The sequence below is a fragment of the Martelella sp. FOR1707 genome, from assembly GCF_053484265.1.
Genome location: NZ_JBAKFP010000001.1, coordinates 527176 through 756549 on the forward strand (window position 1 = coordinate 527176; position 229374 = coordinate 756549).

The 229374-nt window shown below is 61.7% G+C and carries 203 protein-coding genes and 4 pseudogenes (1 of these 207 only partly in view); 104 read left to right on the top strand and 103 right to left on the bottom strand.

The window, feature by feature from the left end:
- On the bottom strand, positions 1 to 233 hold the 5' end (the start) of the coding sequence (locus V6765_RS02355) for an ion channel (protein WP_448426122.1). Its footprint begins 985 nt before the window's first position; only the first 233 of its 1218 coding nucleotides appear in the window; the start codon lies at positions 231 to 233; its stop codon lies off the left edge, out of view.
- Between the two features lie 884 nt (positions 234 to 1117).
- Complete coding sequence (locus tag V6765_RS02360) at positions 1118 to 2842, bottom strand: tetratricopeptide repeat protein (protein ID WP_448426124.1); 1725 nt, start codon at positions 2840 to 2842, stop codon at positions 1118 to 1120.
- Between the two features lie 368 nt (positions 2843 to 3210).
- Here V6765_RS02360 and V6765_RS02365 point away from each other — a divergent pair, with 368 nt between their 5' ends.
- From V6765_RS02365 to V6765_RS02385, 5 genes are all read left to right on the top strand, one after another.
- Positions 3211 to 14343: an Ig-like domain-containing protein gene (locus V6765_RS02365; RefSeq protein WP_448426126.1), complete on the top strand. Its 11133-nt coding sequence runs from the start codon at positions 3211 to 3213 to the stop codon at positions 14341 to 14343.
- Positions 14344 to 14347: 4 nt separating this feature from the next.
- Positions 14348 to 16486 (top strand): type I secretion system permease/ATPase, encoded by a 2139-nt coding sequence (locus V6765_RS02370; protein WP_448426128.1) that lies wholly within the window; start codon positions 14348 to 14350, stop codon positions 16484 to 16486.
- Positions 16483 to 17658 (top strand): HlyD family efflux transporter periplasmic adaptor subunit, encoded by a 1176-nt coding sequence (locus tag V6765_RS02375; protein ID WP_448426130.1) that lies wholly within the window; start codon positions 16483 to 16485, stop codon positions 17656 to 17658. The genes V6765_RS02370 and V6765_RS02375 overlap by 4 nt, the downstream gene beginning before the upstream one ends.
- Before the next feature lie 66 nt (positions 17659 to 17724).
- A complete protein-coding gene (locus V6765_RS02380; protein ID WP_448426132.1) occupies positions 17725 to 18156 on the top strand; it encodes a hypothetical protein in 432 nt (143 codons plus the stop codon).
- Positions 18157 to 18215: 59 nt separating this feature from the next.
- Positions 18216 to 19520 carry a TolC family protein gene (locus V6765_RS02385; RefSeq protein ID WP_448426134.1) on the top strand — a complete coding sequence of 435 codons (1305 nt, stop codon included), beginning with the start codon at positions 18216 to 18218 and terminating at the stop codon, positions 19518 to 19520.
- Positions 19521 to 19861: 341 nt separating this feature from the next.
- Here the strand turns inward: V6765_RS02385 and V6765_RS02390 are convergent, their stop codons facing one another.
- Complete coding sequence (locus V6765_RS02390) at positions 19862 to 22117, bottom strand: autotransporter domain-containing protein (RefSeq protein WP_448426136.1); 2256 nt, start codon at positions 22115 to 22117, stop codon at positions 19862 to 19864.
- Between the two features lie 147 nt (positions 22118 to 22264).
- On the opposite strand from V6765_RS02390, the gene V6765_RS02395 reads away from it, so the two are divergent.
- Together V6765_RS02395 and V6765_RS02400 are read left to right on the top strand one after the other, a co-directional pair.
- Positions 22265 to 24412, top strand: a complete 2148-nt coding sequence (locus tag V6765_RS02395; protein WP_448426138.1) for an ATP-binding protein — start codon at positions 22265 to 22267, stop codon at positions 24410 to 24412.
- Entirely contained in the window at positions 24409 to 25059 is a 651-nt protein-coding gene (locus V6765_RS02400; protein WP_448426140.1) for a response regulator, read from the top strand. Before V6765_RS02395 ends, V6765_RS02400 begins: the two co-directional genes overlap by 4 nt.
- 92 nt (positions 25060 to 25151) lie before the next feature.
- Here the strand turns inward: V6765_RS02400 and V6765_RS02405 are convergent, their stop codons facing one another.
- The 3 genes from V6765_RS02405 to V6765_RS02415 all read right to left on the bottom strand — a co-directional run bounded on the left by V6765_RS02405 (position 25152) and on the right by V6765_RS02415 (position 26533).
- Complete coding sequence (locus V6765_RS02405) at positions 25152 to 25601, bottom strand: hypothetical protein (protein WP_448426142.1); 450 nt, start codon at positions 25599 to 25601, stop codon at positions 25152 to 25154.
- Between the two features lie 118 nt (positions 25602 to 25719).
- On the bottom strand, positions 25720 to 26283 hold the full coding sequence (locus V6765_RS02410; RefSeq protein WP_448426144.1) for a hypothetical protein: 564 nt from the start codon (positions 26281 to 26283) through the stop codon (positions 25720 to 25722).
- 40 nt (positions 26284 to 26323) lie between these two features.
- Positions 26324 to 26533: a hypothetical protein gene (locus tag V6765_RS02415; protein ID WP_448426146.1), complete on the bottom strand. Its 210-nt coding sequence runs from the start codon at positions 26531 to 26533 to the stop codon at positions 26324 to 26326.
- A 328-nt stretch (positions 26534 to 26861) separates the two neighbouring features.
- Here V6765_RS02415 and V6765_RS02420 point away from each other — a divergent pair, with 328 nt between their 5' ends.
- Entirely contained in the window at positions 26862 to 27977 is a 1116-nt protein-coding gene (locus V6765_RS02420) for an HPP family protein (protein ID WP_448426148.1), read from the top strand.
- Between the two features lie 424 nt (positions 27978 to 28401).
- Here V6765_RS02420 and V6765_RS02425 read toward each other — a convergent pair whose 3' ends face one another.
- Positions 28402 to 29121, bottom strand: coding sequence for a LuxR C-terminal-related transcriptional regulator (locus tag V6765_RS02425; protein ID WP_448426150.1), 720 nt, complete (start codon positions 29119 to 29121; stop codon positions 28402 to 28404).
- 410 nt (positions 29122 to 29531) lie between these two features.
- Here V6765_RS02425 and V6765_RS02430 point away from each other — a divergent pair, with 410 nt between their 5' ends.
- The 6 genes from V6765_RS02430 to nikR all read left to right on the top strand — a co-directional run bounded on the left by V6765_RS02430 (position 29532) and on the right by nikR (position 34850).
- Positions 29532 to 31088, top strand: a complete 1557-nt coding sequence (locus tag V6765_RS02430; RefSeq protein WP_448426152.1) for an ABC transporter substrate-binding protein — start codon at positions 29532 to 29534, stop codon at positions 31086 to 31088.
- Between the two features lie 28 nt (positions 31089 to 31116).
- A complete protein-coding gene (locus V6765_RS02435) occupies positions 31117 to 32100 on the top strand; it encodes an ABC transporter permease (RefSeq protein ID WP_448426154.1) in 984 nt (327 codons plus the stop codon).
- Positions 32093 to 32959: an ABC transporter permease gene (locus tag V6765_RS02440; RefSeq protein WP_448426156.1), complete on the top strand. Its 867-nt coding sequence runs from the start codon at positions 32093 to 32095 to the stop codon at positions 32957 to 32959. The genes V6765_RS02435 and V6765_RS02440 overlap by 8 nt, the downstream gene beginning before the upstream one ends.
- A complete protein-coding gene (locus V6765_RS02445; RefSeq protein ID WP_448426158.1) occupies positions 32956 to 33753 on the top strand; it encodes an ATP-binding cassette domain-containing protein in 798 nt (265 codons plus the stop codon). Before V6765_RS02440 ends, V6765_RS02445 begins: the two co-directional genes overlap by 4 nt.
- A complete protein-coding gene (locus V6765_RS02450; RefSeq protein ID WP_448426160.1) occupies positions 33746 to 34333 on the top strand; it encodes an ABC transporter ATP-binding protein in 588 nt (195 codons plus the stop codon). Before V6765_RS02445 ends, V6765_RS02450 begins: the two co-directional genes overlap by 8 nt.
- An 88-nt stretch (positions 34334 to 34421) precedes the next feature.
- A complete protein-coding gene (gene nikR, locus V6765_RS02455; RefSeq protein WP_448426162.1) occupies positions 34422 to 34850 on the top strand; it encodes a nickel-responsive transcriptional regulator NikR in 429 nt (142 codons plus the stop codon).
- A gap of 18 nt (positions 34851 to 34868) precedes the next feature.
- Here the strand turns inward: nikR and V6765_RS02460 are convergent, their stop codons facing one another.
- Positions 34869 to 35783, bottom strand: coding sequence for an FUSC family protein (locus tag V6765_RS02460; RefSeq protein WP_448426164.1), 915 nt, complete (start codon positions 35781 to 35783; stop codon positions 34869 to 34871).
- Positions 35784 to 36208: 425 nt separating this feature from the next.
- Between V6765_RS02460 and V6765_RS02465 the strand changes: the two genes are divergently transcribed.
- The 11 genes from V6765_RS02465 to clcA all read left to right on the top strand — a co-directional run bounded on the left by V6765_RS02465 (position 36209) and on the right by clcA (position 45965).
- Positions 36209 to 36511, top strand: coding sequence for an urease subunit gamma (locus V6765_RS02465; protein WP_026173120.1), 303 nt, complete (start codon positions 36209 to 36211; stop codon positions 36509 to 36511).
- Between the two features lie 10 nt (positions 36512 to 36521).
- Positions 36522 to 36929: an urease subunit beta gene (locus tag V6765_RS02470; RefSeq protein WP_448426167.1), complete on the top strand. Its 408-nt coding sequence runs from the start codon at positions 36522 to 36524 to the stop codon at positions 36927 to 36929.
- A 36-nt stretch (positions 36930 to 36965) separates the two neighbouring features.
- Positions 36966 to 38684, top strand: a complete 1719-nt coding sequence (locus V6765_RS02475) for an urease subunit alpha (RefSeq protein ID WP_448426169.1) — start codon at positions 36966 to 36968, stop codon at positions 38682 to 38684.
- A 148-nt stretch (positions 38685 to 38832) separates the two neighbouring features.
- The gene (ureE, locus tag V6765_RS02480; protein WP_448426171.1) at positions 38833 to 39417 is read left to right on the top strand and encodes an urease accessory protein UreE; all 585 of its coding nucleotides are present in this window, start codon (positions 38833 to 38835) and stop codon (positions 39415 to 39417) included.
- Between the two features lie 15 nt (positions 39418 to 39432).
- A complete protein-coding gene (locus V6765_RS02485; RefSeq protein ID WP_448426173.1) occupies positions 39433 to 40155 on the top strand; it encodes an urease accessory protein UreF in 723 nt (240 codons plus the stop codon).
- Positions 40156 to 40180: 25 nt separating this feature from the next.
- Positions 40181 to 40825: an urease accessory protein UreG gene (gene ureG / locus V6765_RS02490; RefSeq protein WP_448426175.1), complete on the top strand. Its 645-nt coding sequence runs from the start codon at positions 40181 to 40183 to the stop codon at positions 40823 to 40825.
- 4 nt (positions 40826 to 40829) lie between these two features.
- Positions 40830 to 41765: an urease accessory protein UreD gene (locus tag V6765_RS02495; RefSeq protein ID WP_448426177.1), complete on the top strand. Its 936-nt coding sequence runs from the start codon at positions 40830 to 40832 to the stop codon at positions 41763 to 41765.
- A 26-nt stretch (positions 41766 to 41791) separates the two neighbouring features.
- A complete protein-coding gene (yut, locus tag V6765_RS02500) occupies positions 41792 to 42778 on the top strand; it encodes an urea transporter (RefSeq protein WP_448426179.1) in 987 nt (328 codons plus the stop codon).
- A gap of 57 nt (positions 42779 to 42835) precedes the next feature.
- Entirely contained in the window at positions 42836 to 44077 is a 1242-nt protein-coding gene (locus V6765_RS02505; protein WP_448426181.1) for an ammonium transporter, read from the top strand.
- A gap of 80 nt (positions 44078 to 44157) precedes the next feature.
- Positions 44158 to 44610 (top strand): SLC13 family permease, encoded by a 453-nt coding sequence (locus tag V6765_RS02510; RefSeq protein ID WP_448426183.1) that lies wholly within the window; start codon positions 44158 to 44160, stop codon positions 44608 to 44610.
- A gap of 5 nt (positions 44611 to 44615) precedes the next feature.
- Positions 44616 to 45965 (top strand): H(+)/Cl(-) exchange transporter ClcA, encoded by a 1350-nt coding sequence (gene clcA / locus V6765_RS02515; RefSeq protein WP_448426185.1) that lies wholly within the window; start codon positions 44616 to 44618, stop codon positions 45963 to 45965.
- Positions 45966 to 45967: 2 nt separating this feature from the next.
- On the opposite strand, the gene V6765_RS02520 is transcribed toward clcA, so the two are convergent.
- The gene (locus V6765_RS02520; RefSeq protein ID WP_448426187.1) at positions 45968 to 47656 is read right to left on the bottom strand and encodes an aspartate-alanine antiporter-like transporter; all 1689 of its coding nucleotides are present in this window, start codon (positions 47654 to 47656) and stop codon (positions 45968 to 45970) included.
- 359 nt (positions 47657 to 48015) lie between these two features.
- On the opposite strand from V6765_RS02520, the gene V6765_RS02525 reads away from it, so the two are divergent.
- Together V6765_RS02525 and V6765_RS02530 are read left to right on the top strand one after the other, a co-directional pair.
- Entirely contained in the window at positions 48016 to 49287 is a 1272-nt protein-coding gene (locus V6765_RS02525) for an NAD-binding protein (RefSeq protein ID WP_448426189.1), read from the top strand.
- Between the two features lie 794 nt (positions 49288 to 50081).
- Positions 50082 to 50675 carry a LysE family translocator gene (locus V6765_RS02530; RefSeq protein ID WP_448426191.1) on the top strand — a complete coding sequence of 198 codons (594 nt, stop codon included), beginning with the start codon at positions 50082 to 50084 and terminating at the stop codon, positions 50673 to 50675.
- Positions 50676 to 50988: 313 nt separating this feature from the next.
- Here V6765_RS02530 and V6765_RS02535 read toward each other — a convergent pair whose 3' ends face one another.
- From V6765_RS02535 to V6765_RS02550, 4 genes are all read right to left on the bottom strand, one after another.
- A complete protein-coding gene (locus tag V6765_RS02535; protein WP_448426193.1) occupies positions 50989 to 51495 on the bottom strand; it encodes a GNAT family N-acetyltransferase in 507 nt (168 codons plus the stop codon).
- Between the two features lie 157 nt (positions 51496 to 51652).
- Positions 51653 to 52879 carry a tetratricopeptide repeat protein gene (locus V6765_RS02540; protein WP_448426195.1) on the bottom strand — a complete coding sequence of 409 codons (1227 nt, stop codon included), beginning with the start codon at positions 52877 to 52879 and terminating at the stop codon, positions 51653 to 51655.
- Positions 52880 to 52888: 9 nt separating this feature from the next.
- Positions 52889 to 53341, bottom strand: a complete 453-nt coding sequence (locus V6765_RS02545; RefSeq protein ID WP_448426197.1) for a GNAT family N-acetyltransferase — start codon at positions 53339 to 53341, stop codon at positions 52889 to 52891.
- Positions 53338 to 54288, bottom strand: coding sequence for an alpha/beta hydrolase family protein (locus V6765_RS02550; RefSeq protein ID WP_448426199.1), 951 nt, complete (start codon positions 54286 to 54288; stop codon positions 53338 to 53340). The genes V6765_RS02545 and V6765_RS02550 overlap by 4 nt, the downstream gene beginning before the upstream one ends.
- Positions 54289 to 54577: 289 nt before the next feature.
- On the opposite strand from V6765_RS02550, the gene V6765_RS02555 reads away from it, so the two are divergent.
- Positions 54578 to 54991, top strand: coding sequence for a cupin domain-containing protein (locus V6765_RS02555; RefSeq protein WP_448426201.1), 414 nt, complete (start codon positions 54578 to 54580; stop codon positions 54989 to 54991).
- Entirely contained in the window at positions 54988 to 55557 is a 570-nt protein-coding gene (locus V6765_RS02560; protein ID WP_448426203.1) for a YbhB/YbcL family Raf kinase inhibitor-like protein, read from the top strand. Before V6765_RS02555 ends, V6765_RS02560 begins: the two co-directional genes overlap by 4 nt.
- A 54-nt stretch (positions 55558 to 55611) precedes the next feature.
- Here V6765_RS02560 and V6765_RS02565 read toward each other — a convergent pair whose 3' ends face one another.
- A complete protein-coding gene (locus V6765_RS02565) occupies positions 55612 to 56532 on the bottom strand; it encodes a LysR family transcriptional regulator (protein ID WP_448426205.1) in 921 nt (306 codons plus the stop codon).
- A gap of 161 nt (positions 56533 to 56693) precedes the next feature.
- Between V6765_RS02565 and V6765_RS02570 the strand changes: the two genes are divergently transcribed.
- The gene (locus tag V6765_RS02570; protein WP_448426207.1) at positions 56694 to 57593 is read left to right on the top strand and encodes a branched-chain amino acid transaminase; all 900 of its coding nucleotides are present in this window, start codon (positions 56694 to 56696) and stop codon (positions 57591 to 57593) included.
- A gap of 157 nt (positions 57594 to 57750) precedes the next feature.
- On the opposite strand, the gene V6765_RS02575 is transcribed toward V6765_RS02570, so the two are convergent.
- The 5 genes from V6765_RS02575 to V6765_RS02595 all read right to left on the bottom strand — a co-directional run bounded on the left by V6765_RS02575 (position 57751) and on the right by V6765_RS02595 (position 60937).
- A complete protein-coding gene (locus V6765_RS02575) occupies positions 57751 to 58659 on the bottom strand; it encodes a DMT family transporter (protein ID WP_448426209.1) in 909 nt (302 codons plus the stop codon).
- Positions 58619 to 59167, bottom strand: a complete 549-nt coding sequence (locus V6765_RS02580; protein ID WP_448426211.1) for an RBBP9/YdeN family alpha/beta hydrolase — start codon at positions 59165 to 59167, stop codon at positions 58619 to 58621. Before V6765_RS02580 ends, V6765_RS02575 begins: the two co-directional genes overlap by 41 nt.
- A 12-nt stretch (positions 59168 to 59179) precedes the next feature.
- Positions 59180 to 59386: a DUF1737 domain-containing protein gene (locus V6765_RS02585; protein WP_448426213.1), complete on the bottom strand. Its 207-nt coding sequence runs from the start codon at positions 59384 to 59386 to the stop codon at positions 59180 to 59182.
- Between the two features lie 120 nt (positions 59387 to 59506).
- Positions 59507 to 59977 (bottom strand): hypothetical protein, encoded by a 471-nt coding sequence (locus V6765_RS02590; protein ID WP_448426215.1) that lies wholly within the window; start codon positions 59975 to 59977, stop codon positions 59507 to 59509.
- A 72-nt stretch (positions 59978 to 60049) separates the two neighbouring features.
- Positions 60050 to 60937: a hypothetical protein gene (locus V6765_RS02595; RefSeq protein ID WP_448426217.1), complete on the bottom strand. Its 888-nt coding sequence runs from the start codon at positions 60935 to 60937 to the stop codon at positions 60050 to 60052.
- A 589-nt stretch (positions 60938 to 61526) separates the two neighbouring features.
- Between V6765_RS02595 and V6765_RS02600 the strand changes: the two genes are divergently transcribed.
- The 3 genes from V6765_RS02600 to V6765_RS02610 all read left to right on the top strand — a co-directional run bounded on the left by V6765_RS02600 (position 61527) and on the right by V6765_RS02610 (position 72427).
- Positions 61527 to 69263 carry an MBG domain-containing protein gene (locus V6765_RS02600; RefSeq protein ID WP_448426219.1) on the top strand — a complete coding sequence of 2579 codons (7737 nt, stop codon included), beginning with the start codon at positions 61527 to 61529 and terminating at the stop codon, positions 69261 to 69263.
- Positions 69264 to 69327: 64 nt separating this feature from the next.
- A complete protein-coding gene (locus V6765_RS02605; protein ID WP_448426221.1) occupies positions 69328 to 71061 on the top strand; it encodes a ShlB/FhaC/HecB family hemolysin secretion/activation protein in 1734 nt (577 codons plus the stop codon).
- Between the two features lie 328 nt (positions 71062 to 71389).
- Complete coding sequence (locus V6765_RS02610; protein WP_448426224.1) at positions 71390 to 72427, top strand: helix-turn-helix domain-containing protein; 1038 nt, start codon at positions 71390 to 71392, stop codon at positions 72425 to 72427.
- A 798-nt stretch (positions 72428 to 73225) separates the two neighbouring features.
- On the opposite strand, the gene V6765_RS02615 is transcribed toward V6765_RS02610, so the two are convergent.
- From V6765_RS02615 to V6765_RS02645, 7 genes are all read right to left on the bottom strand, one after another.
- Positions 73226 to 73585: a RidA family protein gene (locus V6765_RS02615; protein WP_448426226.1), complete on the bottom strand. Its 360-nt coding sequence runs from the start codon at positions 73583 to 73585 to the stop codon at positions 73226 to 73228.
- A 119-nt stretch (positions 73586 to 73704) separates the two neighbouring features.
- A complete protein-coding gene (locus V6765_RS02620) occupies positions 73705 to 74811 on the bottom strand; it encodes a mandelate racemase/muconate lactonizing enzyme family protein (RefSeq protein WP_448426228.1) in 1107 nt (368 codons plus the stop codon).
- 34 nt (positions 74812 to 74845) lie between these two features.
- Positions 74846 to 76153 (bottom strand): TRAP transporter large permease, encoded by a 1308-nt coding sequence (locus V6765_RS02625; RefSeq protein ID WP_448426230.1) that lies wholly within the window; start codon positions 76151 to 76153, stop codon positions 74846 to 74848.
- The gene (locus V6765_RS02630) at positions 76144 to 76728 is read right to left on the bottom strand and encodes a TRAP transporter small permease (RefSeq protein WP_448426232.1); all 585 of its coding nucleotides are present in this window, start codon (positions 76726 to 76728) and stop codon (positions 76144 to 76146) included. The genes V6765_RS02625 and V6765_RS02630 overlap by 10 nt, the downstream gene beginning before the upstream one ends.
- 38 nt (positions 76729 to 76766) lie before the next feature.
- Positions 76767 to 78161, bottom strand: a complete 1395-nt coding sequence (locus V6765_RS02635) for an FAD-dependent oxidoreductase (protein ID WP_448426233.1) — start codon at positions 78159 to 78161, stop codon at positions 76767 to 76769.
- A complete protein-coding gene (locus V6765_RS02640) occupies positions 78154 to 78459 on the bottom strand; it encodes a (2Fe-2S)-binding protein (protein ID WP_448426235.1) in 306 nt (101 codons plus the stop codon). The genes V6765_RS02635 and V6765_RS02640 overlap by 8 nt, the downstream gene beginning before the upstream one ends.
- The gene (locus V6765_RS02645) at positions 78428 to 79537 is read right to left on the bottom strand and encodes an NAD(P)/FAD-dependent oxidoreductase (protein ID WP_448426237.1); all 1110 of its coding nucleotides are present in this window, start codon (positions 79535 to 79537) and stop codon (positions 78428 to 78430) included. Before V6765_RS02645 ends, V6765_RS02640 begins: the two co-directional genes overlap by 32 nt.
- A gap of 129 nt (positions 79538 to 79666) precedes the next feature.
- Between V6765_RS02645 and V6765_RS02650 the strand changes: the two genes are divergently transcribed.
- The gene (locus V6765_RS02650; RefSeq protein ID WP_448426239.1) at positions 79667 to 80578 is read left to right on the top strand and encodes a LysR substrate-binding domain-containing protein; all 912 of its coding nucleotides are present in this window, start codon (positions 79667 to 79669) and stop codon (positions 80576 to 80578) included.
- Positions 80579 to 80744: 166 nt separating this feature from the next.
- Positions 80745 to 81770: a TRAP transporter substrate-binding protein DctP gene (dctP, locus tag V6765_RS02655; protein ID WP_448426241.1), complete on the top strand. Its 1026-nt coding sequence runs from the start codon at positions 80745 to 80747 to the stop codon at positions 81768 to 81770.
- A 306-nt stretch (positions 81771 to 82076) separates the two neighbouring features.
- On the opposite strand, the gene V6765_RS02660 is transcribed toward dctP (V6765_RS02655), so the two are convergent.
- The gene (locus V6765_RS02660; protein WP_448426242.1) at positions 82077 to 82835 is read right to left on the bottom strand and encodes a DeoR/GlpR family DNA-binding transcription regulator; all 759 of its coding nucleotides are present in this window, start codon (positions 82833 to 82835) and stop codon (positions 82077 to 82079) included.
- Positions 82836 to 82909: 74 nt separating this feature from the next.
- On the opposite strand from V6765_RS02660, the gene V6765_RS02665 reads away from it, so the two are divergent.
- The 12 genes from V6765_RS02665 to V6765_RS02720 all read left to right on the top strand — a co-directional run bounded on the left by V6765_RS02665 (position 82910) and on the right by V6765_RS02720 (position 97274).
- On the top strand, positions 82910 to 83542 hold the full coding sequence (locus V6765_RS02665) for a TIGR00725 family protein (RefSeq protein WP_448426244.1): 633 nt from the start codon (positions 82910 to 82912) through the stop codon (positions 83540 to 83542).
- Between the two features lie 57 nt (positions 83543 to 83599).
- Positions 83600 to 84670: an ABC transporter ATP-binding protein gene (locus V6765_RS02670; protein WP_448426246.1), complete on the top strand. Its 1071-nt coding sequence runs from the start codon at positions 83600 to 83602 to the stop codon at positions 84668 to 84670.
- A gap of 8 nt (positions 84671 to 84678) precedes the next feature.
- Entirely contained in the window at positions 84679 to 85566 is an 888-nt protein-coding gene (locus V6765_RS02675; protein ID WP_448426247.1) for a carbohydrate ABC transporter permease, read from the top strand.
- Complete coding sequence (locus tag V6765_RS02680) at positions 85563 to 86390, top strand: carbohydrate ABC transporter permease (RefSeq protein WP_448426249.1); 828 nt, start codon at positions 85563 to 85565, stop codon at positions 86388 to 86390. The genes V6765_RS02675 and V6765_RS02680 overlap by 4 nt, the downstream gene beginning before the upstream one ends.
- A gap of 65 nt (positions 86391 to 86455) precedes the next feature.
- Positions 86456 to 87709: an extracellular solute-binding protein gene (locus V6765_RS02685; RefSeq protein ID WP_448426250.1), complete on the top strand. Its 1254-nt coding sequence runs from the start codon at positions 86456 to 86458 to the stop codon at positions 87707 to 87709.
- A 107-nt stretch (positions 87710 to 87816) separates the two neighbouring features.
- On the top strand, positions 87817 to 89433 hold the full coding sequence (locus V6765_RS02690) for a Na/Pi cotransporter family protein (protein ID WP_448426252.1): 1617 nt from the start codon (positions 87817 to 87819) through the stop codon (positions 89431 to 89433).
- A 161-nt stretch (positions 89434 to 89594) separates the two neighbouring features.
- Positions 89595 to 90647 carry a LacI family DNA-binding transcriptional regulator gene (locus V6765_RS02695; protein ID WP_448426254.1) on the top strand — a complete coding sequence of 351 codons (1053 nt, stop codon included), beginning with the start codon at positions 89595 to 89597 and terminating at the stop codon, positions 90645 to 90647.
- A gap of 207 nt (positions 90648 to 90854) precedes the next feature.
- Positions 90855 to 92072 (top strand): M24 family metallopeptidase, encoded by a 1218-nt coding sequence (locus tag V6765_RS02700; RefSeq protein WP_448426256.1) that lies wholly within the window; start codon positions 90855 to 90857, stop codon positions 92070 to 92072.
- Positions 92072 to 93160, top strand: a complete 1089-nt coding sequence (locus V6765_RS02705; RefSeq protein WP_448426258.1) for an ABC transporter ATP-binding protein — start codon at positions 92072 to 92074, stop codon at positions 93158 to 93160. The genes V6765_RS02700 and V6765_RS02705 overlap by 1 nt, the downstream gene beginning before the upstream one ends.
- A gap of 23 nt (positions 93161 to 93183) precedes the next feature.
- Positions 93184 to 94215, top strand: coding sequence for a polyamine ABC transporter substrate-binding protein (locus V6765_RS02710; RefSeq protein WP_448426259.1), 1032 nt, complete (start codon positions 93184 to 93186; stop codon positions 94213 to 94215).
- A gap of 39 nt (positions 94216 to 94254) precedes the next feature.
- The gene (locus V6765_RS02715; protein ID WP_448426260.1) at positions 94255 to 96000 is read left to right on the top strand and encodes an ABC transporter permease subunit; all 1746 of its coding nucleotides are present in this window, start codon (positions 94255 to 94257) and stop codon (positions 95998 to 96000) included.
- A gap of 104 nt (positions 96001 to 96104) precedes the next feature.
- Positions 96105 to 97274 carry a mandelate racemase/muconate lactonizing enzyme family protein gene (locus V6765_RS02720; RefSeq protein ID WP_448426261.1) on the top strand — a complete coding sequence of 390 codons (1170 nt, stop codon included), beginning with the start codon at positions 96105 to 96107 and terminating at the stop codon, positions 97272 to 97274.
- A 178-nt stretch (positions 97275 to 97452) separates the two neighbouring features.
- On the opposite strand, the gene V6765_RS02725 is transcribed toward V6765_RS02720, so the two are convergent.
- Positions 97453 to 97743: a hypothetical protein gene (locus V6765_RS02725; RefSeq protein ID WP_448426263.1), complete on the bottom strand. Its 291-nt coding sequence runs from the start codon at positions 97741 to 97743 to the stop codon at positions 97453 to 97455.
- A gap of 340 nt (positions 97744 to 98083) precedes the next feature.
- Here V6765_RS02725 and V6765_RS02730 point away from each other — a divergent pair, with 340 nt between their 5' ends.
- From V6765_RS02730 to V6765_RS02750, 5 genes are all read left to right on the top strand, one after another.
- Positions 98084 to 98905 (top strand): hypothetical protein, encoded by an 822-nt coding sequence (locus tag V6765_RS02730; RefSeq protein ID WP_448426264.1) that lies wholly within the window; start codon positions 98084 to 98086, stop codon positions 98903 to 98905.
- A gap of 152 nt (positions 98906 to 99057) precedes the next feature.
- Positions 99058 to 99264 (top strand): hypothetical protein, encoded by a 207-nt coding sequence (locus tag V6765_RS02735; protein ID WP_448426265.1) that lies wholly within the window; start codon positions 99058 to 99060, stop codon positions 99262 to 99264.
- A 107-nt stretch (positions 99265 to 99371) separates the two neighbouring features.
- The gene (locus V6765_RS02740; RefSeq protein ID WP_448426267.1) at positions 99372 to 100046 is read left to right on the top strand and encodes a lysophospholipid acyltransferase family protein; all 675 of its coding nucleotides are present in this window, start codon (positions 99372 to 99374) and stop codon (positions 100044 to 100046) included.
- Positions 100043 to 100996: a phosphatidate cytidylyltransferase gene (locus V6765_RS02745; RefSeq protein WP_448426269.1), complete on the top strand. Its 954-nt coding sequence runs from the start codon at positions 100043 to 100045 to the stop codon at positions 100994 to 100996. The genes V6765_RS02740 and V6765_RS02745 overlap by 4 nt, the downstream gene beginning before the upstream one ends.
- An 86-nt stretch (positions 100997 to 101082) precedes the next feature.
- Positions 101083 to 101742, top strand: coding sequence for a CDP-alcohol phosphatidyltransferase family protein (locus V6765_RS02750; RefSeq protein WP_448426270.1), 660 nt, complete (start codon positions 101083 to 101085; stop codon positions 101740 to 101742).
- 276 nt (positions 101743 to 102018) lie between these two features.
- Here V6765_RS02750 and V6765_RS02755 read toward each other — a convergent pair whose 3' ends face one another.
- Positions 102019 to 102402 carry a winged helix-turn-helix transcriptional regulator gene (locus tag V6765_RS02755; RefSeq protein ID WP_448426272.1) on the bottom strand — a complete coding sequence of 128 codons (384 nt, stop codon included), beginning with the start codon at positions 102400 to 102402 and terminating at the stop codon, positions 102019 to 102021.
- A 53-nt stretch (positions 102403 to 102455) separates the two neighbouring features.
- Between V6765_RS02755 and V6765_RS02760 the strand changes: the two genes are divergently transcribed.
- Both V6765_RS02760 and V6765_RS02765 read left to right on the top strand, forming a co-directional pair.
- Positions 102456 to 103265, top strand: a complete 810-nt coding sequence (locus V6765_RS02760) for an SDR family NAD(P)-dependent oxidoreductase (protein WP_448426273.1) — start codon at positions 102456 to 102458, stop codon at positions 103263 to 103265.
- Positions 103266 to 103304: 39 nt separating this feature from the next.
- Positions 103305 to 103688, top strand: coding sequence for a VOC family protein (locus V6765_RS02765; RefSeq protein ID WP_448426275.1), 384 nt, complete (start codon positions 103305 to 103307; stop codon positions 103686 to 103688).
- A gap of 58 nt (positions 103689 to 103746) precedes the next feature.
- Here the strand turns inward: V6765_RS02765 and V6765_RS02770 are convergent, their stop codons facing one another.
- Together V6765_RS02770 and V6765_RS02775 are read right to left on the bottom strand one after the other, a co-directional pair.
- The gene (locus V6765_RS02770) at positions 103747 to 104205 is read right to left on the bottom strand and encodes a hypothetical protein (protein WP_448426277.1); all 459 of its coding nucleotides are present in this window, start codon (positions 104203 to 104205) and stop codon (positions 103747 to 103749) included.
- A 79-nt stretch (positions 104206 to 104284) separates the two neighbouring features.
- The gene (locus tag V6765_RS02775; protein ID WP_448426279.1) at positions 104285 to 104926 is read right to left on the bottom strand and encodes a TetR/AcrR family transcriptional regulator; all 642 of its coding nucleotides are present in this window, start codon (positions 104924 to 104926) and stop codon (positions 104285 to 104287) included.
- Between the two features lie 161 nt (positions 104927 to 105087).
- On the opposite strand from V6765_RS02775, the gene V6765_RS02780 reads away from it, so the two are divergent.
- Both V6765_RS02780 and V6765_RS02785 read left to right on the top strand, forming a co-directional pair.
- A complete protein-coding gene (locus tag V6765_RS02780; protein WP_448426280.1) occupies positions 105088 to 106386 on the top strand; it encodes a DHA2 family efflux MFS transporter permease subunit in 1299 nt (432 codons plus the stop codon).
- A gap of 45 nt (positions 106387 to 106431) precedes the next feature.
- Positions 106432 to 106854: a DUF2267 domain-containing protein gene (locus V6765_RS02785; protein WP_448426282.1), complete on the top strand. Its 423-nt coding sequence runs from the start codon at positions 106432 to 106434 to the stop codon at positions 106852 to 106854.
- Positions 106855 to 107184: 330 nt separating this feature from the next.
- Here V6765_RS02785 and V6765_RS02790 read toward each other — a convergent pair whose 3' ends face one another.
- From V6765_RS02790 to V6765_RS02800, 3 genes are all read right to left on the bottom strand, one after another.
- On the bottom strand, positions 107185 to 107994 hold the full coding sequence (locus V6765_RS02790) for an NAD-dependent epimerase/dehydratase family protein (RefSeq protein ID WP_448426284.1): 810 nt from the start codon (positions 107992 to 107994) through the stop codon (positions 107185 to 107187).
- Between the two features lie 4 nt (positions 107995 to 107998).
- A complete protein-coding gene (locus V6765_RS02795) occupies positions 107999 to 108445 on the bottom strand; it encodes a MarR family winged helix-turn-helix transcriptional regulator (RefSeq protein ID WP_448426285.1) in 447 nt (148 codons plus the stop codon).
- Between the two features lie 269 nt (positions 108446 to 108714).
- A complete protein-coding gene (locus V6765_RS02800; RefSeq protein ID WP_448426286.1) occupies positions 108715 to 109617 on the bottom strand; it encodes a LysR family transcriptional regulator in 903 nt (300 codons plus the stop codon).
- Between the two features lie 257 nt (positions 109618 to 109874).
- Between V6765_RS02800 and V6765_RS02805 the strand changes: the two genes are divergently transcribed.
- Positions 109875 to 110195: an Atu4866 domain-containing protein gene (locus tag V6765_RS02805; protein ID WP_448426287.1), complete on the top strand. Its 321-nt coding sequence runs from the start codon at positions 109875 to 109877 to the stop codon at positions 110193 to 110195.
- Positions 110196 to 110299: 104 nt separating this feature from the next.
- Here V6765_RS02805 and V6765_RS02810 read toward each other — a convergent pair whose 3' ends face one another.
- Entirely contained in the window at positions 110300 to 111199 is a 900-nt protein-coding gene (locus tag V6765_RS02810; protein ID WP_448426289.1) for a LysR family transcriptional regulator, read from the bottom strand.
- 93 nt (positions 111200 to 111292) lie between these two features.
- Here V6765_RS02810 and V6765_RS02815 point away from each other — a divergent pair, with 93 nt between their 5' ends.
- Positions 111293 to 112126 (top strand): SDR family oxidoreductase, encoded by an 834-nt coding sequence (locus V6765_RS02815; RefSeq protein ID WP_448426291.1) that lies wholly within the window; start codon positions 111293 to 111295, stop codon positions 112124 to 112126.
- A gap of 189 nt (positions 112127 to 112315) precedes the next feature.
- Here V6765_RS02815 and V6765_RS02820 read toward each other — a convergent pair whose 3' ends face one another.
- Positions 112316 to 113236: a LysR family transcriptional regulator gene (locus V6765_RS02820; RefSeq protein WP_448426619.1), complete on the bottom strand. Its 921-nt coding sequence runs from the start codon at positions 113234 to 113236 to the stop codon at positions 112316 to 112318.
- Between the two features lie 156 nt (positions 113237 to 113392).
- On the opposite strand from V6765_RS02820, the gene V6765_RS02825 reads away from it, so the two are divergent.
- Complete coding sequence (locus tag V6765_RS02825; protein ID WP_448426292.1) at positions 113393 to 114385, top strand: MBL fold metallo-hydrolase; 993 nt, start codon at positions 113393 to 113395, stop codon at positions 114383 to 114385.
- A gap of 30 nt (positions 114386 to 114415) precedes the next feature.
- The gene (locus V6765_RS02830) at positions 114416 to 115003 is read left to right on the top strand and encodes a dioxygenase family protein (protein WP_448426294.1); all 588 of its coding nucleotides are present in this window, start codon (positions 114416 to 114418) and stop codon (positions 115001 to 115003) included.
- A gap of 38 nt (positions 115004 to 115041) precedes the next feature.
- Here the strand turns inward: V6765_RS02830 and V6765_RS02835 are convergent, their stop codons facing one another.
- Positions 115042 to 115926, bottom strand: coding sequence for an NAD(P)H-binding protein (locus tag V6765_RS02835; protein ID WP_448426296.1), 885 nt, complete (start codon positions 115924 to 115926; stop codon positions 115042 to 115044).
- Positions 115927 to 116042: 116 nt separating this feature from the next.
- Between V6765_RS02835 and V6765_RS02840 the strand changes: the two genes are divergently transcribed.
- Positions 116043 to 116966 carry an AraC family transcriptional regulator gene (locus V6765_RS02840; protein ID WP_448426298.1) on the top strand — a complete coding sequence of 308 codons (924 nt, stop codon included), beginning with the start codon at positions 116043 to 116045 and terminating at the stop codon, positions 116964 to 116966.
- Here the strand turns inward: V6765_RS02840 and V6765_RS02845 are convergent.
- The 3 genes from V6765_RS02845 to V6765_RS02855 all read right to left on the bottom strand — a co-directional run bounded on the left by V6765_RS02845 (position 116950) and on the right by V6765_RS02855 (position 120022).
- Positions 116950 to 117621, bottom strand: coding sequence for a class I SAM-dependent methyltransferase (locus V6765_RS02845; RefSeq protein ID WP_448426299.1), 672 nt, complete (start codon positions 117619 to 117621; stop codon positions 116950 to 116952). The two genes, V6765_RS02840 and V6765_RS02845, sit on opposite strands and share 17 nt — an antisense overlap.
- Before the next feature lie 80 nt (positions 117622 to 117701).
- The gene (locus V6765_RS02850; RefSeq protein WP_448426301.1) at positions 117702 to 118682 is read right to left on the bottom strand and encodes an SDR family oxidoreductase; all 981 of its coding nucleotides are present in this window, start codon (positions 118680 to 118682) and stop codon (positions 117702 to 117704) included.
- Between the two features lie 29 nt (positions 118683 to 118711).
- A complete protein-coding gene (locus V6765_RS02855) occupies positions 118712 to 120022 on the bottom strand; it encodes an MFS transporter (protein WP_448426303.1) in 1311 nt (436 codons plus the stop codon).
- A gap of 162 nt (positions 120023 to 120184) precedes the next feature.
- Here V6765_RS02855 and V6765_RS02860 point away from each other — a divergent pair, with 162 nt between their 5' ends.
- Positions 120185 to 121138 carry an AraC family transcriptional regulator gene (locus V6765_RS02860; RefSeq protein ID WP_448426304.1) on the top strand — a complete coding sequence of 318 codons (954 nt, stop codon included), beginning with the start codon at positions 120185 to 120187 and terminating at the stop codon, positions 121136 to 121138.
- A 254-nt stretch (positions 121139 to 121392) separates the two neighbouring features.
- On the opposite strand, the pseudogene V6765_RS02865 reads toward V6765_RS02860, so the two are convergent.
- The 6 genes and pseudogenes from V6765_RS02865 to V6765_RS02890 all read right to left on the bottom strand — a co-directional run.
- A pseudogene (locus tag V6765_RS02865) lies at positions 121393 to 121881 on the bottom strand (helix-turn-helix domain-containing protein); the annotation flags it as partial.
- Between the two features lie 155 nt (positions 121882 to 122036).
- Positions 122037 to 122609, bottom strand: coding sequence for a helix-turn-helix domain-containing protein (locus V6765_RS02870; protein WP_448426305.1), 573 nt, complete (start codon positions 122607 to 122609; stop codon positions 122037 to 122039).
- 284 nt (positions 122610 to 122893) lie between these two features.
- A complete protein-coding gene (locus V6765_RS02875) occupies positions 122894 to 123412 on the bottom strand; it encodes a Dps family protein (protein WP_448426306.1) in 519 nt (172 codons plus the stop codon).
- A gap of 188 nt (positions 123413 to 123600) precedes the next feature.
- Positions 123601 to 124320 carry a YoaK family protein gene (locus V6765_RS02880; RefSeq protein WP_448426307.1) on the bottom strand — a complete coding sequence of 240 codons (720 nt, stop codon included), beginning with the start codon at positions 124318 to 124320 and terminating at the stop codon, positions 123601 to 123603.
- Between the two features lie 67 nt (positions 124321 to 124387).
- Complete coding sequence (locus V6765_RS02885; RefSeq protein ID WP_448426309.1) at positions 124388 to 125230, bottom strand: alpha/beta fold hydrolase; 843 nt, start codon at positions 125228 to 125230, stop codon at positions 124388 to 124390.
- Between the two features lie 230 nt (positions 125231 to 125460).
- Positions 125461 to 127755, bottom strand: a complete 2295-nt coding sequence (locus tag V6765_RS02890) for an FdhF/YdeP family oxidoreductase (protein ID WP_448426310.1) — start codon at positions 127753 to 127755, stop codon at positions 125461 to 125463.
- A gap of 221 nt (positions 127756 to 127976) precedes the next feature.
- Here V6765_RS02890 and V6765_RS02895 point away from each other — a divergent pair, with 221 nt between their 5' ends.
- Positions 127977 to 128387 carry a hypothetical protein gene (locus V6765_RS02895; protein ID WP_448426312.1) on the top strand — a complete coding sequence of 137 codons (411 nt, stop codon included), beginning with the start codon at positions 127977 to 127979 and terminating at the stop codon, positions 128385 to 128387.
- A 153-nt stretch (positions 128388 to 128540) separates the two neighbouring features.
- Here the strand turns inward: V6765_RS02895 and V6765_RS02900 are convergent, their stop codons facing one another.
- The 10 genes from V6765_RS02900 to V6765_RS02945 all read right to left on the bottom strand — a co-directional run bounded on the left by V6765_RS02900 (position 128541) and on the right by V6765_RS02945 (position 137521).
- Complete coding sequence (locus tag V6765_RS02900) at positions 128541 to 129476, bottom strand: acyltransferase domain-containing protein (protein WP_448426313.1); 936 nt, start codon at positions 129474 to 129476, stop codon at positions 128541 to 128543.
- Positions 129477 to 129493: 17 nt separating this feature from the next.
- Complete coding sequence (locus tag V6765_RS02905; protein WP_448426315.1) at positions 129494 to 130444, bottom strand: AEC family transporter; 951 nt, start codon at positions 130442 to 130444, stop codon at positions 129494 to 129496.
- Entirely contained in the window at positions 130438 to 131328 is an 891-nt protein-coding gene (gene mdcB / locus V6765_RS02910) for a triphosphoribosyl-dephospho-CoA synthase MdcB (RefSeq protein WP_448426316.1), read from the bottom strand. The genes V6765_RS02905 and mdcB overlap by 7 nt, the downstream gene beginning before the upstream one ends.
- On the bottom strand, positions 131325 to 131975 hold the full coding sequence (gene mdcG / locus V6765_RS02915) for a malonate decarboxylase holo-[acyl-carrier-protein] synthase (RefSeq protein WP_448426317.1): 651 nt from the start codon (positions 131973 to 131975) through the stop codon (positions 131325 to 131327). The genes mdcB and mdcG overlap by 4 nt, the downstream gene beginning before the upstream one ends.
- A 3-nt stretch (positions 131976 to 131978) precedes the next feature.
- Positions 131979 to 132701, bottom strand: a complete 723-nt coding sequence (locus V6765_RS02920; RefSeq protein WP_448426318.1) for a biotin-independent malonate decarboxylase subunit gamma — start codon at positions 132699 to 132701, stop codon at positions 131979 to 131981.
- Positions 132688 to 133623 (bottom strand): biotin-independent malonate decarboxylase subunit beta, encoded by a 936-nt coding sequence (locus V6765_RS02925; RefSeq protein ID WP_448426320.1) that lies wholly within the window; start codon positions 133621 to 133623, stop codon positions 132688 to 132690. Before V6765_RS02925 ends, V6765_RS02920 begins: the two co-directional genes overlap by 14 nt.
- A complete protein-coding gene (gene mdcC, locus V6765_RS02930) occupies positions 133620 to 133934 on the bottom strand; it encodes a malonate decarboxylase acyl carrier protein (protein WP_448426321.1) in 315 nt (104 codons plus the stop codon). The genes V6765_RS02925 and mdcC overlap by 4 nt, the downstream gene beginning before the upstream one ends.
- Before the next feature lie 15 nt (positions 133935 to 133949).
- Complete coding sequence (mdcA, locus tag V6765_RS02935) at positions 133950 to 135596, bottom strand: malonate decarboxylase subunit alpha (RefSeq protein ID WP_448426323.1); 1647 nt, start codon at positions 135594 to 135596, stop codon at positions 133950 to 133952.
- A 154-nt stretch (positions 135597 to 135750) separates the two neighbouring features.
- On the bottom strand, positions 135751 to 136539 hold the full coding sequence (locus tag V6765_RS02940) for an alpha/beta hydrolase (protein WP_448426621.1): 789 nt from the start codon (positions 136537 to 136539) through the stop codon (positions 135751 to 135753).
- A gap of 250 nt (positions 136540 to 136789) precedes the next feature.
- Positions 136790 to 137521: a helix-turn-helix domain-containing protein gene (locus V6765_RS02945; protein WP_448426325.1), complete on the bottom strand. Its 732-nt coding sequence runs from the start codon at positions 137519 to 137521 to the stop codon at positions 136790 to 136792.
- Positions 137522 to 138087: 566 nt separating this feature from the next.
- Between V6765_RS02945 and V6765_RS02950 the strand changes: the two genes are divergently transcribed.
- Genes V6765_RS02950 through V6765_RS02960 form a run of 3 tightly spaced genes read left to right on the top strand, consistent with a single transcriptional unit; the run spans position 138088 to position 141503 of the window.
- Positions 138088 to 139308 carry an HlyD family secretion protein gene (locus tag V6765_RS02950; protein WP_448426326.1) on the top strand — a complete coding sequence of 407 codons (1221 nt, stop codon included), beginning with the start codon at positions 138088 to 138090 and terminating at the stop codon, positions 139306 to 139308.
- Positions 139309 to 139319: 11 nt separating this feature from the next.
- Positions 139320 to 140870 carry a DHA2 family efflux MFS transporter permease subunit gene (locus V6765_RS02955; protein WP_448426328.1) on the top strand — a complete coding sequence of 517 codons (1551 nt, stop codon included), beginning with the start codon at positions 139320 to 139322 and terminating at the stop codon, positions 140868 to 140870.
- 24 nt (positions 140871 to 140894) lie between these two features.
- Positions 140895 to 141503: a short chain dehydrogenase gene (locus V6765_RS02960; RefSeq protein WP_448426329.1), complete on the top strand. Its 609-nt coding sequence runs from the start codon at positions 140895 to 140897 to the stop codon at positions 141501 to 141503.
- 77 nt (positions 141504 to 141580) lie between these two features.
- Here the strand turns inward: V6765_RS02960 and V6765_RS02965 are convergent, their stop codons facing one another.
- The 8 genes from V6765_RS02965 to V6765_RS03000 all read right to left on the bottom strand — a co-directional run bounded on the left by V6765_RS02965 (position 141581) and on the right by V6765_RS03000 (position 151663).
- Positions 141581 to 144433, bottom strand: a complete 2853-nt coding sequence (locus V6765_RS02965) for an ATP-binding protein (protein ID WP_448426331.1) — start codon at positions 144431 to 144433, stop codon at positions 141581 to 141583.
- 107 nt (positions 144434 to 144540) lie between these two features.
- On the bottom strand, positions 144541 to 145515 hold the full coding sequence (locus V6765_RS02970) for a helix-turn-helix domain-containing protein (protein WP_448426333.1): 975 nt from the start codon (positions 145513 to 145515) through the stop codon (positions 144541 to 144543).
- A 35-nt stretch (positions 145516 to 145550) separates the two neighbouring features.
- Entirely contained in the window at positions 145551 to 146051 is a 501-nt protein-coding gene (locus V6765_RS02975) for an organic hydroperoxide resistance protein (RefSeq protein WP_448426335.1), read from the bottom strand.
- Positions 146052 to 146601: 550 nt separating this feature from the next.
- On the bottom strand, positions 146602 to 146979 hold the full coding sequence (locus tag V6765_RS02980; protein ID WP_448426337.1) for a response regulator transcription factor: 378 nt from the start codon (positions 146977 to 146979) through the stop codon (positions 146602 to 146604).
- Positions 146980 to 147041: 62 nt separating this feature from the next.
- Positions 147042 to 147698, bottom strand: coding sequence for a response regulator transcription factor (locus V6765_RS02985; RefSeq protein WP_448426339.1), 657 nt, complete (start codon positions 147696 to 147698; stop codon positions 147042 to 147044).
- Positions 147695 to 149137: a sensor histidine kinase gene (locus tag V6765_RS02990; protein WP_448426341.1), complete on the bottom strand. Its 1443-nt coding sequence runs from the start codon at positions 149135 to 149137 to the stop codon at positions 147695 to 147697. Before V6765_RS02990 ends, V6765_RS02985 begins: the two co-directional genes overlap by 4 nt.
- Before the next feature lie 162 nt (positions 149138 to 149299).
- On the bottom strand, positions 149300 to 150256 hold the full coding sequence (locus V6765_RS02995) for a helix-turn-helix transcriptional regulator (RefSeq protein WP_448426342.1): 957 nt from the start codon (positions 150254 to 150256) through the stop codon (positions 149300 to 149302).
- Positions 150257 to 150943: 687 nt separating this feature from the next.
- Entirely contained in the window at positions 150944 to 151663 is a 720-nt protein-coding gene (locus V6765_RS03000) for a GntR family transcriptional regulator (RefSeq protein ID WP_448426344.1), read from the bottom strand.
- Between the two features lie 137 nt (positions 151664 to 151800).
- Between V6765_RS03000 and V6765_RS03005 the strand changes: the two genes are divergently transcribed.
- Positions 151801 to 151962, top strand: a complete 162-nt coding sequence (locus tag V6765_RS03005) for a hypothetical protein (RefSeq protein WP_448426346.1) — start codon at positions 151801 to 151803, stop codon at positions 151960 to 151962.
- Between the two features lie 32 nt (positions 151963 to 151994).
- Here the strand turns inward: V6765_RS03005 and V6765_RS03010 are convergent, their stop codons facing one another.
- The 8 genes from V6765_RS03010 to V6765_RS03045 form a co-directional block, all read right to left on the bottom strand.
- The gene (locus tag V6765_RS03010; protein WP_448426348.1) at positions 151995 to 152720 is read right to left on the bottom strand and encodes an IS6 family transposase; all 726 of its coding nucleotides are present in this window, start codon (positions 152718 to 152720) and stop codon (positions 151995 to 151997) included.
- A 174-nt stretch (positions 152721 to 152894) separates the two neighbouring features.
- Entirely contained in the window at positions 152895 to 154226 is a 1332-nt protein-coding gene (locus V6765_RS03015) for an NAD(P)/FAD-dependent oxidoreductase (protein ID WP_448426350.1), read from the bottom strand.
- Between the two features lie 45 nt (positions 154227 to 154271).
- Positions 154272 to 155678 (bottom strand): M20/M25/M40 family metallo-hydrolase, encoded by a 1407-nt coding sequence (locus V6765_RS03020; RefSeq protein WP_448426352.1) that lies wholly within the window; start codon positions 155676 to 155678, stop codon positions 154272 to 154274.
- Positions 155679 to 155721: 43 nt separating this feature from the next.
- Positions 155722 to 156900, bottom strand: a complete 1179-nt coding sequence (locus tag V6765_RS03025; RefSeq protein ID WP_448426354.1) for a trans-sulfuration enzyme family protein — start codon at positions 156898 to 156900, stop codon at positions 155722 to 155724.
- Between the two features lie 133 nt (positions 156901 to 157033).
- Complete coding sequence (locus tag V6765_RS03030; protein WP_448426356.1) at positions 157034 to 157810, bottom strand: amino acid ABC transporter ATP-binding protein; 777 nt, start codon at positions 157808 to 157810, stop codon at positions 157034 to 157036.
- Between the two features lie 3 nt (positions 157811 to 157813).
- Complete coding sequence (locus V6765_RS03035) at positions 157814 to 158725, bottom strand: amino acid ABC transporter permease (protein ID WP_448426357.1); 912 nt, start codon at positions 158723 to 158725, stop codon at positions 157814 to 157816.
- 4 nt (positions 158726 to 158729) lie between these two features.
- Entirely contained in the window at positions 158730 to 159620 is an 891-nt protein-coding gene (locus tag V6765_RS03040; protein ID WP_448426358.1) for an ABC transporter substrate-binding protein, read from the bottom strand.
- A gap of 129 nt (positions 159621 to 159749) precedes the next feature.
- Positions 159750 to 160670, bottom strand: a complete 921-nt coding sequence (locus V6765_RS03045) for a LysR family transcriptional regulator (RefSeq protein WP_448426359.1) — start codon at positions 160668 to 160670, stop codon at positions 159750 to 159752.
- An 85-nt stretch (positions 160671 to 160755) separates the two neighbouring features.
- Between V6765_RS03045 and V6765_RS03050 the strand changes: the two genes are divergently transcribed.
- Complete coding sequence (locus V6765_RS03050) at positions 160756 to 161553, top strand: phytanoyl-CoA dioxygenase family protein (protein ID WP_448426360.1); 798 nt, start codon at positions 160756 to 160758, stop codon at positions 161551 to 161553.
- Positions 161554 to 161618: 65 nt separating this feature from the next.
- Here V6765_RS03050 and V6765_RS03055 read toward each other — a convergent pair whose 3' ends face one another.
- The 3 genes from V6765_RS03055 to V6765_RS03065 form a co-directional block, all read right to left on the bottom strand.
- Complete coding sequence (locus tag V6765_RS03055; protein WP_448426362.1) at positions 161619 to 162506, bottom strand: LysR substrate-binding domain-containing protein; 888 nt, start codon at positions 162504 to 162506, stop codon at positions 161619 to 161621.
- Positions 162507 to 162711: 205 nt separating this feature from the next.
- The gene (locus V6765_RS03060) at positions 162712 to 163686 is read right to left on the bottom strand and encodes an ornithine cyclodeaminase family protein (RefSeq protein ID WP_448426363.1); all 975 of its coding nucleotides are present in this window, start codon (positions 163684 to 163686) and stop codon (positions 162712 to 162714) included.
- A 638-nt stretch (positions 163687 to 164324) separates the two neighbouring features.
- A complete protein-coding gene (locus V6765_RS03065; RefSeq protein WP_448426364.1) occupies positions 164325 to 164897 on the bottom strand; it encodes a helix-turn-helix domain-containing protein in 573 nt (190 codons plus the stop codon).
- 153 nt (positions 164898 to 165050) lie between these two features.
- Between V6765_RS03065 and V6765_RS03070 the strand changes: the two are divergent.
- The 4 genes and pseudogenes from V6765_RS03070 to V6765_RS03085 all read left to right on the top strand — a co-directional run.
- A pseudogene (locus V6765_RS03070) lies at positions 165051 to 165853 on the top strand (extracellular solute-binding protein); the annotation flags it as partial.
- Positions 165854 to 165953: 100 nt separating this feature from the next.
- Positions 165954 to 166265, top strand: a pseudogene (locus V6765_RS03075) (carbohydrate ABC transporter permease); the annotation flags it as partial.
- 29 nt (positions 166266 to 166294) lie between these two features.
- On the top strand, positions 166295 to 167107 hold the full coding sequence (locus V6765_RS03080) for a carbohydrate ABC transporter permease (protein ID WP_448426622.1): 813 nt from the start codon (positions 166295 to 166297) through the stop codon (positions 167105 to 167107).
- A gap of 3 nt (positions 167108 to 167110) precedes the next feature.
- Positions 167111 to 168097, top strand: a pseudogene (locus V6765_RS03085) (ABC transporter ATP-binding protein).
- A 218-nt stretch (positions 168098 to 168315) separates the two neighbouring features.
- On the opposite strand, the gene rhaI reads toward V6765_RS03085, so the two are convergent.
- Both rhaI and V6765_RS03095 read right to left on the bottom strand, forming a co-directional pair.
- Complete coding sequence (gene rhaI, locus V6765_RS03090; protein ID WP_448426365.1) at positions 168316 to 169590, bottom strand: L-rhamnose catabolism isomerase; 1275 nt, start codon at positions 169588 to 169590, stop codon at positions 168316 to 168318.
- Between the two features lie 60 nt (positions 169591 to 169650).
- Positions 169651 to 171741 (bottom strand): bifunctional rhamnulose-1-phosphate aldolase/short-chain dehydrogenase, encoded by a 2091-nt coding sequence (locus tag V6765_RS03095; RefSeq protein WP_448426367.1) that lies wholly within the window; start codon positions 171739 to 171741, stop codon positions 169651 to 169653.
- 178 nt (positions 171742 to 171919) lie between these two features.
- On the opposite strand from V6765_RS03095, the gene V6765_RS03100 reads away from it, so the two are divergent.
- The 7 genes from V6765_RS03100 (at position 171920) to V6765_RS03130 (ending at position 179133) form a co-directional block, all read left to right on the top strand.
- Complete coding sequence (locus tag V6765_RS03100; RefSeq protein WP_448426369.1) at positions 171920 to 172723, top strand: DeoR/GlpR family DNA-binding transcription regulator; 804 nt, start codon at positions 171920 to 171922, stop codon at positions 172721 to 172723.
- Positions 172724 to 172766: 43 nt separating this feature from the next.
- Positions 172767 to 173756 carry a rhamnose ABC transporter substrate-binding protein gene (rhaS, locus tag V6765_RS03105; protein ID WP_448426370.1) on the top strand — a complete coding sequence of 330 codons (990 nt, stop codon included), beginning with the start codon at positions 172767 to 172769 and terminating at the stop codon, positions 173754 to 173756.
- Positions 173757 to 173864: 108 nt separating this feature from the next.
- A complete protein-coding gene (locus V6765_RS03110; RefSeq protein ID WP_448426371.1) occupies positions 173865 to 175412 on the top strand; it encodes a sugar ABC transporter ATP-binding protein in 1548 nt (515 codons plus the stop codon).
- Positions 175409 to 176389 (top strand): ABC transporter permease, encoded by a 981-nt coding sequence (locus tag V6765_RS03115; RefSeq protein WP_448426372.1) that lies wholly within the window; start codon positions 175409 to 175411, stop codon positions 176387 to 176389. The genes V6765_RS03110 and V6765_RS03115 overlap by 4 nt, the downstream gene beginning before the upstream one ends.
- Positions 176386 to 177387 (top strand): ABC transporter permease, encoded by a 1002-nt coding sequence (locus V6765_RS03120; protein ID WP_448426374.1) that lies wholly within the window; start codon positions 176386 to 176388, stop codon positions 177385 to 177387. Before V6765_RS03115 ends, V6765_RS03120 begins: the two co-directional genes overlap by 4 nt.
- Positions 177384 to 177707 (top strand): L-rhamnose mutarotase, encoded by a 324-nt coding sequence (rhaM, locus tag V6765_RS03125; protein WP_448426376.1) that lies wholly within the window; start codon positions 177384 to 177386, stop codon positions 177705 to 177707. Before V6765_RS03120 ends, rhaM begins: the two co-directional genes overlap by 4 nt.
- A gap of 4 nt (positions 177708 to 177711) precedes the next feature.
- Positions 177712 to 179133 (top strand): FGGY-family carbohydrate kinase, encoded by a 1422-nt coding sequence (locus V6765_RS03130; protein WP_448426378.1) that lies wholly within the window; start codon positions 177712 to 177714, stop codon positions 179131 to 179133.
- A 395-nt stretch (positions 179134 to 179528) separates the two neighbouring features.
- Here V6765_RS03130 and V6765_RS03135 read toward each other — a convergent pair whose 3' ends face one another.
- The 3 genes from V6765_RS03135 to V6765_RS03145 all read right to left on the bottom strand — a co-directional run bounded on the left by V6765_RS03135 (position 179529) and on the right by V6765_RS03145 (position 181525).
- Positions 179529 to 179825, bottom strand: coding sequence for a type II toxin-antitoxin system RelE/ParE family toxin (locus V6765_RS03135; protein WP_448426379.1), 297 nt, complete (start codon positions 179823 to 179825; stop codon positions 179529 to 179531).
- A complete protein-coding gene (locus V6765_RS03140) occupies positions 179822 to 180088 on the bottom strand; it encodes a type II toxin-antitoxin system ParD family antitoxin (protein WP_448426380.1) in 267 nt (88 codons plus the stop codon). The genes V6765_RS03135 and V6765_RS03140 overlap by 4 nt, the downstream gene beginning before the upstream one ends.
- A 357-nt stretch (positions 180089 to 180445) precedes the next feature.
- On the bottom strand, positions 180446 to 181525 hold the full coding sequence (locus tag V6765_RS03145; protein ID WP_448426382.1) for an oxygenase MpaB family protein: 1080 nt from the start codon (positions 181523 to 181525) through the stop codon (positions 180446 to 180448).
- A gap of 233 nt (positions 181526 to 181758) precedes the next feature.
- On the opposite strand from V6765_RS03145, the gene V6765_RS03150 reads away from it, so the two are divergent.
- Positions 181759 to 182382 (top strand): TetR/AcrR family transcriptional regulator C-terminal domain-containing protein, encoded by a 624-nt coding sequence (locus V6765_RS03150; RefSeq protein ID WP_448426384.1) that lies wholly within the window; start codon positions 181759 to 181761, stop codon positions 182380 to 182382.
- Between the two features lie 40 nt (positions 182383 to 182422).
- On the opposite strand, the gene V6765_RS03155 is transcribed toward V6765_RS03150, so the two are convergent.
- From V6765_RS03155 to V6765_RS03175, 5 genes are all read right to left on the bottom strand, one after another.
- The gene (locus V6765_RS03155; RefSeq protein ID WP_448426386.1) at positions 182423 to 183259 is read right to left on the bottom strand and encodes an MBL fold metallo-hydrolase; all 837 of its coding nucleotides are present in this window, start codon (positions 183257 to 183259) and stop codon (positions 182423 to 182425) included.
- Positions 183260 to 183426: 167 nt separating this feature from the next.
- Complete coding sequence (locus tag V6765_RS03160) at positions 183427 to 184353, bottom strand: electron transfer flavoprotein subunit alpha/FixB family protein (protein ID WP_448426387.1); 927 nt, start codon at positions 184351 to 184353, stop codon at positions 183427 to 183429.
- Positions 184353 to 185111, bottom strand: coding sequence for an electron transfer flavoprotein subunit beta/FixA family protein (locus V6765_RS03165; RefSeq protein ID WP_448426389.1), 759 nt, complete (start codon positions 185109 to 185111; stop codon positions 184353 to 184355). The genes V6765_RS03160 and V6765_RS03165 overlap by 1 nt, the downstream gene beginning before the upstream one ends.
- Before the next feature lie 39 nt (positions 185112 to 185150).
- A complete protein-coding gene (locus V6765_RS03170; RefSeq protein WP_448426390.1) occupies positions 185151 to 186629 on the bottom strand; it encodes an aldehyde dehydrogenase family protein in 1479 nt (492 codons plus the stop codon).
- Between the two features lie 11 nt (positions 186630 to 186640).
- Positions 186641 to 186871, bottom strand: coding sequence for a hypothetical protein (locus V6765_RS03175; RefSeq protein ID WP_448426392.1), 231 nt, complete (start codon positions 186869 to 186871; stop codon positions 186641 to 186643).
- Positions 186872 to 187393: 522 nt separating this feature from the next.
- Between V6765_RS03175 and V6765_RS03180 the strand changes: the two genes are divergently transcribed.
- From V6765_RS03180 to V6765_RS03250, 15 genes are read left to right on the top strand one after another with little or no spacing between them, the layout of a single operon-like run.
- On the top strand, positions 187394 to 188272 hold the full coding sequence (locus tag V6765_RS03180; RefSeq protein WP_448426394.1) for a branched-chain amino acid ABC transporter permease: 879 nt from the start codon (positions 187394 to 187396) through the stop codon (positions 188270 to 188272).
- Between the two features lie 2 nt (positions 188273 to 188274).
- Positions 188275 to 189351 (top strand): branched-chain amino acid ABC transporter permease, encoded by a 1077-nt coding sequence (locus tag V6765_RS03185; protein WP_448426395.1) that lies wholly within the window; start codon positions 188275 to 188277, stop codon positions 189349 to 189351.
- A complete protein-coding gene (locus V6765_RS03190; RefSeq protein WP_448426397.1) occupies positions 189348 to 190115 on the top strand; it encodes an ABC transporter ATP-binding protein in 768 nt (255 codons plus the stop codon). The genes V6765_RS03185 and V6765_RS03190 overlap by 4 nt, the downstream gene beginning before the upstream one ends.
- On the top strand, positions 190112 to 190885 hold the full coding sequence (locus V6765_RS03195) for an ABC transporter ATP-binding protein (protein ID WP_448426398.1): 774 nt from the start codon (positions 190112 to 190114) through the stop codon (positions 190883 to 190885). Before V6765_RS03190 ends, V6765_RS03195 begins: the two co-directional genes overlap by 4 nt.
- An 11-nt stretch (positions 190886 to 190896) precedes the next feature.
- The gene (locus V6765_RS03200; RefSeq protein WP_448426400.1) at positions 190897 to 192699 is read left to right on the top strand and encodes an AMP-dependent synthetase/ligase; all 1803 of its coding nucleotides are present in this window, start codon (positions 190897 to 190899) and stop codon (positions 192697 to 192699) included.
- A gap of 9 nt (positions 192700 to 192708) precedes the next feature.
- Entirely contained in the window at positions 192709 to 193620 is a 912-nt protein-coding gene (locus V6765_RS03205; protein ID WP_448426402.1) for an SDR family oxidoreductase, read from the top strand.
- A gap of 22 nt (positions 193621 to 193642) precedes the next feature.
- Entirely contained in the window at positions 193643 to 194806 is a 1164-nt protein-coding gene (locus tag V6765_RS03210) for an ABC transporter substrate-binding protein (protein ID WP_448426403.1), read from the top strand.
- 51 nt (positions 194807 to 194857) lie between these two features.
- A complete protein-coding gene (locus tag V6765_RS03215; RefSeq protein WP_448426404.1) occupies positions 194858 to 196036 on the top strand; it encodes an acyl-CoA dehydrogenase family protein in 1179 nt (392 codons plus the stop codon).
- A gap of 3 nt (positions 196037 to 196039) precedes the next feature.
- On the top strand, positions 196040 to 197134 hold the full coding sequence (locus V6765_RS03220) for an acyl-CoA dehydrogenase family protein (RefSeq protein WP_448426405.1): 1095 nt from the start codon (positions 196040 to 196042) through the stop codon (positions 197132 to 197134).
- Complete coding sequence (locus V6765_RS03225; RefSeq protein ID WP_448426406.1) at positions 197131 to 197919, top strand: enoyl-CoA hydratase-related protein; 789 nt, start codon at positions 197131 to 197133, stop codon at positions 197917 to 197919. The genes V6765_RS03220 and V6765_RS03225 overlap by 4 nt, the downstream gene beginning before the upstream one ends.
- Positions 197916 to 199085: a thiolase domain-containing protein gene (locus V6765_RS03230; protein WP_448426407.1), complete on the top strand. Its 1170-nt coding sequence runs from the start codon at positions 197916 to 197918 to the stop codon at positions 199083 to 199085. Before V6765_RS03225 ends, V6765_RS03230 begins: the two co-directional genes overlap by 4 nt.
- Before the next feature lie 3 nt (positions 199086 to 199088).
- Entirely contained in the window at positions 199089 to 199481 is a 393-nt protein-coding gene (locus V6765_RS03235) for a Zn-ribbon domain-containing OB-fold protein (protein WP_448426408.1), read from the top strand.
- Positions 199478 to 201049 (top strand): long-chain-fatty-acid--CoA ligase, encoded by a 1572-nt coding sequence (locus V6765_RS03240; RefSeq protein WP_448426409.1) that lies wholly within the window; start codon positions 199478 to 199480, stop codon positions 201047 to 201049. Before V6765_RS03235 ends, V6765_RS03240 begins: the two co-directional genes overlap by 4 nt.
- Positions 201050 to 201059: 10 nt before the next feature.
- Complete coding sequence (locus V6765_RS03245) at positions 201060 to 201509, top strand: MaoC family dehydratase (RefSeq protein ID WP_448426410.1); 450 nt, start codon at positions 201060 to 201062, stop codon at positions 201507 to 201509.
- Complete coding sequence (locus V6765_RS03250; RefSeq protein WP_448426412.1) at positions 201502 to 202383, top strand: enoyl-CoA hydratase-related protein; 882 nt, start codon at positions 201502 to 201504, stop codon at positions 202381 to 202383. Before V6765_RS03245 ends, V6765_RS03250 begins: the two co-directional genes overlap by 8 nt.
- 83 nt (positions 202384 to 202466) lie before the next feature.
- Here V6765_RS03250 and V6765_RS03255 read toward each other — a convergent pair whose 3' ends face one another.
- The 8 genes from V6765_RS03255 to V6765_RS03290 form a co-directional block, all read right to left on the bottom strand.
- Positions 202467 to 203597, bottom strand: coding sequence for a CaiB/BaiF CoA transferase family protein (locus tag V6765_RS03255; RefSeq protein ID WP_448426413.1), 1131 nt, complete (start codon positions 203595 to 203597; stop codon positions 202467 to 202469).
- A gap of 191 nt (positions 203598 to 203788) precedes the next feature.
- Positions 203789 to 204868: a TRAP transporter substrate-binding protein gene (locus V6765_RS03260; protein WP_448426415.1), complete on the bottom strand. Its 1080-nt coding sequence runs from the start codon at positions 204866 to 204868 to the stop codon at positions 203789 to 203791.
- 172 nt (positions 204869 to 205040) lie between these two features.
- Positions 205041 to 205823, bottom strand: coding sequence for an SDR family NAD(P)-dependent oxidoreductase (locus V6765_RS03265; RefSeq protein ID WP_448426417.1), 783 nt, complete (start codon positions 205821 to 205823; stop codon positions 205041 to 205043).
- On the bottom strand, positions 205823 to 206692 hold the full coding sequence (locus V6765_RS03270) for a fumarylacetoacetate hydrolase family protein (protein ID WP_448426418.1): 870 nt from the start codon (positions 206690 to 206692) through the stop codon (positions 205823 to 205825). Before V6765_RS03270 ends, V6765_RS03265 begins: the two co-directional genes overlap by 1 nt.
- Before the next feature lie 6 nt (positions 206693 to 206698).
- Positions 206699 to 207274: a biotin transporter BioY gene (locus V6765_RS03275; RefSeq protein ID WP_448426420.1), complete on the bottom strand. Its 576-nt coding sequence runs from the start codon at positions 207272 to 207274 to the stop codon at positions 206699 to 206701.
- Positions 207275 to 207294: 20 nt separating this feature from the next.
- Positions 207295 to 207717 carry a cupin domain-containing protein gene (locus tag V6765_RS03280; RefSeq protein WP_448426421.1) on the bottom strand — a complete coding sequence of 141 codons (423 nt, stop codon included), beginning with the start codon at positions 207715 to 207717 and terminating at the stop codon, positions 207295 to 207297.
- Between the two features lie 17 nt (positions 207718 to 207734).
- Positions 207735 to 208862 carry an alkene reductase gene (locus V6765_RS03285; protein WP_448426423.1) on the bottom strand — a complete coding sequence of 376 codons (1128 nt, stop codon included), beginning with the start codon at positions 208860 to 208862 and terminating at the stop codon, positions 207735 to 207737.
- Positions 208855 to 209244: an EthD domain-containing protein gene (locus V6765_RS03290; protein WP_448426424.1), complete on the bottom strand. Its 390-nt coding sequence runs from the start codon at positions 209242 to 209244 to the stop codon at positions 208855 to 208857. The genes V6765_RS03285 and V6765_RS03290 overlap by 8 nt, the downstream gene beginning before the upstream one ends.
- 86 nt (positions 209245 to 209330) lie before the next feature.
- Here V6765_RS03290 and V6765_RS03295 point away from each other — a divergent pair, with 86 nt between their 5' ends.
- Both V6765_RS03295 and V6765_RS03300 read left to right on the top strand, forming a co-directional pair.
- A complete protein-coding gene (locus tag V6765_RS03295) occupies positions 209331 to 210491 on the top strand; it encodes an acyl-CoA dehydrogenase family protein (RefSeq protein WP_448426425.1) in 1161 nt (386 codons plus the stop codon).
- A gap of 16 nt (positions 210492 to 210507) precedes the next feature.
- Positions 210508 to 211869, top strand: a complete 1362-nt coding sequence (locus tag V6765_RS03300) for an acetyl-CoA carboxylase biotin carboxylase subunit (RefSeq protein WP_448426427.1) — start codon at positions 210508 to 210510, stop codon at positions 211867 to 211869.
- A gap of 38 nt (positions 211870 to 211907) precedes the next feature.
- Here V6765_RS03300 and V6765_RS03305 read toward each other — a convergent pair whose 3' ends face one another.
- Positions 211908 to 212642: an enoyl-CoA hydratase/isomerase family protein gene (locus V6765_RS03305; RefSeq protein ID WP_448426429.1), complete on the bottom strand. Its 735-nt coding sequence runs from the start codon at positions 212640 to 212642 to the stop codon at positions 211908 to 211910.
- A 160-nt stretch (positions 212643 to 212802) separates the two neighbouring features.
- On the opposite strand from V6765_RS03305, the gene V6765_RS03310 reads away from it, so the two are divergent.
- Entirely contained in the window at positions 212803 to 213747 is a 945-nt protein-coding gene (locus V6765_RS03310) for a hydroxymethylglutaryl-CoA lyase (protein ID WP_448426430.1), read from the top strand.
- 35 nt (positions 213748 to 213782) lie between these two features.
- Here the strand turns inward: V6765_RS03310 and V6765_RS03315 are convergent, their stop codons facing one another.
- The 5 genes from V6765_RS03315 to V6765_RS03335 are packed head-to-tail and all read right to left on the bottom strand — an operon-like array spanning position 213783 to position 218493.
- Complete coding sequence (locus tag V6765_RS03315) at positions 213783 to 214397, bottom strand: TetR/AcrR family transcriptional regulator (protein ID WP_448426432.1); 615 nt, start codon at positions 214395 to 214397, stop codon at positions 213783 to 213785.
- A gap of 21 nt (positions 214398 to 214418) precedes the next feature.
- The gene (locus V6765_RS03320; protein ID WP_448426433.1) at positions 214419 to 215183 is read right to left on the bottom strand and encodes an SDR family NAD(P)-dependent oxidoreductase; all 765 of its coding nucleotides are present in this window, start codon (positions 215181 to 215183) and stop codon (positions 214419 to 214421) included.
- Entirely contained in the window at positions 215176 to 216705 is a 1530-nt protein-coding gene (locus V6765_RS03325) for a class I adenylate-forming enzyme family protein (RefSeq protein ID WP_448426435.1), read from the bottom strand. Before V6765_RS03325 ends, V6765_RS03320 begins: the two co-directional genes overlap by 8 nt.
- Before the next feature lie 31 nt (positions 216706 to 216736).
- The gene (locus V6765_RS03330) at positions 216737 to 216952 is read right to left on the bottom strand and encodes an acetyl-CoA carboxylase biotin carboxyl carrier protein subunit (protein ID WP_448426437.1); all 216 of its coding nucleotides are present in this window, start codon (positions 216950 to 216952) and stop codon (positions 216737 to 216739) included.
- A gap of 14 nt (positions 216953 to 216966) precedes the next feature.
- Entirely contained in the window at positions 216967 to 218493 is a 1527-nt protein-coding gene (locus tag V6765_RS03335) for an acyl-CoA carboxylase subunit beta (protein ID WP_448426438.1), read from the bottom strand.
- Between the two features lie 106 nt (positions 218494 to 218599).
- On the opposite strand from V6765_RS03335, the gene V6765_RS03340 reads away from it, so the two are divergent.
- Positions 218600 to 219397: an enoyl-CoA hydratase-related protein gene (locus V6765_RS03340; RefSeq protein WP_448426439.1), complete on the top strand. Its 798-nt coding sequence runs from the start codon at positions 218600 to 218602 to the stop codon at positions 219395 to 219397.
- Positions 219398 to 219445: 48 nt separating this feature from the next.
- Here the strand turns inward: V6765_RS03340 and V6765_RS03345 are convergent, their stop codons facing one another.
- From V6765_RS03345 to V6765_RS03360, 4 genes are all read right to left on the bottom strand, one after another.
- Positions 219446 to 219952: an isochorismatase family protein gene (locus tag V6765_RS03345; RefSeq protein ID WP_448426440.1), complete on the bottom strand. Its 507-nt coding sequence runs from the start codon at positions 219950 to 219952 to the stop codon at positions 219446 to 219448.
- 12 nt (positions 219953 to 219964) lie between these two features.
- Complete coding sequence (locus V6765_RS03350) at positions 219965 to 221257, bottom strand: TRAP transporter large permease (protein ID WP_448426442.1); 1293 nt, start codon at positions 221255 to 221257, stop codon at positions 219965 to 219967.
- Complete coding sequence (locus V6765_RS03355; RefSeq protein WP_448426443.1) at positions 221254 to 221763, bottom strand: TRAP transporter small permease; 510 nt, start codon at positions 221761 to 221763, stop codon at positions 221254 to 221256. The genes V6765_RS03350 and V6765_RS03355 overlap by 4 nt, the downstream gene beginning before the upstream one ends.
- A gap of 66 nt (positions 221764 to 221829) precedes the next feature.
- Positions 221830 to 222909, bottom strand: a complete 1080-nt coding sequence (locus V6765_RS03360; RefSeq protein WP_448426444.1) for a TRAP transporter substrate-binding protein — start codon at positions 222907 to 222909, stop codon at positions 221830 to 221832.
- Between the two features lie 190 nt (positions 222910 to 223099).
- Here V6765_RS03360 and dctP (V6765_RS03365) point away from each other — a divergent pair, with 190 nt between their 5' ends.
- The 5 genes from dctP (V6765_RS03365) to V6765_RS03385 form a co-directional block, all read left to right on the top strand.
- Entirely contained in the window at positions 223100 to 224176 is a 1077-nt protein-coding gene (dctP, locus tag V6765_RS03365; protein WP_448426445.1) for a TRAP transporter substrate-binding protein DctP, read from the top strand.
- Positions 224177 to 224216: 40 nt separating this feature from the next.
- Complete coding sequence (locus V6765_RS03370) at positions 224217 to 225866, top strand: GMC family oxidoreductase (RefSeq protein ID WP_448426446.1); 1650 nt, start codon at positions 224217 to 224219, stop codon at positions 225864 to 225866.
- Positions 225859 to 227082, top strand: coding sequence for a CaiB/BaiF CoA transferase family protein (locus V6765_RS03375; protein WP_448426447.1), 1224 nt, complete (start codon positions 225859 to 225861; stop codon positions 227080 to 227082). Before V6765_RS03370 ends, V6765_RS03375 begins: the two co-directional genes overlap by 8 nt.
- 17 nt (positions 227083 to 227099) lie before the next feature.
- The gene (locus V6765_RS03380) at positions 227100 to 228740 is read left to right on the top strand and encodes a thiamine pyrophosphate-binding protein (protein ID WP_448426448.1); all 1641 of its coding nucleotides are present in this window, start codon (positions 227100 to 227102) and stop codon (positions 228738 to 228740) included.
- Between the two features lie 30 nt (positions 228741 to 228770).
- Positions 228771 to 229374 (top strand): TRAP transporter substrate-binding protein (locus V6765_RS03385; RefSeq protein ID WP_448426449.1); only part of this gene is annotated, 604 nt, incomplete at its 3' end.

The window sequence follows — 229374 nt, forward strand, 5'->3', positions numbered from 1 at the left end:
CGTATCGCCAGCGCCTTGAAGCCTACAGACAGGCCGCTGAGATCGCTCACTGGAACGGGCAGTACGGATATCATGCTCTGTAGCGATCCGAACGCCGGCAATAATTGCAGCAACCCGCCAATACCGATAGCAAGTGCCAACGGAACATGGGGAAACCACCATCCCATGTGCATTGAGCGCCAGTGTCTCCCCCTGACCATTCCAACCCAGAACGGACGATCGCTCTGCTTCATGCAGAAAACTCCATTCTTACATATTCAATTCATGAATCTTGGGTTCCCCCAGCCGCTGGTAGGCTGATGCGCCTCGTGGGCCGCTCATCCAGCTTCATAGCAAAGCGTTCAAAAACAGTCACGCAGCCAGTTTGAGGCACACTTGCCCCTCGACCACATGTGCGAGAGACACCGGATCAGTTCTCAGTGGCAATCAACACCCGCTTATTGGATGAATCCTTCCAACTTCATGAAGACGGCTATCACCGTCGAAACGACGGCAACAAACACAAAGAATAGGGGCCAATCTATGGTGGCCTCAAATTTGTCTTGCGCGTCGCGTCCGCGGTTCCTGCCGGTCGTCTTGGCGCGCGACGATTCGGAACCGCGACTGTTACCAAGAGTCATCACTGCTGTCCCATTGCTTTTGTCCCTGCTTCAAACAGACTTTCGAATTGGCTCTATCCCCGCTCGCCGTGTTTCATTCCTGCTCGTTCGTCGCGATCCCGAGCAAGACAATCTGTCGCTGCCGATCAAGCCCTCCGCAGAGATTCAGAGTTGCGCGCCGAACGCGCAACCTCGTCAATTTGTTTGGAGAGTTTACTTGGTTCGTAAATGTAAATGTGACTCACACACCGTTGTTCAGCGGTTCGTTCCATATAATGAGCGGCCGGGATGATGAGTTATATTGCCTGCGTAATGCGCAAGTGACATCCGGAGATGTAACTGTGACAGTCGATCAAACCTAAAAAACAAAAGGAATTTTCTTGCGGATTAGTTGTGATCACAGTGTCAATACAAATCCGCACCGAATACAGTATAGCTGCAAGACATTGAGTCGCTATTTACCTGACATTAACCCTTACCTGCATCGTAGATTTTTCCGAGCCACGTCAAGGTTGAGTTCAGAGATCGGATTGAACATGCTCGTTAAGTCGCAAGTCGAGGCCGGCGCTGGTAAGTCCGTCGGCTACCAGATCAATCACCGGCCCGGCCCAACCAAGATTGGCAAGCCACGGATAGAATGTATCCTGGATATCGGGATTGGTTCGCAGAAGCTCGGCAATGACGGGGGCGGCCTCGTCCTTTCGGTCGAGCTTGCCAAGAATGGCGGCCTTGAGCACGAGGACAAATCTCAAGTCGGAACTGGACCGCATGATCTGCTGGCGTGCCAGTTCGAAATCCCCGTTGGCAAAATGGGCGACGGCGATGCCGGGCGCCCAGTTCTTGAGATTGATGCCGAACTCTTTTTCCGCCGTTTCGAATATTTCGAGTGCCTCATTGCCGCGCCCCAATCTGGCTAGGCGGGTCGCGATTCGAATCTGCAGGAAGATGTCTCCGGGGTACCGGTCCCGGATTTCCTGTTGGAGCCTGTCAAAGTCCTCGATCCTTCCCTGGCGCAGCGCTAGATGCATGAGTGCGGTCTTCGTCAGGTAGGCGGTGGGCGACAGCCTTACCGCCTTTTCGGCTGCCTGCTCGGCTTTCTCTACCATTGCCGCGCGCTCTTCACAGCTTCCGGCCTCGTAAAAACGCGAACGATCAGTGTACATGATGCTTAAAACGGACCAGGCCGATGCATCGTTGGGCGAGGCTGCTACAATGCGTTCAAGACAGTCGCGCATCGCGGGGAATAAGGAACTGTCTTCCACGACTTCCACGATCTGGCCGCGAGAGATGCATGTTGAGCGGTCGAAAACATTACCGTAATATCTCTCGATCGCGAGCGGCACGGCGCCGCCGACGCCCAGCACATGAAATGCCATCCGGTCGACCGCCAGAAAAAGAGAATCGGGCTCGGTGCCTGATATCGATTCGCTGCCCGTCCAGAGAATGCGTCCGGTGTCTGAATCCAGCAGCTTCCAGAGCAGCTTTTTGTCTTCCTCTTTCAGGACCGTTACCTTGAGTATGAAACGAATAGTCTGGTCATCGACTTGCGGCGACGCCCCGTCGGCGTAGGATATGCTGCCCGGCGGCACGATCTCCGCTATTCCGATGCGCGCGAGCGCCGGCGCCAGGCGGAAATCGATCGCTTGCGCCAGCGACTCCTCCTGCAGGTCGATATAGCGCGTCGGGTGGACATCGACGACGATTTCGGTTGGGGAAATGTCCGCCTTGTTCTGCCACAGAAAGGCCGCCCCGACGCCGATAGCCATCAGGGCAACGGTGATGACCGCAACTGTTCTGAGGGAGGCGGAAACAGGCGTGCTGCGGCGTTGAGGCATAGGCGGTGTCGCCGGGTCCGAAGGCTCATCCATGAATTCGAATGCTGGAACATATCTGCCTTTCGGCAGGCTAATCACGACCTGCGGCTCCTGTTCACAGGCGCTGTAATATGATTGGAGCGACTTGCGCAAACGCCCGGCCGTCGTGCGAACAATAGTATCATCCGCCGGATCGAACCTTTCGCTTCTTCCCAGCCCTTCGGTCGCGATGGTGTAGGCTTTTATGTACTCGTCGTTTCCGGCGAGGCGCTGCTGGACCACATAGTCCAGGAAGGCGCTGACGGTTGGCGCATTTTCAAAGTGAGCCGAGTCGAGAATCTTTTCCAATTCGTCGTGGATGAGCTGCTTTTGGGAACTCGAATAGTTCGCTTTCGCAGATCTTGCGTGATGAGCCGGAACTTCCGTCATGGCGCACTCCGAAACCAGGTCATTGTTATCTGTCTTGAGGGGCGTCCATCATGAGTCAGCGAAGGAACAGTCGAAGTGTCTCTTCTTCGCGATTCATTTGTTTACAAATGGACTGGATTAGAATCACATAACATTAAAGTGACAGCGCTATCATTCCAATAGCCAGCCTGCGTTTTCTTCCCTTTTCGTTAGTTGTCACTGTCACAGAACGCGCTGTCACTTGTGACGACGCGCGCATTTCGTAGGTGTGCGCTTTGGTCTTTGGCGGTCGGACAATCCCTCGCCAGCTTTCGACGGGTGGAGTGGCGCTGTCCCGTCCTGGGACACTGGAACCTCCGAACAGTGCAGTCCATACAAGGGAATAACCGATGCGAATTGATGCAATTCTCAAGTCCGGCGCTCAAAAGCGCGATATTTCGGATACCGGCCATATTGCTTTGGATGCGCCCAGCGTCGTGCGCATTGATGTCGGACCCGAGCAGCTTTTGAGGTACGAACGGGACGGCAATGATCTTGTCCTCGTCCTGAGGGACGGTTCCGTCCTGCGCATCGATGGTTTCTTTGTTGTAAGCAATGGTGAACGGAACGATCTCGTTTTCGTGGATGATGACGGTGTCTCCTGGTGGGCGCAGTATGGCGATGTTTGGACGGGTTTTGATATCGCCGAGATCGAAACAGGCGTGGTGACGCCTCCGCCCTTCATGCCGCTTCTGGCCGGCCTTGGCGTTCTCGGAGGCGGAGTGGCGCTTGCCGGCGGATCTTCGTCCGGTTCGTCGAATGCAGCGCCGGTGGGAACCGGCGATGTCGTAGAGACCCCGGAGGACACGCCGGTCACCGGTTCGGTGACGGGTACCGATGCCGATGGCGACGATCTGACGTTCACACTGAAGGACGGCCCGTCGAACGGCACGGTAACGGTCAACCCGGACGGCAGTTACGAGTATACACCGGATCCGGACTATAACGGTCCGGACAGTTTTACGGTAACGATCGACGACGGCAATGGCGGCACGGACACGGTCACGGTCGATGTGACGGTCACGCCGGTCAACGATCCGCCGGTGGGGACCGGCGATGTGGTGGAGACCCCGGAGGACACGCCGGTCACCGGCTCGGTGACGGGTACCGATGACGACGGCGACGATCTGACGTTCTCGCTGAAGGACGGCCCATCGAATGGTACGGTAACGGTCAACCCGGACGGCAGTTACGAATATACACCGGATCCGGACTATAACGGCCCGGACAGTTTTACGGTCACGATCGACGACGGCAATGGCGGCACGGATACGGTCACGGTCGATGTGACGGTCACGCCGGTGAACGACCCGCCGGTGGGAACCGGCGATCTCGTCGAGACCCCGGAGGATACGCCGGTCACCGGCTCGGTAACGGGTACCGATGATGATGGCGACGATCTGACGTTCACACTGAAGGACGGCCCGTCGAATGGCACGGTGACGGTCAACCCGGACGGCAGTTACGAGTACACGCCGGATCCGGACTATAACGGCCCAGACAGTTTTACCGTAACCGTTGACGACGGCAATGGCGGCACGGACACGGTCACGGTCGATGTGACGGTCACGCCGGTCAACGATCCGCCGGTGGGGACCGGCGATGTGGTCGAGACGCCGGAAGATACGCCCGTCACCGGTTCGGTGACGGGAACGGATGTCGATGGCGACGATCTTACGTTCACGCTGGAGGACGGTCCGTCGAACGGGACGGTGACGGTCAACCCGGACGGCAGCTACGAATATACGCCGAACGAGAATTATAACGGCCCTGACAGCTTCACGGTCACGGTCGATGACGGCAATGGCGGCACGGACACGGTGACCGTCGATGTGACGGTCACGCCTGAGAATGACCCGGCCGTGATTTCTGGCGATGCGGCCGGCAATGCAGTCGAGGCAGGCGGTGTTGATAATGGCACGCCGGGCAATCCGAACGTCAGCGGTACGCTGACTGTTTCGGATGTCGATGACGGCGAGGCGGTTTTCCGGACGCCGACCAGCCTTGAAGGCACCTATGGCAGTTTCACATTCGATGCCGAGACCGGCGCGTGGACCTACACGCTCGACGATGATCGTCCGGCAACTGAGGCACTGGCCGACGGCGAGACGGCGACGGACGAATTGGTGGTCACCAGTCTCGACGGCACGGCGAGCGAAACGATCACGGTGACGGTGACCGGCACCAATGATGTGCCGGTTGTCAGCGACGATACCGGCGCGGTGAACGAGGATGACGATGCCGGAACCGGCATCCTGAGCACGACAGGCCAGGTCACGATTGCCGATCCCGATGCGGGCGAGAGTCTGTTCGACATCGACACGCTGACAGCGTCCGGCTCGCCGGTGGGAACGCTGACCATCGATGCGGACGGCAACTGGCGCTATGAGGTCGACAACACACTTGATGCGGTGCAGTCGCTTGCCGAGGGCGCAACCCTGACGGAAACCTGGACGGTGACGTCCGCCGATGGCACGGCTACCAGCACCATCACCGTCACGGTGACCGGAACCAATGACGATCCGGTCATTTCCGGCAACAGCACCGGAAGCGTGTCGGAGGACGATACGGCGCCGGTAACGGGGCAGCTTTCCCATACGGATATCGACGACGGCAACACCCATGAATGGACCGTTGAGGGCAGCACTGGCGCCTATGGCACGTTGACGGTCGATGAAGATACCGGGGCATGGTCCTACACGCTCGACAATGCCAATCCAGACGTGCAGGCGCTGGGCGCGGGCGAGACCCTGACCGAACAGGTCACAGTTCGGGTGAGCGACAATGACGGCGGTTTTGACGAACAGGTGGTGGAGATCACGATCACCGGCACCAATGATGCGCCGGTCATCGTGCCCGGTGGCGACACCACGGCCACGATCACGGAGATTACCGATGGCGCGGTGGGCGAAAACACGCTTGAACACAGCCGGTCGGGCACGCTTGAACTACGCGATGCCGACGTCAATGATAGCCACACCGTTTCTGCCGCGGCGCAGGGCGCCGGCTATCTCGGAACCTTTATTCCGGTGATCAATGCCGAGGGCAATATCGACTGGACCTTCACGGTTGACGATGCCGATCTCGATGCGTTGAACGAGGGCGATGTCCTGACGCAGGACTATGTCATCACGGTCGAGGACGAGCACGGGGCGACAGCGACCCGGACCGTGACGGTCACGATCAACGGCGTCAACGACCAGCCCGATCCGGCTGACGATGCCAGCCTGATTGCACCGGGCGAGACCGTGGTTCTCGACGTTCTGGCCAATGACACCGATGCCGACGATGGCGAAACCGAAGCACTGACGGTGATGGCGGTTGACGGCCAAGCAATCGCTGCGGGCGAAACCATCACGCTGAGCGGCGGCCGCGGAACCGTGACGCTGTCCGGCAGTGGGGATCTGACCTTCGTGCCGGGCCCGAATGCTTCCGGCCAGATCGTGCTGCCCTATATGGTGGATGACGGCAGCGGCGCGGCGAATGCGACCCAGACCGCGAACTGGGTCATCAATATCGCCGGCGTCGATATCACCGACAATGCCAGCCCGGCCGACGCCGACACGCCCGATGATGTTCTCTCCTCTGTGGATGATCTGACGGAGGTCGCAATCACCGGCCATGCCGCCCCCGGCGGCAGCGTCACCGCACTGACGATCTCCGATGGCACCGACAGCGTCACCGTCCCGGCGGAAAATATCACCGTGAACGATGATGGCTCCTACTCGGTAACGGCCGATCTCAGCAGCCTTTCCGACGGCACGCTGACGGTGACGGCCAATGTCGAGGATGCCCACGGCAACGAGACGACCACGACCGACACGATCTTCAAGGATACGGAGACCCCGGTCGCCATCGATCCCGTTTTGATCGAGGCCGGCGTCGCGCCGACCATTACCGGTACCGGCGAGGCGGGGGCCACGATCTCGCTCGACGTCAATGGCGACACCTATGAAACCACGGTTCAGCCCAACGGAACATGGAGCGTGGAGCTGCCGAGTGCGCTCGATGGTTCCGATATCGATATCGGCGCTTCGGCGGAAGATGCCTATGGCAACACCAATACCGCGACGCGCAGCATTAGCGGACTGGATGTCGTGGATCAGGTGTCGGACGCGCCTGAGGATATCGTTGTTTCCGAATCCGGCCTGCCGGGTGGCACGGCGGCAGGCGGCGGCGCGGATACGGTCAGTTCGACCTTTGCGCTGGGCACGGTTTCGCCGGCGCTCGAGTCCATCGTCATCGGCGGTTCCGTCACGGATGGCGCGGTGACCGGCGGTCGTGTGGTCTCGCTGGCAGACCTGACCAATGCCGGGACCACGCCTGTCGAGATCACCACCCAATATGGCACGCTGACGATCACCGGCTACGACGCTGAGACCGGCGTCATCGACTATAGCTATGCATTGAACGCAAACACCGAGGATCACAGCGAAAGCGAGGCCAATGACCGCGTGCGCGAGACGCTTCAGGTTGCCGTCGTGGAAAGCGATGGGGATGTCCGGGTCAGCCAACTCGTCGTCGCCATCGAGGACGACGCGCCCGAGACCCCGGTCGATGACACGCCTGTCACCGTGACAGAGGGTGGCGCGGCCACCGGTTCGGCCTTTGGCGGAGACAATCTTCTGGTCAATGACGCGCTCGGCGCCGATGGCGGCCGGGTGCATGAGATCACCTATACCGATCGTTCCGGCGCAAGCGTCACCATCGCAATCCCCGAGGGCGGATCGCAGACGGTCGAGACGCAATATGGCTCGCTGACGGTTGCCAGCGATGGCGCGTGGTCCTACACGCCCGTTGCCAGCGCCGATCACGAACAGCCCGCCAGCGATACGGCGCTTCGCGATGATTTCAGCCATACGACCATCGACGGCGATGGCGATGTCTCGCCGGGATCGGCGACCCAGTCGATCACCATCACAGATACGGTTCCCGAATTCGGCACGCCGGAAGGTGCTGTGGTCGACGAACAGTTCCTGCCGGTTGGCAGCAACCCGGATGCCGCCCAGGTCGCGGTCGAGGGATCGCTCAACCTCACCGTCAGGCAGGACAGCGTCAATGTGACGCTCGCCACCGACAGCGCTCCGGCTACACTGACATCCGGCGGGGTCGCTCTCACCTATACGCTTGCCGCTGACGGCCACAGCCTTGTCGCCCATACCGGCGATGTCAACGATCCGGTTTTCGTCGTGACCCTGACAGACCCGACATCGGCGTCAGCGGGCTACACGTTCGAGCTGCTGCGACCGCTCGATCATGACGGAGAAGACAACCTCGATCTGGACTTCGGCGTTCTGGTCACCGACAGCGATGGCGATACCGATACGGCGAGCTTTACCGTGACTGTTGCCGATGACGCGCCGGTCGATACGGTCTCGCAGACCATCGATGAGGACAGCGACGGCTTTTCCTTCAATATCTCGGCGGATGCGACTGCGGACAACACCACGCTTTCGCAGGGCGGCGCGCCGATCACCGGCACGCCGGACGGCGACGGCAATGTGGTTTATGAAACGGAGCACGGCAGGGTCACCGTCAGCGCGACCGGGGAACTAACCTACAAGCCGGATGCGAACTATAGCGGAACCGAGGAATTTTCCGTCACGACCGCCGATGACGGCATTGATGCCACGATTGCCGTGACCGCCAATGTCACGCCGCTCGCCGATGCGCCGGAGATTGGCGTCAGTGCGGAAAACATCGGCACGCTTGAGGATACCGCCGTGGCGCTGGGGCTGAACGCGCCGGTCATTGCCGATGACGGCACGGGCGATGGCAATAATGCGGTGTCGGAACGGATCGGCGAAATCACCCTCAGCGGTCTGCCGGAGGGCGCGATATTGCAGACGCCGGTCGGCAATGTGACGGTCGATGCTTCCGGTACGGTGACTATCGCGCTCAGCGATGTGGCGACCGTCGACGGCGCCACCGCCGATCTGACTATGACGGCATCCGAGTTCGAGGCGCTGGAAGTTCTGCCGCCGGAAGACAGCGCGGCGAACTTCGAGGTGACCTACAGCGTCACCAGCTACGAGGTGGATGAAACCGGCGCACCCCTGCCGGACGTGGACGGCGCGACCAGCAGCGAGACGGTGACGGTCTATGTTCAGGCCGTGACGGACAATGCAGCTCTGGTCTTTGACGACTCCGTCGATGCTGCGGCTGTCGAAAACGCGGATGCGATCAGCTATACTGGCAATACGCAAGCCGATGTGACGCTCGCCGAGGACACCGCGATCAATCTGTCGCAGATCCTCGCGGCAAGCTTTACCGATCTCGATGGCAGCGAAGTTCGTTCGGTCACCATCAGCAACACAACGGGTCATGATATTGTTGTGAACGGTCAGACCGTTGCGGACGGGCAGGACATCACCGTGCCGTCATCGGCGTTGAGCGGCGACACCGGCGGGCTGCCAGAAATCCTGATCGGTGCTTCACCCGATTTCAGCGGCGATCTCAACGGCATCGGTGTGACGCTGAATGCGCAGGACCGGGATGCCGACGGCTATCTGGACGGTTCGACCGTGGTGCCGGGCACTGTGGATGGCGTGGCCGAAGCGGATTTGAGCGACAATACCGTCACGCTGAACCTGCATGTGACGCCGGTTGCCGACGATGTGACGGTCGCGCCTGCTGCGGGCGACGAGGATACGGCGATCGGCTTCCTTGCCGGTGTCGGCCTGTCCGATAGCAGCAGCGATCCGGCAGATGGCGGCAGCGAGGTTATTACCTCGGTATCCTTCGAAGTGCCCGACGGCTGGACCGTCAACGCGCCGGCCGATCTTCCGGCAGGCGTCACGGCAACCGCCGGTCTGAGCGGCACGACCTATACGATCAGCTTCTCCGCAGGCGACGAGGCCGGCCGGGAAGCCTATCTCGATGGCTTCACCATCACGCCGCCCAATCATGAAAGCGGCACGGAAACCATTCAGCTGACGGTGGCGACCGAGGATAGCAGCGTCGTCAATGGTACCCCCCAGACCGACAGCGCCAGCGCGATCCACGATCTCGTCGTGACGGTCAACCCCGTGGCGGAAACCGTCGGCTCCGACAGTGACGGCGACGGCACTGCCGACCTGACGATGACCGGTGGCTTCACCTATGAGACGCCGGGCCTTGAGGATAGCTGGTTCGACCTGAACAGCGAAGGTTTCGACCTGACCGACGGATGGAGCAACCAGGACCCGAACGAAACGACCTATGCGCGGATCACGCCCGAACTGTTCGCCGGTGATGGCGAACCGGCCGATGCCATCGGCTCGCGGCTGCGCTGGGTCGACGAAGGCGGTCAGACGAGAGAGGTTGTTTTCACCGGCGCGCCGATCAATGTGCCGGTCGAGGCACTCGACACGCTGGAGTTCCGTGCGGCGGACAACTTTTCCGGCCGTTTCAGCCTGAAGGTCGAGGCCTATACCGTCGATGATGGCGACGATGGCAACGGTCCGCGGGATACCGCCGTCAGCGGCGAGGCCTATCTCCAGAACATCCTGATCGCGCCTTCGGCCGATGAGGTAACCCTGTCGCTTGCCGCGCGCACGCAGGGGCTGGAGGACAGCAATATCCCGCTGGTCATCCGTCCGACCAGCTCCGACCCGTCGGAAATCTTCACGGTCACCATTGACAATATCCCCGATGGCGCCGTGCTCACCTATGGCGGTACCGTGCTCAATGTCGTTGACGGCAGTGTGACCATCGAGAATTTCGACAGGACGGCCGTCTTCACCATACGTCCGCCTGAAAACAGCAATGAGGATTTCGCGCTGAACGTTTCGGCGGTTTCCGTCGACCGGCTTGAGATCGATGGCACGGTTTACGAGGATGTTTCGGATCCAATCTCGCTCGACGTGAATGTCGAGGTGCGGGGCGTGGCCGATGACGCGGTGATCACTGCAACGCCGCAGACCTATAGCGAAGAGGCGGTCGACAGCGGTGCGGAAAGCGTGGCCCTGTCTTCGCTTCTGACCACCGAAATGGTCGATAGCGACGGTTCGGAAACCCTGACGCTGCAGGTCACCGGCCTGCCGGAAGGCTTCGGCCTGACGCACGGAACGCTTCTGACCCCGCCGGATGTCACCGGCGCGGACCGGGTCTGGGTGATTCAGCAGTCGCAGCTTGGATCGACGGAAATCACCGTGCTGCAGAACTTCAGCGGTGAGGTCGTCTTCGACGTCGCTCCGGTGACCACCGAGAACGACGGCGATTCGCAAACCGGCGATCCCGTGGATATTTCCTTCACCGTGACGCCGTCGCCGGAAGCGACGGTGACCACGTCGACAACGCTGACGGAAGATGTGTTGCAGCCGATCAATCTCGGCATCGCGCATCAAGACGGCGACACTGACGAAACGCTCGAAGCCGTGCGTATCGCGGTGGACGATGCCGAGGGCGGGCAGTTCACGCTCTACCTTGGCGAAGCTGGTTCCGAAGTGCCGCTCTCCGAGGCCGGTCTGACGATCGTCGAGGTGGATGGCGTCTCATATTACGAACTGACCGGCGAACAGGCGGGCCTGCTGTCGGCCCAGGGGGCTGCCAATCTGGATGGCGCGCTTGGCGGGTTCGATCTGCTCTATCAGATCACCGATCCCGGCAATGGCACCGTTGATCCGGTTACCAGTGACTGGCAATCCGGCCGCTTCGACCTTACGGCAACGCCGGTGACTGACCAGCCGGACCTTTCGATCGATAATATCGGTCTTGGCGCTGGCGGCGGTGAGGTCGAAGGCAACAACGTGACGGTGACGAATCCGGGCGAGACGGTGACGCTCGACCTGAATATCGCCTCGCCCGACAGCGACGGCAGTGAGCATCTGGTGCGCGTGATCGTCGATGGCCTACCCGACGGCGTGACGCTGGAAGGCGGCGAAAAGCTCGGCGACGGCTCATGGATGCTGATCTATGAGGGCGCCGAGGCCTTGGCGATCGACGATGCCGGCGGATTGGTTTTGCCGTTGGAATTCACCGTCGGCAGTTTTGCCGGTAATCTGAGCGATGTGCCGGTTACCATTACCGTCCAGACGCAGGATCGCGGAAACGAAGTGGATCCGGGAACCGGAGTTCTGGAAGACACGATCGGGTGGAACCTGAGCACCTCCTTCGATGAAGGCGAAGGCGGTTTTCCGCCGACCATCGACAACTGGTCCTATACCGATGCTCCGGCAACGGAGGATACTAGTTTCACCCTGTCAGAGATGATCGACGCCCAGGTCACCGCCCAAAGCAGCGAACCATCGGTTCTGACGGTGACGATCACCGATCTGCCGCCGGGCACGGATGTCAGCGGGATGGTCCGCACGGTTGTCGGCGGGCAGGAAGTCTGGACGGCGTCGGTGACAACCGAACCGGGCGATACCGCATCGAATGTTCAGGCCAAGCTCGATGCGCTGCTGGACGGCATATCGATGCAGACTGGCAATAACCGCAACGATAACAATCTCGATGAGCCGTTCTCATTCAACGCGCAATTGACCACTGCGCTTGCCGGTGGCGGACGTTCGGATACGGCGGCGATCACCCCGGAAATTCCGCTTGAGCCGGTCACCGACCCGGCCAATATATCGATTGCCCTCGGAGCGTCGGATGACGACGGCAAGCTGACGGAAACCGACAGCGAGATACCGCTGACGGTGACGGTCAACAACGGCGCCGACGGCGACTATGCGACGCTTGAGAACGGCACGCTCTATCTCCAGGTCAACGGCACCAACGGGCTCGATGCCGGAACGCTGACGCTGGATGGCGTTACCTATGAGCCGGTCTCCGTCAGCGGCGTCGAGGGCATTCCCGATGGCACCTATTACGTCATCGAGGGTGCCGAGATGGGCGTACCGCTCGACATGGTGTTCACGCCGGATACGATGACGGCGGGAAGCGTTACCATCGATGCATGGGTACGCAACAGCGAGACCGGGGCCGCCAGCCCGCTGACCTCGACAGGCTCGACCACCCTGCCGGTCGAGATCAGCAATGACGGCGTCACGCTGGCCAATCCGGGGCCGACCACGGGCGCGGAAGCGGCGGACTCAAGCACAGACTCGCTGATCGCGCTCGATCTGAGCCTGAATCTCGCCGATGTCGATGGTTCCGAGGAAATCATCTCGGTGCTGTTGTCCAACCTGCCGGAGGGTTTCCTCATTTATACCGGTTCTGATCCGGACAATGCGAGCCTTGCTGAAATGGCGGTCAATGCCGGTGGAACCGGCGGAACGAACACATGGGTTCTGGCCGGAGATGGCGAAGCGCTGCCGCCCTATGTCGGTATCCTGCCGCCCAAGCACTGGAGCGGCACCCTGTCGGATCTCCAGCTTAGCGTGACGTCGGGTGAAACCGCGCTTCCCGAGAAACGCGTTGACGTTCTGGATGTTGGCGATGTGACGGTGAACCCGGTCGCTAACGGCGTCGAAATGACCACGACCAACTCCTTCGGTCGGGAAGGGGCCATCGTGTCGCTGAACCTCAATGCTTCCATGACCGACTTCGAGGACGCCTCGGTGGACGCTGCCACCGATGAGAGCCAAGAGACGGTGACCTTGGAACTGCAGGGACTGGGCGCGTTCGCCTCTTTCTATATCGGCACGCAGCTGATCGAGGCGGCCGGTTACGATGCGGCGACCGACACCTATACGCTGACCGGGCTGAGCCAGTCCGATCTGGACGCCCTTGGCGTTCGTCAGGCCGCCGATGCATTGAGCGATCAGGATGCCGATACCACGGGCGTACAGATCAATGTGACGGCCAGGACGGTGGATGGGGCCGATGTTTCGGACGAAGCCACAAGCACGGTGACGCTCAATCTTCACAACCAGATCCCGACCAATGGCGATGACAGTCTGATCTGGACCGGCGGTCTCATCAATGGTCTTGCGGGCGAGGACACGGTGAGCCTGCGTCAGGGCGAAAGCCTCGAAGGCGCGGATCTGGCGGCGCAATTGCGCAATATCGAAACGCTGGATCTCGGTATCGATGGAGCCAACGAAGTCACCGGTCTGACGCCTGAACAGGTTGAAGCGATGACCAGTAACGGCAACGCGCTGACGATGCGCGGCTCGTCCGAGGACGGCGTGTCGCTTGACGGAGATTGGACCGACAACGAGGACGGCACCTATACGGGTACGCTTGCCGGCGGTACGGAAGTGACGCTGACGGTAGAGGGTGTGACGGTGACGCCGCCGGCGGACGGGTTCTCGCAGCCTTCGGCGGAAAGCCCGATCATGATGTCGATGGCGTCGTTTTCGCCGGAAGGCTTCGGTCTCGCAGCGCTTGATGCCGGCGCCAAGGAGACCGAAACCGGTCTCAAGGATAGCGTGTCCCTCAGCCTCGACGAGGTGCTGTCATCGGACATCGCAGTGGAGGATCTGACCGCCGCGCTGCCGGAAGAAACAGCACGGGAAGCCACTGAGACGGGCGACGGGCCATCTGCGGACTGGAGCGCTCCTGTTCCGGCCTCCGATGATGACCTTCAGCCTAATCCGGTCTACGAGGTCTGAGGCAATGGCGACGGGCGCACAGGCCCTGCGCCCGGTCGCGGGCGGGGCCACAGCAAGGGACGCGTGGATGGATGCGGTGCTGCGCGTGGCGGCGCATTACCGGATCGCCGTTTCGCCGGAACGCATGCGGATCGATCTGGCCTGGTCGCCGGATCGCGACGGGCTTTCGGCACTTGCCCGTTCGGCCGGTCTGTCGCTGCGCGAGACGAATATTAAAGCCGAGACGATCTCCGATCTGCGTCTTCCTCTGATCGCCGAATTCGATAATGGCGACATCGCGGTCATCGAGCGTGAAACTGCTGAGGGCTTCGCCGTCGTCATGGCTGGCGACATGGGGCAGGAAACCCCTGTCTCGAAGGAGAAACTGATTGCGCGGCTGCGGCGTCTTTTCGCGCTGCGCCCGGTTTCGGGCCGCTCCGACCGGCGGATCGACGATTATATCGCTCCGTTTCGGCCCGACTGGCTGAAATCCATCGTCCTTGAGGATATGGCGCCCTATCGCGCGGTGATGGTCGCATCTCTGGTGGCCAATGTTCTGGCGCTGGCGGGCACGATCTTTTCCATGCAGGTCTATGACCGGGTTGTGCCGGGCCAGTCGATGAGCACGCTCTGGGTTCTGTTTGCCGGGGTGATGCTGGCCACAGTCTTCGCGCTTTTGATGCGCAATGCGCGCAGCCGGATCACGGATCTGGCGGGCAAGGCGGCTGATCTGAGGATTTCCGACCGGGTGTTCGGCCATGCGCTCAGGGTGCGCAACACCGCCAGGCCGCGCTCCACCGGCACCTTCATCTCGCAGATCCGCGAACTGGAACAGGTGCGCGAGATGATGACATCCAGCACCGTCGCAGCCATCGCCGATGTGCCGTTCTTTCTGCTTTTCTGCGCGCTGTTTTACGCCATCGCCGGCGTTCTGGTGTGGATTCCGATCGCGGCAATGGTCCTTCTGGTCGTTCCCGGCGCGCTTGCGCAAAAACGCCTGCGCCGTCTGGCCGAGGCCAACACCCGCGAGAGTTCGCTGCGCAGCGCCATGCTGGTGGAGGCGGTGCAGGGCATGGACGACATCAAGTCGCTGCAGGCCGAAACCCGCTTCCAGAACCAGTGGAACCATTTGAACGAGACCACCGCAGGCTCATCGATGGAGTTGCGCGATCTGGTCAACCGTCTTGGATCGTGGGCGCAGACGGTGCAGGGCGGCGTCTTTGCCGTGGTGATCTTCTTCGGCGCGCCGATGGTGATGGCGGGCGACATGAGCACCGGCGTGCTCGTCGCCGCCTCGATCCTTTCATCGCGCATGCTGGCGCCATTGGCCTCGGTCACGCAGATCCTGAGCCGCTGGCAGCAGGCCAAGGTCGCGCGCGAGGCGCTGGACCGGTTGATGGCGCTTCCGGTCGATGTGCCGGAGAGCGAACAGCGCATTCACAAACCGGCGATCCACGGATCTTTCCGGCTCAACGACGCGGTTTTCGGCCATGACCCGCAAATGCCGGTTCTGAAGGTTGCACAGATGACCATCGAACCCGGCGAGCGCATTGCCATTCTGGGGCGCAACGGGGCTGGCAAATCGACGCTTCTGTCGGGGCTTTCCGGGCTGCTGGAGCCGCTTGCGGGCGAGGTGAGGGTCGATCACGTGGTCATGGGACTGATCGATCCGTCGGATGTGCGCCGCGACATCGGCCTGATGGGCCAGGGTGCGCGTCTGTTTCATGGCACATTGCGTGAAAACCTGACACTCGGCGCACCGGAGGCGAGCGACGAGGCCATCCTCGGAGCGCTCGACAAGATGGGGCTCGTGGCATTCGTGCAGCGGCTTCCCGAAGGGCTGGATCATATGGTCCTGGAAGGTGGCCTCGGCCTGTCCGGCGGCCAGAAGCAGGGGCTTCTGCTGGCAAGGCTTCTCCTGCGCGAACCGCGCGTGCTGCTGCTCGACGAGCCGACAGCATCGCTGGATGAGGTTTCCGAAGCGGCGGTGATTGACATGCTTGATGCGCTCGGACGTGACGTGTCGCTGATCGTCGCGACCCACCGCCCGGCGGTCCTGCGGATCGTGGACCGGCTGATCGTGGTCAATAACGGCGTAATCGCCATGGACGGGCCGAAACAGCGGGTGCTTGAGCAACTGCGCGGCGGAAAGACGGCGGCATGAATACAACAGCGCAGACGGGAGAGCGCAAATCGGCACGGTCCGAACGCCGCCTTGTCTGGCTGGTGTTCATGATGCTGGCGCTTTTCCTGATCTGGTCCTGGTCCTTTCCGCTGGTTGAAGTGTCGAGCGGTCAGGGCACCGTCGTTCCCAGTTCGCGCGAGCAGATCATACAGTCGCTCGATGGCGGGATTGTCGCCGAAATCACCGTTAGACAGGGGGATATCGTCGAGAAAGGCGAGGTCATCGCCCGTCTCGACCCGACCCGCTCTGCCTCGAATGTCGAGGAGGCAGCCGCGAAATACCACGCTTCCATCGCGGCCGCGGCCCGGCTGCGCGCCGAGCTGGACGGCCGCGACACAGTGACGTTCCCCGCGGCGCTCGATCGCGAGGAATTCGCCGAGCTGCGCGCCAACGAACTGGCGCTGTTCAATTCGCGTCGCAGCAGCTTCGAGGAGGCGCTTTCGGGATTGTCGGAAAGCCTGCAGCTGATCCGGCAGGAACTGGAAATCGCGGAAGAACTTCAAAGCACCGGCGCGGCAAGCCGGGTCGAGGTGATCCGCCTGCGCCGGGAAGAGGCGCAGACCGCGCTGGAAATCGCCCGGTTGCGCACGGACGTGCGTGTCGAGGCCAGCGAAACCCTGCAGAAAGTCAGTGCCGAGGCGGAGGTGCAGGATTCGATCATGCGCGGTCGCGCGGACCAGCTTAAACGGCTGGTGTTTCATGCGCCGATGCGCGGCATCGTCAAGGAAATCGCGGTCACCACGATCGGCGGCGTCATCCAGCCGGGTGGGCAGCTCATGACCATCGTACCGCTGGATGATCAACTGCTGATCGAGGCGCGCATCGCCCCGCGCGACATCGCCTTCATCCATCCCGGACAGGAGGCGCTGGTCAAGATCTCGGCCTATGACTACGCGATTTTCGGTGGTTTGTCGGGTGAGGTGGTCACGATCTCGCCCAACACCGTGCGCGACGAGGTCAATCCCGAACAGGTCTATTACCGGGCCTATATCCGCACCAGCGAGGACTATCTCGTCAACGAGGCCGGCACCCGGTTTCCGATCGTGCCGGGCATGATCGCCGTGGTCGATATCCAGACCGGTCAGAAGACCGTCTGGCAGTATCTCATCAAACCGTTCAACCGGGCACAGGAGGCGCTTCGTGAAAGATGATGTCGTCTTCCGGCGCGCCCGGCCGGTTCCCGGCGCCGCATTATATGACAACAAGAGGAATCCGATATGACACGATGGTTCACCGGAGCCAGAACCCTTGCGGTTTTCGCCGTTTTACTCGCAATTCCCGCCGGTCTGGCACAGGCGCAGCAGACCACACCGATGGATGGCGTCAATCCGCGCGCCGGTTTTTCTTCCGTTGAGCGCGCCTATTCGGAGATGGACGCACGCTATGCCAGAAAGGGAACCCCACGCGACATCGCCACCGTGCGCAGTGTCGCCGTCGGCCAGTCGCAGGCGGAGGTGGAAGCGCTTCTCGGCAGTCCCGCAAGCCGTCATGGCGACGGCTCGCAGGAGTTCAATCTGTCGCTACCTCTGAACCAGAGGGATCGCCTGATCTGCCAGTATCGCATCTTCTTCGACGAAGACGGTGAGGTCGAGCGCGCGGTGTGGCGCCGGCACCAATGTGCCGATCTGGTCCTCAGCCGGATGCACTGAACAAGCGTCAGCGTTGTATGACCTTGAAAACACTGCTTCGATGTGACGGAGGCTGGCGCGTGCCCGCCGCCCTTTCTTGCGCTCTGCTCGCCGGTTGCGCTGCGCTGCCGGAGCCGGATGGCACGGAGGCCGCGATCATCGCCCGCGCCGAAACACTGTCGCCGCTGACGCCGACCGATGCCACGGACATGAAGGGCGTCGCCCATAATGGACTTGTCAGCAACCCGTCGGTGCAGGAGGCGGCGAGTCTTGTATCGGCCAGCGCCGATGAGGTCCGCGTCCAGCGCGCCAAGCTGTTTCCGAGCCTGAGCCTCTCCGCCGGGGCCGGCCAAGGCGATGCAAGCAGGGGCGATCCGCTGTTCGAACTCACCGGTGGCCAGCTGCTTTACGATGGCGGCAGCAGCCAGAGAGTGATCAAGATCGCGGATTATGATTTGCAGATCGACTACATCGCTTTTCAGCAGGCGGTGGATGATGCGGTTCTCGACGTGCTCGAAGCCTATGACGAGGCGCGCATGCTGGATGAACTGCTGACAGTTTATCAAAAGCAGTTCGCAGCGCTGAGCGAGCTGGAAACGCTGGTGGAAGCGCGAACGGAGAATGGCGCGGCTGCAAGGACAGATATTCTGGAGGCGCGCAAGAGCGTTCAATCGGCCGCATTTCTGGTCAGCGACACCAGGCTTGCGCTGGCCGAGGCGCGTGACCGTCTGGTTCTGCTCGGCGGCCCGCCGGAAGGTGGGCGCGTGACCGTCGCACCCGAAAGCTGTGACGCCCAAGTCGAGACCGACGACATGCGGCTTGCGCAGCTGAAACTGGCGCGCGCTGAAATGGCTCTCGAAAAGGCCATGGGCGATCTCACGCCCCGCGTCTCGCTGGAGCCGGTGCTGCGCGGCGAGCTTGGCACCAATGCACTGCCGGTCGGCGTCAACCTCAACATCCAGTCCGATTTTCTGCAGGGCGGCGCGCTGACCGCCAGGGCCAATGCGGCGCGCAAGAGCTTTGGGGCGGCAAAGGCGCGTCTCGACGCCGTCCTTCTTGAGGAAAGGATCAACGAACGAGGTCTGTCGCGTTCGATCAGCGCGAATGAGGAAAAGTCCTTGATGTTGAAACAGCAGATTCAGCTTCTGGCGGATACCCGCGAACTCTTCCGAAGCCAGTATTTCAACATGGGAACCCGCCGGCTCTCAGAACTCCTCGACAATGAGGAGGAATATTACAGCCGCCAGGCCGAACTCGTTCAGTTGCGTTCGGAGCTCGTGGCGGACCGGCTGGATTGCGCCGTGCGAAGCCGGGAACTGCGCCGCTCGCTGGACCTTGAAAGTCACCAAATTTACGGCTTCCCCCTGTCGACGGACATGATCTGAATGGATGCGTTGCTCATGTCCCACATCGTGGTAGCTGACGGGGTGGTCTCCCGACCAAGGAATTACTAACCGCCGCGGTCCTACAAGCCTTTGTTTTGTTTACGAAATACCTGCCACCTAAGAGGTTGACGATTCATATCCCATCAAGACCCTTTGTTTCTGCCCGGCCATTGTCAACGAGCAGAGGGCCGGCTGCACGTTTCGCTTTGCGTCTGGCAAGCGGCGCCAAACGATGTGGTCCAGCAAAAGGGCGGGCGCGTTACCCTGTATCGCGCGCCCGCCCTCCGGGAGGATCTCCTTGTCAGGCGGCGACCCTTGGCGCCGACATCATGTCACTGTCGTCAGAACGTGACGCGCCAGTTGGCGGCGAGCCACGCATTCGACGATTCGCCGAGCGTGGTAACATTGCCCATTACCGACAATGTCGAGCCCGAAATGTCGACCTCGAAGCCGGCGCCGGCGCGCAGCCAGTCCTGCTGATAGGACGGGCCGGCGAAGTTGAAGCCGCTGAGCCCGATGACCTGCCCGGTCACGTTGGAGCCGTGGCTTTCAAAACGGTGGACGCCTTCAAGCGTGCCGATCAGGCTGAATCTCTCATTGATCGGAACAGTGGTGTCGAAGCCGTAGCGCAACTCGGTGGTATCGTTGCAGAGCTTGTCGAAGGCAGCCGGGAAGGCGCCGCCGGTTTCGGTATAGCCGTTGAGGCAGGTATTAGCGAAGGCGACTTCGCCATAGGGCGAGATGTAGGGCAGGGCGTTTTCCCACTCCAGGCGTCCCCTGATGCCATAGCCTTCAGTTCCGGTATTGCCGCCGGAACTGTCGATGACCCCGCCATTGATGACATAATTGCGGGTGATATCGGCCTCGCCCCACAGACCCAAGCCGGTGACGACGCCCCAGAGACCGCTGATCTCGTCGCCGGCCAAAAGCCCCATGGCCTCGAGTTTCACATAGCCTGCGTTGACGTCGGTGCTGCCGCCGAACATCGTGTTCTGGTTGAGGCCGGTATAGCCGACAATTCCGTTGATCTGCACAGGGCCGAAATTATGGCCGAAGCCGAATTCGCCGAGCCCGAGCGTGCCGTCGCGGTTGCCGTGATCGTCGCTGCCCCAGTCGCCGCTTGCCCAGGTGATCGACTTGCCGGCGGGTGCGCGCCGGTCGAGCGGGCGGGAACCGGCGCCGTTGACGATGATGCCGAGATTGTTGAGTGCTGCCGTTGCGACCGTGGCCGTGGTGCCAAGGCTTGTGGCGAGCGAGGTAACGGTGATGAGACCGACGCCCCCGCCTGTGCCGCCGCCGCCCGTGCTGCCGCCAGAGCCGCCGCCAGAGCCGCCGCCGGCGCTACCGCCGCCCGTATTGCCACCTGAACCGCCACCGGTATTTCCGCCTGTGCCGCCGCCTGTGCCGCCACCCGTGCCGCCGCCGCCGGTATTGCCGCTTGTTGGGCCGGTTCCTTCACCGCGCGCGATGTAGACCTCATCGTCTTTCGTCACGCCGACCACAACCGAGCCGTCTTCATTGGTCGCTTCGGCTGTTTCGGTGATCGCACTCTCGGGCATATCGGCGCCGCTTGCCGTAAGCCAGTCTTCAACGGTCAGCATGCCGCCGTCCTCCGTCCAGCGGAAACCGTTGTTGGGGGAGTAGAGCGTTCCGACCGCGACAGCCCCATTACCGGAAACGCCAAGGGCTGAAGACAGGGATACCTCTTCGCCATTGAGACCGCCGAGCGATTGAATTTCGCCATCAACCCAGCGAACGGCCTGATCATAATACCCCTTCCGGGATTTGCCTACGATAATGCTACCGTCCCAGGAAATATCGTTGGCCTCGGTGAGTTTGTCGTCGAGCGTGGGCAGAGCCTGCATTCCGCTCTGTTCCGTCCAGCGGAAGGCGTTTCTTTTGTAGTCGCCTGTCATCGCGATGCCGACGACCACCGAGCCGTCATAATTGGTTGCGGTCGGCTGGTCGGTCTTTATGGTCTCTCCGCCCGGCAGAAAGCCGAGGCTCTGCATGCCGCCCGCCTCGGTCCAGCGGAAGCTTTCCCCGCTGAAAAAACCGTCGAAACCGACGACGACATTGCCATCTCCGGACACGGCCGTTGCGTTGGAGGAGATGCCGTCAGGAAGCGTTCCAAGCGACTGGAAGCCGCCCGCCTCGGTCCAGCGGTAAGCGCCGGCCTGACCGAAGATAGCGCCCGCAGCCTTGCCGACGATAACGCTGCCATCGGCGGAAATATCGGAAGACGTGTAGGATTCGGCCTGGATGAGTGGCGAGCTGGCGGGCCGGTCGCCCACCGGTTGCACGCCGCCCGCCGCGGTCCAGATAAACCCGCTCTGGATACTCTGCGCATAGCTGCGATAAACCGAGCCCACAAATGTGCTGCCGTCAGCGGTAATGCCGCCGATCTCAGGCCTGTCGGTCAGGGCCGGCGAGTAATTGGGGTCCTCGGGATCGCCGTAGTAGGAACGGATTTCCTGCGCGGCGTTGATGGTCAAAATGCCGGCGGTTTCCTGCGCGTGGCCGGGGTTTACTGCAAGAAGCGATAGCGAGGCCAACGCAGTCGACTGGAAAAACCTCTTGTATATCTTCGCCGTCATTGAAAAATTGCCCTTACGTTAGTCTATGTTGTCTAACGTAGAAGTAGCGGAGAGCAGGCTGGAGCGGCATCACCTGAACAGGTGAGGGGGAAGCTGTCTGGCAATGGTATAGAGATAAGTAAACCGGCCCCAGCGGAGAAGCCCCACTTGCTCAAGAACCTGACGCCATTTACGATTCTCGTTCTTGCCGCGCTTTGCGGGCTCGTCATGGCCGCGGTCACGCTTCTGGCGGCGATTGACCGACCGTGGCTCGGCGTGACCTTTTCCGCCGAAGACTGGTCCGCCGTTGTCCGCATTGATTCGACGATATCCAACGGGCCCGCCCGCATGCTGCCACCAGGCGCGGCGGTGGCCACAATCGGCGACATGATGCCCGAACCGGGCGACCTGGTCGAGGAGCCGGACGTGGCCGAGAGCTACAAAGCGCTTTCCCGCTTCTTCGAAAGACAGTCGCTTTTGAGCCGGATTATCGGCCGCGAGCTTGTCGCCATAACCACGGCGGAACCCGGGGCCTCGCAGGTTCTGGTGGAGCCCGCCGCGCATCGTCCGCTCACGAGCCTGCCCGGCGTCTTCTGGGTTCAACTCGTCACCGGACTGGCCACGCTTGTGATCGGCGCCTGGGTCTGGAGCCTGCGTCGTCACGATGCGGCTGCATGGCTGCTGGCGGTGGCAGGCCTGTCTATCCCCGTCTCAGCTTTTCCCGCAGCCATCTATTCCTCGCGCGAACTGGCCTTGCCGGGCGGTCTTTTCCGCGCGCTAACCGCCATCAACCATTTCGGAACCCTGCTTTTCGGCGTTGCCATGCTGGCGCTGTTCCTGATCTATCCGCGCCGGCTGGCTCCGAACCGCGTTCTCTGGTTGCTGCCGATCATTTTCGGGGGCGTGTGGATAATGGATACCCTGCAGGTCGTTTTTGGCGGTCCGGTGGAGGCCTTGCATGTGCCAGTCGTCATTCTGATGGCCGCCATCATCATCAGTGCCGTGGCGCAGTATTTCTTCAGTCGCCGCGACCCCGCCGCGCGCGCCGCGATCCGCTGGTTTGCCCTCTCTGTCGGGCTTTGCGCCGGCACATTCGTTTCGGTCATTATCCTGCCAAATCTGTTCGGCGTGCGTCCCTCCATCTCGCAGGGTTATGCCTTCGTGCTGTTTGGCCTTCTGTTCGTCGGCGTCGCCGTAGGCGTGGCCCGCCATCGGCTGTTCGAGCTGGAAGGCTGGGCCTTTTCGATCCTCTCCTATTTCGGCGCGTTTGTTCTGCTGCTGCTGCTTGATGCAGCCCTGATCTCGTTCATGGCGATGGACCGGCCCGGCGCGTTTGCGGTGTCGCTGCTGGTAGTGGCGTTGGTCTATCTGCCGTTCCGCAACTGGATGGCAAGGCGACTGATGCCGCGCGGCGAACTCGATCGCGAGACGCTTTTCGGCCGCATCGTCGACGTGGCCCTGGCAAAGGATGCGGTGCAGGAAGAGCGCTGGCGGCAGATCCTGAGTGAGGCGTTCCAGCCGCTGCATCTGTCGGATGGCATTGCGGGCGAGGCCGACGAGCCGGCCATCGAGGAGGATGGACTGGCGCTTGCCATTCCCCGCATTGCCGGGCTCGCGCCGGTGACGCTGTCCTATGCCTATCGCGGCCGACGTCTGTTCAGTCCGCGCGACCGGCGCTTTGCCGCCGATATCTGCGCCATGCTCGCGCATGCGATTGCCAGCCGTGATGCCCGGGAGAAGGGCGCGCGGGAAGAGCGCATGCGGATTGCCCGGGATATGCACGACAATATGGGCGCGCAGCTTCTGTCGGCGCTTCACAGCGGGACCAATGAGCGCAAGAACACGCTGATCCGCGAAACGATCGCGGACCTGCGCGACATCGTCAACAATGCCGCGCGCGGCGGCAAGACGCTGGAAGAGGTTCTGGCCGATCTCCGGATCGAGGCGCTGGAGCGGCTGGCGGCGGCCGATATCGCGCTCGACTGGCGCGACAGCAACAAGGACGGCGACACGATGCTGGCGCCGAACATCGCCTATGCGCTGCGTTCCATTCTTCGCGAGATTGTCAGCAACGCCATTCGCCATTCCGGGGCAAGCCGCATAAGGCTGCGGTTTTCAACCGAGAACGGCATCGCCCTTCTCGATGTAAGTGACAATGGCAGCGGTCTTACGCCGGGTTGCGAAGCCAACGGCAACGGTCTTGCCAATCTTGAGGCGCGTGTCACCTCCCTTCATGGCACGCTGGTCATGGGCGACGCCAGGCCCGGCCTGATCGTACGCGCCCGTTTTCCCCTTTCTGAAAGCAGGGCGACATGACCCGGATACTGATTGTCGAGGATCTGGCCGAGGCCAGAACATGGCTGAGCGGCATTGCGAGGGCGGCCTTTGCGGCCCCGCACGAGATCGAGGCGGCGGCGACCATGAAGGCCGGCCTGACCGCCGCAGTGGCACATGATTTCGATGTGGCGCTGATCGATCTCAGCCTGCCGGACGGCACGGGCATCGAGGTCTTGCGTGCCCTGCGCGCCCGAAGCGCCGATACGCTTTGCGTCATCACCACCGCCATGGGGGATGACGCCCATATCGTGGCCGCGCTTTCAGCCGGGGCCAATGGCTATCTCCTGAAGGAACAGCCATCGGAACTGATCATACGGCAGCTCGGCCAACTCGCCGAGGGGATTCCGGCCCTGTCGCCGGCGATCGCGCGGCGCATCATGGAGCATTTCCAGTTGACCGGGCCAGCGGGCGCGCCGGAGGGCAGCCTGACCGAGCGTGAACGGGAAGTCCTTGCGCTTATCAGCCGCGGTCTGCGCAATGTCGATGTTTCCGAACAGCTCGGCCTCTCCGGCAATACGGTGGCGACCCATATCAAGTCGATCTATCGCAAGCTCGGCATTTCCTCGCGCGCCGAGGCGTCCTGGTATGCCGCCATGTTGGGCCTGTCGCCGGGCAAGGCGGAATAGGCGCCTCTGTTGCAAGTCGCTTGTCGCTGTGGGGTGCCTGCCTTGCTTCTGCTATCCAGCCCTCCATTCCTGGCACGCCCAAAAACGTCGCCTCAATTGGCCTTGCGCAGATCCGTATCGAAAGTGCCCTCAACCCGTCGGCAGTCGTTCGGGTCAGCGTCCGCAAACATACTGTCCCTGCGGCAGACAACAGCCGAGAAGCGGCCTTGAGCGGCGGCGGCCCCGTCTTCCAGCGAAAGCACATCAAAGACGATCTCGGCAGGCGTCCCGCTGTCCTCACTGAGGTAGAAAGGTTCGCTCATCCCGTTCGGCCACCAGGAAACCGACACATCCATGATGGAGGCCGACGCGTCGCCACCCATCAGCGAAACCTCGATCGTCAGGACGTCGCGCATGATGCTCTCGGCATCGGGGTTGTGCGCCTGGATGGAAATGGACGTCACCGGCCCCATGGGTCGAAATTCAGCCGTCGACGTTCCCTCTGATGGAATATCGAGCGTTTCGCCCGAATAGGGCGTTTCATCGATGGTGGCATCAACCATGCCGACCGGCTTTTTTTGCGATTTGGGCCTGTGCGGGCTGGATCAGGCAGAGGACGAGGCCGACGGTTGCCAGGCGAGGCGCTTGGTTTAAGTTCATGGAGTGGATCCTTTCATGCGCTTATGGGTACGACCATCCGTCATGTTCGATGCGGAAGATGCGCAAGGGTGCGTCGGGCCGCGCGGCGCCGCCGCGCAGGCGGAAGACGGCCGTGTGCGTCTGGCCGAAATTCTCAATCTCGACATTGATGGTGATCATGCCCCGGAACATGGGCTGATCGGGGTCGGGCACCGGTTCGGAAACGCTGCCCTGAAAATCCTGCGCGCCGATGAGCAGGTCCGCGCCGGGTGGGCGCGATCGCAGAGCATCCCTGAATCCGGTGGAGAAAAACACGTCGGGCGCTGCTGGATCGCGATGGCTAAGCCCCGCACCATGATCATCATAGTCATAGAGCGCCGCGACGAGGGCTCGCGCGTGTTCGATCAAGACATCGCCTGACCACGCCTGCGGGCCGGTCGTGGGGGCGGGGACAATCTTCTCGACGTCAACCGCTTCCTTTTGTTCCTCATGCGCTCCGCCGTTTCCGAACAGGATGTCATCGTCGAAATCGGCGGCGTTGAGCCACCCAGCCGGCGGTAGCCAGATCGGCAGTGCGCATGAGGCACCAGCGCGGCGGCAGGGCATCGAGTTCGGCTTCGGTCATCGCCGAAAAATGCGCCATTGTTTAGAATGGCACGCAGGTGATCTGCTGCAGTTCGCGTTGGTCATGCGCGAGGGTGGCGATCACGGGATAGTCGGTGCCAGGTCCCATGCGGACGTTAAGAACGTCGTTCGGGGCGACTCCCGTTACCCGCCAGGCGTCAGGGCCGGATCCGTCGATCTCGGCCTGGGCAACGCTCGCCAACAAGGCAAACGCTGCGGCGATGGCCGCCATGGCATTTCTGTGGGCTTGTCTGTTTCCAAACACGGTCAAGTCACCTCCGGCGAACTATTGTCAATCGCCCCTGAACCCGGGAGGCAAGAGAGATTGGAGCGCCTTCGGTCAAGGTGGAAGCGTCCTGCGCCAGAACCATAGCCGAAGGTGCAGTGGTTGGGATACTTGCTCGGCATGATCTGTTGCACACCCGTTTGTATCGTCATAACGAGGAGAACGATCGCACGGCCGGACCGATCTGGCCCAGATGGCGGGAGAATGAAACTCGGTTGCGATGATGAAATCAATGACAATCACAGGGCGTCTGATCCGGGCTATCGGGCCCGCGATGGCGCCCATTTCCCTTCGGGAATCCATCCGGGCGGGTCTCGGCGCCACGATCGGTCTTGTCGTCGTGGGACTGTTCGTTCTGGCGCCGACGGTGGATCTCAGGCTCGGGCTCTATCTCGTGGCGCCCTTCGGCGCGACTTCGGTTCTGATCTTCGCGGTGCCCAACAGCCCGTTGGCCCAGCCATGGTCCGCAATCGTCGGCAATACGCTTGCCGCAATTGTCGGCGTTGCCGTCTGTCTCACCGTTTCGGAGCCGTCGCTCCGCATCGCCCTGGCGGTGGGGATTGCGATTGCGCTCATGAGCCTCGCCCGCGCCGTCCATCCGCCGGCCGGGGCTGTCGCCATGACGGCGGCCATGAGCCCCGATGCCATCCACGAACTGGGGTTTCGTTTCGCCATCACGCCCGTGGCAACCGGAACAACGCTTCTCGTCCTCATCGCCTGGATCTACGCGCGCACGACCGGACGACGCTATCCATTCAGGCAGTTCGAGGAGCAGAATGTCCAGGGAACGAGCGATCAGCCGCCTGCCGAGCGCCTCGGTCTGAGCGAGGCCGAGCTGGTCGATATTCTGCAACGGTATCGGCAGTCCCTGAACCTGGGCGTGGAAGATCTGGCAAGGCTCATCGGAGCGGCGGAGCTGCAGGCAGCCAGCCATCAGACCGGCGCCATGACCGTCACCGACATCATGTCGCGCAATCTGATTACGGTCGGTCCGGACACCACGCTGTTCGATGTTGCGGATCTGTTCGAACGCCACAGGTTCACGTCACTTCCGGTGGTCGGACCGGGCGGGGAATTCGTGGGCGTGATCTTTCAGATCCACCTCATCAGTCAAGCTGCGAGAGAGGGCTTGAAGCACGACCGCAGCTTCATTCCCGCGTTCCGGCACATGCTCGGTCGCGAACAGATCAAGCCGACAATTGCCCGGGACATCATGCAGGTGCGCGGTCCGCGCGCGGCAACAACAACCCCGTTGAGCGCATTGCTGCCGATGATGGCCGATGGAGAGGTTGACGCGGTTCCGGTGCTGGAGAACAACCGCATCATCGGCATCGTGACGAGGACAGACCTTATCGCCGCGATGGCGCGAAGCGCTGTCCGCGAGATGTAATTTCCCGGACCGCTTTAGATGGGCTGCCACGTTTCACTGCGTGCACCCAACTTTCCGCTTTGGTATCCTGGTTCAAAATGACCAGAATGACGTCGGAAACCGCCATGGAGACCTGCCCGCGCTTAGTGGCGGCAATTTCATCAGCCCGGGGCGACGCTGTCGTTCGGCTACGAGCAGTTTATTCAATTGAATATCATTTTGACGGGTCGTTGGTTCGTATCCCTTCAAGACCTTTGATAGCCTCATTTAGCTATCAGATTTGTCTCATCGCAACATACACGTGGCTATACGCTGCAGCATAATTGACGCCGGAAACCACTGAAGAACGACCATTTGCCTGTTTAAATAAACCGAGCCACTTCTACCGGCCACAAGAGAAAACTGCACGGCGATCGTTCATCTGGCAGGTGCGGCGGCGATCCCGTCAGTCACTGAACCCCATCGCGGCATAGAACGCTGCCGCCTGGGCTCGCGAGGTGACGTCGAGCTTGGTGAGAATCTCGCTCACGTGGTAAGCGATCGCACGTTCCGTGCGGCCCACAATGCTTGAAATTTCGCCGTTGGTCTTACCCTTGGCCATCCAGCTCAGGATTTCCACCTGAAGGTCTGACAGCAATTTGAAACGGCGGAGATCGTATTCGGTGAACTGGCCTTCCTTGAAGGCGGCCAGGCGCGCCACCGCGACGCTCGTCAGGATCGTGACCTCGGGAATGACGTCTGGCGACTGCGGTGTCGGATCGATGCTCAGAAGCGTAATCGCACTGGCCTTTCCGTTGAGCGCCGGCAGCGACAGCGTCAGGCCGCCCATGATGCCCTGGAAACGGACATAATCATAGTATTCCTCCTGTCCGGGCATATCCCAGTTCTTCTGGTGCCACAGAAGCGGTGTCTTGTTGAACTCCAGATGCGCCATCAGCGGATCGCGCCCGGCCCACCTGTCGTTGACATAGGTGTCTAGCTCTTTGGTCGTGAAGGTGCTCAGCGTCGGCTTCTCCATGAACTCGGAGACGGTCGATCTGTTGATGCTGATGTTGTAGCCGATGAAACCCAGCCTGTTCACGCTCTGGGTGAAGGCGTTCTTGACCTCCGGAAGGCTCTGGGCAAAAGCGATTCTGGTGACGTCTTTGGATAACGGCTTCAGCATGTTGTCCCCCGGAAACTCCATAGATTAGATCATCCTAATGTTACGGATTGATCACTGTCAATTCTGACAGTCGTGGCATCGCGACCGGTCCGTTCGCGGTGACGCGGATCCGTTTGGCTTGCCGTGATGACAGGGCTTGGGGCGGTTCGTGACCATGTGGAGCGCCGTGTTTCCGGTCTTTTTCGCCCGACTGTCCGTTCTGACAGTTTCCTCTTTTGCTCTGTTTCGTTTAGCTGTTGAAGCGGGTCGAGCCGGATGGTCTTCCAATGGCCCTGGCGGTCTCAATGTCGGGTCCCGCCTACCGATTCCTGCGACCGGCGCTCCCATAGCCTCCGGAAAAGTATGATGTTTTTGTCTTGACGTCATACTCTCTCATACTAAACTGCTTACGCATTGACCGGGGGCGTTTCATGACATTTTTCAGGGCAGGGGTGTTGATCGTGTCGGGTGTGCTCACCGCCGCCGCCCCCGCCGCCGCCAAATCCGAGCTGATCCTCGCCATCGGCGGCGAGCCGGATACCGGCTATGATCCGCTGCTGGGCTGGGGGCGCTATGGCCATCCGCTGTTTCAATCGACCCTGCTGAAGCGCGATGCGGCCCTTGAAACCGTTCCCGACCTCGCCAGCGCGTGGTCGCTTTCCGATGACCGGTTGGTCTGGACCATCACGCTGCGACCGGACGTGACCTTCAGCGACGGGACGCCGCTTTCGGCCGAGGACGTGGCCTTCACCTTCAACCAGGCGGCCAAAGCCGGCGGCGTGCTCGACCTGACGGTGATGGACAGCGCCGAGACTGTTGACGACCTCACGGTGGAAATCCGCCTGAAGCGCCCCTGGGTAACGTTTTCGGAGAATTTCTATTCGCTGGGCATCGTGCCGTCGGACGGTTATGGGCCCGGCTATGCCCGCAACCCGGTCGGCTCCGGCCCCTTCAGGATGGTCTCCTGGACGGAAGGGGAGCAACTCATCGTCGAGGCCAATCCGGATTATTATGGCCGGAAGCCTGAATTCGAACGTCTGACCTTCGTGTTCTCGGGCGAGGACACCAGTCTGGCCGCGGCCCGCACCGGCCAGGCCGACATGATCTCGGTTCCGGCACTGATGGCGGATGACGAGATTGACGGGTTCCGCAAGGTCATCGTGCCCTCCGTCGACAATCGCGGTCTTTCCTTTCCCACGACCGCGCCCGGCGCGGTGAATGGCGAGACGGTGGGCAACGCCGTGACATCCGATCTCGCCATCCGCCGCGCCATCAATCTCGGCGTCGACCGGGAGCAGCTTGTCGAGGTGGCGCTGAACGGCTATGGCCGCCCGGCCTATGGGCCTGCCGATGGCCTGCCCTGGTCCAATCCCGATGCAGCCGTCGCCTATGATCCGGATGGCGCGCGCGCCTTGCTGGATGCGGCGGGATGGGCCGTCCGTGATGATGGCATCCGCGTTCGAGACGGCGTAAAGGCCGCGTTCGACATCTATTATCCGGCCTCCGATTCCGTGCGTCAGGCGCTTGCCGTCGTCACCGCCGAACAACTGAAGTCGTTGGGCATTGCCGCCCGGCCGCTGGGCGCGACCTGGGAGCAGATCGGCCGCGTCGACCACCGAGAGCCGGTGATGTTCGGCTGGGGCAGCCACAGCCCGCTCGAGGTCTACAGCCTCTATAATTCTGCCTGGGGCGGCGTCGAATTCTACAATCCCGGCTATTTTTCCGACGAAACCGTCGATGCCCATTTCGACGATGCCCAGCAATCGGCAAGCCTCGAGGCGTCCTATCCCCATTGGCAGGCGGCGGAATGGGACGGCGAGACCGGATTTTCCGCCAAGGGCCTTGCCGGCTGGGCCTGGCTCGTCAATCTCGATCACGTCTATTTCGTCAATGAATGCCTCGATGTCGGCGATACCCAGATCGAGCCGCACGGCCACGGATGGCCGATCACCGCGATGATCGAACAATGGAAATGGACGTGTGAGTAATCCCGGCTTGAGCTCCGTCCCGAGATTGGTGGCGACGCGCCTCGCGCGGCTTGCGGCCGTGCTTATTCTCGTGGCTGTCGTCGCCTTCGCGCTCGCCAAAATCTCCCCGGTCGATCCGGTCAATGCCTATCTCGGTATCGATATCGCCCGCGTCGGTCCGGAACAGCGCGACCTGATCGCGGCGCGCTGGGGGCTCGACCAGCCGCCCTTGGCGCAGTTCACGCTGTGGGTGCGCAACCTGCTGCATGGGGATCTCGGTTATTCGATGATCTACAATGCTCCGGTTTCCGAGGTGATTGCCGCGCGGTTCTGGACCTCGCTGCCGCTCGTGGGGCTGGCATGGCTGTTTTCCGGCATTTTCGGTTTTGCGCTCGGCGTCGTCGCGGGCGCGAATTCTGGTTCCTGGCTCGACCGGGTGATCCGGCTCTATGCCTATTTCCTCTCCTCCGCGCCGACCTTCTGGATCGCGATCCTGCTCCTGATCGTATTCTCTGTCCAGCTTGGCTGGGCGCCGGTCTGTTGCGCCGGACCGCTCGGCGTCGTGCCCGCCGATGTCACCTTTGCCGAGCGGCTGCAGCATCTCGCCCTGCCGCTCGCGGCGCTCTCCCTGCTCGGCGTGGCGCAGGTGGCGCTGCACACGCGCGCCAAGATCGCCGAGATCCTGCAGCTTGACGCCGCCCTTTATGCCCGCGCCCAGGGGGCCGGCAAATGGGACGTCGTACTCCGGCATGGGGTGCGCAACGCGGCGCTGCCGGCGATCACCATCCTGTTCGCCTCGCTTGGAGAACTGTTTGGCGGCTCGATCCTGGCAGAGCAGGTCTTCGCCTATCCGGGTCTCGGGCAGGCCGCCGTGGCCGCAGGCGTGCGCGGCGACGTGCCGCTGCTGCTCGCCATTACCCTGTTCCTCACCCTGTTCGTATCGGTCGGCAACATGATCGCCGACATGCTCTATCACCTCGTTGATCCGCGGATCAGGCAGGCGGAATTCACGGCGGGAGGCGCGCATGGCTGAAACCCTCCACGCGCCGGCGCCGGAACCGATGATCCTGCCGCGCATGGGCAACCGGATCTGGACGCTGTCGGTCGCCGCGCTCGGGCTGGCGCTGATCCTGTTCGTTCCCCTTGCCGTGCAGATGGCGGGACCGGCGGGCGTCGCCCCTGATTTCGCCGCCCGGCTGTCGCCGCCGGACTGGCGGCACTGGTTCGGAACCGACCAGATGGGTCACGACATGTTGGCGCGCACGTTGAAGGGCCTCAACACCAGCCTCTGGGTCGGGCTTGTGGCCTCGGCCTGTTCGGTGCTGATCGCCACGGTTCTGGCGATCGTCTCTATCGTCGGCGGCAAGTGGGCCGACGGGCTGGTGTCGCTTTTGGTGGACGCCGCCATCGGCCTGCCGCATCTGGTGCTGCTGATCCTGATCTGCTTTGCGCTCGGCGGCGGCCCTGTTGCCGTCACCCTTGCCGTCGCGCTGACCCACTGGCCGCGCCTGACGCGGATATTGCGCGCCGAAGTGCTGCAGATCCGGCAGGCGCCCTATGTCGTTGCGGCCCGCCATTTCGGCAGGTCCTGGGCGTCGATCGCCTTCGGCCACATCCTCCCGCATCTGCTACCGCAGATGCTGGTCGGACTGGTGCTGATGTTCCCGCATGCGATCCTGCACGAGGCGAGCCTGACCTTCCTCGGGTTCGGCCTTGATCCGACGCGACCGGCAATCGGCGTGATGCTGGCGGATTCGATGCGCTATCTGACCGCCGGGAAATGGTGGCTGGGCCTGTTTCCCGGGCTCTGCCTGCTGGCGCTGGTGCTGTGCTTCGATGCCGTCGGCAACGGCCTTCGCCTGATCCTCGATCCAAGGACGGCCGAGACATGACGCTTCTTTCCTTCCACGATTTCGGCATCGGCTTTCGCCGCTACAGCGGCCTGCTTTCGATGCGGGAGGTGCCGGTCGTCAGCGGCATCGGCTTTACCGTGCGGCGCGGCGAGGTGGTTGCCCTGATCGGCGCGTCCGGCGGCGGCAAGAGCCTGATCGCCCATGCGCTGTTCGGCGTGCTGCCGCCCAATGCCTGCACTACCGGCGCGATCCGCTTCGAAGGCCGGGTGGTCGACGAGCTGAGCCGGCCGGCCCTGCTGGGGCGGCGCATGGCGCTGATGCCGCAATCGGTGAGCCATCTCGATCCGATGGCGCGCTGCATCAGCCAGCTTCGCTGGGCGGCGCGGCGGTCGGGCGCCGCGGCGGATGATGCCCGCCTTGCCGCGACCCTCGCGCAGTTCGGTCTCGGCCGGGAGGCGGGCAACGCCTTCCCCCACCAGCTTTCCGGGGGGATGGCGCGGCGCATGCTGATGGCGATCGCGACCATCGGCGATCCGGACCTGATTGTCGCGGACGAGCCCACCAGCGGGCTTGACGACGACAATGCCGATATCGTGCTGGCGCGGCTTCGCAAGCTTGCGGGCGATGGCAAGGGCGTTCTGCTGGTCACGCATTCGCTCGCCTCGGCGCTTGCCTATGCCGATCGGGTCTGCCTCATCCGAGACGGCCGGCTCGAAGGCGAGGAAGACGCCGCCGGCTTTTCGGGCGGCGGCGGCGGGCTGCACACGGCCTATGCCCGCGCCTTGTGGCAGGCCCTGCCGCAGAATGCATTTCGAGGCGGCGACCATGCTTGAGGCGAGACGCGTTCGGTTCGGCTACGGCGTCAACGCGCCGGTGGTTGATGGGGTCGACATTGCCATCCGCCCGGGCGAGATCGTCGGCCTCACCGGCCGGTCGGGCGCGGGCAAGTCGACGCTGGGGCGGCTTCTCGCCGGCTACCACAGGCCGGCCTTCGGCGAGGTGCTGGTCGATGGCAAGGCCCATGCGAAGGGCTACAACGCGGTGCAGTATCTCCACCAGTCGCCGATCTTCGCCGTCGACCCGCGCTGGACGGTGGGCCGGATCATCGCCGAGGGCTGGTCACCCGACGAGGAGACGCGGCAGGCGCTCGGCGTTTCGAAGAGCTGGTACGACCGCTTTCCGCACGAAATCTCGGGCGGGGAACTGCAGCGCATCGCGGTGCTGCGCGCGCTCGGCCCCCGCACAAGATACCTCGTGGCCGATGAGATATCGGCGCCGCTCGATCCACTGACCCAGGCCCAGATCTGGGACGCCCTCATCGGCGCGGTGCGCAAACGCAATCTCGGCATGCTGGTCATCAGCCACGACCGGCCGCTGCTCGCCCGTCTGTCCGGCCGCGTCGTCACGCTTTGATCCTCTCTGCCCGGTTGGCCGATCGGCGGTTGGCGAGATATGAGAAGGCGGCTATCAAGGGGTGGTGGAGCAATGAAGGAAACCGGCCATGCAGCGCGTCACCGTAACCCTCGACGATAATCTGATGGACGAGTTGGACAAGGTCGTTCGCGAACGCGGCTACCAGAACCGCTCGGAGGCGATCCGCGACCTGACGCGCGCCGGCATGCAGCAGACCCTCGTCGACAGCGGCGCGGTGCAAGAATGCATCGGCGTGTTGAGCTATGTCTATGATCATGAAGCGCGCGATCTGGCGCGCCGGCTGACGAACACCTTCCATCACGATCACGACCTCTCGATCGTCAGCACCCATGTGCATCTCGACCATGACCGCTGCCTGGAGGTCTCGATCCTCCGGGGCGCGCCGCGCATGGTGAAACATCTCGCCGACCACGTGATCACCGAGCGTCATGTGCTCCATGGCAAGCTGGTCCTCATCCCGGTGGAGGACAATGAGCAGGGCGGCGAGGGCGCCTGAGCCTTTCTACCGGTCGGTTCAGGATTTCGCGGCGTTTGCCAGCAAAGGCAATATCAGCGCGGCGAGCGCGATCCCGCCGATGGTCAGCAGCACGCGGTTCGCCGTGATCGCGAGGACGCTGCCATCCGCCTGCAGATTGAAGGCAAGGGCGATCGCGGTCAGGCAGAAGGACCAAGGCGCATATTTCTTGGCGCCGATCATCAGCATGGCGAAGACGAGTCCGCCCACAAGCGCGGCATGAAGCCAAGGGATGGGGGAGAGGCCGAGGATCAGCCCGCCAGCGGCCGCGCCGAGCGTGGTGCCGAGGCCCCTGGCCTTCATCCGGTAGAGCGTCTGCTGCCGCGTCGGCTTCATCACCCTGAGGCCAGCCGCGGGAAGCCAGCACGGATGGGAGCCGGGCAGGAAGCAGGCGATGCCGCTTCCCGCAAGGGCAACGCCGACCATGCCGACGGCAAACCGCCGCTGGCCGGGATCCGCCGCAAGGGCGAGCCTGCCGCTTTCGGGCGGGGAGGCGGTCATGGGAATGGCGAGACTGACGAAAATGCCGGCCCAGAGCGTTCCGGCGAGAAAGCTCAGGCCATAGGCGGGAATTTCACCAGAAGGCACCTGGCCGACCGAGAGAAAATAGGCGAGCGCCCCTAAGGCGATCGGCAGGCGGAAATAGCCGCCCTTCAATTCGCCGAGGCATTGCGCCAGCGCCGCGATCACCGCGCCGGCGAAAAACAGGCCGGATCCCAGCGAAACGGAAGCGCCCAGCGTTGCGAACAGGCTGATGGCGACGGCCGAGCCGAGCAACAGCGGAACGCGGCCGGAAGGCGGAAGGCGCGGAAACGACACGCCAAGCAGATAGGCCCCGAAGGAGGCCACCATGCCGTGCGCGGTCTCGCCGGCGACAATGCCTGCGGCCCAGGGCGCGATAATGGCCAGCGCCATGATCGCTGCGCTTCGACCTTTTCCGCCAAAATCGAACAAGCGCATTTCCAGTCGAGAACCTGACTTAACGGTTGGAAAGGTCGGGTGACGGTCGAAGGCGCCGTCGCCCGTGGAGGTTGCGTTGGGCGCGTTCGCAAAGGGACACGCCGGCCACAGACTATCAACGGTGCCTCCGTTCGCAAATCCTTACAACTGTCAATCCTGACAGTTTATCGCGCAATATGTTGCTCATATCCTCCTTTTCACAAAGCGGGACTTCAGATCGAAGCGGCTTCTTCTGGGCACCGGAAAACGTCTCCGGAACCGGATGGAAGATAGAAAGTCGTTACTTTTCAGTATTTTGTCTTGGCGGGTATCGTCGACGACGACGTTTTTCTGAAGATGACGCCGGTGCGCATCCAGCCATTGTGACAGGGGAGACTTATATGCATTTCACGCCTCGAGAGATCGACAAGCTGATGATCTACACGCTCGCGCAGGTGGCGCAGCAGCGCAAGGATCAGGGCCTGAAGCTCAACCACCCCGAAACCGTCTCGCTCATTTCCGTGGCTGCGCTCAATGGCGCGCGCGCCGGCAAGACCGTCGAGGAAGTCATGGAAATCGCGCGCAAGGAAATCACGCGCGACGATGTGATGGAGGGGGTCGTCGACATGATCCCTTACGTGCAGGTGGAGGCCGTCTTCACCGATGGCAGCCGTCTCGTCACCATCCACGATCCGATCCAGTGAGGGCTTGAACATGGCGAATGAAAAGAAAACCCCGGTCGGCGGACTGGTCCTCGGCAAGGGCGACATCGAGATCAATGCCGGCTATCCGACGACCACGCTCAAGGTGCGCAACGCCGGCGACAGGCCGATCCAGGTCGGCTCGCATTTCCACTTTTTCGAGGTCAATGCCGCTTTGGAATTCGACCGTGAACAGGCCTTCGGCAAGCGCCTGAACATTCCTGCAACAACCGCCCTCCGCTTCGAGCCGGGCGATGAGAAAGAGGTCACCCTTGTTCCCTATCAGGGCAAGCAGCGGGTGCTCGGCTTCAACGGCCTGGTGAACGGCTGGGTCGGCGATGAAAGCTACAACGACAGCCGTCCGAGGCTGGTCGACGCGATGGAGCGCGTCGAGCGCTACGGCTTCAAGTCGTCCAAGTGATCGCCCGATAGAACCTCATTCGACAGGATTTCTGAAATGGCCAAGATTTCAAGACAGCAGTATTCCGACCTCTACGGTCCGACGACGGGCGACAAGATTCGCCTCGGCGACACCGATCTCTATATTGAGATCGAGAAGGACCTGAGGGTCTATGGCGAGGAAGCCGTCTATGGCGGCGGCAAGACGCTGCGCGACGGCATGGGCTATGACAACGAGCTCACCAATGCCGCCGGCGCCCCCGATCTCGTCATCACCAACGTCACCATCCTCGACCCCGTGCAGGGCGTCATCAAGGCCGATGTCGGCGTCAAGAACGGTAATATCTGCGCGATCGGCAAGGCCGGCAACCCGTCCACCATGTCGGGCGTGACGCCGGGGCTGGCGCTCGGGCCGGGCACCGATGCGATCTCCGGCGAGCACCTGATCCTGACCGCCGGCGGCATCGACGCCCACGTCCACTTCATCTCGCCCCAGCAGGCGGAAGCCGCGCTTTCCAACGGCGTCACCACGCTGTTCGGCGGCGGCATCGGCCCGACTGACGGCACCAACGGAACCACCATCACGCCCGGCACGTGGAATGTCGAGATGATGCTGCGCTCCTTCGACGGCTGGCCGGTCAATGCCGGCGTGCTCGGCAAGGGCAATGTCTCCGCGCGGCTTCCGATCGAGGAGCAGCTCCGCGCCGGCGTCATGGGCCTGAAGATCCATGAGGACTGGGGCAGCACGCCGGAAGCGATCCGCACCGCGCTTCGCACCGCCGACGAGTTTGACGTTCAGGTCTGCATCCATACCGATACGTTGAACGAGGCCGGCTTCGTCGAGAACACGATCGCCGCCTTCGAGGGCCGCACCATCCACACCTACCACACGGAAGGTGCGGGCGGCGGTCACGCGCCGGACATTATCCGGGTCGCCGGCCAGTCCAACGTCATTCCGAGCTCGACCAATCCGACGCTGCCCTACGGCATCAATTCGCAGGCCGAATTGTTCGACATGACGATGATCTGCCACAATCTCAGCCCGAAAATCCCGACCGACGTCGCTTTCGCAGAAAGCCGCGTCCGGCCGGAAACCATCGCCGCTGAAAACGTGTTGCACGATCTTGGCGCGATCTCGATCCTCTCCAGCGACAGCCAGGCCATGGGCCGCGTGGGTGAGAACTGGGCGCGCACGATCCAGACCGCGCATCTGATGAAGGACCGGATGGGCGCCTATGAAGGCGACACCTCGGGCAATGACAATGAACGCGTGCTGCGCTTCGTCGCCAAGGTCACGATCAATCCGGCGATCGCGCAGGGCGTCAGTCACGCGATCGGCTCGGTCGAAGTCGGCAAGATGGCCGATCTCGTGCTCTGGGAGCCGGCCTTCTTCGGCGCCAAGCCGAAAATGGTGATCAAGGGCGGCCTCATTTCCTGGGCGCTGATGGGCGACCCCAACGCATCGCTGCCGACGCCGCAGCCGGTTCTCTACCGGCCGATGTTCGGCGCCTACGGCTCGGCGCTGCCGAAGACCCGCGTCACCTTCACGTCGCTGGCGGGCTATGAGGACGGCATCGTCGACCGCTACCAGCTCCAGTCGCATGTGGTGCCGGTCTATGGCACGCGCACGATCAGCAAGAGCTCGATGGTGCGCAACAGCGCCCTGCCGGAGATAGAGGTCAATCCGGAAACCTTCGCGGTGACCGTCAACGGCAAGCACGCGACCGTCGAGCCGGCGACCACGATCCCGCTGAACCAGCTCCACTTCTTCAGCTGATTGCGATGCTGGGCGAGGCAAGCCTTCGCCCGGTCCGTCCAACAACAACGACGCCGCGGAAGTTCAGCCGGAAGGCGGCATCGAGGGCCAAGCAGGCACCGGTGCGTTTCGGCTCTTTTTTCAAGGCGCACAGAATGCGGCGAACACCATGATTCTTGTCGAAAAAATTCTTGGCAACCTGAAGGATGCCGACTGGCACAAACGCTCCCACGAAGCGACGGTCGACTACCTCGCGCTCGAACAGTGGGAAGCGCCGAAGAACCGCCTGCGCAAGGCGAGCGAGGGCGGAACCGAACTCGCGATCTCGCTGCCGCGATCGGAGCATCTCCACAATGACGATGTCCTGCACTACGACGAGGCCAGCAACACCATTATCGCTGCCCGCATCGCCCTGAAGGAGGTCATGGTGATCGAGCTCGAAGGGCTCGAAACCCTGTCGCCGCAGGAAATCCTGAGGGTGTGCTTCGAACTGGGGCACGGGCTCGGCAACCAGCACTGGCCGGCGGTGATCAAGGGCAGCACGGTCTATGTGCCGCTTTCGGTCGACCAGAAGGTCATGGCCTCGGTGATGAAAACGCACGCTTTCGAGGGGGTGAAGAGCCATTTCGCGCCGGGCGAGGAAATCGCCGCCAAGCTCGACGCCCGCGAGGTGCGGATGCTGTTTGCCGGCGCAGACGCGACGCCGCACCACCACCATGACCATGGTCACGGCCATGGCGATCATCACCACTGATCGCGAGGCAGAAGCATGGCGGATGACAACAGCAGCAGGACACGCTCGGCAGACGACATGATCCTGCTCGCGCGTCTTCTGCAGTTTTCCGATTCGACGTTGCCCGTTGGCGCGTTCGCCTTTTCCAACGGGTTGGAATCGGCAATCCAGACCAGCGTCGTGGCCGATGCGGCAAGCCTGGAACGGTTCGTCGAAACGGTGGTGCGGCAGGCATCAAGCATGGATGGCATCGCCTTCCTCCATGCCCATCGCGCTGCCCGGCGCGGTGCCTATGACGCCATGCTTGAGGCCGACCAGGAATTGTGGAATCGCCGCGTCGGCGAGGAACAACAGCTGATGCTCGCCCGCATGGGGCGCAAATTCGCTGAACTTTCCCTGAAGATCAGCAGCTTTCCCGCGCTCGAACGCTGGCTTGCCGACATCAAGGCGGGCACGACGCCGGGCTGCTTTCCGGTGGGCCAGGCGGTGGCGCTCGCGCATCTGGGCGCCGATGAGAAGCAGGCCTTCGTGGTCCACCAGTATGGCGTTGCAGCGATGATCATGAGTGCCGCGGTGCGGCTGATGCGGATCGATCATCTCGATACCCAGCGCATCCTGTTTGCCGTGCAGGCGCGTGTTGAAGACGATTACGCGCGCGTCAGCGGGCTGGACCTTGATGAAATGTCCGGCTTCGCGCCGGTCTTCGATGTCCTCGTCGCCCATCACACCAAAACCCATGTCCGGCTGTTCATGAACTGACCGGCAACCAGACAGGATTGGAACAATGAAGAAAATCACGCGTATCGGCATCGGCGGCCCGGTCGGATCGGGCAAGACGGCGGTGATCGAAACCATCACCCCGCGGCTGATCGAGCTTGGCGTCAAGCCGCTGATCATCACCAATGACGTCGTCACCACGGAAGACGCAAAACAGGTGCGGCGCACGCTGAAGGGCGTGCTGGTCGAGGAGAAGATTGTCGGCGTGGAAACCGGGGCATGCCCGCACACCGCGGTGCGCGAGGACCCTTCGATGAACATCGCCGCGGTCGAGGAGATGGAAGAAAAATATCCGGACAGCGACGTGATCCTGATCGAATCGGGCGGCGACAACCTGACGCTGACCTTCAGCCCGGCGCTCGCTGATTTCTACATCTATGTCATCGACGTCGCTGCCGGCGACAAGATCCCGCGCAAGAACGGCGCCGGCGTCTGCCAGTCGGATATTCTCGTGATCAACAAGACCGATCTCGCCCCTTATGTCGGCGCCGATCTCGGCGTCATGGAACGCGATTCCAAGTTGATGCGCGGCAAGAAGCCGTTCGTGTTCACCAATTGCAAGACCGGCGAGGGCGTTGACGAACTGATGAAGCTGGTCATGGACATGGCGCTGTTCGATGTGACGCCGGCTGCCGGCGAAGCCGCCGAGTGAACTGATGAGCCTGCATGAAAGCCTGCGCCGGATCGACGAATACCGGGAACTGAACGGTTTCAGGACCGAGCCTCGGCAGATGCGCGCCGCCGGACCGGGAAAGATCGGTGCGTTGCGTCTCGGCTTCTCGATGCGCGGCGGCCGCTCCGTGCTGTCCGATCTCTACCGGGTCACGCCGCTTCTGGTGCAGCAGGCGCTCTACTGGGACGAGGCGATGCCCGAACTGCCGATCTGCTCGATCATCTCGATCGGCGGCGGCATATTGCAGGGCGATCGCTACACGATCGACATTTCGGTGGGCGAGGGGGCGTGCGCCCAGGTGACCTCCCAAGGGGCGAACCGCATCCACCAGATGGATGCCAATTACGCCTCGCAGCACCAGACCGTGACGCTCGAAAAGGACGCCTATCTCGAATTTCTGCCGGATTTCACCATTCCCTATCGCGACTCGCGCTTCATCAACGACACCGATCTGGTGGTCCATGAGGACGCGACGCTGCTCTATGGCGAGATGATGATGACCGGCCGCAAGCACCACCATGAAAGCGAGCGTTTCGGCTTCGATCTCCTGTCGATGACCGTCAATGCCCGCCGGCCGGACGGCCGCAAGCTGTTCACCGAAAAGGTGCTGATCGAAAAGGGAAACGAGACGATCGACTTTCCCGCGGTGATGGGCGGTTACGACGCTTTCGCCAACATTCTCTGCATCACGCCGCCGGCGGTTGCCGAACGCATCCGCGGACGGGTCGGCGTCAGTTTCGGCGACGACCGGCCGCGCGCGATCTCCGGCGTTTCGACGCTTCCGAACGGCGCGGGGCTGATGCTGCGCGTGGTCGGGATCGAAAGCTACGACGTGCGTGCGGAGGTTCGGAATTTCTGGAAGGTCGTCAGGGAAGAAGCCCGCGGCAGAACGCTGCCGGAGGAATTCCTCTGGCGTTGATCAACGGCCAAGAAGGGGGTGCGGATATGGCAGAGAAGCGGAAAGATTTTGGAACGCAATGCCTGAGGGGTGCGGGGCAGGTATTCTTCATGGAGAACGCCCTCACCGGCGCGCTGTTCATCGCCGCGATCGCCTATGCGAGCTATGCCGGGGGCAACTGGTCGATCACAATCGGCGCGCTTGTCGGCCTCATCGTTGCAACGCTCACCGCCCGGCTTCTCGATTGCGATGAGGATTCGATCACCTCCGGCCTGTTTGGCTTCAACGGCATTCTCGTGGGCGTGGCGCTGCCGACCTTCATCAGCGTTTCGCCGCAGCTCTGGTTCTATGTCGTCATCGGCGCGGCGATGAGCACGGTGGTGACGGCGGCGCTCGGGGCGATGATCACCAAAAGCTGGGAGATTCCGGGTTCCACAGGTCCGTTCGTGCTGACCGGCTGGCTGCTGGTGGCGGGCGCCTATACGTTCGGCGCGCTCGATGTCTCCGGCGACCATCCCGAACTGGCCTCCGACTATATCAATGGCGCGACGATGATCCCGTCCCATGTCGAACTGGTCCAGATATTCTTCCGCAATATCGGCCAGGTCTATCTTCTCGGCAACGAGATCAGCGGCGCGATCATCCTGCTCGGCATTCTGATCGCCTCGCGCGTGGCCGGCATCGCGGCCATTTGCGGATCGCTGATCGCCATGGCGACGGCGATCACGCTTCGGGCGGAGCCGCACTCGGTGGCTCAAGGGCTCTACGGTTTCAGTGCAGTGCTGACGGCGATGGCGGTCGGCGTCATCTTTCTGAAGCCGTCGCCGCGGGTGGTCGTCTACGCGCTGCTGGCCACGATCGTCACCGTGTTCCTGCAGGGCGCCTATGACGTGCTGACCGAGCCGCTCGGCCTGCCGTCCTTCACCGCGCCCTACGTGCTGACGATGTACCTGTTCATCGCGCCGAAAAAGCTGCTCGCGCCGCATCCGCACAGCGCGGTCGGAGAGCATCTGGTCGCCGATACCAACAACTAAAGAGCGGCGCGACCGGGGCGGTCGCGCCAGAAAACAAGCTTTTCAAAGGAGAAGGTTATGCAAGCGATCAATGCGGGGGATACCGCGTTTGTTCTAATCTGCACGGCGCTGGTCTGCATGATGACCCCGGCCCTGGCGCTGTTTTACGGCGGCCTGGTCAAGCAGCGCGATGTGCTGTCGATCATGATCCAGAATTTCGTCTGTATCGGGATTGTCAGCATTATCTGGGTGTTCGGTGGCTTCAGCCTGGCCTTCGGTCCGTCGATCGGCGGGATCATCGGCGATATCCGGCCCTATTTCGGGATGTATCATGTGGGCATCAGCCCGAATGACACCTACGCGCCGCACATTCCCTTCATGATGGTCTTCGCCTATCAGATGATGTTCGCGATCATCACGCCGGCGCTGATGACCGGTGCCTTTGTCGGCCGTTTCAAATTCGGGGCCTACTTGTTCTTCGTCGCTTTGTGGACGATCCTGGTATACCTGCCGGCTGCGCACTGGATCTGGGGCGGCGGATTTCTTTCCAAAATGGGCGTCGTCGATTTCGCTGGCGGCATCGTGATCCACACCGCCGCGGGTTTCTCGGCCCTTGCCGCCGCCAGATTCCTCGGCAAGCGCAAGGTTGCGGTCGGCGATCCTGAAAGCCAGCCTGCTAGCCTGCCGCTGGTGGCGCTCGGCGCGGGTCTTCTGTGGTTCGGCTGGTTCGGCTTCAATGCCGGCGGCGCCTATGCGGCGGATGCGCTGGCGGCTTATGCCTTCACCAACACGATGCTCGCCGGCGCGATTGCCATGCTGGTCTGGATGTTGTGGGAGTGGCGCGGACATCGGCGGGTCTCGTTCTCCGGCGTGCTCGTCGGCGCGGTTACCGGCCTTGCCACGATCACGCCGGCTGCCGGCTATGTGGAGCCGATGGCCGCGCTTCTGATCGGCGCAATCGGCGCGACAGTCTGCTACAACGCCAAATATGTGCAGGAATGGCTGAAGATCGATGATACGCTGGAAGTCTGGCGGGCCCATGGCGTCGGCGGCATGACCGGTGCGATCCTGATCGGCTTCATGGCCAGCTCGCATATCAATGCTGTTTCGGCGAGCGTTAAGCAGCTTGGCGTGCAGGTGCTTGCCGTCGTCATCGTCGCCGCTTATTCGTGGATCATCACCACGATCCTGCTGAAGATCCTCGCGGGCTTCGGCCATCTGCGGGTGGCTGACGATATCCAGGAGGAAGGCGTCGATGAGGACATGGTTGGCGAACGCGCCTTCAACCTCTTCAACATGAAGAACGACATCAACAAGTGAGCCCAAACCACGACAGCCGGGCTGCGCCTTATGGCCGCCCGGCTGTCGTTTTGTTTCTCCCGTCAACCGCCGGAGCCGTGGTGGATATCGCCGTCATCATCTTTCTTTTGGTCTCGATCACCATGTCACGCGGCCTCAATCCGGTTCCCTTCCTGATCGGCTTCTGTTTTGCGCCCAATACCGGCTCGGTGGCGACGATCATCGGCAGCCCGCAGAACATGATCGCAGCGCAAACGCTCGGCCTTTCCTTCACGGGCTTCATGAAGGTGGCGCTGGTGCCGGCGTTGATCTCGCTGCCGGTCGTCTGGGGCGTAGTATGCCTGATCTATCGCGGGCGCAGGAATCTTGCCGCTAAGGAAGAACAGAGCCCGTCCGCCACAGTCGCCGCGCTAGCCCAGAAACTTGATATCGCCGAAACCATCAAGGCGGCCATCGTCACGGCTGCTGTGCATGGCGCTCGTCTGGATCGCGTTTCTGACCTGACGACGCCCCTGCGCGGCCCGCCGCAATTTCAACCCCTCACCTTGCGATGAAACCAATGGAAAATCCCGCCGAAAACCTCGATCGTCCTGGCAGCAGAAATGCCCAGATCCGCTACGTGGCCCTTGCCGCGCTCGCGGGCATTCTGACGGGTTCCGTCGGGTCGGTGTTCCATCTGCTGATCGACCGGCTGCAGACTTGGCCCCGCGTCCTCGCCACACATTTCGATGGCATCGTGCTTGTCGCCGCTGCCGCCCTGATCACGATGTGCGCAACATTGCTTTCGGTCTACTGCGTCCGTCGCTTCGCACCCGAGGCCGGCGGCAGCGGCGTGCAGGAGATCGAAGGCGCCATGCAGGGGTTGCGCACCGTCCGGTGGCAAAGGGTGCTGCCGGTCAAGTTCCTGACCGGCATCGTCTCGATCGCTTCGGGCCTGGTGCTCGGCCGCGAGGGTCCCACGATCCATATCGGCGCCTCGTTTTCGGCGGCGATCACCGATTTCTTCAAGGTCAGCGAAACTGAGCGGCGCGGCATGCTGGGAGCCGGTGCGGCCGCCGGTCTCGCCTGCGCCTTCAATGCGCCGCTCGCCGCCATCCTGTTCATCGTCGAGGAAACCCACCGGCAGTTTCCCTATACCTTCCGCACCTATATGGGCGTGATCATAGCCGCCGTGCTGGCGACGGTCATGACCCAGATCATCGGTGGCACAGCGCCGGATTTCTCGATGGCGGTGGCGAGCCCGCAACTCTACCTGCTGCCCGCCTTCGTCGCCCTCGGGGTGTTGCTTGGTTTCCTGGGCGTCAGCCTCAACGCGGCGCTGATGTGGACGGGCTCGTTTGCCGCCCGCCTCAACGGGCGCGTGCCCTATCTCTATCCGGCCGTGGTCGGCCTCATCGTCGGCGGTCTGTTCGTGACGATGCCGCTTGCGGTGACAGGCGGCGAGCATGTGGTCACCTCGCTTGCCGCCCACAGCGCCAGCCTTCAGCTTCTGCTGGCGCTTGCCGTAATCCGCTATGTCACCATGACGGCGAGCTATTCGGCAGGCACGCCGGGCGGCATTTTCGCGCCGATCCTGGCGCTTTCGATGTGCGTCGGTCTTGCCTTTGGCGGCGTCGTCGAACTTGTGGTCCCGCATGGCGCGGTCGCGCCGCTTGCCTTCGGTATGGCAGCGATGGGCGGGCTGTTTTCGGCCTCCGTGCGCGCGCCGATCGTCGGCGTGGTGCTGTCGCTAGAACTGACCGGGGCCTATACCATGGTGATGCCGTTGATCGTCACCTGCATGACGGCCAACATGATCGCCGAGTGGATCGGCGGGCGTCCGATCTACGACCAGTTGCTGGAGCGCACGCTGAAACAGGCCGGCATTAACCCGGAGGCGAAGGGCGAGGACAAGACCGGCCTGGCGTGAGCTCACATCATCATCACGATCAGGAGGCCGAACAGGATCAGCAGCGTGGTGGAAACGGCGTATCCGACCGAAAAGCCAATGGCCGGCACCTGGCTCTCTGCCTTCTCGGTCAGCATGGCAAGCGCCGGGGATGATTTCCGCGCTCCCGCGCAGCATCCGAACAGGATGGCGTCATCGAAGCGGAAGACGTATTTCCCAAGATAGATTGCAAGCAATGACGGAACGATGGAAGCGACCAGGCTCCAGAGCAGGAAGACAGGGCCCAGCTCCCTCAATCCCCCGGCAAGGGCGGGAGCGGCGGCAAGACCGAGCGCGGCGATGAACAGGTTTAGGCCGATCGAATTCATGAACCACAGCGTGGCCCCCGGTACCCGGCCGAAGACGGGATGCACCGAACGCAGCCAGCCGAAGAAGAGGCCGATGAGCAGAATGCCCCCGGCCGTCGAAAGCGTGAGCGGCACATCGTCGATCTTGAAGCTCAACGCGCCGATAACGGCGCCGGCCACGATTGCGGCGCTGATGAAGGCGATGTCGGCGCGCTCGGTTTCCCGATCGAGATAGCCGAATTTCTTCGCGAAGCCGGCGATGTCGGTGGGGCGACCGATGATCCTGATCACGTCGCCGCGATAAAGCGTCGTGTCAGCGAAAACGGGGATCGACACCGACAGGGCGCCGCGGTGGATCGCGGTTATGAACACGCCCCGCGTCTCCGGCAGGTCGGCAAGCGCCTGCAGGGTTTTCTGGCTCGCTTCCCCGGATGTGATCAGGACGTCTGTGCCCTCCACCGCGACCCCGAGCAGCTCTGCATCGTCGACTTCCTCAAGCACGCGGCTGACTTCGCCGAGAAGGACGTGCCGCGATCCTGCAAGCCCGATAATGTCCCCGGCCGCGATCGTGACGGAGGTGGTGGCTTCCATGATCTCGTCGTTTCGGCGCAGGCGCGCCAGGAACAGCCGGCGATTGTCGAAGAAATGTTCGACATCGGCAACGCTGAGTCCGACCAGCGGGGAGCCTGCATCGACGCGATAGGCGCGCGCGACATACTGGTGCCATGCCGTTCCCCGACGGGCCTTGCTGTCATTGCCGCCCATTTTTTCGACATAGGCGCGGCAGGCGGCGGCGAGATCGACCTTCAGGAGACGCGGCCCGACGATCGCGAGTATCATGACGGAACTGAGCGTGCCGATGATGAAGCTTATCGAGAATGCAGCCGGCATGATGTCAAGCGCATGGGCCTTCGCCGCGGCCGTCATGGCGGACTTCGTGATCGCCGTTTCGGAAAGCGGCAGGGATGGCGAAGTGGTTGCCGAGCCGGCGAAGAAACCCGCCGCCGCTCCGACATCGAGCCCGGCAGCCAATGCAAGGACGTAGACGCTCATCAGGCTGATAATGCAGATGACGACCGCAAATCCCGCCTGTTTTATGCCCCCTTCAAACAGTGCGCGAACGAATTGCGGCCCGGCGCTGTAGCCGACGGCAAACAGGTAGAGGGAGAAAAACACGAACTTCATCTTCGGCGAGATTTCGATGCCGATCTGACCGATGACGAGCGCCGCAAGCAACGTTGCGGTCACTTCGCCAAGCGAAATGCCTTTGACCTGAACCCGTCCAACGGTGAAACCGACAACAAGGCAGAGAAATAGCGGTATTTCCACGTTTTCACGCAAGGTGGTGACAAGCCATTCAGTCATTCTGGCCATTCTTCCATTCAGAGATGTCGTCCTTGTTGGCAGACAGTATGGGCAAAGGAACATTGGGGAAACTGTAAGGCCTGACATGCACAATTGGAGCGACGGAACGCTCGATGGCTTTGTGGCCCTTCGCCGATATTTTCTCCCGAACGGGTTTAGGTTATGGCATTGTTGAATATTACCGACTTTCGCAGAAATGTTCAGATTACGATCTTCTCTGCTTCGCAAACGCAACCGAGGATAGTGTGCGGTTCTTCGATCATTCCCCATTGGCAGGCACACAAAAATCTTGGCGCAGTTACTGTTGAGCTGAAGCCTAGAATCGTAGTCGATGTCCTTGAGGCATGGAGTGAGCCTATATGCGTGGAATTCCGGAATTGAAACAGAGCGATCATCGAATCGCCAAGCGTGCGCATCGACAGGTGAAAACGGCGATCTGGGCGCGCAAGGGCAAGTGTATCCCCAGGCGTCTTGTGCAAGTTGGAAGTTGGTTTCCGCATGTTCCTCTTCCGCTGGCCATCGGCATTGGCGGCTTGCTCCAGTTGCTGCCAGCTTTCGGATCGCTGCAGAGCTTGGTATCCGTACTTCCTGATCCGGTCAGCGACCTTGGCGGATTGTCAGTTGGCTTCAAGGTGCTTGCCATACGCGGCGTCTCGCAGGAACTGGTTGGCGGTTTTCTAACCGTCCTGTCGTTTGGTCTGCTCTGGCGTTCGCGTCTGGCCTGGGTGCTGACGCTTCTGATCACGGCGGCATCGCTCGCATTGCAGATTTTCTTGCATTCGGATCCAAGTGTTGCCCTGGTCGTCTACACCTTGTTTCTGTTTATCTCGCTGGTGATGACGCGACGGTGCTTTTATCGAGCTAGCCTTACCATAGGCACACTGTTTGCTCTCGTCGGCATACTTCTCACTCTGGGTTACGGTGTGCTCGGCAGCTATGTCCTCGGCAAGGGGTTCTCGCCTGGAATCGGCAATTTTGAATCTGCGCTTTATTTCACCGTCGTCACGATGTCGACTGTGGGTTACGGCGATATCGTACCCCATACAGACGACGCGCGCTTATTTACGATGTCGCTTGTCGTACTTGGATTGGTGGTGTTTGCCACCTCGCTAACGACGATCGTCGGACCGGTGATCAACAGGCGCATGATGGGCCTGCTGCAACCAAGGAAATGGCCTATGAAACGGAACAACCATATTATCATTGCCGGCCAGAGTTCGCTGGCTCGCAACCTGGTCAAGTCACTGGAAGCCCGGGGGATGCAGGTGACCGCGATCTGGTCGAGTGTCCCTCAGGCGGGCGTAGAGCAGCCCGACGATCTGGTTATCGGCGATGCGACCGACAGCGATGTGCTTGAAAATGCAGGGGTGAAGCAGGCGAGGGCCGTACTGGCGCTGCAAGACAGCGATTCCGAAAATGCATTCGTTTCGCTTGCTGCCAAGGACATCAATCCAGATGTTCGAACCCTGTTGGCCGTCAATGACGCTCACAACATGGACCGGATGCGCCGGGTGAGGCCCGATGCGGTCCTCGCGCTGCCAGTGATCGGGGCGGAGCTGGTCGCGATGGCTTTGAGCGGTGAGGAAATCAAGACCGACCATCTGCTGGACCAGTTACTCAGGCTTGGCTGAGCAAAGGCGGACATGGCTGTTTGCGTCGGAAGTGCCTATATCGAGATGAACTTGGTGAAATTTGCCATATAGTTGCGAAGGCAGGCGCGGAATTCGCGGACCGCCGGTTTCGGTCCCTTCAAGGCCTTTGATGCCTTCTTGCTTTTACCCACTTCGTCCTGGCTGGGAAAAAGCGACGTTCCGCGCGGCGACATTGCTCCCATGTTTGCCTTCTCACATATTCATTCAAGGAACTGGTGGGGACCAGTCGATCGTGTCGTCCATGGTGGATCGAACCTGCACTTTCCGCGACCTCGTCAAAGAGTTTGGTCCGTCGTGAGGCGGCGGCTGCCAGCAATACAATGTCGCAATGGATGAGAAGCGCCTGCCACGCCGCATCACGGGTACGGGCTTGTTGGCGAAACTAGAAAATCAACGCCGCTACAACTGCTGAACGACGGCGTCGTTGGTTCGAATCCCTTCAAGACCCTTTGACGCTGTCCCTCGCCGTCAGATGGTCGCCCGATGGTACCTCCGAGTTGTTCAGGTCGATGACGGCCAATGCTGACTGTTTAACGCATCCGGTCAGGGAGCTGCCGCATGGATAGACTTGGAGTGTGCAGGTTTATGAGTGGAGTTAGCGGAAAGTACCCGAAATTCTGCGCATCTCGAAAGCTGTTCATTTCGCCGATGAACACGCGAAAGAGAAAGGCTCAACTTGGCGTGATGAATTCTCAGCAGCGCCTCCCTTCATTCAGTGGCAGATATTTCTCGCCATCGTTACGTATCGAGATGGCCTGCAAACGGATCTCTGGATGGAAACCGCAACACTTACCGGCCTTACACTTTATGCTTTCGTAATGACGATCACGCCGGGGCCGAACAATCTGATGCTCACCACATCAGGCCTTGTCTTTGGCATGGCACGAACATGGCCACATATTCTCGGAATTCCTTTTGGTGTTGCCGTTCAATTCATGTCGGTCGGAGCTGGCCTGGGGGCTGTCTTTGCACTTGAGCCCCGTATCCAGATTTATTTGAAAATTATTGGCACGGCTTACCTGCTCTGGCTTGCTTACAAACTCTGGCGTGCCGCCGAGATGCCCGATGCCTCTTTGGCAAAGCCGGTTTCCTTTTTCCAGGCTGCCGCATTCCAGTTCGTAAACCCCAAGGCCTGGCTGATTGCGGTAACCGTCATCGCGGCCTTTATTTCTCCACATAACGGCTATCTGATCCAGCTTGTCTTTGCCTCAGCGATTTTCACCGTTATCGGCATTCCGTGCCTGGCAGTGTGGGCGGCCTTCGGGGCCGGACTGCGACAGGTGCTTCACGATCCGTCGAGACTTCTTCTCATAAATCGCAGCATGTCCGCGCTCGCAGCACTGACAGCAGGTCTGTTTTGGCTATGAACTTTCTTTCACGCAAAGAGCTCGAAAATCATGGATCGAAGCATGGAACCGCCGCGATATCGATGCGGTGATCGCGCCATTTTCCAAGTCGGTGGCATTCGTTAGCCCGAGGGCGGCAATCGTGACCGGTGACGAAACGGTGCGAGGCCGAGATGAACTCTATGCCTACTGAACAAAAGCCCTCGCCGCCTGGTAGCGCATCTGGTGGGACAAGAGGGTCGGGAGTTTGAATCTCTCCACTCCGACCATTTGAACGCACTGAAATCGCTGGAAATGCTGGTTTGCGTGCTGGCGTAACTGCAGCTGTTTTTTGTTATCTGCTGTATCGATAGACGATGTCCGTTGGATCCAGCACTCTGGCGTGTTCATCCAACACACCGCCCAGCCGCGTTGCGACAGCGATTGATTTCACATTTTCCGGCGAGAAATAACTGACCAGGGTCTTGAGCTTGCGCACGCCGAAAGCCCATTGGCGCAATTCCATTGCCGCCTCGGTTGCATAGCCGTTGCCTTCGAATCCGTCGAACAGGAACCAGCCAAGCTCGTCCTCAATAAACAACGGGCCGCTATTGATGCTGACCATGCCGATAGAATGATGGCGTGCATCGGCAAGTTCGACCACCAACGCGCCATGACCAAACATGCCCCACGATCCGATACAGTGGCAGAACATGCCCCAGCTCTCGCGATCATCGAGTGGCCCGCCCATGTGCACCGCACGTTCCGACTGCATCACGGCTGCATAATCTTGGTAGTCCGAGAAGCGCAGTGGTCGCAGGCGCAACCGGTCGGTATTCAGAATGGGAACGGTCTCAATCAATTGGTTCTCGTGAGGCTGCTTATAGGTAAGTTTACGCTTATGTTATTTTTGACGTGCGGTCAATGATATCTTTGGAAACAGAATAGCCCTTCCGTCGATCCTGCGGAATGTGCAAGGGCTTGAATCCGGAGTTGCCGCCGGCAGCCACGCCGCGCGATCAGGGACGCCGTAGAACGGTCAGCAGCCCCATTTCGATCTGACCTTCGCTGTATTCGTGCACAACCTCGCCTTGTTCAAGAAGCTTGAAGCCTGAGCGCTCGGCCGTCGCCTCGATATAGGCGGAGCCGTGGGAAAAACAGCCTGCGCTGGCAAGCTCCGGGTTGATGCAGGGGCCGAAACCGAGAGGGTCCAGTTTGTCATTGGGATAGACCGTGAAGGCAAAAAGCCCTCCGGGATCCAGTATATCGGCGAGGCTTGGGAAGATTGCTGCCAGATCTCCGAAATGGATCAGGACGGCCGCAGCCGCGACCGCATCGAACCGAAGCGCGGCGGCAGAGAGAAACGAAGCCAGATCGTTGCGGACAAGCGTGTCGTAAAGCGATTTTTGTCTTGCGACTGACAGCATCGCCTCGGACAGATCAATGCCCGCCAGATGCGCGGCCCGATCTCGCAGCAGGCCGCCGACCAGTCCGGTTCCGCATCCTATGTCGAGGATCCGGTTGCCGTGTCGAGGCAACAGCCGGGCGAGCGCGTCGCCGACATGGCGATGCGCCAGATAACCATCCGCCCGATCCCAGTCGCGCGCCCTGAATGAATAGAGTTGGTCGAGCTGCGCGGCGGAAGCCCTAGAGGGGACCGGCCCCCTGTGCATCTGCGCCAGGCGCATCCGGGCGCCATCGACATCGCCCGGATTTTCGCGCAGATATTGCTCCAGATGGGCGGCGGCCTCTTCATGATCGCCGGCATCGGCCAGCAGATTCCCGAGCAGGAAGCGGGCGCCGGCATGGCCGGGTGCGTGAGACAGGCACCGGCGCAGGGGCTCGATTGCCGAGCCTCTGTTGCCCGTATCGGTCAATGCGACAGCCAGGTTATAGAGTGCGTCCGGATAGGTCGGGCGGCAGGCGACAGCGTTCTCGAACGCGGCGATCGCTTCCGGCAGTCTGCCGTGCTTCCGCAGCGCAATGCCGAGATTGTTCCGGACCGTTGCGTCGTCGGGTTGAAAATTGGTCACGGCTGTCAGCGTTTTGATTGCTGCCGCAAGCCTTCCTTGCGCCATTTCGATCAGGCCGAGAAGGTGCATCGCGTCGACTGGCGGCGGGTTTTGCGCGCAGATATTGCGGCAGATGCTTTCGGCCTCGCCGAGGCGACCGGCGCCATACGCCTCCAGCGCAAGGCTCAGATCAAAGATGGCGGTGGCATGGGTTAGGAGGGTGGTTCTCGCCATTAGCAGCCCTCAGTGTGCCAGCTCGATCTCATAGGTCGCCATCGGCCTCAGCGTCGCCACGCGGTCATAAAGGTGCCGGGCGGCCGCGTTGTCCTCGGCCGTTTCCCAGTAGAGACGCCGCCAGCCCTCCTGTCCGCCCAGAACCTTCAGATGCCCGATGAGCCTCGTTGCGATGCCCCGGCCCCTGTGCAGGGGAGAAACCCAAAGGTCTTCGAGATAACAGACGAGGCGGAGCGAGAACGTGTGGGGATGGAGAATTGTGTGCGCCAACCCGACCGGTTTCTCCGCCTGAAACGCGAGCCAGGCATTCATCGGTGAGGAAGGATCGAGAACGCGCTGCCACAGCCCGGCGATGACCGCTTCCTTCATGTCCCCGGCACCGAAATGCGCGCAGTTTTCTGCCCAGAGTTTTTTCCAGCCGCTTCTGTCCGCGCGGCTCGCGGCCTTGATCGTTATCGTCATGACATTGTCCCGGGCATTGCTTCATTGAGCAGCCGGCCGGGCGCATCGCGCGGGATCTCCCCTTCGCGCAGCCAGTCAAGCGCGAGCGGCCACAGACTGTCCCTGAACCGGTCATGGAAGAAGGCGAAATGTCCGATGGATGATACGCCAATGTCGGCTGGGGCAATGCGCCAATGATACCGGCGGCTGGACGTGAAATAGGCGAGCAGCCGGTTGAGCGCTGCCGGCGTACCGTGCGGATCGTCTTCAAGGCCAATCGCGAGTATAGGCGCCGTCACCCTGGCGAAACGTCTTTGCAGGATTTCGGATTCCCGCTCCCCACCGATGAAAAGTTCCTGCCGCACGGTATGCTCGAACCGGGCCTTCATTCGGCTCCAGTCCCGGACCACGCCTGCGGGCGTGTCCTCCATCCAGCCAAGCCGTTTGGCCGGAAAGTAACCGAACATTCGTGTCAGCAGCGGCATGACGATGTGCCACTTGATAAACATGCGCCGGCGTTCGGCCTCGCCGTAATCCCGCCAATAGGCGAATTGGGATCCGACGGTAAGAATGCGTCCGATCCGCCAATTCGAGGGCGCAAGCCCGATGGCAAAGCCGCCGATCGAATGGCCGACGACATGGATTTCCTGCCCCGGGAAGGTGCGTTCAGCGTATGCGAGCGCTGCCTCCAGATCATGCGCGCCCCAATCCACCCAGTCGGCACGGTATCCGCACAAGGATTTCGGCCGGGATTCGCCGATCCCCCGGTAGTCGAAGGTGAGTACGTCGAATCCGTTGAAATACAGGTAGTCGGCGAAGCGGGAGTAGTAGCGGCACTTTACAGACGTCGCGGCGCTGATGATCACGATCGGCCGCGCGGCCGCAACACCGCTGTGTCGCCATAGAAACCCGCCGAGAAGCCGGCCATCGTCTGTTTCAAGGCGCACTGACAATGCTTGGTTCGGCATCTCCCGGACACCAGCAATCTCTGTTCCGCCTCCGTGGTTTATCACGCTGAAGCCTCTCGATTGTTACTTTCAGGTGTCCGCTTTTTCTTCGCTCGGATGGATATTGTCGAATGAGCATCCCTCCATATGGCGTGAGAAGCGCTCATTTGTTTTCGCCTTCGTTTGCTGGCCTTCTCGCTGAAAGATCGAAACCAGTCAGGCCATAGCAATGCTTCCAATCGTAACCCTTCGGGCGCTGGCGCTCCAGACACATACCCATGGCGAACCCTATAAAGCCCGGCTGGCGGCTGTGGCGGGCCCGCTCGGCGCGAAACATCTCGGCGCTCGCTATGTCGAGATTTCTCCTGGCAAGAAGGCTTGGCCCTTTCATTGCCACCATGCAAATGACGAGCTCTTTGTCATTCTGGCGGGGGCCGGTGTGCTGCGATATGGCGAGGAAGAACATGACGTAAGCGCTGGTGATGTCGTCGTTTGCCCCGCCGGCGGCGTTGAAACAGCGCATCAATTGCGGGCGGGAGGCTCCGAACCGCTTTGCTATCTGGCGATCAGCTCGATGAATGAGCCCGACGTCCTGGAATATCCCGATAGCGGCAAGGTGGCGGTTTTTGCTGGCTCCGCCCCGGGTGGGGAGAAAGCCGCCCGACGCCTGGAACTGACCGTGAGGAAAAATGCCGCAATCGGCTATTGGGAGGGGGAAGAATGAAGCTGCGACCAAACAAGGGACATGCACTTGCCGTAAACCTTGCGTACCGGGCGCTGACGCTTCTCGCCGCCGCTGCCCTGCTGCCCACATCAGCGCTTGCGATGGAGCTGACCAGCCCATCCTTTGGTGATGGCGGCAGGATTCCGGACCGTCATGCATTGCGCGGACTGGGATGTCTTGGCCAGAACGTCTCACCTGCTCTCGACTGGAGGGACGTGCCGGAGGCGACGAAGAGCTTTGCCGTGACCATGTTCGATCCCGATGCGCCAACCGGGAGCGGCTGGTGGCACTGGGTGCTGGTCAATATTCCCGCCGATGCGACCGGTCTGGCCGAAGGGTCGCGACCGGGAACGGCGATCGCCACGCGGACGGATTTCGGCATGGCAGGCTACGGCGGCCCCTGTCCGCCGGTCGGCGCTGAACCGCATCGCTACGTCATCACCGTCTATGCGCTCGATGTCGACAGCCTGCCGCTGGACAGCCTGTCCTCAGGCGCGATGGCAGGCTTCATGATCAATAGCCATTTGCTCGATAAGGCAAGCATCACGGGGTATTTCGGGCGTTGAAGCATGGCTAAGTCGCCGCAAGGAAGGCGGCTCCGCCGCGCTCGTCCGGTTCGGTCAGGGGCTGGGCAAGGGTTGAGCTGTCTTTGCGGCCTCTGCCAGCATCCAGGTCCGGACATTCCTGATGCGGCGGTCGCGCTCAAGGGCCGGCGGATAGCAGAGGTAATAGCCGGCGTTCACCGGAACTTGGTGCGGCATGATCGGGCAGAGCCTCTCGGCGGCTATGTCGCATGCGGCAATTTCTATGCCCGCGAAGGCTATTCCTGCGCCGTCAATCGCGGCCTTGAGGCCGAGGCCCGAAGAGTCGACGAGTGTGATTGCCGCAGGTCGGGTCGGGCCGCCCGGTAGCGTCTCGTTCCAGCGCTCGAAGTCCTTGCGCCGGTGCTGGGACAGAAACAGGTTGGTCTGCGAGATGGCCTTGCGAATATCGATTTCGTCGTGCGTTTGCCAGTCGGCGGGGCGGCCCAGCAGCGTGACGTTTTCATCGAACAGGCGCTCGGAGAGAACCCCGGCCCATTGCCCGGAACCATGGCGCACCGAGGCATCCGCGACGCCGGCGCCCAGATCGACAGCGGTCTGGGTCGTCGAGATCAAAAGTTCGAAACCGGATCGCGCAAATGGATAGGACGCCATCCGCGGTGACAGCCAATGGACCGCGAATGTCGACAGCATGGACAGGCGCAAGGGACCAAGCTTCCGTTCCTGCTTCATTGTCGCGACAGCCTGAATGATCCGCGTAAAGCCGACGGTGAGATCCGGAGACAGTTGCCGTCCGGTCTCCGTCAGCTCCAGGCGCGGTCCGACGCGGCGCATCAACTCTACCCCGAGCAGATCCTCGAGGATCCTGAGTTGATGACTGACGGCGGAGGGCGTCACGCCGATTTCTTCGGCCGCATCCTTGATCGACATGTGGCGTGCGGCGGCCTCGAAAGCGCGCAGGGCATTCAGCGGCACGGACAATCGCATCGTTTCGGTCATGGCGCGCTCGCTCTCGTATTTCCCGTCACCGCCGGATGCCGCCGTTCTCCTCCTGCACTTGGCATCGAACAATGAAATCTCAGCTTTCTCTGAGGATTGCTCACTCGCCAGGCACGGATGTTGGGTGACAATGGGGTGTCTTTCAAAGGGGCCAAATTGCTATGAGTGACGTGCTTGCCTTCGATGATCGCGATGGCCTGATCTGGCTCGATGGAGCACTCGTTCCCTGGAACGAGGCCCGGCTCCATGTCATGACCCATTCGCTTCATGCTGGCGGGGCCGTGTTCGAAGGAATTCGGGCCTATGACGGATGTATATTTCTGTCCAACGCGCATTTCTCCCGCTTCCAGCGTTCTGCAGAGATCGTCGGGTACACGCTTCCCTATTCGAGCCGTGAGCTCGTCAAAGCATGTGAAGCCGTTCTCTGGGCGAACGAGTTGAAGGATGCCTATATCCGTCCCATTGCCTGGCGCGGCAGCGAGAGCGTGACGGTGGGCGCCCGCAACGCCACTATCCACGTTGCGATTGCCGCCTGGGACTGGCCGACGCCGGCCGCCGAGGGGAGGAGCACGACGGGTATTCGCCTTCAGCTCTCCTCCTGGAGGCGTCCGCGTGCCGATACGGCGCCGACAGCCTCCAAATGCTCCGGCCTCTACATGATCGGCACGCTCGCGCGGCATGCCGCAAATGACGAGGGTTTCGACGATGCCCTGTTGCTCGACGTCGACGGAAATGTTGCCGAAACGACCGCGACGAACATTATACTGGTCGAGGGTCGCAAGCTCGTGTCCCCGGTAGCAGACTGTTTTCTCGACAGTATCACCAAACGCCATGTCTTCGCTCTCGCGCAGAGGGCTGGTCTGGAACTCGAGGAGCGAAAAGTCTCGCTGGAGGAGTTGTGTGCGGCCGATGAAGTCTTCGTTGTCGGCACGTCGATCGAGATTCAACCCGTCGTCGAACTCAAGGGGCCAGTGATCAGAGCCCAATGGAGCGTTGGCCCGCTTACCCAAAGCCTCATCCACAACTTTCGGAACTCGGTTCGCCAAAAATGTCCCGCATAGGCGGACACCCTTGCCCAGAGGGCCGGATTTTGTTGCGGAGGTCATGTCGTTTGTCTCGGAGCAGAACATTTTCGTGATTGCCGATAGTATTTGACGTTACACTTTGCTGAAGGTCTTGAGCAGGTGCTTCCCACGATCAGACGCATAACCGACCGCTTCATGACAGGGACCGGCGCAGGGACGGCAAAAAATACCAGACCACTGCCGCCATTACGATAGAACCACCTGCTATCGCCCATTTTCCTGGATCTTCGGCGAAGGCCAGCCAAACCCAGAGCGGACCGAGGACGACATCCAGAAGCGCGATCAGAGCCGATTCCGATGATGCGACATAGCGCCCACCCGCGAGGAACAACAGGAATGCGAGCGCGGTCGTGAGAAAGGCCAGCATGAATATCAATGCAAGCGCACCATACGCCGGAAGCTGGCCGGATGAGAATGGAAATGCCGCGACCGCGCACAACGCTGCCCCTGCGGCATTGACATGGACTATGTTGAGGGCTCGATTGCGTCGAGTGACGATCAGAAGCGCTCCGAAGCTCAGCGTCATTGCAAGGGCCAGCATGTTGCCCTTGATATCGCTCACCCCCGATGATGTGCCCGCAACGAGCACGATCCCGATCATTGACAACGAGCTCGCCATCAACAGGCGTCGCGAGGCCGCTTCCCGACCGACCGCGAAGGCCAATGCGGGGGTCACGAAGGGGAGTGTCGCGTAGATGATCAGGACGTTTGCAACCGTCGTCATCGTAAGGGCGGCGACATAGCAGAACATTGCGGCGGCAGAGAAGCAGGCGGCCAGGCAAAAGCGCCAGTCGAAACGGACCGCTTCCGCCGGTCTTGCCATGGCGATGGTAACAAGGCAAAGGCAAGCGAAGAGAGAACGCCACAGGATCAGATCCCAGAGCCCAATATCAATTGCGCGCACGAACAGGCCCGCAAGGCTCCAGAGCACGGTTCCTGAGCCAACCAGTATCAGACCGTAGATGCGCCGTCTCCCGCCATGTTCCTCCGACCGCCGCATCTCAGGCAGATTGCCAGTCCAGCCCGGCGCAGAACGCAGCAAGGAGCATCCGCCCCTGTTCCCAGTTGCCGAGACCGCTTGCGTCGTTGATATGGCCGCACGGGCCGATCTCGATGAAACCGGCGTACCATTCTTCCGCGCGCGCTTTCACATAATCCGGTGAGGCATAGGGATCGTTGGCGCTTGCAACGATGAGGGCCGGGAACGGCAGGCGACGGTGTGGCGGGTTTGCGAAGCTGGACGCTGCTGTCGGGAATGCAGCGGAAGCGGGATCGGGGACTGCGACCAGAAAAGCACCCATAATCCGCCCCGCGACCCTCTCTGCCGCGTGCGCGACAAGCAGGCAGGCCAGACTGTGCGCGACGAGAACAGGCGGCGATGGCAACCTCTCGATTTGCCGTTCCAGCGTATCTTGCCAGTCTGCAAGTTCGGGCTTGTCCCAGTCGGAAGGATGGAACCGGGTAAAGCAAGGCTCTGACGTCTCCCAATGCGTTTGCCAGTGGGTTTCACCGGAACCGCCGATACCTGGCAATGTGATGAATGAGGTCATTCCGTCGCCCTTCTATTGTTGGGAAAAATCCATCGAAGGCTCGTAACTGCGGTCAGGAACATCCTTCGTGATCGCCTGCCCGCAAATCACGGCCTGACGCACGCCGTCGTAGGTCAGGACCGGGCTCCCGTGCAGGCTCCAGCCCTGGTTGAGGGCCTCGGTAATGCGGTGAGAGAACGCAGCGTCATCGACACCGGTCAGCAGACGATAAGCGTTCATGGTGAAGCTCCGTGATCTCTCACTTCAAATCATAAGCATCTTCAGGAGGCGCTAAACTGAAGTCATCTCAGGCAATCCGCAGTATTTCTCATTTCGCCATTTCTTGGATCGGCCTGGAGTTCAGCGATCAAGCAGGTCGCTCGCCCGAGCCGACAGGGGGCACCCCTTCTCTGCAAGCCGTTTGATCGCGTCGCGTGCGATATCCCTGTTGCCCGTGTTGCCGACGAAGCTCGACAGAGAATCCGAAAATTCCAGCACGATATTGGCCGTCCCGACAGTTTGTCGGTAGTCCACACGGGAAACCACGTCATAGGGTTTCGTGCGCCGCCTGATTACACGGCACTCGATATGGTCGGCGTGCAAAATAAGCGTTGGCTTCAGGTCACTCGATGACCAGCAAATCCAGGGTACGCCCCGCCAGCCCGAAAATGCTGCGACCAACGGAATATTCGCGATGTCTCCTGCGGTCTCGATCCTGCTGTGCCTCACCGCCGACAGGCGGCTCTTGATGTAGAGAAATATCGTCAGCCAGCCGACACCGATAAGCAAGACGATGGCGAAAATGAAAATCGTGGCTTCCGCTTTGCTCATCTGTGCTGGCCTGCCGTTTTGAGCCTTGTGGGAAACGCGCGTTTTGCGGGACGCATCTTCCAGCCGATCATCTCAATAATCGTAGTTTTCATATTCGCGGGTACTCAGTTCATCGTCCGGAATGAATTCTTCTTCATCGAGGGTGAACGCCACCCAAGCCCGCATATGGAGTGTGAACAACGGCTCGTCTGCCGACCTGGCAAGGGCAAGAGCGGCGCTGCGGGCCTCTCCGATCGACCAACCCGTACTGTTGAGGGTCAACCAGGCCTCCTTTAGACGACCGCTTTTAAGGTACTCTCCGAAAACCTGGTTCAGCGGCGCATTCGCGACAAGCCAAGGCGGTAGTTGAGATGCCCCATTTCTCAGCCACGAGCGCCCGTGCTCACTGAGCTCGAAATAGGCGACATCATTTGTATTCTCGTCAGATAAACCGGACAGGCTGATCGCCGACAGCGCAGCCCGTCGTTCGCCGATGCCAATGGGCACGCGTCCAGTATACGCGGCGAGCTTGTCCAGCTTGTCCGGATCGTCACCGAATTCGAGGGTATGTGCGTCTATTTCAGCAAATTGACGACCCGAAATCCCGGCCGCCTTACTAAATGACGCTATTTCTTCCGTCTCATCGTCCCCATCCGTGTAAACGAGCGCCCGGACCAACAGCCAGTTCGCAAATTGCTCATCATCAAGAGCGATCTCCTCCAGCAGGAAGTGGTCCTCCGGGCCCGCGCAGACATAGCGTCGGATGTGGTCCGGCTCGTCACAGAACCAGCGCATCCAGATCCCTTCATATTCCGGCAAGCTACCATTCGAGGTGATGGGAATGAGAGCGGGCGGGCAACCATAGTATTCGGCAGGCTGACCGATCAGAAAGGTTTCTTTCAGGAGTGAACCGAGCCGGTACTGCCGGAGCCAAGATGGCGCGCTCAATTCATCGAGGAGTGCATCATATCGATCGAGCATGAGCCTCAACTTTCTATGAAACCCTTCGCTCGATAATACAAATTCGCCGCGCCGAACACTGAAGCCTTCTCAATTCAGGTGAAGCAATTCTCATTCAGGCGCAAGCAGAAGTCCGCAGCGGCATGCCGGTGACGCATCAAAAGCGACGCGCAACCATCATCAAATGCAAACGCCGAGCGGGAAGTGGAAGGATGGCGAACCGGCTTTGAATTCTTCTGTTCACTCGTCAGCAGTCAAGACATCTTCCCAAGATCTGGCGCAACCGTAACTGAGTTTGAACGCTATACGCTGCAACCTTCAATTTATCTACTGAAATGCCGCCAGGAGCCAGTTTCGTGCGCGCGGGATTGGATGTCCCACAAGCTGATCCTCCAGTTAAACAGCAAAAGCTTGCTTTCCAACAGAAAATTGGAATCACAGCCGTTTCGCATCTCTGCTTTTTAATCCTTCCTGAAAACGGAAACTATCATGCATCAGGCTTACATTTTAGCAATTGATGTTGTAGCTTTCGCTTACGAAGCTTCGGGACGTGGCTCATCTGTGATTCTATCCTGTCTCGAGCTTTCGCTTGAAGCTATTGGGGGGTTGCATGGTGGACCGTTCTTTCGGAAGCCAGCGTATAAACGTCGCACGCCTTTCGGCGCGTTTTGCGCTGGGTCTTTTGGCATCTTCGGCTTTGTCCTTACCGGCTTTCGCGGGCGGTGCGCTGCCTACTGGCGGACAGGTGGTCTCGGGTTCTGCCCATATCGGTTCAGCCGGCGGCGCGATGACGGTAACGCAAGGCTCCGACAGGGCGATCGTCAACTGGCAGAGCTTCAACATCGGCGAGCCCAACAGCGTCGACTTCGTCCAGCCGGGCGTCAATGCGGCGATCCTCAACCGCGTTACCGGCAATACGCGGTCCTCGATTGCGGGGGCGCTTTCCGGCAATGGCCAGGTCTTTCTTGTCAACCCCAATGGCATCGCGATCACGCCGACCGGGACGGTCAAGGCCGGCGGGGGCTTTGTGGCCTCGACGCTCGATATCACCAATGACGACTTCATGTCCGGCAATATGGTGTTCCGCGGCAATGGGGCGTCCGGCACTGTTACCAATGAAGGCGTGGTGACGATCGGGCGCGGCGGCTATGTCGCGCTGATGGGCGGCAAGGTCAAGAACAGCGGTTTGATCGCGGTTCCCTATGGCAAGGCCGGACTTGGCGCGGGCGAGGAGATCACGCTTGATCTGTCCGGTGACGGCTTCATGCAGGTGGCGGTTCCCTCGTCGCTGATTGATGACGGCGAGGCGCTGGTTGAAAATTCCGGCACGGTGACGGCCGAAGGCGGCGTGATCGTGATGAAGGCGGCGACGGCGCGGGCGGCAGCGCGCCACGCCGTCAATCTTTCCGGCGTTGCCGAGGCGCGCTCTGTTTCGGGCCGTAATGGCAAGATCACGCTTGGCGGCGGCGATGGCGGCAAGGTGACGGTCACCGGCAAGGTCTCGACCCGCGCCAAGCAGGCCCAGCCAAAGACGACCAGGGGCGGCGCGATCCAAATCACCGGACTTGAGATCAATCTCGATGATGCCGTCATCGATGCCTCCGGCTATGGCGCGGGCGGCAAGGTGCGTATCGGCGGCGACTGGCAGGGCACGGGCGATATTCCGCATGCCGATATCCTGACGGTGAGCGCCGGCACGGTGATCAGCGCCGATGCAGTCTCCCAGGGCAATGGTGGCTCGGTTGTGTTGTGGTCCGATCACCGCACCGATTTCGCCGGCCGGATCAGCGCCAAGGGTGCGACCGGAACCGGCGGCGATGCCGAGGTTTCCGGCAAGGCGCTGCTTTCCTATACCGGCTTTGCTGATCTCACGGGCGCTGCAGGCTTCGGCTCGCTGCTGCTCGATCCTTACAATGTCACGATTTCGAACGGCGACAACCAGACGTCGTCCGGCTTCACCGCATCGGGCGATAACAGCGTCATCAATGTCGCTACGCTGCAAACGGCGCTGGCCGGCGCGAATGTCACGGTCTCGACCGGTTCCGGCGGCAGCCAGGACGGTGATATCACCGTTGCCGATGCCGTCACCTGGAACTCGGGCTCCACGCTGACGCTGTCGGCCTATCGCAACATCGCGGTCAACGCCAATCTTTCAGGCGGCACGGGGTCCAAGATCGTCTTGCGCGCCGATAGCGGCGCCACCGGCAACGGCACGGTCAGTTTCGGCTCCGGCATCAAGGCAACCGCCAGCGGCGGGGTCTCGCTCTACTACAATCCGGGATCTTACGCCGCTCCGATCGGCTATTCTGCCAATGCGGGCAGCGGCACGGCGCTGACGGCTTACATGCTCGTCAACACGCTCGACAATCTCCAGGCCATCAACACCAATCTTTCGGGAACCTACGCGCTCGGATCGGATATTGACGCCAACGCGACCGCCGCCTGGAATTCCGGCGCGGGTTTTGAGCCGATCGGGAATTATAATTCCCAATTCACAGGCACGTTTGACGGCGACGGGCATGTGATCAGCGGGCTGACGATAAATCGCTCCGGCAAGGGTTATATCGGCCTGTTCGGATATACGAATTCGGGCGCGGTCGTTCGCGATGTCGGCCTTGAAGGTGGCAGTATTACGGGCGGCGATAGCGTTGGCGGTCTGGTTGGTTATAATTATCTGGGCACGATCAGCAATGCTTATGCGACCGGCAGCGTTACAGCCAGCGGCAATAGGGCTGGCGGTCTGGTCGGGTCTAATTCTTATGGCACAATTAGCGATTCCTATGCGACCGGCAGCGTAACGGGTAGCCAACGTGTCGGTGGTTTGGTCGGGTTCAATACTAATGGGACGATCCGCAATGCCCACGCGACCGGCAGCGTCGCTGGCAGCGACTACTATGTCGGAGGGCTGGTCGGGTACATCTCTTCTGGCACGATCAGCGATGTCTATGCGACTGGCAGCGTCTCGGGCAGCGACAGCTTTGTTGGGGGGCTTGTCGGGAGCATTTCTTCTGGCACGATCAGCAATGCCTATGCGACCGGCAGCGTTGCGGGCAGCAAGGACGCTGTCGGCGGATTGGTCGGGTACAGTGTTGGCACGGTCAAAACCGCCTATGCGACCGGTAGCGTTACAGGCGGCGAACATGTCGGCGGTCTGGTCGGGCGCAATTTCTCGGGCACGATCAGCAACGCCTATGCGACCGGCAGCGTCTCGGGCACGAGCTCTGTCGGCGGTCTGGTCGGTTCCAGGTCAGGCGATACGATCGGGAATTCCTATTTCGACACGCAGACTACGGGTCAAACGAATGGCGTCGGCACAGGCGAGGAAACCGGCGTCACCGGTTTGACGACTGCCCAGGCGCGTTCCGCAAGTTTCTACACGACCTTTGATTTCACCAACACCTGGTATCAGGCCGGCGACATGCGGCCGATCCTGCGTTCCGAGGCGGCAGCGCCCGTGGATGGGGTGATCTCGGTCTCCAACCTGCACCAACTCCAGCTCATCGGCGCCAATCTTTCCGCAAGCTATCGGCTGACTGGCGATATCGACGCCAGCGCCACCAATGCGAAAGCCGAAGATTATGATGCGAGCGGCATCTGGGGCACTGGCGGCTTCGTGCCGATCGGGAATAACAGCACCTCGTTCACCGGCACATTTGACGGCGACGGGCATGCGATCACCGAGCTGACAATCGATCGCTCCGATACGAGTTATGTCGGCCTGTTCGGATATACGGGTTCGGGGGCGGCTATTCGTGATATCGGCCTTGAAGGCGGCAGCGTGACGGGCGACTCTGCTGTCGGTGGATTGGTTGGGTACAACTACGGCACGATCAGCAATGCCTATGCGACCGGCAGTGTTTCGGGATACGGCACTCTCGGCGGGCTGGTCGGGCTAAACTTTACCGGCGCCATCAGCAACACCTATGCGAGCGGCAGCGTCAGGGGCAGCGGCGACTCTGTGGGCGGTCTCGTCGGGCTCAATATTTCTGGCGCGATCAGCAACGCCTATGCGAGTGGCAGTGTTACGGGCGGGGAAAACTATGTCGGCGGTCTGGTCGGATACAATTATGGCACGGTCAGCAACGCCTATGCGACCGGCAGCGTCTTGGGCAGCGCCGACTATGTCGGCGGGCTGATCGGGTTCAATGATGGTGGCACGATCACCAATGTCTATGCGAGCGGCAGCGTTTCGAGCAGTGGCGATAATGTCGGCGGTCTAGTCGGCCGCAATTCCGGCACGATCAAAGCATCTTATTTCGACAATCAAACAACGGGCCAATCGAGTGGCGCCGGTTCAGGCTCCGCTTCCGGCGTGACCGGCCTGACCACCGAGCAGTTCCAGGATACCGACTATTTCTACACGCTGGCGTCGGCTGCCGGCTGGGATTTCGAGACGGTCTGGGCGCCGCCGAGCCAGGACTATTACCCGGAGCTTTACGCGCTTTCCGACGTGGTCTTCGTCAAGACCGATGGCCAGACCATCACCTATGGCGAGGCGCCGGGCGCGCTCACCTATTCCGGCGTCTATGGTGGCCACAGCGGCGCGGGCGATTTCGCGCCGACGCTGACAACTTCTGCGACGTCGACATCGAACGTCGGCAGCTACGCTATCTCCGGCCAGTCAAGCTTTGAGGGTGATGACGGGATCACCTACCGCGCCGTCTACGGACCGGGCGTGGTGACGATCAACAAGGCCAAGCTGACGGTCACGGCTGATGACGGTACGATGGTTTATGGCGACGCGGTGCCCACAGATCTGGGCTACATGATCTCGGGCTGGAAGAATTCCGACAGCGGCAGCGTGAGCGGGGTGAATGTCGTGACCAATGCGACATCGTCTTCGGGTGTGGGGACTGGCTACATCACCACCGCATCCGGCGGCTCGATCGGGAGCACGGCTGCCGGCAATTACACGCTGGATTATGTGGACGGCAGTTTCTCGGTCACCGCACGCCCGATCACCGTCACGGCGGATAACAAATCCAAGACCTATGGCGATGCGGCGAGCCTCACCTACATGGTCACCTCCGGTTCGCTGGTCAATGACGATACGCTCACTGGCGCGCTCGCCAGCGATGGGGCGGCGAAGACGGCTGATGCCAAAACTTATGACATCACCCAGGGCACGCTTTCCAACGCCAATTACGACATTACCTATGAAAAGGGCACGCTGACGGTCAACAAGGCCGCGCTGAAGATCACGGCGAAGGATGCGACGAAGACGTATGGCACTGTTGCCGATCTGACGGCCTATTCGGTCAACGGTCTGGTCAACGAGGACACGGTGACCGGCGTGACGCTTGCAAGCGAGGGCAGCGCGAAGACCGCGTCCGTCGACGGCTACGACATCATCGCCAGCGCCGCGGCGGGCACGGGTCTTTCGAACTACACGATCAGCTATGTCGACGGCACGCTGACGGTGAATCCGGCCGCTCTGAAGATTACGGCGAAGGATGCGTCGAAGACATATGGCACTGTTGCCGATCTTACGGCCTATTCGGTCAACGGTCTGGTCAATGAAGACACGGTGACTGGTGTGACGCTTGCAAGCGCCGGCAGTGCGAAGACCGCCACCGTCAACGGCTACAACATCATCGCCAGCGCCGCGACGGGCACGGGTCTTTCGAACTACACGATCGGCTATGTCGACGGCACACTGACGGTCGATCCCGCCACTCTGAAGATTACGGCGAAGGATGCGACGAAGACGTATGGCAATATTGCCGATCTGACGGCCTATTCGGTCAACGGTCTGGTCAACGAAGACGCGGTGACCGGCGTGACGCTTGCAAGCGCCGGCAGTGCGAAGACCGCCACCGTCAACGGCTACGATATCATCGCCAGCGCCGCGACGGGCGCGGGTCTTTCGAACTACACGATCAGCTATGCCAACGGCACACTGACGGTGAATCCGGCCGCTCTGACGATCACGGCGACGGATGCGTCGAAGACATATGGCACGGTTGCCAATCTGACGGGCTACGACGTGGATGGTCTGGTCAACGAGGACACGGTGAGCGGGGTGACGCTTGCAAGCGCCGGCAGCGCTGCGACGGCAAATGTCAACGACTACGACATCATCGCCAGCGCCGCGACGGGCACGGGTCTTTGGAACTACACGATCAGCTATGCCGACGGCACGCTGACGGTCGATCCCGCCGCTCTGACGATCACGGCGAAGGATGCGTCGAAGACGTATGGCGCCGTTGCCAATCTGACGGGCTACGACGTGGATGGTCTGGTCAACGAGGACACAGTGAGTGGCGTGACGCTTGCAAGCGCTGGCAGCGCTGCGACGGCGAATGTCAACGCCTACGACATCATCGCCAGCGCCGCTACGGGCACTGGGCTATCGAACTACACGATCAGCTATGACAAGGGCACGTTGACGGTCAACAAAGCAACGTTGCTGGTCACGGCTGATAATGGCTCAATGGTTTACGGCTCAACGCCGCCGGCCGATATCGGCTACACGGTTTCGGGCTGGAGGAATGACGACACCGGCAGCGTGACCGGCGCGACCGTCGTTACCGATGCGACGTCAAGCTCGAATGTGGGCAGCGGTTACGTCACCACCGCCTCCGGCGGCTTGATCGCGGGCGCCGCTGCCGGCAATTACGATCTTTCCTATGCGCCCGGCAGCTTCTCGGTTACCCCGCGTGCCCTGAAGATCACGGCCAAGGACGCGTCAAAGACTTACGGCGATGTCGCCAGCCTGACCGGTTATTCCGTCAATGGCCTTGTCAACGGTGACGAGGTGAAAGCCGTAGACCTGACGAGCGTTGGCAGAGCGGCCACCGCCGATGCCGCCACCTATGGCATCGTCGCCTCGGACGCGACGGGCTCGGGTCTTTCGAACTACAAGATCAACTATGTCGACGGCACATTGACGGTCAACAAGGCCACGCTGACGGTCACGGCGAATGACGGATCAATGATCTACGGCGATGCCGTGCCGACGATCGGCTACGCTGTTAGCGGCTGGAAGAACGGGCAGGGCGATGCGCTTCTGACCGGGGTGAACGTTGCCACGAATGCGAGCTCGATCTCCAATGTCGGCAGCACATATTCCACGTTTGCCGCTGGCGGGGAACTGTCCGGCGCGGCCCTCGGCAATTACATGCTCAACTATGTCGATGGCAGTTTCGCTGTGACGCCGCGGGCCTTGACGGTGACGGCATCGGATGCGGTCAAGACCTATGGCGATACAGTTAGCCTGAACGGGTTCACCGTCACCGGGCTCGTGAATGGCGACAGCGTCTCCGCCGTTTCCGAAAAGAGCCTTGGCGCGGGTGCCGAAGCTGATGTCGGCAGTTACGACATCGTCGCTGGCGGTGCGACGGGCACGGGTCTTTCGAACTACGTGATCAGCTATGACAAGGGCACGCTGACGGTCGAAAAGGCGGCGCTGACGGTCACGGCCGACAACGGCCTCATGATCTATGGCGATGCCGTGCCGGCGATCGGCTACGCGGTTTCGGGCTGGAAGAACGGCCAGAACGGGTCGCTGCTTTCCGGTGTTGTTGTGAAGACGGATGCGACCTCGTCTTCCGATGTCGGGACCGGCTACAGCACCGCCGCTTCGGGTGGCGCGCTTTCCGGTGCTGCCTTGGGCAATTACGACATCAGCTATGTGGCCGGGTCGATGACGGTTGAGCGCCGCGCGATCACGGTTGCGGCCAATGCCGCCGTTAAGACCTATGGCGATCTCGGTCTGTTGAGCTACACGGTTGGCGGCATGGGGCTTGTCAATGGCGATAGCCTTTCGGGCGAACTTGAAAGCGCCGGTGTATCCGGGCTTGCGGATGTCGGCTCCTATGCGATCACGCAAGGCTCGGTGACCGATGCCGCCAATGGCAATTACGCGATCAGCTATGAGAGCAACACGCTTGCCGTCACGCCGCGCGCGGTGACCGTGACCGCCAATGATGCGGACAAGGAAGTCGGCACCCCGGCGGGGGCGTTCACCTGGTTCGTCAGCGCGGGCAATCTCGTCAATGGTGACGCGCTCTCGGGCACGCTTGAAAGCGCCGGCGCGCCGGCCGATGCGCCGGTCGGCGTCTATGCGATTACGGCAGGCAGCCTGACGGATGCGCAGAACTCCAATTATGCCATCAACTTCGTGCCGGGCGAACTTGAGGTTCTCTCGATCCCGGCCCCGGCGGTGGCGGGCAGTCTGCCGCTTCCGGAGGCTCAGTTCGGTCCGGGCGGCTTTGCGGGACCGGGTGGGTCGATGGCTTTCTTTGGTTTGCGGAACCCGGGCAGCCCGTTGATCTTGGCCGATCAATCGCTGGATTCCTTCACGCTATGCGGGACTGGGGCGCAGACGCTGATTGTGTGCCGGTAACGGGACCCGGGCATTGCATTGGAATGATCCGCTGATGCGGGCGAGATTGCTGGAGTGGGACTAGATGCGAATTTCAACGAACGCCGTGACGCTGGCAGGCGTCTTTCTTATCGGCGCGCTCCAGACGGGCCCTGCGTTTGCCCAGACCGCCGGCCAGGTGGTCGAGCCCTCCTATGCCCCGCCTGTGATCCGTCAGCAGAGCGGCGGGCTCGTTCTGCCGCAATCGACGGGGCAGGAAGCGCCGGAAGGGGCGGATCAGCTGTTCGTCACGCCCTCGGGTCTCGATATCGAAGGCGGGCTGCCCGCGCTTGCCGGCGAGACCGAACGCATCGAGGCGGAGTTCACCGACAAGCGGGTCAGCGCCGCCGATCTGTTCAGGGCGGCAAACGAGCTCGAGCTTGCCTATATCCGCGCCGGCTATCCGCTGGTGCGCGTGTCGCTGCCGCCACAGACGATCGAGGACGGGCAGGAATTGAAGCTGGTGGTTAGTTCCGGCTATGTCGAGGGCGTCGACACCGCGGCTCTGCCCGAGCCCGTAAGGCGCCGGGTGGACGCAGTGATGGCGCCGCTGGTCGATGCCGAGAACCCGAGCGAGAAGGAAATCGAGCGCCGTCTGCTTCTGGCCGGCGATACGCCCGGCTATGACATGACGTCGACCCTGAAGCGGGGGGATACGCCAGGCGGCACGCTGCTGGAGCTTGCCGGCCGCTATGATCCGGTGACCGGCTTTATCGGCGTTGCCAACGACCTGACGGAAGAGCTTGGTGACTATTCGATCAGCGCCGGCGTCAATTTCAACAATCTCCTGGGCCTCGGCGAGGTCGGCTATCTGCAGGTCGGCGGCTGGCCGGGCTTCTCGGAGGGCAATTTTTTCTCCGACGATCCGCGCAACCGACAGATCGTGGCGGGCTTTACGCTGCCAATGGGCACGGATGGCATCTGGCTCAACGTCGAGGGCGTCGACAGCCGCACGCGGTCGGATACCGGTCTCGGCTATGACTTGCCCGATCATTACCAGCGGCTTTCGACCAATATCGGCTATGACTGGCTGAGAAGCCGCGCCGCCAACGCGTCCACCGTCATCAGCTTCGATATCATCGACGAGGAGCAAACGTTCAGATCGCCCGGGCTGACGACGCCGTTCACCCTCGACCGGCTGCGGGTGATCCGGTTGACCCAGTCCGGCGACTATTTCTTCACCTCCGGCGCAAGGGTTGCGGGTTCGGCGACGCTGTCGCTCGGTCTCGATGGGCTCGGCGCCTATCAGCCGACAGCCACGCTGCCGATGTCGCGCGATGGCGCGGAGCCGGATTTCCAGAAGCTGAAGGCCGAGGGCAGCTATCTTCAGCCACTCGGCGATCTCTTCAATCTGTCACTGACGGCCAAGGCCCAGACATCGTTCGGCAAGCCGCTGGCCTCGTCGGAACAGATGGGCCTTGGCGGGCTTAACTGGGTCTCGGCCTATATGGTGAGCGAGATCGAGGCGGACACCGGTGCGGTCATGCGCGCGGAACTTGCCTATCCGACCACGTTCCGCCCGTTTGAAGCCCATACCGGCTTTGCGGTCTCGGCCGCGCCTTACGTGTTCGCCGCCGGCGGCATCGCAAAGCTTGAACAACCGACAGTGCTGGAAGACGAAATCACCCGCGCGGGATCCGTCGGCATCGGCATCCGCTTCGCCGCCGCCGAAATCGACAGCCCCTATGACGGCAGCCTGACGCTCGAATACGCCCACGGCGCCAGCAATGCAGATGGCGATGCCAACCGCTTCAACCTCAGCTTCGTAACCAGGTTCTGATCTGGCCGGGTTTCACTGCAGTTATCGAGCCTGCATGCCAGTTTGTGGCTGCGCCGAACGTTGAAAATCCGCCGACCGCGGACACAGCTCAGAGTGTCAAGCGGTTGTTTCGCAGGGTACGTCAAAGCAACCTTCTTCAAGGAGATATCGCTGAGAGTGCGAACAGCGACATATTGCGCTTCCAGGTGATCCAGCGAGCGGAAGTCGAAACCAAGGGGCCAGTGATGGGCGGGCCCGCCGCCGAGGCGACTTGCGCTTCAGCTTATCTTTCGTCAAGCTACGAGAAGAAAATAGGTGTCGGCAGTACTGCTTCCATAGGGAGACTTTTTTGCCAGAAGAGACCAGAACCGGGCCAATCGGTGAGGATTTGATCCCGCGCGATTCGTTCTCTAGCACCGATTACGGGCAGTGGCGGGAGGCCATCAGTCAGCTTTACGTTCCCAGTCTTGACGACGCGGCAAGGCGTCCGTTTCGGGTCGAGATGAACAGCTTCATGCTGGGGATCGGGACACTGGGACGCTGCACAAGCGTTGAGCAGGCCTTCTCGCGCAGCCGCGCCCAGATCGGCCGAGACGGCATCGACAACTACATGGTTCAGATATTCCGAACAGGGCGGTGCCATGCCCGTTCGCCAGGCGGCGACATCACGCTTGATGCCGGCGACATCTGCATTTTCGATAACACCGAACCCCTCGACACCATCAATGAGGACTTTGACCTCATGGCGCTCGCCATTCCGCGCAGCAGGCTCGCTCCGTTGCTGCATGATCCGGACGGACAGCACTATCGTCGCGTCCGCGGCGACATTCCGCTCGCCCGCCTTTTCCGTTCTCATGTTATGGATGTCTATCGCATGGCGCCTACCATGAATGCGGAGGACGGCCCGCAGGTTTTTTCGGCGCTCGTCCATTTCCTCGCTGCTGTCATCAACGGCGGCAGGGACCTCACCGGCGACCAGAAGACCTTGCTGCGAAAGAGTTTGATGCAGGAGGTGCGCCAGCATATCGACAACAACCTCGATAGCGACAAACTCACGGTGGAGGACATCTCTGCACGGTTCGGGATGTCGCGCTCCCGGCTCTATGCGCACTTCGAACCGCATGGTGGCGTCGCCGCTTTCGTGCGTCAGCGACGTCTGGCGTCGGCTTATCAGAAGCTTACCGATCCGCTGGCGCCGCAACCCAAAATCAACATCGTCGCCACGTCGGTGGGGTTCCAATCCGAGAGCGCCTTCATCAAGGCTTTTCGCCGGCAATACGGAATGACGCCAGGCGAAGCCAGGCGCCAGCCGCATGTGGGCGCCGCGCTCTCCTCAAACGCCGCCGCATCCAAATATATCTGGTCTGACTGGTATACGCGCCTCTGATACGGACCGGCGCAGTGCCGGAGAATGTCATTTCAGGACGTTCGACACATAATTAAGGACGTTCGAGCGATACAAGGTGTTTTTCTTCCGTTAGTCAGAATGTGGATCCGATGGGCAGCGATTGCGGATGCTCATGGAGAGCCCACGGGACCGGAGATATGAAATGCCAGCTACCGCAAAGAGGAGAGGGCGCGCATTCTCGAGGTGCTCTCGGTTTGGCTGGCGTCCGACCGGTGCTGTGCCTCGGCCGTGTCCTTTTCTTTGAATTCGCAGGAAAAATTCGCGGCTACTGCCAAACCTTGACGGCCCTATCACAAAAAATGACTTTTAACGACAGATTTCAGCCTTCCAGATCCGGCCGCTCCAACAGGAGGGCTTTGCGCCTCTTCGTCTGTTCTTGCGGTCATAGCTTGCGTTTCGGGACGTCGGCCTGTGGTCGGTGCGGCCGTGATACGCCTGTTTACAATCGGCGCTGGCCCCTTTGGCTGCTTTGTTTCCTCATCTGTACTTTCGCTTTGCTTTTATTGCCTCTCCTGTTCAAAGTTTCATTGCAATAGAAGTTTAGATGTAAATCGGCGTCGAACCCCATGTCGATTTTCACACATAATGCAAACCGGTCAGCCGTTCAGCGGCTACAGGGAGCAGGTCGTCGGTTCATATCGCTTCAAGACCCTTGTTACTGTCGCACAAGATGGGTGTCGGGACCCAAGAACAAGGCGTAGCCTTGAAGCACCGCTTTGTGTTCGTTCCGGACATGCGAGTGGCATCGGCTGATGTCATCGTAAAGGCGAATAGCAGCTACTCATTGCCACGTCCGATCTCGCTGATCGCCGTCACGATGATCTCGACCTTCAGGTCAGGCCGTGCCAGTCTCGCCTCACAGCACGCCCGTGCAGGCGGGCTCCCGGTTGGAACCCAGGCGTCCCAGACCGCATTCATCTCGGCAAAGTCATCCATATCCGAGAGCCATATGATTGCTTGCAGCATGTGGGCCCGTGATGAGCCCGCCTCTGCGAGTAGCTCATCGATACGGCCAAGGCAGTCGCTTGTCTGTTCGACAATTGTCGAGCCATCGCCCACCTGACCGCAGAGATAGACAACGCCGTTATGTTTGACGATCCTGCTCATTCTTTCGCCGACATGAAGCCGCTCGATCATTTTGCTTTCTCCTGACATGTTGCACGGGGCCGTCCCAGCCGTGGAGCTATACCGGCGGACGCTTAGGTCCCCGCCATTGCGGCTCCTACCGGCCCGGTACATAGTTTTGAGCTCTGAGGCTAAGCTGCGTACTGCGAAAGCTTGGCCTCATCCAGCGCGACGCCAAGGCCGGGGCGAGCGGTGAGCCTGATGGTCGCGTCGGAAATATCGAGGCTACCAGCCTTCAAAATGTCGTCCTGCAAGCGTTGGGTTGACATCAGTGCGGCGGAATAGGGAATTGCATTCGGGAGGGATGCGGCGAAATGGAGGCTGGCCGCCACATTGCCGCCGGTTTCGACCATGCTGTTCATGAAGACCGGGATATTGGCCGCCTCCATGATGGCCGCGATCTTTTTGGCTTTCAGAAAGCCCTCGCTTTTCTGCAGTTTGATGCTGACGATGTCGACCGCGCCGCTGCGGGCAAGCGACATGGCGTCATAGATAGAGCAGAGGCTTTCATCGGCGGAAATCTGCGCGCTGACGGAGCGGCGCACACGCACAAGGTCCTCTACGTCGTGGCGCGGGACCGGCTGTTCGACCCAGGCCGGATTGTACGGTTCCATCTTGCGGATGCACTGGATAGCGATCTGCGGTGTCCAGCCCTGGTTTGCATCCGGTATCAGGACAAGTTTGTCGCCAATGGTTTTGCGGACGGCGGCAACCCGTTCCACCTCGACCTCGGGGTCGTTGTGGCCGACCTTGATCATGAAGGACCTGTGGCCCCGTTTCATGGCCTCTTCTGCTTCCCGGCAGTTTGTATCGGCGTCGCCGCCCATCAGTGGCCACAGCAGCGGGAAGCTGTCGCGGACCTTGCCGCCGAGCAACTGATAGACGGGAACATCAAGACTCTTGCCGATCAGGTCGTAAAGGGCAATGCCGATTGCCGCCTTGGCGAAGGAATTGCCTTTCAATACTTCGTCCATCCGCTTGTGAATCTTTTCGACGGAGTAGATGTCCATACCCTTGATGGCAGGGGCGAGGTAGTCCCGCAATGCGCTGACGACGGATTGCTGGCTTTCCTCGGAGAAGGTGGGCGAGGGGGAGGTGTCGCCGATGCCGTAAATGCCGTTGTCCGCATGAAGCTTGATCACCACCGATGTGGCATAGCCCACGGTTCCGTGGGACAGCACGTAGGGCATGATCGTCGGCACCTTGACCGGAAAGATCTCAATCTCGGTAATTTTCATGTCTTCGACATCCTTTCAGGACTGGGCTGCCGGCCTACCGGATGGCGCCAAGCAAAGTGGGTAGATAGAGTGATAGCGGGGGCCAGAAGGTCGTCAGGAGGACGACGGGCAGCGAGGCGAACAGGATCAGGATCATCGAGGGGCCGATCATCTTGTCGATCGTGACCCTCCCGACCCTTGCGCCGATATACATGATGCCGGCCATCGGAGGCGTCATCATGCCCATGCCGAGATTTGTGCCGATGATGGCTGCGAACTGGATGGGATGAACGTCCAGGCTAAGGATGACGGGGTAAAGCAACGGCGTGACCAACAGAATGCCGCTGAGCTCATCCATGATCATGCCGGTGATGATAAGCAGAAGATTTATGAGAAGAAGGATCAGGATCGTGTTCGAGGAGAGCGCCAGAAGCGTCTCGCTGACCTGTTGCGGCACTCTTTCCATGACATAGATGCGGCCAAGGAGCGCCGCAAAGAACGTCATCACGATCATCGTGCCGGTGCTGACCGCGGAGGTGCGAAGCGCGAAGAGGACCTGCCTGATCGACATTTCGCGGTAGACGACAAGACTGAGAAAGATGACGTAGAAGACCGCAACCGCAGCGGCTTCCGTCGGCGTCATGACCCCGCCATAGATGCCGCCGAGAATGACCACAGGAAGCAGAAGCGCGCCAAAGGCGGATTTGCTTCTGCTGCGAATGTCCCCCAGGGTTTCCTTCAAGGAAAGCTGCGTTTTCGCCTGAACCGCCGGAAACTTGCGGACCATGATCAGGTTGAGAATGCAGAAGAGAATGGCAAGCAGCACGCCCGGCCCGATGGTCGCCAGAAAGCAGGCCGCAACGGATTGGCCGGTGACGAATGCAAACATGATCATAGCAAGGCTTGGCGGGATCATGGTGGCGAGAACGGCGGCGGACGAGATCAACGCCGCTGAATATCCGCGAGGATAGCCTTGTTTTTCCATTTCCGGGATCATCGTCGTGCCGATGGCGACGACGGAAGAGGCCGCAGCTCCCGAAATGGCGCCGAATACGCATGAAACCACAACGGCAACAATGCCAAGCCCACCCCGGATGCGCCCGAAGAACGCATCGGCAATGCCGATCAGTCGCTTCGAGATACTGCCTGCCGTTACGAGGTAGCCGACGGCGATGAAGAACGGCAAAGTCAGGAGCGTGACGGAATTGAAGGTTGCAAAACCTGCCGGAAGCAGGAAGTCGGGATTGTAGTCCTTCACGATCACCAGAAAGACGGTGGAAGCGAGGAAGCCGAAGGGGATCGGTACGCCGAGGAATATCGTTGCGGCGAAGATCGCGAGCGAAAGCAGGATGACTATATCCATGTCTCAAGCTCCTCCCGTTCCGACATGAGGCTGTTATGAGAGGCCGCGCCGCCCAGGAAGACGACCCTGAACCAGCCGATGGTTTCGATGAGGAAGTAAAACGCCATCAGAATGATACCGATGAAAATGGCGACCTGGAAAAAGACGATTGGGTAGGTCGAGCCGATAAAGGTCGCCGCCGACTGTTCGTTGTGAGAATAGCCCCATTCAACAAATCGCCAGCCCCAGGGAATGATGTAGGCCAGCAGCGCGAACGAGATGAAATTCGTCGAAAGCTTCACAATTGCCATATGGGCGGGGTTGCGAAGGATCAGATGGGTCAGTTCGGCGGTGATGTGGCTTCTGGAATAGGTGCCGTAGGCGGCCCCAATGAAGTAGATCCAGAAGGCGATATAGGCGCCCAACTCTTCTATGCCGACGATGGATGAGCCGAGGATATAGCGTGACACCACCTCGGCACATATCGCAAGGGTGGTCAGTACGAGGGCCACGAGCATCACGAGGCGCTGCACTTTTAAAAGCGTATTCCAACAGAACCACATGACTCCACTCCGGGAGCCTTCTTGTCCGTTCATCGTGGTTAGTTCCCCTGTTTTTTGTTTCCGAAAGCTTGCTATTGGGTTTCGCTCTGCGAAGCAGCCGCAAGCGCCGATAATTCTCCCAAAGTTACCGGTTTGAAAGGTGGCCGTATCCGGTAGTATCCGATTTCTTCGTGGGAGCGGCCGTGTTCTGAGGCCAGAAGTTCCGTAACAGTCAGCCCGCAATAGCGCCCTTGGCAGGGTCCCATCCCACAACGGCCGAAGGACTTTGTCTGGTTCGGTCCGAGGCAGCCGAGGCTTGCGTAGCGCCTTATGTCTCCGGCCGACACTTCCTCGCAGCGGCAGATGATCGTTTCATCCAACGGGGCCAAGGCGTTCGCATAGGGAGGGTACGCCCGGTCGATGAAAGGTCTTGCCGCCAGTTCTCCGGCAAGTCTTCGGCGGAGCGGAATGGCTCTTTGATCACGCTCTTTCGTGTCCATGTGTCCGAGATCATGCGCGATCGCCAGTGCGGCGAGCGCTCCAGTCAGACCGGCCGCCTCTGCGCCGCCAATCCCGCCCCCGTCGCCGGCGATGAAGACCTCGGGAAGCGGTGTGCGTCCCCATGAGTCCTTTTCCGGCGCGAAACTGCGCTGCGACTCATGCCATCGATGGGCAATGCCGAGAGAACGGGCGATCTGCGTGTTGGGAATGACGCCGTGATGAAGCAGGACCGTGTCGCATGAAACCCGATGTTGTCGTCGTTTGGAAACGAAGGTGACGGCCCGGGCTCTGTCATTACCTTCGATCGCGATTGCACTCGCACCCTTGTAGCGCGGCACACCAGCCCGCCTGATCTCGGCGATCAGCTTCAGACCCTTTGAGAGGTAACGCCATCCTTTCAATGCATCGTCAAGGTGCACGCTGGCAGCGGCAAGGTCAGAAACCGTCTGGGTTTCGACAAGAGCGAGAGGCTTCGTACCGGCGCGGCACATCTGGGCCGCCACGAGATAAAGAAGAGGGCCGCTGCCCACCAGAACGGCATTCTCGCAAAGCATGCCGGATTGCTTCAGCAGAATCTGCGCCGCCCCGGCCGTCATGACGCCCGGCAGGGTCCAGCCCGGCAGCGGCATGGCGCGCTCGAGCGCGCCGCTGGCAATTAGCAGCCGCTTCGCCTTCATGCTGCCGACTGAGCCTTTATGGGTGAAGCTCACCGTCGTGTTCTGCTCGACCTGCCAGACGACAGCTCCTTTGAGGTGACGGATATTGGTATGCTGAAGACCGTGAACATAGGTCAGCCCCCCGGCGAAATCAGCGCCGAGAACGCCGCTTCGCTGAGCCGATGCCTGCTCGACAGCCCGATAGATCTGGCCGCCGGCCTGCGGCTGTTCGTCAAGAAGCAGGACCGAAAGGCCGGTTTCAGCAGCCAAGCGCGCCGAGGACATGCCTGCGGGACCTGCGCCTATGACGATGAGATCGACCTCAGTCATGGCGCTGCTCTCCTGCCGGCGGCATCCTGACCGTCATCCCGTCGCGAACCTTCGTGAGGCAGGCCTGACGGGTTATGCCGTCGATTTCGACAAGACAGTCGAAACAGGCTCCCATCATGCAGAACGGGGAACGCGGCGCGCCTGATACCGGCGTATGGCGGAAATGGGTGACGCCCGCCGCCATCAGTTCGGCGGCAAGGTTTTCGCCGGCCTCAACCCGGAGTTCTTCTCCCGCGAAAGAGATGCGGGCGCTCCGAGCGCCGGGCTCAAGCTTGCGAAAATACGAAACGGTTTTCACTGAACACCTCAAGATCGGGAGCATGCGCTTCTTCTTCGAGCCAGTCCGGCAGGAAGCGAGCATGGGCGGCGGCAAGGGTTATGCCGCTATGACAGGTCACCAGATAGGCGCCCGGCATCTGCCCGCTTTTCTGGTATATCGGCATGCCGTCCGGCGTGAGCACTCGCAACGCGCCCCAGCTTCGAACGAGCTGTGCCTTGCGAAGCGCTGGATAGACCTCGATCGCCTTGGCAGCGAGACCGGCGATGCCAGTGATGGTCACACCATCGTCGAACCCCACGCTTTCATTGGTTGCTCCGATCTGGACGCCGCCTTCATTGACCTGACGCGCAAAGAGGGATGGCCGGTTCATGAGTTTCGGCATCTTTTCCGTGATCAGAACCTGGCCTCTCTCCGGACGAACCGGTGCTTTGAACCCAAGCTTCGGACCGAGATCCGCTGCGCCCAAGCCTGCACAAAGCACGACCTTTCCGGCGTAAACAGCTGTTCCGTCGCCGCATGCGATACGAAAACCGTCGCCCTTTCGTTCGACCGAGTTCACGGTCTTCCCATTCAAGATGCGCCCTCCTTTGCGGCGGACATCGTCTGCAACGGCGCGCAGAAATTTCAGCGGGTTCACATGACCGTCCTGGTGATGAAGTATTGCTCCCACCACTTTCGGGCCGATCTCGGGCTCTTCCTTTCGCAGTTCGTTGTGCCCCAGCACGTCGAAAGGATAGTTGTTGTTAAGCTGTGCCTTTAGGATTTTGTATTTTTCAATCGTGTCGGCCAGGCTTTCTTCGGAAAAATGAAAGTCGTAGCCGCCATTCTGTGTGAGCGACACATCGCATCCCGTGTTCTCGCGCAACTCGTCGGCAAACGCTTTCCAAGCCGCAGCGGAGGTCTGAGACCATGCGCCATAGCGCGGCTGGCGCATTCCCTTGGACTGGACCCAGACCAATCCGAAATTCCCGCGGCTGGCGCGAAAACTGCCATCGCCGCCGTCCAGCACGGTTACTGATCGCTTCCGTTCCAGCAATCCCCATGCGATCGAAAGTCCTACAGCTCCGCCGCCGATGATGGCGTAGTCAGATTCCATTATGTCAGCTCTCAGACGGATTACGCCGCTCGGATCAAGCGCGTTTGTCTGGCCATCCTAGAGAATTGCTGGACATAGGTTCAAATTGTAAATATCGTTGAGTCAATAAGTTTTGTCTATGGGTGGAGCGTGAACCTTTCCTTTCGCCAACTTCAGACCTTTGTGGAGGTCATGCGCACCGGCTCGGTCTCGGAAGCTGGCCGGTCATTGGGGCGAACCCAACCTGCGGTGAGCGCCATGATCGCCGGACTGGAAGGGGAAATCGGTTTCCCGCTCTTTGAAAGGGATCGTGGAAGGCTCGTGCCAAAGCCTGAAGCCCACTATTTCATGGAGGAGGCCGAATTCGTTCTCGAGCGGCTTAGTCAATCCGCAAGAACATTGCAGGCGATCGGAAATCTCGAAAAAGGAACACTGCGCATCGCATGCAATCCCGCTGCGTCGAGCTTTCTCATGCCGCAGGTCATCTCGACCTTTCTGGAGCACAAGCCTGATGTGAAAGTGTCATTGATGATGGGGTCTTCTCCGGTGGTCGTGGACTGGATTGCGTCGCAGCACTACGACGTGGGCTTTGCCGAAGCGCTTCCGGAACGACGGACGGTCGATACCGAGACCTTTGAATTTCCTTGTGTCTGCGCCTTTCCGCGGGGCGATGCTCTGGAAAAGAAAAGCGTCGTAACCGCCGCCGATCTGAGTGGAAAGCCGATGGCCTTGCTCTATGACGGGCATACGCTCACCACACAGATCAAGGAAGCATTCCGGGCCGCAGGCGCTGAGCTCGATCAGCGGGTCGAATTGCGGACCTTTCTTCCTGCATTGCAGCTTGTGGCTGAAGGTCATTGCTACACGATCTGCGAGACTTTGACCGCCGCGAGCTATCAGCGGATTTTCGGGGACCGGGGTGGAGTGTGTTTCAGATCGTTCTCGCCGGCGATTGCGCACACGATGTCGCTGATGACGCCTGCGAACCGCCCGCTCTCCCTACTTGTCGACGCGTTCACCGCCGAGTTGCGAAAGCAGATTCCAATTATGTCCTCGCTTTGAAGTGACTCCGCAGCTTACTTACATTCTACTTCCCATAAGACGAATCTATAGATTTAGCGATTTTTCAAATTTTCCTTTTTTCATTGCGCTCAATACTGTTGCTGGCGAGCGCGCTGGTAGTTGCTGGTGTCTGCTCAAGGATGACAAGGGTTGAAAGGAACCTGATATGGGGAACAACAGTTTTAAGGGTCGCCTGCTGCAAGGTGCAGCGCTCGCGATCGGCATTCTCGCGGTGGCGGGAAGTGCGCAGGCAGATGGAAAGCGCCTGAAATGGTCGCATTTCGAGCCGATCGGCTCGATTGTGGATACCACCACCAATGCCATGGCGGAGGAAATAGAAGCTAAGACGGATGGCCGTATTCAGTTCGATGTGTTTCCGGCAAGTCAGCTAGGCGATTGGAACGAGGTCTCGCAGCAGGTTGAAAGAGGCATCGTCGATTTTGCGACCCAGCCCGTCGCGGCGACGTCCGACCCGCGGCTCAACGTTCGTGTTCTCCCTTACTCCGTCATGAACTATGCCGAAGCCGAGAAAGCCTATTTCGGCGATGATGCCTACATGTTCGATCTTATGGCCGAACTGATGAGTGAGAGCAATTTGACCGCCCTCGGCGTGGTTGCCCAAGGTTTCGGGGGCGGAGGGTTCAGCGAAGAATGCCCGGACGAGCCATTCGAACTTGGTATCTCCAGAACTGAAAAGATGCGCTTTCCGCCAGGCAACCAGGCTTGGGAAAAGCTGGTGCAGGCGCTCGGATATTCTCCTGCCGCCGTTCCGTGGAGCGAGCTTTATCTCGGGCTCCAGACAGGTGTCGTTGATGCCCAGGTCGGGGGACAGCCCGCTTCGACGCTGTCGAATTTCCGTGACGTTACCAAGTGCTGGGTGCAGTACAATACCCACTTCCAGAACTCGTTTGTCTTCGCCAACAGCGAGACCTTCGACGCGTTTTCCGAAGAGGACCAGAAAACCGTCAGGGATATCGTAACCAAATATGCGATGGAAAGCATGGAGATGGCGAGAGAGGCCGACAGGAAGTCCATGGATGAGATGGTGGCATCGGGCATCACTGTGATCACGCCATCTGACGAACAACTTGCGACCCTCGCAAAAGGCGTCCGTGAGCAAGTCTGGCTCGTCATGGATCCGACGATTGGCAAGGATATTATGGACATGATGCGCGGGAAGGCAGGACTTTAAAGCGTTCGAGTCCGGCAAGTAACATCTGGGGCGATGCGCGATCGCCTCGGGTGCAGCCGGGTTTCTCTCAGACGGCATTCGGCCCCGGTGAGTCTTCGTGCCGATATGCACGGCACGTTTTTTTTGTGAGCGAAAGCCTCCATCTCGATCATCCATGGAGGGAAATTACATGAGAGACATCATCCGCATTGGAAACTGATCTCCGTCGCAGCAGCGCCGGTTGCGCATGCCGTCTGATGATGTTCGCGCAACGTCTTGGAACGAGTGACAGCGGGGGCACCCGACGCAGACGGTATCTTTTCTAGATCACTTGGCGACAGAGACGTTCGATAAACTTGCATCCGCCTTGCCGTCGATGACGGCGTCGAAATCGGAGAGGTCGGCGAAGGCGGAGAGTGCTGAGCGGCCAAACTTGCTGGGGGTGGCAAGCAGAAGCTTCTTGCCGGCCGCGTGCATGGCGGCTTTCTTGACAGCGATCTTCGAAAGGTCGAAATCCATCACGCGCCCGTCATTGTCGATGGCCGAGCAGGCGATCAGGGCGTAGTCGACCCGCAATGCCGCAAGCGACAGCATGATTTCCTCGCCCACCAGCGAGCCATCGCGCCCTTCGACCTTGCGTCCGAGAACGTTGACGTCGTGGTGGGCCGGATCAAATGCGAGGGCTGCGCGCATCGAATTGGTGAATATCCTGAAGCCTGGCCGGTGGTTGAGCGCCGTTGCTGCGGCCTCGATGGTGGTGCCGACATCGAGGAACAGGGTCGCGCCTTCCGGCACAAGCTTCATTGCCGCTTCCGCCACGCGCGCCTTGTCATCGATTGCGACGCTGAGCTTGTGATGATGGTCGAGGCGGATCGATTCATTGCCGCCGATCGCCCCCGCGCCGCCATGGAAACGCTGCAGCAGTCCCGCCTCCGACAGGAAGATGATGTCGCGCCGCACGGTCTGCGCTGACACACCAAACTCTTCTGCCAGCCCCTCGATCGTCACGAAACCGGAAGATTCGGCGCGGATCAGGATTTCGTTCTGCCGTGAATTCAGTTGCTGGCGTTGGTCGTCTGGCTTCATGCGCTTGTCCTGCGTGTCTATGTGATGTAAGAAAGTTTACACATCACATCCAGATTTGTAAATAAGAGGCGTCAATGTCAAACCCAACCTATCTTCTTTCCCAAGGCGCAGTCTATGGCCCGCAGGGGCGATTTGACCCGTGGGGCTGGGCCTGGGAGCCCGGCCCTTCACCCGACGGCGGCGTGGAGCTGACGGCCCGTCAGGCGGTTGCCCACCTCGCCACGTCCGGCGCTCGGCGCATTCCCGTCGGGGTGATCGGGCCACGCGAGTGCGAAGCGGAAAAGCTTTCCATCGCAGAGGATGTTGGCGCCGGCATCGGCGCTTTGGGGTTGACGATGATCTGCGGCGGCCGGACGGGCGTCATGGCCGCTGCGGCCAAGGGATGCCGCGTCGCAGGCGGTCTGACGGTCGGACTTCTCCCCGGCCATGACTGGCGCGAGGCCAATGACGATATCATGTTGCCGATTGCCACCGGACTGAGCGAAGCGCGCAACATGATCATCGCCAAGTCCTGCGCGGTTCTTGTGGCAATCGGGGGGTCCTACGGCACGCTGAGCGAGATCGCCTACGGGCTCCATTTTTCCAAGCCTGTGATCGTCTTGGCCGACGCCCATGATGTCGACGGAACGGAGAGGGCCGAAAGCGCGGAGGACGCTCTCGAGCGCCTCTGCTCCCATCTGATGGCGGATGCCAAATCTGTCATATAATTGACATGCGCTTCGGGTAGTTGTAAATAAACTTCCAAAAGGGAGGAGCCTTTTCACATGGCAGCGATATTGGAGTTGCGAGACGTCACGCGTCGATTTGGCAGCGTCACCGTGCTTGACGATGTTTCAATCACAATCGGGGAGGGGAGTTTCACGGCGCTTCTTGGTGCATCCGGATGCGGCAAGTCGACGAGCCTCAGGATTATGGCCGGACTTGACCGGCCGACAGAGGGTGAGGTGCTTCTTGCCGGATCCGATGTGAGCGGGCAGAGCGCCTACCAGCGCAACGTCGCCATGGTGTTCCAGTCCTACGCGCTCTATCCGCATTTGACGGTCGCACAGAACATCGCGTTGCCTCTGACGATGCGCCATCTCTCGGCACTCGGACGGATACCGCTCGTCGGCGCTCTCGTGCCGGGTACTGCAGAGGCGCGCCGCCTGATCATGGCAAAGGTCGGAGACGCAGCCGAGGCTCTGGCGTTGGACAAGTTGCTGGACCGCAAGCCGGGGCAGCTTTCGGGTGGACAGAAGCAGCGCGTCGCACTTGGTCGCGCGCTGGTGCGCGATCCGGCTTTGTTCCTTCTGGACGAGCCGCTGTCCAACCTCGATGCGCGTCTGCGCATCCGCATGCGGGCTGAGATCAGCGCCCTGCATCGCCGCACGGGCAAGGCCTTCGTCTATGTGACGCACGATCAGACCGAGGCGATGGCCATGGCCGATCAGATCGTGGTGATGATCGGCGGCCATGTGGCCCAGGCCGGCGCGCCGCGCGACCTCTACGAGCGCCCCGCAAACCGGGATGTCGCAGCTTTCATCGGTCATAACGCCATCAACTTCCTGGAGCCGGGCGACGGCATCGATGTCGGCGGGTCCGTTGCGGGACTGAGGCCGGAAGATCTTGTCCCGGACGCGGCCGGCCCGCTTACCGCCAGCCTTGAAACTGCGGAATATCTCGGCTCGGAAATCGTGCTTGGCCTGCGCAGCGGCAAGGGCACCGAAATCCGCGCGATCGCGCCCGGAGACTTCGCCGTGCCGGCGCCGGGAAGCGAGGTCCGTCTAGGCTATCAGCCGCAGAAGCTCCATCTCTTCGACGGCGTCACGGGTAAGCGTCTGGGGTCGGCGGCATGAGGCTTTCCTTGGAAAAACGCCAGGCGCTCACCGATCTCTGGCTCGTCGGTCCCGCGACGCTGGCGCTTGCCGTCTTCATCTTCGTACCGGTGATCATCGTGGCGGTGCTGTCCTTCACGGATTATCAGTTCGGCGCAGAGACATTCAACTGGAACGGCATCGGCAATTTCATCAAGCTGTTTTCCTCCAGCATCGGCCGGCGTGCGGTGACCAACACGCTTCTCTATGTGGCGATTGTCATTCCGTTCTCGGTCGGTTTCGGCCTGCTGGTCGCGATCGGCCTTTACCGGATGGCGGGTTGGGCACCAAGGCTCTCCAATGTCATGAAAACCGTCTATTTCCTGCCGGTCGCGGCGACGCTGGTCGCCATGTCCGTGGCCTGGCAGATGGTGCTGCATCCCTCGCTGGGTGTTGTGAACCAGGCCCTCGTCAGCATGGGCGGCGAGCCGCAAAACTGGCTGAGCGATCGCGGACTGGTGCTCTATACCCTTGCCATGATCGGCATCTGGCAAAGCGTCGGCTATAACATGGTGCTGTTCATGGCGGGCCTCGCCGCCATCCCCGCCGAGCTTTACGACGCAGCGGAGGTCGACGGCGCAGGTGGCGGCTGGTCGCGGTTTTGGACGGTTACCTGGCCGATGCTCGGGCCGACGACGCTGTTTGTCATGGTGATCACGGCAACCAATGCGTTTCGCGTGTTCGAGACCGTGGCGACGATGACCAGAGGCGGGCCAGCCTTTGCCTCCGACACGCTGGTCTATGCGCTCTATCGCGAAGGCTTCGTCTATTTCAAGGCGGGCTATGCGAGCGCCATTACCGTGGTGTTCTTCGCCTTCCTTCTGGCGCTCACCGCCTTCCAGTTCCTGGTGGTCGAAAAGAGGGTGCATTACCGATGACACGCACGATCCCCGGTCGTTTCGTTTCGACCCTCCTTCTCGCGCTCGGCGCTGCGGTGATCCTATTGCCGTTCGTGTGGATGCTTTCGCTATCGATCAAGCCGCGCGACGAAATCTTCTCGCCAACGATCCATTGGCTGCCCTCGCGCATCGAATGGAGCAATTTCACCTATGCGCTGACGCAAACCGACATTCCGCTGTTCCTCTGGAACGGGGTCTTGATGGTCGCAGGCATCCTGTTCTTCCAGGTGCTGTTTGCCGTGCCCTGCGCCTATGCGCTGGCGCAGCGGCGCTTTGCCGCGCGCGGGCTGATCTTCGCCCTCGTGCTGATGGCGCTGCTCGTGCCGTTCCATGTCACCGCGATTCCGATTTTTCTGGGCTTCGCCAAGATCGGAATTCTGGACACGATGTGGGCGCTGATCCTGCCCTTCATACCGACGGCGTTCGGCATCTTCCTGTTCCGGCAGTTTTTCGCGCAGCTTCCATCGGATCTGTTCGATGCCGCCCGGGTGGATGGTCTCAGCGAAACGGCCATCGTCTGGCGCATTGCCTTTCCTCTGGCGATGCCGGCGGCGACAGCCTTTGCGATCTTCTCGGTCACGGCCCACTGGAACGATCTGTTCTGGCCGCTGATCGCCACGACCGATCCGAACCTCGCCACTCCGCCGCGCGGCATCCTTTATTTCCGCGATCAGGAATCCGGCGACAATGTCGGCCCGCTCATGGCCGCCGCCGTGATCATTACCGCGCCTCTCGTCGTCGCCTTCCTTCTGGCCCAGCGCAAGTTCATCCAGGGCATCGCGGCCGGCGGGCTCAAGGGGTGATGAGAGACACAGAAAGACGATTTCCAACAGTATCAACGCAGTCCATCAATGAGGAGTGAAGCAGCATGAAGACTATTCTACTCGCAACGGCATTCGCCCTGACCGGCGCCACTACCCTTTACGCACAGGAAACCGAAATCCGGGTTCACTATTCCATCCCCACCATCTGGTCCGACACGCAGGAAAAGCTTGCCGAGGCCTTCATGGCGGAGCATCCGGACATCAAGATCAATCTGGACGGGCCGGCTGAAAACTACGAGGACGGGGTTCAGCGCCTTCTTCGTGAGTCGGTCGCAGGCAACGCGCCCGATGTTGCCTATGTCGGTCTGAACCTTTGGCGGGTTCTGGAAGACCGCGGCCTGGCCCAGCCTGTGGATGTCTTCCTCGGCGAAGACCCGGCGGCCGAGGGCTACACGCCCGCGCTGCTTTCTCTCGGCAGGTTCCAGGACCAGCAATATGCGTTGGCGACCTCCGCCTCCACGCTCGTCATCTACGCCAACCCCGTGCTGGTCGAGAAGGCCGGCGGCTCGATGGACGACTTTCCCAATACGTTTGACGGCGTCATCGAACTGGCAGCCGCGATAAGTGCATTGCCGGACGGCGCCGATGGCGTATGGATCGCCCGTCACGACTGGCGCTATCAGTCGCTGCTCGGCTCCTATGGCGGGCGTCCGATGAATGCGGACGAGACCGACATCACCTTCGACAGCCCAGAAGGCATCGAGGCGGCCGGCCTCTATCAGCGTTTCGTCGATGAAGCTGGGATGCGTCCGTATTCTGAAAATGACGCCCGACAGGCCTTCCCGGCAGGAAAGCTCGGAATCATGTTCGAAAGCTCCTCGCTCGAGACCCGTTTCACCGAAGGCGCGGGCGACAAGTTCGATGTCACCGTCAAGCCGTTGCCGATCGCAGCCAGCGACACGTCCAAGGTGTATTTCCCGACCGGCGGGTCGGCGATCGTCATGCTCACCGAGGATGAGGCCAAGCAGAAGGCCGCCTGGGAATACATGGCGTTCGTGACCGGCCCTGAAGGCCAGAAGATAATCGTGGAAAATACCGGCTATGCGCCCGCCAACGCCAAGGTGATCGAAGACCAGTCATATCTCGGCGACTTCTATGCCGAAAACCCCAATGCCTTGGTGGCTCATACCCAGATCGCAAACTACGCAGGCCCCTGGTACGCCTTTCCCGGCCCCGAGGGCGTTGCCGCAACCGATCTGATTGCGGCTTCGCTGGAAGACATCACCGATGGCGCCGACCCGGCATCGACCATCGAGGATCTCGCCGAAACGCTGCGTGACCTTCTCGGCATGAACTGACGCGACAATGCACCGGCGGGCGCACCGTAAAGTGCCCGCCGGTTCAGATATCCACGTTTGATGCAAAGCGGCGACGTTAAGGGGAAAACAGCCTAGAGGATTGCTAAGTGCTGATTTTGGGTTTTCTGGTTCAGTTGATGAGTGGAGCGATGCTCCTGCTGTTCTCGGTGCGGTTCATGCGCATCGGGATCGAGCGTTTGTGGAGCGCTGAAATCCGCTCAAGCCTCAGCGAGGGCTCGTCCCATCTGCGCAACCTGATGAAGGGAACCGTTCTCGGGTTCGTCATGCAGGGCGCAACCGTCGTCATGCTGATGGCGGCGGGTTTGGCGGGGGCAGGAGCCATTCCGCTTGTGTCGGCTGCCGTCGTCGCGCTCGGGGCCGATATGGGATCAGCCCTTGCCGTGCGCTTTCTCCAACTGCCGATCTCCGCACTCGGACCGCTCGCGATCCTCTGCGGCGCGACGACCTATCTCAGGGCCCACAAGCCGCGCATCCGGAATTTCGGTCGGGTGGTGCTCGGCCTCGGGCTGATCCTTCTGTCGCTGTCGATCATTCGCAGCGCCGTCGAGCCGATCGGCTCGCTTCAGGGCGTCGCGGCGGTGGCCGACTATCTCAACAGGGATGTGGTGACGGCCGCGCTCGCCGGTGTCGTGCTGACCCTGGTCATGCATTCAAGCGTCGCCGCAGTGCTCACCGCCATTGCCTTTGCCGCCCATACGGCATTCGGTCCGGTGGGCGCGCTCGGCTTCGTGCTCGGCTGCAACCTCGGAAGCGGTCTCCTGCCGCTCTGGCTCCTGAATGCCGAAAGCCAGCGCACGAAGGCCGTCGCCGGATCCGTCGCTATTTTGAGGTCGGGGCTTGCCGTCGTGCTCGTGGCACTTCTGGCTTTTACCAGAAGCGGTGTTGAAGAATGGATCCTCTGGCCGGTCGGCGAAGTGATGCTTGCCGGCCATCTTGCGTTCAATTTCGCGCTCTTGTTGTTATGTCCGCTCTGCATCAGGCTTTGCGTGATGTTCGAGCGACGGCTGGCGGTCGTTCAGAAATCCCTCGGAACACCGCTTCCGCGCGGTGCAGCCAATGATATCAGCCTGGCCCTGCCGGCGCTGAAGCACAAGCTCTCGGGCATGCTCGATCTCGCATCCGTTATGCTGGACGAGGTGATGGCGGATCAAACCGACAAGGAGGCAATCCTGGCGCTGGAGCAGAAGATGAATGCCAGTCTCGCCAGCATCCGCTCCGCTTACGCAGCGCTTCCCGATGGCGGCGAGAGTGACATGAAGGATATAAACCAGATCCTCGACTACGCGATCCGGATCGAGCGCTGCGGCGATGTTCTGTCAGGCAAGCTTCAGAAAATGCGGGCGCTCCAGCACCAGGATGGATTGCGGTTCTCCGAACAGGGGCAAGCGGAGATCGCCGGCCTCGTGGAGGCGGTCCGCGAGGCCATTCTCATTGCCCATGATGTGACATGGACCGGTAATGCGACCGCCGCCGAACGTCTGGTGCGCCACAAGCAACGCGTGGCGGAAATGGAGGCCCAGAGCAGGGCGCTGCATCTTGCAAGGCTGCGAAGCGGGAACCTCGCAAGCATGGATTCAAGCGACCAGCACCTGGAGACGATCGCCTCGCTGAAGGAAATCAACAGCAAGTTCGCGACAATCGGCTACGCTATCCTCGAACGCGCCGGCGGCCTGAAGAAGACGCGGTTGAAAAATCCCGCTTGAAAAGTCCCGCATGAAGAATTGTCTCTGTGACTGCCTGCCGGTACGGTTGTCGCTTTGTGCCAGTGCTCCTCCGGCAAAGGGAGAAGAGGACGCCCTATACAATCGATTGCACCTCATTTAGAAGTTGTCTTTCAGACGCATAGCAGCGAAAGGGAGACACGATGCCAGCTTCACCTTCCGACATGTCGAAGGATCGTTCGCGGGCCCGCAACCAACCGACGATGGCGGAGATCGCTCGTATTGCCGGCGTCGATATCTCGACCGTCAGTCGCGCCCTGGCTGGCAGCCCTCGGGTGGCAAAAGAGACTCGCGCGCTGATCGACAAGGTCGTTGAGGAAACCGGCTATGTGGTGAACGAACGCGCGCGGGCATTGCGCGACGGTCGGGCAAACCAGGTTCTGGTCATCAGCGCGGATATCGCCGCTCCTTTCTACTCCGATGTCATTCAAGGTATAGTGAGCACGCTTGCCGAGCGTGGGATAAACGTTCTGCTCGGGATAACACTGCAGCAGGAAAAGCGCGAAGCCCAGCTTGGTAGGCAGCTTCTGACAGGCGTGGTCGACGGAATCATTAGTCTGACCGGTAATATCCCGAAGCCGGTCTTGGGCATTGCCGACTTCAGCAGCAAGATCGTAGCGGTATCGCGACCGATCACCCGGGACGGAATCACAAGCATTACGATCGACAACCATGCGGCCACCAGAGAGGTGATGGAGCACCTCTACGCGATGGGCCATAGGAAGATTTTCTATATCGGTGGGCCGGGTTATTCCCAGACATACCGCGATCGCAGCGCGGCCTACGTCGATTTCATGCGTGACAATGACCTCGTCGAACTGACGAGCGCACGTTCGACCGAGACCTTCAACGACGACGCCGATTCCGGTTTTGCGATCATGAAATCCGCGCTTGAAAGCGGCTCGCGGCCGACGGCGGTGTTTTGCGCCACGGACGAACTCGCAATCGGCGCAATGGCGGCGGCGCGTCAGACCGGGCGGACCATACCCGATGACATTTCTTTTTTTGGATTTGACGACCTTAAACTGACCGGCATGATGTTTCCGCCGCTCTCTACTGTAGCCGTCCCGCGCTTTGAGATGGGGCGTCGGGGCGCGGAAGAGCTGTTTCGTCAAACCTACGAGGGCGCAGAAACTTCGGGCAAAATCGTGCTCGATCACCGCCTGATTTTGCGGAAGAGCGTATCGCCAATCTGACGTTCCAGGCGCCCTTCCCATGTAGTTCCGCCTTCTCATTCGATGCTCCAGAGGCTCGGCCTGCCGCTGTCAGCGCCGTTTTCGCGTTTAGAAAGTCTTTGAAGACTTTCAGTCTTTCTAGTCCCCCAAAAAAATCCTGAACTCGTGATTGACAATCCAAACGATTGGACTGATGATACAAACGATTGTACAACTTGAGAGGCGCTAGTGTTCGACGAACTTTCTCAATCAGATTCCGAGATTTCGACAGAAGGGCGGACGCACGCCGCAGACGCCGCCGGAAAGAGCAGCGGATATCGAGCCGAGACCGCGCAGAGGGTCGAAACGCTTGCGCAATTGCTGCGCTCACGGAATATCGATGTCGCCATCATCGATGCCGCGGAGGACATGCGCTACCTGTTCGGCTACTCGGCGAGCGCGGTGATGTATCAGTGCTGCATCGTCACCGCCGATGGCAAGGTGCATGGCGTTGTCCGCAAGCTGGATGAGGCGCTTTTTGATGCCGCCTCCTGGGTAACGGACCGGGTGAGCTATTCGGACTGGGAGGATCCGATCGAACTTCTGATTTCGGAAATCCGGCGGCTCGGGCTGGCGCGAGCGACAATCGCGCAGCAACTCGATTCCAACTACCTCACAGTTGGCGATCAGCGCCGCATCGCGGCCGGGCTTCCGGATGCAGAATTTCATGACCTCTCGGGTGTTGTTCTTGAGATGCGCGCCCGCAAGTCGCCTGCCGAGATTAACGAGCATCGCCGCGCTGCCGCAATCGCCGACATCGGCGTGGCCGCCATCCTCGACGCGCTGGAGGAAGGCGTTAGCGAGGGAGAACTGGTCGCGGCGGGTTACGCTGCGGCTCTGTCCGCGGGAGCGGACAACAATGCGCCGCGCATCGTCTTGCTCGGTATGGGTGCGGCAACGCAGCATTATCACTCAAGCGTGGGAAACCGGCGTCTTGAGCTTGGGCAGCCTGTACATATCGAACTGCTTCCGCAGTCGAGCGGCTACTCGTCCCGTCTGATGCGTCCCGCAGTGCTTGGCACGCCGCCCGCATATCTGCAGCTCGGCGTCAACCAGTTGGTGGAAATCCAGAACCGTCAATTCGCGGCCATTCGCCCCGGCGTTCCTGCAAAGGAGATCGACCGGATTGCGCGCGAGGGTCTTGCCACAGCCGGGCTGCGATCCGCTTTTCCGCACAACACCGGTTATGGCGTTGGGATCATTACGGGCCCAAAACTGGCGGACTTCTCGCATCTGTTCACGCCAGAATCGGACTGGGAACTACAGCAAGGCATGATCTTCCATATGTACCTCTCGGCGGCGGGGATACAGATCAGCGAGACTGTGTGTGTAACCGATGATGGCGTGGAAGTTCTGACACGGACACCACGGAAACTGCACGTACGAGAGCCCGGAGGGATGATCTGATGCCGGATCGAGCGCCCGCCGCCGTCGCCTTTGATGGAGTCACCCGCCGCTATGGGGCTGTTACGGCAGTTCGGAATGTCAGTTTGGATATTGCGCCTGGCGAGTTCTTCGCGCTGCTCGGTCCCAGTGGTTCTGGCAAGACGACGCTGCTGATGCTTCTGGCGGGCTTCGATCAACCGAGCGATGGACGCGTCCTGATGGCAGACACGCCGATTTCCGACCTGCCGCCTCACCGCCGACGGATCGGGGTCGTGTTCCAGAACTACGCCTTGTTTCCACACATGACGGCGGCTGAGAATGTCGCCTATCCGCTCAAGATGCGCGGCGCGCCGCGCGGCGAGCGAGAGGCGCGAGTCAATGCCGCGCTGGGCATTGTCAACCTTGCCGACAGAGCCGACGCGTATCCTTCGCAGTTGTCAGGGGGGCAACAACAGCGCGTGGCACTGGCGCGGGCATTGGTATTCGGCCCCAGCCTGCTTCTGATGGATGAACCGCTCGGCGCACTCGATCGGCGCTTGCGGGATCAGATGCAGATCGAGCTCAAACGCATCCAGCATGAACTCGGCGTAACGGTGATTTACGTGACCCACGACCAGTCCGAAGCGATGGCGATGGCGGACCGGATCGGAATAATGTCAGGGGGGAAACTCCTGCAGGTGGCCGATCCCGAGACGATTTATGCGGCGCCTTCTAGCCATTTCGTCGCTCGCTTCATCGGAGAGTGTTCCATTTTGCGGGTACGGTCCATCGACGGCGGAAAGGGGTACGAGATCGGCCGATCGCGTCAGGCGCTGCCGCAGCCTGCAAGCGAGCCTTTTGATATCGTCGTTCGACCGGAGAATGTTTTCGTCCGGCCTACAGACCAGCCTCTCACAGAGGATGAATTCGGCGTAGCCGCTACAATCCGCGAGGTGACCTATCTCGGCGCAGGCTGGCGTGTGGCGTTGGAGCTTTCAGACGGACAGCTGCTACAGACGAGCGTTCCGCGCGGCCATGCGCTTTCGGGAAACCTCACGCCCGGCGTTGCTGTCATCGCACGATGGAGCCCCGGCTCCGTTGCCACTCTTCCCACTGAACAAACAACGTAAAACGGAACAGCAAGGAGAAACACATGGCATTAGCAAAACTTAACACCGGACTATCTGCTGCGATATTCTCAACTGGGCTTCTGTTGTCGGGCATCCCGTCCGCTGCGAGCGCCGCAGAAGTGGTGATTTCGTCATATGGCGGGTCGTTTCAGGAGGCCCAGAAGGTCGCCTTCTTTGATCCTTATGCCGAGGCTGCCGGGGTGACAGTCATCGACACAACCGGCACGGGCTATCCCAAGGTGAAAGCGATGGTCGAAAGCGGAAACGTTACCTGGGACGTGATTTCCGCTGATGGCGCGGCCTATGAAAATGAGGTCCAAGATGGGCTTCTGGAGCCGATCGACTATGCTATTGTCGATGCAACTGGCATCCCGGAGAATCTACGCCGGGAATATGGCGTCGGCTATATCAAGTTCTCTGAAAACCTCGCCTGGAGCAAGGATGCCTTTCCCGATGGGCTGACCCCATCTCAGTTCTTCGACCCCTCGGTCAAGGCGCGTCGGGTAATGCTCGACAAGCCCTATTACAATCTGGAATTCGCGCTGATGGCAGACGGCGTGCCGGCGGACGAGCTCTATCCGCTGGATGTCGACCGCGGCTTGAATGTCATCGACCGGATCAAGGACCAGCTCATAGGATTCAAATCCTCCTCCGACATTCAGGCGCTTATCCAGCAGGGCGAGGTGGAAGCCGCGCTTGGGCCGAATGGCCGGCTGAACAACGCAATCGATGCCGGCTCGAACTGGACTTATGGCTGGGACGCCTCGGTTGTGGCTGTCGAGTATTGGTCGGTCGTCAAGGGCGCGCCGGACAAGGATGAAGCCATGAAGTTCATCAATTTCGCTATCGCGCCGGAGCAGCAGGCGGCACTTACCCGTCAGATTCCCTACGGCCCAACCGATGCCGCCGCTCTTGATCTTCTTGAGCCGGCGATCGCGGAGAACCTGCCCAGCCACCCGGCCAATACCGATAAGGGTGCACTACTCGACTCGGCATGGTGGAATGAAAATCTCGATGACGTGAAGGCGCGGTGGGACGAATACGTTCTGCAGTAAACAAAGAGAAGGCGGGAGAGCAGGAAGATGGGGAGCGGGATGGGAAATCCGGAAATGATATGGTCGCGGTGGGGGCTTCTGGCGCCCACCGCCATCCTGCTGCTGTCGGTCTTTGTGTTGCCGTTGCTCTATATCATTCCCGAGGCGTTCCAAGGCGACGCGATGGGCCGCTTCGTCAGGATCGTCGAAAGCCCCGTCTACCGCAAGATTATCTGGACCACGGTGCGCATAAGCCTCGAAGCTACGGTCGTCACATTGATTGTGTCCTTTCCGCTCGCATGGATTTTCAGTCGTGCCAGCGGAATCAAGGCGCTGTTGCTGGGGTTGATCGTATTGGTGCCGTTCCTGACCAGCGTTTTGGTGCGTACCTTTGCATGGTTGGCCATATTGGGTCAGCGCGGCATGGTGAACTCGACCCTGCTGAGCCTCGGGCTTATTTCCGACCCGCTGCCTCTGCTTTTCAGTGAGCCCGCGGTGGTTCTGGCGCTTGTGCACTCGTCAATTCCGATGATGGTTTTCGCGCTTTATAGCGTCCTGCGCCGCATTGATGGTCGGATCCTGCTGGCGGCCCATACATTGGGCGCGCATCCAATACGTGCCTGGTTCGGCATGATCGTGCCGTTGTCCATCCGCGGCATTCAGTCGGGCGTGATCATCGTGTTTCTTTTTACGACTGCCAGCTTCATCGCGCCGGCATTCCTGGGCAATCAAAGACAGCAGATGCTGGCTCAGGTGATCCAGGCGGAAATCGAGCAGGGAGCAAACTGGTCCCTGGCCGCAGCGCTCGGTCTTGCGCTCGCCATTGTTGCAACCGTCATCGTCGTGGCCTTGTCCTTTGCCCTCGGCCACTTCGCGCGCTGGCAGGAGCCTCGCTCTGGCAAACCCGCCAAGGCGACAGGGTTGGAAGTGCCGATCGATCGGGACATCCTGCGCCTTCCCGTGATGCGGCCACCGTCCCGTTTCAGTTTCGCCGCCCTGTGGCGTTTCAGTTCGCTCGCGGGGGCGGCTTATCTTCTCCTCGTTTCGACCTTTCTCCTGGTGCCGCTGGTCGTCCTTTTTCCGGTCGCATTCAGCTCTGCGGATGTCCTCATTTTTCCGCCGCCAAGCTATTCTCTGCGATGGTTCGAAAAGATACTGGGCAGCTCGGAATGGATTGATGCGGCCTGGACCAGTGCCAGGATCGGCCTCGCGACATGTATTCTGACGCTCGTTCTTGCGACGCTGACCGTGCTTGGTTTCGGTCGGGGATTCCGGTTCAAGAGCGCCGCTGAAGCGCTTGTGCTCTCTCCCATGACCGTGCCCGCCGTGGTCTTTGCCCTTGGAGCCTATCTGGCCTTTTCGGAGATCGGCCTTGTGGACACCGAGCTCGGCATCACGCTCGCCCACACTGTGCTGATCTTCCCGGTTGTTTATCTCGTGGCGTCGGCAACATTCAGTTCCATCGATCCTGGCCTGTCGCGCGCGGCCGCCAGCCTCGGGGCCAATCCATGGTGCGTGTTTCGCACGGTTACCTTTCCGCTGTTATTGCCGGGTCTTGCCGTCGGCGCTCTTCTAGCGATGCTGCATTCATTCGATGAGTCGATCGCTTCCATCTTTCTGAGCAATCTGCGCGTGAAGACCCTGCCCCGGAAACTCTGGGAGGGTATCCGCTTCAACACCAGCCCGGAATCTGCGGCGGTGTCGGCAATGCTCCTGACGGTGACCTGTCTGGTCATTGCCGTCGGTATCTGCGTTCTTCTCTGGCGTCGCAGAAATGCGAGCATGCCGGGGATAAGCGCCCCCTGAGGCTTGCATAAAGCCAACTCCCTACGCGTCCCAATCCAAATCGCCATGCCGGCGCTTGCGCGCTGTGACCAATGCATGCGCGCTGAAACGAGAGGAAATACATAATGCAGATCATTGAGAACATGCGGGTATTCAATATTCGCGGCGGCGGCATGCATCCTGTGTTGGTCGAGTTGACCTCGAAGGATGGCATTAGGGGTTATGGTGAGGCGGCCGTCGCCTATGGTCTTGGTGCCGATGCTGCAGCGGGGATGCTGCGGGATTTGTCGCCGAAGGTGATTGGTGCGGACGCGGCTTTTCCGCGTCACGTCTGGCATGAGATCTACGACAATTCGTTCTGGGCCAAGGGCGGCGGGGCCGTCATCTTCGCCGCGTTGAGCGCGATCGATCAGGCGCTTTGGGATATCAAGGCCAAATCGCTTGGGGTGCCCGTGCATGAATTGTTCGGAGCGAAATTCGAAGGGGAGATCGACGTCTATGCGAATGGCTGGAGCTCGGCGCACAACGACGTCATGGGGTGGGCAAAATCGGCCGAGCGCCCACTCAACGACGGCTATCGACTGCTCAAGTGCTACCCGCTTGCCCATGAAGTCAACGGCGTGAGCCTGCGCCATGTCCAGCGCCGTCATCTCTCGGAAGAAGCGTTTAAACGCGCGGTTGACCGCGTAAAGACGCTCAGGAAAGTTGTCGGGCCCGATATCGGGCTGATGCTCGATCTCTCGGGTGGCCTCAACAATGATCAGCTTATCCGCTTCATGGATGTCTGCCTGGAGCTCGACTTGATCTGGGTCGAGGAGCCGTTCGATCCCTTCGACCTCAAGAATATGAGAAGCCAGTCCGGCCGGTGGCCAGTGCCGATCGCTGCCGGCGAGCGGGTTTATACGCGCCATGGGTTTCGCAATCTGCTCGACACGGGCGGGGTCGATATCGTCATGCCTGACGTCGGCAATTGCGGTGGGGTTTTCGAATTCGTCCAGATCGCCGCGATGGCCGAGGCCTACAATGCAAGGGTCTCCGCGCATAACTGCGCCAGTTCCCTGTTGACCGCAGCGTCGCTTCAGGTCGCTGCCGCCAGCGCAATGGCGATGCCTTTGGAAACCTATCCCTACTTTCCCGATAACAACAGCTATGTCCAGGTGCTGCAGAACCCGCCAGAGGAGGCTGTCTTAAAAGGCAAGGTCAAAATCTCGGAGGCTCCGGGCATGGGTGCTGAGGTTGCGTTAGAGGCCGTTGAGCCCTTTACTGCGTTCGACTACCGAAAAGACGTCGTATGACAGGTCTATCGGACGGGTTGTTTCACGCGTGAGCCCATCGCGCTGCTTGCTGAACGCCGCCCTTCCATAACGGTTTTTCGCCACGGCTTGGTCAGCGTTCGCTTCTTGGAATTTTCGCGAGAGCGGGAGATGCATCGATTGATCTTCCCCTCGGTGCGGGCGCGCGCCGCCGGGTAGCTCAGGAAGCGGGCATCTGGTCTGCGTTTTTCAGGCGGGTTTTCATAAGTCCTCCGCTCCGCTCCAGCACGGCATAACCGATCGTGGCGAACTTGCTGTTGACTTCCTTGAGCGCGGCGATCGTCTCCAGATGTTCATCGCTGGAGGCAAGGCTGGTCAGATTTCCGCCGCGCAGCCGCGCGAGGTGCTTCGCCCGGCTTTCGGCCTCAAGGTCGGCGACGTGCTGCTTCTGGCGAACCAACCGCTCGGCCGTGGCAGCATCGCCCTTCCATGCGGCCTCATGCGCGATCAATATTGTTTCGCGCACAGCTTCGACAAGGCCGGTAATCTCCGTATGGCCCGGAGTGAATGACGTGTCGTCTATTCAAATCCCTTCAAGACCTTTGGGCTGAAGGCGAAAGGTCGGAGGCTTATATTGCCGACCGGGGTGCCGACAGCAGCCAACCGTCGAGAGGGCAGAGCGTGCAGGTCGTGGTTTACCTGGCCGTGCTAAACACGGCTGCGTTTCGCTTCCAGATTGCTTCTGAACCGCGATCGAACGCGATATGTGGAACAGCAGCAGGCCGTCTCTGGAATATAGCGCGGCGCAGGGTGATCCTTGGGCAAGACCGAACCGCTGGCTGGGAGAAACAATGCGATCTATCTTGGTGGCCTTTTTGATGATGACTGGGGCGGTTGCCACGGGTGCTTCGGCTGCTGAGCCGAGACAGAGCGCCAGAGTATCGATGGGCGAACAGACCATTCTGGACTGCACGCCTGACGCCAATGTGGACAGTTGCTGGGAGGCCGGCGTGGCAGCGGAAAAGCATGGGGATGCTCAGGCGGCGCTTGCTGCCTATGAAGCGTCATTCAATGCGGGCTTTCAGGTGGGCGGCTGTTATGAAGCCGGCAAGATCTATTTCCTGAACGTCGCGCTTCGCGACTATGAAGCGGCGCAGGAGAGGATGGAAAGCGTTTGCGAATCCGACGATGTCGGGATTGGTCCCTATGCCTGCAAGTATCTCGGTATCATCTACCGCAACGGCCTCACCGGAGAGCCGCAGACCGATCGGGCCTTCGCGGAGCTTTCGCGCGCATGCTTCTTGCACAATCCCGCGCCGTTCATCGACGGAAACGGGTGCGAAATCCTCGCCGACAGCATTCCCGGCGCGGACGAGATGGGCGTGGACGCAGAAATATGGCAGCCTGAGTATATCGCCTATCTGGCCTATGTCATGGGCTGCAGCGACGACATGCCGGCGCTGTGCGACCGGGCGCTGGAAATCCACAGACGGGCGGTCGCGCAATCCGCGCGCTGGCTCGGCCGCTGCGCAGAGGACGTCGAGGCTGTGGGATTTCCAGGACAATGCGAGGATTTGAGCCGGGCAGCCTCCGTTGCCGACTATGAGCAGCGCCAGACGTTCCGCCGCCGTCTCGTGAGCATGTACCATCGCGCTACGGAATTCGCGGGATAGCGTGTGAGGGAAGCAGCGGATTGCCTGCGACAGGTTTGCGGGCAAATTGAAACGGCATCTCTCGCGTGGACCCGACGCGTGAGCGATCGGCAACCGGGTCGCCCGTGCGAACGATCGCAGGGCTGGACGGCAAACAGGCAAGGCAAGCACTCATGAAAATACTCTCCCTGCTGTTCGGCATCCTGCTCCTCATCGGAACATTTGTGTGGTTCTCCTATTTCGTACCCCTGGGCTGCGGGATGAACCCCACCGGATGCCATGAGGAGTTCAGCGTCTGGAGCCAGATCGGCCTCATCCATTTCTGGGCGCCGTTGGCCGTGGCGGCGGCGGCCATAATTTATGGAATCAGGCGCTCATAAAACCGGGGCTATCGCTCAGCACTGTCGAAAACCATGCGATTTGTTCGTGAGAATGCTGCGGGCTATAAGGTGCCGATGGCAGGATTCGATTTTTGCGTGGTGGTCGGATGAGGTTGGTTGTTCGCAGATTTGCGGCCGGTTTCGTTGCCGCGCTGATCGGCTTTCTCGCACGCCTGATCACCGCCGTTCGTGGTGTCCGGCACAGCGATGAGGCCTACACCGAGCCTTGTGTCTTTTATGCCAACCATGCGAGCCATGGCGACTTCATATTGATTTCGACTGTGCTTCCGCCGGGCTTGCGGGCCGTAACCAGGCCTGTTGCAGGAGCGGACTACTGGCAAGCCTCCCGTCTGCGCCGGTTCATCGGCGTCGACGCCTTCCGGTCACTCCTGATCGCCCGCAATGGCGAGCATGCCGATATCGATCCGATCTCTGCGATGGCGGAAGCGCTCGATCAAGGGTCGTCTCTGATCGTTTTTCCCGAGGGAACCCGCAACACCACCGAGGATAGATTGCTGCCGTTGAAGAGCGGCATTTTTCACCTTGCCGAAGCGCGGCCCGATGTCGACTTCGTGCCGGTCTGGATTTCCAACCTGAACAGAGTGTTGCCGAAGGGGGAATTCCTGCCGGTTCCGCTGCTTTGCGTCGTTCGTTTCGGAGCGGCTCTGCGCCTCGATCCCGGGGAGAACAAGGCGGCGTTTCTGGAAAGGGCGCGTGACCGGCTTCTGGCGCTTGCGGATGAGGACGAGCCCGTCCGCAGGCGTGAAACGGAGCAGCCATGAGCACGACCGCGATCCCGGAACTTGGATACATGCTGCTGGCCGTCGGGCTTATACTCGTCGTTGCCTCGGTCACAGGCTATGTGCTGAAGCGGAAATTTTCTCCTGACGGCGGCAATGATGCGATCGAGAACCTGAACGCCCGCATCCGCGCGTGGTGGGCCATGGTCGCGCTTCTCGGCATCGCTTTTCTGGCGGGAAAGACCGGCGTCGTTGTGCTGTTTGCGCTTCTGTCCTTCGCAGCACTCAGGGAATTCGCGACGCTGACGAACACCACGCGCGCCGACCATCGGGTTCTGCTCGCCGCTTTCTTCGTCGTCTTGCCGGTCCAGTATTACCTCGTCTGGGCAGAACGGTATGGCATCTATTCGATCTTCATTCCGGTTTACGCCTTCCTCTTCCTTCCGATCCTGGCGGTTTTGCGAGGGGATGTGGATGACTTCCTGGTGCGGATTGCGGAGACCCAGTGGGGCCTGATGATCTGCGTCTTCTGCGCGAGCCATGTCCCTGCGCTGCTCAGCCTGGACATACCGGGCTATGACGGGCGTAACATCCTGCTGATCGTGTTCATGATCTTCGTGGTGCAGATGAGCGATGTTCTGCAATATGTCTGGGGCAAGCTTCTCGGCCGGCACAGGATCGCCCCGCGGCTTTCACCTTCCAAAACGGTCGAAGGCTTTGTCGGCGGCGTCGCGAGCGCGACGCTGATCGGCGTGCTTCTCAGCTGGATGACGCCGTTTTCCATGCTGGAGGCGGGTTTGCTCGCCTTCGTCATTGCGCTTATGGGGTTCTTCGGCGGCCTGGTCATGTCGGCCATCAAGCGCGACAGGGGCGTGAAGGACTGGGGACATCTGATCGAAGGCCATGGCGGTTTCATCGACCGGCTGGATTCGGTCGTGTTCGCCGCGCCGATTTTCTTTCATCTCGTCCGGTTCTGGTGGTCGACCAGCTAGCACGGTATTTGTCATCTGGAATGCGGCCGCCGGCAGGGCGTGTCGACAGGTCGATCCAAAGAGAACCATGACGGAGGGGAGTAGCCATGCCCGACCTTGAACACCGTCGGCCCCTTGCCAGCCGGCAGACGGCCTGGGCGGCAGCATGTGTCCGCATGCTTGCCAAGACGCCGATCACCCCAAACCAGATTTCGTTTTTGAGCATGGTGATGGCGGGGATCGCCGGCCTGGCATTCGCGTTTTCCAGCGATGCGGTCGGGGCCTTGCAGATCGTCCTGTTGCTCGCAGCCGCGCTGTTTTGCCAGTTGCGCCTTCTGTGCAATCTGTTCGACGGCATGCTCGCGGTCGAGGTCGGTCGCGCGGCGGACGATGGCCCGTTCTGGAACGAAGCGCCCGATCGTGTTGCCGACACGCTCATCCTTGTCGGCGCGGGCTATGGGGCGGGCATGCCTGCGCTGGGTTGGGCGGCTGCGGCGCTTGCCATTTTCACGGCCTATCTTCGTGCCTTTGCGCAATCGCTCGGCCAGCCCGCCGACTACCGTGGCCCGATGGCAAAGCCCCAGAGGATGGCGACGCTGACGATTGCCGCATTGCTGTGTCTGACGGCACCCATGCTTGGGCTCTCCATCGGCTTCGTGCTTGAGGCAGCGTTGTGGCTGATCGTGTTGCTTGCGGCGGTCACCTGCTGGCGCCGGGGAAAACGAATCCGCAAGCTGCTGCGGGCCGAGGCCCGCCAACCGCAATAGACTGTTGAAGCGCGAAACCAGGAGAGAAGGGGAGGGCGGCTGAAAGGCGTTCTCGACAGGACCAAGGCAATCGCTCTCCAGAGTCAGCCGAAGCAGTGTGCCGGCCAGCGCCTTGATGATGGTTTCGTCCCTGCACCACGATTGTCGGCTGTGTGCCCCGACCACGCGTGTGTGGTCGTTTCCGTCTTTCGCGGACATCAGCAATCGTCTTGCGAAAGGCAGTATGCAACGACCTTTCGGCCGACGAAGCTTCGCTCGTCTGGCGTCTTCATGCCTTTATCTGACGGCCCGTTCATGGTCCTCCGCGAACTGGCGGGCGGCGAGCAGAACCGGCATCAGGGCCTGGCCGCGCTCGGTCAGGCGGTATTCCACCCGCGGAGGCGTTTCGCCGAAATCCGTTCGCAGGATCAGTCCGTCCGCCTCCAGCGCGCGCAGGTGCTGGGTGAGCATCTTTTGCGACACGTCAGGCATGTCGCGCAGAAGCTGTGAGCTTCGCAACATCTCGTCGGCATAGAGGCGAAACAGGATCGGCAGTTTCCAGCGTCCGCTGATCATCCGCAGGCAACGCGTCACATGCGCAACCGCTCCATCCGCGCCAAGGCAGGCGCTTCGATCCAGTTTGTTGACAGGCACCTTTTGGTGCGTTCTTGCGGTATCCATCGGGGCACTCCTAAATCACGGGCTCAACGTAACACAGTAAGAGGAGCCGGTTCATGGATCTACATCTTCAGGGCAAGATTGCCCTTGTAACCGGAAGCAGCAAGGGGATCGGCGAAGGCATTGCGCGGGGGTTGGCCCTGGAAGGCGCAACCATCATCGTTCACGGACGTGACGTAAACCAGGCGCGCGGCGTGGCGGAGAAGATCGAGGCGTCCGGCGGAACCGCGCATGTCGTAACCGGCGATCTCACCGATGCCGCTCAGGTCGAGGCAATGGTGTCCGCGGCCCAAGCCGCCGCTGGCGATATCGACATTCTCGTCAACAATGCGGGCGGTTCTAGCGGCGCGTCCGACTGGAGCACGACGGAGGCCGCTACATGGTCCGCAACCTATGACGCCAATGTGCTGGCGGCCGTGCGCGTGACAAGCGCCGTGCTGCCGTCCATGCGGCGCGCGCGGTGGGGACGGATCATCAATATTTCCAGCCTCGCCGGACTGATGCCGCCTGCAGCGAACCCGGATTATTCCTCCGCCAAGGCGGCGATGCTTGCGATGTCGGCCTCCATGGCGAAAGCCGTCGCTGCCGACGGCGTGACCGTGAACACGGTTTCCCCCGGCACAATCCACAGCGAGAAGCTCGACTTGAAGTTTCGCGAGGTCGCGCAAACCAGAGGCATCGCGCCGGATGCGACCTGGGACGAGGTGGAGGCCGCAGTCCTTCCGCTCTTTGCGGCGGTCCCCGTTGGTCGGGTGGGAACGCTGGAGGAGATCGCGGATGCCGTCTGCTTCCTCGCCAGCCCGCGCGCCGCCTACATCACCGGCTCGAACCTTCGCCTTGACGGCGGAATGCTGCCGACGATCTGAAACGGCCGCCCAAGGTCCCAACACTGTCAGGAAACAGCAATGAGCATCTTCGATCACATCAGCCTCAAGACCACGCGCCTCGCGGACATGCAGCGCTTCTACGAAAAAGCGCTCGCGCCGCTGGGCATAGAGAACAAGTTCTTTATTGATCGCCCCGATGGCGGGGTTGCCGGTTTCGGTCGGGAGCGCGTGGAACTTTTCATTATGGGCGCGACGGGGCTGGAACCGACCCCGCTTCATCTCGCCTTTCGTGCCAGGAACCGAGAAGAGGTGGCGGCCTTTCATGCCGGCGCCATCTCCGCCGGTGGCGCTGACAACGGTGCACCGGGGATACGCCCGAACTATCACGATGCCTATTATGCCGCTTTCGTCATCGACCCGGATGGCAACAATGTGGAAGCGGTGTTTCAAGGCCGCGAATGAGCGCGCAAACCCCAGGCATTTGGTCCGGCAACAGGAGCAACCGTTTGCCCTGCGGCCCCTATGCGATCCCTGCCGCTGCAATCGTTGCGGCCAGCATTGCGCCGCAGGCAAGGATGTCCAGCGGCAGGCGCGCCAGGCTTCGGCGCGTCCATCGCCTTGCAGCGGTTTCCGTCTCCGGACCGGGGGCCGCCTTTTCGAAAGCGAGCGCCTTCGGAATGAAATCGAAGGCCGACCAGAGCCGCATGACGGCGTGACTTGCCATCGCGACCAGAAGCCAGAACCGCACATCGGCAATGGACCAAGAAAGAGCAAGCGCGATGACGAGTAGCACTTCGAAAGTCGCGTGTGCCGGTATCCAGAAGCGCTTGCGCGATATGCCGCCATGATCGGGCTGTATCAGGTCCGGTCGTCGAGGCCAGGCGGGATCAATCACACCGACCTCGTAGAGGCCGCCGCCGAGGCCGATGAAGGCGAGCGCTGTGGCGAGAGCGGTTGCAAAAAGAATGAGGTCTGTCATCAAGGGCTGCTCCTTGGTTCGTCTTCTCAATTGGGGGCGAAGCGGATGAGAGCGTTCTCCATCAGGTCGGAGACGGTGTTTATTCTGAACGCTGCCGATCGCGACCCGGCTTTCCGCTCGCTGCTGCGGTCAAACGGTCAAGGTGATGCCCGAAGCTCGCAAACGCGCGCTCTGCCGTTTGCTGGCCGACGAGAACCGCGGTTCCGAGGCCGTGTATCAGGGATATCAGGATGGTTGCTTCGATCTCGCTGTCGAGAGCGGGATGAAACGCGCCGTCGGATTTTCCCTTCTCCAAAAGCGATGCGATCCGCTCCTGCTGCCGGTCGGGTCCATCCACGAATGTCCGGTCCGAAATCTCCGGGTCGGTCACCGCGAGCATCGCATAGGAGGTCCAGAGCAGGTGAAACTGGCGACTATCGTGATCGGTGGGAAGCGCAACGGCGAAATAGGCCTCAAGCGTGGCCCGCGTACCGGGCGACGGCCCAAGACTTTGAAGACGGGCACTCAGGCGTTCATTGCTGATGGTCTCGAGAGCGTCGAGGCCCGATTGCATCAGCCTGGCCTTGGTCTCGAAGTAATACTGCACCGATCGCAGCGAGATCCCGGCTTCGGCGGCAACGCCGCGCAGGGAGACGGCATGCAATCCCTCACGCGCGGCGAGGCGCATGAAGGCTTCCAGGATCATGGAGCGACGTTCGTCGTGGTCGACGGTTCGTGGCATGGGCGGCCGGCCTCGCTTATGAGGATTTTTTGTGGTACGACTGTATCATAAAGATTCGCCATTGTCACCTTTCGCACGCGTTGAACGCCATGTCGCTTTCACCTCCCCAAATCTCAGGCCGGCTTTGGGCTGTCGCCGCCATCACCGGCTCCGGCGCTTTCATGGCCATGCTCGATTCGACCATCGCCAACCTTGCGCTGGAAGCCATCCGTTCCGACCTCGCTGCGCCCTTGTCTTCCGTTCAGTGGGTGGCGACCGGCTATCTGATCGCACTCGCCGTTTCGCTGCCGCTCACCGGCTGGCTCGGCCGACGCTTTGGCGACGGTCGCCTCTGGAAAGCCAGCATTCTTGCCTTCGTGCTCGCTTCGATCGTTTGCGCGTTCGCTGAGACCGTGACGCAGCTGATCGTGGCGCGCTGCCTGCAGGGGCTTGCTGCCGGGCTGATGGTGCCCGCCGGTCAGGCGGTGCTGGCATCCACCGCCGAACGGCGTCAACTTGGGCGGCTCATGGGGATCGTGGGGTTTGCCATCGCCCTTGGGCCGGCCCTGGGACCAGCCTTTGGCGGCGTGCTGATCGATACGGGCTCCTGGCGGTGGCTGTTTCTGATCAATGGGCCGGTGGGTGCAGCAGCCCTGATCGGCGCCGCGCGTCTGGTGCCGGCCGGTAAAAGGTTGAAGGAGGCTCGGATCGACGCGCGCGGACTGATGCTCATCGGTTTCGGCCTCCCGCTGCTGCTTTACGGCGCGGCGGAGATCGGATCGAGCACTATCGGCATGCTCTCCTTGGCAATCCTGTTCCTCGGGGCTGTTTTGACGTCCGCCTTTGTCGTCCACGCCATCCGAACGCCCGATCCCCTGATCGATGTCGCCCTTCTTGCGCGGTCGGGTTTTTCCGCGCCAGTCGTGACGGCCGGATTGACCGGCGCGGCCATGTATGGCGGATTGCTGCTTCTGCCGATCTACCTGCAGAGGAGCCTTGGACAGACGTCAACGGAAGCCGGCCTGATGCTCATGGCCATGGGCCTTGGCTCCGCCTGCATTCTGCCGGCAGCGGGAGCGTTGACCGATCGCTACGGACCAAGATGGGTATCGCTGACCGGATGCGGGTTGTTGGTCATAGCGACACTTCCTTTCCTTGCCTCCGCCGCTATCGCTCTTCCCGCGATCATCGTTGTTCTCGTCACACGCGGAGCCGGCCTGGCTCTGGCCCAGATGCCTGCGATCACGGCTGCTTATAATCAGGTTGACGAGACCAGAACCGCTGACGCCGCGACGCTGATCAACATCGCCCAGCGTCTGGGAGGTGCGTTGGGCGCGATTGCCATGGTCGCCGCCATCGAGCAGTTCGGCGTCTTTGCATCGGCGACAGCTTATCGGATCGCGTTCGGAACGCTGGTCGTCATGTCTTTCGGCGCTTTGCTGGCTGCGACACGCATAAGGGAGCGCGGCCAGGACAAGTGAGCTCTGAGATCAAGACATTTGCTGGCCCGACAACGGAGGACAATCATGGGACATCCATATGACGTGGAAAATGCGACGCGGCTGCATGTCGAGTGGTGCCGGGATCTGATCGATCGCACCAACCTCACCACGACCAACCAGACCGAACCACTCATGCGCGCGGTGATGTTCGAATTGCGGCGGAGCATCGCTCCCGGCGCTGTTATCGCGATGGCGAATGCGCTTCCAGCTCTGGAGCGTGGAATTCTCCTTGCCGATTGGTCGCTGGATTACGAACCCGATCCGCCTCCAAGTGCAGAGGTCTTTCACCAGCGCGTCTATCAGAGGGTGAAAGGACACCATTCGCCGCCGGAATCATTGACTGCCGATGTCTTCTGGCTTTGGGCTCAAAAACTGCCTCAGAAAAAGGCGGATGCGGTTCGCAAAAGCCTTCCGCCGGCGCTGGTGAGCTTGTGGCCCGATCCATAGCGCCGCCGCCTGGCCATCGGGCTACGGCGGCGGTTTCGTCACTTCATCAGGCAACGCCCGTGGGGACCAGAGTTTCCAAGCGGATAGCAATCACACCGCGAGTTGCTGGTTCAAATCCCTTCAAGACCTTGATGCCGTCTATCAAGACGAGCCGTGTAAAGAGAACAGCCGTGCCGGGTTTTGGAACCGCGCCGAATGGCTGTTTGTGATCAGATGCCGAAAACCGATTGTCATTCTGCGCGGCAGCAGATTCTCGCGCGCTTTAAACATATCAGAGACTTACCTGCCGATCGGCGACCTCGGCTAATGATCGAGCATCACCTCTTCATGTCACAGCAGTCCCTCCTGTTGGGCCTGATAGACGGTTCGAACGCTTGGGCGAAAGCCCAGGCTTCGAGCAAGAGAAGCATCGACCTGCAAATACCAAGGGTTTGCCAAAGGCTCGGCGCTCGGCTCGATCCGGGTGCCCAGCAAGCTCAAGAGCTCGTAGACGGACGTTGGCGCGTCATCCGAAACATTTACGACGCGCCCGTTAAACGCGCCCTCCAGTGCCAACTGGATTGCCGTGGCTATGTCGCGATGGTGGATCGTGCTCATGCGCTGCGCCGGGTGCCAGGCGCCGACATGTTGGGGAAGGGACTCAAGATGTCCGTCTCCGTCGCCATAGACGAACGGGAACCGGATGATTGACCAGTTCAAGCCGCTATCGCGCAACTCCTTCTCTGCCGCCACCTTGCTCGCGGGGTAGGCGTGCTGTGGATCGACCTCGTCGTCCTCCCGTCCCGGATGCGGATTGTCGGCATTGTAGACATGGCTGGTGCTTGAGAGGATGAACCGGGCGTCGGGAGCATGAACCTTGACGGCGGCAATCAGGTTGCGTGTCCCAACGAGGTTGCTTTTCCAAATGAGATCGGTTTCCTGGGTCCGAAACACCGCCGCAAGGTGCACGACGGCAGAAACGCCGCTGAGGGCGTACGGCAGGGTCGACGGGTCGAGAATGTCGCCCGTTACGGCCTCCGCGCCCGCTGGGCAGGTCTTGCCGGCGCGCAACAGGACACGGCAGTTAACGCCGGCTTGGGCCAATCGTGGAAGAAGACGTTCGCCAACAAGCCCGGTGGCGCCGGTTATCAATACCGTCATGGATTCAATCCTTTCGCGACAGGGTTTGCAGTCGCTCGGTTGCTGATTTGAGGACACGGATGGTGGTGTCCAGATCGGCTTCCTCAACGCCGCCGAAAGCGGCTTCCTGAATGAAGGAAAGGTCCGGAAGTTTGCGCCACAGCGCCTCGCCTGCGGCTGTCAACGTCAGCAGACGCTGGCGCTGGTCCTTGCCGCTCGCGGTCTGCTCGACCAGGTTTTTCCGAACCAGGGTGGCGATGATCCCGCTCAGCGTTGCCCGCTCGAGTTCGAGGGCACGGCCGAGATCGCGCTGAACGGAGGGGCCGTTATGCGCAAGATGCCAAAGCACATACCATTGCGTGGAACCCAAATCGTATGGCCGCAAGGTCGCGTCCATGAGGGCGCGGCCGGCGAAATAACATCGCTTGGTCCACATCGCCACGGATTGGTGGGCGCCAGCCTCATCGTGCATATCAGTGCTTTCTCGCTGTAATGTTCGCTACCATACAATAATTGCAAGGTAGCAAACAAATGTCAAGGTCGGCATGCGTCAGCCTCGGGAGCCAGCACTGGCGATGCTCAAACAGGCAGGGGATTCAGGCAGTATGGGGTTTCGGCCCAGAACAGTTCAGCAACGCACGCCAGTTCCGCCGGCGTGGATCGAGGGGGGCGCGTTGAGGATGGAGGTTCTCAAGGCATTGCGCTTTGCCCGGTCGCGCGCCCCGAACGCCCATCAGGATGTCATGGACGGGCGGACCGCCACCGCTTCACATGATCGACAAGCGCCCGAAGTTTCGGCGCCAGGTTGCGCCGGCTGGGGTAGTAGAGAAAGAAACCGGCAAAGGGAGGGCAAAAGTCCTGAAGGACGGGGACCAACTGGCCGGTTTCGATATACGGCCTGAATGTATCCTCCATGCCGAAAGTGATGCCGCCGCCGGCGCAGGCTGTCCGGATCATCAGCCACATGTCGTTGGTGGTGATCCGGGGATCGACGGCCACGTCGAACTCGTGTCCATCCTCGCCGAATTCCCAACGATAGGGGGCGCTTCGCGGCGTCGGCCGCCAGCCGATACAATGGTGCGCCGAGAGATCCGAAGGGTGTTCGGGCTGGCCGAAACGTTCGATGTAGGACGGCGCTGCAAAGGCGCCCTGGCGCTGCTCGCCCGACACCGGCACGGCGATCATGTCCTGATCGATGACTTCGCCCAGGCGCACCCCGGCATCGTAGCCTTCCGCAATGATGTCGAACGCCTCGTCGGTGACAGTCACATCGATCCGGACGGCCGGGAAGGCCTCCGCGAAATGCGCCAGAAGCGGTCCGGAGATGAACTGCTCGGCAATGGAGGACACCGCCAGTCTCAACAAACCGCTCGGTGCGCTGTCCCGGTCTGCCGCTACCTCAAGCGCCAACCCGACTTCGCAAATGGCCGGCGCCACCCGCTGATACAGTTGTTCGCCGGCCTCCGTCAGGCTGACGCTGCGCGTCGTGCGCTGGACGAGCGCGACGCCCAGCCGGTCTTCGAGGCGGCGGATCGCCTGGCTGACCGCAGGCCGCGTGACGCCCAAAGTCTCGGCGGCCACGCGAAAGCTCCGCGCTTCGGCCACGGTCAGAAAGACAGAAATGCCATTCAGATCGACGATCATTGGTTAGAAATAGTTACCGCAATAGTCACCATTGGGCAAGTTGTTCGTCCGCGTTGGCGCATCTACCTTCCACATCACCAACAGGAGACAGCTGACATGACGCTGGAACAAGATTTGAAGGGCGCCTTGATCCCGGCCCCGCAGTGCATTGCCTGTCAGCAGCTTATCGGCAGCATCCCCCCGCACTCGCAATCACCGATGTACCGCGCAGACAGGCATCGAAACCTCAAGACCGAAACACTCCAAGGAGCAAGACCATGCGACAACAGGCTTATGCAGCACTCGTTACCGCCGCCCTTTCCGTTCAAACCGCAGAAGCACAGGAAGCCAATATGCAACCGAACCATCCTTATGCCGGCATGTGGGTCACCGACGACAACCGCGTGCGTCACGAACTTCTGCCGAATGGACGCTACGTCGAGGCCCGGGGCCAGCGCGAGCGCGCCTATGAGGGCCGCTACGAAGTCGACGGCACGCATATCGAATACTGGGACGACACCGGGTTCACCGCCGACGGAGATTTCGTCGATGAGAACACATTGCACCACGGCGGCATGATTTTGCGCCGCACGCCGTGACCCACGATGCGCAGATTCAATGGCTCTGCGCGGATTGACGCGTGCCGCAAACCCTCCTCCCGCACCACCCTTGCAGGAGCGAAGCAGCACGCGTCGTCACCCGATCATCGGCCGCGATCCACTTGTCTCAATATGTCGACGAAGGCGCGAAGCGGTGACGGGACGTGCCGGCTGCGCGGGTAATAGAGCGCCAGTCCCGGTATCGGCGGGCACCACTCATCCAACAGGGTGATGAGTTGGCCCGATACCAGGAAAGGCCGGGCGACGTCTTCCGGCACATAGGCGATGCCAATGCCGTCAACCGCCGCCTGAACGAGAAGATCATTGTCATCAAGTGAAAGATTGCCCGGAACATCGACAACGATTTCGGCGCCGCGCTTTGAAAATTCCCAGCGGTAGCGCTTTCCGCTCGGTAGACGCTGGCGGATGCAGGCATGTCCATGGAGATCATCCGGCGTCTTCGGGACGGTTTTGTCCTCCATGTAGGATGGAGCGGCTGCCGCCACAAAACGGACGTCTCCTCCGAACGTCACCGCGACCATGTCTTGCGGGATCGCCTCCAGCAAGCGCACACCGGCATCGAAACCCTGTTCCACGATGTCGACGAGCCGGCCTTCGGACACAAGATCAAGCTCGACGGCCGGATAGCGATCGAGGAACCGCGGCACGACCGTGTCGAGAAGGATACGGGCACCGCTCTTGTTCGCGTTGATCCGCAGCATTCCGCTCGGAGTGCCACGCTCTTCCGAGAGCGTGTCGAGCGCCCGGTCGAGGTCCTGAAGCACGGGATCGAGGTTCTCAAGCAGGCGTGCCCCGGCCTGGGTCAACGACACGCTGCGGGTTGTCCGGTTGAAAAGCCGCACGCCCAGCTTCTCCTCCAGCCCGATGATCGCATGGCTGAGGGCAGAGCGCGAAACGCCGATTTCATCCGCAGCGCGGCGGAAACTCCGGTGGTTGGCCACGGCCGCAAACGCGGCCAGATCATTGAGGCTGGGACGCGTCATTCGTGAATTATCCTCACAGGCTCATCTCATATTGGAAATCTTATATCACCAAAGATGACGCTTTACATGAGGACGAACAGAAAAGGAGATCACATGCACAAGACATGGTTCATCACAGGCGCCTCTTCGGGCCTCGGTCTGGAAATGACGCGGCAACTGCTCGCCGCCGGCCACAAGGTGGTCGCGACCACCCGCCGGTCCGGAACATTGTCCCAGCTCGAGCAGGACTTCCGCGAGAACCTGGATGTCGTTCAGCTCGATCTGACGGAACCCGAGGGCATTGTCGCTGCCATTGAAAATGCCTTTTATCGGCACGGCCATGTTGACGTGTTTGTCAGCAATGCCGGCTATGGCCTTTTCGGCGCGGCCGAAGAACTGACGAACGCCGAGATCGACCGGCAGATTGCCACCAATCTCGCTGGTTCCATCCATCTGATCCGCGCGGCGCTCCCGATGCTCAGGAAGCAAGGCGGCGGACGTTTCGTCCAGGTCTCCTCGGAAGGCGGGCAGATTGCCTATCCGGGCTTCAGCCTTTATCACGCAACAAAGTGGGGAATTGAAGGCTTTGTCGAATCCGTCGCGCAAGAAGTCGCTCCCTTCGGCATCGACTTCGTCATCGCCGAGCCGGGGCCGACGGGCACGAATTTCGGGGCCAATCTTGTTTGTGCGCAGCCCATGGATGCCTATGTGGAAACTCCCGCCGGCGCCGTCCGCCGCGCGATCGGCGATGGCAGCTTCGAGATAAAGGGCGATGCCGCCCGGACCGTGGCAGCAATGATTTCAGCCGCCGAGAGCGAGGCGCCGCCATTGCGACTGGCGCTGGGAAGCACGGCCTATGCCTCTATTTCACAGGCCCTTTCCGCACGCTTGCGCGCCGTTGAGGCGCAGCGAGAGGTAGCGGATTCCGCCGACCGGCAGGCTCCCTGAACCGCAATGCCGAAACCAGGAACATCATCAAGAGGAGACAAACAGGCCCATCCGGAAACGCGTCCTGGCCATCGTCTTCACCATCGGGTGTTCACTTGCCTTTGCCCAGACCCCACCAGAAAACCAGATGGCAGGTGCATGCCGGATGATGTCGGCGACGACAAGCCCTGGTGGCCAAGACATCCCGGCTTATGGAACGAACGGGCTTCTGGCTGCCTCCCAGTCATAGCGCTTCATGTGATCGAGGAACGCCCGCATGGCCGCGCTTGGGAGGCGGCGGTTGGGGTAGTAGAGAAACCAGTGGGGCAGCAGGAGACTCCAATCGGAGAGGAGTTCCACCAGCCGCCCCGTCAGGATATGGGGCCTGGCGTAGTCATCGAATAGATGTGCGATCCCCCGACCGGCCAGCGCCCCTTGCAGTTCGTTATGGGCGGTGCTGACCGTCAGGCGTCCTTCGGGCGAGATTTCCATTTCTTCGTGCCCGTCTTTGAACCGCCATGTGGCCAGAGTGCCGCCCGGAAATCTGCGCTTGATGCAGTCGTGATTGATCAGATCGCCGGGAGCCTGCGGCTGGCCGTGCCTCTCGATGTAGTCCGGCGAGGCAACGATCGCATAGCGAAGCGCCGGTCCAAGCGGCAGCGCAATCATATCCTGTGCCAATTGCTTTCCGAACCGGACGCCGGCGTCGAAGCCTTGCGCGACGATGTCGATCACTGCCGCATCGCTGATGAGCTCGATCTTGACGTCCGGATAGAGACGCATGAAGTCGAAGGCCAGCGGACAGAGAAAATGATCGATGGCGGGCGCGGGCGCATTGATCCTCAATGTCCCCGATGGATTGTCCCTCAATTCGTCGACCTCAGCGATAGCAAGCCTGATATCGCTCAATGCCGGCGCCAGGCGTTGCAGAAGGCGCTGTCCCGCCTCGGTCGGGGATACGCTTCTCGTCGTCCGATTGAGGAGGCGAATGCCGAGCGCTTCCTCCAGGCCATTCATCGTCTGGCTGAGGGCCGAGGAGGAAACCCGTCGCTCGAGCGCTGCCGCGCGGAAGCCGCCACAGCGGACAATCGCGACAAAAACATCAAAGCTGTCCAGACGTATCGGATCCATTGCGAAGCATGCCTTATCAGGCTGGTCTTTATTGACATGCTTATCAGGACAATAGGCCTGTGTCATCCTTTCCTGAATGATATCCAGGCGCAACGGCTGCTGCCTTACTCACCGATGAATGGCGGCCGCGCATGCCCAACACGGAGGAAAGACCGAATGAGTGCCTTCACCCTCAACAGACGAACCATCATGCTGTCCGCTGTCGCCGGCGCGTCGAGCATGCTGCTCCCCAGCCTGGGCGGCTCCGGCAGGGCTGCCGCGCAAGGCATGCCTGCATTGCGCGGCAACACAGGTCACTACCGTTTCCAGGTGGGCGAGATCGTCGCCACCGTTCTGAGCGACGGCATTATCCAGGGCCCGCCGCAGGTCTATGCGAGCAACGCCCCGGAAGCCGCGTTGCAGGAGGTTTTGCGTCAGGCTTTCCTGCCGACCGATCACATGACGCTCAATCTGAACACGCTCCTGATCGAGACCACCGGTCGCCGGATCCTCATTGAAGCCGGCGCCGGCGCGACCATGGGACCAAATGGCGGGCGGATCTTCGACAACCTCGCTGCGATCGGCCTCGGCCCCGAGGATATCGATGCGATCGTCATCTCCCACACCCACCCAGACCATGTCGGCAATTTGAAAGCCGCAAACGGCGGCAAGGCCTTCCCCCGCGCCACGGTCTTCGTGCCGAGGGCCGACTGGGATTTCTTCGTCCGCACCGACCCTGACCTGTCCTACATGCCGGTTCCCGAGGAGTTCCGCCTGCGGTTCGCCTCCAACATCAAGGACAGCCTCGAACCGGTGATGGACGATATCGAGCTTTACGAAGCCGGCGCCGAGATCATGCCGGGCCTGACGACGATCGTTGCCTCCGGACACACGCCCGGCATGGCGACCTTCCTCGTTCATTCGGGAAGCGACCAATTGCTGCTGACGGCTGATCTTGCCTACCACCCGGTCGTCAATGTCGATCGCCCCTGGCTTCCGGGTCCCGACCGCGACAAGGAGACTGCGCTCGCCTCGCGCCGTCGCATCTTAGACCGGGCGGCGGCAGATCGCATCCCGGTGCTCGGCTTCCATTTTCCTTTCCCCGGCCTTGGCCATATGCTGAAGACCGATGCCGCCTATGCCTGGGTGCCTGCCAACTGGCAGTTTTGACGCGCCGGCAAGCCGAGAGGTTTCAAGACCATGTCGCTCAACACCAGACGTTCCTTCCTGTCGGCCTTTCTGGCTCTGCCTCTCATCGATGCGGCCAGAACGAAGGCCTTTGCGCAGGAGGCTCCCGAACTGCCGCTGACCCGCGCATGTGATGATGGAGACGAACGCACGCTCGAACGGGAAGCCGGGCCATTCTTCAAACCGAATTCGCCGCTCAACAGGGATCTCTATCCCGATGCACCCGGAGGCGAGCGGATAACCGTCGCCGGCTTCGTCCTCGACAATCGCTGCCGCCCGCTTGCCGGCAGCCTCGTCGAGATCTGGCACGCGGACGAAAATGGAAACTATGACAGCGTCGGCTTCCGTCTGCGCGGCCATCAATTCACTGACGCGCAGGGCCGCTGGTGGTTCAACACCATCGTGCCCGCGCTTTATCCGGGCCGCACCCGCCACTTTCATTTCAAGGTTCAGCGTCCCGGCGGGCGCGTCCTCACCACGCAGCTTTATTTTCCCGGGGAGCCCGGCAACGCCCGAGATCGGCTCTTTCACGAGACCCTTCTGCTCGAAATGAGGGATACGGATGATGGTGGTTTCGGCCAGTTCGATTTCGTCGTTTGAGGAATGGTCACCATGTCGAAACGCGATCCGCGCCGGGCTCATTGTCTCGCGCTGACGGCAGGGGCGAGGACTTCGCGGCACCACGTGCGGAAATCGGTCGGCGCCGGATTCGGGTCCGGTCTCCCGACACGTCGGTCCAGTCCTTCATTCTTCGCTGTCAGCATCTCGATCATCGCCTGTGCCATGCCCTCGGAGGCGCCATGAGCGAGCGTCATGTCGTGCATCGCGCGCATCGACATCTCCTGAAACCGTATGGGACGCGCCAAGGTCTCGCTCATAACGTCCGCCATCTCGCCGAAGGAGATATCCTCGGGCCCCATCATCGGAATTGTATCCACACCGGTCCAGGTGGTGTCGGGCAGGAGGTTTGAGGCAACGGCAGCGACATCACGTGTGGCGACGGCCGTTACGGGGAGGTCGGCCGGCGACGGCCAGTAAAACACGCCGTTGGCGGCGATGCTGTCGATCTGCCGAAGCAGATTTTCCATGAGCGACCCGCAGGCAAGTGCGCGATAATGAACGCCAGTCTCGGCAATCATGTCGTCCAGGGCCAGCGTGGCGGTGACATGGCCGGCGGCCCGCGGCCATCCGCGTCCCAGCGCCGATATGCCCACCACGCGCTTTACGCCATGTGCCGCCATCGCCTCGCAGCCCGCGCGGGAGAAGTCGACATAGGCAGCCATCGCGCTTTCCGCTTTCATGTCGCCGGGCGGTAGCCAGAAGACGGTGTCGGCACCCTCGAATGCGCGTGAAACCGGTTCTGCATCACCATGAGAGCCGACAACGACCTCAACCTTATTGCGCAGCATGGCCGGAATCTGCTCGGGATGGCGGGCAATCACCCGAACCGGATCTGATCCGGCCACAATGTGTTCGAGAACCTGTCGGCCGATATTGCCGGTCGGAGTGGTTATGACGATCATTGTCGAATTCCTTTTGTTTCCTGGCGGTTTTTCGCTCGTCGGGAAGTTAGGCTCGAGGGCTCGAACGATACATGCTATGAAATTCGGATTTTCATCGCGATCGTTCGAAAAATGCCATGGACCCATTGTCTCAAATCGTATCGACCCTGAAACCCAAACATCTGCGCGCCGTCGGACTGGAGGCAGGGGGCGCCTGGTCCCTGGCGTTCGGACCCTATGAGGGCATCAAGTTCAATGCCGTGATGAGGGGCGATTGCTGGCTGTCGATGGACGGTCGGGCCGCACCGCTGCGCATTTCCGCCGGCGATTGTTTCCTGCTGACACAGGGCACACCGTTTCGACTGGCGACCCACCTTGAAGCGCCTTCGATCGATGCCGCCAGTATTCTCGGGCCGCTTAGCGGCGGCGCCACCGCGCGGCTGAATGAAGGGGACGACTTTCTGCTGTTCGGCAGCCGGTTCATTCTCGATGGTGAGCATGCACGGTTTCTGCTGAATTCGCTGCCGCCGCTGGTTCACATCAGGGCTTCCGATCACGACGAAACACTGGCCTGGGCGCTGCAGCGGCTGCAACGCGAACTCAAAGAAGAACGCGCGGGCGGCACGCTTGCGGTGGATCATCTCGCGCATTTGATGCTGATCGAAGTTCTGCGGCGCTACGTCGCCAACGGGGCGCCGGACACGATGGGCTGGCTGCGGGCCCTGTCGGACGGCCGGATCAGCCGGGCCTTGAGCCTGATGCACGATCAACCTGAGCGGCGCTGGACATTGACCGACCTCGCCGGCAAGATCGGCATGTCGCGCACCAGCTTTGCGGTCCACTTCAAGGCATGCGTCGGCCTGCCGCCCCTTGAATACCTGACCCGCTGGCGCATGGTCCTGGCGAGCGACCATCTGGTTAAATCCGGGACCAGCATCGCCGCCGTTGCATCCGCGCTCGGCTACGAGTCCGAGAGCGCTTTCGGTGCGGCGTTCAAGCGTGTGATGGGGTGTTCGCCCCGCAAGTACGCCAGATCCCGCGCCGTCAACGCTCAAGGCTGAGCGGGATCGCGCGCCTTTCGCGTTCATCCAAGGCGCTTTGAGGCGTTCGTGAGGCCGGTACATCGCCGACAATGCGCGGCGTCCCGCGGCGCTGGATCCGGTAGACGGCGGCGGGCGGCACGTTTGCAAAGGTCCCCCCGATATAGGTGGCCTTGAGGCCGAGCCGGTCGAGAAGCCGGCGCGATACCGGGCAGCGCGGCCCATAGGTGAACTGATAGAATGCGCCGCCGGGGCGGAGCTGGGAAAATGCGCCCGCCAGGATCGCATAGACGGTTCGCGGCGGCATCGACAGCAGCGGCAAACCACTGATGACGGCGCCGACCGGGTATCCGCCGAACAGATGGACATCACGCAGGCGCGTCGCGTCCATCCACACCGTCTTCGCGCGCGGAAAATCCGCCTTCAGCTGCGCGGCGAAGGCCTTACCAGATTCGACGAGCGCGAGGTTTTCCTCGTCCACCCCGCGCGCCAGAAGCGCACGGGTGAACACGCCCGTGCCGGGACCGAGTTCCAGCACCGGCCCGGTTGTCACTGAGACCTCCGAGACGATCAGGGCGGCCAGCGCCCGTCCGGATGGCGTTACGGATGCAACCCGAAGCGGTTCTGACAGCCAGGCGCGGAAGAAGCTCAGTCTCTCGGTTGCGTCTTTCAGCATGTCGGATCCTCCAGGACGGAAGGGCTATCGGGACCGTGTCGAGCGATCGCATCGACCGGACCTGCCAGCGGCACCATTGCTCAAACCTCCGCAGCGAGGCTGGCCCCGCCCAAATTGGGGTGGAGACCTGCTTCTGCCGCCTTGGCGAAATCGACGTCCGCCAGCGTTTCCGAGATCTCCCAAAGCCGGCGGGCCACCTGCTGGTCCAGCGCGGCCGCGGGGATCGCCGCCTCGCCGGGATGGCCGCGCGTTTCGGATAGCCTGTCGGGACCGTAGTACCGGCCGCCGCTTGCCTCCGGCGCCGTTGCCGCAAACAATGGGGGCAGGGCGCCCTGGGCAGCCGGCTGAAACAGAAACCACAGGAAAGACCGGTAAAGTCCCTGGGCGCTGTATCGTCCGGGGGCGTTGTGCAGAAGGTTGGTTCGCGAAATCCCGGGATGGGCGGCGATGCTCGTCAGGCCCCAGCCGGCCGCCTCGCTTCGGCGCTGAAGCTCGAGCGAAAACATCAGGCAGGCAAGCTTGGATTGGGCGTAGAACGGCATCGGCTTGTAGGCTCTCTCGGCCTGAAGGTCGTCGAAAATGATGGCTGCATCTCGGCGCACGGCGATACTGGACAGGGTAACCACACGCGGATCCTGTCCTCGCCTCAGCAATGGCAGCAGATGCGCGGTCAATGCGAAGTGGCCGAGATAATTGGTCCCGAACTGAAGCTCGAACCCGTCCGCCGTCGTCTTTCGTTGCGGCGGCGTCATGACAGCCGCGTTGTTGATCAGCGTGTCTATCCGCTTCCGGCTGTCGCGCAGCCGCTGCCCGAATGCGGCGACCGAGGCGAGATCCGCCAGATCGAGGGGCTCGAAGCACACGCGCGCCTGGCCCGCCAATTTCCTGATCTGGGCGACGGCTTCGCTTCCCTTGTGCGCGTTCCGCCCGGCGATAATGACCTCGGCGCCAGCGCCGGCCAGGGCAAGCGCAGTCTGGAAGCCGAGGCCGCCGGTGCCCGTGACGACGATTGTCCTGCCGTTTTGAGGCGGCATGTCCTGAGCGGTCCAGTTCTTTTCCATGCGGAAATCCTTTCGTAGCGTTTATGCGGTCATTTCTGAAGGAAGTCGGCAATGCGCCGGTTTGCGACGAGAAGGGCAAGGCCCGACAGGATGCTCGCGAAGGGCACGATCAACAGGCCCAGCGCCAGACCGTTCGGAATGTCGGCCGCGCTGGCAGCGTCGCTGACAATGCCCACGAACAACGGCCCGAGCGCCGGTCCGACAAGGCTGCTGCCGATCATCACGAGGCTGGATGCCTGGGCCTGTCGACCCGGCCCGGCCACGAGATGCGCGGCGCCGAAGCCCCAGGGCAGCATGAACGAAAACGACAACATCGAGGGCACGAACAGGGCGATGGACATCCAGCCGACAGGGGTAAACAAGGCCGCCGTCGTGGTGACGCTCGCCATCAGGAACAGGATGGCGGGCGGGCCGAGAACCCGGCCGGAACCGGCGCGGACCGCGTGATCGAACCACCGACCGCCACCCAGCGTCCCGATAATCCCCATCAGCCCCTGCAACAGACCGAAGAAAACGCCGACCTCGGTTGCGGTGAAGCCATGGGAGCGGATCAGAAACGGAACCGAGAAAGCATAGAAGGGCGCTCCGGCAAAGCCGAGAAAGATCGTGGCCAGAAACAGCCAGCGGAAGGCCGGCGACGACAGGAGCGCAAGACATGTCTTCAGGAAGGGATCGTTGCTGGCGACCGACGTCTGCAAGCGCGGGGTGCGGCCCGCGACAAGCACCGTCAGCAACCCGATCAGAATGCCGATGACGCCGGCCCCGATCAGCACGACGCGCCAGCCGAGGATATCGGCAATGGCGCCGCCGGCGGCAAAGCCAGCCATCGTGCCGAGCGGGATTCCCATCGCGAACAGGCCGATCGCAAGGCCGCGCCGCTCCGGTTCGATCTTGCGGGCGATCAAGGCATGGCCGGCCGGGACGGCTCCTGCCTCGCCGAATGCCACCCCGAAGCGCGTCAGCGCCAGGAACATGAAACTGGCCGCGAAGCCGCCAAGCGTCGTCATCGCGCTCCAGATCAGGATGCACGATACCAGCACCAGTCTTGGCGATCCGCGGTCGGCGGCGCGCGCAAGCGGCAGCGAGAGCAGCGCGTAGCAGACCGCGAAGGCAAGGCCGGTCAACAGTCCTATCTGCGTATCGGTCAGCGACAGGTCCGTCTTGATTTTCTCCGCCAGAATAAACGGAAGGATGCGATCGATCTGCGAAAATGCGTTGATCAGGAGAAGAACGGTGCAGATGGCGGCGAACCGCCAACGCCCGACATATTCACCGCGGGACACGCCTGGCGGCGCCCGCCGCGCGGAAGGGTCTCTTGACCCGGCGACAATTTCTGCCATTTTGAGGATGCTCCTCGCTTGGTTGCACCCTTAAGCTAGATGGAGTGTCCAATGTGCAGAATGCCTGAACCCTCAAGAAACTTGCCTATTCCTCCAGAAGCGGCAAGCATGCCGGCGCGGGGCGAGATCCTGCCCTGGCCCCAGAAACATCGGGAGCCGCGATTGAACGGGCCATTGCTGGATGCCGTGACGGCCTATATCGAAGAGCAGGGCGGCGGTCAGGGCTTGTTTCCGACAGCGATCGAAGGCTTCAATATCGTCCGCTCGTTTCAGTCGATGATGCCGATGCGCAACATTTACCGGCCTTCGCTTTGCGTCGTGCTGGAAGGTGGAAAGGAGCTGCATCTCGGAGAGCAACGTCTGAGCTACCGAACGATGCAGTGCCTGGTTGTCAGCGTCGGGGTTCCGGCGACGGGCCAGATCGTGGAGGCGAGCGAAGAGGCGCCGTATGTCGGCGTCATGATCGATTTCGACGTCGCCACTTTGCGGGAAATCCTCGGACAGCTCGAGACGCCGCCCGCGCAGACGGAGGAATCCGGCCCTTGCGCGTTCGTCGCCAAGGTGGATCAACCCCTGGCCGACTGCATTCTGCGCTTGGTGCGCATGCTGGCGACGCCGAAGGCCATCCCCGTGCTGGCGCCCTCGGTCGTGCGCGAAATCTGCTTCTGGCTGTTGAGCGGCCCCCATGGCGGCGAGCTCTGCAAACTGGCCTTGCCGGAATCGAATATCGAACGCGTGGTCAGGGCCGTCTCGATGCTGCACACCAATTTCGCGGATACGCTCCGCGTCGAACAGCTGGCAGGTGTCGCGCGCATGAGCCCGTCATCGTTCCACCAGCATTTCAAGGCGTTGACCTCGATGACGCCGCTTCAGTTTCAAAAGCAGCTGCGTTTGCTGGAAGCGCGCCGGCTCATGGTGACGCAGGCGGCCAATGTTGCGGAAGCGGCCTACAAGGTCGGATACGAAAGCGCATCGCAATTCAGCCGGGAATATTCCCGGACCTTTGGCATCGCCCCGAAGCAGGACGCCCTGAACCAGCAGCGGCTGCGCAACGCCTATGCCAGCCGGGCAGTGCCGGCACATGCGCAAGTAGCCGCTGGGGCCGCGGGTCTTTAGTTCAGGGCATCGTCAAGTCTACGGAATGTGGCACTTGATGTGCGAATAACGGCCGTGACAGGCGTGATCCGCGATATCGTTGCCATTGCTTCCCCGTCGTCGCAGATTGAGTGCAACAAAATGTTGCTTACTTTTGCTCCAGATGACTAAAAAGACATTCCTGTTTGAGAGGAGATCATCAAACCACCAGATGATCGTGAACGCCTGCGATCGCGTTTCCGCTTGCCGAAAGCTAACCTTCAGCAACCAGTCCCGTATCGGCCGTCGCCCGTCTTGAACTCGCCCTTGAAGTCGACGCACCAAAGCGCGTTGGGGTGGATGGCCTCAGACAGCGGCGTGCCTTCGGCCTTGTTGCCACGTCGCCTCTACCGGGCGCGATTGACTAGGCCATGGCGGTCGAGAACCGCATGCACAGTCGACTTCGCCGGGATGCGAACCTCGCCAGCCAGCCTGCGCACCAGAAGCTCCCTGATCTTTCTCGCGCCCCAATGCGGCTTGTCGCGCTTGGTCTCGACGATCAGCCGCTCGATCTGGTCGGGCAACTGGTTGGCGTAGCGCACGGGGCGCCGCGAGCGATCGCAAAGAGCATCCAGCCCTTCTTGCCTGTAGCAGTTGAAGATCTTGTAGCCGGTCTTGCGGGAGATCCCGAAATCACGGCACACATCGCTCATGCCTTCTCCTTCCAGAAGGCGGGCAACAAATCGTAGACGTTCTTCCATAACCGAACTCTTTCTCCACGGCATCGACACCTCCCGCAAAGCCAAAAGTGTTACCAATGTGTCCGGTACAAAACGTCACCTATCTCTCGGGTCGCTCATGTCCACTGCTGATCCGAGCTCAAAAGGAGCCTTTGGTCCTTGGGAACAGCTGCAATTGAGACCGAGCGCCCTCAGATACGTCACGCTAAGGCGATAGCGGCCGAGCCCAGGCAGGCGCGGCGCCAGCTTGATGGCGTAAATCCGGTGTGACGGCGGAATATGCGGGAAAGATGGGCCTGGTCCGCCAGACCGCAGTCGAGCGCAATCTCCGCAAGAGGGGTATCGGTCAGTGCAATGCTTTTCTTGGCCCGTTCGACGCGCTGACCGATGATGAAGGCGTGCGGCGATACCCCGAAACTTACCTTGAAGGCGGCGGAGAAATAGCTCTCGCTAAGGCCGAGCGTGCCCGCGAGTTTGACGAGCGTGATCGGCTCGTCGATATGCTGATCGATATAGCGCCGGATTCTTGACACCTGCCATGGGGCGAGGCCGCCCCGTGCCGGAATGGCTCCCGGTGTTTCAGGGGCGTTGATGGAGGCTGACCGCTCGTTGCCGTCCGCGATCATCTGCCGTGCCCTGTCCAGACAGGCGAGGGCCCCGTGGCGATCATTGTCGATGAGCAGGAGAGCCTGCACGACCATCCTCGAAGCGTCAGCGGTTGCGGGCAGGCCGCTCTGGCCCGCGATGGCGTTTCCCGATGTGATCTCGGTCATTCTTGGTCTCCTCGGAACTTGTCCAGCTTGATGGGCTGAATGATGACCGAGGCAGGACGGTACCTGAATCACACACACATTCACGAGAGACAAACATCCGGGCGAGGCGCCCATACCAAGGTATGGCTTGCAGCGCTCCGGTCTGTCCTGTCTTTGCCGGCCAAGCGCAGCAAGACCAGAAGGATGGCATCGCAACGCCTGGTCTCGCTCTGTATGCGTGTCTGAAAAGCACAAAAGGCCGGACGAATGCGGAGGAGGAGACATCCGCCCGGCAAGGGGCTCCATCAGGCGTTGGTGGAGCGGAGGGTTTCGAACAGGAACCAGATGCGCTTTTCCGTCTCGTCGATCCAGTTTTCGAGAAGGCTTGCCGTGGCCACGTCGTTGTGTTCGTCGCAGACGCCGTGGAGGGCGCGCATCCGTCCGGCAAGGTCGGCATTGTCGGAGCGCAGCTCGGCCAACATCTCGTGGGGATGGATGAAATCGGCGTCATTGTCGGCGATGCGCTGGCGGGCGGCGATGCCGCCGATGGATCTGAGCGTCGGCCCGCCGAGCTTACGGACGCGTTCAGCCAGCGGATCGGTCATGGCGATCAGTTCGTCGGACTGATCGTCAAGCATCAGGTGCCAGTCGCGGAAATGCGCGCCAGTCATGTGCCAGTGAAAATTCTTGGTCTTCATGAACAGGGCAAAAATATCGGCGAGGAGCGCATTGGCCCCGGCCGAAATGTCGCGGGCGGCATCGGCGCCGAGACCGGAAGGGGTGTGCAGTGCCGCAGTTCTGAGAGATTTCCTATTGTCGTCCATGGATCGTCTCCTTTGTCTGAGAGGGTTTAGTGGTAATCGGTGCTGGCCGGCGGATCGCTGGCCGGGAAGCTCTCGTGCAGGGCCTCATCGAGGAAAAGGTCGGCCTCCTCGCGGGACGTCTGCCGGCGTTCCGGCCTTTCAGGCTTCCCGCCCGGGTCCACCTTTTCCGGCGTCTTCTGCGTCTTTTTTCATCGACGGCACTCCGTTTTCGGGGGCAACCGGCCGGGCTTGCCAAGTTCGCGCTGGCCAAGTCCGCGGCAGGCCACAAGCGAAGCGGCGATCAGCGCAGGCGGAACGAGGAAGCAGAGCCGGGGCGAGACAAGATAGATGAGCGCCGCGCCGAGACAGCCCGCGGCGAACAGGCCGAACGCGGGAAGCGTGCGTCCGAGGCGACTGCGCGCCGCTTCGCGGGCCTCTTTGCGACCGAAGGACACATCCGACAAATCCAGCATGATCTGGGTTGTCGTGCTCGTCATCACCGTTGTCGGCGGAAAATCCGCGAGATAGGCCCTGTGCAGGGCATTCTGGATGGCCATGGCCACCGCCAGGATCATGCCGACAAGCAGTTCCCCGGGGCTGCCGGCGCCGACGGGCGCGAGCGGAATGAAAATGGCCGCGGCACAGGCAAGAAGCGCGAGCTTGGCCGCCAGCAGAAACGCGATGGCCGGATAGGCGCCCTGCTCGAGCCAGCCGCCGATGAGGCGCGCCGTTAGGATGGACAGACAGAAAACCGGCAAGGCCAGGAATTTGGTGAGCGTGCCCGCCGTTCCGTTGACGAGCGTGGCGCCCAGTGTGACGAGATTGCCGGTGACATGCGCGGTGAACAGGCCGTTCAGGGCCACGAAACCCATCGCATCGACATAGCCGCCATTGATGCTCAGGGTCGCAGCGAGAGGCAATTTCGACATGACCATGCTCCGTTGATGCGGGCACCGGCCATGCGGTGTATGGCCGGCCGGCGATCGAGGCCGCTTCTCAGCTTCGGATGAAGTCCAGGATATCGGTGTTGAGGCCATCGGCATGGGTCGTCAGCATGCCATGCGGATAACCGGGATAGATCTTCAGCACGGCGCGCAGAACCAGCTTGGCCTGCAGCAGGGCCGCGTCCTCGTAGGGCACGATCTGGTCGTCATCGCCCTGCATGATGAGGGTGGGAACGATCACGGCCTTCAGGTCGGCGGTCTGGTCGGTTTCCGAAAACGCCTTGATCCCTTCGTAATGCGCCTTGATGCTGCCATTCATGCCCTGGCGCCACCAGTTGTCGATCACGCCGGGCAGCACCGTCGCGCCCTCGCGGTTGAAGCCGTAGAACGGGCCGGAGGCGACGTCGCGGAAGAATTGCGCCCGATTTGCCGCAAGCTGCGTGCGGAAACCATCAAAGACTTCGATCGGCGTCCCGCCGGGATTGCTCTCGGTCTTCAGCATCAGCGGCGGGACCGCGGCCACCATCACCAGGCCGGCAACGCGCCCCTGAGGTTGGCCATAGCGCGCCACATAGGCCAGCGCCTCGCCGCCACCGGTGGAATGGCCGACGTGCACGGTATTCCTGAGATCGAGCGCCTCGACCACCGCCGCGGCATCGGCGGCATAATGGGCCATGTCGTGGCCGTCGCTGACCTGGGTGGAGCGTCCGTGGCCGCGACGATCATGGGCGATGACGCGGAAGCCCTTGTTAACGAAGAAGATCATCTGGGCGTCCCAGTCGTCGCTGGAAAGCGGCCAGCCATGGTGGAACATGACCGGTTGCGCCTTCTTCGGTCCCCAGTCCTTGTAGAAGATGTCGACACCATCTTTCGTCGTGATAAAGCTCTCGGCCATCTGACTCATTCCTTCAGCTTGGTTATGGGCCCTGTCCGCAAAGGCGGCAGAAGCCGGAACGGTTTCTGGAGCACTCATCGCCTGACATGGGGTCAGGGAAATGCGCCTCGGTTTGCGTCTCCCATGCCTCGAGCGTCCCGCTACGCAAGGAAGCTAGGACGCTTCCGCCCCTGACGATTGTCAAAACCTCTGCTGGTTTGGACAATCGCAGCGTCATATTTCGGCGCGCGCTACACGTCCGATCGAACGATCGTCACCGGAACGCCCTTGTAGGCGGGCGTGCCCGATCGATGATCGTAGTGGTCGAGGGTCACGATGGCGTTCATTTCGGGATAATAGCCGCCCACCGAGCCCTGCGGCAGGTCGTAGGCGACCGCCGTGTAGCCGCGCACGATCCGTTCGGCTCCCGTGTCGGAGGTCACCGCGCGAATGTCGATCCGGTCGCCCTCACGCAGGCCGCGCGCGGCAAGGTCGGCGGGACTGATGAAGATGACGTCGCGCCGTCCGAAGACGCCGCGATAGCGGTCGTCGAGACCGTAGACGGTGGTGTTATACTGATCGTGGCTGCGCATCGTTGCCAGGATCAGCGTCTCCGGATCTTTGAACCGCGGATCCTCGTCGAGGCCGGGTGCCGTCAGGAACGCGGCCTTGCCGGAAGGGGTGTGCCATTCGCGACGCGCGGCGGGAACATCCAGCCGGAAGCCGCCATGAACCCGGACGCGCCGGTTGAAATCCCGGAAGTCGGGAAAGACGATCTCGATCTTGTCGCGGATCCGGTCGTAATTCCCGGCCAGGCCCGCCCAGTCGATCCCATATCTGTCGCCGAGCGTTGCCCCGGCGAGCCCCGCGATAATGGTGGGCTCGGAGCGCACAAGCGGTCCCGGCGGATTGAGGAAGCCGCGCGAGGCGTGAACCATCGACATCGAATCCTCGACGGTCACGGATTGCGGACCGTAGGCCTGGATGTCGAGATCCGTGCGCCCGAGACAGGGCAGGACGATGCAGGTTTTCGCCGTCAGCAGGTGGGACCGGTTGAGCTTGGTCGCGATATGAACGGCAAGGTCCAGCCCGCGCATACCCGCAAACGTCACCGTCGGGTCCGACATGGCGACAGCGAGATTGCCGCCGAGGCAGATCAGCGCCTTCGATCGTCCCGCGACGATCGCCCCGATGGCCTCTATCGCGCTGTGTCCCCTTTCGGCTATGGGCCGGAAACCGAAGGCGCGTTCCATTCCGTCGAGCAGGCCGGGGCCCGGGCTTTCGGTGATCCCGACGGTGCGGTCGCCTTGAACGTTGGAGTGGCCGCGGAGTGGACAGATTCCGGCGCCCTGCCGGCCGATATTGCCCCGCAGCATCAAAAGGTTGGCCGCCTGCTGCACATTTTCCGTGCCATGGGCGTGCTGGGTCAGGCCCATGCCGTAGCAGAGGATCACGTTCTTTGCGTCGAGGTAGATGTCGACGGCGCTTTCGAACGCCATGCGCGACAGTCCCGAGTGGTGGAGAATGTCGTCCCAGGCGGTTTCCGCGACATCGCGGCGCAATGCGTCGATGCCGCCTGTGTGTTCTTCGATGAAGTCCCGGTCGAGAACGCCGGGGCCGCCCTTGTCGATGTCTGCCGCGTCGCGCGCGAAGATCAGTTTCATCATGCCCTTGAACACGGCAAGGTCCCCGCCGACGCGCACCTGATGATAGGCCGATGCGATCTCGGTCGAGGATAGCGTCGCCATTTCGACCGGGTCCTGGGGGGCGGCAAATCGCTCGAGGGCGCGTTCCCTGAAGGGATTGAAGACGACGATGCGGGCGCCCCGCCGTGCGGCATTGCGCAGCGTGGTCATCATCCGGGGATGGTTCGTGCCGGGATTGTGGCCGAAGCTGAAAATCACATCGGCGTGGTCGAAATCCTCCAGCGTGACCGTGCCCTTGCCGACGCCGATCGAATCTGGCAGCCCGACGCTGGTGGCCTCATGGCACATGTTCGAACAATCCGGAAAGTTGTTGGTTCCGAAGGCCCGGATAAAGGTCTGGTAGAGGAAGGCCGCCTCGTTGGAAGCCCGGCCGGATGTGTAGAACTCCGCCTGGTGCGGGCTTTCAAGCGCGTTCAGGGCGGTTGCAATCCGCGCAAAGGCATCGTCCCATTCGATGGGGCGGTAATGGTCCGTCTGCGCGTCATAGATTATCGGATGCGTCAGCCGTCCCTCGTTTTCGAGTTCGTGATCGCTGAAGTTCCAGAGCTCGGAAACCGTATGTGCGGCGAAGAAATCGGGGCCGGCACGCTTTTTGGTCGATTCCCAGGTGATTGCCTTGGCGCCGTTTTCGCAGAACTCGAAGGAAGAGGTGTGCTTCGGATCAGGCCAGGCGCAGCCGGGACAATCAAAGCCCTCCGGCTGGTTGGCCTTCAGCAGGGTCGCGGTGCCCTGTGCTGCCACCTGCTGTCGCGCCAGCGTTTCCGCAACGGCTTTCAGCGCCCCCCATCCGCCTGCCGGCTCGCCATATGCCTTGATCCCATCCGGCCGTTTCGTCGTCATCGGGCTCTCCACACTTGATGTCTGTGGAGCCTAGCAAAGATGAAGCAAAGTGGGATCTATACTGAGGTATGCGGTTGTTATACCGGATTATGTCGCATCCCTGGCTCTCAATTTCACGTAAATCCGTTTCCAAACCTTTGTTTTCGGCTGCAATAACCTGCGTATAATTTCAAAAGAGCCCCGCGAAACGTAATTTCAGCTTGCCGCACATCCGGCGACCATTGACCAGTTCGCTGCTGAACACAGTCGCGGCAATTCCGCAACAGACTCAGATGGAGACGATCATGAATCGCGTTTCGAAAACTGCAATGGCAGCAATTATTGCCTCGCTGGCCTTCGTCGGGACGAGCAAGGCCGAAGACAGCATCACCATGGACTGGCCGGCGAATATCGACCAGACGCTGGCGACGTTCGACCAGGATTTCAACGTCAAGTATGTCGCCGACCGCAAAGACCAGGAGGAGCTTCCGGGTGACTTCCTTCTGCCGGCCGGCTCTGTCGAGAACATCCAGGCGGCCATCATGTCCAACGAACCGCTGCTCATGCGCCTGCAGGAACAGGGCGTCAACGTCAATGACGTGGTGAGCGCCGAACAGGCGGCCGATGGCAGCATCACGTTCTGGCTGCGCTGAAGGCCGGCCGGATAGCCCATGGATCAGGCGGCTCGGCCGCCTGCGCAAAGATCTCACGCGTTCGGCGCCTTTGGGGTTGCCGGACGCGTTTCCGCGTTCCCCAATCGCTGTTATTATTGCAGAAACGTCAGATATGGCTGTTTCGGAAAATGCTCAGGTAAGGACCTTCATCAGCCAGGAGTGTACGCCATCAATATCTGTAAACTCTTCAATGCTTCGGGCGGAGACACCTGGATAGGCGGATATCGCCATGCCGGCGAGCGCCGTGCCTGGGCCGAGTTCGAGAAAGGCGGTGGCGCCGGCTTCGATACAGGCATTAAGGCATGCCGACCACTGCACTGTCTGCGCGATCTGGGCCGCCAGCTTGTCGAGGCCTGATCGTGTGTCGAAAACGGGCGCGGCATCGATGCCGCTCAAAAGGCGCAAGCTGCCCGTGTTTGCGGGCAATACAGCGGCCCGGTCCAGAATGGATCGGAACGCCACAGCCGCCGGCGCCAGCCTGCCGGTGTGGGAGGCGACCTCGATGGGCATGTCGACGACCCGCGCCGCGCTCTTCGATCGCAGCATCTCTGCAAGGCTGACGAGCGCTTCGCGGGCACCACCGACAATATAGGCATTCCCCGGATTGACGATGGCGATTTCGGCGCCAGCCTGTTCGCAGAGTTCGGCGAGCGCCTGTTGCGGGGGTCCGCGAACGAACAGCACTCCGTCGCCCGGTTGCGTCGCGGCGTCCATCACTTCGGCGCGCCTGGCCGCAAGATCGAGCGTCTCTTCGCCGGAAAGACGACCGGCAACGCCCCAGGCCGCAAGCTCGCCGATGCTGTATCCGGCGATGACGATGCGTTCAGGCCATGCGGAGCGCAGCGCGTCCGCGGCAGCAAGGGCCTGGAGCGTGCAGAGGATCTGGCCGTTGCGGTTGTGATGGAGGACGGCCGCCGGTTCATCGCGGACGAAGGCGCGCGGGTCCCGGCCATCGAGCAGGCCCGCGGCGTGTGCGAACAGGTTTTCTGCCTCCGGTGCGGCGCCGGTGCGTGCGAACATGCCGGAATGTTGCCCGCCCTGTCCGGAGCACAAGATCGCGAGCATCATCGTCCTTCCTCGTGGTTTCAGGGAAAAAGCACGGCAATCGCGATAGCCATCGTCACGGCGCTCAGTCCGGTGCTCGCGATCACCATGGAGCCGATCGCAGCCGAGTCCTGGCGATAGCTGATGGCAAACAGAATGCCGAAGAAGCCGGCGGGCACAGAAGCAATAAGGATCGAAACCTTCGCGACCTCGGCGGTCACGGGCAGGGCGAAGACGATGGCGGCGGTCAGAAGCGGCCGGGCGATGTTCGAGATTGCCGCAGCACCAATGATCTTCCAGTCAAGGCGAAACGGTTGGGCCGAAAGCACCAGTCCGGTCAGAAACAGCGCCACTCCGGCGCTGGCGTTTCCCATCAGCGAAAGGGCGGCGTCGATGACGGAACCGAGCCTGATGCCGGAGATCGAGACGATGATGCCGAAGGCCGGTGCCAGCACGACCGGCTTGCGCAGGGCCCGGCCGAGGGCGCCGAAGATTTTTTGAGCCGGCGACATCGTCGTGCCGTCGCTGCCGGGCCGGCTCAGTTCGACGACGATCAGCGAGAGCGGGCTGATGATGATAGAGCCCGCCGCTATGGCGATCGCGAGCTGCACCGTTCCGGTCGCCCCGAGCAGGGTTGTCGAGATCGGCAGGCCGACGCCCGCCAGATTGGGAAAGGCGACGGTCAGGCCCTGGAGCGATGCGTCGGCGGGCGACAGGCCCAGAATGCGTCGGGCGCAGAAATACCACGCCGCGAGCACGATCAGCATGACCCCGGAGAGGATGACGAACAGCCAGGACTGTTCCAGCAATTCGGCGCGCGGCGCCGATGCCGTCGCCACAAACAGCGCCGCAGGCACGGCGAAGGTCATGACCAGCACGTTCAGGCCTTCGACGTGATGGTTGTCGACGCGTTTCAGCCGGCCGGCGGCATAGCCTAGCAGCAGGACGAAGAAGACCGGCACCAGTGCCAGCAGGATGGCATGTGTCACCATGGCGTTTCCCTTTCCAAGGCTTCGACAAAGAGGCTCATGACCAGCAGGTCGGCCGATCCGCCAGGGCTGAGCCGGCGGGCAATGAAACTCTCGTGAATCCGGATCGCGTGGTCCCGCCACCCCGGCCGGGCGATACCGCCCTGCCTGAGGAAATCGCGTGCGGCGGCTCTTGCAAAGGCGAGGCCGGCGGGGCCACCGCGATGCAGCAGGTTGGTGTCCTCGACCGCAGCGATCAGCGCGAAACAGGTCTCGACCCTTGCCGCTTCGGCGTCGATGCCGGCAATCCCGGCGGCAAGACTGAGCCGCGGCAAGCCGACTTCGTAGACGCTTGGAAATCCGTGCGCTGCCTCCATCCGTGCGCCGCCCGCGCCGTAGATGCGGCGGACATTGCTGCCATTGCTGTGCAGCAGCACGGGGCCACCGATGATGGCTTCGCCCCAGAGCTCCGAGACGGTGGCGCCGAGCGTCTTCATAGGGTGCACGCGTCCCGCGGCCCGCGCGCCGGCGGCCGCGCACAGGAGCCCGATGCCGAAGATCGCACCGCGATGGGTGTTGACACCCGAGGTCGAGGCAAACATCGCCCTTTCGGCATCAAGCCCGATCCAGCGCAGGCAGCCCATGGCGGCGCCGCGTCCGCCTGCTTCGGCAAGGGCCGAAAGATAGGGCGCGATTGCCGCCACGCTCGCCCGGAACGTGTCGGCATTCATGTCATCGTGGCTGCCATTGTCGACATGGCTGACAAGGCCCGGCTTGGGCCAGGTCTCAACCTCCATCAGCAAGCAGGCGCATGCCTTTTCGGCGATCCGCTCGGCAGGAACGGAGGGGTGCACAGCCAACGGCGTGTCATCGATCGGGCGGGAGACGGATGAGGATTCGCGTATCATGTCGCCACCTTCGTGCTGGCGAAAAGATCACGCGGGACGAGGCAGAGATCCGTCATCGATTTTGCGAGGAGGTTCGGCACGCCGGAATGGAACTCGCGCCAGTTCACGGCCAGGCCGTCATGACGCACGAGTTCGCCGTCGATGCGCATCGGAGCGGCAGCTTCGATTTCCGCGATTTCGTCCGCAAGGCGGTCGAGAGCGGTCGTCGGCCGAATTCGGATCAGGATGTCGATGTCGGACACGGCGGTCAGATAGTCGAGTCCCGTGATGGCGCTCCAGGCGAGGCTACCGAACACTCGTATGTCGAGCGCACGGCGCTGCCTGAGCGCTTCCAGCCTGAGGAGCGTCGCGGACCACGACGCCGGAGCAACCCGGCGGACGTTGTCAAGCGACGGCGGCGGCATGCTTCCGGAGGTGCTGCCCGGCGCAACCACGAAGGCATGGCGGCGCTTGCCTTGCGAAGGGGGGAGCGGCAGTCCGAGCGCCAGCCCGCCGCGCGTCCACGGGTCTGCACGGCGTGCGACAAGCGGCCAGCCACGTTCGGCCCAAAGGGCGACAAGCCGGGTAACCCTCAGATCCGGTTCGCTGGCCAGGACGGCCGGCCAACAAGTGCGGTGGATGAACACCATGTCATGGCGCCGGATCATGACCTACTCCGCCTCAAGCGCGAGATCGCGAATGCGGGTTGCGATTTCGACCGCCTTCAGCCGGCCGCCCCGGTCCCGGTCGAGGATGTCGCGGCGATCGTCGCTCTCCGGTATTCCGGAAAGCAGGGCTTCGAGTTGTTCGGAAAGCGGCATGCTGTCATCCCATATCCGCTCGACGGCGCCGGTGCGGGCGAGGTTGTCGAGGCCAGGTGCGAACACCGGCGTTGACTTTGCCTTCTCTTCCAGAACCTCGACCGGCAGCTTCGTCACCTTCGCCATCGAGGGCAGGTCCATGACCGCCGGCTCGGCCTGCGGAAGTGCGATGAGGACGCGCGTCGCAAGCGCCGTTGCCAGGAAGGCGCCGGCAGCGGCGTGGCCGTAGAGAAGCCCGATGGTCGGCCTGCCGGAGAGATCCGCGCAAAGGAGGCATTTGGCGAGGTGGGCGAGGAACTCATTGAGGCCGAGCAACTCATCCCGCTTGCTCATGCGCTGGCTGTCGCCGTCGACGATGACGAAGATCGGGCCGATCGTCGTGTCCAGATTGTCGAGGATATGGCGCGCCAGGGCGGCCGCGCCATCGATGCCGAGTGGGATGCGATCGGCAAGGCCGATCACCAGCGCCCGGTCGCCGGCGCGCAGTGTCGCCGTGCCGCAGAGGATGCCGGCCGCGTTTTTGACGTCGTGGCCGTCGGGAAACATCGAAGCGAGGATTTCATCGAGCGTCATGGCTCTTCCTCCCATAGCGCGCCGCAAGATCTGAAAACGGCTCCGCCGGCATGTCGGGTATCGTTTCCGCCCGGGCGATGCCCAGCTTGCGCCAGACATCGATGCGATCGGCGCAGTTGCCGAACGAGCCGAGCCGGTCTTCCAGGCGTTGCTGTTCTGCGCGCAGTGCTTCCATGCCAAATCCAGTCGGGGTTCCGATCAGGCGCAGCGCCGCCTCACGAAACGACTGCACGCTACCGTCCGTGTAGATCTCTGCGGCGCCGAGAAGCCGGCGGTGCTTGCCGCCCATCGTTCGCCAGACGAGCGCCCTGTCGCGAGAATCGAATTCCTCGACACCGCGATTGGTCTCGATGACCTCCGGGCCCGAAACGGCGATCCGTCCCTGTTCCGAGATCGCGAGCGCCGAGCAGCAGGCGCAGATCAGCCCGCCGCCGCCGTAGCAGCCGGCGCGGCCGCCGATCAGGCCGATGATGTTGGCGCCGGCAAGACGTGCGGCGATCATCGCCCGCATGATTTCCGCGATCGCGAGTTCGCCGGCATTGGCCTCCTGCAGGCGCACGCCGCCGGTATCGAACAGGATCAGCACTGGTAGCGATGGCCGTTCGGCGGCCGCGCGGAGGAGACCCGTCAGCTTGGCCCCGTGAACCTCGCCGAATGCGCCGCCCATGAAGCGGCCCTCCTGGGCTGCCGCCAAAACCCTCGTGCCGTTCAGCGTTCCCCGACCGACGATGATGCCGTCATCGAACTGCTCGGGAAGGTCGAAAAGCGCAAGATGCGGGCTCACTTCGCGCTGTTCCGGGCCCATGAATTCGACGAGGCTTCCCGGATCGAGCAGCAGATGGAGCCGGTCCCGTGCGGAAATTTCATACCAGCTTACTGACAGATCGACTTGTTCTCCGGCCTTCTTGTCGGTTTCATTCATCGTTCGATCTCCATAAAACGAAGCGCCTGGGCAAGACGCAGGGCAACCGTGTCCGGTCGTGCGCCGCCATCATTGATGGAAAAGCGGATGCCGCCCGCCGGATGCCGTTCGACGAAATCTGCGACCACAGCGGCCCAGACGTCGGCGAAGCCTGTGGCCATCGTTCTGATCGCCACTTCACAGGCGTCATCGGCAAGCACGCGTTCGCAAAGCACTTCCAGATTGCCGGATGCGACGACGCCGACGAGACCGGTCCGCCGGGTGCCGGCGGCGGGTCTTTCAACGGCGTGACGGAAAGTCAGATCTTCCATGGTTCCTGTTCCTTCTCACCAGTTCCGGAATTTCGAAGGCGGCACGTAGAGGCCGCCCGACCAGCGGACGAGATCCTGGATCGAGTGCGCCGCAAGCAGGCTGCGGCTGGCGTCGAGCGGATCGATGCCGAGGTCCTCCGGACGGCGAATCACGCCGCGCTGGCGCAACGCTTCCACGGTCTTTCTGTCTCTGGCGCGTCCGATATCGGTGAAGCCCGCGACGCCGCGGATTGCCTGCTCGCGCTCGTCGAGATTGCGGCAGGCAAGAAGGTTGGCGATTCCTTCCTCGGTGACGATATGGGTGACGTCGTCGCCGTAGATCATCACCGGCGCGAGATCGAGCTCCAGCCGTTTCGCGAGCGTGACCGCATCGAGCTGTTCCACGAACAGCGGCACGTTTTTCTCCCCGAAGGTCTCGCCGATCTGCACCACCAGCTTGCGGCCGCGCCGCAACAGCCGATCGCCCTCGGGGTGGGCCTCCTGCCCGGCGCGAAGCCAGGGCGGGCTCGGATGGCGGCGTCCGCGCGGGTCCGATCCCATGTTGGGCGCGCCGCCAAAGCCGGCAACGCGCGCGGTGGTGACCGTCGAGGAGTTGCCCTTGAGGTCGATCTGCAGCGTCGAACCGATGAACATGTCGCAGGCGTAGAGCCCGGCCGTCTGGCTGAAGGCGCGGTTGGAGCGCAGCGATCCGTCCGGCCCGGTGAAGAAGACGTCGGAGCGGGCCGACACATAGTCTTCCATTCCGACCTCGGACCCGAAGCAATGGACCTGCTCGACCCAGCCGGACTCGATCGCCGGGATCAGCGAGGGATGCGGATTGAGAGCAAAGCGGCTGGCGATCCTGCCCTTGAGGCCGAGCCTCTCGCCATAGGTTGGCAGCAGGAGTTCGATCGCGGCGGTGCTGAAGCCGATGCCGTGATTCAGGCGGCGGACGCCATAGGGCGCATAGATCCCCTTGATGGCCATCATCGCCGTCAAGATCTGCGTTTCGGTAATGCTGGCCGGATCGCGGGTGAAAAGCGGCTCAACGAAGAACGGCTTTCCCGTCTCCACTATGAAATGCACCCGGTCGCCGGGAATATCGACCCGCGGCACATGGTCGACGATCGTCTCCACCTGGGCCACGACCACGCCGTCCTTAAAGGCGGTTGCCTCGACGACAGTCGGCGTGTCCTCGGTGTTGGGGCCGGTGTAGAGATTGCCATCCCGGTCGGCGCTGACGGCCGCGATGAGGGCGACATTCGGGGTGAGATCGATGAAATAACGCGCGAAAAGTTCCAGATAGGTGTGGACCGCGCCGAGCTCGATCTTGCCGCCGAACAACATCGCGGCGATGCGCGCCGATTGCGGGCCGGAATAGGCATAATCGAGCCTGCGCGCGATGCCGCGCTCGAAGACATCGAGGTGTTCCGGCAGCACGATGCCCGACTGGACCATGTGGAGATCGTGGATCTTCGCGGGGTCGGCGGAAAGAAGCGCCTTGCTCAGAAGGTCGGCCTGCTTCTGGTTGTCGCCTTCAAGGCAGACGCAGTCGCCCGGGCGGATCACCGCCTCGAGCAGGCTGGTCGCCGCGCCGGCCTCGACGACCTTGCCGGCGGCGACCGTCGCGCCGGCGGCAAGGCGGGCATCGCGCAACTGACGGTTCTGCTGCCAGTCTTTCATTTCGTTCTCCTGTGCCGGTGACCGGCGAGCCTCAAAAAAATGGCGGGGACGGAGAGGGGAACCGTCCCCGCCAGTCAGGACACGGAGGGGAGCGTGCCCTGTCTCTGCAGCCATCGGGGGGGGCGGACGCTGCAGGAACAGCGGAGATTGCAGATCAGCGAGCCGCTGCCTTTTCGAGAACTTCATCGGCTGCTTTCGTGATGACCCTGGCAACTTCCTCCGGATGGGATTCGAAAACGACATGGCTCGAACCCGGCACCTCGATGAAGGTGGCGCCAGCCCGTTCGTAGTAGAAGCGCTCCAGCTCGGGACTGATGATCTGGTCGTTGCCGGCGATGACGCCCCAGGTGGGCTTGGTTTTCCAGGCCGCGGCGGTCAGGGGAGTTGCGAACACGCTTGCGGCGGCAAAGACCTGCGAGCGCGCGCCGAATTCGGCATCCTCGCGCGGCAGGTCGGGCGCGAACAACTTCAGGTAGTATTCTTCCTTGAGATAGGTGAAACCGTCCGCCGTCTTTTCGATCGCGCCGGGCGTCTTGCCGAGAACGCTCGGGTATTTTTCGCCGAGTTCGTGCTCGTCCTCGCCGACGTCAGGGGCGTGGGCGGCCACATAGACCAGGCCGACGACATTCGGATGAACACCGGCTTCGGTGATGACGGAGCCGCCATAGGAGTGGGCGACCAGCAGCGTCGGCCCGTCCTGTAGATCGAGCACCCGCTTGGTCGCGGTCACGTCGTCGGCAAAGGAGGTCTCGGGCTCCTGCACCATCGAGACATTGAAACCCTCCTCGTTCAGGATGTCGTAGACCGCGCGCCACCCGGAGGCATCGACCCAGGCACCGTGAACCAGGACGATATTCTTGACGGGTTCTGCGCGCGCCTCTGCCGAGGCACCGGTGAGTGCCATTGCGGTGACAATGGCCAGGGTAATCTTGGATGTCATCATCATCTCTCAGCTCCTTCGTTGAACTGAGCGCAGGCTAGCGCAGGCCGGTTCCGCGCTATTTCCGATTTGAACGCTGTTTTCGGCAATGCACGAACAACGTGCTTCGGTCTTTCACTCATGCCGTCCCTTTGCGAGGCCAAAGGCGTCGAGACCGGTCGGAAAAAAGGGCTTAAGCTGGCGGCGGGCAGCAAAAACGCGCGGGATTTGTCCGCGCGTTTTCTGTTCAGGCATTTGAAACGGCAACGAATGGCTAGAACGGCTTCGCCCCGACGGATTTGAGCACTCGGGGCGCATGGTCCTGCATGGCCCGCCAGCGGGCGGGCGTGGTGCCGACGAAGCGCTTGAACACCGTGGTGAAGTGGGCCTGAGTCTGAAAACCGACATTGAGCGCGATTTCGACGAGGCGGTTGCCGGGGTCGCAAAGCATGGTCTTGGCGCGTTCGACGCGGCAGCGCAGCAGGTAATCATGGGGGCGAAGGCCGGTAGCGGCGCGAAACTGGGCGGCGAAGTGCATTCGGCTGAGGCCGGCGGCATCGGCGAGGTCGGAAAGCGTGATCAACTCGTCGATATGGTCTTCGATATACGCGGCGACGCGCCTTATGCGCCATTTCGGCAGCGGCGCGATCGCAGCCTTTTCCTCAATCGGCCGGCTGTCGATACGGGTCGCAAGCCAGCGGGCGATCAGCGCCAGGCGGATCGTATCGGAACGAACGCCGTGATGGGCGTCATCCTCCCCGGCCGTCTCGAGCTGGCGAAACAGGAACCCCATGACGGGATCGGTCGGATCGGCATCGAAGCCGGGCGGAAGCGATCCCGTCCCGGCGGTCTGGTCGTCGGACCCGATCGAAAGCGAAAGCACGACCTCCATATGGGGAAGGCCGATCGTCACGACGGTTTCGCTCGTTGCATCTTCAAACGCTGCGGAGGGATTATCGCCATGGGAATAGGATTTCCGCTCCGGGACAATCAATCCTGTCTGCATGTCCAGTCCTCCATCAACGGTACAGCCTGAAAGGACTGACATTCGGCATTCAGTCCGTTGACGAACGTTAAGAACAACGGCGGCATCGCTCCATCATACAGTCGTGTGCGGGTCCGCCCGCCATATCCGGCCACGCCATACCTTCGTATGCTGGAGGGGTGTACGCGGCGCCCGGGCGCGGGAAACCGGGCGCCGAACGGACGCCACCCGCTACCAAAGGCATGGCGCGCCGCCGCAAGACGGCGACGTGATGGGCACGCGCAGCAACCAAGGTATGGCGGCGCCATACCAAGGCTCCAGGCGGCAGAACCAACGTAGAATGGGGCAGAACCGGCCCGGAGATTACCATGCGGACTTGCAACCATCTCCAGGCGTGTCCTTCGGAGATGCTGCAAGGGGGTTGCGAGGGTTAGTTCCGGTTTTCATCGTTCCGGCGCGCGCATTCCAGGCGCTGGCAAGCGGGAACATCCGATCCTCTCTCCGCTGACGGAATTTCTGTTCGATCCGCTGTCATCGCGTCCCGAAAGCCAGATGGGCGCCGGGCCCGATTTCCAGGAGGCGCCGCCATGTCCGAAACCGAAGAGAGACCGACAACCGGGGTTGCGATGCCGCGGGACGGCGGGCCGGCCCGCGACCGGGTTCCGGATCAGCGCCCCGAGCGGGACGATCCTGCCCCAAAAGCGCATGACGAAACCCCGACATCTGCAGCGCTCGCGGCGGCGGAAACGAAAGGTTCGTCTCGTCGCCGTTCGCTCCTGCGTGTCGCCCTCATGGTCCTCGGCGTGGTCGCCGCGGCCGCGGGGTCTCTGGGATTCTGGCTGAGCGGCGGCCGCTATGCCGGGACCGACGACGCCAATATCCAGTCGGCAAAGGTGATCGTGACGACCGATGTGTCCGGCCTGGTCGCGTCCGTTAACGTGCGCGAGGGCCAGCAGGTTGATAAGGGCGAGGTTCTTTTCACGCTCGATCTGCGTCCGTTCGAGATCGCGCTTGACAGTGCAAAAGCTCTGCGGGCCAATGCGGAGCTCACCGTCCGCTCGATGAAGGACGACTATCAGGTCTCGCTCAACAACGTTGCGGCGCAGGAAGCGCAGATCGAACTCGACCGGATTGTCTATAACCGCGTGTCGACGCTCGCAAAGGAGAATGCCCGCTCGCAGGCCGACAGTGACCAGGCCCGCTACACGCTCGAGATCGACAGGCACAGACTTCAGTCGCTGAAGGCCGAGGCAGAGGCGCAGCTCTCCGCGCTTGGCGGAGACCCCGACATTGCTGTGTCCGGCCACCCGCTCTACAGGCAGGCCATGGCGCAGGTGGACGAGGCGCAGCGGCAACTCGACCGTGCCTCGGTTCGCGCCCCCTTCGCCGGGACAGTGACCGAAGTGGATGAATTGCAGCCGGGCGCCTATCTCGTCGCCCAGACGGCGGCGCTCACCGGGGCCGGAGCGCTGGCGCTGGTTGCCAACGACCATATCTGGGTCAGCGCCGAGATGAAGGAAACCGACCTTACATATGTGAAGGCCGGAGACCCGGTTACGGTGACGGTCGATACCTATCCCGGGCGTGTCTGGAACGGCGTTGTCGACAGCGTCAGTCCTGCAAGTGGTTCGGAATTCTCGATCCTGCCGGCGGAAAACGCGAGCGGCAATTTCGTCAAGGTCGTCCAGCGCATTCCGGTTCGGATCGTGCTTGAGACGCCGCCTGACACGCCCGACCTGCGTGCCGGGATGAGTGCGGTGGTGAAGATCGATACCGGGCACAAACGCGCACTGCGGGATATTTGGTGAGGGTGAGGGCCATGGGAAAATCGCGCCGAACCGGTTCCTTGTCGCCTGCTGGCCGAACGGTCATTCTTGTCTGCGTCATGATGGCGACGCTGATGCAGACGCTCGATACCACCATCGTCAACGTCGCCTTGCCCTATATCCAGGGTTCGCTCGCCGCCTCGCCGGACCAGATCACCTGGATCCTGACCTCCTACATCGTGGTGGCGGCGATCATGACGCCGCCGGTCGGGTGGCTTTCGGCACGCTTCGGCCGGAGGCTGGTTTTTCTGATCTCGATCATCGGCTTTACGGTTTCGTCGATGCTTTGCGGCGCAGCGACATCGCTGACGGAGATCGTACTGTTCCGCGCGGTCCAGGGCGTGTTCGGCGCCTCCATCGTGCCGCTTTCCCAGGCAACGGTTATCGACATCTATCCGCCGCAACAACGCGGCCAGGCGCTTTCTCTCTGGGTCATGGGGGTCGTGGTCGGCCCTGTGCTCGGGCCGACGCTCGGCGGCTATCTCACCGATCTCTACAACTGGCGCTGGGTCTTCTACATCAACCTGCCTTTCGGCATCCTGGCCTTCCTCGGCCTGCGCTTTTTCCTGCAGGACACCGAGCGCGACACCGGGCGACGGTTCGACTGGACGGGACTGGCGGTTCTCGGCATGGCACTCGCCACGCTGCAGCTCATGCTCGACCGCGGCCAGATGAAGGACTGGTTCGGCTCGACCGAAATCATCGTCTATGCCGTTCTCTGCGCGCTCGGTTTCTATCTGTTCCTCGTGCATTTCCTGCTGGCGCGCGCGCCGCTGATCCCGCCGCAGCTCTTCCGGGACGTGAACTTTTCCTCCGGCCTCCTGATGATCTTCGTCGTCGGCATGCTGATCCTCGCAACCTCGGCGCTGCTTGCGCCCTACCTTCAGGTCCTGGCCGGCCGTTCCGTCATCGATACCGGCCTGCTGCTGGCGCCGCGCGGGGCCGGCACGATGGCCGGCGTGCTGCTGGCGGGGCGGCTTTCGAACCGTGTCGACCCGCGCATCCAGATGTTTGTCGGCATCGTGCTGATCGCCCTCACGCTCTTTCAGATGACCGGCTGGACGCCCGATATTGACGCTCGGACCTTCACGCTGAATTCGATCATCCAGGGCTTCGGGCTCGGCATCGTATTCACGCCGCTGCAGGTGGTTTCCTTTGCAACCCTTCCGCCCCGGCTCAGGACCGATGGCACCGCCCTGTTCAGCCTTGCACGCAATATCGGCCTCGCGATCGGCGTTTCGCTGACCTCGGTCGTGCTGATCCAGGAAACGCAGGTGCTGCATGCTGAGATCGGCGCGAACCTCACGCCGTTCAACCGCAATCTCCAGCAGGGCGGGGCCTACCTGTTCTGGAACCCGACGACCCCATCCGGCCTTGCCGCGCTCAATGGCGAGGTGACCCGGCAAGCCAGTATCATCGCCTATGTGGACGATTTCAAACTCCTCTTCATCGTCAGCCTGCTGATGCTGCCGCTTCTGGCGCTGATGCGGGGCGGTCCGGGGAAAGGGGCGGCCAACGGGCCCGAGCAAATCACCGCGGACTAGGTCCGCCATTCAAGGAGAAGCAGAATGAAAGCTATCATTATCGGGACAGGAACCATTGGCGTTGCCGTGAAGGCGGCCCTTCAGGACCACGGGCACGCGGTCGTGACGGTCGGACGCCGGTCGGGCGATTTCAACGCCGATATTCGCGATAGCGAAAGCCTCAAGCGGTTGTTTGAAGCGATCGGGCCCTTCGATGCCGTTGCCAGCGCCGCCGGCGACGTCTTTCCCGGCCCGCTCACGGAAACGACCGACGAACAGTGGGAAAACTCCATCCAGTCAAAAGGCATGGGGCAGATCAATCTGGTGCGCGCGGCCCTGCCTTTCATAGCCGACCGGGGTGCCTTCGCGCTGGTTTCGGGAGTTTTGACGGATGAATTCACGGCGACGCCGACGATCGGCGCGACGGTCAATCATATGGTTGAGGGCTTCGTCAGGGCCTCGGCGGTGGAATTACCGCGCGGCATCCGGATCAACTGCATCAGCCCCACGGTCCTGACGGAATCGGTCGCCTATCATCCCTTCTTCCCGGGTTTCACGCCGGTCCCTGCGGCGGAGGTCGCGCTTGCCTATGTGCGGGCACTCTCCAATCCCTTCACCGGGCGGGTGCTGAAGCTTTACAAGACGGATTGCTGACGGTCGTCGCGTTGCACGTGCCGCCAGAGGCCCCGCCGTCTGGCGGTATGTGCGTTTGCCCTGTCGCGGGTCCCCTGTCAGGGTTTCATGAAGGCCATCATGGTGGCTGCCTCGGCGAGGTCGGAGGAGCCGCTTCGTTCCGGGAAGGCATCGAGGATGGGTATCAAAACCCCGAGGGACTCGCTTTCACGGCCGAGATCCAGCAGCAGGCGCGCAAGCGGTATCGCCGCTTTCAATTGCCATCCCAGCGCCGACTGGGCGCCGGCATGCATGATCGATTGCCGCAGGGACGCCTCCGCCGCCGCAAGATCGGCCCTGGGGGCCATGCGAATGACGTTGCCCTGCGTCCGCAGCAGATCGGGCAGCCAGAACTTCTGGTCCATTTTCTGAGCGGAGACAATCGCGGCGTCGATCACCGAGCGCGCCTCATCATGCGCTCCGCATTGCGCCAGGCCTTCTGCCAGCGCACTGGAGGCGCCGGGGATCAGCATGTGAAACTGTTCGCGCGTGAGCATCCGGAGCGCCTGCCGAAGCGTTTCCACGCCAGCCGTCGGATTCTCCATGGCCAGAAGCCACCATCCTTTCAGAGAGAGGGCGGCGGCGAGATGGCTGCCGAAGGAATGCCTCTGCGTGTGGGCGATCAGCCGCTCTATATGGTCGCCCGCCTCGACAAGGCTGCCGTTCCAGAGCAGCACCGGAATGCCATGGGCCCCGGCCATGGAATAGTCGCCCGGCAGAGACGATTGTGCCGCCCCCTCCATGGCTTCCAGAACAAGACGACAGGCACGCGTGGGGAAACCGAGGAGCCAGTTCAGGCGTGCCCGGCCGACCTCAGCGCGCAGGCGATGGTCGTAGCCGAAGAGGTTCAGGTCGAGGTGGCCGATGCCGACCTCGAGTTCAAAGCCCCGTTCGTAGTGGATGATCGCCGCCGCGTGATCGCCCGCCAGCTGGTGTGCTGCGGAGAGAAGCCATTCGGCGATCACGCGCTCGCGAGCGGCCCCGTCGCGTTCGGCCACGATGGCGCATCGCTTCGCCGCAGCGAGCGCGCCCTCGAAGTCGCCGAGGCGGGTCAGGAACAGGTTCAGTCCGGCCAGAAGGCGAAGCTGCGCCAGGCTGCCGCCGTTCTCTTCCGAGAGGTTCAAACCCTTTTCTATGGCATCGCGGACCTCCTGGGTATTGCCGAGCGTATGCATCGTCGAAACTGCAAGCGCTTCAAGCAGGCGGACCTCGCGTTGCGGCGAGCGGGTTTTCCCCGTGTCCGTGTTCAGGGCCAGGCGGGACCAGGACCGGCATTCGGAGAGAAGCCAGAGGCCGAGGAAAAGAGGCGCGGAATCGGCGACCAGATCGACGCCTGTCGCGTGGTGGTCTTCATGGGAAAAGCACCAGTCCAGCGCTTTCCGCACATTGCCGATATGGGGCGCATGGCGACCGATTTCCGCATAGGCGCCATGCTCGAGGGAAATCCCCTCAAGCAGTTTGGCAAAATAGCAGGCGTGCCGCCGGTCGATCTCATCGGCGTCGCCATATTCGGTGAGTTTGGCCCTTGCATAGGCCCGCGTCGTATCGGGCAGGCGGTAGAAAACGATTTCGCCCTGGGGTTGAACCCAGACGAGCGATTTGTCGACGAGATCCGCAATCGTTCCGGCAACTGTTTCTTCGTGTTCCCCCTCGACATCGGCGACAGAGACAGCAGCCTCGATCGTGAACAGGCCGACAAACGCCGACAGCCGGCACAGCACCCGTTGTTCGTAATCGCTGAGCAGCCTGAAACTCCAGTCGAGCATCGCCTCAAGCGTCCGGTGGCGCGGAACCACGTTGCGCAAGCCGGCCAGACGCAATTCGGCGTTAGACGCCAGAAGGTTGGCAATACCGCGTATCCCGTAGGTCCCGGCGCGGCTGGCTGCCAGTTCGATCGCAAGCGCTATGCCATCCGTCCGGCGGCAGATATCCGAGACAATAGGTGCATCGCTGTCGGTCAGGACCTGAGGCAGGCCGCTGGCCATGGCCCGGTCCATGAAGAGCTGGACAGCAGGGCTTGTCATGGCATCGGCCGCTGTCGGATTGTCATCCACAGGGCTGGCCAGGGTGCTGAGGAGGTGGACGGTCTCGCCCTGGACGCGCAAGGATTCCCGCGAGGTCACCAGAAGATGGAGGTTCGGCGCTCGCCGGAACATCTGTCCCGCCAGCAAGGAGGCCGCCTCCAGCAGATGCTCGCAGCTGTCGAGGATGATCAGCATGCGCTGATCGGCAATGAAGGCGAGCAGTTCATCGATCGGATTGTTGCCCGAGAGCGTGCAGCCGACGGCAGAGATCACCGCGTCTGGAACCAGTGCCGGGTCGGTGATCGCGCCCAGATCGACGAAGACCACGTTTTCCACGCCGAATTCCGGCTTCAGCCTTTCGGCGACGGCCGCTGCCACGGTCGTCTTGCCGATGCCGCCGGTCCCCACGATGCTGATGAAGCGGCGTTCCACCAGAAGCTCACTCAGGCTAAGTATGACACGGTCTCGCCCGACGATTGAGCGGCGCAGCAAGGGAGCATGTGCGGCGGGGAGGGGCAGGGCCGACGGCGGCACCTCGGGCACGACAGCGGCGACGAAACTATAGCCTCTGCCGGCGATGTTGACGATATAGCGGGCTCCGTTGCGGTTGTCCTCAAGCGCGCGGCGAAGTCCCGAGATATGGACGCGCACCGCCGCTTCATCGACAGCCTTTCCCTGCCAGACGATGTCGATCAGTTCATGGCGGCTCACGACATCACCCGCACGCTCGACGAGGACGATCAAGATATCCAGGGCGCGCGAGCCAATCCGGACATTCTCGTCGTCCTTTGACAGGAGACGACGTTTGGTATCCAGTCGAAACCCTCCGAACGATACCGTGAAGTCGCCCTTGCCCTCATTGAGCGTGGCGCGCGACGGAGTGGACATGACCCATGTGGTTCCAGTTTCTTTGTTTGCCTCGGGGTCTTCAGCTTGCGGTAAACAACGAACCTGTCTTTCAAGATCATGACGCAGATTGCGATAATCTGCTGCTTTTACATGCGGTCGGGCGTGCGGCAGTCAACGGGCCTGAGATTGATCGGCCCGGTCGCGCCTGCCTGGCGCCATCGCCCCGGGCTGATGCCGGTCTTCCGCTTGAAGGTGTTCTGGAAATGGCTCTGGCTTGAAAATCCGCACACAAGGGCGATTTCTGCAATCGAATGCTGAGAGGTTTCGAGCAGGATCTGCGCCCGTTCCAGGCGGCGCCCGATCTGCCACTGATGCGGCGCAAGTCCGGTGGAGCGTTTGAAGGCTCTGCTGAAATGCGCCGTCGAAAGGCCGCACGCCTCGGCAAGGGCTGACATGGAGACGTCAAGATGCGCATCCATGAGCTCCTTGGCGCGGCGCTCCTGCCACGGCGCGAGAGTATGAAAGCGGCGTCCGCTTTTCACACGACCGTATTGTCCGAGCAGGTGCGCGCAGACGGCATCAAGCAGCGCATCGAGCAGGAGGCTTTTTGCGTGATGCCCATGGACCATTGCGCGAGATACTGCGATTGCGAGCTGAAGCATCACCGGATCTTCCTGCCCTGCGGTTGGGGTCAACACGAGCTCCTTGTAGTTTCGGACGTTATTCTGGTCCGCATAGGCCTTCAGCGTCGAGGCCGGCAGATAGAACTGAATGTTGCGCCAGGGATCGTGGATGAAGACCTGAGGCTCGGTTCTGAGGTCGGCGATGTATGTCATGCCCTCCTGGACCACCTCATCGGCGACGAAATGGCCATTCAGCCAGAGTTCCCGGCGAAACCGCGCGAGATGAACGGCAACCTGATAGGCATCGTCATATCCAAGAGACGGGGTGCGTTCCGGGAGGGGCGCGTCTGACCTTATCTCGGATGCCGCGATGAGGCCGCGCATTTGCGCGCGTCGAACATGGGTGGGCGGCTCGGGCAGGCCAAAGCACCAGGCCAGATGCGCGCCGTAGGCGCGTCCATCGGTCGATTGGCTTTCGGAAAACGCAGTTCTACCCATTTTTGATGCCCGGATCGTCCTCTGTCGGGATACCTTCACCGGTTGCGATCGCTGTCCTGCACTACGGAAACTGTCTTCATGACGTCGATATTACCGCGAATGGCATTGGAATAGGGACAGACCGTGTCTGTAATCCGCACCAGCTCTTCCGCCGTATCGAGGTCGACGCCGGAAAGCGTAATGAACAACGCCACAAAAAGGCTGATGACATCGAGCTCATTCTTGCCAAGTCCGATTTCCGCGAACACGGCAACATCCTTTTCGGCAAAGCGGTGTCCCGCCTGCAATGCCACATCCATCAGAGCGTTTTCAAAGCAGGCGGCATAGCTTGCGCCAAACAACTGCTCGGGATTGGTCGCTCCACCTCTGCCACCCAGTTCTTGCGGCGTGGCGATTGCGAGATCAAGAAGGCCGTCATCGCTGCGGACACGGCCTCTCCGACCTGCGGTCGCGCTAACCCTGGTCACGTAGAGCAGTTTCACCTTGTTGGTTCCTTTGTGAGCGATTGGCGTTTTTCTCCGGCCGGTCAACAGCAAGCCCGGACAGCGGCCTTGCCAGGCAGGGGCGAGTCTCGCACCAGTCGGCCGCGCAGGCGAGTAAAGAAACGAAAAGAACTGAAAGCCTGCCCCGGCAAGCACTTTCGGGTTCGTCTTTCCCAGACCGCAGACCTGCAGCGATCGGTCGGCTTGGGGACGTGGCCTGAAGGCAGAACACTTCTTTACAACTCATAACGCGTCTGGCGCCGGCATTGGATGCTAAAAGAAAATGTACCTTTAGTTCATGGGAGACGGCTATGAACCATCCGGCAATGTCTGATGTCCGCGGGAAAGGGCGCCATTTCGGCGGGTCCGAAATCGCCCATCTGCGCGGTGAGGCCGCAAATGCCATCTGCGCCATACTCCTGCATGCAGAGGCGGTTCAAAGACGGGCGGCCGGAGTCGTGGACGAGGCTGCTGACATGAGGAGGTCGTGCGAAGGCATTGCGTGCAATGCCAGACGTGCCTGGCAGGCCATGGAGACGTTGCTTGTGCTGTGCACGCACGTTGAAGCGGATGCCCCGGAGGCGCGACCGACAAGTGCCAGCTCTCAGGAAGCCTCAAGGCCCAGCGCCTGACTGATGCTGTTCACCAGCATCCCGCCATCGAACGGCTTTTCGAGAAAGCAGAGCACGCCGGCGAGCTTGGCACGGCGTTTCTGCTCCTCATCCGGAAAGGCCGTGATCACGATCGTCGGCAGGTCGATACCTTCGCGCAGAAGATGCGCGCGAAGGTCCAGGCCGCTCATTCCCGGCATCTGCAGGTCGGTGACGAGAAAGTCGGCCTTCGTCAGCCTGTCGGATGCGATTGCTCTCTCGGCCGTCTCATAGGCGTCGGCCTTCCAGCCTAGCGAGCGCACAAGGCTTTCGGTCGCTTTTCTGACATGTTCATCGTCGTCGACGATGGCGATAATCGGTTCTTGGTTCATGACACTCACAAAACACGGGATTTCATCGGGCTCTATATGGCGCTGACGACCGCGCGGATAAATCATACAGACGTTTGTCCGCCCTCTTCGAGGCCCAGCATTTCCGCCATGCGCACTAGGTCGGGTAGCGTCCGGGCTTTCATTTTCTGCATGGCATTGCCACGGTGGATCTTCACGGTGATTTCACTGAGGCCGAGTTCGCCGGCAACCTGTTTGTTCATCAGGCCACGGGTCACCAGGGTCATCACCTCCTTCTCCCGTGGTTTCAGCGTTTCATAGCGGGCGCGCACGTCATCAACCACGCTTTCCCGAGCGCGGCGCGTCCGATCGCTTTCAAGGGCCGCGGTGACGGCGTCGAGCAGGTCCTGGTCGCGGAACGGTTTGGTCAGGAAATCGGCGGCGCCCGCCTTCATCGCCCTCACGGACATCGCCACGTCTCCATAGCCCGTCAGGAATATGATCGGCAGATAGATGCCGGCGCTGGCGAGCTGCTGCTGGAAGTCGAGCCCGCTCACGCCCGGCAGCCGCACATCGAGGATCAGGCAGCCATGGGCGTCGACCTGCCCGGTTTCCAGCATTTCGGCGGTTGAGGAAAACAACCTGACCTTCAGTTGCACGGAGCGCAGAAGACTGCCAAGCGATTCACGCATCGCCTGGTCGTCATCGACGATGAATACGACAGGCTGGCCTGCCACTTGCCGTTCCGTTTCCTGTTTCATCCGCTCCCTCTTTCTGGGCACGGGAGGCGAAATCCGAACTCGGCGCCGCCGCCGTCGCGCAGTTTCGCCCAGATATGCCCGCCATGGGCCTCGACAATTCTACGGCATATCGACAGCCCGATCCCCATGCCCTGGGGCTTGGTGGTGAAAAATGGTGAAAACAGCTTCTGGCCTTCTTCGGGCGCAAAGCCGGGACCTCTATCGGCAACCCTGATGTCCACGCTCTCCTGGCCGTCCTGTTGATCGGGCGCGATGATGATGAGGATTTCGCGCGTGCCATCCTCGTTCGTCTCCATGGCCTGGATGGCGTTGACGACAAGGTTGATCAGCACCTGCTGCAACTGCACGCGGTCTCCCAGGACCGCGGAATTTTGCGGATCCCGGACGACATTCACGGCCACCTGTCGTGTCCGCATTTCCCGCCGCAGCAGCGGAACGACGTCGTCGACCAGATCGTTGACGATGATTGTCGAATGCGGGCTCGGAGAGCGGCGGGCAAAGGCCCTCAGGCTGTGAACGATGCTGCTCGCCCGCTTTGCCGAGGCGATGATGCGTTCGATCAGCGCGGTCGCTTCGCCGATATCCGGTTCGCTGCGCTTCAGCCACCGCAGGCTGGCATCGCCGCTCGCCGAAATCGCCGCCAGAGGCTGGTTGACCTCGTGAATGATCGAGGCCGTCAGTTCTCCGAGGGTCAGGAGCCTTTCCGCGTGGGCCAGTTCCTCCCGGGTTTTCTCGAGGGTGCGTTCGGCCTCCATCCGTTCGGTGATGTCGCTGTGCGTTTCAAGAACGGTCACCGGCTCTCCCGTCCGGTCGCGCTGCAGAGACCAGCGGCAGATGACGATGCGCAGGTCGCCATTGCGGTGGCTTCTGTGAACCTGCCCCTCCCAATGCCCTTCCGCGACAAGTTTCGTGTTGGCTTCCTCCCAGAGCTGGGCGGATTCGGTTCCAAGCAGTTCGCTCGATTGCTTGCCGATGGCCTCCTGTGCAGTGAAGCCGTAAAGCGCCGCCGCGCCGCGATTCCAGGACAGGATCACATCTTCTGGCGTTCGAGAGAAGATCGCATCATTGGTCAGGTCGAGCAATGCCGCTTGGTCGGCCAGCTTTTCCGTGTTCGCCTTGTTGGCGAGTGTCAGGACCGTCGCCACGGCGAGCGCAACGACGCTGATCACCAGCCGCGCGATCGCGCCGATCTCGTGCAGGGGGTGCTGGACCAGGAAGCCGATAACGGTCAGCAGGCAGCACAGGAGGGCGACGACGATCGTACCACGCCGGCCGAGGATATTGGCGAAGAGCAACAGCACCAGGACATAGAGAACGGCGACGGCGTATTGAAACGCCGTGAAGGCATCGACGGCGAATATAATGACCGCCAGGACAGAGGCGATTGTCGCCACCGGCCAGCGACCGGCGAGAATGCTGTTTTGCCCGCGATATACCATTCCTGCGCTTGTCCCTCATCGGCCGATCGATCAGAAATGCGTACGCGACCTACGGAGGTTTCGACGTCCACCAGTCAGCGCTGCTTGATCATAGCGCTGTTCGGATCGCTGCACAGTGATGCTTTGGATTGCCGGAGACATACCAAGGTATGCCGCAGGACATCAGTCGCGGCTTCCTCCGCCCGGCCGGGTTAAGCCGGAGCGGCGCCAGTATCCCGGGCTGACCCCGGTATTCTCCTTGAAGGCCGCGTGGAAATGGCTCTGGCTCGAATAGCCGCAGATGAGAGCGATTTCGGCAATCGTGAGCCTTGACCCTGAAAGCAGCGCCCGCGCCCGCGTCATACGGCGGGCGAGCTGCCATTGATGCGGAGCAACGCCGACGGACCGCTTGAAGGCTCGGCTGAAATGACCAACCGAAAGACCACATTGCTCGGCAAGCTCCGACATGGACACATTTAGGCGCTCATCCATGAGTTCCTTGGCGCGACGTTCTTGCCACAGGGCAAGCCCATGGGTGTGGCTGCGCTGCGCTCTCGCCCACACGCCGTAGTGCCCGAGCAGATTGGCGCTGACCGCCCCGAGGATTGCGTCAAGCAGCAGGCCGCTTGCCCTGTGGGGGTATGCGAATGCCGTCAGGGCCGCGCTGGCGAGCTGACGCATCGTCAGGTCATCATGGCCGGTGGTGGGCGATTGCGGAAACGCGACGAAGGCCGGAATGTCGTGCTCATCGGCATAAGCCTTCAGGGAGGCGATCGGCATATAGAAATTCACGGTATGGAACGGGGCCTTTATCAGGACCCGGGGTTCCTGTCTCAGATCGGCGATGTATGTCTTTCCCGCATGAAAGGCATCCTCCCACAGCGAGCCATCGCTGAGCCGGAGTTCCAGCTCAAAAAGCCTGAAGTTGACGATCACCTGATAGGCTTCGTCATAACCGAAAGACGGCGTCGGGTCCTGTGGCGGTTTCTGGGATTGCAGCTCGGTGATGGCAAGCGTTCCCCGGTTCAGCGTATGGCTTATGTGATGGAGAGGCGTTTTCAGGCCGAGATGTGCGCCTAGCGCATCGCCATAAGCGTGGCTTCTGATCGGCTGATTGCCCGTGAGTAGCGTCTTGCCCATCGGAACACCCGGAATTTGCACAAACGCGAAGCCCAAATCATGCCAGCAAACGTTCGAACGTCAAGATTTTGTCGCCAGCAGATAAGCAATATGGGCATTTTCGTCCTGCAGGGCCTTAATATAACGGACCGCCGTTGGCGGAACATTAAACTGGCAAGCCCGACGACGCGTCCATGACTTCGTTAAAAGCCTCGGCGCTGTCGAAAAAGGTCTGGATGAATGGACCAAACGCAAGGGCATGACATTGACTATCGTGGCATCTTTCTGGACGAAAAGGCGGTGGTGGGCCCTCTAACCTCGGTAGGGTTACCGCCGGACAGGATCAGCCCAAGCGATCTCTGGTGTTCGCTTGTGGTGAGAAAACGCCATAACGGAAAGGTCATGAAGGCGGCAAGGCGGGCATGAAGGCCGGCTCACCTTCTATGGCGGCTATTTCGCACTCCTCAGAAATCGAAGGTTCGGCTCCCATGACCTTTTGCCGTCTCACCGTGGTCGAGCTCATGTTCGGGAACCAAGATTTTTGCGCGTCAGAATCGCATGGCGACCGGGCCGCCGGTTCGCATTCCTTCAAAACCTCGATGCTGAGATGATGGGCGTTCGCGCAAGCTGCAGCCAAGTCGCCGCTTGGACTTGAACAAAACGCGGGGGCGCAGAATGCGCTCGCGAAAAAGGTTGTGTGGTAACCGTTTATCGTCCAAACACGCCCACCATGTCGAAAGCGACCGGCCGGCGGTGGTCGAGGATGAGGGCGTCCTGGAGTTCGGCGATATGTGCGCGCATCAGCACGACGGCATTGTCGACCTCGCCCTTGGCGCAGTGATTGATCAGTTCGTCATGGTGGTCGTGCCAGCCGGCAAGCCCGATCTGGTTGTCGAACAGATTGACGATCAAGCTGGTGCGAGCGACGAGGAGGCGAACCTGTTCGGCCAGGATCGGATTTCCCGAAAGTTCCGCCATCAGGACGTGGAAGCCGCCTGAAAGATGGATGGCCTCGCGCATGTGGCCCTGTTCGCGCAGCTTGTGTTCCTGCTCGATGTTTTCCTGCAGTCGCGCGATCGCGTGCGGATCGGCCGCCCGCGCCACCGCCTCGGTGGTACCCGCCTCGATGGCGATGCGCGCGGCGAAAACGGCACGCGCCTCGTCGGCATCGGGGGCGGCGACGAAGGCGCCGCGCTTCGGCAGGAAAATGACGAGCTTCTCCCACGTCAGTCGCTGGAGCGCCGTGGCGATGGCGCGCCTGCCGACGCCCAGCGCCTCGACAAGCGCCAGTTCGGTCAGCTTCGTCCCGGGCAGAAGCCGTTGATCGACAATGGCCGAGAAAAGGTGCTCATAGGCATCCTCGGCCGTCTCCACTCTTGGCCGGTTCCGGTCATTCATAACGCCGACGAGCTTGCCTGGTTGCTTCATTTGTGGACGTCCTCTGCATTCTCTGGTGCACGTAATTGTGCGCAATTCTGAACGCTTGATTGTTTTTATTCATGTTTGCAGTCTGGCACACCGCTTGCAAGACCATTTCTGTCAAGTCCATCAAAAAGGGGAAGCAAATGGCAGGACTGAAACTTTCACGCAGGGCCTTTGTCGGAGCCAGTCTCGCGGCGCCCTTCGTCCTGAGGGCCGGCGGCGCGGCAGCGGAGACCACGGTCAAATTCTCGTTCGCGGCGCCGTTCGATGGCTCCAATGCGGCCGGCAGCGTCGCCTTAAATTGAGAAGGTTGGTCAGAGTGTCGCGGCGGCCAACTTTATGTGGCGTTTGGCAGGGTGATTTTACGCCAGACGGCCATAGCCTCAGTGCGAAGGGTTCGGTGATCGGCGGCAGTTTGATGTTTGCGGTGGAATAGGAAGAGGTTCGAAATCGGGCCGTGGCTTGAAACGAAACGTTGACATTGCGCGGCGGACTTGAACCGCATCATGATCCGTTCTCTCCGCCTTATCGGAAGATGGGAATTCTCGGCCTGATTGTTCAGCCCCTTATGCGAACGATGCTCAACGCCGGGCATGATATCGCGTTTGGCGGCATCGTAGGACCGGAGTTTGTCGGTCACCATCACACGGGGCGTCACGCCCTGGCCTTTGAGCAACTTGCGCATCAATTTCAGCGCTGCCTTTTTGTTGCGACGGCTTTGCAAAAGGGCGTCGAGAACATATCCTTCAGCATCGACGGCACGCCAAAGCCAATATTTCCGGCCTTTGATCGTTACCACCACCTCATCGAGGTGCCATTTATCCGCAAAGCTGCCCTTTGAGCGCCGACGAAGCGAAGCCGCAAACTCGGATCCAAATTTGGCGACCCATTCCGACACCGTCTGGAACGAAACGTCGATTCCGCGCTCTGCCAGCAAATCCTCTATGTGACGTAGGCTCAACGGAAACCGGTAGTAAAGCCAGACAGCATGAGCGATGATCTCCGCGGGAAAGTGGTGACGTTTGTAACGATGTCCGGCGTAGGCAAAAGAAGATGGTTTCATGCCAAGTGCTTTATCGCCCAAAGCTTAAGGCGACGCTGCCAACTTGTCAATTTGACGCAAGCGAAATGCGAGGCCGGGCGCGCAGTCAGGAGTGCCAACCTCCGGGTTATCGATTTCACGTGGATGCCGCTCAATCTCGTCAGGCGTCAGGATATCCTCTAGCCGGAACGCAATTCAAACGCCTGTATAGGGGCGCGGCCGGCTGCCGTCGGTGAAGCGCGATAGACGGAAGGGATGCGGGTCGACGAAGGCCTGTTCTCCGGTCGCAAGTTGCGCGGCGAGTTTGCCGGCGGCGGGCCCGATGCCGAAGCCGTGGCCGGAGAATCCGGTTGCCACCAACAATCCGCCGACAGCGGGCACGTCGGAGATCACCGGGATCGTGTCGGGCATCGCATCGATCATCCCGGCCCAGGCCTGTACGACCTTGGCATTGCCGAAAGCCGGAAACCGGCTCTTGAGCTCGGCATGGGCGGCGCGAATGAAGCGCATGTCGGGCGCCGGGTCGAGGATGCGGCAGGCCTCGTAGGGCGAAGGGCGGTCATAGGGCACATGCCGGTCGCGCTGAAGCGCCTCGAAGAAATCGCGCCCGAACCGGAGCGCGATATGGCGCCACTCCATTTCCAGGAGCGGGATGTAGTCCATCATGTAGCGGAAATGGGCGGGCGTGACCGGCGCCGTGTTTGAAAGCGCATTGGCGACGGTCAGGCCGCCATCCGAGCGCCGCCGGACGCCGAGCACGCCGTCCCAGAAATTCACGTCGGGGCCGTCGCTTGTCATGGCCTGCGTGCGTGAAACGGAGGAGCGCACGGCAAGTTGCGGCAGCCGGATATCGAGGTCGGCAAGGATCCGGCGCGTCCATGCGCCGCCGGCCACGATGACGGCGTTGCAGCGGATTACGCCCTGTTCGGTCACCACGCCGGTCACCCGCCCGCCGGCGGTTTCGATGCCGCGCGCCGCGCAGTCGGTCACGATCGTCGCGCCCATGCGCCGCGCGGCCATCGCCATGCGCGGCACGGCCCATTGCGGCTCGGCGCGGCCATCGCCCGGGCAGAATAGCGCGCGGGGCGGGGGCGACGTGTCGCCGGGAAGGTGTCGGGCGATCTCGTCCGGCCCGATCATGCTTGCGGCAATGCCCGCCTCGGCCGCGGTCTTGACCCAGGTCTCGTATTTTTCGGTTAGCGCCTCGTCGCGGGCGGCGAAGAAGGTTCCGCAGGTCGCAAAGCCGACATCGGCGCCGATCCGCGCCGCCATGCCGCGCCACATCACCAGGCTTTCGCGGATCAGATGCAGTTCGCGCGGATCGCGGCGTCCTTGCCGGCACCAGCCCCAGTTCCGGCTCGACTGTTCGGCGGCGACCTGTCCCTTCTCCACAAGCGTGACCGGGTGGCCCTTCTCGGCCAGTTGCAGCGCCGCCGAGACGCCGATGATCCCGCCGCCGACCACCACGGTTTCGGCGGCATCGGGAAGGGCGGGGGGCTCGAAGAGCGGGAGTATCGCGGGACCCATGTAGACGTATCTCCGGTTTGAGCGTTCGGAACAATTCCGATGGGTTCAGATCTTTGCTGTTGCGGATTTCTGCAGCTTTTCCAATTCCTCGAGGATATGCACCCAGCTTCGCGCACCCCTCAGGACCCGTTCGACATCATAATGTTCGTCAGGTGCGTGGATCGCATCGCCGGACAGGATGAAGCCAATCACAACGCATTCGGCGCCCAGCATATCCTTGAACAACTGAACCAGCGGAATGGCGCCGCCGGTGCCGATCAGCCGCGTCGGTTGTTGCCATTCGGTTTCGAGGCCGCGTCTGGCGGCGGCAAGGTACGGGCTGTCCTCGGCAAGCGCCACCGCCGCGCTGCCGCCTTCGCCATGGAACGAGACCGAACAGCCCTTGGGAACGCGCGCTTCGACATGGCTTCGGAAATGCGCGCGGATCCGGTCGGGGTCCTGTCCGGGCACAAGGCGAAAGGAGAGCCGGGCCGTTGCCCAGGCCGGAAGAACGGATCGTTCGCCTTGCCCCTGATTGCCGCCGGTCATGCCATTGATGTCGATGGTCGGGCGGCCCCACATGGCTTCCAGCGCGGTATAGCCCTCCTCGATGATCCCGCCGGCGAGGTCGACCTCGTCGAAAAGCGCCGTCTGGCGCGACAATTCCCGCCAATCCGCGGGCAGGCCCGGCGGAATGTCTTCCACACCGTCGTAGAAGCCTTCGATCGTGATCCGCCCGGCTTCGTCATGGAGCCCGGCGAGGATGGCAGCGAGAATGCGGATCGGATTGGCCGCGACCGCCCCGAACAGACCGGAATGGAGCTCGGGATTGGGGGTTGCCACCGTCACCCGCTCGTGGACGAGGCCCTTGAGCCGGGTGGTGATCGCCGGTTCGGTCGGCGACCACATCTCGGCGTCGCATATGAAGGCCACGTCGCAGGCAAGCGCTTCGCGATGGGCGTCGATAAAGGCCGGCAGGCTTGCCGAGCCGGATTCCTCCTCGCCTTCCAGCATAATGACGATCTCGGCGGGAAAATCGCCCTTGACGGCCTTCCAGGCGCGCAAGGCCTCGATGAAGGTCCAGAGCTGGCTCTTGCTGTCGGATGCGCCGCGACCGTAGAAGCGCGTCTTTCCGTCTTCCTCGACCAGTTCGGGGGAAAACGGGGCGTGGCTCCATTGCGCGCGCTCGCCGATCGGCTGGACATCGTAATGCCCGTAAAACAGCAGCCGTCCGGCGTTGCCGCTTCCGCCGGCGCGGGCGAGCACGACGGGATGGCCGGCGGTCTCGATGATCTCGCTCTCGAACCCGATCGACGCCAGTTCCTGGAAAAGCCACGCGGCGGCGCGGCGAATGCCCGCCGCGCTTTTCGGGTCGCTGGAAATCGAGGGGATCGCGATCAGTTCGAGCAGTTTGGCAATCGTCCGACCGAGATTGTCGTCGATGTTGCGAAGTATTTTTTCGGTGTCTGTCACGTCGGTTCCCCGTCTGGCCGTTTCGGTCGTCATTGCAGCATCGTCAAGCCGCTCTCTGCGCCGTCTCGAGCACTGAAAGAAGCCTCTCGATATCCTCCCAGAGCTCTTTCTCGTCCTCAAGGCCGATGCTCAGGCGAAGGATAATGTCCGACCCGTTCCATGATGTCGCCGAGCGAAACCCCTCGACTGACATCGGCGCCGCGAGGCTGCGCGTGCCGCCCCAGGAGGCGCCGATGGCGAAGATTTCAAGCGCATCCAGGGCCGCTGCGATATGCGGCGCGGCTGCGGCGCAGAACACCACGCTGAAGACGCCGCTCGAACCAAGAAAATCGCGCTTCCAGAGGTCGTGTCCAGGGAAGCTCTCAAGGGCGGGATGCAGAACCGTCTGGACCAAGGGATGGCGCTCGAGCCTGCGCGCAAAATCGAGCGCCACGCGTTCGCTGTGGCGCAGCCTCACGCCCAGCGTTTCGAAGCCGCGCAGCACCAGCGAGGCATCGTCAGGCGAGACGCCGATGCCCATCCTGCCGATCAGGGCGCGGACGGGGTGGATCAGCGCCTCTTCCCTGACCGTGATCGAGCCCATCAGCACATCCGAGTGGCCGGAAATGAACTTGGTGAGCGCCTCGGTGACGATGTCTGCGCCATGGGCAAGCGGCTTGAAGTTGAGCGGCGTTGCCCAGGTGTTGTCGACGCCGACGAGCGCGCCGCGCGCGTGCGTGATCGCAGCGATCGCGGGGAGATCGAGCACCTCCATCGTCGTCGAGCCCGGGCTCTCGCACCAGACGATACGGGTGTTGTCGCGCATTTTGGCGGCGACATCCGTGGGCGACAGCGGATCAAAGAAATTGACCGCGATGCCGAGCCGGCTGAGGTCGGTCTCGGCCAGGTCGCGCATCGGGGGATAGGCGGTGTCGGCGATCAGGATATGATCGCCTGCCGACAGGAAGGGCAGAACCGCAAGGGCATTGGCGCCCTGGCCCGACGGGGCGAGGAACGTCCATGCGCCGCCTTCGAGTTCGCTGAGCTTTGCCTCGAGCGTGCGCGTCGTCGGCGTCCCATAGAGGCCATATGAGTAGCCCTCGTGGCCTCGTTCCAGGCGTGATGCGTAGGCCTTGGCGTCGGCAAACACGATTGTCGAGGCGCGGTGGACGCCGACGCCGAGCGGCGAAAACCCCTCCGTCGGGACGGACGGGGTCAGGACGCATTGCGTGAGATCATTCATGATAAAGGCCTTTCCCGGAACGGAGGGCTTCAACGGCCGGTTCCCGTCCAAGCGTCAGCTGGGCTGACGGAGATTACAGTCATGTGCATTTCGACAGGGGCGGCGAACCGCCCTCTGTTGCCTTGAGCGCGGGTCAGAGCACCTTGGAAAGGAACGCTGCCGTGCGTGGGTTTTGCGGGTTGGCGAGCATTGTCCGTGGAACGCCCTCCTCGACGATCTGACCCTGGTCCATGAAAACCAGATGATTGCCGACTTCACGCGCAAAGCCGATCTCGTGGGTCACGACAACCATGGTAATGCCGCTTCGCGCGAGGTCCTTGATCACGTCGAGAACCTCGCCGACCAGTTCGGGGTCGAGCGCCGAGGTTGGCTCGTCGAACAGCATGACCTCCGGTTCCATGGCAAGCGCCCGGGCGATGGCGACGCGCTGCTGCTGGCCGCCCGAAAGCTGTGCGGGGTAGCGGTTTTCAAAGCCCTCAAGCCCCACCCGGGCCAGCAGCTCGCGCGCCTTGTTGCGGGACCGCTCCCTTGGCCAGCCCTTGACGTGACGCGGGCCTTCCATGACGTTTTCAATGGCCGTCATATGCGGGAACAGATGAAACCGCTGGAACACCATTCCGGTCATGCGTCTCTGGGCGGCGACCTGCGCGGACGAAAGCGGATGGAAGCGCCCTTCGCGTTCCGTGTAGCCTTGCAATTCGCCCTTCAGTAACACCCGGCCGGCGGAAATACTCTCAAGCTGGTTGATGCATCTGAGAAGCGTCGACTTGCCGGAGCCGGATGGCCCGATCGCGACGCAGACCTCGCCCTGGCGGACCTTGATGTCCACGCCCTTGAGCGCATGCACATGGCCGTAGAATTTGTGGATGTTCTGCATCTCGACGCAGAAATCGTAGCGTCTTGGTTCCATGGTCTATTCCGCCCTCGTGGGATAGCCGGACACGCCCTTGCCGAAGTGGCGTTCGAGATAATGCTGGCCGACCATCAGCAGGCTGGTGATGGCGAGATACCAGGTGCCGGCGACCAGCAGCAGCGGGATCGGCAGGTATAGCCGATTGGCGATCGCATTGGTCGCGAATGTCAGGTCGAGCGTGAACGGCACGGCAAGCACCAGCGACGTCATCTTCAGCATGCCGATGGTTTCGTTGCCGGTCGGCGGAATGATCACGCGCATGGCGAGCGGCATCAGGATCCGCCACCAGATCTTCGCCGGTTTCATGCCCAGCGCCTCGGCGGCCTCCTTCTGTCCGCGATCGATGGAGTTGAAACCGGCGCGGAAGATTTCCGTCAGATAGGCGGATTCGTTGAAACCGAGGCCCAGAATGGCGGCAAGCACCGGCGTGACGACATAGCGCGTGTCGACGCTGATCAGTTCCGGACCGAAGGGGATGGAAAGGCTGAGCGTTGGAAATAGAACCGCGAACAACCCCCAGAACAGCAACTGGGTATAGATCGGCGTGCCGCGGAAGAACCAGACCCACGCATATGCGAGCCAGCGCAGGATCGGATTGTCGCTGTCGCGCATCACGACAAGCAACCCGGCGACGACGATTGCCACTGCCATGGCGATGACGGTCAGCAGCAGCGTCCATCCTACGCCGCGGATGACCTGTGGCGAGAACAGATAGCTGAAGTAGACGGTCCAATGGAAATTGGCGTTGTTGATGATGGCGTTGCCGACTTGCAGCACAATCACAGCCAGCACGATGACGGCGAGCCATCGGCCCGGATGAGGCCGCGGCACCACGACATTATGGGTGATATCGGGGTTTGTCTCGGAAACCGGCCGCAAGCCGGTCTCCATGTCTTTGATATCGTATGTCATGATCTCAGTGATTGGTTTCAGGGTTGACCTCGGCTTCCTCGACGATTGCCGAGCCAATGCCCCAGCTATCGAGAATCGCCAGATAGGTTCCGTCCGCAATCAGCGCGTTGATCGTGTCCGCGATCAGTTCGGCGAGCGCCAGGTCGGTTTTGGCCACGGCGATGCCGTTCGGGCCGCTGTCGCCAAAGGCGCCTTCGACGGGCTCCATTGTTTCCAGCCGGCCATCGGATTGCTTCGCGGCGTAGCCGATGCCGGCCTCGCCGGAGACCGTGGCATCGGCGCCGCCGACGGCAACGCGCGTCAGCACCTCGGTCTGCTTGCCGAAGGGCAGGATCTCGATCGCTTCCTCGCCGGCCGAAACGCATGTCTCGTTCTCCGCCAGAATGGCGCGTTCGTGATAGGTGCCGGACTGGACCGCGATCGTGCGGCCGCAGAGATCGGACGGGTCGAAGTCCGTCGGATTTCCGGTCCTGACGAGCCACATATCGCCGGTGATGGCATAGCTGACGAAGTTGACCGCCTTCATGCGCTCCTCGGTGACCGAGAATGCGGAAATGCCGAGGTCGAATTTGGAGCCCAGCGCGGGTAGGATCGCTTCAAACGCCGAGGTCCGAAAGTCGATATCCACGCCGAGCTTCTTGCCGATCGCCTCGGCGATGTCGACATCGATTCCTTCCGGGGTCTGGCCATCGGCCGCGCTCAGAAACTCCCACGGGGCGTAGGCCGTGTCCGAGCCGATCGTGAGCACGCCGGCCTCTTTAATCTTCTCCGGCAACCGTGCGGCAAGCGCCTCATCGACGGTAATTCCGGATGTGTCGTAATTCTGGGCGCATGCTGGAAGCGATGCCGTCGCCAAAAGGGCGGCCAGCGACATGCGGAGGAAGGATCTGTCCATCTGATTGTTCCCATCTTGTTATGATTTGGCCTTCGAAACTCGGGCGGTCTCGTTTCAACCATGCTCATACTATCAGGGATGACTTTCTCGCCGTCCAACAATAAGATTGGGCCACTCTATTCTATATGGTTATAGATCTGGTCTGCGAGCGGATGGCGACTCATTCCGCGCAAGCGACTGAATTTCCAAGCGAATCTTCGGCAGCGGCGCCGGTTGCGCGCCGATATAGGCGAGGACGAGCGGCTCGACGGCGATCCGATCGCTTATTCCAACCCGCGCGAGGGGCTTGCCGTCATAGCTCAGGAGACCGGCTGGATTGGTGTAGCTCAGCCCGGTGCCTTCGCCGTTTGCGACGAGAGACCGCAGCAGTTCGATAGATGCCGCCCGGTGCCTGATCATCGGCGTCGCTCCGATCGCGCGGAACAGGCCGAGCATGTGCCGGATGGAGAGGCCCTGATCGGAAAGGATCAGGGGACGATCCGCGATTTCCAGGAGCGAGACCGCCTCCTTGGCGGCAAGCGGATCCTCCGGCGAGACCCAGACCCAGGGAGCGGCATCGACAAGCCAATCCCGTTGGAAGCTGGCGTCGAGGCCGAGATCGTAGGTCAGGGCCACGTCGATGCCGCCGGAAAGCAGCGTCTCGGCCACCGCTTCGAACGAAACGGGCAAGACCCGAATTTCGGTCTGGGGGAATTGCGTGCGGGTGAGACGCAGGATCGGCGCGAGCCATGTCGGTGCCAGTTCGTCGACAACGCCAAGAGTAACGCGCTGTTTTTGTCGGCGCGACAGGGCGCCGGGGGCTTCGAGACGTTCTGCCTCGGCAATCAGGGCCTCGGCTTCTTCGAGGAAGATGCGCCCGAACGGCGTTGGCGTGATGGCCACGCCCTTGCGCCGAAGGAAAAGCGCCGCGCCGACGCGAGCCTCGACATGGGAAATCGCCACCGACAGCGCCGGTTGCGAGACGTTCAACTGGCTGGCCGCGGTTGAAAGGCTGCCCGCTTTGCCTATGGCTACGAGATATTCGAACTGGCGAAGCGAGACATGCAGCATTTCATTATATGCCTATTTTAAAGTTATTATTATAATCTATGTCCAAAACCCGGCATCGTAAACCCTTCAACAAAGAGAGGACGCGATGCCACATTCACTCATCACCGCCGAGCATATCGATGCCTTCCAGCGCGAAGGCGTTGTTCTGGTAAAAGGACTTTTCAAGGATCATGTCGACACCCTGCGCCGGGGCGTGGAGGCCAACATGGCCGACCCCGGCCCATATGCCGCCGAAAACCTCAAGCCGGGCGACAGCGGTCGCTTTTTCGACGACTATTGCAACTGGCAACGCATCGGCGAATTCGAGCAGGTCATCCGGCAATCGGCTGCAGCGGAGGTGGCGGCGGATCTGATGGGATCGGATCGGGTGCAACTGTTCCACGAGCATGTTCTGGTCAAGGAGCCGGGCACGTCCAAGCCGACGCCCTGGCATCAGGATGGCCCCTATTATTTCGTGGAGGGCAGGCAGACCGTCAGTTTCTGGTCGCCGCTGGATCCGGTTCGAGAGGCGTCATTGCGCTGCGTGGCCGGTTCCCATCTGTGGGAAAAGCCTGTACTGCCGACGCGCTGGCTCTCGGAGGAAAACTTCTACCCGGACGAAGATCTCTATATGCCGGTGCCGGACCCGGACGCAGAGGGAATGCCCATCCGCGAGTGGGAGATGGAGCCCGGCGACGCCGTTGCCTTCAACTATTATGTCCTCCACGGCGCGCGCGGCAACAACAGCGCAACGCGTCGCCGCGCCTTCTCCTTGCGCCTGGTCGGCGATGACGCCCGCTATGTCGAGCGGCCGGGCCGGACGTCTCCCCCCTTTCCAGGGCATGGCATGAAGAATGGCGACTGGTTGCGGGACGACTGGTTCCCGGTCCTCCGGACGTACTAGATCGGCCGATAGCCGAACGCCAGACAATGCGCCGGCCTGCTTACGGCCGGCGCTTCATATACAGCCTACCGGCCGGCTAATATTTCGGCTTTCAGGTCTTCAACGAATTCTTCGAGATGCCGGGAGGGGAGGCGGTTGGGCGGGGTGATGAGGAGCGTGCGGAAGTACATTTCCGGCTCGAACGGTTTCAGCAGCAGTCCGCGGCCGAGATAGGGCTCCGCCGTCAACGGATCGACGAGACCGATCCCGATGCCGGCGGCAACCATCGAACATATGGTCGTCGAATAGGGGGTCTCGATAACGGTTTTCATTTTCACCCCTGCAGCCTGAAACAGGTCTTCGGCCTCGGCGCGGGTGGTGTCTTCCGGAGCGAGCGCAATGAACGGGTGGCCAGCCAGGTCATTGGGGCGAACCGTATCGAGGCTCTCGAGGGGATGTCCCTCGGGAATGGCCACCGCGACGCGGAAGCGGGCGAACTCGGTGAAGGTGACGCCGGTTTTGTCGATCTCGTCGGCGACGACGCCGAGGTCGAACTGCCCCGAGGCGACGAGATCGCGAACGGTCGAGGACATGCGAGCCTGGAAGGTGATAGCGATATTCGGGTTGCGCGCCATGAAGCGTTTCATGGCGCGCGGCAATATGTTGGTCGACAGCGCGGAGAGACAGGCGATCCTGAGTTCGCCCGAGCCGAAATCGCGGATGCGCGCGGCCGCGCCGCGCAGATGCGCAAGGCCGAGGAAGGCATGCTCCACCTCCCGGAAGAAAAGCTGTCCTTCAGGGGTCGGGTGCAATCTTCCCTTGATCCGGAGGAAGAGCGCGAAACCAAGGGAGCGTTCCAGCTCCTGTATGGTCTTGCTGATGGCGGGCTGTGAAATATGCAGCACCTCGGCGGCCCGCGCGGTGGTGCCGTTGGTCATGACCACGCGAAAGACTTCGATCTGTCTCAAATTCATCGGCGGTACCATCCATGCGTCTGCGCAAACGCCAGCGGGACTATCCCAAACACGCTGCGATCTGCCTATTACGATAGAACTGGCCGATATCCCAACCTGTCGGGCCCCGAATCGCACAGAGTTTTATCGTGTCCTTTGCCGGGAGGCGAAGCTGGGCCGACCGGCGGGCGTGGCTGGTTTGCGTCGTTCACCCGCCGCGCCGGCGTCAGAACGCTACCGCGAAGCCGCGCGCCTGCTTTTCCGCGACCTCGTAGACGCGGCGGGCGCAGGCGAGATCCTGGACGATATGGCCAAGGGATTTGTAGATCGTGACCTCACCCGGATCGGTCCGGCCGGTGAGCGTTCCGTTCAGCACGTCGCCGATCTCGCCGACGACGTGGACGTCATTGATGAGCCCGGCCTCCCTGGCGCGAAGAAACTCGCCTCCCTGGCGCAGTACGCCCTCTCTATGATCGGCGATAAATCGGGCGCGCTTCACGAGTGCGGAGTCGATCTCGGAAAAGTCGGCCACGCTCGACCCCACCACATTGATATGCGTGCCGTCTGCGATCCAGTCACTCAGCAGGATCGGGTCCGGCGCCGCAGTGGTCGTGGAGACGATATCAGCATCGCGAACCGCCGCGCGCACCGTATCGGCCGGTATCACGTCAAGTTGCAGCCGCTCTGATAGGGTGGTTGCGGCATGCAGGGCCTGGTGCGGCGACCGACCCCATATGCTGACCTTCGAAATCGGTCGAACGTGCGCTATGGCCTCGATATGGGCGAGGCCCTGTTCGCCATACCCCAGAACGGCGAGCTGGGAGGAATCCGGTCTTGCGAGCACGTCAGTTGCGACGGCCGAGGCTGCGGCTGTGCGAATGCGCGTCAGGTCGCCGGCGTGCACCACGGCGAGAGGTTCACCGGTTTCCGGATCGAACAGCACGACAACCCCTTGGTGCGATTGCCGGCCATATCGCGCGTTCTGGGGAAAGACACTGATGACCTTGGAGCCGAAGCCCGTTTCGGGGGGCATGACGCCCCCCATCAGGCTCAGGACGTTGCCCCCTTCCGCCGGGATGACCTGACGCAGGATGTGGCGGGTTATTCCCTCTGAAAGCTCTTTCATAGCGTCCCGGACCACAGCGATGCAGGTTTCGTAGTCCAGGATTTCTGAGACGTCGTCTTTTCCGATGATACGCATGAAGTGTCCTTTTAAGGGCTGAAGATGCCGGTGCGCGCTTGGAGGCAATCCTTCCTCACGCCGACGTGGATCGCGCCAACGGCGGGAGGAAGTCGTCGATCGTGTGATCCTCGCAGACGGCTTCGCCGATCCGAAGCGCGAGGTATTCGTCGTGTGGCCGGCAGACAATCTGCAGCGATATCGGCAGGCCCGTCGATGACAATCGGTTCGGAACGGCGAGGGCACAGAACCCCATCTGATTGACAAAACGCGTGAACACCGAGGGCGTTGTCGCCTCATCGACTTCTGAATGAGGGATCGGTAGCGTCGGTGCGGTCTGTCCGTCGTCGAATGATTATGGACAGAATGGGGTCTGGCTATCAGGAGGATCTGGCTCGTCTGATTTGTTGATTTAAGCGGCGCTTGCGTGGCGTTGCAAGCGTCGCTTCTGAATGGTCTGATGCTAATAATCGCGCCTCTAGATCTGCTTACGGAAGCTAACTATCTGATAGCAGAGAGTATTTGTGGCCTGTCGGCGCGGACCTAGGGTTCGATTCCCTTCAAGACCTTTATGTCGTCTGTCACTACCGATCCGAGCTCAAAAGGAACTTTTGGTCATTTGGAACAGCTGAAGTTGAGACAGAGCGCTCGCCGGTACGTCACGATAATGCCGCTGCCGACGAGCCCAGGCAGGCGCGGCGCCAGCTGGATGGCGTAACGCCGGTGTCACGGCGGAATATGCGGGAAAGATGGGCCTGGTCCGCCAGACCGCAGTCGAGCGCAATCTCCGAAAGAGGGGTATCGGTCAGCGCAATGCTTTTCTTGGCCCGTTCGACGCGCTGACCGATGATGAAGGCGTGCGGCGATACCCCGAAACTCACCTTGAAGGCGGCGGAGAAATAGCTCTCACTAAGACCGAACGTGCCAGCGAGTTTGCCGAGCGTGATCGGCTCGTCGATATGCTGGTCGATATAGCGTCGGATTCTGGACACCTGCCATGGGGCGAGGCCGCCCCGTGCCGGAATGGCTCCCGATGTTTCAGGGGCATGGATAGAGGCTGACCGCTCGTTGCCGTCCGCTATTATCTGCCGTGCCCTGTCCAAACAGGCGAGGGCCCTGTCGCGATCATTATCGATGAGCAGCAGCGCCTGCACGACTATTCTCGAAGCGTCAGCGGTTGCGGGCAGGCCGCTCTGGCCCGCGATGGGGTTCCCCGATGTGATCTCGGTCATTTTTGGGTCTCCTCGGACCTGATCCAGCTTGATGGGCTGAATGATGGCCGAGGTAGGACGACACGGGCCGGAGGCGACGTCGCGGAAGAATTGCGCCCGGTTTGCCGCAAGCTGCGTGCGGAAACCATCGAAGACTTCGATCGGCGTCCCGCCTGGGACGAGTTCATGGCCAAAAATGCTGTGATTGCCGAGAAAACCGACAAGGCTCCGATCATACAGACTTATAGGGACACATGGAGGTCACAGCTCTTCGTGCTGGCGGATTTCTACAACGTGCAGGTTCAGGTCCCGGATTTCGCCAAGCTCTTTACGGAGAACAAGGCCAAGTTCGCAAATACTCCCGCCGCGCTCAAGGGTTTTGAACGGTTGCAGGAGGCCCATAACGCTGGTATTTCAACGAAGACTTCGGCGCTGCGAGCTACAATGACGGTCTGCACATGGTAGCAACCGGCGAAGGCGTTCACTATCCGATGCTGACTTTTGCAATAGGCGCGATCCAGCAGAATGATCCGGATCTTCTGAAAGATGTTGGCTTCTTCGCCCAGCCAGGCGACGACCCGGCGCACAACGGCCTCACCGTCTGGATGCCGGCAGCCTATTATATTCTGAAGGGTGGCGACCATGTCGATATCGCAAAGGACTTCCTCAATTTCGTCGCCTCGCCGGTTGCCTGCGACATCATAACCGAAGCCGTTGGCGCCAGCGGTCCCTACCTCATCAAGGGATGCGGCCTGCCGGACGCCGTACCGCCTTCCGTTGCCGACATGTTGCCTTATTTTCAGGACCCCACGCGCCATGCGCCTGCGCTTGAGTTCCTCTCACCTGTCAAGGGCCCCGGGCTCGAGCAGATCCCCGTCGAAGTCGGTACCGGCATCCGCGATGCTGAAAGCGGCGCCGCGCTTTACGACCGTGACGTCGAAAAGCAGGCCAAGCAGCTTCGGCTTCCGAACTGGTAAGGTGCTGGAGCCCTTGGGTGGCTTAAGCTTTACCCCCAAAGACCGGATCGGCGCTTTTCCGCCGCTCCGGCGCTTGCAACATCTGTGCATGCCCAACGGAGCTGCGCGCATTGACGGCGCGACCCGAACCCAGCTGTTCTGGCGTGTCACCGTGCCTCTGGTGCGGCCGGCAACAACCACGGTCGTCATCCTTTCCCTGATCGGAGGGCTGAGGCTCTTCGATCTCATATGGGCGATGACGCGCGGCGGTCCGGGCTTCTCGTCCGATGTTCTCGCTTCGGTGATCTACAAGCAATACCAGGCCGGCTTCTACGGTCTTTCGACGGCGGGCAACGTCATCCTGTTCCTCCTGATCGCACTCATCATCACGCCGCTTGCCTGGTGGTTTAACCACACGGAGCTGAACCTTTGAGTAACGCCGCAAACAGACGGCAGCAGACAATCCGCAGCGGTGTCGCGCTCGTCGTCGCCTTCTTCGTCTTTGTCGTTCCCTTCATCTTCATCTTCGTCTTCCTCAACGCGACCAAGCCGGCGCCGGAAGCCGCACGGCCCAGTTTCGCGCTGCCGGACCACTGGCAGCTCTGGCAGAACCTTTGCGAGGTGGTCCAGGCACGCGACTACATGCTGCTGCTCGCCTATTTCAATTCCACCGTCATCACCGTCGGCGCGATTACGCTGCTCGTCGTCGTCGGGGCGATGGTCGCCTATATTCTCCAGCGGCGCAACACGCGCGTCAGCCGCATCGTCTTCGGTTTCGTTCTCGCCGGGTTGATGATCCCGCCGGCTGTCGTGCCGACCATCTGGGTGCTTCAGGGTCTGCATCTTTTCAAGACGCTCCACGGCATGGTTCTGATCCAGTTCGCTTACGGGCTTCCCTTCACCGTGCTGCTCTTCCGCGCCTTCATCGCGACCATTCCGCGCGATCTCGACGAGGCGGCGCTGATCGACGGCGCCAAGCCCTGGCAGATCTTCTTTCGTGTGGTTCTGCCGCTGCTCAAACCCGTGACGGTAACCGTGATCGTTGTCCAGTCGATCACGATTTTCAACGACTTTACCCACCCGCTCTATTACCTGCCGGGCAATGACAACGTCACCGTGCAGATCACGCTCTACAACTTTCAGAGCCAGTTCGTCAGTTCCATGAACCTGCTGTTCATGAACATTCTGCTGGTGACCATTCCGCCGCTCATCGTTTTCGTCTTCTTCAACCGCCAGATCATTGCTGGCATGACCGCGGGTGCCGTGAATGGATAGACTATGGCCGATGTATCCCTGAAAGATGTCCGCAAGAACTTCGGCGCGCTTGAGGTGATCAAGGGTATCGCTCTCGTCATCGAGGCCGGTGAATTCTGTGTCTTCGTCGGCCTTTCCGGTTGCGGCAAGTCCACGCTGTTGCGGATGATTGCCGGTCTCGAGGAGGTCACCTCCGGAGATATCGAGATTGCAGGCAACAACGTCACCCATGCCGAGCCGTCGCAACGCGGCATTGCGATGGTGTTCCAGTCCTATGCACTCTACCCGCATCTGACCGTCGCCGAGAATATCGGTTTCGGGCTGTCGCTCGCGCGTACCCCGACGGCGGAGATTGCGCGGCGCGTCAGCGAGGTGGCGCAGGTGCTTCAGCTCGAAGCGCTTCTCGACCGCAGGCCGAAGGCGCTTTCCGGCGGCTAGCGTCAGCGCGTTGCGATCGGGCGGGCGATCATCCGCAACCCGCATGTCTTCCTCTTCGATGAATCGCTGTCCAATCTCGACGCGGCGCTGCGCGCCCAGATGCGCATCGAGCTGACCGATCTGCATGAAAAGCTCGGCAACACGATGGTCTATGTCACCCACGACCAGGTCGAGACGATGACGATGGCCGATAAGATCGTGGTGCTGAATGGCGGGCGGATCGAACAGGTCGGCACGCCCATGGATCTCTACGAACGCTCGGTGATGCCCTTCGTCGCCGGTTTCATCGGGTCGCCAAAGATGAACCTGTTTGAGGGCGAGGTCGCAAAGGCCATGGGCTGCGCGACCTATGGCATCCGGCCGGAGCATCTTGTGATCTCTCCCGACGAAGGGCTATGGACAGGGACGGTGCGTCATGTCGAGCGGCTGGGCGCAGATACCTTCGTCCATCTCGATGTTCCGACGCTTGGCCTTCTGGTCGCCCGCACCTCCGGCGACAGAAGCTTTCGCCCTGGAGAAACGCTGATGGCCAGCCCAATGCCTGGCAAGGCCTTCCTTTATGGAGCAGTCTGACTGAGCTTTTGATGAGGCTTGACCGTTGATCGCCGGCGCGGCACCCCTGCTTTGCGGGCGCGTGCTCGCGCCCTGCTCGACACTATAATGGACGCGGCCAGTCTGACCGCAGGCGTAGAGCGAGCTGATGGGGTGTTGAACAGCTCTGGAAATGCGCAAAGGCCGCTCGTTCGCGCAATAGGCCGTGTTCATGACCCGGCCTATTGCGAACCGGCCGCCTACACGAGGCCGCCGCCGGCGCCGGATACTTCGGGGCGTTCGGCTGCCACTTTCGCACGGTAACCGGAAGCACGATAGGCTGCGAAAGGGTCCGCGGCCGCTGCCTTCTCCAACCGCGCCATCGCCAGGATCGGGTCGACATCGGTGCGGAAGGCCTGTTTCAGAGTCGAGGTCGCCATCAGCGCGTCGTTTTCGTCCTGATAGCCGGCGAGGGCGGCGCGATTGACCAGCAGCGCCTGCGCATAGGCGCGCTGCACTTCCATCGCCGAAATCATCAGGCTTTCGATCGGATCGGTGACGTTGTGCGACTGGTCGAGCATATGGGCGGGGTTGAAGCCCTTGCTGCCTTCCGCGTCCACCAGCTCGTTGAACACCAGAAACAGGCGATAGGGATCGATCGAGCCGGCGTCGAGGTCGTCGTCGCCATATTTGGAATCGTTGAAGTGGAAGCCGCCGAGCTTGCCGAACTGGATGAGCCGGGCGACGATCATCTCGATATTGACGTTGGGCGCATGGTGGCCGAGATCGACGAGGCAGAAGGCTTTTGGCCCAAGCTCCTGAGCGATCAGGAAGTTGGTGCCCCAGTCCTGAACGACGGTCGAATAGAAGGCCGGCTCGTACATCTTGTGTTCGGTGAACACGCGCCAGTCATCCGGCAGCGCCTTGTAGACCGTTTTCATCGCCTCGAGATAGCGCTCGAACTGGCGGGTGAAATTGACCTGGCCGGGAAAGTTCGAGCCGTCGCCGATCCAGACCGTCAGCGCCTTCGAGCCGATCGCGCGACCGATCTCGATACATTCGATATTGTGGTCGATGGCTTGCCTGCGCGTTGCCGCATCGGTGTGGGAAAGCGAGCCGAACTTGTAGGAATGGTCCTGTCCCTCCGCATCCTGAAAGGTGTTGGAGTTCATGGCGTCGAAGCCGAGCCCGGTTTCCTCCGCCTTTGCCTTCAGGTCCGCCGGATTGGCCTTGTCCCAGGGGATATGAAGCGAGACGGTCGGCGTCGCGCCGGTGAGCGTATGGATAACGGCGCAGTCGTCCATTTTGTCGAAGATGTTGCGCGGCTCGCCCTTGCCCGGAAACCGGGCAAAACGCGTCCCGCCGGTGCCCACGCCCCATGAGGGCACGGCCACGCCGAAGTCCGAGACCTTCGCCTTGACGGCATTGATATCGATGCCGCGGTCTGAAAGCTGGGCGCCCAGCGCCCCATAGTCTCGACGAAGACGGGCCTCGGCCTTTTCGTTGACGCCCGCGATGACGGATTGTTCAATCATGCACTTTCCTCCCGGCATCGGCCGGCAGCTCCCCACCGCCAAGCCAACGCGTGTTCTTTGTCAGCGTGTAAATGCCTGAACGTTGCCGGCATCGACATTGATGATATTGCCGGTCGATTTCGACGAGGCTTCGGATGCGAAGAAATAGATCGCCTCGGCAATGTCTTCCGGCAGCACGGACCGCTTCAGCAGGGATCGCTGGCGGTACATTTCCTCAAGCCCCTCCTTGTCGGTGCCATAGGTGGAGGCGCGCTGGTCGAGCCATTCGCCGGACCAGATCTTCGAGCCGCGCAACACCGCGTCGGGGTTCACCACGTTGACGCGGATGCCATGCGGCGCGCCTTCCAGCGCAAGGCAGCGGGCAAGGTGGATTTCCGAAGCCTTGGCCGTGCAATAGGCCGCCGCCCCCGGCGAGGCGGCAAGCCCGTTCTTGGAGGCGATGAAGATGATCGAGCCGGCGTTGTCCTGCGCCTTCAGCATCTTGAAAGCCGCGCGCGCGACCAGGAAATAGCCGGTCGTCAGGATCGACATGTTGTGGTTCCAGAGATCAAGCGACGTCTCATCCACCGGCGCCGAAGATGCGATGCCGGCATTGGAGACGACGATGTCGACGCCGCCGAATTCGACCGCCATGTCGGCATAGGCCGCATCCACACCCGCTTCCTCGGTGACGTTCATGAGCACCGTGCGCACAACGTCGCTGGAATAGCGTCCGGCAAGATTGTCCGAGACCCCTGAAAGCGCATCCTTGTCGATATCGGCGAGCACCACGCAGGCGCCTTCCGACAGCAGGCGTTCGGCCGTCGCCGAACCGATCCCGCCCGCGCCGCCGGTGACGATCGCCACGCGTCCGGCAAGGCTCTTCGGTTTCGGCATGCGCTGGAGCTTCGCCTCCTCCAGCAGCCAGTATTCGATGTCGAAGGCTTCCTGCTCCGGCAGGCCGCAATAGGTCGAAACGCCGGAAGCGCCGCGCATGACATTGATGGCATTGGTATAGAATTCGGCCGAAATCCGCGCCGTCGCCTTGTCCTTCGCAAAGGTGATCATGCCCACGCCCGGGACAAGATAGACCACCGCATTGGGATCGCGCATCGGCGGGCTGTCGTCGTGTTTGCAACGTTCGTAATAGGCGGCGTAGTCCTTGCGATACGCTTCCACGCTGTCTGCAAGGGATGAAACGGTTGCAGCGATGTCAGGCCTTGCCGGATCGAAATCGACCACCAGCGGGCGAATCTTGGTGCGCAGGAAATGATCCGGGCAACTGGTGCCGAGCGCGGCAAGCCTTTCCATGTCGTTTGCGCAGACGAATTGCAGCACCGCATCCTGGTCGTCGAAATGGCCGACCATGTGGGCCTGTTTCGATACCATGCCGCGGATCACCGGCATCAGCGCCGCGGCCACCTTGCGGCGCTCGTCGGCGGCAAGCGGTTTGTGCTTCTCGCCGCCGAAGACAGGCTTGCCGGCGGTCTCCTGCTCGAACCAGGCATTGGCGCGATTGATGATCTCGATCGTGGTGTTGTAGCATTCCTCCGCCTCGTCGGCCCAGGTGAACAGGCCGTGGCTTTCAAGCACGACGCCGCGCGCATCCGGGTGTTCTCGGCAGAATTTTTCAAGCCACAGTCCCAGTTCGAAACCCGGCCGTTTCCACGGCAGCCAGCCGATCTCGTCGCCGAAGATCCGGGCCGTCAGCTCCTCGCTGTTTCCGGAGGCGGCAATCGCGATGATTGCATCGGGATGCATGTGGTCGACATGCTTCTTCGGCACATAGGCGTGGAGCGGCGTATCAATGGAGGCGGCGCGCGGATTGAGGTTGAAGGTGCAATGCGGCAGGTAGCCGACCATCTCGTCTTCAAACGCGACGCCGCGATAAAGCCCCTTCAGCGCGTTGAGCTTGTCCATGTAGAGGGTGGCGAACCCGTCCATTCTGATCGTGCCGACATCGCCGCCCGAGCCCTTGACCCAGAGAACCTCGACCTCATCGCCGGTCAGCGGGTCCTTCTGCATCACCTTCGCGGAGGTGTTGCCGCCGCCGTAATTGGTGACCCGCTTGTCGGAGCCGAGCAGGTTGGAACGATAGAGCAGCAGCTCAGGCTCGCTCATGCCCGCCGCGCGGTCCTTGTCCCACAGGTATCCGAGCTGTGTGTTCAGCATGGCGCTCCTCCCAATCGGCGCTTGTTTTGAAATTTCCTGTAAACTTGCGCCAGAAGCAGCGAATGTCAATCATTAACGATCAAAAATAGTCATATACGACCTTTGTGTGATCATTTTTGACTGAAACTAATTGACAATGCTCTGTTTCGATGGAAGTCTGATAACCGGGAGGACGCAAATGCACGAGAAAGAACGCCACAGAATCATCTTGTCAGCGGTGCAGGAAAAACCTGTCGTCACCGTGCAGGAGATGGTGGAACTGACGTCGTCCTCGGAGGCGACGATAAGGCGCGACATCGCGTCCCTTCACGTGCAGAAGAAGCTCAGGCGCGTGCGCGGCGGCGCTGAATCCGTCAACCCGCCGCAATTCGTCGGCCTGGCCGGGCGTCCCTTCAGCGTCAACGAAACGATCAATATCAGTCAAAAGCGCGCGATCGCGGCGAAGGCGGTCGAGCTCTGCCAGGATGGCGATCCGATCATCATCAATGGCGGCACGACGACCTTCCAGATGGTGCATCCGCTCGCCTCGAGGCGCTGCCAGGTGTTCACCAATTCCTTTCCGATTGCCGAGCACCTGCTGAAGCATTCAAAGAACACGATCATGCTGTCGGGCGGCGTGATCTATCGCGAGCAGAATATCATCCTGAGCCCGTTCGAAAACGACGTGACGCGCAATTTCTACGCCAGGCGCATGTTCATGGGCGCCCAAGGGCTCGGCCATCTCGGCCTGATGGAGGCGGATCCGCTGCTGATCCAGGCCGAGCAGAAGCTGATCGACCAGGCCGACGAACTGGTGGTGCTGGCCGATTCATCGAAATTCAAGAAGCACTCGAGCCTGATCCTGTGCCCGCTCGGCCGGATCACGACGCTGATTACCGACAATGCAATACGCAACGAGGACCGCCAGATGCTGGAGGATGCAGGCGTAAACCTCGTGATTGCGGAAAAAACTGCAAGCGAGCAGTCCGCTTCGGTCGCATGAGGCGACCGGAGGACGGTGCCTTTTTTGGGAGGAGGAACTGAAAATGAAGATACTGAAGACACTGGTGATGACCACGGCGCTCGCCGCGACCATGCTCGCCGCCCCCGCCATGGCCGAGGAGCGCATTGCGCTCGTGGTCAAGTCGCTCGGAAACGGCTTCTTTGATGCCGCCGCCAAGGGCGCCGAGGAAGCGGCCAAGGAAATCGGCGATATCGAGGTGATCTACACCGGCCCGACATCGGCGACGGCCGAGGGCCAGATCGAAATCGTCAACTCGCTGATCGCGCAGAATGTCGATGCGATCGCCATTTCCGCCAACGATCCCGACGCTCTCGTGCCGGCTCTGAAGAAGGCGATGAGCCGCGGCATCAAGGTGATCTCCTGGGATTCGGGCGTGGCCCCTGAGGGTCGCATGATGCATCTTAACCCGTCCGACACCGATCTGATCGGAGAAACCATCATCAAGCTTGCGGCGGACTACCTGCCCGAGGGCGGCGATGTCGCGATCCTGTCGGCGTCGTCGACGGCGACCAACCAGAATGCCTGGATCGATGCCGCCAAGGAGGTGCTTCCGGAGAAATTCCCGAATATCAACCTCGTCGCGACCGTCTACGGCGATGATGACTCGGTCAAGAGCACCAATGAGGCCAAGGGCCTGATCTCGACCTATCCGGACCTCAAGGCGATCATAGCCCCGACCACGGTCGGTGTCGTGGCCGCGGCCCAGGTCGTCACCGACGAGGACCTGATCGGCAAGGTCAACGTGACCGGTCTTGCCCTGCCTTCGGAGTTCAAGCAGTTCATCGACAATGGCGCTTCGCAGGCCGTGGCGCTCTGGAACCCGATCGATCTCGGCTATTCCGCCGTCTATCTCAGCCATGAACTGATCGAGGGCAAGGAAGCCGAGCCCGGCGCGACGTTCTCGATCGGCAAGGTTGGCGAGATCACGCTGGACGACACCAATTCGGCGCCGATGGCGGCTCCGTTCACCTTCGACAAGTCCAATATCGAAGAGTTCTCGAAGATCTATTGATCTCTCGCGGGACCGAATGCCGGCGGCAATGCCGCCGGCGTTTGCGCCGGACAGGGCCCGTATCTCTCCGGCCAGCCATTCCAACCAAACCGACGAAGTGCAGCGTTCATGACCATGCCCGCACAAGAAAACGCACCCGCGCAGGCCTCTGCCGCGCCTTGCATGACGCTTACGGGCATCACCAAGACATTTCCGGGCGTGCGTGCGCTCAGCCAGGTGGCGCTGGAGCTTTATCCGGGGGAAGTGACCGCGTTGATTGGCGAAAACGGCGCCGGCAAGTCGACGCTCGTCAAGACCATGACCGGCATCTACCAACCCGATGAAGGCGAGATCGCCATCGACGGCGAGCCGGTTCATCTGTCCTCGCCGCACGAGGCCTTCCAGCGCGGCATCACCGCCATTCATCAGGAAACCGTGCTTTTCGACGAATTGACTGTCGCCGAGAATATCTTCCTTGGCCACGCCCCGAAGACCCGCTTCAAGACCGTGGACTGGCAGACGATGCGCGCGCGCTCGAAAGCGCTGCTTTCGGAAATCGGCGCCGGCCATATCAACGCCGGCGCGCGGCTGACGGATCTGAGCATTGCCAACAAGCATCTCGTCGCGGTCGCCCGCGCGCTCTCGATCGATGCCGATATCGTGATCATGGACGAGCCGACCGCCGCGCTCTCCTACAAGGAGATCGAGGATCTTTTCACCCTGATCGAGCTGTTGAAGAAGAACGGCAAGGCAATCCTCTTCATCAGCCACAAGTTCGACGAGATCTACCGCATTGCCGATCGCTACAGCGTGTTTCGCGATGGCGAACTGGTCGGCAGCGGACGTCTGGCGGATACCAGCCAGGACGAGATCGTGCGCATGATGGTCGGCCGCTCCGTCGAGCAGGTGTTTCCCAAGCAGGAGGTCGCGCTCGGCGAGCCGGTGCTGACCGTATCCGGCTACAGCCACCCGACCGAATTCGCCGATATCGGCTTTTCCCTGCGCCGGGGCGAAATTCTCGGCTTCTACGGTCTTGTCGGCGCGGGCCGCAGCGAACTGATGCAGGCCCTGATCGGCATTACCAAGCCGTCCAAGGGCGCGGTCAGGATCGAAGACGATATCGCCGTGATCCGCTCGCCGGCGGATGCGATCGCGCAGGGTATCGTCTATGTTCCGGAAGAGCGCGGCAAGCAGGGCGTCGTGGTCGATCTGCCGATTTTCCAGAACATATCGCTGCCATCGCTCACGCGCACATCGCGCAACGGCTTCCTGAAGCTTGCGGAAGAATTCGCGCTGGCGCGGGAATATGCGGGCCGGCTCGATCTGCGCGCCGCCTCCCTCAGCCAGCATGCCGGAACGCTTTCGGGTGGCAATCAGCAGAAGGTGGTGATCGCCAAATGGCTCGCGACCAAACCGCGCGTGATCATTCTCGATGAACCGACCAAGGGGATCGACATCGGTTCCAAGGCCGCCGTGCATGCCTTCATGAGCGAGCTTGCGGCCAACGGTCTCGCCGTCATCATGGTCTCATCCGAACTGCCCGAGGTGATGGGCATGAGCGACCGCATCATCGTCATGCGCGAGGGCCGCATCGCCACGATCGTCGAAAACAACAATGGCTTCGCTGCCGAAGTGCTGGTGCGCGCCGCCGCGGGCATCGGGGAGAAGGCCGCATGAAGACGCTCATCCGCACCCGCGAATTCTGGCTGGCGATCATCGTTGCCGCAATGGTGCTGGCAACCAGTATGCGCGCGCCCGGCTTTGCCTCGCCGGGCAATCTCGCCAACATCTTCAACGATACCGCCATGCTGATCATCCTGGCGCTCGGCCAGATGGCGGTGATCCTGACCCGCTCGATCGATCTCTCCATGGCCTCGAACCTCGCGCTCACCGGCATGATCGTGGCGCTCATCAACGCCGCCTTTCCCGGCGTGCCGATCCCGGCGCTGATGCTGCTCGCCGTTGTCTGCGGCCTTGTCCTCGGCGCCTTCAACGGATTGCTGGTCTGGCTGCTCGGCATCCCGGCGATTGTCGTAACGCTCGGGACGCTCACCATCTATCGTGGCCTGATCTTCCTGATTGCCGGCGGCCAGTGGGTCAATGCCGACGCCATGAGCCGGGACTTCGTGCAATATACCCGCATCGAATTCCTTGGCCTGCCGCTCCTGTCCTGGTACGCGATCGTCGTCGCGATCGGCTTTCTCGTGCTGATGACCCGCACATCGCTCGGCCGCGCGATCTATGCCATCGGCGTCAATCCGACGGCCTCCGTCTATGCCGGGATCGATGTCGGCCGCACCAAGTTCGCCGCCTTCCTGATTTCGGGCGCGCTTTCCGGCTTTTGCGGCTATCTCTGGGTCTCGCGCTACGTCATCGGCTCGGTCGAGGTTGCCAAGGGCTATGAACTTACCATCGTCGCGGCCTGCGTGATCGGCGGCATCTCGATCGCCGGCGGCGTCGGGACCGTTGCCGGCGCGATCCTCGGCGCGCTCTTTCTCGGCGTCATCAATGTCGCGCTTCCGGTGATCAATATCTCGCCCTTCTGGCAGATGGCGATCTCGGGAGCCGCGATCATCCTCGCCGTCGCCATCAATGCCCGCGGCGAAAAGCGCGGCAATCGTCTGATCCTGCGTGAAGCGGAGGCTGCGTCATGAGCGATCTTTCCCAGGAAACCCGCTTCATTCCCGACCGTCTGGAAAGCCCGCTGCGCAGCGCGGTCCTTTCCTGGCCGAGCCTGCTTCTGGTGGTGGCCGTGGCGCTGTTCATCGCCAATTCGCTTGCCTCGCCCTATTTCCTGTCGCCGTGGTCGCTGTCGGACGCTACCTTCAATTTCACCGAAAAGGCGATCATCGCGCTTGCCATGGCGCTGCTGATCATATCCGGTGAAATCGACCTGTCGGTTGCCTCGATCATCGCGCTCGCCTCCACCGTCATGGGGTTTGCCCTGCAGTTCGGGGTCGGCACGCCGGGGCTTGTGGCGATCGCTCTTGCAACGGGGCTTGCCTGCGGCGCGTTCAACGGCTTCCTCGTCACCGGCCTCGGTCTGCCATCGATCGTCGTGACCATCGGCACGATGAGCTTCTTCCGCGGCATTTCCTATATCGTGCTCGGCGATCAGGCCTTCAAAGGCTATCCGGCAAGCTTCGACTTCTTCGGCCAGGGCTATGTCTGGTGGGTGGTCTCGTTCGAATTCGTGCTATTCCTCGTCCTGGCGGCGCTCTTTTATGTGCTGCTGCACAAGACCAATTTCGGGCGTCATGTCTTCGTGATCGGCAACAATGCCGTGGCCGCGCGCTTTTCCGGCGTCAGGGTCGAGCGGGTGAAATTCCTGCTGTTCTGCCTCACCGGCCTGATGTCCGGCGTCGCCTCGGTGCTTTTGACCTCGCGGCTTGCCTCCACGCGCCCCTCGATCGCGCTCGGCTGGGAGCTGGAAGTGGTGACCATGGTGGTTCTGGGCGGCGTTTCGATCCTCGGCGGCTCGGGCACGATCCAGGGCGTCGTCATCGCCGCATTCATCATGGGCCTTGCGACCTTCGGCCTCGGGCTCTTGAACATTCCCGGCATCGTCATGTCGATCTTCATCGGCGCGCTGCTGATCTTCGTCATTGCGCTTCCGATCGTCTATCGCAAGATCCGGAAGAAAAGGATATGAGCGGAAAGGAACAGCACGCGTTCAAGATGACGCTCAATCCGGGCATGGCGGCGGAATACAGACGCCGCCATGATGAAATCTGGCCGGAACTTGTCGATCTTCTGCATGAGGCCGGCGTCAGCGATTATTCGATCTTTCTCGATGAGGAAACCAACACGCTGTTCGCCGTCCTCCGCCGTCGCCCGGACCACGGCATGGCGGCGCTTCCCGACCATCCGGTGATGCAGAAATGGTGGGCGCACATGGCGGACATCATGGCGACCGATGACAAAAACGAACCGCTGTCGGTCGACCTGACGCCGGTCTTCCACATGGATTGACGGCATGAGCGCGCCCAGACATGTCGCCGTCATCGACATCGGCAAGACCAATGCCAAGGTGGCGCTGGTCGATCTTGAACGCCTTTCGGAAATCGCGGTGCGCACGCGGCCGAATACCGTGCTCGCCGGCCCGCCCTATCCGCATTACGACACCGAGGGCCTGTGGCAGTTCGTCCTCGCATCGCTCACCGCGCTACAGGCCCTGCACCCCATCGATGCCATTACCGTCACCACCCACGGGGCGGCGGCGGCGCTGCTCGCCGATGACGGAACGCTTGCCGCCCCCATTCTGGACTATGAGCATGATGGCCCGGATACGCTGCAATCGGCCTATGACGCGATCCGCCCGGATTTTGCCGAGACCGGCTCGCCGCGCCTGCCGATGGGCCTCAATCTCGGCGCGCAACTGTTCTGGCAATTCGAAACGTTTCCCGAAATCCGGCAGCGCGCCAAGACCATCGTCACCTATCCGCAATACTGGGCATTCCGGCTTTGCGGAGAAGCCGTAAACGAGGTGACATCGCTCGGCTGCCACACCGATCTCTGGTGTCCGGATAAAAAGGCGTTCTCCTCCTTGGTGGAGACGGCAGGCCTCGGTGATCTGATGGCGCCTGTGGCGAAGGCAGCGGATTGCCTGGGGCCGGTCCTTCCGGATATTGCTGCATCAACCGGCATCGCCGCCGGCACGCCGGTCTACTGCGGCATCCACGATTCCAACGCGTCGCTCTACGCCCATCTGGCAATACGGCCCGTCCCGTTTTCGATCGTTTCAACCGGGACATGGGTAATCGGCATGGCGCTGGGCGGCGCAAGGGTCGCGCTCGATCCCGGTCGCGACACGCTGATCAACGTGAACGCGCGGGGCGAACCGGTGCCCTCGGCCCGGTTCATGGGCGGCCGCGAATTCGATCGCGTGATGTCGGGCCACCCCCGCGAATATGATCCAGGCGATATCGAAGCCGTACTGGATCGCGACGCGATGCTGTTGCCGGCGGTCGAGATGCGCTCGGGGCCGTTCCAGAACAGATGGCAGAGCTGGACGGTTGACGAAACATCCCTTGGCTCCGGCGCGCGTTTTGTGGCCGTATCCTTCTATCTCGCGCTGATGACGGCGACAGGGCTTGCCATGGCGGGCGCCGATGGGCCGGTTTTCGTGGAAGGTCCGTTCGCCGCCAATCAGGTCTATCTCGATATGCTGGCCGCGGCCACCGGCAGGCCGGTCAGCGCCGTGGCCGGAACCGGCACCAGTATCGGCGCGGCGATGTTGGCCGCCGGCGACAGCATGCCGGCGCGCGCGCCTGGGGGTACTCCGGGAACACCGGGTGCCGGAATGGCCGCATATGCCGAGCAATGGCGGTCCCTGTGTGACCTCGCATCGGTCCCGCAAGACGGCGAAGTGGCTGGGGAAATTGATCAGGAAAGATAAGTGGCCTTCGGCTCTTATCACCGGCATAGCAAGGCGATTGGCAACGGGGACTCCCGGTCTGGCGCCGAGTGCCAGGCCGAGACGGAGGACGATTGTTTCCAGCCGTTGAGTGCCTCGTCCATAGCGAGCCAAGACACTGCCATCGGACTGCTCGCAGAATATGCGCCGACCACACAGGACGGCATCGCAAGAGTGCCAACGGTTCGCTACCTGGGGTCAGGACAAGAGCAGTCAAAACTCCTGCGCTAATCCCGAACGGATCGTGAACGTTCGTCGCGCGCCCGCATGATGGTCTGGCGGCTGGTCGCAAGTTTTCTGGCAATAGCCAAAACACGCAATCCCGTCGCCAAGTCTGCGCGCCCGTTTCCACGAATGCCTTGAAAGTGGTGCTGACCTCATTTGCCGAAGAGGATGGCGCCGTAGTCGGTGGCACCATGCAGAATATGAATGATGACCACCTTTGCACTCTCAACGCGGTAGAAGATCAGGTAGTTGCCGTGAACGCGTCGACGGATTTGATGACGTTCATAGCGCGGGACGAGAGCGAAGGCGTTGGGGTTAACGACAATATCCTCACAGCTGCTCCGCAGTTCCTGGAGGAATGAAAGGGCGCGTCTTGGGTTTCGCTCAGCAATATAATCGACGATCTGCTCAAGATCGTTTTCGGCCTCTCGGGAAAACTCAAGGATCATGCCGATTTTTCGGCATTATCAGCCATTGCACTGTATTTCGCGTCGAGACGGTTGAAGACATCGCTCGCCGGCTTGGTCCGACCGGCGTCCGCGTCGGCGATACCGCGCATAATGGAAGCATCCAGCGCGGCGAGCCGGGTCTCGCGGTCCTGGACCAGTCGCACGCCTTCACGCAGCACTTCGCTTTTCGAGCCGTAGCGGCCTGTCTCCACGAGTTGCTGAATATAGCTCTCAAGCTGCTTTCCCAGATCGGCGCTAATCACGCGGTCCTCCATCGTATTGGAACAACGACAACATAGGCAATTTATCAACTATTATCAAGGAGAGCGAAGCTCATTCCCGATCTCCTGCGCTGGCCAAATGTCTCTAAATCGACCTAACTCGTCTTCGGCATCACCAACCCAGGTTTTGTGGGACGGGATCCTGTTGGCAAAGCACTCCTGGATGCCCTAAAGTGAGGTGGGTTGCGCTGGGATGACTGTAGAATATATCATACAGTTACGGTAATTGAGGGGTCGCAGGTTCATATCCCTTCAAGACCTGTGAATTGATGCCCGGTTCACATCCTTGTTCCGGCACCAGGTCAGGCGCAAGCTGTTTGTCGAGCCGGCCGGCGATGCTCAGCTCCGTTTGGCTTCCGCATGGAGCCTGCGGGCGGCGGTGACGAGTTCCACGGCGTCGGGGCCCCACATCATGCGCAGGAAATAGCGCTCGATCGGCGGTTGCTGCACCAGCCAGGCCAGCGGAAGAAGCGCCACCCTTGCGGCCAGAACCTTCTTTTCCTGGCGCGGGGTCAGGCCGCTGTTCTTGCGCGTCTTGCCGGAGACGGCGGCCATTGCAAGCATCTTGAACAGGCCTTCCTGGAAAAACAGCTGGAACTTCACCTTCCTCTGCGAGGGATGATAATTCCTCTTGATCGACTCCATCCACAGCGTGTGGAAGTTTTCGCCCGTGGCCGGAATGGTCGCCAGCGTCTTGGTGACGCCGAACAGATCGTCGTATTTCTGATAAAGCTTTTTCAGGTCTGCCATCGATTTCGGCAGCTCCGCCTCGTCATGCGGAAACAGTTTGCAGTACTCGCTGACCTCGGCGATGTAGCGGTCCCGGAGTTCCGGAGCGAGCCGTCCGGTGCGCCTGAGCCCCTTGAAGCCGAGGCGTTCGTAAACCCAGAGCATCGAGTGCATCTCGGTCAGGCCCGCCCACATGGAATCCCGCGGCGAGTTGGCCTGATAGCCGCCGAGCTCCGGCTGGCCGACATCGATGACGTCTCCCGCGACCTTCTCGTGAACCCGCACAAGGTGCTGGGCGACGCGCGTGGCGGTATCCCTATCGCCCAGCCACATCGGCGCGTGGATGCCGGAGTTTCTCTGGCCGCGGTCGAAGACGTCGAACAGAGTCAGTTCACCGCGATGCGCCTTCTTCGAGATCGGGTCCCAGTCGCGAACGCCGGCCACGACCGGCTTGTAGGTCAGCTGCAGGATGAACTGCGCCGGCGACTGAAAGACGATCACGGCGGGATGAAGCAGCACGTCCCAGGCAACCGAGCCGGGGCCGAAAACGCCCCGGGCCGCCGGTTCTTCCGCCTTCTTCGCGACCGTTGGAATGCCGTGACGCCGCCAGCGCTTCGCGCTGCCGCGCAGCCGTTCACGGCTCACGACGATGTTGGGGTTTGTCACTGTCGAATGATCGCTGGTCGTCATAGTTTCCTCCTATTATTCCCGGCCGGGAATATAATTACTCCTCGCGCTTGAGATTTGTCAATATGAATCTTTCACAGGCGCTCGCCGCCCTTGCGATATTGAAAAGCCTGCGTGATAAGAGCCATCACGGAACCGGAAAGCGGACGGGCAGGACGGGCATGACAGCGGCAGGAAAGGACAAGCAGGCGGGCGCGCGCCGGAAACGGCGACCGGGAAAAAGGGCCGGTCTTGATGTGGACCAGATCATCGCCGCGGCCAAAACGCTTCCCCTGGAGGCGCTTTCCATGCAATCGCTCGCCGATTTGCTGAAGGTGGACCGAAAGGCGCTGCACTATCACGTCAAGGACCGCCAGTCGCTGTTCGAGCTTCTCGCGCGCCACGCATTCTCCGAACGCCTGATGCAGACCAGGGTGAGAGAAGCTGCGAACTGGCAAGAGGCGTGCAGGATCTACGCGCGCGACCTGGCTGACTGCGCGACAGGCCTCGCCGAGCTGGTGGATTATCTCTGGTTCGGCGACCTGATGAAAAGCCTTCCGCTGGAGCCTGTCGAAGTCATGTTCAGGCATCTGGAGGAGGGCGGCTTCACCGACGAAGAGGCAATCCGCCTGATGACGGTGTTGTCGACGCTGTGCCTCGGCCATGCGCGCGACCTGGACCAGGCGCACAAGGAAGCTGACCACACGCGCAGCCAACTTTTGAAGTCCGCCCTAGGCGCGCAGACGGATCGCTCCTTTCCCAATCTCGAGCGGATCGCCGCACGCAATATCGACACCTACAGCGCCGAACAGCTTGCCTTCAGCATCGACCTCATTATCGCGGGTGCGGAGGAAAAGCTGCGCAACACCGGGACGCGCTGAGGGCGTTTGACATGACGGAAATCCGGTCATCAGTCCGATGTCAGGAGGAGATGCTCCAAAGGCTTCCGGAACGGGTCGCCCGATTTTCGGACTGGAGCTTTTCCAGATGGGCGATGACGTTTCTTTCCGCGGCCATGGCGATGTGCGGATCGGTTTTGCGGTAGACGACGGCGGCGATATTCCGGACGGAATCGGGCTTTGACGCGATATGGGCGAGGATCTGCTCTTCTCGTCGCATCCGGTTTGCGAGCAGCCGTTCGACGTAGGGTCGGGGCTCGTGAAGCACCGGCCCGTGGCCCGGCAGATAGGTCTTGTCGTCCCGGTCGAGCAGGCGTTGCAGTTGGTCGCAATAGTCGCGCATGTTGCCGTCGGGCGGGCTGACGATCGAGCTGTTCCAGGTCATCACATGGTCCCCCGAAAACAGGACGCCATCCGGCGTTGCAAAGCAGAGATGGTCGCTGGCATGACCCGGCGTGTGCAGCACCGTCACACCGGCAATGGCGTCTCCATCCTCCAGGCGCACATCCGCTTCGAAGGCGTCATCGGGAAATGCGCTTGAGACATAGACGGGCAGGCCGGTCCGTTCGCGCAGCGCCGGCGCGGAGCCGAAATGGTCGGAATGATGATGGGTGATCAGAATTCCCTTCCCCCGCGTCCCCAAACCGTCTGCGACGGCGTTGAAATGCGCGCTGTCTTCGACCGGGCCCGGATCGACGACGAAGACGCCCGCCGCTGTGTCCAGAAGATAGGTGTTGGTGCCGTGATAGGTCATCTTGTTGGGATTGTTGGCCACGATGCGGCGCACATTTTCGGCGACCGCGACGCTTGCCGCCCGGACCGGTTCCGGCTCCGTGAAAAACATGCTCGTACCGCTCATTGGCCGCCTCCATCGATCGACCGGAGCTGCGCCCCGGCCTGCGCCTGACCGTGTTTCATCACTGATTCACCTTGTTCCCGCAAGTCATGCTCAAAATACGGCGGCGTCGGATTGACCGACGCCGCCAGTTTCGCCCTCAGGGAGGAGGTTGAGTGCGAAAGGAGCTCTCACAGCTTTTCCGCCAGTTCCGGCACGGCCACAAACAGGTCGGCGACCAGGCCGTAATCCGCGATCTGGAAGATCGGCGCTTCCTCGTCCTTGTTGATCGCGACGATCACCTTGGAGTCCTTCATGCCGGCGAGGTGCTGGATCGCGCCGGAGAGGCCGCAGGCGATATAGAGAGCCGGGGCCACCACCTTGCCGGTCTGGCCGACCTGCCAGTCGTTCGGCGCGTAGCCGGCGTCGACCGCAGCGCGCGAGGCGCCGACGGCGGCCCCCAGTCTGTCGGCAAGCTGTTCGATCAGTTTGAAGTTTTCCGCCGAGCCGATGCCGCGCCCGCCGGAGACGACGATCCCGGCAGAGGTAAGGTCCGGGCGATCGCTTTCGGCCACCTTGTCCTCGACCCATTCGGAAAGATCCGGGTTTGCGGCCGCGGACACCGTTTCTACCGGGGCCGCGCCGCCCGTTCCGGCGGCATCGAAGGTCGAGGTGCGGAAGGTGATGACCTTTTTGGCATCCGACGACTTCACCGTCTGGATCGCGTTGCCCGCATAGACCGGACGCTCGAAGGTCGCGCCGTCGACTACGGCGGAGGCATCGGAGATCACCATCACGTCAAGCAGCGCGGCCACGCGCGGCATCACGTTCTTGGCGTCGGTGGTCGCCGGCGCGGCGATGTGCTCGTAATCGCCGGCAAGGCTGACGATCAGCGCGGCGGTGGCTTCGGCAAGGCGATGATCCAGCGACGCGTCCTCGGCGACCAGCACCTTGGCAACGCCGTCGATCGTCGCGGCGGCCTCGCTCGCCCTGGCGGCGGAACCGCCGGCGCAGAGGATGGTGACGTCGCCCAGCTTCCGGGCGGCGGTCACGGCCTTGGCGGTTGCGTCCAGCGACAGTTCGCCGTCGGTCACTTCGGCCAGAAGCAGAACGGCCATTACAGGACTCCCTTTTCTTTGAGTTTGGCGACCAGCGTATCCACGTCCGGAACGATCTCGCCGCCGGCGCGTGCCGCGGGTCCGGTGGTCTTGACGATTTCGAGGCGCGGGGAGACGTCGACGCCGTAGTCGGCGGCGGTCTTCTCGTCCAGCGGTTTCTTCTTCGCCTTCATGATGTTCGGCAGCGATGCGTAGCGCGGCTCGTTCAGGCGCAGGTCGACGGTGACGACGGCGGGCATCTTCACCTTGATGGTCTGCAGGCCGCCATCCACCTCGCGGGTCACGATGGCGCTGTCGCCTTCGATCTCCAGCTTGGAGGCGAAGGTGGCCTGCGACCAGCCCATCAGCGCCGAAAGCATCTGGCCGGTGGCGTTCATATCGTTGTCGATCGCCTGCTTGCCGGCAAGCACCAGACCGGGCTGCTCTTCCTCGACAATCTTGGCGAGGATCTTGGCAACGGCCAGCGGCTCGATATCGGTGTGCGCGTCGTCGGCCGCGATCACCAGGATCGCGCGGTCGGCGCCCATGGCGAGCGCCGTTCGCAGGGTTTCCTGCGCCTGCTTGACCCCGATGGAGACAGCCACGATTTCTCCCGCCTTGCCCGCCTCCTTCAGACGGATCGCCTCCTCGACGGCGATTTCGTCGAAGGGGTTCATCGACATCTTCACATTGGCCAGTTCGACGCCGCTTCCGTCCGCTTTCACGCGGACCTTCACATTGTAATCGATCACACGCTTGACAGGTACGAGGACCTTCATTCGCCTATTCCTTTTGGTTTCTTGTTCGATGCGGTCGGTTCAGGCAATCCACATCGCTTTGGTCTGAAGGTATTCCTCGATATGTGCGGAACCGGACTCACGACCGTAGCCGCTCATCTTGTAGCCGCCGAAGGGTACTGCGGGATCCATGCTCTGATAGCTGTTGATCCATACGGTTCCGGTCCGCAATGCGCGGCCGATCTGGTGCGCCGTGCCGATGTTTTGGGTCCAAAGACCGGCGCCGAGACCGTATTCACTGCTATTGGCGCGATCCACGACTTCATCGACGTTATCGAAGCGGAAGACCGACAGGACGGGTCCGAAGATTTCCTCGCGCGCGATCGTCATGTCGTCGGTCACGTCGGAGAAGATCGTCGGCGCGACAAAACTGCCTTGCGCGAGTTCCTGCGGACGCTCGCCGCCCGTCCTCAGCGACGCGCCCTCGGCGTTGCCCTTGGCGATGTAGCCGAGCACTCTTTCCATCTGGTTGGTGTCGACAAGGGGCCCGAGTTGCGTGTCGGGGTCCAGGGGGTCGCCGAGCTTGAGCTTCTCGGTTTCCGCCTTGACCATATCGACGAAGGCGTCGTGGATGTCGGACTGGACGAACAGCCGCGTTCCGGCGCTGCAGATCTGGCCCGAATTGCTGAACACCGCTGCAGCACCGGCAACCGCAGCCTTTTCCAGGTCGGCATCGCGCATGATGATATGGGCGGATTTTCCGCCCAGTTCGAGCGAGAGCTTCTTGATGTTGCCGGCAGACGCGCGAACGATCTTCTGACCCGTCGAGGTCGAGCCGGTGAACGAGACCTTGTCCACGTCCGGGTGTTCCGCCAGTCGCGCGCCGGCATCGCCTTCGCCCGTCACCACGTTGACGACGCCCGGCGGCACGCCCGCTTCGAGGCAGAATTGCCCGAACAGAAGAGCGGATAGGGGCGTCTGCTCCGCCGGCTTCAGGACGACGGTGCATCCCGCCGCAAGGGCGGGGGCGATCTTCCAGACGCACATTCCGAAGGGGGCGTTCCAGGGCGTGATTGCACCCACGACGCCGATCGGCTCCTTTAACGTGCAGACGAAGGGGTCGCCCGCGACCGAGCTCCTGAGCGTCTCTCCGTGGATGGTGGTGGCCTGACCGGCATAGTAGCGCAGAAGCTGCATGGCGCGGCGGCGGCCGGCGAGCGTCCGCGTGATCGGCGCGCCCATATCCACGGTGTCAACCGCGGCGATCAGGTCGTAGTTCTTCTCGATGATGTCGGCCAGCCGGAGCAGGATCTCCTGGCGCTCAAACGGGGTGAGCCTCGCCCAGGGGCCAGCCAGCGCGCGGCGCGCGGCCTCAACGGCAAGGTCGATGTCGCCGGGCCCGCCCCTGGCGACGCTGCCGATGACGGCGCCCGTCGCGGGGTTCCTCGTTTCCAGCAGCTCGCCGTCCTGGGCATCGCGCCAGTCGCCGTCAATCAGCAACTTCTTTGGCAGGTCCCGAAAGAGCTCTTGCGTCTGTGTGGATGTCACCTGGATACTCATTCAATCCTCTTTCATTGGCTGTGCGAGGGGCCGTTCGGCTCTTCCCGGAAAATTGCTGTGGAGGCAAAACGGCGGCGCGCCATCTGTCCGCGAGACCCGGACGCGATTGGCGGCGTGCGGGCTGCCATATCCTTGATCTGCCGGAACGAAACCAGGATGTGCCGCGCTGAGATCAGGCAGCGCTCCAGGCTCTCCGCATATCCGCGACGCTGGGTCTGCGAGCGGATGATCGCCTTGGCCAACGATATCGCAACGGGTCATCATCATTCCGTCCTCCGACTTTAAAAAAACAAACAACCGTACTTTTGTCAATCCACGGTCTGCGGTCTGTTGACGATGGATGCGAAAGAAAGGAGGGCGTGGGCAAAGGTTGCCGACGCCGCCCCTGGGAAGCTCCGCCGGAAGCGGCGGAGGGCTGTCTCCGGTCTTCGCCTGGGCGGGACCCAAGCCGGCAAGCCCGCAATCCGGCCCGCGCAATTTCAATCCAGGTCGAGCCGTCGCCTCTCTCCGTGGAGATGTGGAGGATTCTCTCGCGCTCCCGACCACGGTAGAGTTGCGGAACGACAAAAAACCCATTGACAAAAGAACGGGTGTTTGTTTGTTTAATTGTGGAGCGAGTAGAACGTCATTTGCGCGGCGGAGCCGGCAAACGGGAAACCAGAAGAACCGGGGGGAGGGTGTAGTGTATCGCCATTGCGAGCCAGGTGAGGGGTATCTCTCGACATTCGAGATGCGGATCCGCCGGCAGGCGTCGGGGTCCGGGGGTGGTCGGTTTGGATAACCTCATTCAAATCATCATCAGCGGCCTTGGCGTCGGCTGCATCTACGCGCTTGTCGCATTGGGCTTCACGCTCATCTACAAGGCGACCGAAGTCGTGAACTTCGCCCAGGGCGAACTCCTCATGCTCGGCGCGTTCGTGGCCTATACGTTCATCGGCCTTTGGGGATGGCAATATTGGGCCGGCCTGATCGCGAGCATGGTCGTCGTCGCCTTCCTCGGCTTCACCATTGATGCCGTCATTCTGCGCAGGGTTATCGGTCAGCCGCAATTTGCCATCGTCATGCTGACGATCGGTCTCGGCTTTATCTTTCGCGCGGCCGCCACAATGATCTGGGGCGCCAATTCCCTGGTGCTGCCGACGCCTTTCTTCGGGCAGTCCCTGACCCTTTCCGGCGTCAGCATCCCGGCCAACACGCTGGCGATGGTTGTCGGTGCGATCCTGCTTTGCGTTCTGCTTTCGCTGTTCTTCAGCGCCACCCGCATCGGCATCGCGATGCAGGCCGCAGCCCAGAACCAGTTGGCGGCCTATTATATGGGCATCCGGGTCAAGGTCCTGTTTTCCGTTATCTGGGCCATTTCCGGCGCGACCGCGGCATTGGCCGGCGTCCTTGTCGCTCCGGCCACCCTGATCGATACCAATCTGGGCTTCATCGGTCTGAAGGCATTCGCCGCGGCCATACTGGGCGGATTCGGATCGGTTGGCGGAGCATTGATCGGCGGCCTCGTGATCGGTCTGCTCGAGCAGCTTGCGAGCTGGTACGTCCCGGATATCAAGGACATTACCGCATATATCGTTCTTCTCGCCGTCCTGCTCGTGCGTCCCCAGGGCCTGCTGGGCGCTGTCTTACGGAAAAAGGTCTGATCATGCGCACGATATTCAAGACCAGCTACCATCAGGACATCGCGCGCACGAAAGACTGGCGCGAACGCATCTGGTATATTCTCCTGGGCGCGCTTCTTCTGGTTCTTCCCTTGTTTCTGGGCACCTTCTGGGTCGGCGAGATCGCCTATGTCTTCATCCTGTGCATCATCAGCATCGGCCTGATGCTTCTGACCGGGTTCACGGGCCAGGTCTCCATCGGTCACGGGGCCTTCGTGGGCATCGGCGCCTATACCGAGGCCATCCTGCTGACCCTTGGCGTTCCGTTCGGCGTCTCGATCATAGGCGCGACCTTGCTCGCCGCCGTGATCGGCATATTGTTGGGATACCCCGCGCTTCGATTGAGCGGGCTCTATCTCGCGATCGCGACCTTGTCCTTCTCCTTCATCGTGGAGCACGTATTCATCCACTGGGAGAGTGCGACGGGCGGCTATAACGGCATGATCGTGCCGGAAGGGAAGGCCTTCGGATACACGCTGACATTCGGCATGCCTTTCTACTTTCTGTGCCTGTTGGGCGCGACGGCTGCCCTGCTGATTGCGCAAAACATCATGCGATCTCCCACCGGCCGCGCCTTCGTGTCGATCCGGGACAGCGAGACAGCAGCCCAGTCTATGGGCGTGAACCTGGCCGCCAAGAAGACGCTGGCCTTCAGCATTTCGGCCGGCTTTGCCGGTTTCGGGGGCGCGCTACTCGCCCACAGGATATCCTATCTGGCGCCCGACGCCTTCGGCGTGCTGATCTCCATCCAGTTCCTGCTGATGATCGTCGTGGGCGGGCTGGGCTCGTTTCACGGCGCCATCTTCGGCGCCATCTTCCTCGGCGTGCTGCCGCAGGCCATCGCCATCCTGCGCGACGAGCTTCCGCCACAGCTTGGGCAGCAGCCTGGCCTGGAGCCGGCGCTGTTCGGCCTGATCATCGTGCTGGTCGTGCTGTTCGAACCAACCGGTATGGCTGGGCGCTGGGAAAAGATGAAAGTCTATTTCTCGCAGTTCCCGACCTATCGCAAGGCGACCTTCCGGACACAGAAGACCTACACGAAATCGGAGCGCTTCCGGTGACGCATCTGTTCAGCGCAACTTCCCTGACCCTTCAGTTCGGCGGCATCACCGCTGTCGATGACGTGACCTTCTCCATCGACCGGGGCGAGGTTTTCACGATCATAGGTCCGAACGGCGCCGGAAAATCCAGCCTGTTCAACATTATCAGCCGGATCTATCGTCCGACCTCGGGACGAATGTTCCTCGATGGCGAGGATATCACCAACATACCGCCTCACCACGTGGCGGCGCGCGGCATCGGCCGCACCTTTCAGAATATCGAGCTGTTCGACCATGCCACGGTCCTGCGCAATCTTCTGGTCGGGCGGCAACCGCATGTCAGAACCAATTTTCTTCAGGACATGCTGTTCCTGCCGGTCGTCAGGCGCGAGGAAGTGCGCCATCGCGAGGTCGCCGAACGCGTTATCGAACTGTTGCGGCTGGAGAACGTGCGGGACGAACTGATCGCCAATCTGCCCTACGGCACCCGGAAGATTGTCGAGATTGCCCGCGCGCTGTGCTCGGAGCCGAAGCTCCTGCTGCTCGATGAACCCTCGTCGGGCCTCAACCCGGAGGAAACCGACGACATGGCGTTCTGGATCGATGATATCCGGTCCGAGCTGGATATCACCGTCGTGCTGGTCGAACACGACATGGGTCTCGTCAGCCGAGTTTCCGACCGCGTCATGGCGCTGAACAGGGGCAAGGTCATCACGATCGACGAGCCTTCGATCGTTCAGCAGCACCCGGAAGTTCTCACCGCCTATCTGGGAGACGCCGAATGACTGCTCCTTTTCTGAGAGTATCGGGCATCGAAACCCATTACGGGCAGATCGCGGCCCTGCGCGGCGTGAGCCTCGATGTCGAAGCCGGTTCCATCGTCACGATCCTGGGCTCCAACGGGGCCGGGAAAACCACGATCCTGAAGACCATCTCCGGGGTGCTCAATCCCACGCGGGGCGAGGTGGTGTTCGACGGACAGAATATCGAGGGGTTCGAGCCCGACAGGGTTGCCCGCCTCGGCCTTGCCCATGTGCCGGAGGGCCGGGAACTGTTCCCGTTCCTGACGGTCATGCAGAACCTGATGCTCGGGACAACGGCGCGGCGCGAAGACGACGGCGTTGAAAGCGATCTTGAAATGATCTTCGACTACCTGCCGCGTCTTCGCGAACTGCAATCCCGGACCGCCGGCATGCTTTCGGGCGGCGAACAGCAGATGGTGGCCATCGGCCGCGCCCTGATGAGCCGCCCGCGCATCCTTCTTCTGGATGAGCCGTCGCTCGGCCTGTCGCCAAAGCTGGTCAAGGAGGTGCTTGGCGTGGTCGCGCGCATCAATGCCGAGCAGGGGCTGACCGTGCTTTTGGTCGAGCAGAACGCCGCTCAGGCGCTGAGAGTGGCGCATTTCGGCTATGTCATAGAGACCGGCCGCGTGGTCATGGCGGATACCTGCGAAGCCCTGCGGACGAAGGAGGACATCAAGGAGTTCTACCTGGGCGCCAAGCAGGAGGGGGGACGCGCGAACCGCCGCTGGAAGAAAGCCAAGAATTGGCGCTGAGGGGGAGCAAGATGGAAACGCCGACGGTTGCCAAGCTGTTTGCCAAAGCCTGCCGGGAGCGCGGGCACAAGACCGCGTTCCGCGCGAAAGTGCACGGCATCTGGCACAGCGTGTCCTGGGAAGACTATGGCCGCAATGCGCGCAGCGCCGGTCTCGGCCTTGCCGCGCTTGGCGTGAAGCGCGGCGACACGGTATCGATCATTGCCGATCCCGCGCCGGAATGGGTCTATGTCGACCATGGCGCAATGGGCATGGGGGCGGTTTCGAACGGCATCTACACCACCGACAGTCCGGACCAGATCCAGTATATCCTCACAGACAGCCGCACGGTGGTGTGCGTGGTCCAAAACGAGGAGCAGTTGGACAAGATCCTGTCGGTGCGCGACCGCTGCCCAGATCTGAAAACGATCGTCGTGCTCGACATGGAAGGCCTGCGCGATTTCTCGGACCCGATGGTCATGAGCTTCGAGGCGTTGCAGACGCTGGGCTCGGCGCAGAGGGAGCTGGACTGGGATGCGATGCTCGAGGCGGGAAAGGCCGCGGACATCGTGATGCTCATATATACCTCCGGCACGACCGGGCCGGCCAAGGGCGTGATGCTTTCCAACCGCAACCTGATAAGCGCCATCGATACCGGCACCAGGGCCCTTGGGTTCAGGGACGGAGAGGAACAGATCAGTTTCCTGCCGCTATGCCATATCGCCGAGCGGTCCTGGACGGTGCTGTTTCCACTGGCGACCGAGCAGATCGTGAACTTCGCCGAACAGCCAAGCACGGTCCTGCAGAACATCAGGGAAGTCCGGCCCACGGCGTTCTTCGCGGTTCCCCGCTTCTGGGAGAAATTCCATTCCGACATTCAGTTGAAGGTCAAACAGGCCACCTGGTTCAACCGCAAGAGCTATGAGGCGGCTCTGGCAATCGGCGAGCGCCGTGCGGATTATGTCATCAAGGGCCGGCACGTGCCTTTTCATATCCGCCTCCTGTTCGCGCTGGTCGATCTGTTCGTTCTCGGAAACGTCAAGCGGATGATCGGAATCGACCGTTGCCGCTTCCTGGTGACCGGCGCCGCGCCGATCGCGCCTGATCTGATCCGATGGTACTTCGCCCTCGGCAAGCCGATGCTTGAGCTCTACGGCATGACCGAAACCTCGGGCATTGCGACCGCGCCGCCGGCCGGGGAATATAGGCTCGGCAGCGTCGGCAAGTCTGTGTCCTCCAACGAAATCCGTCTGGGCGATCAGGGCGAGATCCAGATCCGCGGGCCGAATGTTTTCGAGGGCTATCTCAACAAGCCCGACCAGACCCGGGAGACGATCGTCGATGGCTGGCTGCACACGGGCGATGTCGGTCGGATCGAGGATGACGGCTGGGTCTACATCACGGATCGGCTGAAGGACCTGATCATCACCGCCGGCGGGAAGAACATCACCCCGTCGGAGATCGAGAACCAGCTGAAATTCAGCCCCTATATCGCGGATGCGATCATTATCGGCGACCGGCGGCCATATCTCAGCTGTCTCATTCTTCTGGATCAGGAGAATGTGTCTCAATACGCCCTCGACCGGGGCTACGCCTTCACCGATTACCCGTCGCTCTGCCGGATCCCCGAAATACGGCAGTTGATCTCCACCGAGGTCGACGCAGTCAATGCGCGGTTCTCCCGGGTCGAGAACATCAGAAAATTTTCCCTCATCGAACAGCAGCTCTCGGCCGAGGACGAGGAGATCACGCCCACGATGAAGATGAAGAGAAAGCTCGTCGAGCGGAAATACAGCTCGGTCATCGAGCGCATGTACGTGACAATGGAAAGTTGAGGAAAGAACATGACAGTTAGGTTCGATAACCGCGTCGCCATCGTAACCGGTGCTGGTGCAGGCCTGGGCAGGGAACATGCGCTGCTGCTTGCAAGCCTTGGCGCAAGCGTCGTGGTGAACGATCTCGGCGGCGCCGTCGATGGCAGCGGCTCGGGCAGCAGCGCCGCCGATGCAGTGGTGGCGGAAATCGTTGCGGCCGGCGGCAAGGCCGTCGCCAACTACGATAGCGTCGCCACGCCCGAGGGCGCCGAAGGCATCGTGAAGACCGCCATCGATGCATTCGGCGGCGTCCACGTGCTGGTCAACAATGCCGGGATCCTGCGGGACAAGAGTTTCGCCAAGATGCGGATCGAAGACTTCGAGGCGGTTCTTGATGTGCATCTGAGGGGATCGATCTACTGCACCAAGGCCGTCTGGCCGCACCTTATCGAACAGGAATATGGCCGGGTCATCTTCACCACGTCGATTGCCGGCACGAACGGTAATTTCGGACAGTCCAACTATGGCACCGCCAAAATGGGCATGCTCGGCCTGATGAACTGCCTCGCCATCGAAGGCGCGCGGAAGAACGTCCTGCTCAACGCGGTTTCTCCGGCCGCCAACACCCGCATGACCGTTGGTCTGGTACCGCCGGCAATCGAGGAGCATATGGGCCCGCACCAGGTCTCCCCTGCCGTCGCCTATCTCTGCAGCGAAGCCTGCACGTCCACCGCGACGATCATCTCGGCGGGCGCCGGCGGGTTCGGCCGCGTCCACTACTTCGAAACGGAGGGCGTTCAATTCGATCCCGCCAAGGAGATCACGCCCGACATGTTTGCCGAGGCTTTCGGCCGCATCACCGCGCTCGATACGGCGAAGCCCACGACCCCGGGACCCGCGGGTCTTCTGGAAGAGCGCATGAAATTGCTGAACAATTCCTGATCAGCAAGTGGAGGAGGAAAATATGAAGAGGACATCATTTCTCGCAGCCGGTTTCGCGGCGGCGCTGATATCCGGGCCGGCAATCGGCCAGGAGGTCCGAGGCATCACCGACGATACGATCCGCCTCGGCACGCATCTCGATCTCAGCGGGCCGACGGCGAATTTCGGCGTGCCCGCCTCGAACTCGCTGCGCATGGCCGCCGAAAAGATCAATGAAAACGGCGGCATCAACGGTCGCGAGATCGAAATCATCATCGAGGACAATCAGTACCAGGTGCCCCGCGCGGTGCAGGCCGTCAACAAGTTGATCTACCGCGACGACATCTTCGCGATGATCGGCGCGCTCGGCACTTCAATGAACAATGCGGCGATGCCGATCCAGAAAAAGGAAGGGGTTCCGAACCTGTTTCCGACAGGGCAGGCCCGGTCGCTCTGGGAGCCGCTTAGCCCGCTGAATTTCGCCGCCACTTCGAGCTATTACGACCAGATCCGGTCCGGGCTGAAATATCTCGTCGACAATGAAGGCATCGACAAGGTCTGCGCGCTTTATCAGAGCAATGACTTCGGAGAGGAGGTCTTTGCAGGCATTGAAGATCAGGCCGAGGCAAGCGGCGTCGAGATCGTGGCGACGGCGACATACAAGCCGACGGACAATGATTTCACGAGCCAGCTGCTGCAGCTGAAATCATCGGGTTGCGGGGTTCTCGCATTGGGTTCGCTCGGCCGGGATTCCATCCTGATCTACACGGCGGCGCGTCAGAATGGGCTCGACATACCGGTTGTCGGGGTATCTGCCAGTTATGACCCGACCATCGCCGCAGCGCCGGGAACCGACGGCCTCTATGCGGTGATCCCGACCGTGGTGCCGAGCGATGAAGACGCCAGCCCGGAAGCGAAGGCTTTCATGGAGGAATTCGCCTCCCGATACGGCACTGATATCAACGCAACCGCCATCAACGCGATCAATGCCCTGAACGTGACCGCTCTGGCGCTCGAGAACGCGGGCCGGGACATCACCCTGGACAAGTTCCTCGCCGCTCTGGAAGATGTGAAGGACTATCAGTCATATTGGGGCACGCCGCCGATGAGCTTCAGCGCGGAAAGCCATCAGGGCACGAAGTCTTCCTATCTCTACCAGATTCAGGATGGGGACTACGTCGAGATTTCCGATTCCGTCGAATACTGATCGCGAGCCGCGCGATCTTGTGGCCGCGCGGCTTTTCCAATGGAGTGCGTCATGTCCATCATCAACACGCCGGAAAACCTTGCCTTTCGCGAAGAGGTCCGGTCGTTCATCCGAGACAATCTGCCCGCCGAGCTTTCCAACCACGCGCGGTATCATTCGCATAGCCCGAAGGAACACGTGGTCCGCTGGCACAAGATTTTGCATGCGCGCGGTTGGGGTGCACCGAGCTGGCCGAAGGAGTTCGGCGGAACGGGATGGTCCGCGGCCAAGCGGTATATCTTCGAGGAGGAGGCCGCCGCATCCGACGCGCCGGCACTCTCGCCATTCGGACTGGGGATGATCGGGCCGGTCCTCTACACCTTCGGGACGGACGAGCAGAAGGAAAGATTTCTTCCCCGTATCCTGTCGATGGACGACATCTGGTGCCAGGGCTTTTCCGAACCGGGCGCCGGATCGGATCTCGCCTCCCTCAAGACCAGAGCAACGCGCGAGGGCGACGATTTCATCGTGAACGGCAGCAAGATCTGGACAAGCGACGCGCACCGCGCCGACTGGATGTTCTGCCTTGTGCGCACCAATCCGGAAGGAAAGCCGCAGGCCGGCATCTCCATGCTGCTGATCGACATGAAGAGCCCCGGCGCGACGGTCCGTCCGATTATCGGTCTGGATGGCGGCCACAGTCTCAACGAGGTGTTCCTTGACTCCGTCCGGGTTCCCGCGGCGAACCTCGTCGGCGAGGAGAACAAGGGCTGGACCTATGCCAAGTTCCTGCTCGCGCACGAACGCGTACTCACCGCCGATGTCGGACGATCAAAGCGCAGGCTGGCGATTCTCAAGGAGGTTCTTGCCGAAGAAACGACCGGGCCGACAGACCCATATCTTTGGCGCAAGGTCGCCGCTCTGGAGATCCAGCTTCTGGCACTGGAAAGCCTTGCGCTCGAAACGGTTGAACGCGAACACCTCGCAGAGCATATCGCTGCCGAACCGAGCATTCTGAAACTACGCGGCTCCAATCTGCTGCAGGCCATCCTCGAACTGACGGTGGATGCGCTGGGTTATGATGCCATCCCGTTCGATCCCGACGCTGCTTCCGGCCACGACACGCCCGCCTTTCCCACATACGCGGCCGGTCTGCTGGAGGAATATTTCTATCGCCGGGCGGCGACCGTTTATGGCGGTTCGAACGAGACCCAGAAGAACATCGTATCGAAACTGATACTGAACGGGTAAGCTATGATCTTTCATCTTCTGAACGAAGAGCAAACCATCCTGGCATCGAGCCTCGATGGCTGGTTCAGGGCCAATATCCCGCCCGTCACCGAACGCCAGCCAGGCACGATCGTCTCGCAAGCGGCCTTTGCCGAACTGGGTTTGCTGGGCCTTCTGGTGCCCGAGCGCCATGGCGGCCTCGAAGCCTCAGGCGTGGAGCTTGCCGTGGTCGGCGGGCTGCTCGGCCGACACCTTGTCGCCGCCCCCTTTCTTCCGACGGCCATTCTCGCGGCCGGACTGATCAATGCATGCGGCGACGAGAAGCAGAAATCGGACTGGTTGCCGCCACTGGTCGCGGGCGAACAGGCATGGTCGGCGGCGCTCTACGAACGCGGCCAGGGCTATGATTGCGCCGCGCCTGAGACCAAGGTTCGGGAGCATAAGGGGCAACTTGTTCTCAACGGATCGAAGATCGGCCTGGAGGGCGACATCCGCGGCCAGAACTTCATCGTTTCGGCACGCGACGAAAAAGGCGAGATGGGGCTCTACGTTGTCGATGCCGATGCCTGCGCGATCGACGTCGCGGACGGGGTTGATGGCGCGTCGATCTCGGCCGTACGCTTCAACAACGTCCCGGTCCTTGGAAAGCTGGCTGCTTCGGGCGATGTCCCTGCCGCGCTCGAAAACGTCATCGACCACTGCCTCGTCTTCACAAGCGCGGAGGCCGTCGGGGCCATGGGCTACGCCTATGAAGCCACGCTGGAATACATCCAGAACCGCAAACAGTTTGGGCAGCGGCTCAGCGACTTTCAGGTGCTGCGGCACAGGGCGGTCGAGATGAAGATGGAGCTGGACCTTGCCAGCGCCATGGTCGCCAGCGCGGCGCGCGAACTGAGCGGGCCATATTCGCGGCGCTATGCGGTGGCCGCAAAGGCGACGACCGGTCGTGCCGGCCGGTTCGTGGGGCAGGAGGCGCTGCAGCTTCATGGCGGCATGGGCATGACCCATGAAATGGCCGTCGGCCGGTATCTGAAGCGTCTCATTGCGCTCGACGCATCCTTCGGAAACGCCGTCTTCCAGGAACGGCAGTTCGAGAACTTCAGCCGGGGTCTCAAATGACCGGTGCCCTTGTGAAGCTTGAGATGAAGGGCAGCATCGCGGTTCTGAGGCTGAACGCTCCGGATCGCCTGAACGCCCTTTCGCTCGATCTTCTGACGGAACTGCGGAGCGTTTTGCGCGCGACGGCGGAAGACGCCGATGTTCGTTGCCTTGTCGTCACCGGCGAGGGCCGGGGCTTCTGTGCGGGCGCGGATCTCAACGAGGCAGGCAGCGATCCCGACCAGTCCGTGCTTGAGACCGTCTATCACCCGATCCTGCGGCGGCTTCGCGATTTTCCCGTTCCAATCGTCGCGGCGGTCAATGGTCCGGCCGTTGGGGCCGGCATGTCGCTCGCCCTCATGGCCGACATTCTGATCGCTTCGGAAAACGCCTATTTTCAGCAGGCTTTCCGCAATATCGGGCTTGTGCCCGATTGCGGCGCCACCTGGCTGCTGCCGCGCGCCATCGGACGCCCGCGCGCCAATCTGATGTCGCTCACCGGCGAGCGGGTTCCGGCGACGACGGCGCTCGGCTGGGGAATGGCGGCGGAGGTCGTCGCGCACGACAACCTGCTGCCGCGGGCCATCGAGATCGCGAATATGATCGCTTCCGGGCCTTCGAACGCCCTTCGCCGGACACGTGAACTCTACTGGCGAACCTACGATACATGCTTCGAGGAGCAGATCGCTCTCGAAGATCTGATGCAACGGGAAGCCGTTGCTTCCGGGGACTTCCGGGAAGGCGTCGAGGCCTTCATCAACAAGCGTCCCCCCAGCTTCCTTCCAAGAAGTGGTACCATGAGATGAAACTTTCCGATTCCGGCTACATTGTCGGCGCCTATGAGCACCCGATACGAAAGGCCGATACTCAGACAATCGCGCAACTCCACGCCGAAGTCGCGCGCGGCGCGCTGGAAGATGCGGGGCTGACAATCCAGGACATTGACGGTTACGCCTGCGCCGGCGATGCGCCGGGGCTCGGTCCGCTGTCGATGGTCGAGTATCTCGGCATCAATCCGCGCTATGTCGACACGACCGAGACCGGCGGCTCATCCTACCTCATCCAGGTCGCCCACATGGCCCGCGCGATCGCGGCCGGCAAATGCACGATCGGCCTGATAACCCAGGCCGGCAAGCCCCGCACGGGCATTGCGCCGGCTGCCGAAGGACGGTTTGGATCGGACCCCGAAACCCCGGACGTTCCCTACGAACTTCCCTTCAGGCCCACGATCGCCAATATCTACGGCATGTGCGCCAACCGGCACATGCATGAGTTCGGCACCACCAGCGAGCAGCTAGCCTGGATCAAGGTCGCCGCGTCGCAGCATGCGCAACACAATCCGCATGCTATGCTGCCGAAGCCCGTGACCGTGGAAGAGGTCCTGGCATCGCCGATCATCGCCGACCCGCTCCACCGTCTGGATTGCTGTGTTGTCAGCGATGGCGGAGGCGCGGTGATCGTCGCATCGGCGGAGGTGGCGAAAAGCCTCAAGCGGCCGCTGGTGCGGGTGAAGGGCTCGGGCGAAGCGGTCAAGCACCTGTCGAACGGCAAGGTCGACCTGACCTTTTCCGGCGGCGTCCGTTCGGGCGCGGAAGCCTATGCGGAGGCCGGGGTCACGGCGGCCGACATCAAATACGCCTCCATCTATGACAGCTTCACCATCACGGTTCTCATCACGCTTGAGGATCTCGGCTTCTGCGCAAAGGGCGAAGGCGGACGCTTCGTGGCCGATGGCGGGCTCATCTCCGGCACGGGGAGGCTGCCGGTGAACACCGATGGCGGCGGGCTCTGCAACAATCATCCCGCCAATCGGGGCGGCATGATCAAGATCCTCGAAGCCGTTCGGCAGTTGCGCGGCGAGGCGCATCCCGCCGTCCAGGTGAGCAATTGCGATCTGGCGCTGGCCCACGGGACCGGGGGATATCTCGGCACTCGTCACGGCAGCGCGACGCTGGTTCTGGAAAGGGTATGAGCGATGACCGACACCATGCTTCAACCTGACCGCGACACTCCGCCCTACTGGAGGTCCGAATCCGGATCGTTGATCATCCGGGTCTGCGACGATTGCGGTTCTGCAAACTATTATCCGCGACCGCACTGCGCGGCGTGTTTCGGCACCAATCAATCCTGGCGGGAATGTAGCGGGGCCGGGCATATCTATGCCGTGAGCGTTACCCGCCGCGGCGCCGAACCCTATGCGATCGCCTTCGTGACCCTCGACGAAGGGCCGCGTCTGCTGACCAATATCGTCGATTGCGATCTCGATGCTTTGCGCATCGATCAAAAGGTACAGCTCACCTTCCGGGAGCTTGCGGGCGGTCTGGCGCCTTGCTTCACACCGGTGGAAGAGCAGGGAGGCAAATCATGAGATCGGCGCCCTCTTACGACATCCGCGAGGTCGCGGACATCGTCCGCCATTTCGGCAAGGTGAAACCCAAGGCGCCGGCGGTCAGCTTTGGCGAAACGACGCATTCCTACACGAAGCTCGACCATGAAACCAGCAGGCTCGCCCAGGCGCTTCTGGCGAAAGGATTTCGCGCCGGAGACAGAATTGCCTATCTCGGCAAGAATACCGATTTCTTCACCCAGCTCTATTTTGCCTGCGCCAAGTCGCAGGTGACGCTGGTGCCGCTCAACTGGCGGCTGACGGCATTCGAGCTCCAGCAAATCCTCGCTGACAGTGGCGCGAAGCTGCTGTTTCACACGCCGGAATATGCTGCCACGTCGCGCGAGTTGCAGGGTCTGATCGACGGTCTCGACCTTGTGGCGCTTTCTGCCGACGATGATCCAGGGACGATAACAGAGTGGGTCGGCGACAGCCCCGACACCGATCCCCGACTTGCCGTCGACGGTTCGGCGATTGTGATACAGATCTACACGTCCGGAACCACGGGCAGGCCGAAGGGCGTCCAGCTCTCCAACGACAATATCGTGGCATCCCTGAAATCCGGCGATGCCGGCGCTTACGGGCCCTGGTCCGACAATGAGACGGCCCTGATGTGTCTGCCGTTCTTCCATGTGGGCGGGGCGCAATCCGGTCTCCATATCCTGCATCACGGCGGGCATATGGTGATCGTGGCCGACGCCCACCCGGACACCATCTTCGATGCGTTTGAAAAATGGCCCCTGAACCGGATGGGCGTCGTGCCCTCGGTGCTGCAATTCTGCCTCGAACACGAACGCTGCGCCAAGATGGACTTCTCCAGGCTCCGCACAATCACCTATGGCGGCTCGCCGATTTCCGAAAGTGTGTTCCGGCGCGCGAAGGCGGTTTTCGGGTGCGACCTGATCCAGCTCTTCGCCATGACGGAAACCGCTTCCGTCGGCACGGTCCTGTCGACGGAGGATTTCGAGACCGGCTCCACAGAGCGGCAGCGCTCCGTCGGCCGGGCTGCGCCGCTGATGGACGTCAAGATCGTTCGCGAGGACGGTACCGATGCCGGCCCCCGCGAAATCGGCGAGATTGTCGTCAGGGGCGCGCCCGTTTTTGCAGGCTACTGGGGAATGGAGGAAGAGACCCGCCACGCCAAGCGCGGCGGCTGGTTCCACACCGGCGATGCCGGCTACGCGGACGAAGAGGGCTTTCTCTACGTCCATGACCGGATCAAGGACATGGTCGTGACGGGCGGCGAGAACGTCTTCCCCGCCGAGGTCGAGAACGTTCTGGCGGATTGTCCCGGCGTCAGCGACGTCGCCGTGATCGGGGTTCCGGACGAGCGCTGGGGAGAGGCCGTCAAGGCGATCGTCGTCAAGGCCCCTGATTCCCAGTTGTCGCAGGCGGACCTGCTCGCCTTCGCCCGCAAGCGTCTGGCCGGCTACAAGATTCCGAAAAGCATCGATTTTGCCGACGCGCTTCCGCGAAACGCCGCAGGCAAGATCCTGAAGCGCGTCCTACGCGAGCCCTACTGGGCGAACAATTCACGACAGGTCAATTGAAGGTATCAAGATGCAGCATTTTTCGTCCCCCCGGGAATTGGTCAATCTGGCCGGAACCACGTTCGAGCCAAGCGAATGGATGACGATCACGCAGGAAACCATCGACGCTTTCGCGCAGGCAACCGGCGATCGCCAATGGATTCATGTCGATGTCGAACGCGCCAAGCGGGAGGCCCCGGGCGGCAAGACGATCGCCCACGGCTACCTTCTGATGTCCCTTCTCGGCACGCTGATGCCGCAGATACTGGAGGTGAAATCCGACCGCATCCTGAACTACGGTTCGAACAAGACGCGCTTCCTCGCCGCCGTGCCCGTGGACAGTCGCGTGAGGCTGGTGCTGTCCCTGAAGGAGACCGAGGAAACCCCGGCAGGGCTGAGGGTGACATATGGCGTGACCTTCGAACTGGAGGGCGCACCAAAACCCGCCATGATCTCGGAAATTCTGTTCGTCTATGGCTGAGAGCGACCGAAAGGGCGACGGATTGGTCGTCCTCAAGCGTGATGGCGATATCGGCATCCTCGTCTTGAACCGACCCGAGAAGCTGAACGCCGTCACGCGGGCCATGACCCTCCGTCTGATCGAAACGGTCGACAGCGCAGATCGTGACGACGGCATCCGCGCCATCGTCATCACCGGCGCCGGACTCGCCTTCTGTGCCGGCGCCGATCTCAGTGGTTCGGCGCCATTCTTCGATGCCGCGCATAGCCCAGATAGCGCATTCGATCCGGATGCGGACCGCGATCTCGGCGGCGTTTTCACCATGCGTCTTGTGGAATGCCGGAAACCGGTGATCGCCGCGATCAATGGTGCGGCCATCGGCTTTGGCGCGACGCTGGTTCTGCCGGCGGATGCGCGGTTTTGCAGCGACGATGCAAAGTTCGCCTATCCCTTCACGCGCCGCGGCATCGTTCCCGACGGCGCGGCCAACTGGTTCCTGCCCAGGGCGGTGGGCATGGCAACGGCATTGGATTGGTGCCTCTCCGGAAGGAGCATTTCTTCGGCGGAAGCGCTCGAAAAGGGATTGGTGCGCGCCGTTCTTCCGAAAGAGCAGGCCGTTTCAGCCGCAATAGAGTACGCGCGCGCTCTGACTGCGGAAACCGCTCCGGTTTCGGTGGCGCTGACCAGGCGTCTTCTATGGACACAGTCAATGTCCGCGACCCCCATGGCCGCGCATCTTGAAGAGAGCCGGCTGCTCAAGGCGCTGTCGCGCTCGTCGGACGCCAGGGAGGGCGTTGAAAGTTTTCTGCAAAAGCGCGCTCCCGACTTCCAGGACCGGGTCTCCGAGAAGCTCCCCGACCTTATGCCCTCGAAAGACTATAGCAATTCCAGGTGAAGTAGACACCGGTTCACCGTCCGGAAATGCGTAAAAGCAAAGAGATAGAACCTTTCCGCGTTTCCGTGAAATGTGGAAAGGTTCTAGTCGTCCTTCGGCCCGGACTGGAGGAGCAGGCTGTTCTGCTCGCCGAGCTTCGGCGCGTGCAGGCTTTCGGATGATACCGATAGCGCGCTGTCGATCGGAACCGTCGTGCCTGTGAGGGTGCGGCCGTCGCGGGTTACCACCTTGCGATCGAATGTTCCCGTCGCGGCGAAATGCTGGTCCGCCATCGCTTCTTCCATGTTGCGGACTTTCGCGCAGCAACAATCCGCGCCGAGCAGGCTGTCCCAGTGATCCGCCGGTGCCTGCGCTATGATTGCGGCGACCGCGGACCGCGTCCGCTCGGGATCCTGCGCGTCATCCCTGTATTCCTCGGGGATTTTGATCAATTCACAGAACCGCTGCCAGAAACGGTCCTCAATCGGCGCGGCGGCGAGATAACGACCGTCGCCCGCCTCATAGATGGCGTAGCGCGGCGACCCGCCCGTCAACAGCGCGTCGGAAGGGGCGGGCGGCTTTCCGTGGAAAGCGGTCTCGCCCACGGCCCAGTATTGCAGCGCGAACAGGTTGCGGGTCATGGAAATGTCGAGATGGCAGCCGTCGCCGGTTTTCTCCTTCTTGCGCAGGGCCAGAAGGATGTTCATGACCGCCGGATAGCTACCGCCTGCGATGTCGGCAATGGTGACCTGGGGCACCGTGGGCCGGCCGGAGCGGTCGCCCGACAGGGAAAGCAGGCCCGTCTCCGCGCAGTAATTGAGGTCGTGACCGGCCTTCATGCACGCCGGACCGGTTTGCCCGTAGCCGGTGATCGAACAGTAGACGATGCCCGGGTTGACCGCGCGGATCGCGTCGTAGCCGAACCCCAGTCTTTCCATCACGCCGGGCCGGAACTGCTCGATCAGCACATCCGCTTCGGCGAGCAGGGGTTCCAGCATTTCGAAAGCGCGCGGGTCCTTGAGGTCGACACAGACCGATTTCTTGCCGCGATTGAGCATGGCGAAGCTCAGACTTTCCTCGCCTGAGAAAGGCGGAATCATGCGCAGTTCATCGCCGGTGCCGGGTCGTTCGACCTTGACGACATCGGCGCCGGCTTCCGACAGGATGAGGCTTGCCATGGGGCCCGGCAGATGAAAACTGAAGTCGATTACCTTGACGTCTTCAAGTGGGTGCATGACATTTCCCTTTTGACCAGTGCCACCAGCTATTTCCCTGCGCGACCGCACTGCGCCTGTTGGCAGTGAGACCGGCAGGGGATTCATTCGGTCAGGGAACGCGCGCGCTTGGCGGGGCAAACGCGTTCCCTTGCGTTTCGTGAACATTGACGTCGCCGCCCTGTTCACTCCTGTGCAGTTTCAGCGGCCGATCACGGCAGGAAGTTTTCGATCGGATCGTTCTTCCAGATCGTCAGGACTTCCTCGTCCGAAAGGTCACCGTATTCCGCCGAAAGTGCGGCGAGGGAGGAAAGCACCTCGTCCACCGACGGATCCTGCAAGTCCTTGTTCTTCTCGCGGAACTCGCCGATCATCGGATCCAGCCGGCGGCGGATCTCGGCCCTGTCCTCTGCTGACGGTTCGACAATGGTCACGCCTTCCGCTGCCATCTTCTCGAGCCCTTCGGATGTGAGTTGTTCGTACATCTCCGCCATGTTGATCATGGCATTGTTGCCGGCCTCCTTGAAGACATTCTGCAGGTCCTCGGGAAGGCCATCATACATGTCCTTGCGCATGCCGATGGCGACGAAAACCCGCGCGGCGCGTGTTCTGTAGAGATGCTGGGCCTGTTCGTGAAGGTTGTAGGCCTCCATATCGCCGGGCGCCAGGAACGCGCCGTCGACAACCCCGCTCTGCAGTGCGGAATAGGCATCGGCGACCGAAATGTTGACCGGAACCGCGCCGAGGCGCGTGACGATCTCGGTGGCGGTCGTTCCGGCCGCGCGGATCTTGAGGCCCTTCAGGTCTTCCAGCGTGTTGATCGGCACATCGGCGAGTATGTCGTAAGTCGCCGTTGTGCCGGCGAAGGCCAGGTAGATGCCCATCTTTTCATATTCCGGGCGCATGTAGTCGGCGTATTCTTCGTTCACGACCCGGCCGGCGGCGATATTGCTGTCCGGGAGGACGTAGGGCAGATCCATGGCATGGATCAGTTGAAAGCTCGAGGCCATGTAAACGGGGTAGGCAGGAGCGACATCGACGATCCCGGACGCCAGCGCCTTGAAGCCCTCGGTCACATGGTGCAGAACGCCGTTCGGATATCTGTCCACCTTGATGCGTCCGTCGCTCAGGGTCTCCAGGTCCCGGGCGTAAGGCTCATAGACGCTCTGCCATGCCAGCGTGGTATCGGGATTGTTGTAGGACAGTTTTATCGTGACCTCCTCAGCCATGACCTGACCCGACATCATGAAAATAGCGGAAGCGATCGCTGCCGTTTTAAGCTTACCTATCATGTGCTTATGTCTCCTCTACAGTCTGCACAGTTTCATTGACACGTCAGAAACCCGTTATCCGCGTCGGCCCGCCTGCAACGCCCGCCGTCCCAGCCGGCAAGGCCATCGATGGGGCACCTCGCCACCGCGGGAGGCGCTTGAAATCACCGTCCTGTCCGGCAGCGGAACCCGGTCAACATGCGGTGTGGCCGCCATCCACCGCCAGCGCCGCGCCGTTCAGATAGGAGGCGCGGTCGGACAGCATCCACAGCGCCTGAATTGCAATCTCCTCAGGTTCTGCCAGCCGGCGCAGCGGAATTCTGGCGCTCAGCGCCGCGCGGGCGGCAGGCGGGACATGCGCGATGAGGGGCGTGTCGGTATAGCCGGGACACAGGGCGTTGATCCTTATCCCCGAAGGCCCGTAATCGACCGCCGCGGCCCTGGTCAAACCGATCACCCCGTGTTTCGCCGCCACATAGGCCCCGGCATTGGGAAAGGCCATCAGCCCGGCAACCGAGGCCATGTTGACGATCGCGCCGCCCGCCTTCATGACCCTGAGCTCCTCCTGCATCGAACGCCACACGCCCGTCAGGTTGATGTCGAGCATCCGGCTCCAGGCTTCCGGCGCGATTTCGCCGATCTTTTGTCCAGCCGACCCCACAGCGCCGACGCCGATGCCGGCGGCGTTCACCGCGCCGTCAAGACGGCCGGCCGCCGCCATCACATGCGCAATCATCGCGGAAATCGTGGAGGCATCCGAAAGGTCCACCCGCAGCGCCTCCGCAGCGCCGCCCTCCGCCTCGATCTCGACCTGGGCGGCACGCGCGCCGGCGAGGTCAAGGTCGGCGATGAAGACCCGCGCCCCTTCCCGCGCGGCCAGGATCGCGGCGGCCCGGCCGATCCCGGATGCGGCCCCTGTGATCAGGATCACCTTGCCGGCGAGAAGCGGTCCGGCTCCCTTTTCGCGCGCGCTCATCACCAGACCGCGTCCTGCAAGGGCGCTTCGGCCTCCACCGGATTGCGCAGCACGCCAATGCCGTCGATCTCGACCTCGACGATATCGCCGGGTTTCATCCAGACCGGGGGATCGCGGAAGGCGCCGACCCCGCCGGTGGTGCCGGTGATGATGACGTCTCCCGGTTCCAGGGCGCAGAAATATGACATGTAGGAGACCAGATGGCCGACGTCGAAGATGAGATCGTCGAGCTGGCCGTCCTGCATCACCGCGCCATTCAGCCGCGTCACGATCTTCTGCGGGCCGACGGTGCCGAACGCTTCGCGCGTCACCATCCAGGGGCCGAAGGCGCCGGTTGAGGGGAAGTTCTTGCCGGGCGTGAACTGCGTCGTGTGGCGCTGCCAGTCCCGGATGCTGCCATCATTATAGCAGCTGTATCCGGCAACGGCGGCAAGCGCTGCCTCCGGGGGCGCGTAACGCAGATGCGACCCGATGATGACGGCAAGCTCGCCCTCGAAATCCAGTTTCTCGGAGACGACCGGACGGATGATCGGCTGGTCGTGTCCCGTCTGGGACTGCGCGAACCGCGTGAAGATCATCGGCTTTTCGGGCAGGGCGCGCCCGGTTTCCTTGAGGTGGCTGGCGTAGTTCACGCCCACGCAGAAAATCTTGGCCGGATCGGGAATGACGGGCAGAAAGACGATATTTGCCAGAGCGGCCGTTGTCGGGGCGGTTTCCGCCCCGGCCGCGATGTCCTGCCAATTGTCCAGTCCCAGAAAGGTCTTCAGGGACGGGGCATGGGAGGAAAGGCTGACGACGCCCTGACCATCGGCGGTCAGCACGCCGAAGTCGGGGGCCTCGTCAGCCGTTTTGTAGCTCAGCAGTCGCATCGCGGCTCACGCCTTTCTGTGGTCGTAAAAGCGCATGGCCTGAACATAGACCAGCGCCGCGATGCCGGCCTTGATGAGATCGCCTGGCAGGAACGGGTAGAACCCGGCGTCCAGCAGCGTTCTGTCATAGCCGATAAGCGCGCCCAGCCAGGCAAGGCCGGGAAGATACACGATGGCCCCGGCGGCAAGCGCCACGACCAGCGCGGACCAGTAGCGCCTGAGGCGGAGCCTTCGTGACAGTAGGCCCGCGGTCGCCGCCGCCAGCACGAAGCCGACGAGATAGCCCCCGGTTGGCCCCATCATGTAAGCCAGCCCGATCCCGCGTTCAGGCGCGTTGGCAAAGACCGGAAGCCCGAACGCGCCCTCGACGAGGTAGAAGAGGACCGAGAGCGACCCGAGAACCGGGCCGAAGGCAAAGCCGATGCCAATGGCGACAAGCGTCTGAAGCGACACGGGCACCGGGTAGAAGGGCACCTGGTACTTGGCCGCAAGGGTCATCAGGATGGAGCCGAGAACGACGGCGCCGAAGGATCGGGCGAGCGTGCCGGGCAGGCTTTGCGAGAGTGGAGTGGCGTTCTGCATGGTGATCTCCAGGGACGCGGTCAGGACCGGCGGTAGCCTTCAAGCTGTTCGTCCGGCACATCCGGAAGGTTTTCGACCAGATTGTCGGGGGTGCGGCAGGTCAGCCAGATCAGCTCTTCCGTGGTGCTCATATTGACCTCGACATGAGGCATGAACGGCGGAACGAAGACGAAATCGCCCTCGTACATGTCGGTATATTCCTTGTAGTCCTCGCCGAAATAGATCCGGCCATGACCCTTCAGCACATAGCCGCCCGTCTCGCACTCCTTGTGGTGATGCGGCGGCGAGCGGTGACCCGGTTCGTTGGAAACCTTGCCGAACCAGATCTTGGTGGCGGGGGTGTGTTGCGGGCTGACCCCCGAGACCCGCACGCAGTCATCCGACTGCGCGGTTCTCTTGTCCTCGGCTCCAGCCCGCGTGACGATTGGCACTACCTTTTCCATCGCATTACTCCTCTGCGTCAGGTGTTGGCATCTGCTTTCGCGGAAAGCATGCGGGGATAATCGACATATCCTTTCGCTCCGCGGGTGTAGAAAGTCGACCGGTCGTATTCGGCAAGCGCGACGCCCGCCTTCAGGCGTTCGACAAGGTCGGGGTTCGAGATATAGGGGCGCCCGAAGGCGATCATGTCGGCGCGGTTCGTGCGGATGGCATCTTGCGCGCGGGCGTGGTCGTAGTCGGCGCAGGCGATGATCGGGCCCGAAAACGCCGCCCGCGCGATGGCGAGGACGTCCGGCGCTTCGGCTTCGCCGGCCACGCGCCGGCTTCCATCGCCGGAAATCGAAGGCTCGATGATGTGGAGATAGGCTAGCCCCTGATTTTCGATCAGCCCCAGCACATCGCGGAATACGCCCATGGGGTCGCTGTGGCGGATGCCGTTGAAATCGCCAAACGGCGACAGACGGATGCCGATCCGGGAAAGGTCGCCCGCTCTGGCGCGGATGGCGTCTAGGATATCGGAGAAGAACTTGAGCCTGGCTTGCCGCGAGCCGCCATAAGCATCGGTGCGCTGATTGGCTTCGTCGGACAGGAATTGTTCGATGATGTAGCCATTGGCGCAGTGCAGTTCGACCAGATCAAAGCCCGCTTCGAGTGCTGCGAATGCGGCCGTTGCGAAATCCTCGATCGTTTGCGCAATGTCCACGGCGGTCATCGGCCGTGGCGTTGCGATATCCTCGACCCCGCTCTTGGTGAAAATCTTGAAGGCCGGCGCCACCGCTGACGGCCCGAGCGCTTCCAGACCGAGCGGGTTGTTGCGCTTCGAGAAGACCCGCCCGACATGCCAGAGCTGCGCGCAGATATGCCCGCCCGCCGCATGGACCGCATCGGTTACGGCACGCCATGCCGCACGCTGCTCGGCCGACCAGATGCCCGGCGTGAACGGATAGCCATGGGCCTGCGGGCTGATGGCGATGGCCTCGGTGATGACCAGCCCCGCCGACGCCCGCTGCGCATAATATTCGGCGGCAAGCGGGCTGACATTTCCCTCGAAATCCGCGCGGCTGCGGGTCATCGGCGCCATCGCGATCCGGTTCTTCAGTTCGATGCCGCCGATTGTGACGGGACCGAACAGGTCGCGTTCATCCATGGGTAATCTCTCCGTCTATGACCACATGTTCAGCCCCGATCCAGGGCATCCACTCCGTCCGTTCGGCGAACCGCTTCTCGTCCTCCAGAAGCTGGCGGTAGCATTCGCGCGCCTCCTCGTCGGTGAAGGACCATTCCAGGTCTTCCCGGCTTTGCCAGTAGAGTTCGGCCATGCCGAACGGGTATTGCGCCGGCTGGTTTCTGGAGGCGGCCATCACGCCCACGAGCCTGTGCGGCGTTCGCAGGGTCTGGACGTAGCGCGCCAGCCGAAGCTTTTGGGAAAAGCGACGCACCATGCCCCCGTGATCGTCCATCCATCTGGAGCGAACAATATTGGGAGCCAGATCCTTTCTTGCGAATATGCTGTATGTAATCTTGATCATCGCTTCCTCCTCACGTATAAAAACAAACAGCCGTTCTTTTGTCAAACAGATAATCATGCCTGAGAATAGGCGCCAAGGAGGTCGAAATGCTGCCGCAACTCATAAACGTCACACCCGAACAGGAAATGCTGCGCGAGGCCCTGGAGGGAACGATCGATCGCGTCTCTCCGGTCTCCAAGGTTCAGCGGCTCGACAATGCCAAGACCTTCGACACGGATCTGCATGCCGCCCTCGCCGAACTGGGCATAATGGGCATCGGCATACCGGAAGAAATGGAGGGCAGCGGCGGCGGTGTCGTGGAACAGGCCATCGTGCTTGAGGTGCTCGGGCGCAAAGCAACGTCGATGGCGGTCTTCATGGTCGTGCATTACATGATCACGCGCATCATCAAGGAAAACGGCAGCGATGCGCAGAAGGCGGAATATCTGGCGCCGCTGCTCAAGGGGCAGACCAAGGCCTCCTTCTGCCTGACCGAAGCCGGCGGCGGCACAGATATTCTAGCCTCGATGAAGACCAAGGCCGTGCGCGACGGCGACGACTGGCTGATTTCCGGCAACAAGATGTGGATCAGCGGCGCTTCGACCAGCGACATCATGGTCGTCCTTGCCCGCACAGGAGAGCATCGGAGCCGGGGCCTGTCCATGTTCCTCGTTCCCACGTGCGCCGAAGGCGTCTCGGCCACGGAGCTGAGCACGATGGCGATCAATGGCTACGACACCAATGCGCTGTCGCTCGACAATGTCCGCGTGCCGGGCGATGCCATCCTCGGTCAGCTCGACAACGGGTTTCCGCAGGTGGTCGCGACGCTCAACGGCGAAAGAATCAACGCGGCCGCGGTGGCCGTCGGCATCGGACGCGGCGCGATCGAGGTCACGCGCGACTATGCCGCCGACCGTCAGGCCTTCGGGCGGCCGATCGGCCAGTTCCAGGCCGTCCAGCACCAGTTGGCGGTGGCGGGCATCGCCATCGAATCCGCCTGGTCAATGGTGATGGAAGCCGCCCGCCGCGATGAGGCCGGCGAGGCGACGGACGTGCTGAGCTCGATGGCGAAATGGGCGTCGGCCCGTGCCGCCGTGGACTGCACCGATACCGGGATGGAGATTTTCGCGGGCGCCGGCTTCGACATGGACCTGCCGATTCAGCGCTATTATCGCGACGTCCGGCTCTATTCCTTCGCGCCGCTCAACCAGAACATGTCGCTGAACATGATCGCCGAACGCTGGCTCGGTTTCCCCCGCTCGTTCTGACGCCACGAGGTAGAACATGACCAAGAAGATTCTCATCGCCAACCGTGGCGAGATCGCCTGCCGCATCATCCGTTCCGTGCAGAAAATGGGGTATGAGGCCGTCGCCGTCTATTCCGAGGCGGACAAAACCGCGCTGCACGTGCGCCTCGCTGACGAAGCGCACGAGATCGGCCCCGCGCGGCCGACGGAAAGCTATCTCGATGCCGGGCGGATACTGGATGTCGCCAAGCGCGTCGGCGCCGCCGCCGTCCATCCCGGCTACGGTTTCCTGTCGGAAAACACCGGCTTTTCCGATGCCTGCGAGCGCGCCGGCATCGCCTTTATCGGGCCGTCGGCGGAGACGATCCGGATGATGGGGGACAAGAACGAGGCGCGCGCCGTGGCCCGCGACGCCGGCGTGCCGGTTTTGGAGGGCACGCCGAAACTGGACCCCGCGGACGCGGAGGGAATTCTCGCCGCAGGCGAACAGATCGGCTTTCCGGTGCTGGTCAAGGCGGCCGGGGGAGGGGGCGGGATCGGCCTGCGCCCGGTCGAGACGGTCGACAAGCTGGTGGCCGCCGTGCAGACCACCTCGGCACAGGCCGAGCGGGCGTTTTCGGACGCTTCCGTCTATCTGGAAAAGCTCGTTCGCCGTGCCCGCCATATCGAGGTGCAGGTCTTCGGCTTCGGCGGCGAGGGGGCGGTGCATCTCTGGCATCGCGAGTGCTCCGCCCAGCGGCGTTACCAGAAAATCCTCGAGGAGGCCCGCCCGAGACGTCTCGAGTCGAAAGCGGCGCAGGGCATGCTGGATTCGGCCGTCGCGCTGGCCAAAGCCACAAATTATGTCGGCGCGGGCACGGTCGAATATCTCTACGACGACGAGACCGGTGCGTTCTACTTCATGGAGATGAACACCCGCCTGCAGGTCGAACATCCCGTTACCGAGATGATCACTGGCCTGGATCTTGTGCAGCTGCAGATCAGACAGGCGCTCGGCGAGGACCTGTCGCGGGAGCTGACGCAGGAGGCCGTCCGCGACCATGGCCACGCAATCGAAGTGCGGGTCTGTGCGGAACGCCCCGACAAGCAATTCATCCCCAGCCCCGGCAAGATCGAAGGGCTGAGCCTTCCGGACCTGCCCGATATCCGCGTCGATACGGGGTTTGAGGCAGGTGACGCGATCACGCCCTATTACGACAGCCTGTTGATGAAGGTGATCGCCTGGGGGGAAGACCGCGATCAGGCGATTGACCGGCTGACCGAGGCGCTCGACGCAACCGAATTCGAGGGGCTGAGGACGAATGTCGCGTTCTTGCGAAATCTCGTGCGACATCCGGAATTCCGAGCGGATCGGCTGCACACGAAATTCGTCGAAGAAAACATCAAGGACCTGATCTAGATTTGGCTGCAGCCCATCGGAATCGTCGGTCCTTGGTATTATTCCGATCCGCTGAACATGCGGGTCCGTTCCTGCGAGAACCGCGCAAGATTGTCGCGCAGCACCTGTGAATGCATCAGGGTGCGGAACGCGGCCCTTTCATTCTCAAGTGCGGCGTCGATCGGCAGGTGGTGGTCGTCGGCCAGTTCCCGGCAGGCGCGGATTGTCTGTGGCGGCATGGCGGCGATGCGGTGGGCGATCTGTGACACCCGCGCCGCAAGCTCCGCCCCCGGCACGATCTCGGAGACCAGGCCGATCTCGCAGGCGCGCGCGGCGCTGATCGGCTCTCCGGTCAGGATCATGTGTTCGGCGACGGCGGGCGGGATCATGCGTCTCAGCCGGGTGACGCCGCCGGCGCCCGCCATCGCGCCGATCCGCACTTCGGGAAGCGCGAACCGCGCATGATCGGAGGCGATCCGAATATCCGCGGCCAGCGCAAGCTCAAGCCCGCCGCCCATGGCGTCGCCGTTGATCGCGGCAATCAACGGTTTGCCCAGCCGCCGGTTGGTCAGGCCGCAGAAATGTTGCGGGTCGTTGCCCGCTTCGATCGCCGATGCCAGATACGGCAGAAAGGTTCCGATGTCGGCCCCGGCGCAGAAGGACCGGTCTCCCGTCCCGGTCAGAACGATGACCCGCACCTGATCGTCGGCCTCCAGTTCTGGCCAGAGCGCGGCCAGCGCCTCATGCGTCTCGGGATCGATTGCATTCAGCTTGGCCGGCCTGTCGATCGACACCCAAGCCACCGGTCCTCGCGTTTGACTGATGATACCCAAAGCTTCCTCCATCCATCCTTCGATCCTAGCACCCTGACGGGAACAAGGCTTGAAGAAAACGCCTCAATATTATATACAAACATACGTTAGTTTACAAAACGAGATGCAAGGGCATAAAACAATGAGCGACTTTCCGAAGGCCATACATCTGCACGAAGAAGGCCCGCGCGAAGGCATCCAGATCGAGAAGGCGCAGTTGACGGTGGATCAGAAAGTGGAGTTGATCGACTCTCTTGCCGCGACCGGTCTCAAGCAGATCGACTGCGTGTCGTTCGTCAACCCCAAGCGGGTGCCGAGCATGGCCGATGCGGACGAGGTTGCCCGCGCCATCCCCAAGCGCGACGGCGTTCGCTATACCGGGCTTTGGCTGAACCAGCAGGGACTGGAGCGCGCGCTCACTCTGCCGCTCGACATCATGGGGTCGCTGCGCGTCACGGCATCCGAGACCTTTTCGATCAAGAACACCAACAAGAACATCGAACAGACCTTCGACGAGCAGCGCAAATGGCTGGAGACCTACCGCGCTCACGATATCGTGCTTGAGTGGGGTTACATCATGACGGCCTTCGGATGCACCTATGAAGGTCATGTGCCGATCGACCGGGTGATGGACATGGCGGCCAGGATCGTGGAACTGGCGAAGGAGTATTCGCAGCCGCTCAAGGGCATTTATCTTGCCGATACGGTGGGTTTCGCGACGCCGCGCGATATCGAGGAAAGGGTCGGCGCGCTGCGGGAACGCTACCCCGATCTGCGGGTCGGGCTGCATCTGCACGACACAAGGGGCACCGGAATGCCGAACGTCTATGCCGCCCTGCGCATGGGCGTCGACCAGTTCGACAGCTCGACCGCCGGGCTCGGCGGCTGCCCGTTTGCCGATCACAAGGGCGCGGCCGGCAATGTCTGCACCGAAGATATCGTCTTCATGTGTGAGGAGATGGGCATCAGCACGGGCGTGGACCTCGACGCGCTGATTGAAACCGCGCGCATGGCCGAGGCCATGTTCGGCCATACCCTGCCCGGAAAGGTCATGCACGCCGGAAGCCTGAGCCGCTTCCGCAACTGATCAGGACTATCGGCGTCCGCTGATCCGGCGGGCGCCTATGCCGCTTCCATCAGGTGCTCTTCCGGCACGCGCAGCATGGCGACGGCGAGGTCGATATATTCTTCGGTGATGGAACTGATGCTTTCCTTGCCCTTCGGGCTGTACCAGTTGGCGATCTGGGTGAGCATGGCGAACAGGGCGAGCCGGACGGTGCGGCGGTTCGAAAATCTGAAGATGCCGCTTTCCTGACCCTTCTTCAGAATGTGGTCCAGCCGGTCCTCATATTCGTCGCGCATCTTCACGATGTCGGCCCGATTTTCTTCGGTAAGGCTGCGCAGCTCCATATTGCCGATGAAGACTTCGTCCTTGCGCTTGGTGTGGAACAGAATGTGCACCCGGATAAAGGCGCGGAGCATTTCGAGCGGGTCTTCCAGACCCGCCATCGCCTGTTCCATGTCGCTGTTCAGGTCGCGGATGATGTCGCCCATCAGCGCATGCAGAAAGTCCTGCTTGTTGCTGATGTAGTTGTAGAGGGAACCGGCCTGAATTCCGACTTCCTTTGCAAGATGCCTGAGGCTGACCGCGTCATAGCCGTGCCGCGCGATCAGGCGTATGCCGGCCTCGCGCAGCAGCTTTTCGGTAACCTCGCCCTTGGATCCCAGTGTTCTCAATGTAACTTCCCGCCAGATTCATCAAACAGACAGATACCCTCCGTCGACGGGCAGCATAACACCCGTGACATAGCTCGCCAATCTCGAAGCCAGAAACACCGCAGGTCCGGCGAGTTCTTCCGGCTCGCCCGCGCGGCCCATGGGAATATGGTTCAGCAGCGCGGCCGACGCCTTCTCGTTGGACAGCGTCTCCACCGTCATCGGCGTGCGCATCACACCGGGGGCGATTCCATTCACCCGGATATCGTAGCGCGCAAGCTCGACGGAAAGGGATTTCGTCATCTGCAGGACCGCGCCCTTGGAGGCGGTGTAGGCGGTGGAGTTCGGGGTGGCGACGAAGGACTGGATCGACCCGATATTGATGATCGAACCCCTGGTCGCCTTGAGCTGATCCAGAAACGCCATGGCGACCGAATAGGTTCCGGTCACATTGACATCGAAGGTCTTCTTCCACTTCTCGATGTCGGGGTCTTCCTCGACGCGGCCCCTGAGCAGGATGCCCGCATTGTTGACCAGGCAGTCGATCGGGCCGCAGGACGACTCGATTTCCGCCGCCGCGGCAAGCACGCTGTCGCGATCCGAGATGTCGAGGGCAAAGGAGCGGGCGTCCGCGCCGCAGGCCTGCGCGGTATCGGCCGCGGTGTCGGCGTTCAGGTCGGCGCACAGAATGCGTGCCCCGGCAGCGGCCATGCCGAGAGCGATCGCGCGTCCATTGCCCTGTCCCGCGCCCGTGACCAGGATCGTCTGCCCCTTCAAGAGGTCCGTCGGCATCATCTGTTCAGACATCTTCCGCTTCCTTGTCGGGGACCAGCCTGGCCCTGAGCTCCTTCTTGGCGATCTTGCCGCTGTCGTTGATCGGAATTTCGCCATAGCCGAGGAAAACGATCCGCTTGGGCACCTTGTAGCCGGCGAGTTCGGTTTTTGCAAAGGCGATCAGTTCGGCCGCATCCTCCGCGCAGCCATCCTGGCATACGACGACCGCGACCACTTCCTCGCCCCATTTCTCGCTCGGGAAGCCAAGGATCGCCGCTTCGCGCACCGAAGGATGCCTAAGCAGTGCCTGCTCGACTTCCTGGGAATAGACGTTCAGCCCGCCGGTCTTGACCATGTCCTTCAGGCGGTCGTGGAACTGGACGAAACCGTTTTCGTCCATCGACCCCATGTCGCCGGTCCGGAGCCAGCCCTCGTGAAAGGTCTTGGCGGTGGCATCGGGCTTGTTGTGGTAGCCCTTCATCACGCTCGGTCCGCGTACGGCGATCTCGCCGACCTCGCCCCTTTCGGCATCGCTCAGATCCTCGCGGAGGATCTTGACGTCGAAGTTCAGGAAGGTGCGGCCGATCGAGCCCTGCGGCGCTCGTTCATAATCCTTTTCCTTGAGCACCGTCACGATCACGCCGGCTTCGGACAAGCCGTACTGGAAGAAGATTTCCACGCCGGGGATCAGGGCGTGCATCCGGTCACGGTCGCGCCGCGACAGGTTGGCGCCGCCGACATACCAGCGCTGGAATGAGCTGAGGTCCGTTTTCTGGGCGTCGGAGTGGTTGAAGATGTCGCGCGCCATCGAGGGCGGCGTGAAGGCGTTCGTCACCTTGTGCTTTTCGATGGTTGCGATGGCCAGCGCCGGATCGTATTTCGGAACGATCGTCGCCGTGGCGCCAAGATAGAGATGCGGCAGCAGCCAGCAGTTCAGCGCGGCGGCGTGATGCAGCGGGGTGAGCAACATGGTGTTGTCGTCCTCGTGCATCCGGGTGTCGATGGCTTCGTGCAGCGTATTCCAGAACACGTTTTCATGCGAGAGCATGACGCCCTTGGAGGGGCCGGTCGTGCCGCCGGTGTAAATGATGACCTTGGTCCCCGCGCGGTCAACCTCCACGCCGCAGGGCGCCGACGATGCATCGGCCAGGAACGCAGCGCGATCCGCGGTATCGAAGATAACCTGCTTGTCGATCCCCGAAACCTCGGAGGTCAGCCCGACAAGATCAGAACTCACGAACACGATCCGGGCGCCCGAATCTGCGATGAGCGCCGCGATTTCATGGGCCATCAGCCGGTAGTTCAGCGGAACCGCCACGCAGCCGGATTTGATGATGCCGACGAAGGCCTCGACCCAGTCTATCGTCGAATGCATCACCATGGCGATGCGATCGCCGCTGTTGACGCCGGTTGCGCGTATCGCGTTGGCGATCCGGTTGGACACGCGGTCCAGCTCGGCATAGGTCACCTTGCGGTCGTCCTGGATAAGAGCCGTCTTGTCCGGAAACCGCCCCGCATTGTGGGTGACATGAGAGCCGACATCCATTCGCATCATTTTACTATCCTCCCGTCCTTGGCTGTGCGTATCAGGAATAACTGAAGAGCGACGTGCCTTCATCGACGGTATCGCCTTCGGCAACCATCAGCTTGTCCACCGTGCCGGAATCATCGGCCTCGATGTTGATCTCCATTTTCATCGACTCAAGAATTGCCACAGTCTCGCCGATGTCGAAACTGTCGCCTTCCTTGACCAGTATCTTCCAGACGTTTCCGGCCATGATGGAATCGATCGTTTTTGCCATTTTTTATACTCTCCTTAGACGGGATGAACGGCGGAGCGGCGCGGGATGACCTGCGCTTTCCGGCGGCTGTAGATTGCGAAACGCTTGATGAGATCGTCGCGAAGCGTGTCCGCGGCGAGCACGTCCTCCGCCGCGAACGTATCTGCGGCGGCCTTGTAGACGTCGATGTCCTGCGCAAATTCATCCCGTTTCTGGCGGATGAACTCCGCCCGGTCCTCTTCGGGCAGTTCCATGATCTTGTTGTAATAGATCGCATTGACGGCGGCCTCGGGGCCGACCAGGGCCGGCATCGCCGTTGGCAGGGCCAGCATCGCGTCGGGATGCGTGGGCGCCCCCGACATTGCCAGATACCCGCCGCCATAGGCCTTGCGGACCAGCACGCAGATCCGCGGCACGGTGGATTCGCAGACCGCGGACAACAGTTTCGCGCCATGGCGGATGATGCCGCCCTTCTCCACCGAGCTGCCGATCATGTAGCCGCTGACGTCCTGAAGGAACAGCAGCGGCACGTTGTAGGCGTTGCAGGTCCAGATGAAACGGGCCGCCTTGTCGGAGGTGTCGGAAAAGATCACCCCGCCCTTGTGCTTTGAATTGTTGGCCACAATGCCGACCGGCCGGCCGCCGAGCCGCGCGAAACCAACGGTCATTTCCTTGGCGTAAAGCGCCTTCACCTCGAAGAAGGTGCCCTCGTCGACAAGCCCGTCGATCAGGTCGTGAACGTCATAGGGGACGTTCTGGTTTTTCGGCACCACTTCGTTGATGCGGGCGGCGGCAGCCGGCTCGGCGGCCACAGGCGCGGCAAGCGGGGCGGGTTCCTCCCAGTTGCCGGGAAGGTAGGAGAGGTATTCCTTGGCCCGTGTGATGCCCTCGGCATCGTCCTTGACCAGAACATCGCCAAGGCCGCTGAACATGCAGTGCAGCCGTGCGCCGCCCATCTGCTCGTCGGTGACGTCTTCGGATATGGTCATCTTGGCCATGCGCGGCGAGCCGAGGAAGGCCGAGGCCTGCTTGTCCACCATGATCACCAGATCGCACAGGCCCGGAACATAGGCCGCGCCGGCCGGCGACGGCCCGAACAGCACGCAGACCTGCGGCACGCGGCCGGAGATCTGAACCTGCTTGTACCAGATATTGCCCCAGCCATTGCGACCGAGGAACAGCGATTTCTGCTCGTCGATGCGCGCGCCGGCCGAATCGACGAGGTAGACGATCGGTATCCCGGCCTCGAGCGCGAGATCCTGCATCCGGTTGAACTTCAACAGCGCCTGCGGGCCCCAGGTGCCGGCCTTGACGGTCATGTCATTGGCGATGACGGCGACATCCTGGCCGTTCACCTTGCCGATGCATGTGACGATGCCGTCGCCGGGCAGGTCACGTTCGCTGCCCGCGAGAAGGCCGTCCTCGAAGGCGAATCCATCATCGAACAGCAGCTTCAGCCGGTCGCGAACAAGCAGCTTGCCGGACTTGATGTATTTGTCGCGGGCCTTGCCCTGGCCGCCTTCCAGCGCCTTGCGGCGCTTTGCTTCGAGTTCATTCCGCATCTCTTCGTCTCGCATTTCGGTATCAATGGTTGATCAACGCTCTTGACGACATTAAACTAACGGACGACTGTTTGTAAATCCTGTAATCGAAACAAGGTAGGGACGGATGACATTTCAGACGATCAAGGCGCATGTCGACGATAGGGGGGTGGGCTACCTGACGCTGGCGCGACCGGAGGTGCGCAATGCCATGAATGGCACGATGTATGACGAGGCGCGCACGGTCGTGCGCGATTACGACAATGACCCGAAGGTCCGTGTCGTGGTGCTGTCGGGCGAGGGCCAAGCCTTCTGCGCCGGCGGCGATTTCAAATATCAGCAGAGCCAGTCCGGCCGGCCGCGCGAGGAACGCATCGCCGAGGCCCAGAAGCTGGCCAGCTGGTTGCGGGAACTCGATTTCCTGAGCAAGCCGCTGATCGGCCGGATCAATGGCGCGGCCTATGCCGGCGGCCTTGGCCTGGTCTCCACCTGCGACATCGCGATCGGTCTGAAGAGCGAAACCTTCGCGATCACGGAATCGCGCATTGGCATGCTGCCCGGGATGATCGCGCCCTATGTGGTCAAGCGCATGGGCGAGGCGAATGCCAGGTGGCTGTTCCTGAACGCCAGGCCGTTCAGCGGCGAAGAGGCGGTCGGATACGGCATTTTGAGCATGGCGGTCGAGGCCGATGATCTGGACGCCGCGGTGGAACGCGAGGTCGATCTGGCGTTGCGCTGCTCGCCCAAGGCGATCGCCGCCGCGAAGAACCTGATCCGCTATGTCGACCGGCACAATCATGATGAGAACTTCATTTATACCGTCGACCGGGTCGCGGACATGTGGGACTGGGCCGATGCGGCGGAAGGCATGGCGAGCTTCTTCGAAAAACGCCGGCCGGCATGGGACTGGCGCAACGACAAATGAGAAGACGGGGCCCGTCACCGGGCCCCGTCCTCATTCGGCTCCGCAAACCTACCGGATCAGCCGTGAGATTTTGCGGAAACTGTCGTGCTCGGCGGTGCCGAGCCAGTCGAACAGGATGGATTCCACCGTTTCCAGCCGTGCGCCCATGTCGCGCATCGACTGAAGAGCGGTGCGATAGTCGATGTCTTTCCGGGAGCCGATCGCATCCACCGCGACGACCACATCGATGCCGCGGGCCCTGAGCCCGCGCACTGTCTGGCGCACGCAGATATGCGCCTCGCAACCCGCCAGCACCACCGTCTCGACCGCCCCCGAGGCGGGCAGGATCAGGTCGGAGGAGTCGAATGACATCTTCGCGATCGCCGTCTCCCGATCGATCTGCAGTTCGGCGACCGTTCCGCCCAGCTTGTCCGGGTTCTGCTCTGTCACAACGATCGGGCGGGCGAATTCCTTCGACCCGGCGACCAGTTTCGCGGCATTCGCCACCATGGCGTCGGACCCCGCCATTGCGGGCACAAGTCTTTCCTGCAGGTCGATAATGGCCGTGATGATCAAGACGGGTTCCTCCTATCGGATTGCGAACAGTGCGATCTGGGGCCAGACCGCCAGGGCGGCGACGAATAGTAGCATGCCCGCCACGAAGGGGATGCAGCCTCGGAAGATCGTACCGAGCGGCACGTCCTTGGCCACCGCGTTGATGATGTAGACATTCACCCCGATCGGCGGCGTCACCAGCGCGACCTCGGCGACGATCACGATGTAGATGCCGAACCAGACCGGATCGATGCCAAGCGACATGGCAAAGGGAAACAGGATCGGGACCGTCAGGATCAGCATGCCGAACAGGTCGAGAATGCAGCCGAGCACGAGGTACAGGATCGTCACCGCGATGATGAATTCCCAATAATTCAGGTCGAGGCTGTTCATGAAACCGAGGATGGCGCCCATTAGCCCGGTTTGCGCGAGAAACCGGGTGAACAGATATCCGCCCACGATGATAAGAAACAGCATCGCGGTTGTCAGCGCGCTGTCCGTCAGCGCGTTGCGGACGGCAGCCATGCTCAGCTTGCGCGAAATCGCTCCGTACAGCAGCACGGCCACCACGCCGATGGCCGAGGCCTCGGTCGGCGTGAAGACGCCGAGGTAGAGGCCGCCGAGGATGACCGCAAAGATGCCCAGAACCGGCAGAACCTCGAAAAGCGATATCAGCATGTCGCGCCTGGTGAAGCTTGCCGGGTCGATCTTCTGGCCTACCTCTTTCGGCCGGATGGCCGCGGTGACCAGGACGATCAGCGCGAAAATGATCGAGATGCAGATGCCGGGCACGATGCCCGCGACAAACAGATCGCCGATCGAAGTTTCGGTCATCAGGCCGTAGAAGACCATGATGATGCTGGGCGGAATGAGGATACCGAGCGTGCCCGACGCCGACATCACGCCGGTTCCCAGACGCATGCCATAGCCGTAGCGCTTCATCTCAGGAATGACGATGCCGCCCATGGTCCTGGCGGTGGCGGCGCTGGAGCCGCTGACGGCCCCGAAGCCCGCGCAGGCGAAAACCGAAGCAATGGCAAGACCGCCGGGCAGCCAGTTCAGCCAGAGCGACGCGCTGCGATACAGGCTGCGCGCGATGCCGGTGTGATGGATGAGATTGCCCATCAGGATGTAGAAGGGCAGCGACAGCAGCAGAAAGCTGGTGCCCTCCGACCAGTAGACCAGCGTCATCTGGGCAAGGGCGCTGTTCAGCGTTCCCACGAAATAGAGGCCGGCCAGGCCGATGCTGATCATGGCCAGGCCGATCGGGATACCCAGCGCGATCAGCGCAAGCAGGACTCCGAAGCTGAGGATCACCGGGATCATTCGATTATCTCCTCGTGCTCGGAACTGTCCGCATCGGCCACATGGCCCGTGACGAGGCCCCAGAGCCCGACAAGGCCGGTCATGATGGCGGACAGGCCGAGCGCGAAGCGGAACCAGACATGCGGAAGGTCCAGCTCAGGCGAGTTTTCGTTGAAGAGGATCATCATCCTGCCGTCTTTCCAGCACTGGTAGGCCAGCGCCACGCTCGCAAGAACCAAAAGCAGCCAGACCACGCGCTCGATGCGTGATTTCGCTTTGGGCGACACGTTGGCCCGGACAAACTCCGCCCGGATGTGAACCCCGGCGAGCCAGGCCGCGGGCGCGGACAGCGCAAGCGCGAGGAACAGCATCAGCGAGGCGAATTCCTGCGACCATGTCCATGGAGAATTGAAAACGTAGCGGCGCACGACGTCGATCGAGATGATGACGAGGATCGCGGGGTAGCAGACATAGGCTGCGACGCCGAACATCAGTGAAGAGGCTCTTACGAGCAGATAACGTACCATGATGTCGTCCGGGGTATGAGTGACGCGGGCAGGGCCGGCGATTGGCCGACCCCACCCGTTCTCCTGTCAGTGGAAGGCGCCGGTGACCGGCTGCTCCTCATCGAGGACAAGGATGTCCTCGTCGCTCATGGCGCTGTATTTTTCCGTGAGCTGCTCAAGCTGGGCCAGGGTTTCCTCGGCCGTCGGATCCTTCATCGCGGCGTTCTTCTCGATGAAGGCGTCGTACATCGGGGCCAGGAGCTCGTCGATCTTCGCGAGATCCGCTTCCGACGGCTCGATGATCTCGACGCCTTCGGCCTCCATGCCGGCCAGCGCATCATTGGTCAGCTTGGTGTACATTTTGGCGTAGTTCATCGCCGCATGACGGCCGGCTTCGGCAACCACCTGCTGCAGATCTTCCGGCATGGAATCGTACAGCGCCTTGTTGAACCCGGTCGGGATGGCGACGCGGCCAATGCCGATCCGGTAATTGTACTTGCCGATCTCGTCCAGATTATAGGCCCCGAGATCCGCGGTGCTGAGCAGGACGGCATCCAGAACGCCTTGCTGGAAGGCGGAGTAGGTGTCGGTGATGGTCATGGTGACGGGCACCGCGCCCAGACGCTCGACGATCTCGGACATGGTGCCGCCGGCGGCGCGGATCTTCATGCCCTTCAGGTCCTCGACGCTCGTGATCGGCTTGCGCGACAGGATGTCGTAGGATGGCGTCACCGCATAGAAGCCGAGATAGACGCCAACCCGCTCATACTCGTCCATGTAGTAGTCCGGGTACATCTCGTTGACGACGCGGGTCGCGGCAATGTCGCTGTCGGGCAGGGCATGCGGCAGTTCGTTCGCATGGATCAGGTTGAAGCTCGACGCCATGTAGATCGGGTAGGCCGCCGTCGCGTCCGTGACGCCGCTGACCAGCGCCTTGAAACCATCGCCGACCGGGTGCAGCACGCCGCCCGGATAGGTTTCGGCTTCGATGCGACCATTGCTGAGCGCTTCGAGCTCGTCGGCATAAGCCTGAAAGACCTCCTGCCAGGCCGGCGACGTCTCGGGCTGGTTATAGGAAACCTTTACCTCGAACTCCTGCGCGAGGCTTGGTCCGGCGGACAGCGCAAGTGCGAGCGCGGCCCCGGCTGCGATTTTCTTGATAAACATTCTTTCCTCCCTTGCTCCGTTCCCGTTGAAGCCGATCCTCCAAGGAATGCCGAGCGTCTCATACAAACGACCGTTTGTAAATATGATATTTTTTGCCGGCTCGCCGATACAGGCCCGATCGGGAGTTGCAAAACGAACGAATGTTTGTTTTACTCTGCCGGTGCATCACATGACCTGGGAGGAGATCATGATGTGTTTGTTGAGGAGTGGCGCCATAGCGCTGATCGCCGCGCTGGCCGTTGGAGAGGCGGCTGCGCAGGAGGATTACACCCTGCGTCTGTCCACCTATAAGCCCAGCAATTCAAAGGCATGGACGGAAGTTTACGTCCCCTATGCGGATCGGATCGCCGAGCTCAGCGATGGCCGCATCGCGATCGAGACTTTTCCGGACGGTACGCTGCACAGCGCGCCCGACGGCTTCAAGGCGATCGCCGGGGATATCACGGACGTCACGCCCGCTTTCCCCGTTTACATGTCCTCGAGCTTCGACCTCGTGAAGGCGACCGAGCTTCCGCTGGCCTATCCGAATGTTTACGTCGCGACCCGGGTGATCAACGAACTGTATCCCGAATATTTCCGGGACGAGTTCGAGCGGCTGGGCACCTATCTTGCCTTCACCAGCGTCACGTCGCCCTACGACATCATCACCAAGACCCCGGTCAATTCGGTTGAGGACCTGAAAGGGCTCAAGATCCGCTCCGCCGGCGGGCTGATCAGCACCATCCTCGAGCTTCTGGGCGCGGTGCCCGTCAACATCTCGATCGGCGACACCTACGCAGCATTCCAGCAGGGCGTCGTCGATGGGGTGATCCTCAGCACCGCGGCCATGGCCGATTATCGGCTCTACGAAGTCGCCAAATACAACTACCGGCTCAACGGCGCGCTGATCTGGATTCCGAATGCGATGAACCCGGATTTCTATGATCCGCTGCCCGACGATCTGAAAGACGTCCTTGCGGTCGCCGGGCGCGAGGCGGCGATGAACAACGCGATCCACTACGACAATCTGACCAGGGACGCGCTTGCCGTGATGGACGAGGCGGGCGTGACGACGGTCGAACCCTCGCCGGAGGACATGGCCGAGATCGAAAACCGCCTCGCGCCGATCTGGGACGATTTCGTCGCCAACAGCGCCGATCCTGAGCGGGCGCAGGCGCTTGTCGATCAAATCCGCACGCTTTCGGACAAATACGCCGCGATGACGCCCGAGGAAATCATCGCGCTCGACGAGGCCGAGCCGGTAAAGGGCCTGCTGCCCGGTCACTAGAGGCCGCGGCGGCGTCAAACCAGTCAGAAAACCGAAAACCGTGGAGGTCGAATTGGAGCCGGACTATATCATCATCGGCGCCGGGGCGGCAGGATGCGTCCTGGCCGACCGGTTGTCGGCGGATTTAAAATCCGCCGTCCTCGTGCTCGAGGCCGGCGGAACGGATCGCCGGGCGATGTCGCGGATACCGGCCGGCTTCTACTACCTGCTGCGCGACCCGAGCGTAGACTGGGGCTATCAGACGGCGCCGGAGCCGGGGCTGGACGGGCGCAGGCTGCCCTATCCGCGCGGCAAGATCCTGGGCGGATCCGGCACCATCAACGGTCTCTGGCAATCGCGCGGCCTGCCATCGGACTATGACAGGTGGGCCGAGATTGCGGGATCGGACTGGTCATACGCGGCGATGCTGCCGTATTTCCGCATGTCCGAAGCCTTTTCCGGCGGCGATCCAAGCCGGGGCACGGATGGTCCGATCACGGTGGAGACCTCCGAGGTGCACAGCCTCACAGCCCGGTTCTTCGAGGCAGGCCGGAATCTTCAACTCCCCTTCATCGAAGACTACAACGCAACGCCTGGCAGCGGTTTGGCGCGGATCCAGCAGACGAGACGCGGACGGTTCCGCGAAACCGCGGCGACGGGTTATCTGCGCCGCGCGCGCAAACGCGCAAACGTCCGGCTGCAGAAACAGGTCCTTGTCACGCGGCTTCTGTTCGAGGGCCTGCGGGTCAGCGGCGTCGAGCTCCGCAAGGCGGACGGAACGCTGGAAACGGTGCGCGCCCGGCGCGAGGTGATCCTTTCGGCCGGTGCGATCAATTCCCCGCACCTGTTGCACAGGTCCGGCATCGGGCCCGCAGACGCGCTTGCGAGCGCGGGGATCGCGCCGCGCGTCGACCGGCGCGATGTGGGGGCGAACCTGCATGATCACTACAATGTCCGGGTCATCGCGCGGATCGAGAAGGGGGCCAGCCTGAACCGCGAGGCCCGGTTTCCGCGCGTCGCCGCGCATGCGCTCAGATATCTTCTTACGGGGCGGGGAATCCTCACCTATTCGGCCGCCAATGGAACCGGCTTCGTCAAGAGCACGCCGGCGGAAGCCGAGCCCGATCTGCAATTCGTCTTCACGCCGGCGAGCTATTCGCCCGAAGGCGGCGGGCGGCTTGACAGATTTGCCGGGATCACCTGCAGCACCTGGCTGATGCGGCCGAAAAGCCGCGGCCGGCTCAGGACCGTCTCCGCCGATCCCGATATCCCGCCGCAGTTCCATCTCGGTTTCATGACCGACCCGGACGATACCGCCCGGCTGCTTGCCGGGATGCGATGGAACCGTCGTCTGCTGGAGAGCGCCTTCGGCGCGAACGCCACCGAAGTGCGCCCCGGCGCGGACTGCACCGATGACGGGGGACTGGTCGACTACATGAAGCGGACGGGCGCCACCGTCTTCCACCCGGTCGGCAGTTGCCGCATGGGCCGCGACCAGCATGCGGTTGTCGACCCGAGGCTCCGCGTGAACGGCGTGGCGGGGCTGAGGGTCGTGGACGCATCGGTCATGCCGACCGTCCCGTCATCAAACACCCATGCGCCGGTTGTCGCGATTGCCGAAAAGGCGGCCGAGATGATCCTCGCCGATCGCGACGCCGGCGCCCCTTCATCAGACACAGTCGCAATAGAAAAAGAGGTTTCAAATGGATGACGTCGCAGATCAGGCGCTCAGGGGAATTCGGGTGCTGGATCTTACCCAGTTCGAGGCAGGGACATCGGTGACCCAGGCCATGGGATGGATGGGCGCCGAGATTCTCAAGATCGAAAATCCGAAGGGCGGCGAGCAGGGCCGTTACGCCTCGGCGGACAAGCCCGGCATGGATTCCTACTATTTCCTCGTTCTCAACGCCAACAAGAAGAGCGTCACCATCAACCTCAAGTCCGAACGGGGCAAAGAGCTCCTGCGCGACCTGATCGGCAAGTGTGACGTGCTGATCGAAAACTTCACGCCAGGTTTCATGGAAAAGCTCGGCTTCGGCTGGGAGGCCGTGCACGAGATGAACCCGCGCATCGTCTACGGCCGCATCAAGGGCTTCGCCAGCGGCAGCCCCTATGAGAGCTACAAGGCCTTCGACATGATCGCCCAGGCCACCGGCGGCATCATGGCGATCACTGGCGATCGCGACGGACGGCCGATCAAGCCGGGTCCGACCATGGGCGATACCGGCGCTGGGCTGCACCTGACCATTGGTATCCTCGCGGCGCTGTTGCAGCGCCGGAGGACGGGCAAGGGGCAGCTCGTTTCCGTCGCCATGCAGGATGCCATGGTCAATTTCTGCCGCGTCGCCTTCGCCGCCCAGGCGCGTGACGGCAAGGCGCCGTTGCGCGCCGGCAACCAGATGCTGCTTGGAACCACCGCTCCCAGCGACGCCTATCCCTGCAAGGGCGGCGGGCCGAACGACTATTGCTATGTCTATTCGAACCGCGCGAACAATTTGCAATGGGAGGCGCTTTTGCGGGTGATCGGCCGGACCGATCTGGCGGAAGATCCTCGTTTTGCATCACCCCAGGCCCGCGCCGACAATCACGAGGCGGTGGACGAGCTCGTGCGCAACTGGATCAAGGATTACGACAAGCACGAGGCGATGCGCATCCTGGCCGGTGCCGGCGTACCCGCGGGAGCTGTGCTGGACACCGAGGAGCTGGAACAGGACCAGTCGATGCATGATCGCGGCGTGTTCGTCAGCTTCGAGCACGAGACGAGGGGCCGGGTCACGATTCCCGGCTGGCCGGTCCTGATGTCGTCGTCTGCGAACGTATCCACGCCCGCGCCGAAGCTCGGCAATTACACCAGCGAGGCGCTCTCGCAAATTCTGGGGCTGGGCGAGAACGACATCGCCGATCTGCGCAGCCAGGGCATCATCTGAAACGAATGGACAAGACAATGACGACCAACGGCGGACTATTGGTTGCGGAAGCGCTGGAACGCTTCGGCATCGATACCTTCTTCTATATCATGGGCGCCCCGATGCTGCAGGCAGAGGCGGACGCGCTGCGCCGCGGCCTGCGCGGCATTGACGTGCGTCACGAACAGGCGGCGGTGATGATGGGGCAGGCCTATTGCCGGCTGACCGGCAAGGTGGCCGCCTGCATGTCCGCGTCCGGGCCGGGCACGACCAACCTCACCACCGGCGCCGCCCATGCCAAGGCCGACTGCGTTCCGGTTCTGCTGCTGGGCGGCTCCGCCCCGCGCGATCAGTCCGGCCACGGCGTTTTCCAGGAAGATGTCGACCAGCTCGATATGATGCGGCCCTGCGTCAAATGGGCCGAGCGCGTCACCGAGCCGCACCGTGTTCCCGAACTCATCGCCCGCGCGCTGCAGATCGCAACCAGCGGCAAGCCGGGACCGGTCTATCTCGATCTGCCCGCCGACATGTTGTCGAAGGACGTCGAACCCGATCAGGTCGTGTGGCCCAGGGACAACCCGACCGAGCGGCCCCGCCCCGCGCTGTCAAAGGCGGATGTCGAGCGCATTGTCGATCTGATCGGCGCGGCCGAGCGTCCGATCATCATCACCGGCGGCGGCGCGCTCTGGTCCGGCGCCGGCGAGGTCCTGACATCCTTGGTGGAAACCGGAGGCATTCCCTTCTTCACCACGCCGCAGGGTCGCGGCATCGTTCCCGACGACCACCCGATGTGCCACCTCGCCGCCCGCGCCACCGCCTTTCGCGAGGCGGATCTGGTGCTCGTGCTCGGCACTCGCATGAACTATGTGTCCGGCCATGTGGCGGCGCCGCGGTTCCACAAGGACGTCAAGGTCGTCCGCATCGATATCGACGGCGAAGAGATCGCGATGAGCCGCGGGCTCTCGGTGGGCGCGATCGCCGATCTCAGGACCGCCCTGGAACAGCTCACCCCGCGCATTGAGGGCATGAGCGAGCGTTTCGCTGCCTGGCGCATGCATCTTGCCGAGGTCAACGCCGAGAAGACGGCCAAGTCCGAGGCGGCGCTCGCCAATAACGGCATTCCGATCCATCCGCTTCGCCTCTGCCGCGAAGTCCGCGATTTCATGACCCGCGACACCATCCTCTGCGTCGACGGTCAGGAAATCCTCAATTACGGCCGCCAGTCCATTCCGACGTTCAAGCCCGCGCACCGGATGAATTCGGGCACCTACGGCACCATGGGCGTCGGCCTGCCGTTCGGGATTGGCGCCAAGGCGGCCATGCCGGACAGCGAAGTCATCGTGCTGCACGGCGACGGGTCCTTCGGCTTCAACGCGATGGAGCTGGACACGGCCGTCCGTCACAAGCTGCCGGTTCTGGTGGTGATCAGCCTCAACGGCGGCTGGACCGGCGATCCCGAGCGCGAGAAGCCGGGCCGGGATCTTGGCTACACCCGCTACGACAAGTTGGCCGAGGCGCTTGGCTGCCACGGCGAATATGTCGAGACGCCGGACGATATACGGCCGGCGCTCGAACGCGCCCGCGCGGCCGTAGCGGAAGGCCGTTCGGCCGTTGTCAACGTGCTGACCGACTGGAAGGCCCGCGCCACCACGGTGGCATTCACCCGCTACTCAACCTGATTGAAAGCTTGTTAAGGGAGGAGACCCAGCATGAAGATCAGACTTTCAAGAACCGGCATCACGATCGCTGCCGGACTGTTGACAGGAATGGCACTGACCACCGGCGCGCTGGCGCAGGAGGTGATCCTGAAACTGTCCTACAACCAGCCGGAAACCTCGGCATCCTGGCAGCAGGTCTACGAGGTCTATGCCGAGGATCTGGAAACGCTCAGTGACAACCGGATCAAGGTCGAGCGCTACCCGAACTCGGTGCTGCATTCGGTCGGCGACGGGTTCAAGGCGCTGGTGTCCGGCATTACCGACATCACCGCCGCCTATCCGATCTATACGGCGTCGAGCTTCAACCTGATCCATGCCAACGAGTTGCCGCACGCGCTGCCGGATGACGACTATGCCGCGGTCCGGCTGGTCAGCGAGCTCTACCCGGATTACTACCGCGACGAATACGAGCGGATGGGCGTTTATCTGGCGTTTGCGGGCGTCAATGGCAGCTATGACATCATGACCAAGACGCCGGTCAATTCTCTTGACGATCTCAAGGGCCTGAAGCTGCGTGGGGGGGGGGGGGGGGGGGGCCCGGGGGGGGGCGTCCTCTCCCCGCCTCTGGGGCCGCGGGGTTGGGTTGTGGTGCTGT

What these genes read in the sequence shown, in the direction of transcription:
- V6765_RS02360 (WP_448426124.1), bottom strand. Translation starts at nt 2,842, where the DNA reads ATGACGGAAGTTCCGGCTCATCACGCAAGATCTGCGAAAGCGAACTAT.
- V6765_RS02365 (WP_448426126.1), top strand. Translation starts at nt 3,211, where the DNA reads ATGCGAATTGATGCAATTCTCAAGTCCGGCGCTCAAAAGCGCGATATT.
- V6765_RS02370 (WP_448426128.1), top strand. Translation starts at nt 14,348, where the DNA reads ATGGCGACGGGCGCACAGGCCCTGCGCCCGGTCGCGGGCGGGGCCACA.
- V6765_RS02375 (WP_448426130.1), top strand. Translation starts at nt 16,483, where the DNA reads ATGAATACAACAGCGCAGACGGGAGAGCGCAAATCGGCACGGTCCGAA.
- V6765_RS02380 (WP_448426132.1), top strand. Translation starts at nt 17,725, where the DNA reads ATGACACGATGGTTCACCGGAGCCAGAACCCTTGCGGTTTTCGCCGTT.
- V6765_RS02390 (WP_448426136.1), bottom strand. Translation starts at nt 22,117, where the DNA reads ATGACGGCGAAGATATACAAGAGGTTTTTCCAGTCGACTGCGTTGGCC.
- V6765_RS02400 (WP_448426140.1), top strand. Translation starts at nt 24,409, where the DNA reads ATGACCCGGATACTGATTGTCGAGGATCTGGCCGAGGCCAGAACATGG.
- V6765_RS02405 (WP_448426142.1), bottom strand. Translation starts at nt 25,601, where the DNA reads ATGGTTGATGCCACCATCGATGAAACGCCCTATTCGGGCGAAACGCTC.
- V6765_RS02410 (WP_448426144.1), bottom strand. Translation starts at nt 26,283, where the DNA reads ATGCCCTGCCGCCGCGCTGGTGCCTCATGCGCACTGCCGATCTGGCTA.
- V6765_RS02415 (WP_448426146.1), bottom strand. Translation starts at nt 26,533, where the DNA reads ATGGCGGCCATCGCCGCAGCGTTTGCCTTGTTGGCGAGCGTTGCCCAG.
- V6765_RS02420 (WP_448426148.1), top strand. Translation starts at nt 26,862, where the DNA reads ATGGCGCCCATTTCCCTTCGGGAATCCATCCGGGCGGGTCTCGGCGCC.
- V6765_RS02425 (WP_448426150.1), bottom strand. Translation starts at nt 29,121, where the DNA reads ATGCTGAAGCCGTTATCCAAAGACGTCACCAGAATCGCTTTTGCCCAG.
- V6765_RS02430 (WP_448426152.1), top strand. Translation starts at nt 29,532, where the DNA reads ATGACATTTTTCAGGGCAGGGGTGTTGATCGTGTCGGGTGTGCTCACC.
- V6765_RS02440 (WP_448426156.1), top strand. Translation starts at nt 32,093, where the DNA reads ATGGCTGAAACCCTCCACGCGCCGGCGCCGGAACCGATGATCCTGCCG.
- V6765_RS02445 (WP_448426158.1), top strand. Translation starts at nt 32,956, where the DNA reads ATGACGCTTCTTTCCTTCCACGATTTCGGCATCGGCTTTCGCCGCTAC.
- V6765_RS02450 (WP_448426160.1), top strand. Translation starts at nt 33,746, where the DNA reads ATGCTTGAGGCGAGACGCGTTCGGTTCGGCTACGGCGTCAACGCGCCG.
- nikR (WP_448426162.1), top strand. Translation starts at nt 34,422, where the DNA reads ATGCAGCGCGTCACCGTAACCCTCGACGATAATCTGATGGACGAGTTG.
- V6765_RS02460 (WP_448426164.1), bottom strand. Translation starts at nt 35,783, where the DNA reads ATGGCGCTGGCCATTATCGCGCCCTGGGCCGCAGGCATTGTCGCCGGC.
- V6765_RS02465 (WP_026173120.1), top strand. Translation starts at nt 36,209, where the DNA reads ATGCATTTCACGCCTCGAGAGATCGACAAGCTGATGATCTACACGCTC.
- V6765_RS02470 (WP_448426167.1), top strand. Translation starts at nt 36,522, where the DNA reads ATGGCGAATGAAAAGAAAACCCCGGTCGGCGGACTGGTCCTCGGCAAG.
- V6765_RS02475 (WP_448426169.1), top strand. Translation starts at nt 36,966, where the DNA reads ATGGCCAAGATTTCAAGACAGCAGTATTCCGACCTCTACGGTCCGACG.
- ureE (WP_448426171.1), top strand. Translation starts at nt 38,833, where the DNA reads ATGATTCTTGTCGAAAAAATTCTTGGCAACCTGAAGGATGCCGACTGG.
- V6765_RS02485 (WP_448426173.1), top strand. Translation starts at nt 39,433, where the DNA reads ATGGCGGATGACAACAGCAGCAGGACACGCTCGGCAGACGACATGATC.
- ureG (WP_448426175.1), top strand. Translation starts at nt 40,181, where the DNA reads ATGAAGAAAATCACGCGTATCGGCATCGGCGGCCCGGTCGGATCGGGC.
- V6765_RS02495 (WP_448426177.1), top strand. Translation starts at nt 40,830, where the DNA reads ATGAGCCTGCATGAAAGCCTGCGCCGGATCGACGAATACCGGGAACTG.
- yut (WP_448426179.1), top strand. Translation starts at nt 41,792, where the DNA reads ATGGCAGAGAAGCGGAAAGATTTTGGAACGCAATGCCTGAGGGGTGCG.
- V6765_RS02505 (WP_448426181.1), top strand. Translation starts at nt 42,836, where the DNA reads ATGCAAGCGATCAATGCGGGGGATACCGCGTTTGTTCTAATCTGCACG.
- clcA (WP_448426185.1), top strand. Translation starts at nt 44,616, where the DNA reads ATGGAAAATCCCGCCGAAAACCTCGATCGTCCTGGCAGCAGAAATGCC.
- V6765_RS02520 (WP_448426187.1), bottom strand. Translation starts at nt 47,656, where the DNA reads ATGACTGAATGGCTTGTCACCACCTTGCGTGAAAACGTGGAAATACCG.
- V6765_RS02525 (WP_448426189.1), top strand. Translation starts at nt 48,016, where the DNA reads ATGCGTGGAATTCCGGAATTGAAACAGAGCGATCATCGAATCGCCAAG.
- V6765_RS02530 (WP_448426191.1), top strand. Translation starts at nt 50,082, where the DNA reads ATGGAAACCGCAACACTTACCGGCCTTACACTTTATGCTTTCGTAATG.
- V6765_RS02540 (WP_448426195.1), bottom strand. Translation starts at nt 52,879, where the DNA reads ATGGCGAGAACCACCCTCCTAACCCATGCCACCGCCATCTTTGATCTG.
- V6765_RS02545 (WP_448426197.1), bottom strand. Translation starts at nt 53,341, where the DNA reads ATGACGATAACGATCAAGGCCGCGAGCCGCGCGGACAGAAGCGGCTGG.
- V6765_RS02550 (WP_448426199.1), bottom strand. Translation starts at nt 54,288, where the DNA reads ATGCCGAACCAAGCATTGTCAGTGCGCCTTGAAACAGACGATGGCCGG.
- V6765_RS02560 (WP_448426203.1), top strand. Translation starts at nt 54,988, where the DNA reads ATGAAGCTGCGACCAAACAAGGGACATGCACTTGCCGTAAACCTTGCG.
- V6765_RS02565 (WP_448426205.1), bottom strand. Translation starts at nt 56,532, where the DNA reads ATGACCGAAACGATGCGATTGTCCGTGCCGCTGAATGCCCTGCGCGCT.
- V6765_RS02570 (WP_448426207.1), top strand. Translation starts at nt 56,694, where the DNA reads ATGAGTGACGTGCTTGCCTTCGATGATCGCGATGGCCTGATCTGGCTC.
- V6765_RS02580 (WP_448426211.1), bottom strand. Translation starts at nt 59,167, where the DNA reads ATGACCTCATTCATCACATTGCCAGGTATCGGCGGTTCCGGTGAAACC.
- V6765_RS02585 (WP_448426213.1), bottom strand. Translation starts at nt 59,386, where the DNA reads ATGAACGCTTATCGTCTGCTGACCGGTGTCGATGACGCTGCGTTCTCT.
- V6765_RS02590 (WP_448426215.1), bottom strand. Translation starts at nt 59,977, where the DNA reads ATGAGCAAAGCGGAAGCCACGATTTTCATTTTCGCCATCGTCTTGCTT.
- V6765_RS02595 (WP_448426217.1), bottom strand. Translation starts at nt 60,937, where the DNA reads ATGCTCGATCGATATGATGCACTCCTCGATGAATTGAGCGCGCCATCT.
- V6765_RS02600 (WP_448426219.1), top strand. Translation starts at nt 61,527, where the DNA reads ATGGTGGACCGTTCTTTCGGAAGCCAGCGTATAAACGTCGCACGCCTT.
- V6765_RS02605 (WP_448426221.1), top strand. Translation starts at nt 69,328, where the DNA reads ATGCGAATTTCAACGAACGCCGTGACGCTGGCAGGCGTCTTTCTTATC.
- V6765_RS02615 (WP_448426226.1), bottom strand. Translation starts at nt 73,585, where the DNA reads ATGATCGAGCGGCTTCATGTCGGCGAAAGAATGAGCAGGATCGTCAAA.
- V6765_RS02620 (WP_448426228.1), bottom strand. Translation starts at nt 74,811, where the DNA reads ATGAAAATTACCGAGATTGAGATCTTTCCGGTCAAGGTGCCGACGATC.
- V6765_RS02625 (WP_448426230.1), bottom strand. Translation starts at nt 76,153, where the DNA reads ATGGATATAGTCATCCTGCTTTCGCTCGCGATCTTCGCCGCAACGATA.
- V6765_RS02630 (WP_448426232.1), bottom strand. Translation starts at nt 76,728, where the DNA reads ATGAACGGACAAGAAGGCTCCCGGAGTGGAGTCATGTGGTTCTGTTGG.
- V6765_RS02635 (WP_448426233.1), bottom strand. Translation starts at nt 78,161, where the DNA reads ATGACTGAGGTCGATCTCATCGTCATAGGCGCAGGTCCCGCAGGCATG.
- V6765_RS02645 (WP_448426237.1), bottom strand. Translation starts at nt 79,537, where the DNA reads ATGGAATCTGACTACGCCATCATCGGCGGCGGAGCTGTAGGACTTTCG.
- dctP (WP_448426241.1), top strand. Translation starts at nt 80,745, where the DNA reads ATGGGGAACAACAGTTTTAAGGGTCGCCTGCTGCAAGGTGCAGCGCTC.
- V6765_RS02660 (WP_448426242.1), bottom strand. Translation starts at nt 82,835, where the DNA reads ATGAAGCCAGACGACCAACGCCAGCAACTGAATTCACGGCAGAACGAA.
- V6765_RS02665 (WP_448426244.1), top strand. Translation starts at nt 82,910, where the DNA reads ATGTCAAACCCAACCTATCTTCTTTCCCAAGGCGCAGTCTATGGCCCG.
- V6765_RS02670 (WP_448426246.1), top strand. Translation starts at nt 83,600, where the DNA reads ATGGCAGCGATATTGGAGTTGCGAGACGTCACGCGTCGATTTGGCAGC.
- V6765_RS02680 (WP_448426249.1), top strand. Translation starts at nt 85,563, where the DNA reads ATGACACGCACGATCCCCGGTCGTTTCGTTTCGACCCTCCTTCTCGCG.
- V6765_RS02685 (WP_448426250.1), top strand. Translation starts at nt 86,456, where the DNA reads ATGAAGACTATTCTACTCGCAACGGCATTCGCCCTGACCGGCGCCACT.
- V6765_RS02695 (WP_448426254.1), top strand. Translation starts at nt 89,595, where the DNA reads ATGCCAGCTTCACCTTCCGACATGTCGAAGGATCGTTCGCGGGCCCGC.
- V6765_RS02705 (WP_448426258.1), top strand. Translation starts at nt 92,072, where the DNA reads ATGCCGGATCGAGCGCCCGCCGCCGTCGCCTTTGATGGAGTCACCCGC.
- V6765_RS02710 (WP_448426259.1), top strand. Translation starts at nt 93,184, where the DNA reads ATGGCATTAGCAAAACTTAACACCGGACTATCTGCTGCGATATTCTCA.
- V6765_RS02715 (WP_448426260.1), top strand. Translation starts at nt 94,255, where the DNA reads ATGGGAAATCCGGAAATGATATGGTCGCGGTGGGGGCTTCTGGCGCCC.
- V6765_RS02720 (WP_448426261.1), top strand. Translation starts at nt 96,105, where the DNA reads ATGCAGATCATTGAGAACATGCGGGTATTCAATATTCGCGGCGGCGGC.
- V6765_RS02730 (WP_448426264.1), top strand. Translation starts at nt 98,084, where the DNA reads ATGCGATCTATCTTGGTGGCCTTTTTGATGATGACTGGGGCGGTTGCC.
- V6765_RS02735 (WP_448426265.1), top strand. Translation starts at nt 99,058, where the DNA reads ATGAAAATACTCTCCCTGCTGTTCGGCATCCTGCTCCTCATCGGAACA.
- V6765_RS02740 (WP_448426267.1), top strand. Translation starts at nt 99,372, where the DNA reads ATGAGGTTGGTTGTTCGCAGATTTGCGGCCGGTTTCGTTGCCGCGCTG.
- V6765_RS02745 (WP_448426269.1), top strand. Translation starts at nt 100,043, where the DNA reads ATGAGCACGACCGCGATCCCGGAACTTGGATACATGCTGCTGGCCGTC.
- V6765_RS02750 (WP_448426270.1), top strand. Translation starts at nt 101,083, where the DNA reads ATGCCCGACCTTGAACACCGTCGGCCCCTTGCCAGCCGGCAGACGGCC.
- V6765_RS02755 (WP_448426272.1), bottom strand. Translation starts at nt 102,402, where the DNA reads ATGGATACCGCAAGAACGCACCAAAAGGTGCCTGTCAACAAACTGGAT.
- V6765_RS02760 (WP_448426273.1), top strand. Translation starts at nt 102,456, where the DNA reads ATGGATCTACATCTTCAGGGCAAGATTGCCCTTGTAACCGGAAGCAGC.
- V6765_RS02765 (WP_448426275.1), top strand. Translation starts at nt 103,305, where the DNA reads ATGAGCATCTTCGATCACATCAGCCTCAAGACCACGCGCCTCGCGGAC.
- V6765_RS02770 (WP_448426277.1), bottom strand. Translation starts at nt 104,205, where the DNA reads ATGACAGACCTCATTCTTTTTGCAACCGCTCTCGCCACAGCGCTCGCC.
- V6765_RS02775 (WP_448426279.1), bottom strand. Translation starts at nt 104,926, where the DNA reads ATGCCACGAACCGTCGACCACGACGAACGTCGCTCCATGATCCTGGAA.
- V6765_RS02780 (WP_448426280.1), top strand. Translation starts at nt 105,088, where the DNA reads ATGGCCATGCTCGATTCGACCATCGCCAACCTTGCGCTGGAAGCCATC.
- V6765_RS02785 (WP_448426282.1), top strand. Translation starts at nt 106,432, where the DNA reads ATGGGACATCCATATGACGTGGAAAATGCGACGCGGCTGCATGTCGAG.
- V6765_RS02790 (WP_448426284.1), bottom strand. Translation starts at nt 107,994, where the DNA reads ATGACGGTATTGATAACCGGCGCCACCGGGCTTGTTGGCGAACGTCTT.
- V6765_RS02795 (WP_448426285.1), bottom strand. Translation starts at nt 108,445, where the DNA reads ATGCACGATGAGGCTGGCGCCCACCAATCCGTGGCGATGTGGACCAAG.
- V6765_RS02800 (WP_448426286.1), bottom strand. Translation starts at nt 109,617, where the DNA reads ATGATCGTCGATCTGAATGGCATTTCTGTCTTTCTGACCGTGGCCGAA.
- V6765_RS02805 (WP_448426287.1), top strand. Translation starts at nt 109,875, where the DNA reads ATGCGACAACAGGCTTATGCAGCACTCGTTACCGCCGCCCTTTCCGTT.
- V6765_RS02810 (WP_448426289.1), bottom strand. Translation starts at nt 111,199, where the DNA reads ATGACGCGTCCCAGCCTCAATGATCTGGCCGCGTTTGCGGCCGTGGCC.
- V6765_RS02815 (WP_448426291.1), top strand. Translation starts at nt 111,293, where the DNA reads ATGCACAAGACATGGTTCATCACAGGCGCCTCTTCGGGCCTCGGTCTG.
- V6765_RS02820 (WP_448426619.1), bottom strand. Translation starts at nt 113,236, where the DNA reads ATGGATCCGATACGTCTGGACAGCTTTGATGTTTTTGTCGCGATTGTC.
- V6765_RS02825 (WP_448426292.1), top strand. Translation starts at nt 113,393, where the DNA reads ATGAGTGCCTTCACCCTCAACAGACGAACCATCATGCTGTCCGCTGTC.
- V6765_RS02830 (WP_448426294.1), top strand. Translation starts at nt 114,416, where the DNA reads ATGTCGCTCAACACCAGACGTTCCTTCCTGTCGGCCTTTCTGGCTCTG.
- V6765_RS02835 (WP_448426296.1), bottom strand. Translation starts at nt 115,926, where the DNA reads ATGATCGTCATAACCACTCCGACCGGCAATATCGGCCGACAGGTTCTC.
- V6765_RS02840 (WP_448426298.1), top strand. Translation starts at nt 116,043, where the DNA reads ATGGACCCATTGTCTCAAATCGTATCGACCCTGAAACCCAAACATCTG.
- V6765_RS02845 (WP_448426299.1), bottom strand. Translation starts at nt 117,621, where the DNA reads ATGCTGAAAGACGCAACCGAGAGACTGAGCTTCTTCCGCGCCTGGCTG.
- V6765_RS02850 (WP_448426301.1), bottom strand. Translation starts at nt 118,682, where the DNA reads ATGGAAAAGAACTGGACCGCTCAGGACATGCCGCCTCAAAACGGCAGG.
- V6765_RS02855 (WP_448426303.1), bottom strand. Translation starts at nt 120,022, where the DNA reads ATGGCAGAAATTGTCGCCGGGTCAAGAGACCCTTCCGCGCGGCGGGCG.
- V6765_RS02870 (WP_448426305.1), bottom strand. Translation starts at nt 122,609, where the DNA reads ATGACCGAGATCACATCGGGAAACGCCATCGCGGGCCAGAGCGGCCTG.
- V6765_RS02875 (WP_448426306.1), bottom strand. Translation starts at nt 123,412, where the DNA reads ATGGACGACAATAGGAAATCTCTCAGAACTGCGGCACTGCACACCCCT.
- V6765_RS02880 (WP_448426307.1), bottom strand. Translation starts at nt 124,320, where the DNA reads ATGTCGAAATTGCCTCTCGCTGCGACCCTGAGCATCAATGGCGGCTAT.
- V6765_RS02885 (WP_448426309.1), bottom strand. Translation starts at nt 125,230, where the DNA reads ATGGCCGAGAGCTTTATCACGACGAAAGATGGTGTCGACATCTTCTAC.
- V6765_RS02890 (WP_448426310.1), bottom strand. Translation starts at nt 127,755, where the DNA reads ATGACGACGAAACGGCCGGATGGGATCAAGGCATATGGCGAGCCGGCA.
- V6765_RS02900 (WP_448426313.1), bottom strand. Translation starts at nt 129,476, where the DNA reads ATGATGCTCGCGATCTTGTGCTCCGGACAGGGCGGGCAACATTCCGGC.
- V6765_RS02905 (WP_448426315.1), bottom strand. Translation starts at nt 130,444, where the DNA reads ATGGTGACACATGCCATCCTGCTGGCACTGGTGCCGGTCTTCTTCGTC.
- mdcB (WP_448426316.1), bottom strand. Translation starts at nt 131,328, where the DNA reads ATGATACGCGAATCCTCATCCGTCTCCCGCCCGATCGATGACACGCCG.
- mdcG (WP_448426317.1), bottom strand. Translation starts at nt 131,975, where the DNA reads ATGATCCGGCGCCATGACATGGTGTTCATCCACCGCACTTGTTGGCCG.
- V6765_RS02920 (WP_448426318.1), bottom strand. Translation starts at nt 132,701, where the DNA reads ATGACGCTCGATGAAATCCTCGCTTCGATGTTTCCCGACGGCCACGAC.
- V6765_RS02925 (WP_448426320.1), bottom strand. Translation starts at nt 133,623, where the DNA reads ATGAATGAAACCGACAAGAAGGCCGGAGAACAAGTCGATCTGTCAGTA.
- mdcC (WP_448426321.1), bottom strand. Translation starts at nt 133,934, where the DNA reads ATGGAAGATCTGACTTTCCGTCACGCCGTTGAAAGACCCGCCGCCGGC.
- mdcA (WP_448426323.1), bottom strand. Translation starts at nt 135,596, where the DNA reads ATGAAAGACTGGCAGCAGAACCGTCAGTTGCGCGATGCCCGCCTTGCC.
- V6765_RS02940 (WP_448426621.1), bottom strand. Translation starts at nt 136,539, where the DNA reads ATGATGACATCCAAGATTACCCTGGCCATTGTCACCGCAATGGCACTC.
- V6765_RS02945 (WP_448426325.1), bottom strand. Translation starts at nt 137,521, where the DNA reads ATGCAGACAGGATTGATTGTCCCGGAGCGGAAATCCTATTCCCATGGC.
- V6765_RS02950 (WP_448426326.1), top strand. Translation starts at nt 138,088, where the DNA reads ATGTCCGAAACCGAAGAGAGACCGACAACCGGGGTTGCGATGCCGCGG.
- V6765_RS02955 (WP_448426328.1), top strand. Translation starts at nt 139,320, where the DNA reads ATGGGAAAATCGCGCCGAACCGGTTCCTTGTCGCCTGCTGGCCGAACG.
- V6765_RS02960 (WP_448426329.1), top strand. Translation starts at nt 140,895, where the DNA reads ATGAAAGCTATCATTATCGGGACAGGAACCATTGGCGTTGCCGTGAAG.
- V6765_RS02965 (WP_448426331.1), bottom strand. Translation starts at nt 144,433, where the DNA reads ATGTCCACTCCGTCGCGCGCCACGCTCAATGAGGGCAAGGGCGACTTC.
- V6765_RS02970 (WP_448426333.1), bottom strand. Translation starts at nt 145,515, where the DNA reads ATGGGTAGAACTGCGTTTTCCGAAAGCCAATCGACCGATGGACGCGCC.
- V6765_RS02980 (WP_448426337.1), bottom strand. Translation starts at nt 146,979, where the DNA reads ATGAACCAAGAACCGATTATCGCCATCGTCGACGACGATGAACATGTC.
- V6765_RS02985 (WP_448426339.1), bottom strand. Translation starts at nt 147,698, where the DNA reads ATGAAACAGGAAACGGAACGGCAAGTGGCAGGCCAGCCTGTCGTATTC.
- V6765_RS02990 (WP_448426341.1), bottom strand. Translation starts at nt 149,137, where the DNA reads ATGGTATATCGCGGGCAAAACAGCATTCTCGCCGGTCGCTGGCCGGTG.
- V6765_RS02995 (WP_448426342.1), bottom strand. Translation starts at nt 150,256, where the DNA reads ATGGGCAAGACGCTACTCACGGGCAATCAGCCGATCAGAAGCCACGCT.
- V6765_RS03000 (WP_448426344.1), bottom strand. Translation starts at nt 151,663, where the DNA reads ATGAAGCAACCAGGCAAGCTCGTCGGCGTTATGAATGACCGGAACCGG.
- V6765_RS03005 (WP_448426346.1), top strand. Translation starts at nt 151,801, where the DNA reads ATGGCAGGACTGAAACTTTCACGCAGGGCCTTTGTCGGAGCCAGTCTC.
- V6765_RS03010 (WP_448426348.1), bottom strand. Translation starts at nt 152,720, where the DNA reads ATGAAACCATCTTCTTTTGCCTACGCCGGACATCGTTACAAACGTCAC.
- V6765_RS03015 (WP_448426350.1), bottom strand. Translation starts at nt 154,226, where the DNA reads ATGGGTCCCGCGATACTCCCGCTCTTCGAGCCCCCCGCCCTTCCCGAT.
- V6765_RS03025 (WP_448426354.1), bottom strand. Translation starts at nt 156,900, where the DNA reads ATGAATGATCTCACGCAATGCGTCCTGACCCCGTCCGTCCCGACGGAG.
- V6765_RS03030 (WP_448426356.1), bottom strand. Translation starts at nt 157,810, where the DNA reads ATGGAACCAAGACGCTACGATTTCTGCGTCGAGATGCAGAACATCCAC.
- V6765_RS03035 (WP_448426357.1), bottom strand. Translation starts at nt 158,725, where the DNA reads ATGACATACGATATCAAAGACATGGAGACCGGCTTGCGGCCGGTTTCC.
- V6765_RS03040 (WP_448426358.1), bottom strand. Translation starts at nt 159,620, where the DNA reads ATGGACAGATCCTTCCTCCGCATGTCGCTGGCCGCCCTTTTGGCGACG.
- V6765_RS03045 (WP_448426359.1), bottom strand. Translation starts at nt 160,670, where the DNA reads ATGCTGCATGTCTCGCTTCGCCAGTTCGAATATCTCGTAGCCATAGGC.
- V6765_RS03050 (WP_448426360.1), top strand. Translation starts at nt 160,756, where the DNA reads ATGCCACATTCACTCATCACCGCCGAGCATATCGATGCCTTCCAGCGC.
- V6765_RS03055 (WP_448426362.1), bottom strand. Translation starts at nt 162,506, where the DNA reads ATGAATTTGAGACAGATCGAAGTCTTTCGCGTGGTCATGACCAACGGC.
- V6765_RS03060 (WP_448426363.1), bottom strand. Translation starts at nt 163,686, where the DNA reads ATGCGTATCATCGGAAAAGACGACGTCTCAGAAATCCTGGACTACGAA.
- V6765_RS03065 (WP_448426364.1), bottom strand. Translation starts at nt 164,897, where the DNA reads ATGACCGAGATCACATCGGGGAACCCCATCGCGGGCCAGAGCGGCCTG.
- rhaI (WP_448426365.1), bottom strand. Translation starts at nt 169,590, where the DNA reads ATGATTGAACAATCCGTCATCGCGGGCGTCAACGAAAAGGCCGAGGCC.
- V6765_RS03095 (WP_448426367.1), bottom strand. Translation starts at nt 171,741, where the DNA reads ATGCTGAACACACAGCTCGGATACCTGTGGGACAAGGACCGCGCGGCG.
- V6765_RS03100 (WP_448426369.1), top strand. Translation starts at nt 171,920, where the DNA reads ATGCACGAGAAAGAACGCCACAGAATCATCTTGTCAGCGGTGCAGGAA.
- rhaS (WP_448426370.1), top strand. Translation starts at nt 172,767, where the DNA reads ATGAAGATACTGAAGACACTGGTGATGACCACGGCGCTCGCCGCGACC.
- V6765_RS03110 (WP_448426371.1), top strand. Translation starts at nt 173,865, where the DNA reads ATGACCATGCCCGCACAAGAAAACGCACCCGCGCAGGCCTCTGCCGCG.
- V6765_RS03115 (WP_448426372.1), top strand. Translation starts at nt 175,409, where the DNA reads ATGAAGACGCTCATCCGCACCCGCGAATTCTGGCTGGCGATCATCGTT.
- V6765_RS03120 (WP_448426374.1), top strand. Translation starts at nt 176,386, where the DNA reads ATGAGCGATCTTTCCCAGGAAACCCGCTTCATTCCCGACCGTCTGGAA.
- rhaM (WP_448426376.1), top strand. Translation starts at nt 177,384, where the DNA reads ATGAGCGGAAAGGAACAGCACGCGTTCAAGATGACGCTCAATCCGGGC.
- V6765_RS03130 (WP_448426378.1), top strand. Translation starts at nt 177,712, where the DNA reads ATGAGCGCGCCCAGACATGTCGCCGTCATCGACATCGGCAAGACCAAT.
- V6765_RS03135 (WP_448426379.1), bottom strand. Translation starts at nt 179,825, where the DNA reads ATGATCCTTGAGTTTTCCCGAGAGGCCGAAAACGATCTTGAGCAGATC.
- V6765_RS03145 (WP_448426382.1), bottom strand. Translation starts at nt 181,525, where the DNA reads ATGACGACCAGCGATCATTCGACAGTGACAAACCCCAACATCGTCGTG.
- V6765_RS03155 (WP_448426386.1), bottom strand. Translation starts at nt 183,259, where the DNA reads ATGAGCGGTACGAGCATGTTTTTCACGGAGCCGGAACCGGTCCGGGCG.
- V6765_RS03160 (WP_448426387.1), bottom strand. Translation starts at nt 184,353, where the DNA reads ATGGCCGTTCTGCTTCTGGCCGAAGTGACCGACGGCGAACTGTCGCTG.
- V6765_RS03165 (WP_448426389.1), bottom strand. Translation starts at nt 185,111, where the DNA reads ATGAAGGTCCTCGTACCTGTCAAGCGTGTGATCGATTACAATGTGAAG.
- V6765_RS03170 (WP_448426390.1), bottom strand. Translation starts at nt 186,629, where the DNA reads ATGAGTATCCAGGTGACATCCACACAGACGCAAGAGCTCTTTCGGGAC.
- V6765_RS03185 (WP_448426395.1), top strand. Translation starts at nt 188,275, where the DNA reads ATGCGCACGATATTCAAGACCAGCTACCATCAGGACATCGCGCGCACG.
- V6765_RS03195 (WP_448426398.1), top strand. Translation starts at nt 190,112, where the DNA reads ATGACTGCTCCTTTTCTGAGAGTATCGGGCATCGAAACCCATTACGGG.
- V6765_RS03200 (WP_448426400.1), top strand. Translation starts at nt 190,897, where the DNA reads ATGGAAACGCCGACGGTTGCCAAGCTGTTTGCCAAAGCCTGCCGGGAG.
- V6765_RS03205 (WP_448426402.1), top strand. Translation starts at nt 192,709, where the DNA reads ATGACAGTTAGGTTCGATAACCGCGTCGCCATCGTAACCGGTGCTGGT.
- V6765_RS03210 (WP_448426403.1), top strand. Translation starts at nt 193,643, where the DNA reads ATGAAGAGGACATCATTTCTCGCAGCCGGTTTCGCGGCGGCGCTGATA.
- V6765_RS03215 (WP_448426404.1), top strand. Translation starts at nt 194,858, where the DNA reads ATGTCCATCATCAACACGCCGGAAAACCTTGCCTTTCGCGAAGAGGTC.
- V6765_RS03220 (WP_448426405.1), top strand. Translation starts at nt 196,040, where the DNA reads ATGATCTTTCATCTTCTGAACGAAGAGCAAACCATCCTGGCATCGAGC.
- V6765_RS03225 (WP_448426406.1), top strand. Translation starts at nt 197,131, where the DNA reads ATGACCGGTGCCCTTGTGAAGCTTGAGATGAAGGGCAGCATCGCGGTT.
- V6765_RS03230 (WP_448426407.1), top strand. Translation starts at nt 197,916, where the DNA reads ATGAAACTTTCCGATTCCGGCTACATTGTCGGCGCCTATGAGCACCCG.
- V6765_RS03235 (WP_448426408.1), top strand. Translation starts at nt 199,089, where the DNA reads ATGACCGACACCATGCTTCAACCTGACCGCGACACTCCGCCCTACTGG.
- V6765_RS03240 (WP_448426409.1), top strand. Translation starts at nt 199,478, where the DNA reads ATGAGATCGGCGCCCTCTTACGACATCCGCGAGGTCGCGGACATCGTC.
- V6765_RS03245 (WP_448426410.1), top strand. Translation starts at nt 201,060, where the DNA reads ATGCAGCATTTTTCGTCCCCCCGGGAATTGGTCAATCTGGCCGGAACC.
- V6765_RS03250 (WP_448426412.1), top strand. Translation starts at nt 201,502, where the DNA reads ATGGCTGAGAGCGACCGAAAGGGCGACGGATTGGTCGTCCTCAAGCGT.
- V6765_RS03255 (WP_448426413.1), bottom strand. Translation starts at nt 203,597, where the DNA reads ATGCACCCACTTGAAGACGTCAAGGTAATCGACTTCAGTTTTCATCTG.
- V6765_RS03260 (WP_448426415.1), bottom strand. Translation starts at nt 204,868, where the DNA reads ATGATAGGTAAGCTTAAAACGGCAGCGATCGCTTCCGCTATTTTCATG.
- V6765_RS03265 (WP_448426417.1), bottom strand. Translation starts at nt 205,823, where the DNA reads ATGAGCGCGCGCGAAAAGGGAGCCGGACCGCTTCTCGCCGGCAAGGTG.
- V6765_RS03270 (WP_448426418.1), bottom strand. Translation starts at nt 206,692, where the DNA reads ATGCGACTGCTGAGCTACAAAACGGCTGACGAGGCCCCCGACTTCGGC.
- V6765_RS03275 (WP_448426420.1), bottom strand. Translation starts at nt 207,274, where the DNA reads ATGCAGAACGCCACTCCACTCTCGCAAAGCCTGCCCGGCACGCTCGCC.
- V6765_RS03280 (WP_448426421.1), bottom strand. Translation starts at nt 207,717, where the DNA reads ATGGAAAAGGTAGTGCCAATCGTCACGCGGGCTGGAGCCGAGGACAAG.
- V6765_RS03285 (WP_448426423.1), bottom strand. Translation starts at nt 208,862, where the DNA reads ATGGATGAACGCGACCTGTTCGGTCCCGTCACAATCGGCGGCATCGAA.
- V6765_RS03290 (WP_448426424.1), bottom strand. Translation starts at nt 209,244, where the DNA reads ATGATCAAGATTACATACAGCATATTCGCAAGAAAGGATCTGGCTCCC.
- V6765_RS03295 (WP_448426425.1), top strand. Translation starts at nt 209,331, where the DNA reads ATGCTGCCGCAACTCATAAACGTCACACCCGAACAGGAAATGCTGCGC.
- V6765_RS03300 (WP_448426427.1), top strand. Translation starts at nt 210,508, where the DNA reads ATGACCAAGAAGATTCTCATCGCCAACCGTGGCGAGATCGCCTGCCGC.
- V6765_RS03310 (WP_448426430.1), top strand. Translation starts at nt 212,803, where the DNA reads ATGAGCGACTTTCCGAAGGCCATACATCTGCACGAAGAAGGCCCGCGC.
- V6765_RS03320 (WP_448426433.1), bottom strand. Translation starts at nt 215,183, where the DNA reads ATGTCTGAACAGATGATGCCGACGGACCTCTTGAAGGGGCAGACGATC.
- V6765_RS03325 (WP_448426435.1), bottom strand. Translation starts at nt 216,705, where the DNA reads ATGATGCGAATGGATGTCGGCTCTCATGTCACCCACAATGCGGGGCGG.
- V6765_RS03330 (WP_448426437.1), bottom strand. Translation starts at nt 216,952, where the DNA reads ATGGCAAAAACGATCGATTCCATCATGGCCGGAAACGTCTGGAAGATA.
- V6765_RS03335 (WP_448426438.1), bottom strand. Translation starts at nt 218,493, where the DNA reads ATGCGGAATGAACTCGAAGCAAAGCGCCGCAAGGCGCTGGAAGGCGGC.
- V6765_RS03340 (WP_448426439.1), top strand. Translation starts at nt 218,600, where the DNA reads ATGACATTTCAGACGATCAAGGCGCATGTCGACGATAGGGGGGTGGGC.
- V6765_RS03350 (WP_448426442.1), bottom strand. Translation starts at nt 221,257, where the DNA reads ATGATCCCGGTGATCCTCAGCTTCGGAGTCCTGCTTGCGCTGATCGCG.
- V6765_RS03355 (WP_448426443.1), bottom strand. Translation starts at nt 221,763, where the DNA reads ATGGTACGTTATCTGCTCGTAAGAGCCTCTTCACTGATGTTCGGCGTC.
- V6765_RS03360 (WP_448426444.1), bottom strand. Translation starts at nt 222,909, where the DNA reads ATGTTTATCAAGAAAATCGCAGCCGGGGCCGCGCTCGCACTTGCGCTG.
- dctP (WP_448426445.1), top strand. Translation starts at nt 223,100, where the DNA reads ATGTGTTTGTTGAGGAGTGGCGCCATAGCGCTGATCGCCGCGCTGGCC.
- V6765_RS03375 (WP_448426447.1), top strand. Translation starts at nt 225,859, where the DNA reads ATGGATGACGTCGCAGATCAGGCGCTCAGGGGAATTCGGGTGCTGGAT.
- V6765_RS03380 (WP_448426448.1), top strand. Translation starts at nt 227,100, where the DNA reads ATGACGACCAACGGCGGACTATTGGTTGCGGAAGCGCTGGAACGCTTC.